Origin of the sequence: Pectobacterium parmentieri (assembly GCF_001742145.1) — a bacterium.
GTDB lineage: Bacteria > Pseudomonadota > Gammaproteobacteria > Enterobacterales > Enterobacteriaceae > Pectobacterium > Pectobacterium parmentieri.
The window spans coordinates 2,938,216-3,168,901 of the sequence record NZ_CP015749.1 but is presented as its reverse complement, the minus strand read 5'-3'; the positions used below and the strand labels follow the sequence as shown (position 1 = coordinate 3,168,901).

The 230,686-nt window shown below is 50.0% G+C and carries 213 protein-coding genes, 4 tRNA genes, 1 other RNA gene, 2 pseudogenes and 1 riboswitch (2 of these 221 running past the window's edge); of the genes and pseudogenes, 119 read left to right on the top strand and 101 right to left on the bottom strand.

What is annotated here, in order from left to right:
- A protein-coding gene (locus A8F97_RS14385) for a polysaccharide lyase family protein (protein WP_033070934.1) crosses the window boundary here: on the top strand, window positions 1-398 show its 3' end. 1,318 nt of this gene lie to the left of the window's left edge; 398 of the gene's 1,716 nt are visible here — the last part of the coding sequence; the start codon falls outside the window, past its left edge; its stop codon occupies window positions 396-398.
- Between the two features lie 54 nt (window positions 399-452).
- On the opposite strand, the gene A8F97_RS14380 is transcribed toward A8F97_RS14385, so the two are convergent.
- The 4 genes from A8F97_RS14380 to acs form a co-directional block, all read right to left on the bottom strand.
- Window positions 453-1,385, bottom strand: a complete 933-nt coding sequence (locus tag A8F97_RS14380) for an Rpn family recombination-promoting nuclease/putative transposase (RefSeq protein ID WP_033070935.1) — start codon at window positions 1,383-1,385, stop codon at window positions 453-455.
- Window positions 1,386-1,712: 327 nt separating this feature from the next.
- Complete coding sequence (gene actP / locus A8F97_RS14375) at window positions 1,713-3,371, bottom strand: cation/acetate symporter ActP (protein ID WP_012822639.1); 1,659 nt, start codon at window positions 3,369-3,371, stop codon at window positions 1,713-1,715.
- Window positions 3,368-3,679: a DUF485 domain-containing protein gene (locus tag A8F97_RS14370; RefSeq protein ID WP_005971729.1), complete on the bottom strand. Its 312-nt coding sequence runs from the start codon at window positions 3,677-3,679 to the stop codon at window positions 3,368-3,370. Before A8F97_RS14370 ends, actP begins: the two co-directional genes overlap by 4 nt.
- A gap of 124 nt (window positions 3,680-3,803) precedes the next feature.
- Window positions 3,804-5,765 (bottom strand): acetate--CoA ligase, encoded by a 1,962-nt coding sequence (gene acs / locus A8F97_RS14365; RefSeq protein ID WP_033070936.1) that lies wholly within the window; start codon window positions 5,763-5,765, stop codon window positions 3,804-3,806.
- Between the two features lie 900 nt (window positions 5,766-6,665).
- Between acs and A8F97_RS14360 the strand changes: the two genes are divergently transcribed.
- Window positions 6,666-7,058 (top strand): hypothetical protein, encoded by a 393-nt coding sequence (locus A8F97_RS14360; RefSeq protein ID WP_005971734.1) that lies wholly within the window; start codon window positions 6,666-6,668, stop codon window positions 7,056-7,058.
- A 719-nt stretch (window positions 7,059-7,777) separates the two neighbouring features.
- On the opposite strand, the gene A8F97_RS14355 is transcribed toward A8F97_RS14360, so the two are convergent.
- The 9 genes from A8F97_RS14355 to A8F97_RS14315 form a co-directional block, all read right to left on the bottom strand.
- Window positions 7,778-9,688 (bottom strand): BglG family transcription antiterminator, encoded by a 1,911-nt coding sequence (locus A8F97_RS14355; RefSeq protein WP_025919837.1) that lies wholly within the window; start codon window positions 9,686-9,688, stop codon window positions 7,778-7,780.
- 36 nt (window positions 9,689-9,724) lie between these two features.
- On the bottom strand, window positions 9,725-10,462 hold the full coding sequence (gene dagF, locus A8F97_RS14350; RefSeq protein WP_033070937.1) for a 2-dehydro-3-deoxy-phosphogluconate aldolase: 738 nt from the start codon (window positions 10,460-10,462) through the stop codon (window positions 9,725-9,727).
- The gene (locus A8F97_RS14345) at window positions 10,459-11,577 is read right to left on the bottom strand and encodes a DgaE family pyridoxal phosphate-dependent ammonia lyase (RefSeq protein WP_012822643.1); all 1,119 of its coding nucleotides are present in this window, start codon (window positions 11,575-11,577) and stop codon (window positions 10,459-10,461) included. The genes dagF and A8F97_RS14345 overlap by 4 nt, the downstream gene beginning before the upstream one ends.
- Window positions 11,561-12,694 carry an amidohydrolase/deacetylase family metallohydrolase gene (locus A8F97_RS14340; protein WP_014698783.1) on the bottom strand — a complete coding sequence of 378 codons (1,134 nt, stop codon included), beginning with the start codon at window positions 12,692-12,694 and terminating at the stop codon, window positions 11,561-11,563. Before A8F97_RS14340 ends, A8F97_RS14345 begins: the two co-directional genes overlap by 17 nt.
- A 42-nt stretch (window positions 12,695-12,736) precedes the next feature.
- Window positions 12,737-13,378: a DUF4310 family protein gene (locus A8F97_RS14335; protein WP_005971751.1), complete on the bottom strand. Its 642-nt coding sequence runs from the start codon at window positions 13,376-13,378 to the stop codon at window positions 12,737-12,739.
- Window positions 13,379-13,387: 9 nt separating this feature from the next.
- On the bottom strand, window positions 13,388-14,164 hold the full coding sequence (locus tag A8F97_RS14330; RefSeq protein ID WP_012822645.1) for a DUF4311 domain-containing protein: 777 nt from the start codon (window positions 14,162-14,164) through the stop codon (window positions 13,388-13,390).
- A 66-nt stretch (window positions 14,165-14,230) separates the two neighbouring features.
- Complete coding sequence (locus tag A8F97_RS14325) at window positions 14,231-14,527, bottom strand: DUF4312 family protein (RefSeq protein WP_014698784.1); 297 nt, start codon at window positions 14,525-14,527, stop codon at window positions 14,231-14,233.
- Between the two features lie 2 nt (window positions 14,528-14,529).
- Complete coding sequence (locus A8F97_RS14320; protein ID WP_012822647.1) at window positions 14,530-14,892, bottom strand: SFCGS family glycine-rich protein; 363 nt, start codon at window positions 14,890-14,892, stop codon at window positions 14,530-14,532.
- Between the two features lie 10 nt (window positions 14,893-14,902).
- On the bottom strand, window positions 14,903-15,241 hold the full coding sequence (locus A8F97_RS14315; RefSeq protein WP_071822829.1) for a glycine dehydrogenase: 339 nt from the start codon (window positions 15,239-15,241) through the stop codon (window positions 14,903-14,905).
- 629 nt (window positions 15,242-15,870) lie between these two features.
- On the opposite strand from A8F97_RS14315, the gene A8F97_RS14310 reads away from it, so the two are divergent.
- Window positions 15,871-16,881, top strand: a complete 1,011-nt coding sequence (locus A8F97_RS14310; RefSeq protein ID WP_005971767.1) for an AI-2E family transporter — start codon at window positions 15,871-15,873, stop codon at window positions 16,879-16,881.
- A gap of 180 nt (window positions 16,882-17,061) precedes the next feature.
- Here the strand turns inward: A8F97_RS14310 and A8F97_RS14305 are convergent, their stop codons facing one another.
- Window positions 17,062-18,588, bottom strand: a complete 1,527-nt coding sequence (locus tag A8F97_RS14305; protein WP_012822650.1) for an MFS transporter — start codon at window positions 18,586-18,588, stop codon at window positions 17,062-17,064.
- Between the two features lie 383 nt (window positions 18,589-18,971).
- On the opposite strand from A8F97_RS14305, the gene A8F97_RS14300 reads away from it, so the two are divergent.
- Window positions 18,972-19,346, top strand: a complete 375-nt coding sequence (locus A8F97_RS14300; protein WP_012822651.1) for a hypothetical protein — start codon at window positions 18,972-18,974, stop codon at window positions 19,344-19,346.
- On the opposite strand, the gene A8F97_RS14295 is transcribed toward A8F97_RS14300, so the two are convergent.
- Entirely contained in the window at window positions 19,339-20,826 is a 1,488-nt protein-coding gene (locus tag A8F97_RS14295) for a mannitol dehydrogenase family protein (protein WP_033070938.1), read from the bottom strand. The genes A8F97_RS14300 and A8F97_RS14295 overlap by 8 nt on opposite strands.
- Before the next feature lie 321 nt (window positions 20,827-21,147).
- Here A8F97_RS14295 and A8F97_RS14290 point away from each other — a divergent pair, with 321 nt between their 5' ends.
- Entirely contained in the window at window positions 21,148-22,428 is a 1,281-nt protein-coding gene (locus A8F97_RS14290) for an O-acetylhomoserine aminocarboxypropyltransferase/cysteine synthase family protein (protein ID WP_012822653.1), read from the top strand.
- Between the two features lie 61 nt (window positions 22,429-22,489).
- Here the strand turns inward: A8F97_RS14290 and A8F97_RS14285 are convergent, their stop codons facing one another.
- From A8F97_RS14285 to nifJ, 4 genes are all read right to left on the bottom strand, one after another.
- Complete coding sequence (locus A8F97_RS14285; RefSeq protein ID WP_014698786.1) at window positions 22,490-23,557, bottom strand: L,D-transpeptidase family protein; 1,068 nt, start codon at window positions 23,555-23,557, stop codon at window positions 22,490-22,492.
- A gap of 181 nt (window positions 23,558-23,738) precedes the next feature.
- Window positions 23,739-24,536 (bottom strand): deaminated glutathione amidase, encoded by a 798-nt coding sequence (locus A8F97_RS14280; RefSeq protein ID WP_033070939.1) that lies wholly within the window; start codon window positions 24,534-24,536, stop codon window positions 23,739-23,741.
- Between the two features lie 21 nt (window positions 24,537-24,557).
- Window positions 24,558-25,094, bottom strand: coding sequence for a cytochrome b561 (gene cybB / locus A8F97_RS14275; protein ID WP_012822656.1), 537 nt, complete (start codon window positions 25,092-25,094; stop codon window positions 24,558-24,560).
- 300 nt (window positions 25,095-25,394) lie between these two features.
- The gene (gene nifJ, locus A8F97_RS14270; RefSeq protein ID WP_033070940.1) at window positions 25,395-28,928 is read right to left on the bottom strand and encodes a pyruvate:ferredoxin (flavodoxin) oxidoreductase; all 3,534 of its coding nucleotides are present in this window, start codon (window positions 28,926-28,928) and stop codon (window positions 25,395-25,397) included.
- 395 nt (window positions 28,929-29,323) lie between these two features.
- Between nifJ and A8F97_RS14265 the strand changes: the two genes are divergently transcribed.
- Window positions 29,324-29,749 (top strand): hypothetical protein, encoded by a 426-nt coding sequence (locus tag A8F97_RS14265; RefSeq protein WP_025919846.1) that lies wholly within the window; start codon window positions 29,324-29,326, stop codon window positions 29,747-29,749.
- A 79-nt stretch (window positions 29,750-29,828) separates the two neighbouring features.
- Here the strand turns inward: A8F97_RS14265 and A8F97_RS14260 are convergent, their stop codons facing one another.
- The gene (locus A8F97_RS14260) at window positions 29,829-31,397 is read right to left on the bottom strand and encodes a glycoside hydrolase family 43 protein (protein WP_033070941.1); all 1,569 of its coding nucleotides are present in this window, start codon (window positions 31,395-31,397) and stop codon (window positions 29,829-29,831) included.
- 53 nt (window positions 31,398-31,450) lie between these two features.
- Window positions 31,451-32,887: a glycoside-pentoside-hexuronide (GPH):cation symporter gene (locus tag A8F97_RS14255; protein WP_005971794.1), complete on the bottom strand. Its 1,437-nt coding sequence runs from the start codon at window positions 32,885-32,887 to the stop codon at window positions 31,451-31,453.
- Window positions 32,888-33,406: 519 nt separating this feature from the next.
- On the opposite strand from A8F97_RS14255, the gene A8F97_RS14250 reads away from it, so the two are divergent.
- Window positions 33,407-33,889: a GNAT family N-acetyltransferase gene (locus A8F97_RS14250; protein WP_033070942.1), complete on the top strand. Its 483-nt coding sequence runs from the start codon at window positions 33,407-33,409 to the stop codon at window positions 33,887-33,889.
- A gap of 44 nt (window positions 33,890-33,933) precedes the next feature.
- Here A8F97_RS14250 and A8F97_RS14245 read toward each other — a convergent pair whose 3' ends face one another.
- Window positions 33,934-34,560 (bottom strand): LysE family translocator, encoded by a 627-nt coding sequence (locus A8F97_RS14245; RefSeq protein ID WP_012822661.1) that lies wholly within the window; start codon window positions 34,558-34,560, stop codon window positions 33,934-33,936.
- Window positions 34,561-35,104: 544 nt separating this feature from the next.
- Between A8F97_RS14245 and A8F97_RS14240 the strand changes: the two genes are divergently transcribed.
- From A8F97_RS14240 to A8F97_RS14230, 3 genes are all read left to right on the top strand, one after another.
- Complete coding sequence (locus A8F97_RS14240) at window positions 35,105-35,434, top strand: DUF1493 family protein (protein WP_025919847.1); 330 nt, start codon at window positions 35,105-35,107, stop codon at window positions 35,432-35,434.
- 212 nt (window positions 35,435-35,646) lie between these two features.
- Window positions 35,647-36,138: a YhfG family protein gene (locus A8F97_RS14235; protein WP_025919848.1), complete on the top strand. Its 492-nt coding sequence runs from the start codon at window positions 35,647-35,649 to the stop codon at window positions 36,136-36,138.
- The gene (locus A8F97_RS14230) at window positions 36,131-36,715 is read left to right on the top strand and encodes a Fic/DOC family protein (RefSeq protein WP_033070943.1); all 585 of its coding nucleotides are present in this window, start codon (window positions 36,131-36,133) and stop codon (window positions 36,713-36,715) included. The genes A8F97_RS14235 and A8F97_RS14230 overlap by 8 nt, the downstream gene beginning before the upstream one ends.
- Before the next feature lie 162 nt (window positions 36,716-36,877).
- Here A8F97_RS14230 and A8F97_RS14225 read toward each other — a convergent pair whose 3' ends face one another.
- From A8F97_RS14225 to A8F97_RS14210, 5 genes are all read right to left on the bottom strand, one after another.
- Window positions 36,878-37,237, bottom strand: coding sequence for a hypothetical protein (locus A8F97_RS14225; RefSeq protein WP_033070944.1), 360 nt, complete (start codon window positions 37,235-37,237; stop codon window positions 36,878-36,880).
- A gap of 58 nt (window positions 37,238-37,295) precedes the next feature.
- Window positions 37,296-37,580 (bottom strand): type II toxin-antitoxin system RelE/ParE family toxin, encoded by a 285-nt coding sequence (locus A8F97_RS14220; RefSeq protein WP_012822666.1) that lies wholly within the window; start codon window positions 37,578-37,580, stop codon window positions 37,296-37,298.
- On the bottom strand, window positions 37,570-37,815 hold the full coding sequence (gene relB, locus A8F97_RS14215) for a type II toxin-antitoxin system RelB family antitoxin (RefSeq protein WP_012822667.1): 246 nt from the start codon (window positions 37,813-37,815) through the stop codon (window positions 37,570-37,572). The genes A8F97_RS14220 and relB overlap by 11 nt, the downstream gene beginning before the upstream one ends.
- 67 nt (window positions 37,816-37,882) lie before the next feature.
- Window positions 37,883-38,035, bottom strand: a complete 153-nt coding sequence (locus tag A8F97_RS23895; protein ID WP_012822668.1) for a ferredoxin reductase domain-containing protein — start codon at window positions 38,033-38,035, stop codon at window positions 37,883-37,885.
- A gap of 15 nt (window positions 38,036-38,050) precedes the next feature.
- A complete protein-coding gene (locus A8F97_RS14210; RefSeq protein WP_012822669.1) occupies window positions 38,051-39,262 on the bottom strand; it encodes an MFS transporter in 1,212 nt (403 codons plus the stop codon).
- A gap of 132 nt (window positions 39,263-39,394) precedes the next feature.
- Here A8F97_RS14210 and iucA point away from each other — a divergent pair, with 132 nt between their 5' ends.
- Genes iucA through iutA form a run of 5 tightly spaced genes read left to right on the top strand, consistent with a single transcriptional unit; the run spans window position 39,395 to window position 47,365 of the window.
- Window positions 39,395-41,119: an aerobactin synthase IucA gene (iucA, locus tag A8F97_RS14205; protein WP_014698795.1), complete on the top strand. Its 1,725-nt coding sequence runs from the start codon at window positions 39,395-39,397 to the stop codon at window positions 41,117-41,119.
- The gene (gene iucB / locus A8F97_RS14200) at window positions 41,120-42,067 is read left to right on the top strand and encodes a N(6)-hydroxylysine O-acetyltransferase (protein WP_033070945.1); all 948 of its coding nucleotides are present in this window, start codon (window positions 41,120-41,122) and stop codon (window positions 42,065-42,067) included.
- Window positions 42,067-43,800, top strand: coding sequence for an aerobactin synthase IucC (gene iucC, locus A8F97_RS14195; RefSeq protein WP_033070946.1), 1,734 nt, complete (start codon window positions 42,067-42,069; stop codon window positions 43,798-43,800). Before iucB ends, iucC begins: the two co-directional genes overlap by 1 nt.
- A gap of 3 nt (window positions 43,801-43,803) precedes the next feature.
- A complete protein-coding gene (iucD, locus tag A8F97_RS14190; RefSeq protein WP_033070947.1) occupies window positions 43,804-45,138 on the top strand; it encodes an NADPH-dependent L-lysine N(6)-monooxygenase in 1,335 nt (444 codons plus the stop codon).
- A gap of 28 nt (window positions 45,139-45,166) precedes the next feature.
- On the top strand, window positions 45,167-47,365 hold the full coding sequence (gene iutA / locus A8F97_RS14185) for a ferric aerobactin receptor IutA (RefSeq protein ID WP_033070948.1): 2,199 nt from the start codon (window positions 45,167-45,169) through the stop codon (window positions 47,363-47,365).
- On the opposite strand, the gene A8F97_RS23310 is transcribed toward iutA, so the two are convergent.
- Window positions 47,351-47,602, bottom strand: coding sequence for a hypothetical protein (locus A8F97_RS23310; RefSeq protein WP_227001558.1), 252 nt, complete (start codon window positions 47,600-47,602; stop codon window positions 47,351-47,353). The two genes, iutA and A8F97_RS23310, sit on opposite strands and share 15 nt — an antisense overlap.
- A 356-nt stretch (window positions 47,603-47,958) precedes the next feature.
- Between A8F97_RS23310 and abiEi the strand changes: the two genes are divergently transcribed.
- On the top strand, window positions 47,959-48,504 hold the full coding sequence (gene abiEi / locus A8F97_RS14180) for a type IV toxin-antitoxin system AbiEi family antitoxin (RefSeq protein WP_033070949.1): 546 nt from the start codon (window positions 47,959-47,961) through the stop codon (window positions 48,502-48,504).
- Window positions 48,488-49,405: a nucleotidyl transferase AbiEii/AbiGii toxin family protein gene (locus A8F97_RS14175; RefSeq protein ID WP_033070950.1), complete on the top strand. Its 918-nt coding sequence runs from the start codon at window positions 48,488-48,490 to the stop codon at window positions 49,403-49,405. The genes abiEi and A8F97_RS14175 overlap by 17 nt, the downstream gene beginning before the upstream one ends.
- Window positions 49,406-49,587: 182 nt before the next feature.
- Here the strand turns inward: A8F97_RS14175 and A8F97_RS23305 are convergent.
- The 9 genes and pseudogenes from A8F97_RS23305 to smpB all read right to left on the bottom strand — a co-directional run bounded on the left by A8F97_RS23305 (window position 49,588) and on the right by smpB (window position 55,065).
- A pseudogene (locus A8F97_RS23305) lies at window positions 49,588-49,872 on the bottom strand (type II toxin-antitoxin system RelE family toxin).
- A complete protein-coding gene (locus A8F97_RS14170; protein ID WP_012822677.1) occupies window positions 49,862-50,113 on the bottom strand; it encodes a type II toxin-antitoxin system Phd/YefM family antitoxin in 252 nt (83 codons plus the stop codon). Before A8F97_RS14170 ends, A8F97_RS23305 begins: the two are co-directional and overlap by 11 nt.
- Before the next feature lie 370 nt (window positions 50,114-50,483).
- Window positions 50,484-51,035, bottom strand: coding sequence for an AAA family ATPase (locus A8F97_RS14165; protein WP_012822678.1), 552 nt, complete (start codon window positions 51,033-51,035; stop codon window positions 50,484-50,486).
- A gap of 328 nt (window positions 51,036-51,363) precedes the next feature.
- The gene (locus A8F97_RS24665; RefSeq protein WP_227001557.1) at window positions 51,364-51,942 is read right to left on the bottom strand and encodes a hypothetical protein; all 579 of its coding nucleotides are present in this window, start codon (window positions 51,940-51,942) and stop codon (window positions 51,364-51,366) included.
- Window positions 51,894-52,232 (bottom strand): SIR2 family NAD-dependent protein deacylase, encoded by a 339-nt coding sequence (locus A8F97_RS24660; protein ID WP_232830242.1) that lies wholly within the window; start codon window positions 52,230-52,232, stop codon window positions 51,894-51,896. Before A8F97_RS24660 ends, A8F97_RS24665 begins: the two co-directional genes overlap by 49 nt.
- Window positions 52,233-52,415: 183 nt before the next feature.
- The gene (locus tag A8F97_RS24655) at window positions 52,416-52,721 is read right to left on the bottom strand and encodes an SIR2 family protein (RefSeq protein ID WP_014698803.1); all 306 of its coding nucleotides are present in this window, start codon (window positions 52,719-52,721) and stop codon (window positions 52,416-52,418) included.
- 28 nt (window positions 52,722-52,749) lie between these two features.
- A complete protein-coding gene (locus A8F97_RS14155) occupies window positions 52,750-53,961 on the bottom strand; it encodes an integrase domain-containing protein (RefSeq protein WP_033070952.1) in 1,212 nt (403 codons plus the stop codon).
- Between the two features lie 208 nt (window positions 53,962-54,169).
- Window positions 54,170-54,532, bottom strand: a transfer-messenger RNA (tmRNA) gene (ssrA, locus tag A8F97_RS14150).
- 50 nt (window positions 54,533-54,582) lie between these two features.
- Complete coding sequence (gene smpB / locus A8F97_RS14145) at window positions 54,583-55,065, bottom strand: SsrA-binding protein SmpB (protein ID WP_012822681.1); 483 nt, start codon at window positions 55,063-55,065, stop codon at window positions 54,583-54,585.
- A gap of 155 nt (window positions 55,066-55,220) precedes the next feature.
- Here smpB and A8F97_RS14140 point away from each other — a divergent pair, with 155 nt between their 5' ends.
- Together A8F97_RS14140 and A8F97_RS14135 are read left to right on the top strand one after the other, a co-directional pair.
- Complete coding sequence (locus A8F97_RS14140) at window positions 55,221-55,667, top strand: type II toxin-antitoxin system RatA family toxin (protein WP_005971818.1); 447 nt, start codon at window positions 55,221-55,223, stop codon at window positions 55,665-55,667.
- Entirely contained in the window at window positions 55,657-55,938 is a 282-nt protein-coding gene (locus tag A8F97_RS14135) for an RnfH family protein (RefSeq protein WP_232486650.1), read from the top strand. The genes A8F97_RS14140 and A8F97_RS14135 overlap by 11 nt, the downstream gene beginning before the upstream one ends.
- A gap of 135 nt (window positions 55,939-56,073) precedes the next feature.
- On the opposite strand, the gene bamE is transcribed toward A8F97_RS14135, so the two are convergent.
- The 3 genes from bamE to nadK form a co-directional block, all read right to left on the bottom strand.
- Window positions 56,074-56,409, bottom strand: coding sequence for an outer membrane protein assembly factor BamE (gene bamE / locus A8F97_RS14130; protein WP_012822683.1), 336 nt, complete (start codon window positions 56,407-56,409; stop codon window positions 56,074-56,076).
- Between the two features lie 153 nt (window positions 56,410-56,562).
- Entirely contained in the window at window positions 56,563-58,224 is a 1,662-nt protein-coding gene (gene recN, locus A8F97_RS14125; RefSeq protein ID WP_012822684.1) for a DNA repair protein RecN, read from the bottom strand.
- A 79-nt stretch (window positions 58,225-58,303) separates the two neighbouring features.
- Window positions 58,304-59,182, bottom strand: coding sequence for an NAD(+) kinase (gene nadK / locus A8F97_RS14120; RefSeq protein WP_033070953.1), 879 nt, complete (start codon window positions 59,180-59,182; stop codon window positions 58,304-58,306).
- A gap of 148 nt (window positions 59,183-59,330) precedes the next feature.
- Here nadK and grpE point away from each other — a divergent pair, with 148 nt between their 5' ends.
- On the top strand, window positions 59,331-59,918 hold the full coding sequence (gene grpE, locus A8F97_RS14115) for a nucleotide exchange factor GrpE (RefSeq protein WP_033070954.1): 588 nt from the start codon (window positions 59,331-59,333) through the stop codon (window positions 59,916-59,918).
- Window positions 59,919-60,174: 256 nt separating this feature from the next.
- Window positions 60,175-61,413, top strand: a complete 1,239-nt coding sequence (locus tag A8F97_RS14110) for an Nramp family divalent metal transporter (protein ID WP_014698806.1) — start codon at window positions 60,175-60,177, stop codon at window positions 61,411-61,413.
- Window positions 61,414-61,451: 38 nt separating this feature from the next.
- Here A8F97_RS14110 and A8F97_RS24155 read toward each other — a convergent pair whose 3' ends face one another.
- From A8F97_RS24155 to A8F97_RS14095, 4 genes are all read right to left on the bottom strand, one after another.
- Window positions 61,452-61,742 (bottom strand): hypothetical protein, encoded by a 291-nt coding sequence (locus A8F97_RS24155; protein ID WP_014698807.1) that lies wholly within the window; start codon window positions 61,740-61,742, stop codon window positions 61,452-61,454.
- Window positions 61,729-62,031 carry an immunity 53 family protein gene (locus A8F97_RS14105; RefSeq protein WP_012822689.1) on the bottom strand — a complete coding sequence of 101 codons (303 nt, stop codon included), beginning with the start codon at window positions 62,029-62,031 and terminating at the stop codon, window positions 61,729-61,731. The genes A8F97_RS24155 and A8F97_RS14105 overlap by 14 nt, the downstream gene beginning before the upstream one ends.
- 21 nt (window positions 62,032-62,052) lie before the next feature.
- Window positions 62,053-62,718: a hypothetical protein gene (locus A8F97_RS14100; protein WP_012822690.1), complete on the bottom strand. Its 666-nt coding sequence runs from the start codon at window positions 62,716-62,718 to the stop codon at window positions 62,053-62,055.
- Window positions 62,719-62,849: 131 nt separating this feature from the next.
- Entirely contained in the window at window positions 62,850-63,080 is a 231-nt protein-coding gene (locus A8F97_RS14095) for a 2-hydroxymuconate tautomerase family protein (RefSeq protein WP_012822691.1), read from the bottom strand.
- Between the two features lie 180 nt (window positions 63,081-63,260).
- On the opposite strand from A8F97_RS14095, the gene nudK reads away from it, so the two are divergent.
- The 6 genes from nudK to A8F97_RS14065 all read left to right on the top strand — a co-directional run bounded on the left by nudK (window position 63,261) and on the right by A8F97_RS14065 (window position 70,125).
- Window positions 63,261-63,842, top strand: coding sequence for a GDP-mannose pyrophosphatase NudK (gene nudK / locus A8F97_RS14090; RefSeq protein ID WP_014698808.1), 582 nt, complete (start codon window positions 63,261-63,263; stop codon window positions 63,840-63,842).
- 392 nt (window positions 63,843-64,234) lie between these two features.
- On the top strand, window positions 64,235-65,500 hold the full coding sequence (locus A8F97_RS14085) for an ABC transporter substrate-binding protein (RefSeq protein WP_012822693.1): 1,266 nt from the start codon (window positions 64,235-64,237) through the stop codon (window positions 65,498-65,500).
- 63 nt (window positions 65,501-65,563) lie between these two features.
- Complete coding sequence (locus tag A8F97_RS14080; RefSeq protein ID WP_012822694.1) at window positions 65,564-66,445, top strand: carbohydrate ABC transporter permease; 882 nt, start codon at window positions 65,564-65,566, stop codon at window positions 66,443-66,445.
- 1 nt (window position 66,446) lies between these two features.
- Window positions 66,447-67,259: a carbohydrate ABC transporter permease gene (locus tag A8F97_RS14075; RefSeq protein WP_012822695.1), complete on the top strand. Its 813-nt coding sequence runs from the start codon at window positions 66,447-66,449 to the stop codon at window positions 67,257-67,259.
- A gap of 36 nt (window positions 67,260-67,295) precedes the next feature.
- Entirely contained in the window at window positions 67,296-68,381 is a 1,086-nt protein-coding gene (locus A8F97_RS14070) for an ABC transporter ATP-binding protein (protein WP_033070955.1), read from the top strand.
- Between the two features lie 220 nt (window positions 68,382-68,601).
- Window positions 68,602-70,125, top strand: coding sequence for a glycosyl hydrolase 53 family protein (locus tag A8F97_RS14065; protein ID WP_014698810.1), 1,524 nt, complete (start codon window positions 68,602-68,604; stop codon window positions 70,123-70,125).
- Between the two features lie 75 nt (window positions 70,126-70,200).
- Here A8F97_RS14065 and A8F97_RS14060 read toward each other — a convergent pair whose 3' ends face one another.
- The 11 genes from A8F97_RS14060 to pdxA all read right to left on the bottom strand — a co-directional run bounded on the left by A8F97_RS14060 (window position 70,201) and on the right by pdxA (window position 84,128).
- Window positions 70,201-71,232, bottom strand: coding sequence for a LacI family DNA-binding transcriptional regulator (locus A8F97_RS14060; RefSeq protein WP_012822698.1), 1,032 nt, complete (start codon window positions 71,230-71,232; stop codon window positions 70,201-70,203).
- A 236-nt stretch (window positions 71,233-71,468) separates the two neighbouring features.
- Complete coding sequence (licT, locus tag A8F97_RS14055; protein WP_081483336.1) at window positions 71,469-72,317, bottom strand: BglG family transcription antiterminator LicT; 849 nt, start codon at window positions 72,315-72,317, stop codon at window positions 71,469-71,471.
- Between the two features lie 149 nt (window positions 72,318-72,466).
- The gene (locus tag A8F97_RS14050) at window positions 72,467-73,894 is read right to left on the bottom strand and encodes a glycoside hydrolase family 1 protein (protein WP_033070956.1); all 1,428 of its coding nucleotides are present in this window, start codon (window positions 73,892-73,894) and stop codon (window positions 72,467-72,469) included.
- 65 nt (window positions 73,895-73,959) lie between these two features.
- A complete protein-coding gene (locus A8F97_RS14045; protein ID WP_033070957.1) occupies window positions 73,960-75,879 on the bottom strand; it encodes a beta-glucoside-specific PTS transporter subunit IIABC in 1,920 nt (639 codons plus the stop codon).
- Between the two features lie 301 nt (window positions 75,880-76,180).
- Entirely contained in the window at window positions 76,181-78,175 is a 1,995-nt protein-coding gene (gene tkt, locus A8F97_RS14040) for a transketolase (RefSeq protein ID WP_033070958.1), read from the bottom strand.
- Window positions 78,176-78,190: 15 nt separating this feature from the next.
- Entirely contained in the window at window positions 78,191-79,141 is a 951-nt protein-coding gene (gene tal / locus A8F97_RS14035) for a transaldolase (protein ID WP_012822703.1), read from the bottom strand.
- A gap of 184 nt (window positions 79,142-79,325) precedes the next feature.
- Window positions 79,326-79,784 (bottom strand): RpiB/LacA/LacB family sugar-phosphate isomerase, encoded by a 459-nt coding sequence (locus A8F97_RS14030; RefSeq protein WP_025919859.1) that lies wholly within the window; start codon window positions 79,782-79,784, stop codon window positions 79,326-79,328.
- 78 nt (window positions 79,785-79,862) lie between these two features.
- The gene (locus A8F97_RS14025) at window positions 79,863-80,231 is read right to left on the bottom strand and encodes a PTS glucitol/sorbitol transporter subunit IIA (protein ID WP_033070959.1); all 369 of its coding nucleotides are present in this window, start codon (window positions 80,229-80,231) and stop codon (window positions 79,863-79,865) included.
- 10 nt (window positions 80,232-80,241) lie between these two features.
- Complete coding sequence (locus tag A8F97_RS14020) at window positions 80,242-81,267, bottom strand: 2-keto-3-deoxygluconate permease (protein WP_012822706.1); 1,026 nt, start codon at window positions 81,265-81,267, stop codon at window positions 80,242-80,244.
- 104 nt (window positions 81,268-81,371) lie between these two features.
- The gene (locus A8F97_RS14015; protein ID WP_012822707.1) at window positions 81,372-83,090 is read right to left on the bottom strand and encodes a four-carbon acid sugar kinase family protein; all 1,719 of its coding nucleotides are present in this window, start codon (window positions 83,088-83,090) and stop codon (window positions 81,372-81,374) included.
- A 33-nt stretch (window positions 83,091-83,123) separates the two neighbouring features.
- Window positions 83,124-84,128 carry a 4-hydroxythreonine-4-phosphate dehydrogenase PdxA gene (gene pdxA / locus A8F97_RS14010; protein WP_012822708.1) on the bottom strand — a complete coding sequence of 335 codons (1,005 nt, stop codon included), beginning with the start codon at window positions 84,126-84,128 and terminating at the stop codon, window positions 83,124-83,126.
- Between the two features lie 245 nt (window positions 84,129-84,373).
- Here pdxA and A8F97_RS14005 point away from each other — a divergent pair, with 245 nt between their 5' ends.
- The 4 genes from A8F97_RS14005 (at window position 84,374) to mtr (ending at window position 90,379) form a co-directional block, all read left to right on the top strand.
- Window positions 84,374-85,198 carry a triose-phosphate isomerase gene (locus tag A8F97_RS14005; protein ID WP_033070960.1) on the top strand — a complete coding sequence of 275 codons (825 nt, stop codon included), beginning with the start codon at window positions 84,374-84,376 and terminating at the stop codon, window positions 85,196-85,198.
- Between the two features lie 3 nt (window positions 85,199-85,201).
- Entirely contained in the window at window positions 85,202-86,167 is a 966-nt protein-coding gene (locus A8F97_RS14000; RefSeq protein ID WP_012822710.1) for a sugar-binding transcriptional regulator, read from the top strand.
- 219 nt (window positions 86,168-86,386) lie between these two features.
- Window positions 86,387-88,666, top strand: a complete 2,280-nt coding sequence (maeB, locus tag A8F97_RS13995) for an NADP-dependent oxaloacetate-decarboxylating malate dehydrogenase (protein ID WP_012822711.1) — start codon at window positions 86,387-86,389, stop codon at window positions 88,664-88,666.
- 438 nt (window positions 88,667-89,104) lie between these two features.
- Window positions 89,105-90,379, top strand: a complete 1,275-nt coding sequence (gene mtr, locus A8F97_RS13990; RefSeq protein WP_033070961.1) for a tryptophan permease — start codon at window positions 89,105-89,107, stop codon at window positions 90,377-90,379.
- A 108-nt stretch (window positions 90,380-90,487) separates the two neighbouring features.
- Here the strand turns inward: mtr and A8F97_RS13985 are convergent, their stop codons facing one another.
- A complete protein-coding gene (locus A8F97_RS13985) occupies window positions 90,488-90,940 on the bottom strand; it encodes a YaiI/YqxD family protein (RefSeq protein WP_033070962.1) in 453 nt (150 codons plus the stop codon).
- Between the two features lie 3 nt (window positions 90,941-90,943).
- Window positions 90,944-91,876 carry an oxygen-dependent coproporphyrinogen oxidase gene (hemF, locus tag A8F97_RS13980; RefSeq protein WP_012822714.1) on the bottom strand — a complete coding sequence of 311 codons (933 nt, stop codon included), beginning with the start codon at window positions 91,874-91,876 and terminating at the stop codon, window positions 90,944-90,946.
- Between the two features lie 181 nt (window positions 91,877-92,057).
- Between hemF and A8F97_RS13975 the strand changes: the two genes are divergently transcribed.
- The 12 genes from A8F97_RS13975 (at window position 92,058) to cysM (ending at window position 107,322) form a co-directional block, all read left to right on the top strand.
- Window positions 92,058-92,483, top strand: coding sequence for a GNAT family acetyltransferase (locus A8F97_RS13975; protein WP_025919864.1), 426 nt, complete (start codon window positions 92,058-92,060; stop codon window positions 92,481-92,483).
- A gap of 139 nt (window positions 92,484-92,622) precedes the next feature.
- Complete coding sequence (locus A8F97_RS13970; protein WP_012822716.1) at window positions 92,623-93,144, top strand: sigma-70 family RNA polymerase sigma factor; 522 nt, start codon at window positions 92,623-92,625, stop codon at window positions 93,142-93,144.
- The gene (locus A8F97_RS13965; RefSeq protein ID WP_033070963.1) at window positions 93,134-94,081 is read left to right on the top strand and encodes a FecR family protein; all 948 of its coding nucleotides are present in this window, start codon (window positions 93,134-93,136) and stop codon (window positions 94,079-94,081) included. The genes A8F97_RS13970 and A8F97_RS13965 overlap by 11 nt, the downstream gene beginning before the upstream one ends.
- Before the next feature lie 120 nt (window positions 94,082-94,201).
- Window positions 94,202-97,012, top strand: a complete 2,811-nt coding sequence (locus A8F97_RS13960; RefSeq protein ID WP_082218599.1) for a secretin and TonB N-terminal domain-containing protein — start codon at window positions 94,202-94,204, stop codon at window positions 97,010-97,012.
- 25 nt (window positions 97,013-97,037) lie between these two features.
- Window positions 97,038-99,815, top strand: coding sequence for a M16 family metallopeptidase (locus A8F97_RS13955; RefSeq protein ID WP_033070964.1), 2,778 nt, complete (start codon window positions 97,038-97,040; stop codon window positions 99,813-99,815).
- Window positions 99,812-101,485 carry an ABC transporter ATP-binding protein/permease gene (locus A8F97_RS13950; RefSeq protein ID WP_012822720.1) on the top strand — a complete coding sequence of 558 codons (1,674 nt, stop codon included), beginning with the start codon at window positions 99,812-99,814 and terminating at the stop codon, window positions 101,483-101,485. Before A8F97_RS13955 ends, A8F97_RS13950 begins: the two co-directional genes overlap by 4 nt.
- A gap of 187 nt (window positions 101,486-101,672) precedes the next feature.
- Window positions 101,673-102,290 carry an RpoE-regulated lipoprotein gene (locus A8F97_RS13945; RefSeq protein ID WP_014698825.1) on the top strand — a complete coding sequence of 206 codons (618 nt, stop codon included), beginning with the start codon at window positions 101,673-101,675 and terminating at the stop codon, window positions 102,288-102,290.
- 170 nt (window positions 102,291-102,460) lie between these two features.
- Window positions 102,461-103,360, top strand: coding sequence for a Dyp-type peroxidase (locus A8F97_RS13940; RefSeq protein ID WP_033070965.1), 900 nt, complete (start codon window positions 102,461-102,463; stop codon window positions 103,358-103,360).
- Window positions 103,361-103,663: 303 nt separating this feature from the next.
- On the top strand, window positions 103,664-104,692 hold the full coding sequence (locus A8F97_RS13935) for a sulfate ABC transporter substrate-binding protein (RefSeq protein ID WP_033070966.1): 1,029 nt from the start codon (window positions 103,664-103,666) through the stop codon (window positions 104,690-104,692).
- Window positions 104,692-105,525 carry a sulfate/thiosulfate ABC transporter permease CysT gene (cysT, locus tag A8F97_RS13930; RefSeq protein ID WP_012822724.1) on the top strand — a complete coding sequence of 278 codons (834 nt, stop codon included), beginning with the start codon at window positions 104,692-104,694 and terminating at the stop codon, window positions 105,523-105,525. Before A8F97_RS13935 ends, cysT begins: the two co-directional genes overlap by 1 nt.
- Window positions 105,525-106,391: a sulfate/thiosulfate ABC transporter permease CysW gene (gene cysW / locus A8F97_RS13925; RefSeq protein WP_033070967.1), complete on the top strand. Its 867-nt coding sequence runs from the start codon at window positions 105,525-105,527 to the stop codon at window positions 106,389-106,391. Before cysT ends, cysW begins: the two co-directional genes overlap by 1 nt.
- A 49-nt stretch (window positions 106,392-106,440) precedes the next feature.
- On the top strand, window positions 106,441-107,322 hold the full coding sequence (gene cysM / locus A8F97_RS13920; protein WP_033070968.1) for a cysteine synthase CysM: 882 nt from the start codon (window positions 106,441-106,443) through the stop codon (window positions 107,320-107,322).
- 3 nt (window positions 107,323-107,325) lie between these two features.
- Here the strand turns inward: cysM and A8F97_RS13915 are convergent, their stop codons facing one another.
- Window positions 107,326-109,275: a MacB family efflux pump subunit gene (locus tag A8F97_RS13915; protein ID WP_033070969.1), complete on the bottom strand. Its 1,950-nt coding sequence runs from the start codon at window positions 109,273-109,275 to the stop codon at window positions 107,326-107,328.
- A 3-nt stretch (window positions 109,276-109,278) separates the two neighbouring features.
- The gene (locus A8F97_RS13910; protein ID WP_033070970.1) at window positions 109,279-110,475 is read right to left on the bottom strand and encodes an efflux RND transporter periplasmic adaptor subunit; all 1,197 of its coding nucleotides are present in this window, start codon (window positions 110,473-110,475) and stop codon (window positions 109,279-109,281) included.
- A gap of 245 nt (window positions 110,476-110,720) precedes the next feature.
- On the opposite strand from A8F97_RS13910, the gene A8F97_RS13905 reads away from it, so the two are divergent.
- Entirely contained in the window at window positions 110,721-111,401 is a 681-nt protein-coding gene (locus A8F97_RS13905) for a response regulator transcription factor (protein WP_033070971.1), read from the top strand.
- Window positions 111,401-112,768 carry an ATP-binding protein gene (locus A8F97_RS13900; RefSeq protein ID WP_012822730.1) on the top strand — a complete coding sequence of 456 codons (1,368 nt, stop codon included), beginning with the start codon at window positions 111,401-111,403 and terminating at the stop codon, window positions 112,766-112,768. Before A8F97_RS13905 ends, A8F97_RS13900 begins: the two co-directional genes overlap by 1 nt.
- A 66-nt stretch (window positions 112,769-112,834) precedes the next feature.
- Here the strand turns inward: A8F97_RS13900 and crr are convergent, their stop codons facing one another.
- From crr to cysZ, 5 genes are all read right to left on the bottom strand, one after another.
- Complete coding sequence (crr, locus tag A8F97_RS13895; RefSeq protein WP_005971886.1) at window positions 112,835-113,344, bottom strand: PTS glucose transporter subunit IIA; 510 nt, start codon at window positions 113,342-113,344, stop codon at window positions 112,835-112,837.
- Window positions 113,345-113,494: 150 nt separating this feature from the next.
- Window positions 113,495-115,222, bottom strand: coding sequence for a phosphoenolpyruvate-protein phosphotransferase PtsI (ptsI, locus tag A8F97_RS13890; RefSeq protein WP_012822731.1), 1,728 nt, complete (start codon window positions 115,220-115,222; stop codon window positions 113,495-113,497).
- Between the two features lie 46 nt (window positions 115,223-115,268).
- The gene (gene ptsH, locus A8F97_RS13885) at window positions 115,269-115,526 is read right to left on the bottom strand and encodes a phosphocarrier protein Hpr (RefSeq protein ID WP_005971891.1); all 258 of its coding nucleotides are present in this window, start codon (window positions 115,524-115,526) and stop codon (window positions 115,269-115,271) included.
- Between the two features lie 432 nt (window positions 115,527-115,958).
- The gene (cysK, locus tag A8F97_RS13880; protein ID WP_012822732.1) at window positions 115,959-116,927 is read right to left on the bottom strand and encodes a cysteine synthase A; all 969 of its coding nucleotides are present in this window, start codon (window positions 116,925-116,927) and stop codon (window positions 115,959-115,961) included.
- A 163-nt stretch (window positions 116,928-117,090) separates the two neighbouring features.
- Window positions 117,091-117,882: a sulfate transporter CysZ gene (cysZ, locus tag A8F97_RS13875; RefSeq protein ID WP_005971895.1), complete on the bottom strand. Its 792-nt coding sequence runs from the start codon at window positions 117,880-117,882 to the stop codon at window positions 117,091-117,093.
- Between the two features lie 224 nt (window positions 117,883-118,106).
- Here cysZ and zipA point away from each other — a divergent pair, with 224 nt between their 5' ends.
- The gene (gene zipA, locus A8F97_RS13870) at window positions 118,107-119,129 is read left to right on the top strand and encodes a cell division protein ZipA (RefSeq protein WP_012822733.1); all 1,023 of its coding nucleotides are present in this window, start codon (window positions 118,107-118,109) and stop codon (window positions 119,127-119,129) included.
- Between the two features lie 150 nt (window positions 119,130-119,279).
- Window positions 119,280-120,533 carry an L-methionine/branched-chain amino acid transporter gene (yjeH, locus tag A8F97_RS13865; protein WP_012822734.1) on the top strand — a complete coding sequence of 418 codons (1,254 nt, stop codon included), beginning with the start codon at window positions 119,280-119,282 and terminating at the stop codon, window positions 120,531-120,533.
- Between the two features lie 100 nt (window positions 120,534-120,633).
- On the opposite strand, the gene ubiK is transcribed toward yjeH, so the two are convergent.
- The gene (ubiK, locus tag A8F97_RS13860) at window positions 120,634-120,915 is read right to left on the bottom strand and encodes a ubiquinone biosynthesis accessory factor UbiK (RefSeq protein WP_012822735.1); all 282 of its coding nucleotides are present in this window, start codon (window positions 120,913-120,915) and stop codon (window positions 120,634-120,636) included.
- Window positions 120,916-121,101: 186 nt separating this feature from the next.
- Window positions 121,102-121,301: riboswitch (FMN riboswitch) on the top strand.
- 127 nt (window positions 121,302-121,428) lie between these two features.
- Between ubiK and ribB the strand changes: the two genes are divergently transcribed.
- Entirely contained in the window at window positions 121,429-122,082 is a 654-nt protein-coding gene (gene ribB, locus A8F97_RS13855) for a 3,4-dihydroxy-2-butanone-4-phosphate synthase (RefSeq protein WP_012822736.1), read from the top strand.
- A gap of 83 nt (window positions 122,083-122,165) precedes the next feature.
- On the opposite strand, the gene tehB is transcribed toward ribB, so the two are convergent.
- The 3 genes from tehB to norV form a co-directional block, all read right to left on the bottom strand.
- On the bottom strand, window positions 122,166-123,026 hold the full coding sequence (tehB, locus tag A8F97_RS13850) for an SAM-dependent methyltransferase TehB (RefSeq protein ID WP_012822737.1): 861 nt from the start codon (window positions 123,024-123,026) through the stop codon (window positions 122,166-122,168).
- A 105-nt stretch (window positions 123,027-123,131) separates the two neighbouring features.
- On the bottom strand, window positions 123,132-124,280 hold the full coding sequence (gene norW / locus A8F97_RS13845; protein WP_012822738.1) for an NADH:flavorubredoxin reductase NorW: 1,149 nt from the start codon (window positions 124,278-124,280) through the stop codon (window positions 123,132-123,134).
- Between the two features lie 10 nt (window positions 124,281-124,290).
- On the bottom strand, window positions 124,291-125,808 hold the full coding sequence (gene norV / locus A8F97_RS13840; RefSeq protein ID WP_014698833.1) for an anaerobic nitric oxide reductase flavorubredoxin: 1,518 nt from the start codon (window positions 125,806-125,808) through the stop codon (window positions 124,291-124,293).
- Between the two features lie 167 nt (window positions 125,809-125,975).
- Between norV and norR the strand changes: the two genes are divergently transcribed.
- Entirely contained in the window at window positions 125,976-127,511 is a 1,536-nt protein-coding gene (gene norR, locus A8F97_RS13835) for a nitric oxide reductase transcriptional regulator NorR (RefSeq protein ID WP_012822740.1), read from the top strand.
- Window positions 127,512-127,561: 50 nt separating this feature from the next.
- Here the strand turns inward: norR and fumA are convergent, their stop codons facing one another.
- Complete coding sequence (fumA, locus tag A8F97_RS13830; protein WP_012822741.1) at window positions 127,562-129,205, bottom strand: class I fumarate hydratase FumA; 1,644 nt, start codon at window positions 129,203-129,205, stop codon at window positions 127,562-127,564.
- Between the two features lie 485 nt (window positions 129,206-129,690).
- On the bottom strand, window positions 129,691-130,569 hold the full coding sequence (locus tag A8F97_RS13825) for a LysR family transcriptional regulator (RefSeq protein WP_025919875.1): 879 nt from the start codon (window positions 130,567-130,569) through the stop codon (window positions 129,691-129,693).
- A gap of 404 nt (window positions 130,570-130,973) precedes the next feature.
- On the opposite strand from A8F97_RS13825, the gene A8F97_RS13820 reads away from it, so the two are divergent.
- Complete coding sequence (locus A8F97_RS13820) at window positions 130,974-131,444, top strand: multidrug/biocide efflux PACE transporter (RefSeq protein ID WP_012822743.1); 471 nt, start codon at window positions 130,974-130,976, stop codon at window positions 131,442-131,444.
- Window positions 131,445-131,453: 9 nt separating this feature from the next.
- On the opposite strand, the gene A8F97_RS13815 is transcribed toward A8F97_RS13820, so the two are convergent.
- Window positions 131,454-132,116, bottom strand: a complete 663-nt coding sequence (locus tag A8F97_RS13815; RefSeq protein WP_033071948.1) for a DNA-3-methyladenine glycosylase family protein — start codon at window positions 132,114-132,116, stop codon at window positions 131,454-131,456.
- Window positions 132,117-132,339: 223 nt separating this feature from the next.
- On the opposite strand from A8F97_RS13815, the gene ada reads away from it, so the two are divergent.
- Both ada and alkB read left to right on the top strand, forming a co-directional pair.
- Complete coding sequence (gene ada, locus A8F97_RS13810; RefSeq protein WP_033070972.1) at window positions 132,340-133,419, top strand: bifunctional DNA-binding transcriptional regulator/O6-methylguanine-DNA methyltransferase Ada; 1,080 nt, start codon at window positions 132,340-132,342, stop codon at window positions 133,417-133,419.
- A gap of 31 nt (window positions 133,420-133,450) precedes the next feature.
- Window positions 133,451-134,107 (top strand): DNA oxidative demethylase AlkB, encoded by a 657-nt coding sequence (gene alkB, locus A8F97_RS13805; RefSeq protein WP_033070973.1) that lies wholly within the window; start codon window positions 133,451-133,453, stop codon window positions 134,105-134,107.
- An 80-nt stretch (window positions 134,108-134,187) separates the two neighbouring features.
- On the opposite strand, the gene A8F97_RS13800 is transcribed toward alkB, so the two are convergent.
- The 6 genes from A8F97_RS13800 to A8F97_RS13775 form a co-directional block, all read right to left on the bottom strand.
- Complete coding sequence (locus A8F97_RS13800; RefSeq protein ID WP_025919879.1) at window positions 134,188-135,717, bottom strand: FAD-dependent oxidoreductase; 1,530 nt, start codon at window positions 135,715-135,717, stop codon at window positions 134,188-134,190.
- A 41-nt stretch (window positions 135,718-135,758) separates the two neighbouring features.
- A complete protein-coding gene (locus A8F97_RS13795) occupies window positions 135,759-136,106 on the bottom strand; it encodes an FMN-binding protein (protein ID WP_033071949.1) in 348 nt (115 codons plus the stop codon).
- A 65-nt stretch (window positions 136,107-136,171) separates the two neighbouring features.
- On the bottom strand, window positions 136,172-137,548 hold the full coding sequence (locus tag A8F97_RS13790; RefSeq protein WP_033070974.1) for an MFS transporter: 1,377 nt from the start codon (window positions 137,546-137,548) through the stop codon (window positions 136,172-136,174).
- Window positions 137,549-138,511, bottom strand: coding sequence for a cytochrome c nitrite reductase subunit NrfD (gene nrfD, locus A8F97_RS13785; protein WP_014698840.1), 963 nt, complete (start codon window positions 138,509-138,511; stop codon window positions 137,549-137,551). It abuts the gene before it with no gap.
- Window positions 138,504-139,202, bottom strand: a complete 699-nt coding sequence (locus A8F97_RS13780; RefSeq protein ID WP_014698841.1) for a 4Fe-4S dicluster domain-containing protein — start codon at window positions 139,200-139,202, stop codon at window positions 138,504-138,506. Before A8F97_RS13780 ends, nrfD begins: the two co-directional genes overlap by 8 nt.
- Window positions 139,203-139,711: 509 nt before the next feature.
- Window positions 139,712-140,677, bottom strand: a complete 966-nt coding sequence (locus A8F97_RS13775; protein WP_033070975.1) for an alpha/beta hydrolase — start codon at window positions 140,675-140,677, stop codon at window positions 139,712-139,714.
- A 276-nt stretch (window positions 140,678-140,953) separates the two neighbouring features.
- Here A8F97_RS13775 and A8F97_RS13770 point away from each other — a divergent pair, with 276 nt between their 5' ends.
- The 6 genes from A8F97_RS13770 (at window position 140,954) to A8F97_RS13745 (ending at window position 148,345) form a co-directional block, all read left to right on the top strand.
- The gene (locus A8F97_RS13770; RefSeq protein ID WP_012822753.1) at window positions 140,954-141,853 is read left to right on the top strand and encodes a LysR family transcriptional regulator; all 900 of its coding nucleotides are present in this window, start codon (window positions 140,954-140,956) and stop codon (window positions 141,851-141,853) included.
- Between the two features lie 171 nt (window positions 141,854-142,024).
- Window positions 142,025-143,239, top strand: coding sequence for a D-mannonate dehydratase ManD (gene manD, locus A8F97_RS13765; protein WP_012822754.1), 1,215 nt, complete (start codon window positions 142,025-142,027; stop codon window positions 143,237-143,239).
- Between the two features lie 29 nt (window positions 143,240-143,268).
- The gene (locus tag A8F97_RS13760) at window positions 143,269-144,291 is read left to right on the top strand and encodes a Zn-dependent oxidoreductase (RefSeq protein WP_033070976.1); all 1,023 of its coding nucleotides are present in this window, start codon (window positions 143,269-143,271) and stop codon (window positions 144,289-144,291) included.
- A gap of 334 nt (window positions 144,292-144,625) precedes the next feature.
- A complete protein-coding gene (locus A8F97_RS13755) occupies window positions 144,626-145,999 on the top strand; it encodes an MFS transporter (RefSeq protein WP_033070977.1) in 1,374 nt (457 codons plus the stop codon).
- Window positions 146,000-146,101: 102 nt separating this feature from the next.
- A complete protein-coding gene (locus A8F97_RS13750) occupies window positions 146,102-147,568 on the top strand; it encodes a mannitol dehydrogenase family protein (protein WP_025919883.1) in 1,467 nt (488 codons plus the stop codon).
- A 90-nt stretch (window positions 147,569-147,658) separates the two neighbouring features.
- Entirely contained in the window at window positions 147,659-148,345 is a 687-nt protein-coding gene (locus A8F97_RS13745; RefSeq protein WP_033070978.1) for a GntR family transcriptional regulator, read from the top strand.
- Between the two features lie 61 nt (window positions 148,346-148,406).
- Here A8F97_RS13745 and A8F97_RS13740 read toward each other — a convergent pair whose 3' ends face one another.
- Both A8F97_RS13740 and A8F97_RS13735 read right to left on the bottom strand, forming a co-directional pair.
- Window positions 148,407-149,768 (bottom strand): esterase-like activity of phytase family protein, encoded by a 1,362-nt coding sequence (locus tag A8F97_RS13740; protein ID WP_033070979.1) that lies wholly within the window; start codon window positions 149,766-149,768, stop codon window positions 148,407-148,409.
- Between the two features lie 143 nt (window positions 149,769-149,911).
- A complete protein-coding gene (locus A8F97_RS13735; RefSeq protein ID WP_005971978.1) occupies window positions 149,912-151,105 on the bottom strand; it encodes a multidrug efflux MFS transporter in 1,194 nt (397 codons plus the stop codon).
- Window positions 151,106-151,518: 413 nt separating this feature from the next.
- On the opposite strand from A8F97_RS13735, the gene azuC reads away from it, so the two are divergent.
- Window positions 151,519-151,575, top strand: a complete 57-nt coding sequence (gene azuC / locus A8F97_RS25160) for a stress response protein AzuC (protein ID WP_123785391.1) — start codon at window positions 151,519-151,521, stop codon at window positions 151,573-151,575.
- Between the two features lie 126 nt (window positions 151,576-151,701).
- Here the strand turns inward: azuC and A8F97_RS13730 are convergent, their stop codons facing one another.
- From A8F97_RS13730 to A8F97_RS13685, 10 genes are all read right to left on the bottom strand, one after another.
- Window positions 151,702-153,570 carry an Svx/AvrXca family virulence/avirulence protein gene (locus A8F97_RS13730; RefSeq protein WP_012822760.1) on the bottom strand — a complete coding sequence of 623 codons (1,869 nt, stop codon included), beginning with the start codon at window positions 153,568-153,570 and terminating at the stop codon, window positions 151,702-151,704.
- A gap of 308 nt (window positions 153,571-153,878) precedes the next feature.
- The gene (locus A8F97_RS13725) at window positions 153,879-155,195 is read right to left on the bottom strand and encodes a purine-cytosine permease family protein (RefSeq protein WP_033070980.1); all 1,317 of its coding nucleotides are present in this window, start codon (window positions 155,193-155,195) and stop codon (window positions 153,879-153,881) included.
- Between the two features lie 14 nt (window positions 155,196-155,209).
- Entirely contained in the window at window positions 155,210-155,899 is a 690-nt protein-coding gene (locus tag A8F97_RS13720) for a helix-turn-helix transcriptional regulator (protein WP_025919887.1), read from the bottom strand.
- Between the two features lie 29 nt (window positions 155,900-155,928).
- Window positions 155,929-156,342: a GNAT family N-acetyltransferase gene (locus A8F97_RS13715; protein WP_014698849.1), complete on the bottom strand. Its 414-nt coding sequence runs from the start codon at window positions 156,340-156,342 to the stop codon at window positions 155,929-155,931.
- A gap of 355 nt (window positions 156,343-156,697) precedes the next feature.
- Window positions 156,698-157,726, bottom strand: a complete 1,029-nt coding sequence (locus tag A8F97_RS13710; protein ID WP_033070981.1) for a Gfo/Idh/MocA family oxidoreductase — start codon at window positions 157,724-157,726, stop codon at window positions 156,698-156,700.
- A 47-nt stretch (window positions 157,727-157,773) separates the two neighbouring features.
- Window positions 157,774-158,643, bottom strand: coding sequence for a sulfurtransferase (locus tag A8F97_RS13705; RefSeq protein ID WP_033070982.1), 870 nt, complete (start codon window positions 158,641-158,643; stop codon window positions 157,774-157,776).
- Between the two features lie 19 nt (window positions 158,644-158,662).
- Window positions 158,663-159,412, bottom strand: a complete 750-nt coding sequence (locus A8F97_RS13700; RefSeq protein WP_012822765.1) for an amino acid ABC transporter ATP-binding protein — start codon at window positions 159,410-159,412, stop codon at window positions 158,663-158,665.
- The gene (locus tag A8F97_RS13695; RefSeq protein WP_012822766.1) at window positions 159,412-160,125 is read right to left on the bottom strand and encodes an amino acid ABC transporter permease; all 714 of its coding nucleotides are present in this window, start codon (window positions 160,123-160,125) and stop codon (window positions 159,412-159,414) included. Before A8F97_RS13695 ends, A8F97_RS13700 begins: the two co-directional genes overlap by 1 nt.
- Entirely contained in the window at window positions 160,122-160,871 is a 750-nt protein-coding gene (locus A8F97_RS13690) for an amino acid ABC transporter permease (protein WP_025919888.1), read from the bottom strand. The genes A8F97_RS13695 and A8F97_RS13690 overlap by 4 nt, the downstream gene beginning before the upstream one ends.
- Before the next feature lie 2 nt (window positions 160,872-160,873).
- A complete protein-coding gene (locus A8F97_RS13685) occupies window positions 160,874-161,725 on the bottom strand; it encodes a transporter substrate-binding domain-containing protein (protein ID WP_227001556.1) in 852 nt (283 codons plus the stop codon).
- A 177-nt stretch (window positions 161,726-161,902) separates the two neighbouring features.
- Between A8F97_RS13685 and A8F97_RS13680 the strand changes: the two genes are divergently transcribed.
- From A8F97_RS13680 to A8F97_RS13660, 5 genes are all read left to right on the top strand, one after another.
- A complete protein-coding gene (locus tag A8F97_RS13680) occupies window positions 161,903-162,688 on the top strand; it encodes an IclR family transcriptional regulator (protein WP_012822769.1) in 786 nt (261 codons plus the stop codon).
- A 186-nt stretch (window positions 162,689-162,874) separates the two neighbouring features.
- Window positions 162,875-164,044 (top strand): cystathionine beta-lyase, encoded by a 1,170-nt coding sequence (metC, locus tag A8F97_RS13675; RefSeq protein WP_033070983.1) that lies wholly within the window; start codon window positions 162,875-162,877, stop codon window positions 164,042-164,044.
- 35 nt (window positions 164,045-164,079) lie between these two features.
- A complete protein-coding gene (locus tag A8F97_RS13670) occupies window positions 164,080-165,429 on the top strand; it encodes a CapA family protein (RefSeq protein ID WP_227001555.1) in 1,350 nt (449 codons plus the stop codon).
- A gap of 314 nt (window positions 165,430-165,743) precedes the next feature.
- A complete protein-coding gene (fhuE, locus tag A8F97_RS13665) occupies window positions 165,744-167,993 on the top strand; it encodes a ferric-rhodotorulic acid/ferric-coprogen receptor FhuE (protein WP_033070984.1) in 2,250 nt (749 codons plus the stop codon).
- Between the two features lie 265 nt (window positions 167,994-168,258).
- Window positions 168,259-168,750: a DUF2569 domain-containing protein gene (locus A8F97_RS13660; RefSeq protein WP_012822773.1), complete on the top strand. Its 492-nt coding sequence runs from the start codon at window positions 168,259-168,261 to the stop codon at window positions 168,748-168,750.
- Window positions 168,751-168,828: 78 nt separating this feature from the next.
- Here the strand turns inward: A8F97_RS13660 and A8F97_RS13655 are convergent, their stop codons facing one another.
- The 3 genes from A8F97_RS13655 to A8F97_RS13645 all read right to left on the bottom strand — a co-directional run bounded on the left by A8F97_RS13655 (window position 168,829) and on the right by A8F97_RS13645 (window position 170,685).
- Window positions 168,829-169,374, bottom strand: coding sequence for a fimbrial protein (locus A8F97_RS13655; RefSeq protein ID WP_227001554.1), 546 nt, complete (start codon window positions 169,372-169,374; stop codon window positions 168,829-168,831).
- Window positions 169,375-169,475: 101 nt separating this feature from the next.
- The gene (locus tag A8F97_RS13650; RefSeq protein WP_012822775.1) at window positions 169,476-170,225 is read right to left on the bottom strand and encodes a fimbrial biogenesis chaperone; all 750 of its coding nucleotides are present in this window, start codon (window positions 170,223-170,225) and stop codon (window positions 169,476-169,478) included.
- 34 nt (window positions 170,226-170,259) lie between these two features.
- Window positions 170,260-170,685, bottom strand: a complete 426-nt coding sequence (locus A8F97_RS13645; RefSeq protein WP_033070985.1) for a hypothetical protein — start codon at window positions 170,683-170,685, stop codon at window positions 170,260-170,262.
- Window positions 170,686-171,601: 916 nt separating this feature from the next.
- Between A8F97_RS13645 and A8F97_RS13640 the strand changes: the two genes are divergently transcribed.
- The 3 genes from A8F97_RS13640 to A8F97_RS13630 all read left to right on the top strand — a co-directional run bounded on the left by A8F97_RS13640 (window position 171,602) and on the right by A8F97_RS13630 (window position 173,557).
- On the top strand, window positions 171,602-172,375 hold the full coding sequence (locus tag A8F97_RS13640) for a winged helix-turn-helix domain-containing protein (protein WP_033070986.1): 774 nt from the start codon (window positions 171,602-171,604) through the stop codon (window positions 172,373-172,375).
- Window positions 172,362-172,832, top strand: a complete 471-nt coding sequence (locus A8F97_RS13635; protein WP_012822778.1) for a hypothetical protein — start codon at window positions 172,362-172,364, stop codon at window positions 172,830-172,832. Before A8F97_RS13640 ends, A8F97_RS13635 begins: the two co-directional genes overlap by 14 nt.
- Window positions 172,833-172,987: 155 nt before the next feature.
- Window positions 172,988-173,557 carry an LOG family protein gene (locus A8F97_RS13630; protein WP_162939893.1) on the top strand — a complete coding sequence of 190 codons (570 nt, stop codon included), beginning with the start codon at window positions 172,988-172,990 and terminating at the stop codon, window positions 173,555-173,557.
- Window positions 173,558-173,726: 169 nt separating this feature from the next.
- Here the strand turns inward: A8F97_RS13630 and cueP are convergent, their stop codons facing one another.
- Both cueP and A8F97_RS13620 read right to left on the bottom strand, forming a co-directional pair.
- Window positions 173,727-174,284, bottom strand: a complete 558-nt coding sequence (cueP, locus tag A8F97_RS13625; protein ID WP_012822780.1) for a copper-binding periplasmic metallochaperone CueP — start codon at window positions 174,282-174,284, stop codon at window positions 173,727-173,729.
- Window positions 174,285-174,516: 232 nt separating this feature from the next.
- Complete coding sequence (locus tag A8F97_RS13620) at window positions 174,517-175,281, bottom strand: sulfite exporter TauE/SafE family protein (protein WP_012822781.1); 765 nt, start codon at window positions 175,279-175,281, stop codon at window positions 174,517-174,519.
- A 200-nt stretch (window positions 175,282-175,481) separates the two neighbouring features.
- Here A8F97_RS13620 and A8F97_RS24145 point away from each other — a divergent pair, with 200 nt between their 5' ends.
- Window positions 175,482-175,574 carry a LysR family transcriptional regulator gene (locus A8F97_RS24145; protein WP_071822836.1) on the top strand — a complete coding sequence of 31 codons (93 nt, stop codon included), beginning with the start codon at window positions 175,482-175,484 and terminating at the stop codon, window positions 175,572-175,574.
- A gap of 832 nt (window positions 175,575-176,406) precedes the next feature.
- Here A8F97_RS24145 and A8F97_RS13615 read toward each other — a convergent pair.
- The 3 genes and pseudogenes from A8F97_RS13615 to A8F97_RS24140 form a co-directional block, all read right to left on the bottom strand.
- On the bottom strand, window positions 176,407-176,913 hold the full coding sequence (locus A8F97_RS13615) for a GNAT family N-acetyltransferase (protein ID WP_012822782.1): 507 nt from the start codon (window positions 176,911-176,913) through the stop codon (window positions 176,407-176,409).
- A 96-nt stretch (window positions 176,914-177,009) separates the two neighbouring features.
- Window positions 177,010-177,729 (bottom strand): hypothetical protein, encoded by a 720-nt coding sequence (locus tag A8F97_RS13610; RefSeq protein WP_012822783.1) that lies wholly within the window; start codon window positions 177,727-177,729, stop codon window positions 177,010-177,012.
- A 310-nt stretch (window positions 177,730-178,039) separates the two neighbouring features.
- A pseudogene (locus A8F97_RS24140) lies at window positions 178,040-178,210 on the bottom strand (IS3 family transposase); the annotation flags it as partial.
- 7 nt (window positions 178,211-178,217) lie between these two features.
- Here A8F97_RS24140 and A8F97_RS13605 point away from each other — a divergent pair.
- The 36 genes from A8F97_RS13605 to A8F97_RS13430 all read left to right on the top strand — a co-directional run bounded on the left by A8F97_RS13605 (window position 178,218) and on the right by A8F97_RS13430 (window position 214,513).
- A complete protein-coding gene (locus tag A8F97_RS13605; protein ID WP_033070987.1) occupies window positions 178,218-178,937 on the top strand; it encodes an ABC transporter permease in 720 nt (239 codons plus the stop codon).
- An 857-nt stretch (window positions 178,938-179,794) separates the two neighbouring features.
- Window positions 179,795-180,298 (top strand): type VI secretion system contractile sheath small subunit, encoded by a 504-nt coding sequence (gene tssB / locus A8F97_RS13600; protein WP_005972057.1) that lies wholly within the window; start codon window positions 179,795-179,797, stop codon window positions 180,296-180,298.
- A 32-nt stretch (window positions 180,299-180,330) separates the two neighbouring features.
- Window positions 180,331-181,809 carry a type VI secretion system contractile sheath large subunit gene (tssC, locus tag A8F97_RS13595; RefSeq protein WP_012822784.1) on the top strand — a complete coding sequence of 493 codons (1,479 nt, stop codon included), beginning with the start codon at window positions 180,331-180,333 and terminating at the stop codon, window positions 181,807-181,809.
- A gap of 5 nt (window positions 181,810-181,814) precedes the next feature.
- Entirely contained in the window at window positions 181,815-182,246 is a 432-nt protein-coding gene (tssE, locus tag A8F97_RS13590) for a type VI secretion system baseplate subunit TssE (RefSeq protein WP_014698861.1), read from the top strand.
- Between the two features lie 2 nt (window positions 182,247-182,248).
- A complete protein-coding gene (tssF, locus tag A8F97_RS13585; RefSeq protein ID WP_005972062.1) occupies window positions 182,249-184,015 on the top strand; it encodes a type VI secretion system baseplate subunit TssF in 1,767 nt (588 codons plus the stop codon).
- On the top strand, window positions 183,979-184,977 hold the full coding sequence (gene tssG, locus A8F97_RS13580) for a type VI secretion system baseplate subunit TssG (RefSeq protein WP_012822786.1): 999 nt from the start codon (window positions 183,979-183,981) through the stop codon (window positions 184,975-184,977). The genes tssF and tssG overlap by 37 nt, the downstream gene beginning before the upstream one ends.
- A gap of 2 nt (window positions 184,978-184,979) precedes the next feature.
- Window positions 184,980-186,200 carry a type VI secretion system-associated FHA domain protein TagH gene (tagH, locus tag A8F97_RS13575; RefSeq protein WP_012822787.1) on the top strand — a complete coding sequence of 407 codons (1,221 nt, stop codon included), beginning with the start codon at window positions 184,980-184,982 and terminating at the stop codon, window positions 186,198-186,200.
- The gene (gene tssJ, locus A8F97_RS13570; RefSeq protein WP_025919901.1) at window positions 186,200-186,721 is read left to right on the top strand and encodes a type VI secretion system lipoprotein TssJ; all 522 of its coding nucleotides are present in this window, start codon (window positions 186,200-186,202) and stop codon (window positions 186,719-186,721) included. The genes tagH and tssJ overlap by 1 nt, the downstream gene beginning before the upstream one ends.
- A gap of 2 nt (window positions 186,722-186,723) precedes the next feature.
- Window positions 186,724-188,061, top strand: a complete 1,338-nt coding sequence (gene tssK, locus A8F97_RS13565) for a type VI secretion system baseplate subunit TssK (RefSeq protein WP_005972068.1) — start codon at window positions 186,724-186,726, stop codon at window positions 188,059-188,061.
- Between the two features lie 15 nt (window positions 188,062-188,076).
- Entirely contained in the window at window positions 188,077-188,853 is a 777-nt protein-coding gene (gene icmH / locus A8F97_RS13560) for a type IVB secretion system protein IcmH/DotU (protein WP_005972070.1), read from the top strand.
- Between the two features lie 13 nt (window positions 188,854-188,866).
- Entirely contained in the window at window positions 188,867-191,464 is a 2,598-nt protein-coding gene (gene tssH, locus A8F97_RS13555; RefSeq protein WP_012822789.1) for a type VI secretion system ATPase TssH, read from the top strand.
- A gap of 2 nt (window positions 191,465-191,466) precedes the next feature.
- A complete protein-coding gene (locus tag A8F97_RS13550) occupies window positions 191,467-193,005 on the top strand; it encodes a sigma-54 interaction domain-containing protein (protein WP_012822790.1) in 1,539 nt (512 codons plus the stop codon).
- The gene (gene vasI / locus A8F97_RS13545; RefSeq protein ID WP_033070988.1) at window positions 193,005-193,565 is read left to right on the top strand and encodes a type VI secretion system-associated protein VasI; all 561 of its coding nucleotides are present in this window, start codon (window positions 193,005-193,007) and stop codon (window positions 193,563-193,565) included. The genes A8F97_RS13550 and vasI overlap by 1 nt, the downstream gene beginning before the upstream one ends.
- Window positions 193,566-193,576: 11 nt before the next feature.
- Complete coding sequence (gene tssA / locus A8F97_RS13540; protein ID WP_033070989.1) at window positions 193,577-195,004, top strand: type VI secretion system protein TssA; 1,428 nt, start codon at window positions 193,577-193,579, stop codon at window positions 195,002-195,004.
- 24 nt (window positions 195,005-195,028) lie between these two features.
- Complete coding sequence (gene tssM, locus A8F97_RS13535; RefSeq protein WP_033070990.1) at window positions 195,029-198,526, top strand: type VI secretion system membrane subunit TssM; 3,498 nt, start codon at window positions 195,029-195,031, stop codon at window positions 198,524-198,526.
- A gap of 173 nt (window positions 198,527-198,699) precedes the next feature.
- Window positions 198,700-200,136, top strand: a complete 1,437-nt coding sequence (locus tag A8F97_RS13530) for a VasL domain-containing protein (protein WP_033070991.1) — start codon at window positions 198,700-198,702, stop codon at window positions 200,134-200,136.
- A 28-nt stretch (window positions 200,137-200,164) separates the two neighbouring features.
- Entirely contained in the window at window positions 200,165-201,520 is a 1,356-nt protein-coding gene (locus tag A8F97_RS13525; protein WP_025919902.1) for a tetratricopeptide repeat protein, read from the top strand.
- Between the two features lie 368 nt (window positions 201,521-201,888).
- On the top strand, window positions 201,889-202,209 hold the full coding sequence (locus tag A8F97_RS13520; protein ID WP_012822796.1) for a DUF7716 domain-containing protein: 321 nt from the start codon (window positions 201,889-201,891) through the stop codon (window positions 202,207-202,209).
- A 67-nt stretch (window positions 202,210-202,276) separates the two neighbouring features.
- Window positions 202,277-202,603, top strand: a complete 327-nt coding sequence (locus tag A8F97_RS13515) for a hypothetical protein (protein ID WP_012822797.1) — start codon at window positions 202,277-202,279, stop codon at window positions 202,601-202,603.
- Between the two features lie 102 nt (window positions 202,604-202,705).
- On the top strand, window positions 202,706-203,170 hold the full coding sequence (locus A8F97_RS13510) for a hypothetical protein (RefSeq protein ID WP_012822798.1): 465 nt from the start codon (window positions 202,706-202,708) through the stop codon (window positions 203,168-203,170).
- Window positions 203,171-203,215: 45 nt separating this feature from the next.
- Entirely contained in the window at window positions 203,216-203,662 is a 447-nt protein-coding gene (locus tag A8F97_RS13505) for a hypothetical protein (RefSeq protein ID WP_012822799.1), read from the top strand.
- A 50-nt stretch (window positions 203,663-203,712) separates the two neighbouring features.
- Window positions 203,713-204,084 (top strand): hypothetical protein, encoded by a 372-nt coding sequence (locus A8F97_RS23295; protein ID WP_014698870.1) that lies wholly within the window; start codon window positions 203,713-203,715, stop codon window positions 204,082-204,084.
- Window positions 204,085-204,710: 626 nt separating this feature from the next.
- Window positions 204,711-205,214: an SMI1/KNR4 family protein gene (locus tag A8F97_RS13495; RefSeq protein ID WP_014698871.1), complete on the top strand. Its 504-nt coding sequence runs from the start codon at window positions 204,711-204,713 to the stop codon at window positions 205,212-205,214.
- Window positions 205,215-205,314: 100 nt separating this feature from the next.
- Window positions 205,315-205,785, top strand: a complete 471-nt coding sequence (locus tag A8F97_RS13490; RefSeq protein ID WP_012822803.1) for a hypothetical protein — start codon at window positions 205,315-205,317, stop codon at window positions 205,783-205,785.
- A gap of 45 nt (window positions 205,786-205,830) precedes the next feature.
- Window positions 205,831-206,199 carry a hypothetical protein gene (locus tag A8F97_RS13485; protein WP_227001553.1) on the top strand — a complete coding sequence of 123 codons (369 nt, stop codon included), beginning with the start codon at window positions 205,831-205,833 and terminating at the stop codon, window positions 206,197-206,199.
- Window positions 206,200-206,236: 37 nt separating this feature from the next.
- Window positions 206,237-206,629 carry a hypothetical protein gene (locus A8F97_RS13480; protein ID WP_025919906.1) on the top strand — a complete coding sequence of 131 codons (393 nt, stop codon included), beginning with the start codon at window positions 206,237-206,239 and terminating at the stop codon, window positions 206,627-206,629.
- A gap of 127 nt (window positions 206,630-206,756) precedes the next feature.
- Window positions 206,757-207,047: a hypothetical protein gene (locus A8F97_RS13475; protein WP_025919907.1), complete on the top strand. Its 291-nt coding sequence runs from the start codon at window positions 206,757-206,759 to the stop codon at window positions 207,045-207,047.
- Window positions 207,048-207,171: 124 nt separating this feature from the next.
- Complete coding sequence (locus tag A8F97_RS13470) at window positions 207,172-207,639, top strand: ankyrin repeat domain-containing protein (RefSeq protein WP_033070993.1); 468 nt, start codon at window positions 207,172-207,174, stop codon at window positions 207,637-207,639.
- Window positions 207,640-207,852: 213 nt separating this feature from the next.
- The gene (locus A8F97_RS13465) at window positions 207,853-208,452 is read left to right on the top strand and encodes a DUF4304 domain-containing protein (RefSeq protein ID WP_050512611.1); all 600 of its coding nucleotides are present in this window, start codon (window positions 207,853-207,855) and stop codon (window positions 208,450-208,452) included.
- Between the two features lie 152 nt (window positions 208,453-208,604).
- Entirely contained in the window at window positions 208,605-209,078 is a 474-nt protein-coding gene (locus tag A8F97_RS13460) for a hypothetical protein (RefSeq protein ID WP_012822809.1), read from the top strand.
- A 93-nt stretch (window positions 209,079-209,171) separates the two neighbouring features.
- A complete protein-coding gene (locus A8F97_RS13455) occupies window positions 209,172-209,540 on the top strand; it encodes a barstar family protein (protein ID WP_012822810.1) in 369 nt (122 codons plus the stop codon).
- A gap of 108 nt (window positions 209,541-209,648) precedes the next feature.
- Entirely contained in the window at window positions 209,649-210,023 is a 375-nt protein-coding gene (locus tag A8F97_RS13450) for a hypothetical protein (protein WP_012822811.1), read from the top strand.
- A gap of 299 nt (window positions 210,024-210,322) precedes the next feature.
- Complete coding sequence (locus A8F97_RS13445; RefSeq protein ID WP_012822812.1) at window positions 210,323-210,784, top strand: hypothetical protein; 462 nt, start codon at window positions 210,323-210,325, stop codon at window positions 210,782-210,784.
- Window positions 210,785-211,326: 542 nt separating this feature from the next.
- Entirely contained in the window at window positions 211,327-212,292 is a 966-nt protein-coding gene (gene pvcA / locus A8F97_RS13440) for an L-tyrosine isonitrile synthase (RefSeq protein ID WP_033070995.1), read from the top strand.
- Between the two features lie 80 nt (window positions 212,293-212,372).
- Window positions 212,373-213,212 (top strand): TauD/TfdA dioxygenase family protein, encoded by an 840-nt coding sequence (locus A8F97_RS13435; RefSeq protein WP_082218601.1) that lies wholly within the window; start codon window positions 212,373-212,375, stop codon window positions 213,210-213,212.
- An 11-nt stretch (window positions 213,213-213,223) separates the two neighbouring features.
- Window positions 213,224-214,513, top strand: coding sequence for a glycosyltransferase (locus A8F97_RS13430; protein ID WP_012822815.1), 1,290 nt, complete (start codon window positions 213,224-213,226; stop codon window positions 214,511-214,513).
- A 125-nt stretch (window positions 214,514-214,638) separates the two neighbouring features.
- Here A8F97_RS13430 and grxB read toward each other — a convergent pair whose 3' ends face one another.
- Window positions 214,639-215,274, bottom strand: a complete 636-nt coding sequence (grxB, locus tag A8F97_RS13425; RefSeq protein WP_014698882.1) for a glutaredoxin 2 — start codon at window positions 215,272-215,274, stop codon at window positions 214,639-214,641.
- Window positions 215,275-215,474: 200 nt separating this feature from the next.
- On the opposite strand from grxB, the gene A8F97_RS13420 reads away from it, so the two are divergent.
- Entirely contained in the window at window positions 215,475-216,356 is an 882-nt protein-coding gene (locus A8F97_RS13420; protein ID WP_012822817.1) for a LysR family transcriptional regulator, read from the top strand.
- Window positions 216,357-216,477: 121 nt separating this feature from the next.
- Window positions 216,478-217,668, top strand: a complete 1,191-nt coding sequence (locus tag A8F97_RS13415) for an MFS transporter (RefSeq protein ID WP_033070997.1) — start codon at window positions 216,478-216,480, stop codon at window positions 217,666-217,668.
- A gap of 267 nt (window positions 217,669-217,935) precedes the next feature.
- Here A8F97_RS13415 and A8F97_RS13410 read toward each other — a convergent pair whose 3' ends face one another.
- The 3 genes from A8F97_RS13410 to A8F97_RS13400 all read right to left on the bottom strand — a co-directional run bounded on the left by A8F97_RS13410 (window position 217,936) and on the right by A8F97_RS13400 (window position 220,942).
- A complete protein-coding gene (locus A8F97_RS13410) occupies window positions 217,936-219,534 on the bottom strand; it encodes a sensor domain-containing diguanylate cyclase (protein WP_012822819.1) in 1,599 nt (532 codons plus the stop codon).
- Window positions 219,535-219,695: 161 nt separating this feature from the next.
- Complete coding sequence (locus A8F97_RS13405; protein ID WP_005972142.1) at window positions 219,696-220,370, bottom strand: MarC family NAAT transporter; 675 nt, start codon at window positions 220,368-220,370, stop codon at window positions 219,696-219,698.
- A gap of 83 nt (window positions 220,371-220,453) precedes the next feature.
- Window positions 220,454-220,942 carry an SRPBCC family protein gene (locus A8F97_RS13400; protein ID WP_012822820.1) on the bottom strand — a complete coding sequence of 163 codons (489 nt, stop codon included), beginning with the start codon at window positions 220,940-220,942 and terminating at the stop codon, window positions 220,454-220,456.
- A 482-nt stretch (window positions 220,943-221,424) separates the two neighbouring features.
- Here A8F97_RS13400 and A8F97_RS13395 point away from each other — a divergent pair, with 482 nt between their 5' ends.
- From A8F97_RS13395 to gshA, 13 genes are all read left to right on the top strand, one after another.
- Window positions 221,425-221,760 (top strand): hypothetical protein, encoded by a 336-nt coding sequence (locus A8F97_RS13395; RefSeq protein WP_033070998.1) that lies wholly within the window; start codon window positions 221,425-221,427, stop codon window positions 221,758-221,760.
- A 246-nt stretch (window positions 221,761-222,006) separates the two neighbouring features.
- Entirely contained in the window at window positions 222,007-222,501 is a 495-nt protein-coding gene (gene pncC, locus A8F97_RS13390; protein WP_012822821.1) for a nicotinamide-nucleotide amidase, read from the top strand.
- A gap of 107 nt (window positions 222,502-222,608) precedes the next feature.
- A complete protein-coding gene (gene recA / locus A8F97_RS13385; RefSeq protein WP_012822822.1) occupies window positions 222,609-223,682 on the top strand; it encodes a recombinase RecA in 1,074 nt (357 codons plus the stop codon).
- A gap of 45 nt (window positions 223,683-223,727) precedes the next feature.
- Entirely contained in the window at window positions 223,728-224,216 is a 489-nt protein-coding gene (gene recX / locus A8F97_RS13380; RefSeq protein ID WP_012822823.1) for a recombination regulator RecX, read from the top strand.
- A 137-nt stretch (window positions 224,217-224,353) separates the two neighbouring features.
- Window positions 224,354-226,981 carry an alanine--tRNA ligase gene (gene alaS / locus A8F97_RS13375; protein WP_014698885.1) on the top strand — a complete coding sequence of 876 codons (2,628 nt, stop codon included), beginning with the start codon at window positions 224,354-224,356 and terminating at the stop codon, window positions 226,979-226,981.
- A gap of 323 nt (window positions 226,982-227,304) precedes the next feature.
- Complete coding sequence (gene csrA, locus A8F97_RS13370) at window positions 227,305-227,490, top strand: carbon storage regulator CsrA (RefSeq protein WP_005972168.1); 186 nt, start codon at window positions 227,305-227,307, stop codon at window positions 227,488-227,490.
- 293 nt (window positions 227,491-227,783) lie between these two features.
- Window positions 227,784-227,876 (top strand) — tRNA-Ser (locus A8F97_RS13365).
- An 8-nt stretch (window positions 227,877-227,884) separates the two neighbouring features.
- Window positions 227,885-227,961: transfer RNA gene (locus A8F97_RS13360), tRNA-Arg, on the top strand.
- A gap of 71 nt (window positions 227,962-228,032) precedes the next feature.
- Window positions 228,033-228,109: transfer RNA gene (locus tag A8F97_RS13355), tRNA-Arg, on the top strand.
- Between the two features lie 188 nt (window positions 228,110-228,297).
- Window positions 228,298-228,374: transfer RNA gene (locus A8F97_RS13350), tRNA-Arg, on the top strand.
- Between the two features lie 514 nt (window positions 228,375-228,888).
- Window positions 228,889-229,455 (top strand): fructose-1-phosphate/6-phosphogluconate phosphatase, encoded by a 567-nt coding sequence (gene yqaB / locus A8F97_RS13345; protein WP_012822825.1) that lies wholly within the window; start codon window positions 228,889-228,891, stop codon window positions 229,453-229,455.
- On the top strand, window positions 229,452-229,880 hold the full coding sequence (locus tag A8F97_RS13340; protein WP_033070999.1) for a YqaA family protein: 429 nt from the start codon (window positions 229,452-229,454) through the stop codon (window positions 229,878-229,880). The genes yqaB and A8F97_RS13340 overlap by 4 nt, the downstream gene beginning before the upstream one ends.
- 82 nt (window positions 229,881-229,962) lie before the next feature.
- Window positions 229,963-230,686, top strand: partial view of a glutamate--cysteine ligase gene (gene gshA, locus A8F97_RS13335; RefSeq protein WP_012822827.1) — the 5' end (the start) only. Its footprint extends 830 nt past the window's final position; the window shows 724 of its 1,554 coding nt (coding positions 1-724); the start codon lies at window positions 229,963-229,965; its stop codon lies off the right edge, out of view.

Below are 230,686 nucleotides of genomic sequence, written 5' to 3'. Positions count from 1 at the left end.
AGGTTCCGGCAAATCTGACGTTCGATATTGGCCGTAGCGACTATCAGCACGACTGGTACTACGCACAGACCAAGCCGGGAAAATGGGATATCCGTTTTGCTCTAAAACCTGAAAAGAAAACCTATTTCCTGAATGTCGCTCTGGCGGCGGCGAGCAATAGCGGCATGAGTGAACCGTCCACGCCACAGTTGGCGGTCATGGTCAACGGCACTACGCTGGAGACGTTGACTTACGAGAACGACAAAACTATCTATCGTGGTGCGCTACAGAGCGGTCGTTATCACGTTGCGCGTATCCCCGTGTCATCCCGTCTCCTGAAAAACGGCAACAACACCATCACACTGCAATTAAAAGGCGGTAGCGTGATGTATGACGTGGTGACGTTAAGCGAGGAATAAACTCAGTATCAGTGACGTAAAGGGTCGTGGGCAGGGATAGCCCACGATCAAAAATTACTTCTGCTCGCTGCGAAGCAGTTGCGCCATCTCTTCATCGGACAATTGTGTGACGCGTTGAACTAACTCTTGCTCCATCTCACTTTGCAGCAATTGGCGGGCAATATTTAACGCGCTGGTTTTCATTCCTTCTTGTATCCCTTCCTGTAGTCCTTCTTGTAGCCCCGCCTGCATCCCTTGTTCAAATCCCCTTTGGTGTAATTGTTGTGCAATGGTCATTGTATCCTCCTTATGCGTTGACAGGGGCTCTGCCACTGAATCAATAAACCTGTCTATGTCAGAGGTATTACCCACTTTCGCAACGTACAGTAACAGCGCGTGTCGTAATGGCAAAGACAGATTCCAGTGTTCAAATAATAACCCGATGTCATGTGCCAATTCCAGCATATCCCGCGTGCGGATATGCTTTTGCACGAGTTCCAGCAACGCGGCACGACGGTGCGTTTTGATCTCTTCATCTGGAATAACGGTCAGGTCTATCAGGGGAAAGGCATGGTGGTAAACCTGTGCAGCCAGCGTTGGATCGGTGAAATGATCTAGCCACTGTAAACTATATGGATAAGGGCTACGTTTACCGTGATAGAACAAAAGTGGAATGACCACGGGTAATGACTGATGGCCTTGGGATAAATGCTGCTGCATCGCATCAAGGCAATAGCGTAATAACCGGAAAGGCATGAGCTTATCGGGGCGGCTTTGATGCTCTATGACGCAATAGATATACCCAGAACCAGAGCGAGTTTGCAGTGAGTACAACATGTCTGACAGACGCGAACGTAATGTGTTTTCGATAAACGATGCAGACTCTAACTGCAATGTACTGAAATCGCACTGTTGCTGAATAGCGGGTGGTAAATGAGCGGCAAGAAAATCTCTGGCGATATCAATATCGCTTAAGAACTGTTTGAAGATGGCATCGTGAGGCTGCATTGCACCCTTCCCTGTGATGTGTATGCCGACACCATAGCGAATCGCGCAGCGCTGGAAAGCCTACAGGTTACTATTGGGAATCCGTCCCGCAAAAAATCGCAGGAGCGATTTTCAACAACGCAAAGCGTTGGCCCGAAGGGGCGTGGGCAGGGATAGCCCACGATAAAAAATCGCAGGAGCGATTTTCAACAACGCAAAGCGTTGGCCTGAAGGGGCGTGGGCAGGGATAGCCCACGATAAAAAATCGCAGGAGCGATTTTCAACAACGCGAAGCGTTGGATTGCGGAGAAGAGCTGGCCCGCGAAATGCGGGCCAGAGAGGCAGGTATCAGTGGGAACTGCCTTTTGAAGCACCGACGCCGGTTTGTGAGCGGACAAACTGTGCATGGAAGCGTGCGCGTTCCTGCTGTCCGGTCTCGGAACGATCGGTGATGGAGAAGAACCAAATACCAATAAATGCGACCAGCATGGAGAATAGCGCTGGATAATCGTAAGGATAAATAGGTGTGGCGTGACCGAGTATTTTCACCCAGATCGTCGGCCCCAGCACCATCAGAATAACGGCAGTCAGCAGTCCCGCCCAGCCACCAATCATGGCACCGCGTGTCGTCAGCTTCGACCAGTACATCGAGATGATAATGATTGGAAAGTTACAACTGGCGGCGATGGAGAACGCCAGCCCAACCATGAAGGCGATATTCTGGTTCTCAAATAGGATACCGAGCGAAATCGCCACGACACCCAGCACCAGTACGGTGATTTTCGAGACTTTCAGCTCATCGCGCTCCGTCGCCTTCCCTTTCTTAATCACGTTGGAATAGAGATCGTGAGAGACGGCAGACGCACCTGCCAGCGTCAGCCCTGCGACGACGGCCAGAATGGTGGCGAAGGCTACAGCGGAGATAAAGCCGAGGAAGAAGTTGCCGCCGACCGCATCAGCTAAATGCACTGCCGCCATGTTATTCCCGCCGATGAGTGCGCCCGTCGCGTCCTTAAACGCAGGATTGCCACTTACCAACAGGATGGCTCCGAAGCCGATGATGAAGGTCAGGAAGTAGAAATAGCCCATAAACCCCGTGGCGTAGAACACGCTTTTCCGGGCTTCTTTGGCATCGCTGACGGTGAAAAAACGCATCAGAATGTGCGGCAGGCCGGCCGTACCAAACATCAGCCCCAACCCAAGAGACAATGCGGATATCGGGTCAGAAACCAGCCCGCCGGGGCTCATGATCGCCGCGCCTTTCGGGTGAACCGCCATCGCCTGTTTGAAAAGTGCATCAAAGCTGAAACCCACGGATTTCATTACCATGACGGCCATAAAGGTGGCGCCGAATAGTAGCAGGACGGCTTTAATAATCTGTACCCATGTGGTGGCGAGCATGCCACCAAACATCACGTACATCACCATCAGAATGCCAACCAGTACCACAGCCACATGGTAGTTGAGACCGAATAGCAGTTCGATGAGTTTCCCTGCGCCCACCATCTGTGCGATGAGATACAACGCCACGACCACCAGAGAACCGCAGGCGGAAAGGCTACGGATTGGACGCTGTTGCAAACGGTATGATGCGACGTCAGCAAAGGTGTAACGCCCGAGGTTGCGTAGTCGCTCTGCGATCAGAAACAGGATTATTGGCCAACCGACCAAAAAGCCGAGCGAGTAGATCAGGCCGTCGTAGCCGGAGGTATAGACCAGTGCGGAAATACCGAGGAAGGAGGCGGCTGACATGTAGTCACCCGCAATCGCCAGCCCGTTCTGGAAACCGGTGATATTTCCGCCAGCCGTATAATAATCGCTACGTGAGCGGGTTTTCTTCGACGCCCAGTAGGTAATATACAGCGTACCGCCGACGAACAGCAGAAACATCACGATGGCCTGAATATTCAACGGCTGCCGCTGGACATCCCCCGTGAGTGCCTCTGCTGCCCATGCAAGCACTGGCAGCGTCAACAGTCCGAACAGCATCATAAAGCGTATTTTCATTGCTTTACCTCATCCAGTAACTGCTTGGTCAGACGATCAAATTCACCGTTAGCGCGATACACATAGACGCCTGTCAGAATGAAGGAAATCGCAATCAATCCCACCCCAATAGGAATACCGCGGGTAATGCTGGAGCCCGGCGCGATAGGGGTTCCTAACCAGCTCGGCGCAAAAGCGATCAGTAGAATAAAACCGACATAAAGCACTAGCATGATCAGTGAAAGAAAAGCGGCAAAACGCTGTCGCTTGTTGACCAGTTCTCTGAATAAGGGGTTACTTTCAATCCGTTGATAAATGGCATCATTCATCGTAAGTCTCCAGTAATTTGTAGGGTTTAGTCTTACCGCGAGTCACCGCCTGATTTATCGCCAGCCACATCCCCGCAAGCCACGTCATGGCTTACGGGAATGGGGAGAGCGGTGGGTCAGGTAGCTATTGAGAGGCGGTACTCATGGCCTGCTTTTCTTCGAGCAGTTTTTCGACGACGCCAGGATCGGCCAGCGTTGAGGTGTCCCCCAGATTGCTGGTGTCACCGGCGGCGATCTTACGCAAAATACGACGCATAATTTTGCCGGATCGCGTTTTCGGTAAGGAGTCTGTCCAGTGCAGAATGTCCGGCGTAGCAATCGGGCCGATTTCCTTACGCACCCAGTTGCGCACTTCCGTATACAGCTCGCTGGACGGCTCTTCGCCGTGGTTTAGTGTGATGTAAGCGTAAATAGCCTGCCCTTTCATATGGTGCGGGATACCAACCACGGCTGCTTCGGCAATCTTGGGATGGGCAACGAGCGCAGACTCGATTTCTGCCGTTCCCAGACGGTGGCCGGAAACGTTCAGCACGTCGTCAACACGACCCGTGATCCAGTAATAGCCATCCTCGTCACGGCGCGCGCCGTCGCCGCTGAAATACATGCCTTTGAAAGTGGAAAAGTAGGTTTGCTCAAAGCGATCGTGATCGCCAAACAGCGTCCTTGCCTGACCCGGCCAGGAATCCACAATCACCAGATTGCCTTCGCTGGTGCCTTCCTGTGGATTGCCGAGATTGTCGACTAGCGCAGGCTGTACACCGAAGAACGGACGCGTCGCGGAGCCGGCTTTTGCTTCGATCGCGCCGGGGATCGGGGTGATCATGAAGCCGCCCGTTTCCGTTTGCCACCAGGTATCGACAATCGGGCATTTGCCATTGCCGATTTTGTTGAAATACCACTCCCAGGCTTCCGGGTTGATCGGCTCACCGACAGACCCCATGATCCTGAGCGATTCACGCGATGTGCCCTCGATCGCCTTGTCACCTTCAGCCATCAGCGCGCGAATTGCAGTAGGGGCGGTATAGAGAATGTTGACCTTATGTTTATCGACTACTTGTGCCATACGGCTGGCATCTGGCCAGGTTGGCACGCCTTCAAACATCAGCGTAATCGCGCCACACGCCAGCGGGCCATAAAGCAGGTAGCTATGCCCTGTAACCCAGCCAACGTCTGCCGTACACCAGTAGATGTCGCCAGGATGGTAGTCGAAGACATACTTGAAGGTCAGTGCAGCATAAACCAGATAGCCGCCAGTGGTATGCAATACACCTTTGGGTTTGCCGGTTGAACCCGATGTATAAAGGATAAACAGCGGATCTTCCGCATTCATCTCTTCTGGTGGGCAATGGTCGTCTGCTTTTTCAACCAGATCGTGCCACCACAGATCGCGCCCATCTTTCCATTCACCGTTCTTTCCCGTGCGACGGAAAACGATAACGCTGGAAATGGTGGTGACGTTCGGATTCTTTAGCGCTTCATCAATATTCTTCTTCAGCGGAATCACACGCCCGGCGCGAACGCCTTCATCGGCGGTGATAACGAGTTTGGCGCTGGAGTCAATGATACGCCCGGAAATAGCTTCGGGAGAGAAGCCTCCGAAGATCACCGAGTGAATCGCGCCGATTCTGGCACAGGCCAGCATTGCCACAGCCGCTTCCGGCACCATCGGCATATAAATGGCAACGACATCGCCTTTCTTGACGCCCTGCGACTTCAGTACATTGGCGAAGCGGCACACAGATTGGTGCAGCTCTCGATAGGTAACTTTCTTACTTTCTGTTGCGTCATCGCCTTCCCAAATAATGGCGGTTTGATCGCCACGCTCGGCCAGATGGCGGTCCAGACAGTTTGCTGCCACATTAAGCGTACCGTCCTCAAACCAGCGAATACGGATGTGGCCTGGGTCGAATGAGGTGTTCTTGATCGTTTCATAGGGTTTGATCCAATCGACGATCTTTCCCTGCTCACCCCAAAAGGTGGCGGGATCGTCAACGGACAGCCGATACATGTTTTCGTATTGCTGGGCATTAATCAGTGCATTTTCCGCAATAGCGGCGGGAATGGCGTGTTTATTATGTTGTGTCATAGCGCTTCTCCTTAAACATGTTAATGCTATGTCAAATAATGGTTAATTGTAGTTAACTCGTTATCTTTGTTTCTTTTTTGCGCGATTGATCACGCAATGCAGGAAAAGCAATGGGGTGTTACTTAAAAGGTAGTCTTTTGGTTCAGAAAACAGACAGTTTTTTTGTGGTAACTAAAATGTGATAAGTGATATACGTCACAATATGGAAGACGGCAGAATTAGCTATGCTGTTATAATGTCATTAACGATCAATTCATTGTTTTCAATAGATTATATCTATTGTTATCAAGTTTTTGATCGCCCTTTACGATCAAAAGGTATAAAGATCCCGCTTATTCAGCCGATAGTAAAAATCCTGTTCAGAGTATATTCCTACGCAGGCCAGTTATTTAGCGCGTCAAGTGTGTTCGATGTGTTGAGATTTTGTTCTATTTGTTAATTGTCTGTAGCTATTAATGAAGTAGATTTATCCGATTATCAACGAGCAGATAAGTGTGAATAATCTACACTCTAGGTAGGCTTCATCGCACAGCCGTAGGCCTCCTTAAAAAGAGTAAAGATGCCGCTCAGCGAGTTGCTGACAAAAAAGAAAAGTAAAATGTTATTTTTGTGTCTTATTCAGAAATATCCGGTTTCCAAAAATAAATAACATAGATATACCCAACATCACTGACGCAAGTAAGGCGGCAGGTGTTTTAGCCCCGCTAGCTTGAGAACCGATAAACGGTTCCGGTCAGCGAAATTCACCCTTTTCGTTAGGTGATTTTCTAGGGTAGGTAAGAACACTATTAGTCCGGAAACCTTTTATTTTCCGGTAGGTTGATTGCTTATCAATGGTGTGCCGTGAGGTCATGGTGCGCTGTGAGATATCTTTTTACATAGCATGATGCAGAGGAAACAATGAGTCTGATATTTGGCCGGAATGAGATTTTAGGCATGCTTTCTCAACCAGTTCAGAATGATCGGCGTGCTGTGGCAGTGATTGACGAAAAATGTAAAGTCGTCTGCGCGAATTCTGCCTTCAACGCCCATTTTGGATTGCGTGCTGAAATGAATACGCCCGTCTCAATTGATGATGTGCTACCTATCAATGTTAAGTTTGCCTATCACGACTTTATAACGAATGCCAACGTGTTGAGTACGCGCGTGGTTTCGGATCTGCTGTCTGATGGCTTTACCAAAAAGCAGCTAAGCACGCTGTCTTTTTCTAAGCTGAACGTTGAAAACCGGGTGCTTTCCTTGTTGATCCTGAACCAAGATACGGTTGAGCCTTCAACAAATTTGGCATCATAAGTTTGAATCATTGTTGATTATCTGGCCAGAAAAGTAGACGCGCGTATTTTCCAGTAGAAAATAATGATAAAAGAAAAATTGTTGTTATTAACAACGATAGTATCATTTTTCTCAATGCAACCGATTGCGCTAGATTATTCCCCACGAACGGTTACGGTGAGTAAAACAATAAGGTAGCATTGATTTTCCGTGAATGGAGAATAAGAAACATTTTCTATTTTTCACGAAAAATTGGAAAATCAAGTTAAAATAAATAGTTAACTATTTTATTGTATATAATATGCTTCTTTAAAATAAACAGCGAAACGTTTCGATTTAATCCTGCTTTCTTCTATCTGCTTGCACTTGCTTGCGAATTATCCCTTTAACCATAACCGTTTATTAAGTACGGTAGTTTTTTCTTAAAAATCTCTTAATTTTTAGTGTATTGAGAACATTAAAGGGTAGCAAATGAATAAGTAGACTCTCGTCTACTTATTGATGTGGCTAAGCTAATATAACCTTTGCCACCAGATAGCACATTTTGATTAAGAATAACGTCATTTTTTACTCGCAATGCCGCTGCTTTATGGGGGGATCTTAGAACTATCGCTGGTGATCCTTACGCTGAAGGGGGCGACATCGGTATTTTATTTAAAATTATTTTTTCGGTTTCACAATGGGAGTACGGCATCTGGCGGGTGACATATTTCTTCATTGTCATCTTGGGATAACTGTTCTCAAAAACGGCTGACACATTCCATTGCTATCGTCTTGAATGCTGCAAAATCTGTACAGGCACACAATCTTGCCGTGGCGCGTTCACGCAGGAAGGTGACAAAGATATCGTAGATAGCCATTGCCTCTTCATACTCGCGTTTGCTAATCGCCAGTAAAAAGATCACATGTGCGGTTTCTTCTCCCCATTGGATCCCCTGCGGGGCTAATACGGTATAGACTACGGTTTTTTGCGCCAGCAGGCCCAGTGAATGCGGCAGCGCAATCCCTTCGCCAAACAAAGTGCTGACAATCGCTTCACGCTCGACCACTGAATCGAGGAACGCTGTATCGACAAAACCTTCATCACGCAACTGATCGCACAGGGTAGTAAACAGCGTTTGCTGATCGATCGTGCCATCAATAATACGAAAATGCGCCGCGTCGAAATACTTCTCTAGCATCCACGGTCGAGTGCGATCCACCAGCACTCGCTTACCGATCTGTTCTAACTGATAGTCGGTAGGGAAAGGTGCGATGGTAACTACGGGTTTATCTTTTTCGCTAATACGTGCTGTGGAAATCACAAAATCTTCGACAATGCCCCCACACTGTTCATATTCGCGCAGAGTAACGGTACGCGTAACGATGATCTGCGGATACTTACGCACCAGCACCGCTTCAATCATCCGGACCATTGCATTACCGGCATCGCACACGAGTAACACGTGTGGCTGGCGCTGGTAGCCGATATTGTAATGCCGTTCAAGACCAACACCGATATGCAATACCAGGAAGCCTATCTCGTTTTCGCTGATCACATATGGCGTGTATTTTCCCCAGCTTGAGACTGCCGCCAGCGTCATATCCCATGCCATCGGATAGTGCTGTTTGATGTTATCCAACAGTGGATTAGGAAGCATTATCTGGTAACGCACGCGGGTGATCATGGTCTTGATATGTGTCAGCAAATCTGCGTGCAGTTGCGCATCATCTTGCAGGTTGTAGTTATAGTGTGTGTTGATATAGCCGAGGATGTAGTTCACCAGCGTTTCATCGTCATCGGCACTGATGGTGCTTGGTACGAGTTCCTGTACACGCCGCCCGGCAATATGTACCCGCAGCCAGTGTTCTTCAGCGGCAGCCAGCGGTTTCCCCGCCAATTGTTGCAACGCTGCCGAAATATCCTTCGCGGCGTCACGCACGTTGTCATCACCATCCTCGGCGCTAAATTCCGATAAGGGGTAGCCTTCGCTGATGCGACGTATCGCCACCGCACAGTAGAGGCGAATAAACAAATCTCCCTCATCGGTGAGGCGAATGTGATGCTGACTAAAACAGTCATGTAAGATAGCTGCAAGCGCCTCTGGTACACCCAGATTAAGTGTTTCTTCAGTGAGCAGCGGGCTTTTCGTGCTCTGTTGTGTCAGTTCCCATAGCAGATCGGTCAGACAGGCGCGCAGAGACATTTCACTGCCAAACAGCTTCATGCCGTGGCGCGGACGCGTCTCCAGTATTAATTGGTAGCGGGAGAGTCTCTCTCGCACTTCGGCCATATCATTTTGCAACGTGGCACGACTGACAAACCATTCGTCCGCCAGGTCTTCAAGTTTGAGGGAGAACGCTGAGGTCAGAAACCTGACCACCAGATATTGCACGCGTTCCTGCCCGCTACGGGGGATGCGCAGTGCGCGCGAGCGGGTGGTTTGTAACGTCTGGTAACGCGTTTCATCGTCGATTTTCAACTGATAACCGCTACCACGCGTCAGAATAAACTGTGCACCGTGTTGTTCCAGCAGCGCGTTTAATGCAGTGATATCTGCGCGAACGGTACGCGTGGACACCGATAGCCGTTGTGCCAACTCATCCTGTGGTAGCGTCTCGTTCTGCAACATTATAAATAGTTGCGCTAAACGTTGGTTAGGGAATCGCACGTCGGTCTCCTCGCGTAGTCTTAAGTCCTGAGCCCGTTACACTCGCGCTTTGGTCATTGCCAGCAGTTGGCGAACATCGGATGGACGAGTGTTGCCGCTCACCTTATCAATAATAGAGCTATAAATGTGCGGAATGATTTTGCTGACCCCTGCATCCAGAGCGATTTGTAAGATCTCACTATAATTATCCAGATCGATTCCGCCAGTCGGCTCCAGCCAGAACCCGTTACGCGCACAGGCTTCAGCGACGGCCTGATACTCATCACGGCATTTCAGGCCGCCCATCGGGAAGTATTTAATCGAGCTACCGCCCATATCCTTTAGCAGGGCAATCGCGGTATCGACTGGCACGATGCCGTCTGTTGTCTGGCTGCTGAGTGGCCCGGTGGAAATTTTTACCAGACCTGGCGTACCGGTTGGCGACACCAGTCCGTTCACCACGGTGTCGTTTTGGCTCAGCAGTGCGCGGCTGGTTGCCACACCAGTAAATACCTGATTGACGTGTTGCGGTTGTACTTCACGGGCGATGAGGCTGACCATCGCCGATTGGCTCGGATCGCCTGCTCCAAGGCCAATAGATAGCGCGTTGTTGATACGTTCGGCATAATCACGCATATCCGCCACGGCGCTTGCCACATCCGGGTAGTTTTTTGACAGCACACCTACCAGTACATGCCCTTCGGCAGCGTCGTAAATTTCACTGGCGTTCTCTTTGCTGCCCGCCAGCACATTCAGGCATACACGGTCACGGTAAAAATTTGGCGTCAGTTTCATGCTGTGTGCTCCTTGTTCAATTCTTCGGCGATACGGCGGTAAACGATTTCTAACTGGTCGGCCGTCACGCTGCGTACATCGGCTTCGATAATCCCTTCATTGGTTTTGTAGCCACGGAAGTAGATAGCGTATTCTCCTTGTTTTAGGGCGCTAACCAGTTCACCAGTGGCAATACCAGTAGTGGCTTCATCAAATTTTATTTCGCTGCGGGCAATATCGCGCCCGGCGCTGTCCCACACTACACGGGCGCTAACGCCCTTCAGGGTATTGAGATGTTCAAGAAACGGCGTCATTTTGGCGACCATTTCCGCGCCACTCTCTTTACTTGTGCTGAGGTAGTGCTCGATGGCGCAAGTCAGGCCGAGGATGCCTTCTTTGCCTACCTTCATCGCGCGGCCAATACCTGCCGTCTGGCGTTTTACCCACTCCACATACTGTGTTTTACCGATCACCAGCCCGCTGGTTGGTCCTTCAATCGCCTTCGCACCGCTGTAAATAACCAGGTCGGCTCCAGCACGGTAGTAGCACTGTAAATCTTCTTCCGCTGCCGCATCGACAATCAGCGGCAAGTTGTGTTTGTGCGCCACCGCAGCGGCCTGTTCAACGCTGAGCATGCTCTTTTGTACACAGTGGTGGGATTTAATGTAGAGGATTGCCGCTGTGCGTGATGAAATTGCCGCCGCCAGTTGGTCTGCTGAGCACTCGTTGGCGTAGCCCGCTTCCACGACTTTTCCTCCGCCCAGCGTAACCATGGTGCTGACTGGTGCCCCGAAGTTAACGTTATGGCCGCGTGGTAGTACGATTTCGTTGTTATCCATCACCGTGCTGTGCAGGTTTTCCAGCAGCCAGTCGCTGTCGCGTACCAGCACTGCCGCAACAGATTGGGCAATTCCTGCCGATGCGCATGACACCACGGTTGCGCCTTCAACCTCTAACAGCCTGGCGATGTATTCACCGGTTTTGTTCACCAGATCTTTCATTTCGAAGTAGTGGTTCATGCCACTTAATACCGCATCCACCACGTCTGGACGTGGCGTGGAAACACCGAGTACGGTCATGCGCCCCGAGGCATTGATGACGCGTTTTAACTGATACTTTTCATAAATCGAAGGCATGTTCTGCACTCCCTTGTTCGGTCAGATAGATTTTTCCCATACGAATGGCAGCCAATGGCGTAAGTAACTGGTCAGCCTGCAAACTGTCGTTTTCCGCGTCGGTAAATCGTATTGGTTGTTTGCGTAGATCGAAGATCGTCAGGTCGGCGTCATAACCAGCGATAAGCTGACCTTTACACTCCAGATGCAGGGCGGCGGCGGCATTGCCAGTCACACAGGCAATGACCTGTGGCAGTGATAGACCAATGGCGAGGAATTTGGACATTACGTTTGCAAGCGTTCGCACCGGGCCGTCGATGCGATTGCGACAGTAGATATCGGAACTGATGGTTTGTGGCAAAATCCCCAAGGCTATCGCCTGCTGCGCCACGGCAAAGCTGAAACTGGCGCTGCCATGTCCGACATCCAGCCGTACACCGCGCGCAATCGCACGCGCCACCGATGCTCGCAGCTCACCGCTAGGGGTGAGAATACGATTCGGTTTGCCGTTATAGCAGTGGGTAATGATGTCCCCTGTGGTCAGCAGATCGGCAATTTCATCAAGGTGCGGCGGGTTGTTACCAATGTGTACCATTAATGGTAGTTCGCCGTTTGCTTTCTGAATTGCCTTCGCGCGCTCCAGAGGTGCGATACCGTTCTCGCCGACCACGCTACTGCTCATCCGCGCTTTCAAACCGACGATAAAATGGGGGTGGCGCTTCACTGCATCGCGCACGGCCTCGGCATCAATATTGGCCATATCGGCCAGTTCATTCTGCGCGATAAGCCCTACGCGAGAGATATTCAGCAGCGCGTATACCTCGGTTACTGCCTGGCGAGTAATCGTATAAAAATCATCCACGTCATCAGCGCCGGTGCTGCCAGCATCAATGACGGTGGTTACGCCAGTGGCGATCCCCACACTGTCTGGCTGGTCGTGGTAGATTGGGGAGTGCGGGTAGCAGTGCACATGGGAATCGATCCAGCCGGCACTCACGTAGTGCGCTGCGTGTAGGTTGATGGTTTTGAGTGCCGCGCCGTGGATCTCCCCCAATGCGGCGATTTTCCCTGACTTGATGGCAATATCCGTTACTGTGTCGTCAGCCAGACGCGCCCGGCGCAGGAGTAAATCAAACATACATATCTCCAGTAGTAACGGGCACCTCAGTGCCCGTGTGTGTCAGAGGGCGATTGGGAAGAGGGAGCCCAGCAGCATCGCCCCCAAGATCGCGCCTCCGGTGATCGGCTTTTGCCAGAGATAGAACAGCAGTGCGCCTACTAAAGAACCGATGCCGATTGGAATTGAAGCTGTCATCGCGCTGAGAATGATCAACGGGCCAAGGAAGCGACCAGAGGCGTTACCCGCGCCCATCATCACATCTGCACCGTAGGTAGAGTCGCTTTGGTTGATAGTAAATTTACGAGCCAGAATAATCAGGTAGCCAATCGCCAAACCGATCACCAGACCCGTCGCCAGAGAAGCAACAAAGTTCGCAACCGGGAACACAAAACCTGCACCGAGTAATAGTGCCGGAACGCCGAGACCCACACCGGTCTGGATTGCGCCGCCGATATCAAGGATCCCCACCAGTGAACCCTCGATAATACGGGCGAACAGGAAACTGGCACCGAATGCCGCTACCGCACCGTAGACACCGGTATCCATCCCGGCACGCAGCATTGATACGAACGCGACTTCATTAAACGCGCCAATGCCGTACAGGTAATACATATGTGTCCCGGCGAAAACGCCGGAAGAGAGCAGGCCGACGAAAATCGGGAATGACCAGTCGGCGTACCAAAAGCCTTTATTCTGTTCCATCGTCTTTCCTTATTTACCGCTGAGCGAATTGTGGATGAGCTCCAGCCAGTTTGGCGCGCTCAGGTTGAAGGATGCGATCACTTTCAGATCGAAACCGCGGAAGAAGGCGCTCAGCACGAACAGCGCAACAATTGCTGTCATCATCACTTTGGTAACGCGGTTCCAGCCGCTCTCTTCCACACCTTTACCAATCAAAATACCCAGAACCAATCCCGGTACGGCGTTACCCATAATCAGTTGTGCTGAGCCGCCGAAAACGGTGGCCCAGAAGCCGGACTTTTTGCCTGCGTCAATTGCAGCTAGCCAGAAGATCACCGGCATCACGATGTTCACTAGTAGATTGGCTGCGGGAACCAGCACTTTAACGGCGGTCACCTGTAGTGCTGCGGGTACGGAAGAGGCAGTCAAATTAAGGAAAGTCACCACGATCATGCCAATCAGACCGCAAGCAATGGCCATCTTTTTGGGATCGTGTAGGGTTTCGCCAACATTACGGTTTCTCACCATCAATGCCGCCGCGCCCCAGTTTGGGATAATGCGGTGGTCAACATCCTGAGTGAAAGACCCTGCCGCAACGGAGGATGCCCAGGCGTTAAAAAAGAAGCCCAGCCCAAAGGAGAAATGTGACGCCGGATCCCCTTCACAAGAGTTTAGTTCGCCCAGTGTACGAAATGCGCCCATCCCCTGAGTGGTAGGCGCATGAAACATGCGTGCAGCCCCTGCGCCAACGCCGACGCCAACTAGGCCGCCAATGATGAGCGATTTTATTAGTATGATTAAGAACATCAGTCAGCCCTCTTCTATCTTGCCAATCCGCCGCCCTGCGGGGCGAAAAACTGGATATGCGTTGAGTTATGCCGTGACAAAATCCACTTTATCGAGATTGATGGCGGTCACGTTGACGGTAACGTCCAGCTCCACGCTGTACGTGCGTCTTTCTCGACGCAGAAAGAGGAACAAAAACGCCTCTTTACGCGCCGTTTCGTGCGCATGAACAACCTGCACTTCCTGTGGTTCAATACGCAGTAAAATATGCGGTGATGCCTTCATCACCGCGGTTTGAACATGGTTCAGTGCATCGGCGAAGGCGCGTGCTTTCTCATCACCTTTTCCTTTAACCCTGACAGTGGTGGTGAATTGTTCTTTCATGGTTATACGCCGTACTTTTTTTGCCACGCCAGTACCAGACGTTCGCCTAATTCTTCTTTATCCATAAAACCGAATCCTAGTACGTTGCAGCCTTCGTTGATGGCGGTGACACCCTCCTCAACAGAGCGCATGCCGTATTTGGCTTTGTAGCCGTATTTATTCTGCGCAGTGATGGCACCTGCGCCGCCACTACCACAAAATGAAATACCGAAGGTTGCGTTTTCCGCTTTCATCACATCACCCAGCTTCATATCCGCTGCGACGCCGGGTACGACAACCGCGCGGCCTCCTGCTTTTTCAACACCTGCTGCCACTTTCTGGCCTTTACCTAAACGATCGCCAATGACGACAGTAATCTGTTCCATCTTCCGTTCCTTATAGGTTATTTTTTGCTACTTCAAAGTGGACTGACAGCAGCCAGGCCTCTTCCTCTGGGAGGTTGCCAAATTCCTCCACCACATCGTGGGCAAGACCCATCGACTCTGGCGAAATTTCGTCAAACAGGCTGGCGTCCACATCCGGCAGCGGTTCGCCGGTCACGGACCGGTGAGCCATCGCGCGGACGTGAGAAGTTAGCATCTGTTGCTGTACTGCGTTCGGTGTGATGTCGTGGTGGTTTAGCAACGTGTAAATTTGCGCCAGCATACGCTCGGCAAGGGTTGCTGTTTGCTCCGCCCGATCTCCAACGTCGTTCATTACCGCTCCGTTATTCACTCGTCTTACCCCATTAATGGCCTCGGTATAAAGCTAACGTTTGACGTTAAGAGTTTGTAGCGAGTAATTTTCCACTTCTAAGTGGAAAGGTGGGTGTCTTGAGTGATCTGCGCCACAAAAGTCGGCCTGGCAGGGATATACCACGACGAAATACGTATTTTATTGACTGATATTTCATGTAGATTCTGCTGTTGCGAATCTACGGATTTCGGGCGTTTTTCCGCGACAAGAGACCGATCGCTTACTTGATGCAGTGGCACAGACGCTACCCGTGAAGGTGACAACGTGTTTTTCCTGGTGGATTGATATCCGTCCGAGCTAAAACACTGCTGGTATTTCACCGATAAAACACCAAAAATACTCTTCGTTTGTTATGCCCTAAATAATTCGAGTTACAGGAAGGCGGCAAGGGAAGGAGTCCCGATGAGCTTACTCAAGTAAGTGATTTGGGTGACTGGACGAAGCCAACGCACATGCAGCTTGAAGTATGACGGGTATATCTGGTTGGTTATCACTCGCAGAATAGACATAAATCTAGCGCATATATATCAATCTGTTGATGCCGAAAAAGGCGTAGCATACTCCACAAAGGGTATTCTCGGCGTTGCCTCTTCATACGGGATGTCATCATGCAGTTACTGAACCTGAAACAAGCTCGCCTGCTGAGCTTTTTCTTTATTATGGGTGGCCTGTTTATATTGCTGCCTTTACGCTTGCTGGCCTGCTTTATTGCCGGCTTTTTGGTGTATGAAATAGTCAATTTGCTGACCCCCTATTTTCAGCGGGTCATCAGCGGTAAACGTGCCCGCTGGATTGTGGTTGCAGTAATCAGCACGCTGGTGGTCAGCCTGTTAAGCCTATTGTTCGGCAGCTTGGTCGGGTTGTTGATGCAGGAAATGAAGGATACCGCTGCGTTCAATGTGCGTATTGGCTATATCCTCAATGATATCCAGCAGCAGATTGTTCACTACTTACCGGGATATTTGCCTGTCAGTATCGAAGAGCTTCAGCATGAGTTGCTGCAATGGGTTCAGGCACACATTGTGATGTTGCAGAACATGGGGAAAAGCTTCCTGCATGGATTTGTGACAATGCTTATTGGTATGGTTCTTGGGGCGATTGTCTCACTTTATAACGTCGATCAGGACACGGAAAAACCGTTACTAAAAGCGGAATTGCTACGTCGGGTTTCTCTGCTGTCGGCATCGTTTCGCAATATTGTTTTTGCCCAGGTGAAAATTTCTGCGGTTAACACGGTGCTGTCTGCTATTTTTATTCTTGGTGCTCTGCCGCTGTTTGGTGTTCATCTACCGTTTGCCAAAACGCTGGTAGTGCTCACCTTTGTTTTTGGCTTGCTACCGGTTATCGGTAACCTGATTTCCAACTCGATCGTTTTTCTGTCTGGTTTATCCCTTTCGTTGCCGATCGCGTTGGTTGCACTGGTGTATTTGATGCTGATTCACAAGTTTGAGTATTTCCTGAATGCACAAATTGTCGGGACGAGGATCAAAGCACACGCGTGGGAAATCCTATTGGCGATGCTGGTGTTTGAAGCGGCATTCGGCTTGTCTGGTGTAATTGCCGCCCCGATATACTACGCCTACCTGAAAAGTGAATTGAAAGAAGCTGCGCTGATTTAACCCTGCATTTCGGCAGGTGATTGACACGATCGCCTGCGATGTCTGGCTTACTTAGCTAATCAAAAAAACAAAATGAATCAGCCCAATACAAGATTGGGCTGATTGTTTTTAAGTGATGATGGCTTTTAACTGATGGCGGTTTTTAATGACCGCCTGTTTTCAATCGATGACGGGTTTCAATTAATGCTGTGCCGTCGCAACCTGTGGTTTTGTTTCTTCTGACTGAACACCTAACGGGTTGTTACCCCAGCACTTCTCATATTCCCAACCCGTCAACTCTTCCGCAACAGCACGAGCATGAGGCGGTATATCGCTAATGGCTCCACCCGCTTTGATACGCGCAATCTCTTCTAGCAGAATGCCGTGGTTCTTACGATCCAGCTTCATCTGCGTCGTGTAGTAAATTGCCACCAGCGCCAGAGCGATAACGCCCAGTGAGAACACGCCAACAATCGCCTGTACGGCAGATTCCGGCTGTACAGATTGCCCAGAGACAAAGCCGAATTGGCTCAGCGTCCAGCCCATTGCGAAGACAATAACGGAACGTACCATTTTGCCAGCAAACGTCATTGCACCTGCGTAAATACCCTCGCGGCGACGTCCGGTCAGGACTTCATCCACATCGGCCAGGAAGGTATAAACCGTCCAGGGAATGTAGTAGATACCACCAGTGCTCAAGCCAAATACAGCGGTAATGGCAAACAGGACGAAGATGGTCATGTCTTCTGACCAGTTCGCAAAATAGAGCGCGGCATAGGCCAATACGCTGACAATCACCACCATCAGTGCCAGACGGAACGGCCGTGCAAAGCCCATTTTCACGCAAATACCGATGAAGGCTGCGGTAGAAATGAGCTGCATGACCGAGCTGAAACTGTTGAGGTGTGACACCAACGCCGTATTCTGTTTCAGGCCAAAGACGATGAAGTAGGTAAATGCGGAAGCGAAAAGCCATTCAGCGCCGAAGCCAAACAGGTACATCCCCAGATGCTTGCGGAAAATACGCAGGCGGAAGGTGGAGGCCATATCTACGCTCAGCTTTTTCATGGCTTGCCACAGGCTGGACGTACTTTCACGGACGATTTCGTTTACCGGACGCTCCCAGGATGTCATATACAGTGAGATCATCGCCGTACACATAATGGCACCATAGACCAGACCGGTATAGAAGAAGGGGGTCGCAGAGTCTTTACCGTAGACGGCAATAAACTGTCCTGGAATGAATGCTGCCAGAAAATTGGCGATTTTACCGAAAATGGCTTTAGAACCTGTCAGCTTAGAGCGCAATTTAAAGTCGGAGGTCATTTCGGTAGCCAGCGTTTCATACGGCACCATGATCGAGGTATAAATCAGCTCGAACAGCACGTATGTCGCCAGATAGTACCAGAAGCCAAAGCCTTCAACCCACAGCATGGGGTAGACCAGAACCAAAGGGGCACCCAGCAAAATAAAGAAGCGTCGGCGTCCAAATCGGCGACCAATACGGGTGTTGTAGAAGTTATCGCTGATGTACCCCATGATCGGGTTACTGATAGCATCAATGATGCTGGCAACGGAGAAAATAGCAGCAGCTTGAACCAATGTTAATCCACAAAACGTGGTGTAAAAGTACATCAGCCATGCGCCGCTGATAGCGAGCGCGCCACTGCCAAGCAGGTTTGCACTGCCGTAGCAGAAGGTGTGTTTAAAAGAGATTGGTTTATTCATGATCAGCCTAATTACAAATATGAAACAATATTTCAGTTCAATTGAACTATCATTTCTTTATAATTTGCTCTATTGAAAAGAAAGTAAACTGACGATCACGCTTTCGAGTGCTTTTAATGACGATCTGTCAGGTTGATCATGAAATTAGATATTTTAATTTGCTTTTTATTTTTTTTTGATTTTTCTTTTGTGTTCTAAATTTACAAAATGTGTAGATTTATTACGATGAGGTGGTATGTATGCAAACGGGTGACGAGGAAATATTGAGCCCTGCCCGACAAATCGATAGCATAGTGTGTAATAACGCATTGACCTTATAGAGAAAATGTCGTCATCATCCCGAGCCGTGTGCTTTATCGTATTCCCTCATCAGGAGTTGTAACGTGAGTCATTTGCTGGTCTACGCCATTATTTATGTGATTTTTATTGCTGTAGTTGGGTTGTTTGCTTTTCAGGCTTGGCTACCTTCTTCGGCCCCGCGTGGGCTGAGAGATCGCGCGGGTATCTTGGTCGGGGTATTACGCTGCGGCACGTTGTTTCTTGTGGTTTCCGCATTGCAAATTTTGTTTCCCAACTCGCTACTGGATAAGCTCGTCTGGCTGATAGCCGTAGCGATGTTGGCGATCGCGGTTATTGGAGGGGGAATGAGTTGGTCAGCGCTGCCGTGGCTGGATGAAACAAAAGGCAAAAGCCGCACTCTGGGGCTGGGCATCCAAAGTGCGATTTACCTTGCGTTGCTTGGGTTTATTATTATTTAACGTCGTGTATCAGTGCGGCCACGGTGTTCTTTGCGCCGTGATCGCGCAGCTTCAGATAAGCCTGCGCGATAGCATTGAATACATCGTGGTTGACTGGCAGGTCTTCGCCGAAAATAGAACGAATATTGAGAAACGCACTGACCCGCTCGGCACTATCTGAGGTTTCCGAAACGATGAGCTCAAACTTGTCAGCCAACGGATCGCGAATTTCGATCGAGTTGCCCGCATCATCTTTTCCGCTGACATAGCGCATCCAACCCGCGATCCCCAATGCCAGAGCACGATAGTCTCCTCCATTGCGCACATGCCAACGTAGCGATTCCAACATGCGTTGAGGCAGTTTCTGTGAACCGTCCATTGCAATTTGCCAAGTCCGATGTTTGAGCGCTGGGTTGGAAAAACGAGCAAGCAACTGGACAGCGTAGTCTTTCAGATCGATATCCACCACGCTGAGCGTCGGTGCCTGCTCCAATAACATGAGATGAGACACCGCCCGACGATAGTTCTCGTCGTTCATACAATCGCTGACATGATTATACCCGGCGAGATAGCCAAGATAGGCTAAAAATGAGTGGCTGCCGTTCAACATACGCAGTTTCATTTCTTCAAACGGCAGGACATCATGTACTAGCTGTACGCCCGCTTTTTCCCATTCTGGACGTCCTGCGGTGAAATGATCTTCGATCACCCATTGAATAAAGGGCTCACAGGCTATTGCACAGGGATCGGTAACACCGAGGTGGTCTGCAATTTCCTGCAACGCTTCGGGCGTTGCCGCAGGAACAATGCGGTCCACCATCGTATTTGGGAAGGAAACATTAATCTTGATCCACTCGATCAGGCTCTGATCGTTGATTCTTGCAGATTCCAGTACGGCAGCTTTGGCCGTTTTACCATTCTCTGGCACGTTATCGCAGGAAAGAACGGTGAATGGCGCAATCCCGCGTTCGTGGCGTAAGCGCAGTGCTTCCGCCAGCAATCCTGGTACGGAGGCGGGGCGACGCGGATCGGCGAGATCCTGTTGAATCAGTTTATTGGTACGATCTAATTTGCCGCTCGAACCGTCCATGCAATAGCCTTTTTCGGTAATTGTCAGGGAGACGATGGCGGTTTCTGGTGCGGCAAGTTTCTCAATAATGGCATCAATGCCTTCTATTCTGGCATGTAGCGATTCACACACGGCACCGACGACAATCGGTTGATTGCCCGTTGCGGCTTTTTCCAGCACGGTAAACAGGTGATCCTGCTGGCGCAACGCATTGATCATGGTGTCGTCGCTGAATAACACGACCTCACAAATCCCCCAGTCTCCTCCCATCTTATTCAGAACGCGATCGGTGAGCAGCGCCTGATGAGCGCGATGAAAAGCGCCAAAACCGATATGGACGATACGCGGCTTTAGCGTCCGACGATCGTAGCGGGGGAATTGGATGCTGGCAGGCAATTCGCAGGTGGCGATATTTTTTATTTTATCAGTCATTTATTGCGCTTTCGGGTGGGGAGATCCATGACGTTAAAAGTAGCTGTGATTTGCAGACGGTGCAATACGATACGAGTAGATAGGTTACGATGCGCACATTTTTTCCTCTGCACAAAGTTTATCGCTTTTTCCGGTTCGGTACAGCGGTAGCGTGTGGTTTTGCGAGGGGGCTCCGGCGTAATAATGTAACGCTGAAATTTAGTCTTGTTTTTACTAACTTATCTCCATTTCTTCTACATCATCAAGTGCTTTTCCCGATTATAGTCTGCTATTTTGTCTCAATATTTTCCTCACTCCAACGATCAACAAAAGGTCCGTAAGATGAAACTGGAATCCCTCGCGCTACATCATGGTTATGAATCTGAAGCGACAACGAAGTCTGCCGCTGTGCCGATTTATCAGACAACCTCTTACACCTTTGACGACACGCAACACGGTGCCGATCTATTTGATCTGAAGGTGGCAGGCAATATCTATAGCCGTATCATGAACCCGACAAATGCGGTGCTGGAACAGCGACTGGCGGCCATTGAAGGCGGGGTCGGCGCGCTGGTGCTGTCGTCCGGCATGGCGGCAATTAGCTATTCGCTTCAGGCACTCACGCAGGTTGGGGACAATATCGTCAGCACCAGCCAGTTGTATGGCGGCACCTATAACCTGTTTGCTCACACATTGCCGCGTCAGGGGGTTGAGGTACGGATGGCCTCTTTCGATGATTTTACGACGCTGGAATCGCTGATTGACGAGCGCACTCGCGCGGTTTTCTGTGAATCGATTGGGAATCCGGCGGGAAATATCGTGGATATTGCCAAAATCGCGGAGATTGCGCACCGCCACGGTGTCCCGGTTATTGTTGATAACACCGTGGCGACACCCGTGTTGTGCCGGCCTTTTGAGCACGGTGCAGATATCGTCGTCCACTCGCTGACTAAGTATATTGGCGGTCATGGCACCACGATCGGCGGTGCGATTATCGATTCTGGCAAGTTTGACTGGGTTGCGAATAAAGCGCGTTTCCCGTTGCTGAACGAGCCCGATCCTTCTTACCACGGTGTGGTGTATACCGAAGCCTTCGGTCCGGCGGCCTATATTGGGCGCTGCCGCGTGGTGCCGCTGCGCAATACTGGCGCGGCACTTTCCCCTCATAGCACGTTCTTGTTGTTGCAGGGGCTGGAAACCCTCAGCCTGCGTATCGAACGCCATTGCAGCAATGCGGAGACGCTGGCTAGTTACCTGAATCAGCATCCGCTGGTGACGTGGGTGAATTATGGTGCGTTGCCGGATAGCCCATACAAAGCGAACTGCGACAAAATTACCTCAGGTAAAGCATCTGGGATTATCAGCTTTGGCATCAAAGGCGGTAAAGCATCGGGTGGTCATTTTATTGATGCACTGCAGATGATTTTACGACTGGTCAATATTGGTGATGCCAAATCGCTTGCGTGCCATCCAGCAAGTACCACGCATCGGCAATTGAATGCGGAAGAGTTGGCGAAGGCGGGAGTGAGTGAAGATCTGGTTAGAATTTCAGTGGGTATTGAGCACATTGACGACATCATCGCAGATGTGGCGCAAGCGCTGGAAGCTTCACAGAAAGATTAAACGGTAGGGCGTTTGAGAGAAGCGTTGGAAACCTAAGTCGGTTTCCAACGCATCATGGCGATTACGAACGGTTGGCGTTGGCCTCAGCCGTCGTTTGTGACTCAGCAGGGGCAGCGTTTTGTTCCGCGTTGAGACTGTGTTGCGGCTGTGCTTCTGGAGTGACTGGCGCAGCAACCGATTCAACCGGGATCGCTGGCGTGACTTCTTCGATCAAGCCATTGATTTTGGTCGGCATGCCAGAGCGTCTCTGGATTGCCTGATCCACTTCGCTTGTGTTCACGCTGGCATCGGCCAGAACCTTGCTCACTTTTGGCGTCATGCTGATCGGTGCCGGAGAATCAGAATGGAATTCTTCTACCGTGCGAGACAGCGGATTGTGAACTTCGACATAGCGTGAACCATCTGGCTCAACGGTGGCTTTCACTGGTTCATTGATGAACTGAACGCGTGTACCGACCGGAACGTTGTTGAACAGATATTTAATATCATCAGCACGCAGACGAACACAGCCGTGGCTGACACGCAGGCCAATACCAAAATTGGCGTTGGTGCCGTGGATTGCGTACAGGTTACCGATGTACAGTGCGTACAGCCCCATCGGGTTATCCGGACCTGCTGGGAACACGGCTTTCAGCGTTTCACCGCGTGCCGCATATTCTGCATGCATCTTCGCGGTTGGTGTCCAGGTTGGGCCCGCTTTCTTGCGCTGAACGGAGGTTGTCCAGTTAATCGGTGTATCTTTACCCAACTCACCAATACCGATCGGTAGCACCACCACGGTCTTGGAGCCTTTTGGATAATAGTACAGACGCATTTCTGCGCTGTTAATAACAATGCCTTCACGCGGTGCGTCTGGCAGAATTAACTGATGAGGGATCACCATTTTGCTGCCGGGAACGGGCAAGTAGACGTCCGCATCCGGGTTGGCTTCCATGATGTTGCTCAGCCCCATTTGAAACTGTGCTGCAAAATGCTCCAACGGCAGCGTGCTATCTTCCGGTACGGTGATTTCCAGATTCTCGCCTATTAGTCGGCTGTTAGCCGCAGGCAGAGGATAAACAACGGCAAAAGCGGCCTGGCTGAATGCGGCGGCTGCAAGAACTAAAGTAAAGATCGCGCGAATACTCATTTTCATTTCTTTATTTGAGTGATAAATGCGCCTCCGAATAGGGAGGCCGGGCTGCTAGGGTCGATAACGACCGGATGCGCATTATATGTGCAGAATGGCCTTTGAGGGAAACAACATGTGTAACTAATCACACTTTTTGACGTGTCAATAAGAGCACAGGTTTATCTAGTATATCGCCAACTCAGCGTTCCCCTTCCAGCATAGGTTTTGTAAAACGTCGATTAGCGAGTACCGGAAGAACCTGACGGGCGTGCGCCAGCCGTTCTGGCTGAATGTCGGCATAGACGAGCGCCGGAGTTTCCGGTGCCTGAACGACGACGACGCCTAAAGGATCAACGACCATGCTGTTGCCGATATTCTTGACGCCACATTCGCCAACGGCGACGAGGTAGGTGGTGTTTTCCAGTGCTCGTGCGCGCACCAGTAACTCCCAGTGCGCTTCTTTCAGCGGTCCCTTAATCCAGGCGGAAGGGAGAACGAGTACGTCTGCGCCGTCCAGCACCAGACGGCGTGCAAGCTCAGGGAAGCGAATGTCATAGCAAGTCATCAGCCCGACGTTCAACCCAGCGATGGTCAATAATGGCGGAATGGCTTCGCCTGCCAGAACGTTTTCCGATTCCTGTACGGAGAACGCATCATACAGATGCAGCTTTCGGTATTGGGCGATGATTTCACCGTTACGCAGCGCCAGCAGCGTATTCCAGACTTTTCCTTCGCCATTAGGAATATGCACGCACAGCATGGTTGTCATGTCGCTGCCTTTGCTGGCTTCCAGCAACTGCGATACAAACGGGCCATCAAGCGGTTGGGCGGCGGTGAGCACCATGTTGGGGTTGGTAATATCGCGAGCGAGCACACCTTCAGGCAGCACCAGCAGATCGGCACCGTTTTGTTGTGCTGCCGACATAAAGTCAGCGATTGTCGTGGCGTTTTGTTGCCACTCGCGGTCAACGGCGAATTGTCCCAGCGCGACTTTCATTCTTGCTCCTTCGTTGCCTGATTAATCACGCTTGGCGGGCATCATGCGCAGCAGCGTGTTGTCTTTCATGACATAGTGGTGGAACAGAGCAGCAGCGGTATGCAGCGCAATGAGCCAGTACCCTAGCGGTGCCAGCGTTTCATGCCAGCCAATCAGCGTTTCAGCCAGTTCAAAATTCGGCGTGCTTGACGTTGGCATACCGATACCAAAAAGCATCCAGTCCCGACCATTATAGTAGCGTGAAGCAACGCCCAAAATCGGTAGCGTGATAAACAGTAGATAAATGATGGCGTGAGTGAGTGAGCCCAGCGCACTTTGCAAACGGGACGGCGGTGGCGTAATGGCGGGTGAGGTATGGCGATGGCGTAACAGCAGACGGGCCAGCATCAGAACCAATATGGCTACGCCACAGCTAAAATGCGTAACAATCATCACAGTGCGTAGCAACGAACCTCGTTCAGCAAATCCACGTAATTCTATTGTCGCGTAGGTTACAACGAGCAACATAAAAACCAACCAGTGCAGTGCAATCTGCGATGGTGCGAACTTTCCTTTCATGTTTCATCCTCTGCTGCGTTGAAATCGATTTGACGCTATAACGAGCGAATAATCCTATAAAGTATAAGGTAACTCGCTTCTTGTCAGCCCCTCTTTACCCTGCCTGACAAACTGGGCTATCCGCGTTGGATTTTTTGGTATTCATCCTTGTTCGGCTCTCTGTTTATCGGGAGAGGGAGCAAATCAAATTGTATTGATGAGTCTGTGCGAAAGAGAAAGGTGAGAAGGGAATGGCAAAGGAAAAAGGATAATAAAAACGGTAAATAAAAAACCGGCCGAAGCCGGTTTGGAGGGGAAAGGTTATTCCTGCGGGTTTTTCTCTGCCTTGCCTGCCATCATAGTCAGGAAGTCAAAACGGCGGCGCAGATCCAGCTCCGCCTCTTCATAGAGTTGCGCGGTTTCTTCCGGCATCATGCTATTCAAGCGGCGAAAGCGTTGCTCTTTCAGCAGCGTTTCGCTCAGGCTGCTTGATGGTGGACGAGAATCCGTCACCAGCGCCGCTTTACCTTCTTCGGCGCGACGTGGATCGAAGCGATAGAGCGGCCAGAAGCCGGTTGCCGTTAACTGACGCATCTGATCGTGGCTGAATGCCAGATCGTAGCCGTGCTCTTCACACGGGCTGTACGCGATAATCAGTGACGGACCTGGCCAGGCTTCCGCTTCCTGAATCGCTTTCACCGTTTGGTTCAACTGCGCACCCAGCGAGATCTGCGCGACGTATACGTGACCGTACATCATGACGTTGATGCCCAAATCCTTACGCGCTTTGCGTTTTCCTTTCTCACCAAATTTGGTCACTGCCCCCAACGGCGTGGCTTTGGACTGCTGGCCGCCGGTGTTGGAGTAACACTGCGTATCCAGTACCAGCACGTTGACGTTTTCGCTTAGGCTCATGACGTGATCCAAGCCGCCGTAGCCGATGTCATACGCCCAGCCGTCGCCACCGATGAGCCAGATAGATTTATCGACAAAGTGGTCGGCTTCGCTTGCCAGCACGTTGGCATCGGTGTCATTGATGGCTGACAGCAATCCACGCAACTGTTCAATCTGCTGACGTCGCAGATCGGGCGCGATAGATGCTTCCTGTAACGCATTCACCAGATCTTGCGGCAGTTGCGGTGCTAATTTTTTGAGCAAACGCACGGCGCGCAGGCGGTGTTGGTCGACGCTCAGGCGGAAGCCCAGACCGAACTCGGCGTTATCCTCGAACAGCGAGTTCGCCCAAGCTGGGCCGCGGCCATTGGCATCGGTGGTCCACGGCGTGGTGGGCAGATTGCCACCATAAATAGACGAACAACCCGTGGCATTCGCTACCAGCAGACGATCGCCATAGAGTTGCGTCAGTAGCTTGATGTACGGCGTTTCGCCACAGCCTGAACAGGCACCTGAGTACTCGAACAGCGGCGAAATTAGCTGAGAAGTACGGATATCGATACGTTCCAGCGTGGATTTGTCGATTTCTGGTAATTGCAGGAAGAAATCGAAGTTCTCTTTTTCTGCTGTCAGATTATCCAGACGGGATTCCATATTGATGGCTTTGATTTCTGGGTTCTGGCGGTCTTTGGCCGGACAGACTTCCACACACAGGTTACAGCCAGTGCAGTCTTCTGGGGCGACCTGCAACACGTATTTCTGGCCGCGCATATCGCGTGCTTTTACATCCAGTGATTGCAGAGAAGCTGGCGCATTCTCCATCGCATCGGGCTGGACGACTTTGGCACGAATAGCTGAGTGCGGGCAGGCGGCGACACAGTGGTTACACTGCGTACAGAGTTGTGGCTGCCACAGCGGAATTTCTTCCGCGATATTGCGTTTTTCCCACTTGGTGGTGCCAGTCGGCCAGGTGCCATCGGGCGGCAGGGCAGAAACGGGCAGCGTATCGCCTAGCCCAGCCAGCATTGCCGCTGTGACGGTCTTGACGAAATCGGGCGCGGCATCGGAAACCACCGGTGGGCGTTGCGGGCTGTCTGGGTTGACAGCCTCTCGCGGGACTTCCGCCAGTGCTTCCAGCGTGGCGCTCAGTGCTTGCCAGTTACGCTCAACCAACTCCTGACCTTTACTGCCGTAGCTTTTGGCGATGGCAGTGCGCAGTTTTTCTACCGCTACATCCGCTGGCAGAATCTGTGACAGGTGGAAGAACGCCATCTGCATCACGGTATTAATGCGCGCCCCCAGATGGCACTCGCGGGCAATTTTGGCGGCGTTGATACTGTATACACGAGCATTACGCTGGTTGAGCCCAGCCTGCACTTCCTGCGGCAAACGGTGCCACAGATCGTCGCTGCTATACGGCGAGTTAATCAGGAAAACGCCGCCAGGCTTTAGCCGTTCGACCATGCTGTACTTGTCGATAAACTGCCACTGATGGCAGGCAACAAAATCAGCTTGGTCGATCAGATAAGCTGAGTTTATCGGATGCGGACCAACACGCATGTGGGAAACGGTCAGGCTACCCGCTTTCTTCGAATCATAGACAAAGTAGCCCTGTACAAACATCGGGGTGGTTTCACCGACGATTTTGATTGCGTTCTTGGTCGCAGAAACGGTGCCGTCACTACCCAAGCCGTAGAACAGGGCTTCGAGCGACGCACTGCTTGGAAAGTGCTGTTCCGATAATGGCAGAGACAGGTTGGTAACATCGTCATAAATCCCTACCGTGAAGCGAGGGCGTGGGTTAGCAAGTGCTAACTCATTAAAGATGGCCTGTATGCACTGCGGGGTAAATTCTTTGGAAGATAGCCCGTAACGCCCGCCAATCACACGTGGCATAAGTGAACGCTCACCTGCGGAGAACGCCTCTGCCAGCGTGGTCATCACATCGAGATACAGCGGCTCAGCCAGCGCACCCGGCTCTTTAGTTCGATCCAGTACTGCAATGCTCTTTGCCGTTTGCGGAATGACGCCCAGCAGATGTTTGGCGGAGAATGGACGGTACAGGCGAATTTTCACCACGCCAACTTTCTCACCGTGCGTCAACAGCGTATCAACCACTTCTTCGCAGGTGCCGACGCCGGAGCCCATCAGTATGACGACTTTGGTCGCTTCCGGGTGACCGTAGTATTCAAACGGCTGGTACTGGCGTCCTGTGGCGGCGGCGAAATCGTTCATCGCCTGCTCAACGTGCTCATAAGCTGCGTCATACCAGCGGTTAGTCGCTTCACGCGCCTGGAAGAAGGTATCTGGATTAGATGCCGTACCACGAATCACCGGACGCTCCGGTGTGAGCGCTCGCTCACGGTGTGCATCAATGGCCTGCTGTGGCAGAAGGTGGCGGATCACCTCATCACTCAGCGGCTCAATTTTATTAATTTCGTGTGAGGTACGGAAACCGTCGAAGAAATGGATAAACGGTAGTCGACTGTTCAGACTGGCGACTTGCGAAATCAGCGCAAAGTCCTGTGCTTCCTGCACATTGCTGGCGCACAGCATGGCACAGCCTGTCTGGCGTACTGCCATGACGTCCGAATGATCGCAAAAGATCGAAAGTGCATGTGTCGCAACTGTACGGGCAGCGACGTGCAGTACGAACGGGGTTAGCTCGCCGGCCAGCTTATACAACGTGGGGATCATCAGCAGCAAACCCTGCGATGAGGTAAACGTGGTGGCGAGTGTACCGGTCTGCAATGCGCCGTGGACGGTAGCGATCGCACCGCCTTCTGATTGCATTTCAACAACGCGTGGCGTGTCTCCCCATATATTCAGCCCGCCGTCGCTCGACCAGGCGGCGGCGTGTTCAGCCATGCTGGAACTGGGCGTGATGGGGTAGATGGCGATGACTTCATTGCTTCGCCACGCTACAGAGGCGACTGCGTTATTACCGTCGGTGGTGATCATGACTTATAGCCTTCTTGCTCACTAAGCCCTTTATTTTACATGGTCTTTTCGGGCGATGAAAATGACAGGGCATAAACGAAAATGCGATTTTTATCGGAGGATTATCGCATTTCAGGAAAAAAGAGGGTGGAACGATGTATGCGGAGTTGTATCAAACTGTATTTTATCTCCGTCATACTTCAAGCTATCTTTCTGTATGTTTCTTTCGTGATTAGGATTAAGAAGAGCCGCGTTTCCGAAAGATAGGCGTTATTATACACCGCAGAGCGGGTTGATGTCTTTTTGTACCTATTCAAGAGTACTGATGCATGATTTTGTTTGCTCATTACGGTCATGACAGGTAGCGTGCTTATATTAAAACAACATCAGTAATAAACGTATGAAGGAACCGAATGATGGCGAATGATGAAATAAAAAATAAATTGGTTTCCGTACTGGCTTCACAACAGGCGCAGGGAAAAACGCCAGAACAGGCCGTCGAGAACATCCTTCAGGCACTGGGTGGGCGAGTGGGGGATGTGTCCCGTATTTCGGTTTTGACGTCGACATTAATTGCCGATGTGCTTTATACCGTGTATCAGGATGCGACAACACACCAGCAGACTGCGGTGATTTTACGCAAGCTGGGTTACGCCGCCCGCGATATAACTGTTGCTTCACACGCCATCTATCCTCAGTTGACGGCTCAGGAAATCGGTCAGCTTTTGCAGAACTCGGATATTTATCCGGCGATCGATCGCGCTGCGTTACTCGATGCGCTGGTCTATGCAAACTTCCCCAAAGCAGAAAGTGAGCAGGCTGCCGATGCTCTCGGTATTTAATACTAAAACTCGCTAATACCAAAACTGCACCGAAGCGCAGACAGCCAGACTCGTGACCTTTCCTATAGCCGCTATCGGGTTATTGCTCGATAGCGGTGACGTTCACATTGTTGACCCAAGCGTGACTCCCACTATTTCCTCGTGCCGTCGTCAGTGCGTACAGCCCCACTTTAGCACCTACCCACTTGCCAGGGCCGGCAGCGAAGCTATCGTCAAACGTACAATATTCCCCGTTATTGCCCAGCCAGGCGAACTGACAAATGGCGTTTTGCCGCACGGTGACCCGCAGAGTGATGCTCTGCTGTCCAGGTAACACCGCTAAAGTCTTCTGGTGTTGTTCCAACTGCTGAGCATCACTCATCCAGCCGAATCCGGTTACCAATTCCAGACCTTCTGCGCTTTTCTCTACGCCGAGGAAAGCGAAACGCTCACCATAAATAATCAGGCCGCAGCGATCGCCCACCTGTTCCAGAACAGGTGTTAGATTCATCGTGGCCTCGAATTCCTCAGCCGGAAATTTTTGCATCAGCAAATTCGGTACGTCATACCATGAAGCTTCACCCGCGCGGGTAGGCATGGGCTGGCAGAATAGCTTAAGTCCCGGTTGGGTATGCGCTAACCAGCGTTCATCGGGGTTTGCTTGCCATTGCCATTGCCGCCCTAGTACCGCCGAAGAAAAATCGTCGGAGGTTAATGGCTGTTGCATGCTTACGGAGGCGTTTACGCGAGGTTTGGCGGCTTCCAACACCGGTTGCCCTAACCCTTGCGCATTATGCTGTTCACCGATCAGCGGCCAGTCGTCCTGCCAGCGCATCGGCTGTAGGTGGACGACTCGTCCATAGGCATGGCGATCCTGAAAATGTACAAACCAGCTTTCACCGTTATCTAATTCGACCCAGCCGCCCTGATGCGGGCCATTAACCGATGTGGTGCCCTGGTGCAGTACGATCCTGCTTTGCCACGGCCCATTCAGTGAGCGTGCACGCAGTACCGTTTGCCATCCGGTGGGAACGCCCCCCGCTGGTGCGAAAATGTAATACCAGCCGTTGCGCTTATACAGCTTCGGCCCTTCGATGGTGGGCTGTGTTGCCCGACCATCAACGACGATCTTTCCTTCATCGAGTAGAGCTCGACCATCTTCTGCCATTCGGCACAGTTGCAGCAGGTGTTTCTTACCGCTGCGGCTAAAGGCAAAAGCGTGGATTAGCCAGGCGGTGCCGTCGTCATCCCAGAACGGGCATGGGTCGATCCAGCCTTTAGCCTGCCTGAGACAATGCGGTGCGCTCCATTCGCCTTTGGGATCGTCAGCCTGCGACATAAAGATCCCTTCATCGGGCGTACTGAAAAACACCCAGAATTTTCCGGCATGATAGCGAATGCTGGGTGCCCATACGCCTTTTCCTGGCTGAAATTGTTCATATCCGGGCAGATCGAACCGGCTGAATACGTGATTGATTAACGTCCAGTTCACCAGATCCTGAGAATGCAGGATCGGTAACGCAGGCATGTGGTTAAAGCTGGACGACACCATGTAAAAATCGTCGCCAACGCGCACGATGTCAGGATCGGAATAATCGGCGCATAAAATCGGATTCTTATAGCGTCCGTTACCCAAATCTGGGTTCCAGGGAGAATGTGCTGTACTCATGTCATCATCCTGATAGTAAAGGGCGGGCAGCGCGCTACCCGCAGATATCGCGATCAGGCTGCGCCTTTTGGCGTCAGGCCCTGATCGACAGGAAGTTCGCTTTCCGCCGCGCGGTCGGCTGTGTTGTGGCGTTTCGCCAGATCGGCCTGAATAGTTTCCATCGTTTTATCGTCCAGCTTGTAAAAACGTACCAGCCAATAAAGTACCAGATAGGAAAGTGATGGACCGATGCTCAGTAAGCCGATAATACCCGCTGTGGCGAGTGGCGTTTGTGTGGGGGAACCCGCCACATAGCCGAACCAGCCGAGTGAAAAACCGACGATGGCTCCCGCAATTGCCATACCCAGTTTCAGGGCGAACAGATTGCCAGAGAAAGAGAGACCAGTAATGCGGCGGCCCGTTTTCCACTCGCCGTAATCGGCGGCGTTGGCCATCATGTTCCATTTGAACGGTTGGTACATCTGGTGGAAAAAGCCGATCAAAAAGTAGAGCGGGAAGACGACAGCCAGCCACTGTGGCGGCACCATGAATAAGATGATGCCGACAAACACCAGCAACAGGTTGATATTTTTGAACAGACTTATGCTGCTGAAGCGTTTACCAAAATAACCCGCCATCATCGCACCAATAATGGTGCCGACGACGCTGGTGGTGATAAACGCGGATTTCATCGCCGTTCCGGCTGCGCTGCCTTGTTCCGGCCCTACCATCAGGTAGGTTGCATAATACAGCGTCGCCGCGCCGCGCATGACGCCTGCCATGCTGGAAAAGAAGGTAATAATAGCCACGATGCGCCACTGATCGTTGCTCAGCAGATTTCTGACATCGTCCCAGACGTTCTGATTTTTATCTACGGCAGGGTTGATGCGTTCGTTTGTGGTGAAGAAGCAAAAAAACAGCATCACAACAGCCAGACTACCCATAATCATCATGGTGCCCTGATAGCCTAATTGTTTGTTGGTGCCGCCAATCCAGTCGACTAGCCACAGCGTGCCGACCGATACCAATAGCCCTGCCATTGAAGAAATGGTAAAGCGATACGACTGCGCGGAAATTCTGTCTTTTTCATCGCTGGTGATGACACCGCCGAGTGAGCAGTAAGGAATGTTGATAAAGGTGTAGAACAGCATCAGCAACGTGTAAGTGATGTAGGCATAAACCAGTTTACCGGTGCCATTCAGTTCCGGTGTGGTGTAGGCCAACACGGCAATCACGGCGTAGGGGACGGCAAACCAGACCAGCCACGGGCGAAAGTGCCCCCAGCGTGTCTTGGTGCGGTCTGCAACTAGGCCAATCAGCGGGTCAACGATGGCATCCAGCACGCGAGTTACTAGAAACATCACCCCCACTGCGGCGGCGGAGATGCCATAAATATCGGTATAAAAGTAGGTAAGAAACATGGTTACGGAAGAATAAACGATGCCACAGGCGGCATCGCCCATGCCAAAGCCGATTTTCTCCGCAACGCTCAGCTTATTATTGTTGGTCATTGGAAACTCCAAAAGAGGATTGAGGAACTTCTTGCTAGGCTCGTGGCTATTGTTATCCCCTTAGTAGAGGATTAACTATTGCGGATTTTATTAAGAAGGTTACGTTTCTTGGTATGTGTTAGACAGGTCACAAAAAAATGATAATAAAAGCAGCGTAACCAGAAGATATGCAGAGCTATTTCCATTTTATATCAATGTATTAATGTGGTCTTTTTTTCGTATTATCTGTATGACAAGTTATCTTGTGATCTATTTATAAGAGTGATAGCGACCCGTAGGCGCGTTCTGACTGCCGATGCGCTCATTGCCAGTTCTTTTGCCGCAGCGGCGACGGATTGATGTGGGTACACGCAGTGAAACACCGCCAGCAAGTTTAAATCGATACGGTGTAAATCCAGGTACATGATGTTCATCAGTCGCTGTAGAAAATGCAGTTCATACAGTATTTTTAATCCGGTAGCATGGTAAGCCTTAGCTATTGTTGATACTGAAAAGTTAGCTCCGGAGAAAAGACGCTTTATGAATATTGTCATCCGCCCTGCGCAGAAATCAGATGCGAGCGTGATTTTGGATTTAATCATTGAATTGGCCGTATATGAGAAGGCGCGCCATGAAGTGTTAGCCTCGATTGAAGATATTGAGAATTCGTTATTTGGCGAGGGCGCGACGGCTGAAACGCTGATCTGTGAGATTGACGGCAAGCCCGTCGGCTATGCGATTTTCTTCATGAGCTATTCAACCTGGCTGGGGAAATATGGCATCTATCTGGAAGATCTCTATATTGGGCAGGCGTATCGTAATGCGGGAGCGGGTAAAGCGCTGCTGAAACAGATTGCGCGTCTCGCGCAGGAAAGACAGTGCGGACGGCTAGAATGGAGCGTGTTGGACTGGAACCAACCTGCGATCGATTTCTACAAAAGTATTGGTGCGAAGCCGCAGGATGAGTGGGTTCGTTATCGGCTGGATGAGAAGGGCATTGCTGATTTCGTTACGGCATCGTAACGACGTGGCTCCTGCTGGCTTTGAGGCAGCAGGAGCCATATTGCTTAGCGCGTTGACGCCGCTAGTGTGGTGCCTGCCAGAATAAAGATCCCACCCGTTGAGCGGTTGAACAGCTTGATGCGGCGTGGATTGGAAAACAGGCCCGATAAACGGCGGCCGGTGCAGGCATAGATAAACATGATGCTGAAATCGAAGAAAGCCCAGGTTACCGCCAGAATGATGAGCTGTAAGGCGTGCGGGGCGTTGGTATCGATAAAATTGGGGAACAGTGCCGCGAAAAACAGCAGATCTTTAGGATTACTGATCCCAACGAGAAAGCCTTTGCGGTATAGCGGAAACCAACCTGGAGCCCCTGTTTCCTGCACATCCTGCTCCGCTGTGGTCATATCTTTGGAACGCCATGACGCGATGCCTAACCAGATGAGATAAACCGCACCAATAATTTTTAATGCGATAAATGCGGTGGTTGACGCGGCAAGGATGGCACCTAACCCCAATGCTGAACAGGACATCAATATCATTGCCGCGCTGACTCCGCCGAGTACGGTTGCTGTTGCACGTGACGCGCCGTAGCGTAAACCGTGCGACATGCTAATTAAGGCAGACGGGCCCGGAATGGCAATCAGGGCGATGATGATCCCTGTATAAGCCAGCCAGAGGTGAAGGCTCATGATTTCTCCTGCGTGTAGTTCACTGTGAAAGCGTGATTGAGAGCGGCGATGTAATGCGAGATATATTTACATACATATCGCTATTTTCCAACGCGCGATAGTAACAGAAAAAGGGGCTGACGGCGTTCCCCTTCTTATCAACATCCTGTTGCCAACGCAGGTGTGGGCGGAATGCCACTTGCTGTTAGATCATAAAGGAGTATTAATTTTTAAACACAACCTTTTGTTCATAACCATTTTCTTCGATCACACAGTACGTGCTTCCTGGCGGTGCTTTTTATGTAAAAGGGGGAAATATCTAATTGCTCTGTCATTCCAACATGGAAATCGACAATGAAATAGGTGTTGGAGAGCGAGCCTGAGCGATATACCCAAATGTCCCCTTGACCACAGGCAACATCATCAAAATAGTGATCGCACACTGTGCACAGGTTCACATCAATATATAACAGGCTTAAAACGGTCTGCATTTTTTTACCTGGCTAATCTGCTTGTGTATAATTAAAGACAAACGATTTTCACCCTACAGTACATTAAAACTGACATGAGCGAGAAAAATACTGAAAATGAGGTTATTCAATACCTCATGGAGCATTACCCTATTAGGGCTCATTGGTTTAAATCCGGTATTAAGCAAGTCACTAAAGACTGGACATTGCAGGACGATTATCTGTTTCTGCCGGAAGATGCGCACGATTTCCTTCTCGATGTATTCGGACATTTTAATATCGATTATTCAAATTTTGAGGGAAGAAATTATTTTGCATATGAGTACCCAATCTGGCAAAAGAAACCACTACCGAAGGCGTTAAAACCGCTTACTGTCGGGATGATCATTGAGTCAGCTAAAGCAGGGAAGTGGTTATACGATTAGAGGCATGGACGTGACGCCAAAATAAAAAGATTTTGCACAAAACTGTTCACTCTCTTCATCTTTCATTTTTTATCTTTATTTTTAGTGAGTTAAGTGGTTAACAGTGAGTGAACAGGTGACGAGTCACTCATCACACATGCAGGTAAAATACGCCTGGGTCGTAATTGTGGTACTCTTTATCGCATATATATGCGGATTAAAGGTGAAAGCCCATGCGTTATGAAATGGCGGTACTCGCGGCTCTGGTACAAGAGAATTCTCCTAATACGCAATCTATCGTCACCGCTACGGGTATCTCTGAAAGAAAAGTACAGGACGTGTTAAACACGCTCCAGTCAACGATGGATATCAACATATCACGCGAGAAAAATGGCAAACGGCAAGCCTTGTCTATCTCGTCATGGGGCGTGTTTGGCGACGGGGAACGGTTGATCGAGAAATTGAAAAATACCGATCTGTCGATATTTAAACAGCACCGGAAAATCACGACAAAAGCGTTGCCAGACAAAACGCGATCCCCACTTATGGTGACGCTGGAAGAAAAGCGTGATTACTACAATCAGGTGAAACTCAAAAACTATCGGGACAGTATGCGTCTTGAAGGATTCAGCGTTGAGGATACGCCACTTCCAAGCGACAAGCAGGACAGAGAGGCGCTGAGAAAAAATCTGATAGCCATGTATAAGGCGAGTGGTTATGCCTGATAAATATGGCTCAGGGCAAGATCCTTATACCTATCCTGATAGCGATATCCTGATAAATAAACTCGGCATCAACGATGACAGTAAATTTGACGATGCGGAACGTCAACTATCCGAACTGGCCGTTCTCGATATTGAATTTGAAGAGCCGCCTTACGATCTGCATTATTGGTGTGGTCTGCACGGGAAAATATTCGGGGATTTATTCGATTGGGCAGGAGAAATACGGTGTATCGATATTTCTAAAGGTCAAACACGTTTTTGCACCGCATCCCGTATCGAAATTGAAGCCAATAAAATTTTTACGCAGCTATCCAATGATGCTTTTTTACAAGGCTTTGAGCGCCCAGCGCTAATAATTCAGTTAGCAGAATATTATTCAGATTTGAATGTGATTCATCCGTTTCGGGAAGGCAATGGACGTTCTCAGCGTTTATTGTTCGAGCATATGATTATTAATTGTGGCTATGGTGTTTCTTTCGAAAAGATTGGCATTCAGGAATGGTTAGAAGCTAATGTAGCCGGATACCATGGCAATACTCGACCATTAGCCGATATTTTTGATAAAAGTATTCTCTGACGTCCCAATAAAAAGATTTCCTGTGGGAAATTGAAGTTTAGCCATAAGTATATATTTTAATTTATTTTAAACTGTTGTTGTTTTTTCATATAACTAAAATAAAAAGTCACTCTGAAAAATAATCTGCGTATGGCAATAGAGTTTCGCTTGATGTGCCGGTTTTTAGTGCTGGGAGTGCTGTAAATTTAATTTTGCTTTACGGCGCTCCAATACCATCATTTTTCGTGTGTGTTGCCATAGAATCCCATCTAGTCGCATAAACCCGCGCCACGCGGCTGTACCCAAAGAAAGAGATCTGTGCATCAACTCGCCTACACGTTCAGCAAGGAGCAGGTTTCTTACACGTAGCAATTGCAACGGTGTAAATCGCCCATTATCACCCGACAAAGGAAAGAATGCCTGGCGGCTGCGTTCCCCATGTTTCACCGCATTGGTGTTACCAATTGGAGCGCCCGCGCCTATACGTTTCCCGCCCCAGCCGGACGATCTTGATTGTTGGCTATATTTTTTATCGCTTTTCATGACTGCGTGGCGGTTAGTCGGTGGATGTACATTCGTTAAAATCCAGAAAGGAGGTTGTTCACCATTTTGACGGTAAACGTCTGTGTGTATGAAAGACGCGCAGAATCTGGAGCATATTATCTTTCACACGGTAGGGGATGATGTAGGGATAGTGTGTTAACACTAGCTCACGCGTTCCTGGCACACGGCCTGGCCTTCCCATTGCTGGCTGTTGCGGTAGTAATTCCGTTAATCTTTGGACTTCATCTACGAACTGGCTGGCAGCTTGTGGATCGTCTTGAGCGATATAGAGGTATTCGGCTTCCAAATTGGCCGCGGCTTTACGCAGCCATTTAATTTCCATTTCTTGCCGTACCTAATTCCCTAAACAGGTTATTCATTTCATCGGATGAGACAAAATCACCCGCATCGGCCTCTTTTATGGCTTGCTCGATCTCTGCTATCTGCCAGGTTTCTCGCGCAAGATAGTCTTCAATGGCTTGTCCAGCCAGAAAAGATCGGGTACGTCCTGTAGCTTTAGCCAGCGCATCAAGCTGTGCGGTTGTTTCATCATTTAAGCGAACGGATATGACGCCCATGTTGCCACCTCACTACATTGTGTGTTTTGTATACATTGTAGTGAGGTGAGAAAAGAGAGGCAAGCGGCTACTCAATGGTAACTGGATGGTGTCCTCTGTGCTCAGATTTCATCTGCGCCACCTCCGACCCGCTGAACACCAGGCTCAGCAGAGACGGTGAAATTTCGTTTTTACGCGCCAACTGCACGTTGAACAGGCGATAGCCCAGAACCTCATCCATAACTTTTCCTTATCCTTAGATTGCGGAAGACGATGAATGGCGGCGGCTGAGCCAGATAAAGCCAGACACCCCGGTGAAGATAGCGGCGGCGACAAAAGCCGTCACCAGCAGCGCCACGCTGATGCCGGTTCGCGAGACCAGCGGCACTAGCATGGCGCAAAGTCCGTAGCCCAGCGTGTGGCTGGTGGCAACCCAGCCTGCGCCCGCGCCGTCGGCAAGTTTGTCGTTAAGCAGAAGCTGATAGGCGGGCGTCGCCAGCGCAGCCCCGAAGGAGAGCAGTGCGCAGCCGGGATAAAACAGCCACAGCGGAACAGATATCATCAACGCCAGACCGCATAACATGAGTGCCCCGGCGCTTAACAGCAGCGCCATCGGCGTCAGCCGCTGGGGGCGCAGCACGCCAAACTGAGCAATCAGCGATGCTACCGCCGCCACGCTGAGCAGCCACGCTACCTGATGACTAATCGCGGCGGTATCCGTGGCGAACTGGCGGGCGAGCGCGGGAGACAGGCCAAGCTGCATCAGGCTGACGGTCGCCGACAGCAGCAGCGCGCAGAGGAGATACGGCAGGCATACAGGCGTGAGGCGCACGCTTTTGCGACTGGCTGCGGGCTGCGGCGGCGTGCCCGGTAAACGCAGCAGCATGATAAGCGCCAGCAGCGGCGCGACCATTAACAGCGCCATCGGCGCAAGCGGATGCAGCGTCAGCATCGCCGCGGCGCACAGCGGCCCGAACAGTCGACCGCAGCTTAATCCCGAACTGATGGTCGCCAGCGCCGCCATTCGTTTGGCTTCCCCTGCGCGCTGTAAGGCCCAGACCTGACAGGCCGGAACCATCGCCGACACGGTAAGCCCGTAGATAATCCGTGCGATAATTAACAACCCGATGCCCGCCCCCGGAGGAATGGCGTGAGTCGCCAGCAGCACGCTGCCCAGGCCAAGCAGCGCAAAGCTCGCGCCGTATCCCCCCAGCGCCCAGAGCACCACCGGTTTGCTGCCCCGGCGCGCGATCTGTTTTCCCCACCACGGCGACGATGGCAGAAACAGCATTGAGCCAAGCGTTAAAAGCGCCGCCCAAATCGACAGGCTAAGGTTTGTCTGAATCACCAGAACCGGGATCGCCACCAGCAGGCCATTCTGCCCGACGCCAAGTAGCCCCGCGCTGAACGCCAGCGGCCAACAGGACAAGGATTTTTGCGGCGCGTCGGCTATCTCAAGAGGAGTCACAATGTTGCTAATCCATATATAAATTGTGTTTATTTGTGAAATTAATTTTATGAATTCTAACAATTGTTATTGATAATGAGAAACATTATCGGCAGAATTCGCATTATCAAAACATGCGGGATCTGTTTGATTATGACTTTGCCAAAGAAAACTCCGACCTGGGATGTCGCTGCGCAGTGCTTCCTGAACGCGCTTATTCGTGAAACCAGAACGTGGCGACTGACCGAAAGCCAGCCTGCTGAACTGATTATCCCCCTCGACGATCGTCAGGCGCTGCATTTCACGGTGGACTACTTCTCACCGACTCAGCATCACCGTTTCGCCTTCCCGGCTCAGTTAGTGAGCGCTTCGGATCGCGAGCCTGTCGATTTCCCGACATTTTCCCGTCTCATTGTTGATACGCTCCGGCATACGCTGTCGCTGCCCGCGTCTCACGCCGATGCGTTTTACCAGCGCGTCACCCAAAGCCATACGCATACGCAGCAGGCCATCGACGCTCGTCACGACTGGGCCACCCTGCGCGAGCACGCGCTGAACTTTGGCGAAGCGGAACAAGCGCTGCTGGTGGGCCACGCGTTCCATCCGGCACCAAAATCGCATGAACCCTTTACCCGACAGGAGGCGGAGCGCTATCTGCCGGACTTCGCTCCCCACTTCTCGCTGCGCTGGTTTTCGGTTGATAAAGCGCACATCGCGGGCGACAGCCTGCATCTGAATCTGCAACAGCGCCTGACGCGCTTTGCCGCTGAAAACGCCCCACAGTTGCTCAGTGAACTGAGCAATAGCCAGTGGCTTTTCCCGCTGCATCCGTGGCAGGCCGCGTATCTGCTGGAACAGCCATGGTGCCAGCAGTTGGCGGAGCAGGGGCTACTGCGGGATCTGGGCGAAGCCGGTACGCCGTGGCTGCCGACCACCTCTTCCCGTTCGCTTTACTGCGCCACCAGCCGCGACATGATCAAGTTTTCCCTCAGCGTGCGCCTGACCAACTCCGTGCGCACCCTGTCGGTGAAAGAAGTGACGCGCGGCATGCGCCTGGCGCGTCTGGCGCAAACGGAACGCTGGCAGATGTTGCAAACCCGTTTCCCGACGTTCCAGGTGATGCAGGAGGACGGCTGGGGGGGGCTGCGCGATCTGCACGGCAATATCATGGCGGAAAGCCTGTTTGCCCTGCGTGAAAACCTTCTGGTCGATCGGCCACAAAGCCAGACCAACGTACTGGTGTCTCTGACGCAGGCCGCACCGGATGGCGGCGATTCGCTGCTGGTCGCGGCAGTCAAACGCCTGAGCGCACGTCTGGGGATCACGCCGCAGCAGGCCGCCCACACGTGGGTTGACGCCTACTGCCAGCAGGTACTGAAACCGCTGTTCACAGCCGAAGCGGATTACGGCCTGGTCCTGCTGGCGCATCAGCAAAATATTCTGGTGGAGATGCAGCAGGATCTCCCCATCGGGCTTATCTACCGCGACTGCCAGGGCAGCGCGTTTATGCCACATGCGGCGGGCTGGCTCGACGTTATCGGCGAGGCGCAGGCTGAAAATATTTTCACCCACGAGCAATTGCTGCGCTACTTCCCGTACTACCTGCTGGTGAACTCTACCTTCGCCGTCACCGCCGCGCTGGGCGCTGCCGGGCTGGACAGCGAAGTTAGCCTGATGGCGCGGGTACGCATGCAGCTTTGCGCGGTGCGCGAACAGGTGACGCACAAGACCTGTCTCGACTACGTGCTGGAAAGCCCATTCTGGAACGTGAAAGGCAACTTCTTCTGTTACCTGAACGATCACAACGAAAACACCATCGTCGACCCATCGGTCATCTATTTCGATTTCGCCAACCCGCTGCTGGCGCAGGAGTCCTGAATGTCTATGGCCAATATCGTTCACAGCGGCCACGGCCTGCGCTGTGAAAAACTCGACGCACAACTGACTCTCGGCTGGGGCCAGGATAACAGCGCGGTGCTGCGCTGGCCGGGTCCGCTGCCGGAAGGCTGGCTGCGCGATGCGCTGGATCAGATTTTCATCGCCGCGCCGCAGATCTCCGCGCTGATTTTGCCTTACGCCGACTGGCGCGAGGAGCCGCAGGCGCTGGCGCTTTTTGCGCAGATGCACAGCGATATTATTCATCGCGCCGTGTTCTGGCAGCTCCCGCTCTGGCTGAGCGCGCCGTCAAAACAGGCCTCCGGCGAAATGACCTTTGACGCAGAACGTGAAATCTACTTCCCTGCTCGCCCGGCGCGCCCGAAGGGTGAGGTTTATCGCCGTTACGATCCACGCGTGCGTAAAACCCTGAGTTTCCGCGTGGCAGACCCGGCGCTGGACGCCGAACGTTTTACCCGCTGGATGAACGATCCGCGTGTGGAATATTTCTGGGAGCAAGGCGGTTCCCTTGCGCTACAAACCGCCTATCTCGAACGCCAGCTCACCGGAAAACATGCGTTCCCGTTGATTGGCTGTTTTGACGATCAGCCGTTCAGCTACTTTGAAATTTACTGGGCAGCGGAAGATCGTATCGGCCGCCACTATACCTGGCAGCCCTACGATCGCGGTCTGCACCTACTGGTCGGCGAACAGGCCTGGCGAGGTGCGCACTATGTTCAAAGCTGGCTGCGCGGGCTGACGCACTATTTGCTGCTGGATGAACCGCGCACGCAGCGCACGGTGCTGGAGCCGCGCGCCGACAACCAGCGCCTGTTCCGCCACTTCGATCCGGCGGGCTACCGCACGCTGAAAGAGTTCGACTTCCCGCATAAACGTTCGCGCCTGGTGATGGCAGATCGCACCCGCTTCTTTATGGAGGTGGGCCTGTGATGAACCGTATGGACTGGGAAATTGTTAACCGCCAGTTGGTGGCGAAAATGCTGGCTGAACTGGAATACGAACAGGTCTTTCACGCCGAGTCTCTGGGCGATGACTGTTACGCGATTAATCTGCCGGGCGCGGAGTGGCACTTCAGCGCACAGCGCGGGATCTGGGGCTGGCTGTGGATCGACCATGAAACGCTGCGCTGCGCCGATGAGCCCGTTGTTGCACAGACGCTGCTGATGCAGCTAAAGCCGGTGCTGTCGATGAGCGATGCCACCGTCGCCGAGCATATGCAGGATCTCTACGCTACGCTGCTGGGCGACCTGCAACTGCGCAACGCACGTCGCGGCATGAGCGCGGAAGATCTTATCGCGCTGGACGCCGATCGGTTGCAGTGCCTGCTCAGTGGTCATCCAAAATTCGCCTTTAATAAGGGCCGCCGTGGCTGGGGACGGGACGCGCTGACGCGCTATGCCCCGGAGTACGCCAATACCTTCCAGCTTCATTGGCTGGCGGTGAAACGCGACAACATGGTCTGGCGCTGCGACAGCGCGCTGGACAGCGAACAACTGCTGACGGCGGCGATGGACCCGCAGGAGTTGGCCCGTTTCCATCAGGCCTGGCAGGCGCGCGGGCTGGACAAGAGCTGGCTCGCGTTGCCGGTGCATCCGTGGCAGTGGCAGCAAAAAATCGCCCTCGATTTCGTTGCCGATCTGGCTGAGGGCCGCATGGTGTCGTTGGGTGAATTTGGCGACCGCTGGCTCGCCCAGCAGTCGCTGCGCACCCTGACCAACGCCAGCCGCCAGGTCGGGCTGGATATCAAACTGCCGCTGACGATTTACAACACCTCCTGCTATCGCGGCATTCCGGGCAAATATATTGCCGCCGGGCCGCTGGCCTCGCGCTGGCTTCAGCAGGTGTTTGCCACTGACCCGACGCTGCAACAAAGCGGCGCGGTGATCCTCGGCGAACCGGCGGCGGGCTACGTTTCCCACGAGGGCTACGCCGCGCTGGCGCAGGCACCGTATCGTTATCAGGAGATGCTCGGCGTTATCTGGCGCGAGAATCCGTTCCGCTGGCTGAAGTCCGATGAAATCCCAATTCTGATGGCGACCCTGATGGAGTGCGATGAGCACAACCGGCCGCTGATTGGCGCGTATATCGCCCAGTCCGGGATGGATGCGGAAGCCTGGCTGTCGCAGATGTTCCGCGTGGTGGTGGTGCCGCTCTACCACCTGCTGTGCCGCTACGGCGTCGCGCTGATCGCCCACGGACAAAATATTACCCTCGCCATGAAAAATGGCGTGCCGCAGCGCGTTCTGTTGAAGGATTTTCAGGGCGACATGCGGCTGGTGAAGGATGAGTTCCCGGAGATGGACTCCCTGCCTCAGGAAGTGCGGGATGTTACCGCCCGCCTGAGCGCCGACTATCTGATTCATGATTTGCAGACCGGCCACTTTGTGACGGTGTTGCGCTTTGTTTCGCCGCTTATGGTACGCCTCGGCGTGCCGGAGAGACGTTTTTATCAACTGCTGGCGACAGTGTTGAGTGATTACATGCAGGAACACCCACAACTGTCAGCGCGTTTCGCGCTTTTCTCACTCTTCAGGCCACAAATCATTCGCGTCGTGCTGAACCCGGTAAAACTGACCTTCCCTGACCAGGACGGCGGCAGCCGCATGCTGCCGAATTACCTCGAGGATCTGCAAAACCCGCTGTGGCTGGCGACAAAGGATTAAATCATGACAAACACTGTAGATTTCATTGGCGTAGGCATTGGCCCGTTTAACCTGAGCATCGCGGCGCTAGCCCATGAAGCGGAAGGCTTCAGCAGCCGCTTCTTCGACGGCCGCACGCAGTTTGCCTGGCATCCGGGGATGCTGGTGCCGGACTGCCATATGCAGACCATGTTCCTGAAAGATCTGGTGAGCGCCGTCGCGCCGACCAGCCCGTACAGCTTTGTGAACTATCTGGTGAAGCGCAAGAAATTCTATCGCTTCCTGACCACCGAGTTGCGCACCGTTTCCCGCGATGAGTTCTCCGACTACCTGCGCTGGGCCGCCGAAGGAATGGAAAACCTGCGTTTCAACAATACGGTGGAACGCATCGCGTTTGACGATCGTCGCCAGCTTTTCGCCGTACAAACCTGCGGGGGAGAAACCTTCGCCCGCCACGTCTGCCTGGGCATTGGCAAACAGCCGCATCTGCCGGCCTGCGTGAAAAGCGTCTCGCCAACCTGCTTCCACGCCAGCGAAATGAGCCTGTGCCAGCCCAACCTGAGCGGTAAGCGGGTGACGGTGGTCGGCGGCGGGCAAAGCGGCGCCGACCTGTTCCTCAACGCTCTGCGCGGGGAATGGGGCGAAGTTGCTGAGATTAGCTGGGTGTCGCGTCGCAATAACTTTAACGCGCTGGATGAAGCGGCGTTCGCCAATGAATATTTCACCCCGGAGTACGTGTCCGGCTTCGTCGGGTTGAATCACGCCGCGCGCCAGAAGATGCTCGACGAGCAGAAAATGACCTCTGACGGTATTACTGCCGAGTCGCTGCTGACGATTTATCGCGAGCTGTACCACCGCTTCGAGGTGCTCGGCCTGCCGCGTAATGCCCATCTGATGCCGAGTCGTTCGGTCACCGGTCTTGAAAGCCGTGGCCAGGGCTGGCAACTGCTGCTGGAGCATCATCTGGATAAAGGCTACGACACGCTGGAGAGCGACGTGGTGATTTTTGCCACCGGCTACCGCCCTGCGCTGCCGCAGATGCTGTCTCCGCTGATGCCGCGTATTGCTATGCGCGATGAGTGCAGCTTCAACGTGCGGGACGATTTCACCATCGAGTGGGACGGCCCGAAAGAGAATCACCTGTTCGCCGTTAACGCCAGCATGCAGACCCACGGTATTGCCGAGCCGCAGCTTAGCCTGATGGCGTGGCGCGCCGCCCATATTCTGAATTGCGCGATGGGGCGCGATTTGTTCGATCTCAGTACGCCGCCCGCGCTGATTCAGTGGCGCAGCGGCAGCCGGGAAAAACCGCAGCCGGAGGCTGCTCCTCTGACTCGCTACACAGCATCTTTGGGCTGATATTTTCCACCCGTGTGAAGGAATAACAATGATAACCAAAAAGCATACGCTCTGGGCCCTTAACCCGTTGTTGCTCGCCATGATGGCGCCAGCGGTCGCACAGCAGAGCAGTGACGACACGTTAGTGGTTTCCGCCAACCGCACCAACCGTACGGTGGCGCAAATGGCGCAAACCACGTGGGTGATTGAAAAAGCCGAACTGGAGCAGCAGATCCAGGGCGGTAAAGAGCTGAAAGACGCACTGGCTCAGTTGATCCCCGGTCTTGACGTCAGCAGCCAGAGCCGTACCAACTACGGGATGAACGTGCGTGGCCGTCCGCTGGTCGTGCTGGTGGACGGCGTGCGTCTGAACTCGTCGCGCACCGACAGCCGCCAACTCGATTCCATCGACCCGTTCAATATCGACCACGTTGAAGTGATCTCCGGGGCCACCGCGCTGTACGGTGGCGGTAGTACCGGCGGCCTTATCAATATTGTGACTAAAAAAGGCCAGCCGGATACCCAGATGGAGTTTGAGACGGGGATCAAGAGCGGTTTCAACAGCAGTAAGGATCACGATGAGCGCGTTGCCAGCGCCATCTCCGGCGGCAACGACCGTATCTCCGGGCGCGCATCGGTGGCGTACCAGAAGTTCGGCGGCTGGTTTGACGGTAACGGCGACGCGACTCTGCTCGATAACACTCAGACTGGCCTACAGTATTCCGACCGTCTGGACGTGATGGGCACCGGGACGCTGAATATCGATGATACCCAACAGCTTCAGTTGGTTACCCAATATTATAAAAGCCAGGGTGACGACGATTACGGGCTGAACCTCGGGAAAGATTTTTCGGCAATCAGCGGCGCGACCAAGCCATACGTCAGTAGCGGCCTGCATTCAGACCGTATTCCGGGCACCGAGCGTCATCTCATCAGCCTGCAATACTCGAATAGCGATTTCCTCGGTCAGGAACTGGTCGGCCAGGTCTATTACCGCGATGAATCGCTGCTGTTTTATCCGTTCCCGACCGTCAACGCGAACAAACAGGCCACCGCGTTCTCCTCATCGCAGCAGGACACGGACCAGTATGGCGCGAAGCTGACCCTCAACAGCGAACCGCTGGACGGCTGGCAGTTGACCTACGGGCTGGATGCGGATCACGAGCGCTTTACCTCTAACCAGATGTTCTTCGATCTGGCCCAAGCAAACGCTTCCGGTGGGATGAACAACAAGCGGATTTACACCACCGGACGCTATCCGGGGTATGACATCACTAACCTGGCGACCTTCCTGCAATCCAGCTATGACATCAATGATATCTTTACCCTGAGCGGCGGTGTGCGCTATCAGTACACCGAGAACAAGATTGATGATTTCATTGGCTACGCGCAGCAACAGCAGATTGCCGCCGGGAGGGCGCAGTCCGCCGATGCGATCCCGGGCGGGTCGGTCGATTACGACAACTTCTTGTTTAACGCCGGTCTGCTGGTTCATCTGACCGAACGCCAGCAGGCGTGGTTCAATTTCTCCCAGGGCGTGGAGCTGCCGGATCCGGGTAAATACTACGGGCGCGGCACCTATGGCGCAGCGGTGAACGGGCACCTTCCGCTGACCAACAGCGTGAACGTGAATGACAGCGAACTGGAAGGCGTGAAGGTCGACTCCTACGAGCTGGGCTGGCGCTTCTCCGGCGATAACCTGCGTACGCAAATCGCGGCCTACTACTCGATTTCCGATAAGAACGTGAAGGCAAATAAAGACCTGACCATCAGCGTGGTCGATGACAAGCGCCGCATCTACGGCGTGGAAGGCGCGGTGGACTACTTTATCCCGGACACCGACTGGAGCACCGGTGCGAACTTCAACGTGCTGAAAACCGAGTCTAAAGTGAACGGTAGCTGGGAAAAGTATGATGTGAAGGTGGCGAGCCCGTCGAAAGCAACGGCCTACATCGGTTGGGCACCGGATCCGTGGAGCCTGCGCGTACAGAGCACCACTTCCTTCGACGTCAGCGACGCTCAGGGCTACAAAATCGATGGTTACACCACGGTTGATCTGCTCGGTAGCTATGATCTGCCGGTGGGTAAACTCAGCTTCAGCGTGGAGAACGTTTTCGATCGCGACTACACCACCGTCTGGGGCCAGCGCGCGCCGCTGTACTACAGCCCGGGCTACGGTCCTGCGTCGCTGTACAACTACAAAGGGCGTGGCCGCACCTTTGGCTTGAACTACTCACTGCTGTTCTAAGTCATTTTCTGCTCTGCCCGGCGTATGCCGGGCATGAGCTGGGAGTAGGTTTCTTGCACGTAGCAATTGCAACGGCGTGAATTGTCCATTATCACCCGCCAACGGAAAGAATGCCTGGCGGCTGCGTTCCCCATGTTTCACCGCATTGGTGTTACCAATTGGAGCGCCTGCACCGGTACGTTTTCCTCCCCAACCGGACGATCTTGATTGTTGGTTGTGTTTCTTCTCGTCTTTCATGGTTGTATTAACGTAAGCGTTTTATCGCATCATCGTATGCTTCTGAACGCTCACGTTTTCCAACTGGCTGGCGGAATCTGAATTTTTTCACGTAACTTAATGATATTTCTGTTTTAAATGTGAGTTCAGACTTTGTTGGTATACCTAAGCGTATACCAATGCAGAAAAGTGATAGGGTTTTTTGCTAACGTTCTCACTCTATGAATCCCACCTTTTTGTCACCTCAAACCATGAAAACTCTTTGATAAGTACACGTGAATATCACTTTTTAGTGGTTTTGGTGTGTACTTGACGGATGGTTTCTATTCAAGTATACGTGAATAACACAATTATGTGGTTTTCATGTGGACTTATGAATGGACAGGATCACTGCTATTGAGCGTTTAAATGCTTTCGATAAGCAAGGGCGTTATGTCTTCACCTCCCGCGATTTAGCCAAGATTTTCCATGAAGATACGCCCAGAGCGTTTAATGCCGGGCTAAATCGTTTAGTAAAAGATGGCATTCTTACCCGTGCGATTCGCGGTGTGTACGTCTATAACCATGCCCAAAGCAAAGATGCCTATACGCTTGAACGCATCGTGTTAGCGCTACGCCGTGGTGAATATAACTATCTTAGCCTTGAATCCGCATTGTCAGAATATGGCGTGATTTCTCAAATCCCTATTGACCGGATCACGGTGATGACCACCGGACGTTCCGAAGAACATAAAACGCCTTTTGGGGTGATTGAATTTACCCATACCAAGCGGCCCCCAGAGCAGATTTTGCAGGATACCTATTTTGGCAATTCCCCGTTACGGCAAGCGACGAAGAAAACTGCCGTGAGGGATTTACGCCGCGTTGGGCGCAATACCCACCTGATTGACGAGTCGGAGCTACATCATGAATCAGAAAGTTAACTTTGCCGAATTGGTCAGCAAAGTGGTGGAATCAGCCGAGCTTGAAGGCTTGCGCAATGTGGTGGAGAAGGAGCTTTTGCACTACGACATCCTCTACTGTTTGGATAATGCGGGCTTGCTGGAGCCGCTTACTTTTCAGGGAGGGACATCGTTAAGGCTGTGCCATGGCGCAAACCGCTTCAGTGAAGATTTGGATTTCGCCGGCGGTGTTGCGTTTTCTGGCGCAGACCTGAAGAACATGAAAGCCTGTATTGAAGATTATCTAGGGAATCGGTACGGCCTTGAAGTCAACGTGAAAGAGCCAAATGAATTGCGGAATGAACCCGGTTATGAGGAAGTTCGCATCGACAAATGGCAGGTATCCGTGACCACTGCACCGGAAAAACGCGATATGCCAAGGCAACGGATCAAAATTGAGATCGCCAATATCCCGGCTTATACCCGAACGCCGATGACGCTAAAACGTAACTATCAGGTTTTACCCGATGGTTATTCCGATACGCTGGTCATGTGTGAAACGCTGAATGAAGTGATGTGCGACAAACTGGTTTCGCTTGTCGCCACTACCAAATATATCCGCTATCGTGACGTATGGGACTTGCCGTGGCTGATCCAACAAAACGCGACTTATGATATCGATCTGATTCGTAAGAAAATACAGGATTACCGCATCTCTAATTATGATGATCTACTGGCACAGCGCATACAGAGCATTGATCAGGTTGTGGGGGATGGCCGTTTTAGCGCTGAAATGCGGCGATTCCTGCCACAGGCCGTATTTGATAGAACGTTAGGGCGTGAGGCTTTTAGCCACTATTTAAGCGGCGAACTAAAAGCACTCTTAAGTGCGTTACAGCAAGCGTTAAAAGGAGAGGGCGGGAAAGCGCCGTTCGTCATGTAAGCGTCAGTAGACAAAATAAAAAGATTTTGCACAAAACTGTTCACTCTCTTCACTGTGATTTTTTATTTTTATGAATCAATGTGTTAAAGGGTAATGAGTTGGTGAGCAGGTGACGAGTTACTCATCACCTTGATGACAGATAGGCCATATAACAAAAAGCTGTGAATGTCAGATATCCGTGCCTATAGTCGGTCTTTGGCTGCTTGATAAACCTCTGAGCGTTCCCGTTTGCCCACAGCTAAAACCAGTACCACGATCTCATGCTCAAGCACTTGATACACTAACCGATAGCCAGCGGAACGAAGTTTGATTTTGTAGCAGTCAGCCATTCCGTGAAGCCGGTTGGCGGGAACGTGGGGATTTTGTAAAACCGCTTTCAGTTTTTTGGTGAACTACTCCCGCACGGGTGCCCCCAGCTTCTTAAATTCTTTCAGCGCGTGCTCTTCAAACTCCAGCTTATAACTCATCCAGATCGACCTTCACACGTTTCCCCTTCATCCGGGAACGGGCAATTTTGGCAAGTTCGATATCTTCCTGATAGTCGGCCAGCGCTTCCCATGTTTCCGGGGAAACATAATAGCCAGAGATACGGCCATTGGTTAACACGGCTACAGGCTCGCCGTTAGCTTTTTTCAACGCCGCATTGGGCGATTTTTTAAAGTCGCTAATACTCACGGTAGCATTGGCAAGAATAGGTTGTACGGACATAATCAGCCCCTTTTAAGTATGATATTTGATACTGAATTTAGCACTTAATAAGAAAGGCAGCAGCATCACGGAATAAACGCGGAGGCAAATAAAAAGGTTTTGAACAAAATAGCTCACTCTCTTCACTATAGTTTTTTATTTTTACTAATCAATAGATTAATGAGTAATTGGGTGTTTGCATTCACTTGACTACCCATTTGTATTTTAGTTGACTACCTGTTTGCATTCCGCTTGGAAATTTCCAACAGAATATGAAGGGCGGTCTCCTTCTAAGTTGACCGGCAGCTAAGTGCCAAAAGCGGGCGTTCTTCGTATACCAGAATATGATTTATTCAGGCATTATGTTTCATCATGTGATGAGGAGGCTTTTCTATAAGCTTTGTATCGTGGAAAGGATAAAATCCACACGATCCTCAACAGAAACGCATGGTAATTCAATTAATCGATAATCATATTCCCGGTATGTTTCCACCATCGCATGATATGTCGCGATGGCAATATCGAAAGATTGCTTTCGCTCTGTATCTTGTACATATATGTCACGCCAGGGTGGTGCAACAAATACAGTTCGGTTGTAGCGAAATTTCTCGATGGCGTTTTCCAGATGCCTCGGTATGGTAAGCGCTGAAAGACGTAAATAACCTACAACATCAGGAACTCCACGATCGAAGAAGCATGGTTGTGTTTGCCCTTCCGCTTCGTGCCACGAACGCATTTCCCAGGATAGCATGAGCTCTGCGAATGCAGTCTGATTGTCCCAAGGCAATGCATCACCTCCGATGTTAACCTGGTCTTGTATAACACCTCTTCCAGCTTCTTTAGAACTCCAAAACCCTCGTTTTATAATCGCATCAACTATCGTGCTTTTGCCTGAGCCTGGGCCACCTGTAAGAATGAAACGATGTTGCAAAGCTGAAGACATTGAACCCTCCTGAACATTTACAGACGCGATGAAGCAGTAATAGTTATGGCGTACTTTTGCCCTATCACCAGATGACCTGTTGATGATTTGAGTAACTACATTTTATCCTGACTTGCATGTCCGCTCCTCGCTCAAAGCTGCATGTCAATACAGTAGGTGATTTGTGTCCGTTTTTCGTTGGAGATGGTCAAGTAATTTGCAAACGGGTAGTCAAGTAAGATGCAATGATGCAAATGATGAGTCACTCATCACCGTTCAAGATATTACTAGAAAGGGAAAATCCGCCGCGATGGCGGCAATGACGAAAAATAATACTTTTAATCAATCATTACGGAGCTTTTATCCCTAATTCAAATTCTTCTCCATCTCTAACTTTTTCAAGAAGCTCACGGAGATAATTTGAATATCTATGAGATTGGATTTCGTCACCGTTCATAATTGCATAATGATATTTGTTATCGAAGGTCTTGATATCTACGTTGGTTATATCTTTAACTATTTCTAAAAGTTTGTTTGCATCATGCCAGCCTTTATAACCAAGTGACTGTCCAAGTGTGGTTAAAGTGAAAGGGTAGCTCGCATTAAATGCCATGCCATCCGAGGATGTGGCTATACCATATAATTTTGCAAGTTCGCCTTCTGACTCACTGATGCTTGATAAAACGCGGTAATCAACCTGAACTGGATTTCTGGGAATGTCACTTCTTACGAGATCGTATGTACGGGCTAACAGAGAGCGTAGCAATTTTGGATTTATATTATCAAGTGCTCTATTGGCACCAAAGGCTGAGAATACCCATGAAAAATCGTTTGCAACTATACTTTTTATCCTGATGCTTTTATTTGCAGATACTTGAATTAACCGTTCCCGGCGCGGGTATTCATTATCATTTTTTTGTCTACCCATTCCAATATGTATATATTGGGAATTACATCACCATTCTCTGAAATTAGTTCGTCAATATCGGATAGTATATTTTTAATGTTTTCATCTTCTGCACTGTACCCTATAAATAAAAGAGGGTGTTCAGCAAAAAAAGTGAGAAGTTTTGCACTTAAATACTTCTTCTTTTTTATGAAATCTCCATAGTCATCACGATTAATAATTATACTTTTAGGTGTGGAGCAGCAACCATGAATTTTAAGAATTTCTCCGATGCTGCCATGGTTCGCATACAGTATTTTTTGGCCGATAATTGGAGTGAACTCAGGGTATATCGATTCAAGTAGCTCGTCATAATTTGTAGTTATTATAGAGTGAGGGGGGGGGGGGGTTAGAAGTTCTACTTCGCTGTTATCTATGATTTTATTATCTTGTAATAATGAGTTGAAAATATTCGATATTTTGTGTTTAAAGTAAATGTCAGGCTCATTTCCTGCTTAAAATAACTCTGAAGGAAAGTATTTTTCACCATCCCCCCATGCCCACTCATTATAAGCATCAGAAAAAACGCTTCCAATATCAATTAGCTCTGGATACTTTTGTTTGTAATAAGCGAATTTTTTATCAATATTAGGGCATTCAGTTGCAAGCTGTTGTAGTAATTCTTCCCAGTTTGGACCTGAAAGATACCTTTTAGTTAACCCTGAACCCACAAAAAGTATAGGCTGACATCCCATGCCTTCAAGGCATGTTTTTATATCATCACTAACGTCTTCAATGTATTGATAATAATTATTTGGCATCTAAGACTCCCTTTCTATTTTATCTGTGTTATACAGCCTGCATTAGTTGATGACGGTTATAGACAAAATTCCCCCACCAATCCATCAACTCTTTCCGCTGCTCAAGGTAGGTAGAGCGATTATAAGCCCGTCGAACTTCGTTTTTATCACAATGCGCCAACGCCGCTTCAATCACATCAGGATTAAAACCGGCTTCATTCATGGCGGTGCTGGCTATCGAGCGTAAACCATGTGCGACCAGTTTGCCACCGTAGCCTATGCGTTTTAATGCGGCGTTGGCGGTCTGGCTGTTCATGGGTTTTTTAGGATCGTTGCGGCTGGGGAATACATGTTCGCGGTTGCCGCTGATAGGGCGCATGATGTCGAGCAGTTCCAGCGCCTGATCGGAGAGCGGAACGATATGATCACGCTTGGCTTTCATGCGTTCAGCCGGAATGCTCCACGTTCTTTTCTCTATATCGATCTCTGCCCATGCCGTTGCGGAGGCTTCTGCCGGGCGAATTAGCGTCAGTAGCTGCCATTCTAATAAGCAACGGGTTGGAATGGACAGGTTAGACATGGCGATGGTGTGCATCAGCTTGGGGAGTTCTTCTGGCCGGATAGTCGGCATATGCTGCTTTTTAGGGCGCTCAAAGGCCATACCAATGCCAGACGCTGGGTTAGCATCAATTAGCCCCGTATTGACCGCGTAAACCATGATTTCGTTAATGCGCTGCACCAACCGCCTGACGGTTTCGAGTGCGCCACGCGCTTTAATCGGCTCTAACGCCTGTATCAGCGTGCGGGCTTTGATGTCCTGCACCGGTATGTTCTCAATCGCTGGGAGGACATCTTTTTCCAACGAGCGCCAAATATCTTTGGCGTGATCGGCGCTGACATTCGTCTGTTTCAACGCGAACCAGCTACGCGCTACGTTAAGAAAGATGCTTTCTACTGCGATTTTCGCCTCTTCCTCTTCTTTAGCCACCTTTTCCTGTGGATCGATACCTTTGGCTAACAAAGACAGTTTTTCGTCTCTCATTGCGCGGGCGTCGGCTAATGACAACGCTGGGTAAGCGCCAAATCCGATCATGGTGCGCTGGCCGGTTGTTGGTTTCTGGTAACGGAACCGCCACAGCTTTTTCCCGGTAGTTTTGACTAAGAGGAATAACCCGTTGCCGTCATGCAACGTCAGATCTTTGTCTGTCGCTTTGGCCTTTTGTACTTCAGTGTGGGTGAGAGGGCGGGTTGTCCGTGCCATGAGGATATCCTTCGTGATTGGTATACGCATGCAATTGGTATACGCTTTTTGGTATATATCCTACCGTATACCAATTCGTATACCAATAATCTCTGGATTCAGGCGAATATCGTCGGACAATGACGGACACAAAAAAGCCCGCAGGGCTTGCGCCATGCGGGCTTTTCGTACTTCATCGGACTTATCTGGTAATACCCGATGTCTAAATTGGTGGAGCTGGGGGGATTTGAACCCCCGTCCGGAACTACTCTACCGTCGGTACTACATGCTTAGTCAGTCTTTACATTCGCTTGCCAACTGCGGACAGACACGCCATTAACAAACTAGCCTGATTAGATTTAGCACTTCAACCCCAGGCAGGGCATCCACGCGATCTCTTTTGGGTTTGACCTCTCTTGATCCCCGTCCTAAGAGCGGAGGCTAGGGAGAGAGGGCTCTTAGCAGGTTATTAAGCTGCTAAAGCGTAGTTTTCGTCGTTTGCGACTATTTTTTTGCGGCTTTTTACGAGGCAAACCGCCCCTCGGCATGCACCTTGGGCTTTGCAAATCCCGTCGAATCCAGAATCAGCCCCCAAGAAACTGTCACCAGTATACCAGAACTCACCGTTGTTAAGCCAGCGGCTTAGCGATTGGCGTTCTTCATGATACGGGCTTTGTCTACTTTCCATTCACGTTCTTTAATGTCATCACGTTTGTCGTGATCTTTTTTACCTTTCGCTACGCCGATTTTGACTTTGCTCCAGGCATTTTTCCAATACATGGACAATGCAACAACCGTATAGCCATCGCGGCTGACGCGGCCAAACAGCGAGTCCAGTTCGCGTTTGTTGAGCAGGAGTTTACGCGTGCGTATAGGGTCGCAAACGACGTGCGATGAGGCCACATTCAGCGGCGTGATCGTTGCGCCAAACAGGTAAGCCTCACCTTTCATGAAGGTGACATAGCTGTCGCTGAGGTTCGCTTTACCTGCACGCAGTGATTTAACTTCCCATCCTTGCAGCGCAAGGCCAGCCTCAAATTCTTCCTCAATGGAGTATTCGTGACGGGCGCGTTTGTTCTGCGCAATGGTGGCGGAACCGGGTTTGTATGCTTTTTTCTTTGTCATAGTACCGTCATTATACTGGATGTCATTGGGAATGAAATCCCCGCCGTGCGTCCGTGTCGTGGTTAATGATATCGTGCGATAAGCTTCGCAGAGTTTTTGTCTGTCGGGCTATCAATGCTATTATTTTGCGCGTTTTATGAATCTCGGAAAATAGTATGCCAAAGATAAGTCGTTCAGCACTGGTGCCGTTCAGTGCTGAACAGATGTACAAGCTGGTGAATGATGTTGCTTCCTATCCCGCGTTTTTACCGGGTTGTACGGGGAGCCGCGTGCTCTCCTCGTTAGAAGGGGAGATGACGGCCGCCGTCGACGTTTCCAAAGCGGGTATTAGCAAGACATTTACTACACGTAATACGCTGACGCACAACCAGAATATCAATATGCAACTGGTCGATGGCCCATTCCGTCAGTTGGGTGGCGATTGGCATTTTACGCCGCTGAGCGCTGATGCCTGCAAAGTCGAACTGCATCTGGAATTTGAATTCACCAATGCCTTGATTGAACTCGCTTTTGGCAAAGTATTCAAGGAGCTGGCCGGAAATATGGTGCAAGCTTTCACGCAGCGAGCAAAAGAGGTCTACCGTGTCCGCAATGCAGGTTGATGTGGTGTACGCGTTGCCAGAACGCCAGTATCTACGCACGGTGAAGCTGGAAGAGGGCAGTACGGTTGAGCAGGCTGTTGTGGCATCAGGCCTGCTGGAGTTGCGCCAGGATATCGATTTGCAGGTGAATAAAGTCGGTATTTACAGCCGTGCGGCGAAGTTGACTGATGTAGTGCAGGAGGGGGACCGCGTAGAGATCTATCGTCCGCTGATTGCCGATCCGAAAGAACTACGTCGCCAGCGAGCAGAGCGTTCTAAGAATAAAGCCTGAGCAATACGGTTGAATGGCGGATGATGTTTTTCTGCTCGCGCATTACCAAAATGCCATTAAAAAACACAGGCAAGCCTGAAATATTCAGATTTGCCTGTTGTTGCACCCATCATACATCAAGCGGTATTGAAAGCATCAATCCAGCGCGGGCTTGTTGTTGATGTTGGTCAGCACGCCACCACTACTGAAGGTCAGTGTCAGCGTCTGCTGTTTTACTGATTCATGACCGGGCTGTTGGCGGAAGATGTAAAACCAGGTATCGCTGCCAAACGGGTCCTGCATCATGGGGGTACCCAGCGTATAAGCGACCTGTTGTTTGGTCATGCCGGTGTGAATTTTTGCAACGTCAGCCGGTGCCAGATAGTTTCCCTGATTGATGTCCGGCCGATAGACCACCTTTTCCAGTGTGGAACAACCGGCAGTCAGCATAACAACCACCGCGGCGACGACAGTCAGCGTTTTACAGCGCATAGTGATTACATTCCTTAAGGGCATAGGTTGCCGATGATAATAGACCTTGCAGGACTTGGAAACCTACAAGGCGATTGTATGACCTCAGGAAGGTAAAAAAGTTGAGCTTTTTTACCTGTTATGCCCCTTTCTAGCCCTTGGCGGCTGCAGATTTTATGCCGCCAGCAATTCTTTGGCATTCGCCAGCGTATTTTTAGTCACGGCGCTACCGCCTAACAATCTTGCCAACTCTTGTAACCGCGCACGTTTATCCAACGGCTGCATCAGGGTCTCCGTTTCTGCACCGTCCGTTTGTTTACTCACGAAGAAGTGTTGGTGACCACAGCCTGCGACCTGCGGTAAGTGTGTCACACACATAACCTGTGTAGATTCACCGAGCTGACGCAGCATCCTGCCGACGATGGCGGCGGTTGGCCCGCTGATTCCCACATCGACTTCATCGAAGATCATGGCTGGGGTGTCCATTTTCTTCGCGGTGATGACTTGAATAATCAGTGCGATACGCGACAGTTCGCCACCTGATACCACTTTCGCCAGCGCCTGATGTGGTTGCCCGGGGTTAGTGGTGACGCGGAATTCAATACTATCGGCACCGGTGGCCGTCAGACTGTCTGGCGTAAACGTGACATCAATGGTGAAGTGACCGTGCGGCATTGCCAGTTCACGCATATTGGCGGTGATAAGCTGTGCCAGTTCACTCGCGTGGTGCTGACGATGCACATGAAGCTGTTGTGCCAGGTGCAACGCCTGCTGGTGGTATTCGCTGACGGCGGCGCTGAGCGTGTCATGGTCGCTTTCCTGCTGTTCCAACTGTTGTTGCTCTTCCAATAGTTGCTGGTGAAACATGGGGAGCGCCTCTGGAGCGACATGGTGCTTACGTGCCAGCGCGAGTTGACGTGACAGACGTTGTTCCAGCTCATACAGCCGAATCGGGTCGAGGTCCATCTGTTCGCTGTAGTGGCGCAGTTCATCACTGGCTTCACTAAGCTGAATACCAGCTTCTTCAAGCATCGACAGCACGCCGGACAGGGTTTCATCCATGCCGATCAGTTCACCGAGCTGACTTTTTACGCTGTGCAGCATATTAAGTATGTTCTGTTCTTCGTCTTCGCTCAGCAACTGCATGGCTTGTTGGCTCATCGTCAGTAGCTGACCGCTATTTGCCAGACGTTTGTATTCAACATCAATTTGTTCGTATTCAGCGGGCTGTGGGGCGAATTCATTCAGCTCTTTCAATTGATATTGCAGCAGTTCTCGGCGGGCCTCGCGTTCAATCGCCGCCTGTTGTAGCTGTGCCAGCGCACGGCAGCTTTGGTGCCACTGATGCCAAACCTGCTGCATGGCAGCCAGCAATTTGGGTTCATCGGCATACGCATCCAGTAGGTGTTTTTGATGGTCGGGGCGCAGCAGGAGCTGATGAGCATGCTGGCCATGTACCTGAATCAGGTGTTGACCGAGTTCACGCAGTTGAGACAGTGGCACAGCAGTGCCGTTAATAAAGCCGCGCGAGCGACCATCGGCACTAATGACGCGGCGTAGTAGGCACTCGTTGCTGTCATCTAACTGGTTTTCTTCCAGCCACTGGCGTGCAGTCGGGGTATCTGCCAACGCAAATCGGGCGCAGATGTCGGCTCGGGCAGTCCCCGGCCTGACCATGCTGGCATCAGAACGATTTCCCAAACATAAGCCGAGGGCATCAATCGCAATCGATTTCCCCGCACCGGTTTCCCCGGTGATCACGCTCATTCCTGACTGAAAATCGATTTCTAATTCGCGCACGATGGCGAAGTTACTGATAGTGAGTTGCGCCAGCATGATAGTTTTCCTGTATGAGGACTGTGTTTACATACAGTATAAACTGGTTTTATATACAGTAAAGTAGATTAGTAGAATCTTAGAATAATTTTTTTGACCAGCCAAGTTTTGAGCTTAGTGTGTTGAAATAACTGTAGTTTTTTGGGTGAATCAAATTCAGGTGATGTTCGCTGCGGCGAATCAGTACCTCTTCGCCTTCCTGCACCGGTAGCGCAATCTGGCTGTCGCAACTGATTTCCAGATCGTTAGTAATGCAAGAAAACTTCAGCCGAATCGTGCTGCTACTGTTGATGACCAGCGGGCGGGCAGACAAGGTGTGCGGGAACATAGGCACCAGTGCAATGGCTTCCAAAGACGGCGTCAGGATAGGACCACCGGCAGAAAGCGAATAGGCGGTTGAGCCTGTGGGCGTGGCGATAATCAGGCCGTCCGAACGCTGAGAAAATGCGAATTTGTCGTCAATATAGACTTCAAATTCAATCATATGTGCGACTTTTCCCGGGTGAAGCACCACTTCATTAATAGCGGTGCTGATACTGTCGGGCTGGTTTGCACGGCAAACGTGCGCTTCCAGCATAAATCGCTGTTCGCTCAGGTAATGTCCATCGAGTACGTCAGAAAGTTGCTGCTGGGCGTGATCGGGATCGAGATCGGTTAAAAAACCGAGATTACCGCGATTCACACCAATCACCTTAATGTCATAACGCGATAGCACGCGCGCGGCACCCAGCATATTGCCGTCACCGCCGACGACCACGGCTAGATCCGCCTGCTGACCGATATCGGCAAGGCTACCTGTTGGTGCATTTTTTAGGTTAAGTTCCCGCGCAATCTGCTGTTCGATCAGAACGGAGTAACCTTTTTCGGTGAGCCAATGATAGAGCATCTCATGCGTTGCCAACGCCGTTGGGTGGCGCGGGTGGCCGACAATGCCAATACAATTAAACGGCCTGTTCATTGTAAGCGGTGTGTTCATTGCTGTTTTGTCCTCAGCGTGGTGTACCGGCAGCGTTGGGAACCAATATATGACAGGTTCCCTTGAATCCCCGATTTTGATCCCCATAATAAGCAACTAGCGAGATTAATGCTAAACCGCGGAGAATTTCATGAGTAGTAAAGAACAGAAAACGCCTGACGAGCAAGTCCTGGATCAAAAGGAAGCAGCAAAAGGGCAGCAAGCGGATGCCAGGCCAGAGACGGCAGACGTAGCTGACCCGCGTGATGCGCGCATCGCCGAGCTGGAAACCCAGTTGAGTGAGCTGCAACAGCGTGAACGTGACAATATGCTTCGCGTTCGTGCCGAAGCCGATAACGTTCGCCGCCGTGCGGAAATGGATATCGAGAAGGCGCATAAATTTGCGGTAGAGAAATTTGCCAATGAAATGCTGCCAGTCATCGATAATCTGGAACGTGCGCTGGATACGGCGGACAAAGCCAATGAATCATTGGCTGCGATGATTGAAGGTGTCGAACTGACACTGAAATCATTGCTGGATGCCGTGCATAAATTTGGCATCGACGTTGTAGGTGATGTGGGTGTACCGTTTAACCCAGAAGTGCATCAGGCGATGACCATGTTGCCTTCGGCCGACCACCAGCCGAACCATGTCATGATGGTCATGCAAAAAGGCTACACGCTGAACGGTCGTTTACTGCGTCCGGCGATGGTTGCCGTATCAAAAGCACAAGACTGATACCTTCTGCTTTTACGCACCATCTGCTTTCTACGTATTCTATTACGTACCTTCAGCCCAAACCCCGTGCTCACCGCATGGGGTTTTTTGTTTATATCTTGTTAAGATTTGTTTGATAAAAAAGATGTTTTTTAGCTTTTGAATGACTCATCATCATTAGCTATCAAAAGAATTGGTATTACCACTCTAAATGCACTTGATAATCATTATCGTTTTTGTGAGAGTAATAAAACAACAGTGTTAGAAGGGTCATACTATGCCGGGTAGCCGTGTTATTGAGTCAACAAGCCGTACATCAAGGAAGGTCAAACTTTCTCTGATGGGCCCGGCGTTTATCGCGGCAATTGGTTATATCGATCCCGGTAACTTTGCCACAAACATCCAATCTGGTGCAGCCTATGGCTACACGCTGCTGTGGGTGGTGGTGTGGGCGAACCTGATGGCGATGCTGATCCAACTGCTGTCCGCCAAGTTAGGCATCGCAACAGGTAAGAATCTGGCGGAACATATTCGCGATCGTTTCCCGCGCCCGGCCGTTTGGGCGTACTGGGTGCAGGCCGAAATTATTGCGATGGCGACCGATCTGGCCGAGTTTATCGGCGCGGCGATTGGCTTCAAACTGTTGCTGGGCGTGTCACTGCTGGAAGGTGCTATCCTCACCGCTGTCGCTACCTTCTTGATCCTCATGCTGCAACAGCGTGGGCAGAAACCGCTAGAGATGGTCATCGGCGGGCTGCTGCTGTTTGTTGCGGCGGCGTATATTGTCGAGCTGGTATTTTCTCAGCCTGAGCTGTCCGCGTTAGCCAAAGGCATGGCAATACCTAGTTTACCGACCTCCGATGCCGTGCTGCTGGCCGCAGGCGTGCTGGGGGCGACCATTATGCCGCATGTGATTTACCTGCACTCTTCCCTGACGCAACATGGGGGAAGCCACACCCGTGCCGAGCGCTACTCTGCAACGAAGGTTGATGTCGCGATTGCGATGACGATTGCGGGATTCGTCAATCTGGCGATGATGGCAACAGCCGCCGCAGCGTTCCATTTTAGCGGCAATCAGGATATTGCCGATCTGGATAAAGCCTACCTCACGCTTGAGCCGCTGTTAGGGAAAGCTGCCGCAGTCATTTTTGGTTTGAGTCTGGTGGCGGCGGGTCTTTCCTCTACCGTTGTCGGTACGCTGGCGGGGCAGGTGGTGATGCAGGGATTCGTGCGTTTCCATATTCCGCTTTGGGTTCGCCGCACCGTCACGATGCTGCCGTCGTTTATCGTGATCCTGTCCGGTATGGATCCGACACGGGTGCTGGTGCTAAGTCAGGTAGTACTGAGCTTCGGGATTGCGCTGGCGTTGGTTCCCTTACTGTCCTTCACCAGTAACCGTGAACTGATGGGATCGATGGTTAATGGTAAATGGGTACAGCGCATCGGACAGCTTATTGTCGTGATTGTGGTTTCCCTGAACATGTATTTGCTGATTGATACCATGCTGGGGATATAAGTTTGGGGCAGACTTCGTTCTACGTAAGTTGTGCCACATTATTGATCTAGTTTAACGTAGCCGATATAGTGCGGCCCTTCCCACAGAGTCCATGTGCCAACACGAGAAAGTGTGTCTACCTGTTCTACTGAAGCGATAACGGTTACGGTGGCTGAGGTTGTTTCTCCTGGGGCGATCTCACCGTCAAAATGGAATTGCCCCATAAAGTACGCGCCGCTAACGGGATCTTTATGATTAGGCCGATAGCCGGAGCGGCAGGGGGTACGTCTGGCTGATCCTGCAGCTAAACATAACGTTACCTGAAATTCAGCGGTTTTATGTTCTCGCATCACGACACCAGTTCAGAAAGACCGTTAACATTTTTGCCAGATTACTGACGCTACAAAAACCAATGAATTGCAGGTTTTCCGTTTTACAGAATAGCCAATCGCCGTCTTCTGATTGCTCGCCCTGACTCAGGGGGACAAAGGGCTTGCCAGCAAGTGATGTTTCGGCCAGATCGATTTTTACTTTCCAGCCAGGGTTATCGAGCGTATCGATGCTAATGCCGAACGTGTGTTCCCACGTCCCGTTACACTGTGTCTGATACCACTGTTGAATTTCCTGCAACTCGTTCATTTGGCATTGTCTCATGGGCATTCAATATGAGGTGTTTTCTTGGTCCGCTGATGTTTCTGCGTCGGGGAAGATTTCTTGTAGTTCCACCCGTTTGCAAATGACAAAGCCAGAATCAAAGAGCAACGCTTTAACGCCCCCTTTCATTTCAACTGACGGAACAAAGCGGGTTTTAAGCACGCAGGATAACGCCTGTTGATAAGCTTCCAATAAAGGTTTCGGGCCGTTGGCGAGTAATCCGTTGCCATCATTGCCGAATATTGGCTCGTCTTGGTGCTTATAAGTGTTGATATAATTGCTCATTGGACGCCAGTCACCGAGAAGATGCTGGTGAACCGACCAGATTCGTCCGAGTAGCTCATAGCTTGATGCCGTCGCTGCGGTGGAATAGTACAAGCCGCCTTTCTGTGCGTTGTAGTCCCACAATAGCGGATGCTGATCGGTAAATGTCAGTTCGCCTGAGCTGGTAGGGTGGATGTCATGCTCGACAACGTCATAGCAGCAAATCATAAAGTGACGCAGATAAGACTCATGCGGTTCGCAGTAGACGGAGTAATTGTGTTGCTCGTCATAGCGCCAGTTATCACAACAGAAATGGATCGTTAGCGTGTTCGTATTGGTGTGTTGTACGCTGGAAATATAGCCGTTTAAATCCTCGTATAGCGCCTCGGCTAACTGTTCAATATCCATATTTCTTGCTCCCTTAAGTGGTGGATTCCCAGAAGAAGTGCAGGTATTCCTGTTCATATTTGGCAAAGATGGATACCAGCATATCAGTATCTGTCTCGTACATCAGCAAAGCCCTGTGAAAGGAAACATCGTTAATCTACATCAGACGGTGCAGAGGGTTTCCCTGCTGCTTTTCTTAACGCCGTTACCGGCACGCCGCCAATCCCCCAGTTATCCGTTTCAACTTCATCAATCACGACTACGGTCGTTTTTGGGTTTTTATTGAGCACATCGACCAGCAACTGTGTCACGCCCTCAATCAACTGACGTTTTTGTTCTGCGGTGACGCCTTCATTGGTGATTTTGATATTAACGTATGGCATGGATTCTCCAGAGCGATTGTAGCGGTTAGCGATAAGGCAGAGAGGCCTATCATACGACGAACCAGAACAGGAATACGCCGTTATCCTGCCCGTTTTCTCATCAAATAAAAGGGGATATGATGAATCTACGTTGTTATAAATGAATGAGCCTTCCCAACCATCGATTACCGAGGTGTTTGCATGTCGTCTCCTATTGATATCGTCGAAAAGAAGTTGCTATCCGATAATTGGTTTATTCTTCATAAATATGTTTTTGATTTGAAAAGAAAAAATGGCGGTGTCGTTCGCCAGGCTCGTGAGGTCTACGATCGTGGTGATGGAGCGACGATTCTGCTGTACAACCGGGAGAAAGGCACGGTGATCCTGACACGGCAGTTCCGTATTCCCAGCTATGTTAACGGCAATGAAAGCGGCATGTTGTTGGAAGCGTGTGCCGGTTTGCTGGACGATCATTCGCCCGAAGAGTGCATTCGTAACGAGGCGATAGAAGAAACGGGCTATGCAATCGGCAATGTTGAAAAGCTGTTCTATGCCTATATGTCGCCGGGCAGTCTGACGGAGCGTGTGTACTTTTTCGCTGCCGAATACGATGAGTCGCTGCGGGATAATGCGGGCGGTGGCGTGGAAGATGAAGATATTGAGGTACTGGAGCTGCCGTTTAGTGAAGCCGTCGCGATGATGAACGATGGCCGGATTAAAGACGGCAAGACCATTATGCTGCTACAGCACGCCATCATTCACGGTTGGTTTGCCAGAACGTAGACATACTTTTCGGCACACAGGTATCCCTGTGTGCCTCTTGAATCTGTGTGGTAACGCTTCCATTTTTGTGTAATTCCAGGGTGAAGGTACGATTATGGTTAATATTAGCTGAATAACCTTTTTATTTACTTTCGTATTGTCATTTTTTTCTTTATTTTCAATTTGTTGTGGTGTTTTTCTTTTTTGTTTTAAGCAAGATTATCGGTTGGTATGGGGTTTATGGGGGGAAATATTTCCTAAATTTTTTGTATTTAGATCGAATATTTAGTCATTTTTCTCCCTGTTGTGTGACCCGTATCACCGGATGAAAGAATGTAAGCGGTGTAACTCGTTGCTTCATTATGCAGTAACTCATATCCTCTCCTTACAAAAAGTAAAGAAGGACTGCTCTGATGAAGATCAAGAATAAAGTACCTACCCTATTTGCAGTTTCATTCCTCACGTTGGGTTTATCGAGTCAAAGCCTGGCTGCTGAAGTCAGCGTGTGGGCTTGGGATCCTAACTTCAATGTCGCGGCAATGCATGAGGCATCGTCGGTATATAAAAAATCCGATCCAAGTTTTAGCCTGAAAGTGATCGACTCAGGTAAAGAAGATATTGAGCAGAAATTAAATACCATGCTGGCTTCCGGGGTTAAAAACTCGCTTCCTGATATTGTTCTTATTGAAGACTATAATGCTCAGAAATATCTTCAGGCTTATCCTGACGCGTTTATCCCATTACAGGATGCTATCGACTATAGCCAGTTTGCACCTTATAAAACTAAAGTGATGACGGTAGGGAATAAGGTATACGGTGTTCCTTTTGATTCCGGCGTGGCTGGGATGTTCTATCGAGTCGATTATCTGGAAGCTGCCGGATATAAAGAAAGTGATATGGTGAATATTACTTGGGATAAATATATTGAGATCGGCAAGCAGGTAAAAGCGAAAACTGGCGTTGATATGCTGACCTACGACATGAACGATGTGGTTCTTCCTCATATTATGATGCAGTCCGGTGGAGAATGGTTCTTTGATAATCAAGGGCAACTCAATCTCACCAAAAACAATGCGCTGAAAGAAACATTAAAAACGATTAAGGCGATTAATGACGCAAAAATAGCACGCCCTATTTCTGGCTGGTCGAGTTTTGTGGGGAGTTTTAATGCTGGGAAATCAGCGAGTGTGGTTTCTGGTGTATGGGTGATTGGTTCAATTAAAAGTGCTGAAGATCAGAAAGGAAAATGGCGTGTCGCGCCGATTCCACGACTGAACCTCGACAAAGCAACACATGCCTCCAACCAAGGTGGGTCGAGCTGGTATGTCTTAAAGGGAGGGAAGAGTACTAAACAAGCGATTGAGTTTTTGCAGAAAACCTTCGCAGCGGATAGCAATATGTATCAAACGCTTTTGGTCGATCGTGGTGCGCTCGCAACCTTCCTTCCTGCCACTTCCGGCCCGGCTTACGCAGTAAACGATCCGTTCTTTGGTGGGCAACCCGTGTTTGCTGATTTTTCTAAATGGGTGACTGAAATCCCACAGGTTTCCTACGGCATGTATACCCAGGAAGTCGATAACGCGATTGCCGCGGAAATACCTGCATTACTGAAAGGTGATTCTGTTGATAACGTTTTAAAACGTGCCGAAACGACATTGAAAAACCAGATTATGCAGTAGCGAGTGTGAGCTTGAGGGTGGCAAGCCCTCAAGCATTTCTCTCCAGAAATCGATGGTGTGATAATGATGTATAAACCTAAAATGAATAGGCTTTATAACATCAACGGCTGGGCTTTTGTTGCTACCGCTGTTGGGTTAATTGCCTTAATGACGATATACCCTATATTCAAATCACTTTGGCTATCGTTTCAGTCTGGCCGTGGTGTGGTGACACAATTTGTTGGCCTGGGAAATATCTTTCGTTTATTCAATGATCCTATGTTTAAAACGGCACTTTGGAATACGTTAGTGTTTTTGGTAATCCAAGTTCCGATTATGATTTTATTATCATTGGCTATTTCTTCTTGTTTAAATTCTTCTCAGCTTAAATATCGACAGTGGTTTAGAATCGCGATCTTTTTACCCTGCGTAACTTCACTGGTTGCTTACTCAATTCTTTTTAAGAGTATGTTTGAACTGGATGGCGTGATTAACTCATTTTTGTTGTTTATTCATGTCATTGACGATCCGATTCCGTGGCTATCTGATCCTTTCTGGGCGAAAGTGACTATCATTATTGCCATTACATGGCGTTGGACGGGATATAACATGATATTTTATCTTTCCGCTATGCAGAATATTGATAAGTCGATTTATGAGGCTGCCCGAGTTGATGGCGTTAGCCCAATTAAGCAATTTTTTTTCATTACGATACCCTTATTGAAACCGGTTATTCTTTTTACCAGTGTGACATCAACCATTGGCACATTACAGTTGTTTGATGAAGCGATGAATATCACGAATGGTGGTCCGGCAAATGCGACGCTGACGTTATCGCTTTATATCTATAACCTGTCATTCAAATTTGTGCCTAACTTTGGCTATGCTGCAACGGTTTCATACGTCATTGTTGTTTTTTCAGCAGTGCTGGCACTGATTCAGTTTAAAGTCGCACGGAAGGGATGATATGAGAAAAAGTAAAGTTAACAGTATACTCATGCATATTTTTCTCGTGTTGATGAGCATTTTTTCGCTTTTCCCGTTCTATTGGATGGTTGTGTCGAGTACCAATAGCACCAGTCAAATTAACATGGGGAAATTCACGTTTGGCGATCAATTGCTGGTCAACTTTACCAATCTGACGAGCCAGGTGGATCTGGCGCTGGTGTTCTGGAACACGTCAAAAATTGCGTTGATTAGTACAGTATCAACGCTTGTCGTGTGCTCTATCGCAGGCTATGCGTTTGAGATTTATGCCAGCAAGAATCGTGAGCGTGTCTATGTGGCGCTATTAACGACGATGATGATTCCGTTCGCGGCATTAATGATCCCGCTCTTCACCATGTTTGGTCAGGCTGGGTTACTCGATACGCACTTTGCTGTGATCATGCCGACAGTGGCCGGGGCATTTATTATTTTCTACTTTAGGCAGTGTACTAAAACGTTTCCGAGAGAGCTGATCGATGCGGCGCGTGTGGAAAGCGTCGCTGAGTGGAAAATTTTTCTGTATGTCTATGTACCAATTATGCGTGCCAGTTATTCTGCTGCTTTTATTATTGTTTTCATGACGTCATGGAATGCCTTTCTCTGGCCGCTTATTGTCCTTCAATCTAACGAATTAAAAACGATTAATCTGGTGCTATCGAGTTTTGCTTCCGCTTATTCTCCAGATTTTGGACTTATTATGGTTGGAACAGTGATTTCTACACTTCCCAGTTTACTTATCTTCTTTGCCATGCAGAAGCAATTTATCGCCAGCATGACGGGAGCGGTAAAGTAATACGCTCTCAATGGCAAATTAACGTTTGAGGTTCACATGGCTGATATTTTACTAAAAAATATAGTGAAACGTTACGATAAGACGGAAACGATCCATCGTATCAATCTTGAAATTAATTCTGGTGAGTTTGTGGTATTCGTTGGCCCATCGGGATGTGGTAAATCGACGTTGCTGAGAATGATCGCTGGACTGGAAGAGATCACGGAGGGTGAAATTCATATTGATAACCGTCTAGTTAACCATTTTGATCCCGCAGAGCGAGGTATTGCGATGGTTTTCCAATCCTATGCGCTGTATCCACATATGACAGTGGCTGAAAATATGGGATTTGGGTTAAGAATGAATGGACACCCTAAAGCCGAAGTCGAAAAAATGGTGCGAAAGGCGGCGATGACGCTTCAGCTCGAAGCCTTGTTGGATCGTACACCGAAGCAACTGTCTGGCGGTCAGCGTCAGCGCGTTGCGATCGGGCGGGCGATTGTACGCGATCCTAAAGTGTTCTTATTCGATGAGCCGCTATCGAACCTTGATGCCGAATTACGCGTGGAAATGCGTTTACAGATTGCCCGGCTTCATCAGGAAATGCGTAACACGATGGTATATGTGACGCACGACCAAGTGGAAGCGATGACGTTGGCAGATAAAATCGTGGTGTTAAACAAAGGATATATTGAGCAGGTTGGCACACCGATGGCGCTATACCATAAGCCAGAAAATATTTTTGTCGCTGGTTTTATCGGTTCGCCGAATATGAATTTTCTACCAGGTGAAGTGATAAAGATTGAAGGAAATGTAGTGAGTATCTTGATCAATAAGCTCAATACGTTTTCCGTTAATCTTGCTAACCACGGGTTGCATGCCGATCAGAAAATCACCGTGGGTATTCGCCCTGAGCACCTGAGTATTGACCCGAATGGTGGCGATGTCAGCTTGTCTATCAACAGTGAAGTCACTGAAAGGTTGGGTAATGCGACGTATATTTTTGGTGCTTACTCTGGTGTGAGTCATTTTAAGGTGCATTTGTCGGGTGACAACAGTATTACGCCTTACTCAACGATTCCGCTTACCTGTCGTAGTGAAAATGTGCATTTTTTTGATGAAAATGGAAGGCGAATTAATTAAAAAATAGATGTCTGTCATGGTGAGGGTAACTTCATCGAAAATGTAATGTTGAATTCGCGGGAAAAGTTCAGAAAATTAACTAAGCAGCCAATGATATTAATATTGGCTGTTTGTTTTTCTATGTGAAATTTATTTTTTATAACTATCGAGCGCTATTATTTCTGTACAGGATGTTTATGTAATCAATACCATTTAAGCGTGTTATCTCAAGGAGAAATGAATGAAAAAGAATAATTATTCAGGAATGATCTCTGTATTGTTAATGCTATTTATAGGATTTATGGCGACCAATCTGGCTAAAGCGGCACAGCCGTTTGCTTATGGCGCAGATATTGGTTGGGTAAAGCAATTGGAAGATCGGGGGGTTACCTGGCGTGATGATGCCGGAACTCAGCGTGATGTGTTGCAGATATTACGCGATCACGGCATAAACGCCGTGCGGTTGCGTATTTTTGTTAACCCCGATCCCAGCGCGTTATGGCATAAAGATAATACGACCTGGACGATGCTCGGCTACACGGATAAAACCCGTGTGGTGGATGCCGCACAGCGTGCCAAAGCGATGGGAATGCGCGTCATGGTCGATTTTCATTACAGCGATGTTTTCGCAGACCCTGGTCATCAAATCAAGCCAGCCGCGTGGAAGAACTACAATCTTAGCCAATTAACGACGGCTGTTTATAATCACACACATGAGGTGATGACTGCGTTGCTATCCGCAGGCGTGACGCCTGAATGGGTGCAGGTTGGTAACGAAATGAACCCAGGGATTTTACTGCCGGAAGGCAGTACCAGTCGGTTTGCCAATTTAACGCAGTTACTGAATACAGGCTATGATGCGGTTAAAGCGGTCAGCCCTTCCTCTAAGGTGATCAGCCATTTGGCGCATGGGAATAATAATTCAAACGCTCGCTGGTTTTTTGACAATTTCCTCACCACGCACGGTGGGAAAACCGATGTGATTGGTTTTTCATTCTACCCCTATTGGGAGGGGAAAAATTATTGGGAGCTTACTGGTTCATTGGCTAGCAATCTTAATGATATGGCGAGCCGATATGGTAAGGAAGTCATGGTCGTTGAAGTTGGCGGTTTGGAAACGAACCCAACGGATAGTTACTGGACGATTAAGGATACGATTAATCTCGTTAAAGCGGTACCGGGAAATAAAGGGATTGGGGTTTTTTATTGGGAACCTGCGGGGAATGCCAGCGTGTTGCCGGATGGCTACACATTAGGTACGACGACACGAGTTTCAAATAATGTATTGCAATTTACCCGGGCACTGGATGCGTTTGCCGAGTCGCAGATCAATTTTATCAATGGAGCACGTTATAAGATCGCTAATCGACATAGTGGTAAATCGCTCAATGTCGAGGGTGGTTCACATGAAGATAGCGCATTGCTTGAACAATACAGTGATGGTAACTGGGACAGCCAGCGTTTTTATTTTAACGCGATGGGTAATGGTTACTTCAATCTGGTGAATGTGAATAGCGGGAAGTACATTGATGTTAATTTCAGTGCCAATGAGGATGGTGCGCAAATTCTCCAAATGTATAACACCGGCCATTTTAGCCAGCAATGGCTGATTTTGGATGCTGGAGATGGCTATTATAAAATCATGAATAGAAATAGCGGGAAGCTTTTGGATGTCAGTAGTCGTTCGACAGAAAATGGCGCATCAGGTATTCAGTGGCATGATAACGGAGGATTGAATCAGCTATGGAAAATAACCGCTAATTGACACTCTCCGGCCGCATGGCTTACTTTACTTATAAAGATAAGAAATAGAAGGGGACGTATTATAATATCAGCACCGTTACATCGAGTTGAGTGTGAAACTTTCGCGCCAGACCATCTCATAACCAACCTGTACGTGTTTCTTATAATAGCGTCCCGCTACCAACTCTAAAAATAGATCGACGGCGGCTTCGCCCATTTCAGTAGGGTAGAGCCGCATTGTGGTCAAACTGGGATTGAGGTGCTGTGCCGTGGGGATATCATTCATTCCGATCACTTTTATTTGTCTGGGAATTGAAATACCTTTCTCTTGAATCGCACGGTACACGCCAATAGCGATAATGTCTGTCGCTGCGAATACGACATCAGGCCATTCCTTTTGTTGCAGCAACTCATTCATCGCCTGATAGCCGGACTCAATACAGAATAGCTGGCTGATCTTACATCTCGATTCGTGGTAGATATTGTATTTTTGGGTTATCTCTTGAAATACATGCAGTCGGCTCTCATTGTTCCCTATAAACGCGGGGCGTTGGGCTCCGCTATTAACAATATAATGTAAGACTTCGCGTGCAGCCGCTTCCCGATCAAAAAGCACGGCATCGCATTGTTTATCGAAGGGGGCTGAGTCGATAAAAATCAAGTTCTTATTTAATGAATAGATTAAGGCGATATCGTTATCGCTAAAGTGACCTACGCAAATGATCGCTTGCGCTTGAGCTAAAGTCTGGCTATTGGATGATAAATTTGTGGTGAATAGATTGCGCAACGAAATATTAAAATGGTGGCAGCGGTTTTCAATACCAATACGCATCGCGGTGAAATAAGGATCGTTGAGTTCTTCTGAGGGCGTAAGAAAGTGGACGACGGCGAGATTTAATGCATTGTCATTATCCATTTTGAAATGAGATCGTACCACAAGCGAGTTCTCTAACCTTTTTTTCTGCTGTTTACGCTGTGTGGGCGATAAATATGCCAACTCATCAGCAATTTTCTTAATGAGTTGACGCTTTTCTTTGGTTACGGACAGGGTAGGATCGTTATTAAGCACGCGAGAAACGGTTGATGCTGCCACTCCGGCTTTTTGAGCGATATCGGCAATCGTTGTCACAAAAAATTTCCATCATTTTTCTATAAGGCTGATATTAGCTAATACCTTATCGATTTAACATGCTCAGCAACCAAAAATGCGATGAAATCTTCAGTAATCGCTGCGTTACCCTCCTTGATAATACCCGGTTCTGACGGGGGCTGTCAGGGATGGGTGTCGTACTAATACGGCCATCAGAACGAGGGGCAGCAGCTACAGAAACGCCGATTAGGCGTTTATCGCTTATTGGAAGCGCGTTATTGTTCCGGAGTGATGCGAACGATATGAATAATCAGGTACAGCATTTCGTCGTTAGAAATGTCGATATTAAGCAGGTTATGAATATAATCTTTGATCAGTCTGCTGCATTTATAGGCATCAGGATACTCTTTGGTGACCTGATCAAAAATAAAATCATCATTTGAATGAATCAGGCTATTTTCTAACAGGCGCTGGATAAAGAATTGCATGTGCGTCAGGAAGCGTGAGTAGTTAATCGATTCTTTATCAATCACGATATGGAAGTTGTACTGAATGATATTAAAGATATCTTTCAGCATCTTGACCGACTGAAGTGTGTTCTCCATATTCTGGACGTCGGTTTGTGCGTTGACCAAATGAAATGCGATATTACCCGCTTCTTCTTCTGGCAATTCCAGCGTCATTTGCTGGTTAATGTCGTTGAGCGCCCGCGAAGCAATCGCAAATTCCTGCGGATAGAACCGCTTTACCTCATAAAGCAGACGATTTTGTATGCTGATGCCTTTGCGATAACGCTCAATCGCAAAGCTGATATGGTCGATCAGCGTAAAAAAGACCTGCTCGCTCAAGCGGCCATGAAGCTGCCGGTTCGCATCATCAATAATCTTATTCACGATGTGGACATATTCTTCCCCGACGTGCTCAATCAAACGGGCAAATTCGCGTGGTGACGTGCCATCCTTAAGAATAAAGGTTTTCTCAATTTTGGCTGGATCGAGAATATCTCCCGTCTTGCTGTTAAAGCCGATCCCTTTCCCCATAACAATGATTTCGTTGTTATCTGCATCAGAAGATAACACCAGGCTATTGTTCAGTATTTTTATTGCTTTTATCGGTTCAGCCATCATGCGTTTCTTGAGTGATATCAGTGGGAACGTGAGTGAAATAATAACCCATTTCTTATCTTTTTCATGTCGCGGGTTATCTCCCCGCAACATGAGTGATTCAGAGTAGGGCTTATCCCCGTTTAATACGGGGTACTGGGGCATCAGTGTTATGGCACGTTGGGAAATAACCGCGCGCCATTTGATTCTATGACACCCTGATACCAGTAAAAACTTTTCTTTTTGATGCGGCGCAGATCTTTCAGATCGAATTCATCGCGGTTCACATAAATAAATCCGTAACGTTTACCGTAGCCCTGATGAGTGCTGACCACATCGATTGCTGACCACGGGCAATAGCCAATCAGATCAACCCCATCGCTGATGGCGAGCTGCATTTGTTCAATATGACGGGCAATAAAATCGATGCGGTATTGATCGTCGATTGTACCATCGGCCTCAAGCTTATCCGGTGCGCCCATGCCGTTTTCCGTAATCAGTATTGGCAGATGGTAGCGTTCGTAGGTTTTACGTAATGTTAAGCGCAAACCAACGGGATCGATGACCCAACCATAGGGCGTTTTATCAACGTGCGGGTTTTCCGCCGCGCGATAGACGCCGGGTTCGCCCAGCATGATTTGCTGATCGCCCGCGCGGGCGCTGACGTCCGATGCATCCCCTTTGCTGGCGGCAATGGTGGCGGTGGAGTAGTAGTTAATCGCCACGTAGTCGGGCTTGCCGGACTGTAGGATGTCGTCATCGCCGGGCAATGTCTCCGGTGCCAGACCACGATCTTCCAGATAGCGCCAGGCTAGCGCGTTGTAGCGGCCATGCACGGCAACATCCAGAAAGCTCCAGCAGCGCAGCGTTTCCCAGTTGTGCGCAGCGATGGCATCTTCCGGCTTACTGGTGGCCTGATACATGGAGGTGGTGTTGATTGCCGGACCAATCAGGCCGTTGGGCGCGAGTTCGTGACACAGAGCCATGACCTGCGCCTGCGCCAGCATCATGTGGTGATTCTGCTGATACAGCACTTTCTTGGAGGGCAAAACGCCACCTTCCGGCAGACCAATCGCGCCGGGGTGCAGAATCATGGTGTTCTGCTCATTTATCGTTAGCCAGTATTTAACTTTGTCGCCGAAATGCGTAAACAGCGTGCGGGCGTAGTGAACAAAAGCGTCAATCGTGGCGCGATTCTGCCAGCCGCCCTGTGCTTCCAGACAATAAGGCAAATCAAAATGGTAGAGCGTGACGACCGGTTCGATACCGTGCGCGTTCAGCTCATCAATCAGGCTGTTGTAAAACGCGATGCCCAGCGGATTTACGGCACCGGTGCCGTTGGGAAGAATACGCGTCCAGGCGATAGAGAAACGGTAAGCCTTCAGCCCCAATTCTGCGAAAAGCCGCACATCGTCTTTAAACCGATGGTAGTGGTCGCTGGCTACGGTGAAGTCAGCGGTATTTTCCGGATGCTGACACTGATCAATGATCGACGGGCTTTTTCCATCAGCCTGCCAGCCCCCTTCTACCTGATAAGCTGACGTTGAGGCTCCCCACAGAAAGCCCGCCGGGAAGTGTTTTTGCTGTTGATAGTGCATATTTTTCTCACATCAAGAAAGACGGTAGAAGCATTGGGTAGGGCACCCAATGCTTCTGTTGGCGATCAGGCGTTCACGTTAATGATGGTATCCATCTGTGCGATCGGCTGTGGCACGGTGCAGACGACGCTGGCGTAGTCATCGCTGTTGATGATCACGACTGGCGTAATCGGGTCATACCCTAAACGTGTGATCTCATGCAGATCGAAGCTAATTAATTTGTCGCCAGCGGTGACGCGGTCGCCCGGTTTGATGTAACCCGTAAAGTGTTTGCCGTTGAGGTTCACCGTATCCAGCCCGACATGAATCAGTAATTCCAGACCGTTATCCGCGCGGATACCGACGGCATGTTTGGACTCAAGGAACGTGATGATTTCCCCACTGACGGGCGCGACGACTTCACCGTTGTCAGGAATAATCGCCACGCCTTGCCCCAGTAATCCCTGTGAGAATACGTCATCGTTGATGTCATTCAGCGCGACCAGCTTGCCGGACAGCGGGCTGAGAATCGCCTGTGGTTCAGTGTGACCTGCTATGGCCTGCGATTTTTGTGTGGTATTAACTGACGGTGCTGGGTGGTGTGGGTCTGCTTGGGCTGAGTCTGCTTGAGCATTGTCCGTTTCATCCACCGGATCGTCGAATCCCATGATCCAGGTAAGCGCAAACGTGACGACAATCGCAATGGCGCAGGTGATCAGCGCATGTACGATATTCATCGGGTTTTCACCAATAAAAGCAGGCAGCGCTGCCAGCCCCGGTGAAACGAAAGCGTAGCGAACCAACCCAGCTAAACCCGCATAGATACCCGCACAGCCCCCGCCGATCATGGCAGCAATCAGCGGTTTCTTCAGTTTCAGCGTAACCCCGTACAGGGAAGGCTCAGTGATCCCCAGCAGGGCGGTGAAGCCTGCTGAAGAGGCCAGTTGTTTCAGATTTTTGTTTTTGGTTTTAAACGCGACGCACAGCGTGGCGGCACCCTGCGCAATGTTGGACGCCAGCATGCCGGGACCGTTGATCATCTCGAAACCGTTACGGGTAAGCTGCGAGGTGGCAATCGGCGTCATCGCCCAGGCCGTACCGGTGATCACCAGGAACGGTTGCAGGCCGCCCATCAACATCGGAATAAGCCAGCTTGCCTTTCCGTCAATGATGGCAGCACCGCTGGCGACCAGATCGTTGAGTAAAATACCGAAAGGCCCAATCACTACCAGCGCGAGCGGTGCGGTAAACAGCAGCACGATCATCGGCTTGGTGAAAAATTTGATCATGGACGGCGAGATCTTTTCAGCAAATTGCTCGATGTAGGACATGATCCACACGGTGAGAATGATCGGTAACACCGATCCGGCGTAGTCCGCCAGCCGTACCGGAATGCCGATAAAGCTGATCGGCCCGCCTGATGCCAGTAGCTGGGCCAGATTCGGGTGCAACAAGGCGCCAGCAATCGTCATTGCCAGAATGGGGTTACAGGCGAACTTGATGGAGGCACCGTAGGCCAGCAGCACGGGCAGGAAGAAGAAAGCCGCATCGGAGATGGTATCCAGCAGACGATAGGTCGTGCTGTCGGCGGAAATTAACCCCGTCAGCTTGAGGATTGCCAGCAGCGCTTTGATCATCCCCGCGCCCGTAATTGCCGGAATGACGGGGGTGAAGGTGGTGGAAATCACGCTGATGATTTGCGAGAAAATGCCGCCTTTCTTCTGCTGTTCCTTACTACCTGTGTGGCGCTGGCCGTTCATTTCGCCAATCTCATTCAAAATCGCCCGGTAGGTGATTTGAACGTCGTTGCCGATCACCACCTGAAACTGACCGCCGCGATCGACCACGCTAATGACGCCGGGGAGTTTAGCAATCGCGTCTGCCTGTACCGCATGGTTGTCGTTGAACTCAAAGCGTAAGCGGGTGGCGCAATGGGTCAGTTTACTGACGTTCTGCTTGCCGCCGCTCAATGCGAGTATGTCGACTCCAAGTTTTTGATAATTCATAGTTTTACCCTGTGTTGACGCCAATTAGGCCAAAAAAAAAGACCAAAATAAAAATGCACCTCTTAAAAAGAGGAAATGCATTTTTACTTTGGTCTTGCCTGCCGTAGCAGTAGCACGCCGCGATAAAAATAGGCTGATGCAACGTGTCGTGTTGCGCCGCAATATCAGCATGCGGCGCTGGAGCTATGCAATGTGATCGAGTGAATTAATTGATCTGGATCACAAACAATTGGGCGGTTTGTGATCTTTTTGGGCGCGATATCGCTGTCTTACTGCATCGTCAGTTTACGGAATCGCTGATTTACTTCAGCAGCGCCTGCGCTTTTTCGACCACGTTATCGACGGTGAAACCGAATTCCTCGAACAGCAACTCAGCCGGAGCCGATTCGCCGAAGCTCGTCATGCCGACAATCGCGCCGTTCAGACCGACGTACTTGAACCAGTAGTCTGCGATACCAGCTTCAATCGCCACACGTGCCGAAACTGCTTTCGGCAGCACCGCTTCACGGTAGGCTGCGTCCTGCTTGTCGAACGCATCCGTTGACGGCATTGATACCACGCGCACCTTGCGGCCTGCGGCAGTCAGTTTGTCATACGCACCCACAGCCAGTTCCACTTCAGAACCGGTGGCAATCAGGAGCAGCTCCGGCTGGCCGTCGCTGTCTTTCAGCACGTAACCACCTTTCGCCACGTTCGCCAACTGTTCAGCGGTACGCGTCTGCTGTGCCAGATTCTGACGCGACAGGATCAGTGACGTTGGGCCGTCCTGACGCTCGATCGCGTATTTCCACGCCACCGCCGTCTCCACCTGATCCGCCGGACGCCAGTTGCTCATATTTGGCGTCACGCGCAGGCTGGCCAGTTGTTCAACCGGCTGGTGGGTCGGGCCGTCTTCGCCCAGACCGATAGAGTCATGGGTGTAGACGTAGATGCTGCGGATTTTCATCAGCGCAGCCATACGCACCGCATTACGCGCGTATTCGACAAACATCAGGAAGGTCGCGGTGTACGGCACAAAGCCGCCGTGCAGCGCAATCCCGTTGGCGATCGCCGTCATGCCGAATTCACGCACGCCGTAGTGGATATAATTACCCGCGTGGTCTTTATCCAGCGAGACCGAGCCGGACCAGATGGTCAGGTTGCTCGGTGCCAGGTCGGCAGAGCCGCCCAGGAATTCCGGCAGCAGTTTACCGTAGGCTTCCAGTGCATTCTGTGACGCTTTGCGGCTGGCAATTTTCGCCGGATTGGCCTGCAAGTCTTCGATAAATTTCTGTGCATCAGTTTGCCAGTTGGCTGGCAGCTCACCGCCGGTACGGCGTTTGAACTCGGCAGCCAGTTCCGGATACGCGCTGGAATAGGCGGCAAACGCCTCGTCCCAGGCCGCTTCCTTACGCTGACCGGCCGGTTTGGCATCCCAGGCAGCATAAATATCAGCCGGAATATCAAACGGCGCATGCGCCCAGCCCAACTGTTCGCGGGAAGCCGCAACTTCCGCGTCACCCAGCGGTGCGCCATGCGAGTCGTGCGTTCCGGCCTTGTTCGGTGAACCGAAGCCAATCACGGTTTTGCACATCAGCAGCGACGGCTTGTCGGTGACAAGCTGGGCTTCGCCGATGGCACGCTTGATAGCGTCCGCATCGTGACCGTCGACGCCACGTACCACGTGCCAGCCGTAGGCTTCAAAGCGGGCAGCGGTATCGTCGGTAAACCAGCCTTCTACGTGGCCGTCGATGGAGATGCCGTTGTCATCATAAAACGCGGTCAGTTTGCCGAGCTTCATGGTGCCTGCCAGCGAACAAACTTCGTGGGAAATCCCTTCCATCATGCAGCCGTCACCGAGGAAGGTGTAGGTGTGATGGTTAACAATCTCGTGGCCCGGACGGTTGAACTGCGCCGCCAGCGTGCGTTCGGCAATCGCCATACCGACGGCGTTGGCAACGCCTTGTCCCAACGGACCGGTAGTGGTTTCAACGCCAGCGGTGTAGCCGTATTCAGGGTGGCCTGGCGTTTTAGAATGCAGTTGACGGAAGTTTTTCAGTTCTTCAATCGGCAGGTCGTAGCCAGAGAGGTGCAGCAGGCTGTAAATCAGCATGGACGCGTGGCCGTTAGACAGCACGAAGCGGTCACGGTTGGCCCAGTTAGGGTTGGCCGGATTATGGTTAAGATAGTCACGCCACAGGACTTCGGCGATATCGGCCATGCCCATCGGTGCGCCCGGGTGACCGGATTTGGCTTTCTGCACCCCATCCATGCTCAGCGCACGGATAGCATTGGCAAGTTCTTTACGAGAGGACATGCTTGACTCCAAAAGTTATAGCTTGGCTGCCAGTAGCGCTTCCAGCTTTTGTTGATCGACAGCGAACAGGCGGATACCTTCCGCCAGTTTATCGACGGCCATCGCATCCTGATAATGTTCCCAACGGAACTCAGCTTCAGATAGCGGTGAAGGATGGTGGAACGCTTCGGTTGATGGCGTCAGTTGGCGCTCGATGGGGGCATCGCGGTTTTTCAACTGCTCCAGCAGCGCAGGGGAAATCGTCAGACGATCGCATCCCGCCAGCGCCAGAATCTGTTCTACTTTGCGGAAGCTGGCACCCATGATCACGGTTTGGTAGCGGTGGCGTTTGTAGTAGTCATAGATATCACGCACGGAGATCACGCCGGGATCGCTTTCGGCCTGATAGTGGCTGGTGGGCTGTTTTTCCTGATACCAGTCATAAATGCGACCAACAAAGGGTGAGATCAGGAATACGCCCGCTTCGGCGCAGGCACGCGCTTGTGCGAATGAGAACAGCAGCGTCAAATTGCAGTTGATCCCTTCTCTTTCCAGCTCTTCAGCCGCGCGAATGCCTTCCCAGGTGGCGGCGAGTTTGATCAAAATTCGTGAACGTGGAATGTCTTTCTCCTGATACATCCCAATCAGTTTACGGGCTTTAGCGACACACATTCCGCGATCGAACGAGAGGCGGGCATCCACTTCGGTGGAGATACGGCCGGGAATGCTTTTCAGCACTTCCGCACCGATGTTTACCGCCAGTCGGTCGCTGGCGTTGATGAGCCGTGTTTCCGGGCTGCCGCCTTGTTGGTGTGCGTAAGCTATCGCGTCATCAAACAGCGGTTGATACTGCGGTAGAGTGGCAGCCTTCAGGATCAGCGACGGATTCGTGGTGGCATCTTGTGGCGAAAACTGACGAATGGAGTCGATATCACCGCTATCGGCGACGACGACGGTAAATTGTTTAAGGGCGTCGAGTTGGTTCATGAGTGAGCTCCTTGGCATATCAAAAAAAGCAATGAGCGGAATGGTGTCCGCAGCGCTATGTCACACTGCACCACCGGAGAGCAGAATGACATGCGCTTTTTCTGATTACTGTAATTGGAAAAGCACCTGAAGAAGGGGCATTCGCCCGGTGCGGACCGGAACGGGTTACTGGCCACCATCGCGCTTAACGGGTATTTTCCTGATGTTCGTAATAACTGATTTTTTCAATCTTCGGTGCGGAGCCACCGCCTTCAAATTCCGATTCCAGCCAGGCGGCGACGATCTCTTTCGCCAGTTCTGGCCCGATAACGCGCGCGCCAAGCGTGATGATCTGCGCATCGTTGCTTTTTCTGGCGCGCTGGGCGGAATAGGTGTCATGGCACTGTGCCGCACGTACTCCGGTCACTTTATTCGCCACAATGCTCATGCCGATGCCCGTGCCGCACAGCAGAATCCCGCGTTCGTGCGTCCCTTCTTTAATTGATATGGCTACCGTATGTGCGACGTCGGGGTAGCTTGCGTTATCCTGATTTTTATCGCTGCTAAAATCGACCCAGGAAATATTAAGCGAATCCAGATAGCGGGTAAGTGTATCGCGTAAACTCCAGGCCGCATCATCTGCGCCAATAGCGATTGGTTTCATGGTGTTGTCCTTACATTTTATTTAATTTAAAAAAATGGGTTATCAGAAAACGCGATCGATTAATTCCAACATTAATGATTACTCTTCAAAAATTGTTATGTTTCCCTGTGCTGACAAGGTTGTTGGTATTGGCCCAATCAGGTGAACTGTACCGGGTAATTCTGCTTTTTCTGCTCCATCAAATAACAGCGTGATGTGTCCCAGCTCTTTCAGATTTTGGCTGGCGACATCCCCTATTGCGCTAATCGAATAGGTGATGCCGAATAACGTTATTTTTTGCTGAACAGAAACCGGTTGAATTAACTCTCCATCGTGATGGGTAATACAATAATCACCGATGTCTTTAGGCGCATTATCGCTGAAAAGAATGAGACGTTTTTCTGCCAGAAATAATGCTGCATTTTCTCCCACTGTGCTGATTGTTGCCTGCCAGATAATCCGTCTCATTTTTCCTACCTTATTTGGGCTTATCTGCCTGTGTATTGAGTGAGTGAGATTGTCCGGTCGGTAGCGCATGATTTTCTTCGCCCGATGGGATAATGCCTTTTTTCTTCAATCGACTATCAAACCAGGCGACGAGGACGGGGGCGGTGAGCATGGTGATAATGCTAGCCGTTGCTAATTGCGCCGTAGCGGAGTCAACAAAGATCTGGAGGGTGGGATCGGCCTGCGCCACCATGGCGGGCGTCAATGCCGAACTGGCTGCGGTGGTGCCCAATGCCGCACCTAGCGCCGTTTTTCGTTTCAGGAATAAGTTGTACAGGAAGTAGAAAACCAATCCGGTTACGGCAGAAATAATGCCCAGAACAATGCCAGATAGGCCCGCAGTGAAGACGGTGTGCATACTGGAATTGGCACCAATGGCAAACGACATGATGATAATGACCAGTGGTTGAGCCGCCGCGCAGAGTTGCTTGAATTTCTCATCAAGGTTGCCCCACATCATGCCAATGATTAGCGGGATGAGCATGGAAAGCAGGGCTGCAAACGGAATATTAGCTAAACCGCTGACGCCGAGAACCACCATGGTTACGAAAGGGCCGTCTTTAATACAAAAAACGGAGATGGCACCCGCATCGCTGGCATCACCGTAGTTACTGCACAAGGCAATGTACAATGAACTGTTTGAGCTGGTGATACAGGCAATAAACGCCAGTGTAGAAATACCGAAGAACCCGGCAGGGCCAAAAAAAGCGCCCATAAACCATACTGCCAGTGCACCCGCGCAGAATTTCAGCATCAGTAGCATGGTGCCTTTATAGAGTGGGAGTCCGGCCTGACGAATATTAATTGACGATCCGCAGATGAGAAGAAATATTCCCATCATTGCACTGGAACCTGCTTTAAATAATGCGGTTGTGGGGCCGCCTATTTGTAATAACGATGGTGCGAAGGTATTCATCAGTATCGCCGCAAGCAGTGGGATAATGATCAGTCCTCCTGGGACTTTATTCATTTTTTCAAGAATGTTTATATTTCTCATGGTGTTTCTCTCGTGTAGGGTAGAGCAACATCCAGGCCTGTTAATCAGACCTATGCAATACGTCGGTTTTATTGTTTATCGTGATTTTTATTGCTCTATTTTTTCTACTGCATCGTTTCCCGGTGAATATGATCAATAATGGTGTGAATAATATCTTCGGGGCCGGTTAAACCGCCTTTCCCGACGCAAATTAATCCTTCGTAATCACCGCCAATGATTTTGACCAGATCGGTTTGAGGAATAACGTAATCCACCATCTCGATACCGTTAGCACCGAGCTGTTTGAGTACGTTGACCATGGTGTCTCCACCCGTCATATACAGGCCTTTAATTTCAGAAGCCGCAGCATCCAACACGGTTTTTACGATATTACCCAGACCCTGATTAATATTTTCTGCTGCTTGACCATGCGCCAGCCCAAAACGCTGTTCTTCCATGCTGAGATCGAGTAGACGACCAGTTAAGGCGGATTCAAAAACGAAGATGGCATTCGCGTGAGTTTTCACACACTCCAGAGCCTGTCTGACCACTCTTGCCACTTCAATACCCGCTGAATGTTCTTTATCGATCAGCAGTTCGGCATCAATCGGAATGTGACAAACGCGCGGGTCGGTTTCAATGAGTGCGGTAAGCTGTTTTTTGGTGACCGGCGTTGCGCTGCCTGCGACGACGATAATTGAACCCTGCTGTTGTTCCTGAGGAATGCGCGCTTTCTCCTTACGTTCCTCATCGCGGATCATTTCTCTGGTAAAGGCCAGACGCTCGGTAAAAGGACCGGGATCGACAGCCAGTACATTCCAGTTCAGCTTGGTAACCGCGCGAGCAATATTTTCCACATCGGCCAGTGAAATGGCATCCACGACAATGACGCGAGCGCCTTCCCGCTGCTGCTGAACCAGTGCATCGCTGATGGCGTTATAGCCTTTTAACACGCAAGACAGGGGGATGTGTTTCACCTGATGATGCGTTTGCTCACTGAGTAGGCCGGGAACAAAGGTTTCCGTCACTGGTGTACGAACATCTTTGGCGACATCGGTACAGGACAGGGCGACGGAATCAATGACCGAGTAGCCGCCGACCACGATACGGCGCGATTGTGGCATGGCGGGAACGACCACCGCGACCGTTTCCTGTGGCAGTACTTCCAGCATGGCATCAATTTCGTAGCCGATACCGCCGCGTAGTGTGGTATCGACACGTTTAGTGAAATACACCGCACCGCGTTCCAGCAGGGCTTGCGTCGCATTTCTCACGCGGTTTTTCGCTTCCGCTTTGGGCAGAGGGCGGCTATCGCTGCTGATCACCATAGCCTGCCAGTCTGATTCACAGTCCGTGAACGACGTGGTATTAAAAAAGGCCGCTGTTTTCATGCCGCTGCGCGCGAGCAGGACGCCGATCGTTGTCGCGCCGGTGAGATCGTCAGCGACAATCCCCAGTTTGTCTCCTTGTTTTCCCTCTGCCCGTAGCCGAATACCCGCGGGGGTGACATCCGAGACATAGATATCCTCTCGAATGTATTCTGCCAGTGGCCCTGTTTTTGCCGTCGGGTGGAGATTGATCGTCGGAATCCCTCGTTTGGGATAAAGACCGCAGCGCAGCGTGCCGCCGCAGTCGATGACCACTAAACCGATCTCTTGTTCATCAGGTTCCCCGTGTTTGAAGACATCCACAGATTCCCAGCCGGTGAGTTCCATCAACCGATCTACTACGGTGGGACGGATTCCCCCGGTAATGTAGGCAATTTTTTTCCCCGGTGTGACATTCACGAGTAGCGGTCCGCCCCAGCCTTTACCGCCTCTGATAATTTCCAAATATCGCGTCATGGTGTGTTCTCCGTCAGTGACCTGAAACTCGCATTAGTGCTTCATTTTCCAGTAACGTGCGGCAACCAGCGTCGATTCCAGCATGCTGACCGTACCTGCCTTGCCTGTGCCTGCAATGTCGAAAGCGGTACCGTGATCGACCGAGCTGCGCATAAACGGCAAACCGAAAGTGATGGTGATGGAGCGCTCGAAATCGAGCGTTTTGCAGGCGATATGTCCCTGATCGTGATAGAGCGACAGAATGGCGTCGTAGTGTCCTTGTTTTCCGAGATGGAAAACGGAATCCGCCGGAATCGGACCTATTGCGTTGATACCCATTTCCTGAGCGGCTTTGACGGCAGGAATCAGGTTGTCTTTCTCTTCATGGCCGAACAGGCCGTTATCTGAGGCGTGTGGATTGAGGGCGGCGACGGCGATACGCGGGTTTTGAATATTCAGTGCGGTGAATTCATGGTGAATTTGCTGCACACAAGCAAGAACACGCTCTTTGTTTGCGTAGTCGCAGGCTTCTTTCAGTGCGATATGGCGGCTGACAAAAAACACCCGCAGTTTTTGCACATGGAACATCGTCAGGCCGTAATCCGAACCGGTTTCAACCTGATAAATTTCGGTATGCCCTGGCAATTTGCAGCCCGCGAGTTTTATCGCTTCTTTATGGATGGGGGCGGTAGACACAACATCAATCTCACCCGCCATGCCTAACTCAATGGATTTCATGACGTAATCAAGCGACATCTTTCCAGCAAGCTGTTGGACCTTACCCCATTCGATGCTATCGCAATCATATTCGCCCGTTTCCAGCACATCCAACGTACCCCACGTGAATTTGGCTTCGGCAGGAGAGGTGATGATGTTGAGCGCAAAATCGCAGTGTTTAATGGCCATTGCACGGCGGATGATGGGGAGTGAGCCGATGAGGAAAGGGCGGCATTCTTCATACACGTCTTTATCCATCATGGTCGCTACCGAAATTTCAGGGCCGATCCCTGCTGGATCGCCGATAGTCAGAGCTACAACGGGTTTTTTTACGGTCGACATAATTTCCCCTTTTATCGTAAACCGGAATGGTTTGGTTGTTCATATGTTCATTGGTTGAACTTTTGTTTTATGGGATTTTACGGTCTATTGGAGAAATAGCTTTGAATTCGATCACATTAAGCACAATTTTTTTCTTTTTGATGCATTTTCGTGATCGAACATTTGTTTGTTGTGTGAATATAAGTTTGGTGAGGGTGCTTTTGTTACGCTACAGCGAAAGCCACGGTGCGAAAGAAGGAGATGACATGAAAAAAGTGATGATAGGCACGAGTTGGAAAATGAATAAAACCCGACAGGAGGCGATCGACTACTGTACGGTTCTATCCAAACAGCTTAACCCTGCTGCCGGTGCATTCACTCAGCCCTTTGTGATTCCCCCTTTTACCTTGATAAGGGAAGTGACCGAGTATCTGTCTGCGCACAAGGTGAATTGCCTGACAGGGGCGCAAAATATGCATTACGCTGACAACGGCGCGTGGACCGGAGAGGTGTCTCCGATGATGGTATCTGATTGCGGTGCGACGCTTGTCGAACTGGGACATTCCGAGCGGCGGCAATATTTCGCAGAAAATGATGCGGATATTCAGAAAAAAGTGCAGGCCGCACTACGCTATCAGTTGCGCCCGTTAGTTTGCGTGGGTGACAGTGCACAAGAGAAGGCGTGGGGTGTTTCCAGAGAAACGGTCATTCGGCAAATGAAAATTGCGCTTGCAGGCTTAAATGCGGAACAGGCGACACGTGTCATCATCGCCTATGAACCCATCTGGGCCATTGGTGAAGGAGGGACGCCATCTTCCGCACAGGAAGCGCAGGATATTCACGTCGCGTTGCGCCAGGCGTTAGTTGCCCTTTATGGCGAAAGAACGGCTTCCTGTATTACGCTTCTGTACGGCGGAAGCGTGAATCCGCATAATACCTGTGAACTTATTCAATGCGCAGATATTGACGGGTTATTTATCGGCAGGGCCGCCTGGAATGCGGATGACTTCTGCCAACTGGTGCGCAGTGTTTCGGCATTGTTGAATGAACAGGGTGAACACGTGGCCCTAAGCGAAGCCAAAATGAGTTAAGCCATGAGCGAATTTGATTCAGACAGTGAATTACTGACGGAAATAGCCGTTGCGTATTATGAAAATCAACAGACGCAGGAAGAGATCGCCAGCCGTTTTGGTATTTCGCGTATCAAAGTCGGGCGTTTGTTGAAACGTGCGCGGGCGGAAGGGATCGTTGAAATTAATGTCCGCTACCATCCTGTATTTAGTTCTCAACTTGAACAGCAATTTATTAAGAGCTTTGGCATCAAACGTGCGCTGATTGCTATCGATCACCATGATGAAGATGAACAGCGCCAACAGGTGGCATCGCTGGTGTCCACTTACTTGTCCAGTATCTTGAAAAATGGCATGTCCGTGGCAGTTGGGCAGGGGCGTAATGTGGCGGCGGTCGCCAGTCACGTGGGCGTTTTTCCCGAACGGCACTGCAAGTTTATCTGTGGCATTGGCGGCACGCAGCGCGATGGGGAACTGATTGATGCCGATCATATCAGTCGTCATCTGGCGCGGAAATTTAATGCCACGAGCGAAACGCTGTACGCACCTGCTTATGTCGAAAACCCGGCATTAAAATCTGCCTTTATGCAAAACCGTCTGATCAATGACACGCTTGAACGTGCAAGCAAGGCGGATATTGCATTGGTGGGGTTAGGCGATATGAACGAAAACAGTTTTATGGTTCAACTCGGCTGGTTTACCTCACAGGAGATCATCACGGCGCGTCAGGATGAGGGCGTTGTTGGTGATATCGCCGGATATGCCTTTCTGGATATTCAAGGGCGGCCTGTCGATACGGTGATGAACGACCGAGTTATCGGCCTGAGTCTCGATCAGCTTCGCAAGATCCCTTACGTGATTGCCATTGCCTCTGAAAACACCAAAGCGACGGCGATTCTGGCTGCGCTGCGTTCTGGCATTGTGGATGTTATTGCCACCAGTGCCAGTAATGCTCGCACGGTGCTAAGCCTGATATCCGCCAGACATTAGTCGTCGCTTTGTCCTCCCTACATCGCGTCGTGCGCCTGCACTACGCGATTTTTCTTTGTCGCCCATCTGGTTTCTGAACGAAAAACCGTCAAATAAAATAACTATATTAACCAGCATTCCCCCTCAGTTTTTGCCATCCTCGGTAGTGTAGCCATTGGTAAACACTATACTGGGTACTCTTTACCCTACAGACACAACAAAACCGAAAAGGTACATAAAATGGATGAACAGCTAAAGCAAAGCGCCCTTGATTTCCACCAGTATCCGATTCCGGGCAAAATTCAGGTTTCCCCGACTAAACCGCTGGCGACGCAGCGCGATCTGGCATTGGCATATTCTCCCGGTGTCGCAGCACCCTGTCTGGAAATAGCGGCAGATCCGCTGGCTGCCTACAAATACACTGCTCGCGGTAATCTGGTTGCGGTGATCTCTAACGGGACAGCCGTTCTGGGTCTCGGCAATATCGGCGCGCTGGCCGGTAAACCGGTGATGGAAGGCAAAGGCGTTCTGTTTAAAAAATTCTCCGGCATTGATGTTTTCGATATCGAAGTCGACGAACTGGATCCAGACAAGCTGATCGACGTGATCGCCGCGCTGGAGCCGACGTTTGGCGGTATCAATCTGGAAGACATCAAGGCACCGGAATGTTTTTACATTGAGAAGAAACTGCGCGAGCGCATGAAGATTCCCGTGTTCCACGACGATCAGCACGGTACGGCAATCATCTGTACCGCCGCTGTCCTGAACGGCCTGCGCGTTGTAGAGAAGAATATTTCTGATGTGCGTCTGGTGGTGTCTGGTGCAGGCGCGGCGTCTATCGCCTGTCTGAACCTGCTGGTGGCGCTGGGTCTTCAGAAACACAACATCGTAGTGTGCGATTCGCGCGGCGTGATTTTCCACGGTCGTGACGAAAATATGGAAGAAACCAAGGCCGCTTACGCGATTGAAGATAATGGTGCTCGCAAGCTGGCTGACGTGATCCCGGATGCGGATATCTTCCTTGGCTGTTCCGGCCCCGGTGTACTGACGCCAGATATGGTGAAAACCATGGCGCCACGTCCGCTAATCATGGCGCTGGCTAACCCTGAACCGGAGATACTGCCGCCGCTGGCAAAAGAAGTGCGTCCGGATGCGATTATCTGTACCGGTCGTTCAGATTACCCGAATCAGGTAAACAACGTACTGTGCTTCCCGTTCATCTTCCGTGGCGCACTCGATGTCGGCGCAACCACGATTAACGAAGAGATGAAGCTGGCCTGCGTGCACGCGATTGCCGATCTGGCGCTGGCGGAGCAGAGCGAAGTGGTAGCCTCTGCCTATGGCGATCAGGAACTGTCATTCGGCCCGGATTATCTGATTCCTAAACCGTTCGATCCGCGTTTGATCATCAAGATTGCACCGGCAGTGGCGAAAGCGGCGATGGATTCCGGCGTAGCAACGCGCCCGATCGCAGATTTCGATGCCTATATCGAAAAACTGACCCAGTTCGTCTACAAAACCAACCTGTTCATGAAGCCGATCTTCGCACAGGCGCGTCAGCAACCGAAGCGCGTCGTATTCGCCGAAGGTGAAGATGCTCGCGTGTTGCACGCTACGCAGGAGTTGGTCACGCTGGGACTGGCGTTCCCGATTCTGATTGGTCGTCCAAGCGTCATTGAAATGCGCCTGCAAAAGCTGGGGCTGCAACTGACCATCGGTAAAGATTTCGAAGTGGTTAATAACGAATCCGATCCGCGCTTCAAAGAATACTGGAGCGAGTATTTCGAACTCATGAAGCGTCGCGGCGTGTCACAGGAAAAAGCACAGCGCGCGGTGATCGGCAATCCAACGTTGATAGGTTCGATCATGGTTCACCGTGGCGAAGCGGATGCGCTGATTTGTGGCACGATTGGCACCTATGAAGAGCATTTCGATGTGGTTGAGAAAGTGTTCGGCTACCGTGAGGGCGTGCACGTTGCCGGCGCGATGAATGCGCTGATGCTGCCGAGCGGCAACACGTTCATCGCCGACACCTACGTCAACGCAGATCCAACGCCGGAACAACTGGCGGAAATCACGCTACTGGCGGCAGAAAGCGTGCGTCGTTTCGGTATCGAACCGAAAGTCGCGCTGTTGTCGCACTCCAGTTTCGGCACCTCGGACTCCCCGACGGCGCAGAAGATGCGTGCCACGTTGGCGTTGGTTAACAAGCTGGCTCCGGAACTGCAGATCGACGGCGAGATGCACGGTGATGCCGCGTTGGTGGAAGCGATCCGCCGTGAGCAGATGCCGGATAGCCCGTTGAAAGGCTCTGCTAATATCCTGGTCATGCCTAACATGGAATCTGCACGTATCAGCTATAACCTGCTGCGTGTGTCGTCTTCAGAAGGTGTGACGGTGGGGCCGGTATTGATGGGAATTTCGAAACCGGTACATATCCTGACACCGATTGCTTCGGTGCGCCGGATTGTAAACATGGTGGCGCTGGCGGTGGTGGAAGCACAAACTCAGCCGCTGTAAGTCATTTCCGTTACTTCATACAGACAAACCCAGTCGATTGTTGGCTGGGTTTTTTATTTACCGCAGTTGATCGACCAAATAATCGCCTAACCAATATGAACCGATGAGGCCAAAAACGCAGGCGGGAGCAACAGACTATCAGGGAATAGAGAGACGACGATAACCGTAGAAAAAACACAGAGAATAAATGTCAGTATCATGGAAAGAATATCGAATAAAACAGATTTCACTGCCTTCAGCACAACGTCATCATCCTAAAATTGCTTTTCCTTTAATCTCTTACAACATAACACGTCATTTTTAGCAAAACATGGATTTTCCATACCGAGGTATAAGTTAAATCAATGGAATAATTTTGGTTTTATGCCATGATCCCGCCTCGTCTGTAGGGGGGATTTTCCTCGGACTCGATAAAAAACCAACGAGCGAATATCGGTTATGGCCACACACGCAGTGCAAGAAAATACAGTAGAACAAAACGGTACAGGAAAGCGTCTTCCCTCGCTGTTTGGCGGGTCGATGATCATTGCAGGGACGATTATCGGCGCGGGGATGTTTTCCCTGCCAGTGGTGATGTCGGGTGCCTGGTTTTTCTGGTCATTTGCTGTGTTGGTGTTTACCTGGTTCTGTATGTATCACTCAGGGCTCATGATTCTGGAAGCTAACCTGAATTATCCGAGCGGTGCCAGCTTTGATACGCTGACCAAAGATCTACTGGGCAAGCGCTGGAATGTCCTTAATGGCATATCGATTGCCTTTGTCCTCTATATCCTGACCTACGCCTATATCTCGGCGAGTGGTTCCATTATCCATCACACGCTTGCCGAGATGTCGATCGATTTCTCCGCCCGCGTCGGCGGTTGCCTGTTTGCACTGTTTGTCGCGTTGACCGTGTGGTGGAGTACGTCGGCGGTGAGTCGGATGACCGCCTTTTTTCTGGCGGCGAAGGTGCTGACCTTTTTCATGACGTTCGGCAGCCTGCTGTGGAATGTTAAGCCTGCTGTTTTATTCAATGTTGCGCAAGAAGCGCCCAGCTATCTTCCGTATGTGCTGATGACGCTGCCATTCTGTCTGACTTCTTTCGGTTTTCATGGCAACGTTCCCAGTTTGGTGAAGCATTACGGCCACAAGCCACAGGTAATCAAGCGTTGCCTGTTTATTGGCAGCGTGCTGGCGCTGGTGATGTATGTCATTTGGCTGATTAGCACGATGGGAAACATCGCCCGTCCCGACTTTATCGGAATTGCTGAGCGGGGCGGCAATATTGATGTTCTGGTGCAGGCGTTGGGCGGCGTGTTGAATAGCGCTTATCTGGACGTGTTGCTCACTGTCTTTTCCAACTTTGCCGTTGCCTGTTCGTTTCTCGGGGTCACGCTGGGGCTGTTTGATTATCTGGCTGATTTGCTGAAATTTGACGATAGCCGAATGGGAAGAGCCAAAACGGCGCTGGTGACCTTTCTGCCGCCTATTATCGGCGGCCTGCTGTATCCGAACGGTTTTATTTACGCGATTGGGTTTGCCGGGCTGGCCGCTACCGTATGGGCGGTGATTACGCCAGCGCTGTTGGCGCTCGCGTCGCGTCGCCGTTTCGGCAGCCCGCTGTTCCGCGTGCGGGGGGGTAATGTGATGATTACGCTGGTGCTGTTATTTGGCATCGGCACCGCGCTGATACATATTCTTTCCAGCTTTGATGTGTTACCCGTTTACCGCTAAACCAGATGCACCATCCCGCCTTGTCTACGAAAGCAGAAGGGGCGGGATGGTTACTGCTCAGATAATGATGGTTCCAATAACTATTCCCCTGTAACCATGCCCAAATAACTATGGCTTCCGTACCTGCTGCAACCACTTGTCCAGTTCATTGGCAAACTGCTGACGATCGCGCTGGTTTAAGGCACTGGGGCCGCCGGTTTGTATCCCGCTGGCGCGCATGGTGTCCATAAAATCGCGCATGTTCAGGCGCTCCCGAATGGTGTCCGGCGTATAGCGCTCGCCACGCGGGTTCAACGCGATGCCACCTTTTTCTATCACTTCCGATGCCAGCGGAATATCGGCGGTGATCACCAGATCGCCCGTTTCAACGCGGCGCACAATTTCATTGTCGGCGACGTCAAAACCTGCAGAGACGCGCAGCGTGCTAATAAAGCGTGACGGCGGCACTTTTATGGTCTGATTAGCGACCAACGTGACTTGCATTTGTGTGCGATCCGCCGCGCGAAACAGCACTTCTTTGATAACGTTAGGGCAGGCGTCGGCATCGACCCAAATCTGCATGACTTATGTTTCCTTGTTGTGCATGTTGCTTTCTGCCAGCCAGTCTCTGGCGGGCAAGAAATCTTGATACAGCAGGGCTTCCGGGCTATCGGGTTCCGGTTGATGCTGGTACTCCCAGCGTGCTAACGGCGGCATCGACATCAAAATGGACTCGGTGCGCCCGCCGCTTTGTAGGCCAAACAGCGTACCGCGATCCCAAATCAGGTTGAATTCCACATAGCGGCCACGGCGGTAGAGCTGAAATTCGCGTTCACGTTCTCCCCACGCCAGATCTTTACGTCGTTCGACGATGGGCAGATAGCCATCGAGAAATCCATTACCGACAGCGCGAATGAAAGCAAAGCTGGTGGCAAAATCTGGCTCGTTCAGATCGTCAAAAAATAGCCCGCCGATGCCGCGTGCCTCGTTACGGTGCTTGAGGAAGAAGTAATCGTCGCACCACTTTTTATAGCGCGGGTACACATCGTCACCAAACGGCTGGCACAGATCGTGAGCGGTCTGGTGCCAGTGCACGGCATCTTCTTTGAAACCATAATAGGGCGTCAGATCGAAGCCACCGCCAAACCACCACACTGGCGCTTCTCCCGGTTTTTCGGCGACGAACAGGCGCACATTAGCATGGCTGGTGGGAATGTAAGGGCTCAGCGGGTGGATCACCAGCGACACGCCCATCGCCTGAAAGCTACGACCCGCCAGTTCAGGGCGATGCGTACTGGCTGACGGTGGCAATGACTTGCCGGCGACGTGGGAAAAGTTTACGCCAGCGCGTTCAAAGATGCGCCCGCCGGACAGCACGCGACTGCACCCGCCACCGCCTTCGGCACGTTGCCATTCGTCCTCGGCGAAATCGGCTCCGCCATCGATCGCCGCAAGCTGCTGACAGATATCTTTCTGTAAGCTAAGTAAAAAATGTTTTACCGCGTTGACGTCAAACATAGTGGACATCTCGTTTCCATAGCGATGGTGGCACAGTGATTGGGCGGGCAGTATACCATCAATAAAATCGATCCCCGGTCACCCGTTGTGTGATTCCTGATAGCGGTACGCAATTTTGGATTGCGTCTGATAAAAATCACGCGATAATCACGATTTACCTTATTACAAAATGGCGACTGTGATGGAAATCCGCATATTCAGGCAGGATGACTTTGAAGCCGTGATCACCCTCTGGGAACGTTGCGATTTGCTGCGTCCGTGGAACGATCCTGAAATGGACATCGAACGTAAGCTTAATCACGATCCCGATCTGTTTCTGGTCGCAGAGGTGAACGGCGAAATCGTAGCCTCGGTGATGGGTGGGTACGACGGCCACCGTGGGTCTGCATACTATTTGGGCGTACACCCTGATTTTCGTGGGCGCGGCATTGCTAACGCGTTGGTTAGCCGTCTGGAGAAAAAACTGATTGCCCGCGGCTGTCCGAAGATCCACCTGATGGTGCGTGAAGACAACGACGCCGTGATCGGTATGTATGAAAAACTCGACTACGAGATCGTCGATAGCGTCACGTTGGGAAAACGCCTGATTGAAGATCGGGAATATTGATTGTTGGTGGTTACAATCATTCCCATCTGCGATGCTCGGAAGGGCGTTGTTTAAAAAGTGTTGCATCGCGTCACAGGCTTAGATGATAATGAGTATCAATTAAACTAATATCATCTGTTTTTTGCCTGTTGAAACCACTATGACGCAGCTAACTTCTTTCTGGAGTGATTTTTACCAGACCCACCAAGGATGGCTGCGGGGATGGCTTTGTAAAAAAATGGGCTGTATCCATCAGGCAGATGATCTTACCCATGACACCTTTCTTAAACTTCTGACGCTTGCCGATCCCTCCGCTATCCGACAGCCGAAGGCTTATCTGATGGTGACGGCGAATCATGTCATGATCGATCAGTTCCGTAAGCGTAAGTTGGAGCAAGATGCGTTATCTGCATTAGCGCTGCTGGTTGATGGGGAAGAAGAGCAGTCTGCGGAATACCGTGTTGCGATAAGCCAACTGGTGGCGACGGCGCTGCATATTTTGACGCATGAGCTAGACGAAAAAGTACAGCGCGCATTCATTATGGCGCGTGTGGAAGGATACGACTACCGCACGATTGCTGAGACGTTGCATGTGAGCGAAAGTAGCGTAAAGCAATATCTGGCAAAAGCGATGGTGCATTTCCACAGTCGGATTTTTTTTCAGGAACAGGATGAAGCGTAACGCTGATTTTGAGCAGATCCAGCAGCAAGCCGCTGAATGGATATTACGCTTCTCGGAAGTCGAGCAGGATAGTGACGACGCGATATTACTGCGTAAAGAGTGGCAGCAGTGGTGCCTGATCGATGCTCGTCATCCTGTGGTTTATCATCAAATGCAGCAATTATGGGCAAGTGCGACAATTACACCTGCTTCGACATCACCTAAACCACGTTCATCCCGTTATGTTGCTCTGGCGATTTTCATCGCAGGGGGCTGGCTGCTAAGCCAGTTACCTTATGCTTATTGGTTGGCCGACCAACGAACGGTAGCGGGTGAAGTGCGACGTATTGTGCTGGATGACGGCAGTGAACTGGTGCTCAACAGCAATTCGGCTGTGAATATCGCCTTTACATCACAGAAACGAACGGTCACGTTGCTACGTGGCGAAGTCTACGCGCATGTTGCCAAAGATCCGCGTAGCAGGCCGTTTGTGATTGACAGCGCACAGGCAACGGCCCAAGCCTTAGGCACTCGCTATAGCGTGCGTGACGCAGGGGAAGATACGCTGGTAAGCGTTGACGAGTCTCGCGTTCGCATTACTGCAAATAAGAACCCGGATATCCGTCTTGACCTTGGCGCAGGCCAACAAGTTGGACTCGATCAGCACCATATTACTCGACCGGTGAGTGCATCAACGGAAACGGGTTGGATTCACAATCAATTGATTTTTGAAAATGCACCGTTCATTCAGGTTATTGATGAACTTTCCCGCCACTATCCAGGGCTGATTTATCTGGATCCACGCCAGCGTCAGGAACTTGAGCGTTTGCGCTTTACTGGCGTTCTACCATTGAATAACAGCCAACAGGCACTCGAGTTACTGCAACACTCCCTTCCTATCTCCGTCCGACAGTCCTTCGGTTATATTTCCTGGATTAGCGAAAATAAAAAGCGTTAATAATCAATTGGAAAAGGCTTAATTCAAATATAAATGATAATTATTTTTATTTCCTTCTGCCCGATTTCTGCTACGCAACGTCTTCTCTCCTGAAAACATAAAATAATTCAGGGTAAATTCATGCGTAATTTTTTGGGGATGCGTAACACAATTTGGCCGATAGCGGTGCTCACTCTGGCGTTAAGCGGAGGCAGTTCGGCGTTTGGTGCAACAGCACAATCAATACACCTTCCTGCACAGTCATTGGAAAAATCGTTAACACAATTGGCGCGGCAGACCGGTGTCAACTTTGGGGTTGATAGCCAACTGGTTGCAGGAAAACAAGCCCCCGCGCTGGAAGGGAACTACACGGTTGAGCAGGCTTTGGATCGGTTATTGAACAGTAATAACCTTTATGCAGAGCCTGCAGACGCCGGTAAAGCGTTTATCATTCGCCCAATGGCTAGTATGTCGGCGTCGGATGAGGCTCAGACGGTAAATACAAGCGCGGCGACTAGTCGTTCGGGAACCGAAAACAGCGGCGATGTGATCACGGTAAAAGCGCAGATTTCGCCGGGACCGATGGAGATCGGTAGTCAGCAGTTGGTGGCCGAGGAGATCGCAAAAAAACCGACCGCTAATGGAAATATTACTGAATTGCTGCGCACCAATCCAAACGTGCAATTCTCTGAAACGTCACGTAATAGTGAGACACCTGGAGAACTGGCTCCTGACGTTGTTTCGTTCCACGGTGAGAAGTTCTATAACAACAACTTCATGATCGATGGGATGTCGAACAACGATCGTCTGAACCCAGGCGTGAATGTCGGTGAGGTTGGGGCTGTCGCCAATGGGAATGGCCCTAATGATTTCCCATCTGGCCATCCTGAGTCTTTTTGGATAGACAGTAGCCTGATTGAAAGCTTGTCGGTTTACGACAGTAACGTGTCGGCGAAGTATGGCCAGTTCACTGGCGGTGTCATTGATGCAAAACTTAAAAAACCGTCGTTTACCGAGCCATCCGGTTCTGTCTCTTACCGCACAACACGTTCATCATGGACGAAATATCATCTGGAGAAAAAAGAGGAAGCCTCGTTTAGTGCCGCAACCACGCTTAAGAGGCAGCCTAAATTCACCAAAAATTTTTATAACCTGAATGTTAGTCAGCCCCTTAATGATAATGCGGCGCTGATGTTTGTATATAGCCGTAAGGAATCTGACATCCCATTCTGGCATACGATTTTTCAAAGATGGGAAGATCAATCACGCGAATCCGAAACCTATATGTTACGTGGCGCGTGGGATGCTAATGAACGAAATCAATTTAGCTTATCACTCATGCATTCACCCCATAGTGCAAGCTATGTGCGTTCCAATACGAAGGATGGTAATTTTACTGCTGAAGGTGGCGGATATAATGCCAACCTGAAGTGGGATAATCAGAATATGTGGGGGAAAGTCGCCACACAGCTAATATGGAAACAGAACGAAAATACTATTAAGAATAGAGGCAATGATTATTATAATTGGCTTAAAACAGACAGCCTTGACTGGGTATCTAGTTTCTCTGGAACCACAGCTCAAGAGGGAGGATATGGCACGGTAAGAACCGAGCAATCCGGCATTAATTTTAAACACGATTGGCAGCTAAATCCTTTTTCTGCCTGGGGTGTACAACACCAGTTTGATTTCGGCTTTGATACCGATTTTTCCGAGGCTCGTTATCAGCGTAAGAACAATTCCTATGCTTATGCTACTGCGAACAGAAAAAGTACTGTGGTATGTAACGGCGATTCGGCGTGTATTGACGGTGAGCAGTATTTCCGCCAACGGACAGTATATGAAGCGTCTGATGTAAAAGTGGCGGCAAGCACTTATGCAGTTTATCTACAAGATACATTAACCTATTCCCGCCTGGCTGTGACATCCGGTATTCGCGTTGATTATGACGATTACATGAAAAACATGAATATCTCTCCACGTTTAAGTTCGAGCTATGATGTTTGGGGCGATCGTTCCACTGAATTTTTCGGCGGAATAAACCGTTACTATGCAGGCAATATTTTGGCTTATAAGCTGAGAGAAGCGCGTAAGTTGGGCTATACCGAATGCCGCGCTGAACATGTGAATTCGCGTGGATCATGTAATGCCTTGTCAACGAGTTCCAGCAATACGCCAGGTGAGTGGGTCTTTAATAAGGCATCTACCCAAGCTGATTACCGATACACGTCATTAAATACTCCCTACAGTGACGAACTCAATCTCGGTGCGCAGCAGCGAATTTATGACACCGTTTGGACGTTGAAATGGGTTCACCGTGAAGCAAAAGATCAATTTTCTGCTGAGAGAAATACAGCGACAAAAACTTATGAATTAACCAATAACGGTAAATCCGAGTCCGACACGTTTAGTTTGATGGTCAAGCCTGTTTCTCCCATTGAATGGAATTCTGCGGTATTCAGTTGGTCGGCGGGAGCGAATATTCATAAAAGTACTTCCTCAAATAAGGACTATGACACCGAGGCAGATCTCGATGGCTATATTCTCTACAACGGAAAAATGATCCGCGCGATTGATAAACCCGCTGATAATTTCAATCGCCCCTGGACGGCGTTTCTTGAGCTGAATACTGAAATACCCAACTGGCGTTTAGATTGGACACAGCGTTTAAGTTATGTCGGTGGGTATAAAGCCATGAAGCGTACTGAAACTATTAACTGTCCAGATGATGACCGCTGTTCCGGGTATGTCGGTTCTACTGATGTATATGAAGAAGAGCAGTATGGCAACAATATGCTGCTGGACTGGCGTGTGAATTATACCCAGCCATTAGGTAAGCAGAATCTAAAAGTGGGCGTAGATGTACTCAATGTCCTGAATAAAGCCAACAAGAACGAATCTAATTATGGATTGGGTCGTCAATTCTGGCTGGATGTAACGTATTCATGGTAAGTGATAAAAATAATAAAGGTCAGTGATGAAAAATAAAATTATGTATTGGCTGACGGGTGTTATTTGCCTGTTAGCGGGAAGCATTGTGGGCGTGAGCCAGGCGGACGAAATAAAAAGTCCGTTACCGGTGATTAAAGAAGGGACGCTGGCTAACGGGTTGCGTTATACCCTCGTGCCGTTGGAAGGGGCGAAGACGCGGGTCGATATTCGCCTGATTGTTGATGTCGGTTCGATCGATGAAAACGACAACGAATCCGGTGTGGCGCACATGGTGGAGCACATGGTGTTTCGCGCCACCGACACCTTTCCTCAAGGCGTGGGCACGGAACTGCACAAACAAGGTTGGGTTCGCGCGCAGCACTATAACGCCATGACCAACTACGAACGCACCATGTATATGATGAGCCCACCGAAAGGTAATCGCGATCTGGGGGCGACGTTACAGGCGCTGAGCCAGATGACGGGTCATGCCAAGCTGTTACAAAGCGATCTGGATGATGAGCGCAAAATCATTTTGGAAGAGTGGCGTGGCAAGCTGGGTGTAGCAGAACGCATGAATCAGCAGCGTGTACAGGCGATTCGCCATGATTCCCGCTATCCTTCGCGCCCAACGATTGGCACAGAAGCATCGATCAACGAGACGCCTGCCCGCGTATTACAGGATTTTTATCAGCGTTGGTATCGTCCGTCGAATATGCGCTTGATGATTATTGGTGATATCACGCCTGCGGATGCGGAACGTGACATTCAGCGCTATTTTGCACCACTGCCGGATGTCGCGGTGCCAGCCCAAGATTACTACGAACCGTTACTGAAACCACGCCTCAAAGTCGCGCGTTTACAGGATAGTCAAAGCGGTAGCAGCCAGGTGTCATTTGTCTACCGTTTCAATGATAAAGATGCATTTGGCCAATCAGAATACCGTCACCGTTTGCTGACGCAAATCACGATGTCTGCGGTAACCCGTCAGGTGCGTCGACAGCAAGCGGAGTTGCCGCAAGACGCCAGTAGCCTGGTGGTGCGTAAATCAGATATTGGTAAAACCACCGCCGCACTGGGCTTTTTCGCCAATGTGATGCCGGGAGGCCATGACGTTGCGCTTTCTGCCGTACTGAAAGAAATTGAGCGGTTAAAACGCTATCCGTTAAACGAGCAGGACATCACGGAGATCACATCCGACATTCGTGAAGTCGCGCAGCGTATGAGTGATACCCCTGAAACACGCGAGTTTGCGGATTGGGTTCAGCAGTTGACCATCGTTTGGCAACAGGATCGCCCGTATGTCGGTAGTCAGCAGCGCGGTAAAGATGCGCTGGAAGCGCTGGATACTATCACGGTGGAAGATGTGAACCGCCATCTGCAACGCTGGTTAGCTTCGCCAGATACGCTGGTGCAGTTTAGCGTGCCGGGCGCAACGCCTTTCACGCTGCCTAAGCCAGATGCGATTATCAAATTGCAAAAGCAGTGGACGGTGGCGACATTGACACCGTTGCAGGTGGAAAAAGAGAAAATCATTCCTGAACTTCCTTCAGTGACGCAAAGCGGAAAGCGCACGGCGGTGAAGACATTTGCTGCACAGAAGGTTGAGCAGTGGCAGTTGAGCAACGGCGATCGCGTGGTATGGCTACGTGTGCCGGAAGCGGGTAAGAAAGTGTATCTCACCGCGACGAGTCAGGCTGGCTTCATGGCAGATACGTTGAATCCGTGGCAGGCACAACTGGCGAGTCAATTGGTCAATCAAAGCGGGCCAGCAACATGGAGCGGGGAAGCGCTCAGTAACTGGAAAAAGGAAAAAACGCTGTCGCTGAGTATCGATCAGGGCGCGGATCAACTGACCGTCAGTGGCACCGCGCCGACCGATCAACTGGCAAGTTTGTTTGGGTTATACCGTGAGCTGAATGTTGCACCGGGTATCGATCCGGATGTGATGAAAGAGAGCATGATGAGTCTGGCACGTCAGAAAGCCAATGACGATCAGTCCGTGTCAGGAAAGCGAACCAGCGAAATTACCAAATTACGCTTTGGTGGACCCACCTGGCAACAGCCTGACATTGCTGAACTGAAGCACGTTTCTGCGCCAGCTTTGCTGTCACAGTGGCATAAAGCCGCTGTTGCACCGGTGACTTATTATCTGATCGCGGATATGCCTGCGGCACAACTGTTGCCACAGGTTGAACGTTATCTGGCGACCATTCCGCGCCAGCCTGCTAGCGACGTGAAGTCACATTTGGCGCTTCCGGGTAAACGTGAAGCAACTTCTGCCATCAATATTGAACCGCGTGCCGATATCCTGACCTGGAGTTTCACACCGCATATGTGGACGCCGCAGGCTGCGGTACAGGTGAGCATTGCTCGTAACATTGCGAGTAAATATCTCAAGACGAGCCTGCGTGATGATGCACTCGGTATTTATCGCATGCGTGTCGATAGCGAGTTGGAAGATAAAAAACAGCGCATTGAGACGGAGGTGAGCTTCACCAGTGCACCTGAGCGTGCGCAGGAGCTGTGGACGCTGGCTGAACAAGCTTTCGCTGAACTGCCGTCAAAGATTACGCAGCAGGATGTGGATGAGCAAAAAGCACAATTCATCCGTGCGGAAAAAGGGCGTCAGAGCGATCTGACCACCATACAACGTCGCTTGTTGCTGAGCTATCGCCACTATGACGATCCGCGCTATTTGAGCAGCGTATCTAAACTGGCAGACAGCATCACACTGGAAGGCGTGCGCGGCATGTCGGCGAAGATCTATAACTCTGATAACCGGGTGCTTTACATCGCCTTGCCACAAGAGGTGAAAGAGTGAAGAAGATCTCGGTGCAGTTTGTCGATCTCTGTCGTCCCTTTTGGGGCGGCAAACGAAGTTGGCAGGCTTGGTTACTCCTGTTCATTGCCATCGGGATGGGCGGGATGATCGTCTATCTCAACGTGTTGTTAAACGAGTGGAGTAAAACGTTTTATGATGCGTTAGGGGCATTTGACGGCAGTTTGTTGCTTTCCCTGATGAAAGAATATGGTATTTACATCCTGCTCTATATCGGGTCGATCGTGTATCAGGAATGGTTTACCAAACTGCTGATTATTCGCTGGCGTAGTGCGTTAACCGCAGAGTTGGTGGAGAGCTGGCTGGCGAAGCGGGCATTTTATCGTATGTCGGTGGCGGGCAAGATTGATAACCCCGATCAGCGTATTGCCGAAGATATCAACCTGTTTGTCGACAAAGCCGTTAGCCTGGTGGTGGAGTTTTTGATCGTGACGGCACGCTTATTTTCTTTTGTCGTTATCTTGTGGGGGTTATCGGGCGTTCAGCGTTTTATGTTGTTTGGCGAAGAGTGGGTAATCAAAGGTTATCTGGTTTGGATCGCTATTCTGTATACGCTGATCGGCAGTCTGATCACGCATGTGGTCGGGAAACGCCTGCACGATATTAATTACGATAAACAAAAAGCGGAGGCAGATTTCCGCGCCGCGTTGCTGCGTAAGCATGATAATGCTGAGCAAATCGCGCTGTACGGCGGCGAAGCGCAAGAGAAACGTCATCTTCAGCGTCATTTCTCTGCCATTGTGTTGAACTGGGGGCGTTTTATGAATGCCGAACGTAATCTGGGCTTTTTCACCACGGGTTATATGCGTGTGAGCCAGATTGTGCCGGTCTTTGCGGCGTTGCCTGCCTTCTTGAGTAAAACAGTGACGCTGGGCGGATTGATGCAGATTCGCGGGGCGTTTGCGCAGGTGCACGGTGCGCTGAGCTGGTTTATCCATAAGTACAAGGAATTTGTGATTCTGTCCGCCAGTATGGCGCGTTTGAGCCAGTTCAAGGAAGAAATCAAACGTCATCAGTCCGAACAGGCCGATGCGCCAGTAGGGCAGGATTTACGCATTGAACAGCTCTCCTTTACTACGCCACAGGGCTCTCCGCTGTTGCAAAATGTGGATCTGAGTTGCGAAGCGGGTAGCTGGAGTAAATTTTCTGGCCGCAGCGGGTTAGGGAAATCCACGCTGCTGCGCACGCTACATGGTTTATGGCCGTATTACGATGGCCGGTGGCAATCGCTCGAAGGGCGCAGCCTGCTGTTGCCACAGCAAAGCTATTTAGGCCAGGGGACGCTGGCGGAGATCCTCTGCTATCCACACCCACCGCTGGCTGATAGCGAGATGCTGCGCCAGACGCTGGATAGCGTCGGGCTGGGTGCATGGCGCGATCGTCTGGATGAGCAACTGAACTGGGATCGGGTGTTTTCCGGCGGCGAGCGGCAGCGTGTTGCCTTTGCCCGCGCGCTGATTGCCAAACCGGATACGCTCTATCTGGATGAAGCGACCAGTAATTTGGATCATGACTCTGCCAGACAGCTTCTGGCGCTGGTCAAGTTGGCGTTGCCGATGTGTACCGTGGTGGCTATTACGCACCAGACAGAACTGGACGATCTGTTCCCACATCGTTATGACTTAACGGATTTCGCCTCGCCGCGCAGTTGATGTTGCCCGCAGGCTTTCCGGTTCTCGGAGGGCCTGCGGTTCTGGTAGGTTTCTTGTCCCATGCCCCCTATAATCTTCCGCAGGATTATCCCGTCTTTTACGGCACTTTTCGTCGCTTGCAGACTCCAACTCCCATCTTGTCAGAGGGCTGATGACGGAAGCCGTTCAATTTTGAGGAGTACACACTATGAATTTTCGCCCGCTGTCTTTGGGGTTACCGCTCGTGTTGGGTTTACCGCTACTGCTGACCGGATGCAGTACGCTGTCCAATTTTTCCTGGTCCAGCCTATCGCCGTTTAACTGGTTCGGCAGCTCGCTGGAGGTTACCGATGAAGGTGTCGGTGGCATTAATGCGGGTACGCCGCTGTCCGAAGGCGCGTTACAGAATGCGCTGGATGGCAGTTATCAACTGCGTAGCGGAATGGGGACATCCAACGGTCAACTGGTCGCGTTTTATCAGGCACTTGATGGCAAAGAGGTGAAGATGGTCATCAGCGGCCAGCCGAAGGGTAGCGTGCGCAAAGTTGAAGTCATGGATCCGGCGATTGGCAGCGCAGGTGGCGTGAAAATCGGTGATGCCTTTAGCAATACCTACAGCAAAGCCTTTGAGTCTTGCCAGTTGGGACAAGGTGATGATGCGCAGGGTGTTGAATGTGCGGCACCGCAGAGCACGCATATCAGCTACGTTTATTCCGGCGAGTGGAGCGGCCCGGAAGGTTTAATGCCGCCCGACGATATCCTGAAAAATTGGAAAGTGAGCAAAATCGTGTGGCACGCACAGGCGCGTAACCCATCCGTTTTATAAAGGGCGTTTTGACGTTAACGGACTAATTTGTCTTCACGCAAGGTAAAAGCCAGGCGGCTTCCGGTATGATACTCGTGTCGCCCGATCTTTTTTCCGGTCGCCGTATTTGTTGTAACCACAGTAGTAAACCATAACAACAAAAGAAAAAACTGACGCTTGAGGAAGCAGAAATGACACCAATTCAAAGCGGTATTTTATTGGAACACCGCCGTTTTGCCATTTTTATGGAAGCGATGATTCAGGGAGAGTTTGATGCTATCCGGCAGGGATGCAAAAAATTCTGTCAGACATTACAAGATTTACAGCAGCAGTACCCCGATGCTGGGTTAGGTGCGGTGCTGGCGTTTGGTAACGATGTTTGGCGCGATCTGGACTGCAACCACAGCGCGACGGAACTGAAATCGTTTACGCCGTTGGGTAAAGGGCTCGCCCCAGCAACGCAGCGCGATCTGTTGATCCACATCCAATCGCTCCGCCATGATGTTAACTTCACGCTGGCACAGGCGGCGCTGGCCGCGTTTGGTAGCGCGATTCGTATCGAAGAAGAAACACACAGTTTCCGCTGGGTAGAAGATCGCGATTTAAGCGGCTTTATCGACGGTACGGAAAACCCACAGGGTGAGGCACGCCACGCCGTGGCAATTATCCCTGAAGACCAGCCGGATGCCGGTGGCAGCTACGTGTTTACCCAGCGCTGGGAACACAATCTGAAGCAGTTGCAGCGTTTTAGCGTGGAACAGCAAGAACAGATAATCGGGCGCACGAAGCAGGATAACGAAGAGCTGTCTTCCGATGAACGCCCTGTAACGTCGCACCTCAGCCGCGTGGATTTAAAGGAAGACGGCAAAGGGCTGAAAATCCTGCGTCAGAGCCTGCCTTATGGCACCGCCAGCGGGAAGAACGGGCTTTATTTCGTCGCCTACTGTGCGCGTCTGCATAACATTGAACAGCAGTTGCTGAGTATGTTCGGCGATCGTGACGGCAAACGTGACGATATGTTGCGCTTTACGCGTGCCGTCAGCGGCAGCTACTTCTTCGCGCCGTCTTTGGCGAAGCTTTTGTCACTGTAAGATCTGACGCATTTTCCTGATGCCTGTATTTGTGCAGGCATCAATACTTTCTGTTCCTCTGCGTAGCCTATCTTGCTGCGTTTTTCTCTTTTCTTTTTCTTCTTTTTTGCCGTTATCTCTCGTTGTGGTGTTATGCCCTTTCGCGCTTAAAAACTCCGAAATATTATATATAAAGGTTATATGTTAACCAGCACTTCCCCTACACTGATTTGCGCTACTACGCGCATTCCAATATCGGTTATTCACACGATAGCTCCCATAACAAAGCCTACCGAATAGGCGCTAACTCTGGCAGGACATAAGATGAATCAAGTACAGGTGAAAGGCTGGCTGGTGAAGGGTTCTCTGGCGCTGTCATTGCTGTTGGGCGGGCAGAGCGCTGTCTCCGCTACCGAGTTGCTGAACAGCTCTTATGATGTGTCTCGTGAGCTATTTGTGGCGCTCAACCCAGGCTTTGAAAAGCAGTGGTTGTCGCAGCATCCCAACGATCCGCTAACAATCAAACAATCACATGCGGGTTCCTCTAAACAGGCGCTGGCTATCTTGCAAGGGTTGAAAGCCGATGTGGTGACCTACAATCAGGTGACGGACGTCCAGATCCTACACGATCGCGGGCAACTGATTCCCGCTGACTGGCAGGCACGTTTACCGAATAACAGCTCTCCGTTTTACTCCACCATGGCCTTTCTGGTTCGTAAAGGTAACCCCAAAGGGATTCACGACTGGAACGATCTGGTACGTGATGATGTGAAACTGATTTTCCCGAACCCGAAAACCTCCGGTAATGCCCGCTATACCTACCTTGCGGCCTGGGGTGCGACCAGTAAAGCCAACGGTGGCGATGAGGCCAAAACTCGTGCATGGATAACGCGTTTTCTGGCGAATGTCGCGGTATTTGATACCGGCGGTCGTGGCGCAACCACCACGTTTGTGGAGCGTCAGTTGGGCGATGTGCTGATTAGCTTTGAATCCGAGGTGAATAACATTCGTAATCAGTACGGTGCCGAGAACTACGAGGTGATCGTTCCGAAGGTCAACGTACTGGCGGAATTCCCAGTGGCGTGGATCGATAAGAATGTGGAGAAGAATGGCACGGAGCAGGCGGCAAAAGCCTATCTGAATTATCTCTATAGTCCAGACGCGCAGAAGGTGATCACCGATTTTTACTACCGCGTGAATAATCCCGAACTGGCGCAAACGCTAAAATCTCGCTTCCCAGAAACCACGCTGTTTCGAGTAGAAGATCAGTTTGGCTCGTGGCCACAGGTGATGAAAACCCACTTCGACACCGGTGGTGAACTGGATAAACTGCTGGCGTCTGGTCGTCAGTAATGTCTTTGGGTTCAGGTAAGCGGGTGCTGCCGGGATTCGCGCTGAGTCTGGGCAGCAGTCTGCTGTTCGTTTGTCTGATTCTGTTACTGCCCCTAAGTGCACTGGCGATGCAGCTCTCAGAGATGAGTGTGGCGCAGTACTGGGCGGTGATATCCAACCCACAGGTGGTGGCGGCTTACAAGGTCACGCTCTTGGCGGCGGGGCTGGCGACGGTCTTTAATGCGGGCTTTGGCCTGTTAATGGCGTGGATTCTGACGCGCTACCATTTTCCCGGCCGAGCGCTGTTGGATGGATTGATGGACTTACCCTTCGCTCTACCCACCGCGGTGGCAGGGCTGACGCTGGCTGCGCTGTTTTCAACAACAGGCTGGTACGGCGCATGGCTGGCAGAATACGGCATCAAGGTGTCCTATACCTGGCTGGGGATTACGGTTGCGATGGCGTTCACCAGCATTCCTTTTGTGGTGCGTACCGTGCAACCGGTGTTGGAAGATCTGGGGCCGGAATACGAAGAGGCGGCACAGACGCTGGGGGCGAATCGCTGGCAGTGTTTTCGTTATGTCATTTTACCAGAGTTAACGCCAGCGCTATTAACCGGCACCGCGCTGTCGTTTGCCCGCAGTCTGGGTGAATTTGGCGCGGTTATCTTTATTGCGGGGAATATTGCCTGGCAGACAGAAGTGGTTTCGCTGATGATTTTTATCCGTTTGCAGGAATTTGATTTCCCTGCTGCCAGCGCGATTGCCTCCGTTGTGTTAGCCGCGTCCTTATTGATACTGTTTGCCGTCAACGTGCTGCAAAGCCGTTTTGGTCAACGGACCCGGAGCGTGTAATGGCAGAGATCCCTACCTCGATGCCGCGACGTCAATCTCATCCTGTTCGGCAGGCGCGCAACTGGGCGAGAGCCGCGCTGATTGCGTTGGGCGTGATATTATCGCTCATCATGCTAGTCATCCCTTTAGTGTCAATTTTTGCCGCTGCGCTGTCGCACGGACTGGGGGGCGTCTGGCGTAATCTGAGCGATCCTGACATGCTGCATGCGATTGGCCTCACGCTGCTGGTGGTCGCGATTGTTGTACCGGTGAATCTGGTGTTTGGCACGTTGCTAGCATGGTTGGTCACACGCTTTCAGTTTCCGGGGCGGCAACTTTTACTTACGCTGATCGATATTCCTTTTGCCGTCTCGCCGGTGGTCGCCGGTTTGCTCTATTTACTCTTTTACAGCACCAATGGCCCGGTCGGCGGCTGGCTGGATGAGCAGGGGCTACAGTTGATGTTTGCCTGGCCGGGCATTGCACTGGTGACAATATTTGTGACCTGCCCGTTTATGGTCAGGGAACTGGTTCCGGTGATGATGAGCCAGGGCAGTCAGGAGGAAGAGGCTGCCGTGCTGCTTGGTGCGTCAGGCTGGCAGGTGTTCTATCAGGTGACGTTACCGAATATCCGCTGGGCGCTGCTCTATGGCGTCGTGCTGACCAATGCCCGGGCGATTGGCGAGTTTGGCGCGGTATCCGTCGTGTCGGGTTCAATTCGTGGTGAAACCTACACGCTGCCGCTACAGGTTGAATTACTGCATCAGGATTATAACAGCGTAGGAGCGTTTACCGCGGCGGCGCTGTTAACCGTGATGGCGATACTGACGCTGTTTATCAAAAGTGCCTTGCAGTGGCGCGTAAAACGGCAAATGAATAAACACTAACTTTTATCTCACTCACGCCGCACGCGTGGGTTTTTTTAGGACTCAATTTGTGACGACGCTTGAGCAGTGTATTGGCAACACCCCACTGGTGAGATTACAGCGTGTGACGCAGGGGTTAAACAGCGAAATCTGGCTGAAATTGGAAGGGAATAATCCTGCCGGATCGGTAAAAGATCGTGCTGCGTTTTCTATGATCCAGCAGGCGGAGGATCGCGGAGATATCGCTCCCGGTGACAGGCTGATCGAGGCAACCAGCGGGAACACCGGCATTGCATTAGCGATGATTGCGGCGGTGAAAGGCTACCGACTACGCCTACTGATGCCGGACAATATGAGCTATGAACGCCAGACTGCGATGCGCGCTTATGGTGCGGAACTGGTATTGGTCAACCGTAAACTGGGGATGGAAGGGGCGCGCGATCGAGCGAAACAGATGGTGTTGGCGGGAGAGGGTAAAACGCTCGATCAGTTCAATAACCCAGATAACTCGCTGGCGCATTTTCTCACCACTGGTCCGGAAATCTGGCAACAGACGGCGGGTAGGCTGACTCATTTTATTTCCAGCATGGGGACAACCGGTACGATCTCTGGCGTCAGCCGCTATCTGAAGCAGCAGAATCCTGAAATCTGTACGGTAGGGTTACAGCCTGCGGAAGGAAGCCATATTCCCGGCATTCGCCGCTGGACGCCTGACTATATGCCGGGCATCTTCCGCGCCGATCTGGTCGATCGTATTCTGGATATGACACAGGTGGACGCAGAGAATACGCTGCGGCAACTGGCGCGTCAGGAAGGCATTTTCTGCGGCGTCAGTTCCGGCGGTGCGGTGGCTGGCGCACTGCGGCTTGCGGCGGAAAACCCCGGCAGCGTGATTGTGGCGATCGCCTGCGATCGCGGCGATCGGTATCTGTCCACCGGGGTCTTTGACTGATGACTATTCCCGCTCCAGCGCGTGAATCGGTTCCATCCGTGCCGCGCGGCGAGCAGGGAAGAAGCCGAAGATAATGCCGATCAGGCTGGAGCACAGGAACGCGGCAATAATCGAGGCGCTGGAATAGATCATCGAAAAATTACTGCTGAACTGTGCGAATAGCACGCCGATTCCCAACGATAGCGCTACGCCCACGATGCCGCCGAACAGGCAAACTAGCACGGCCTCGATGAGAAACTGCTGCATGATGTCGCTGGTGCGTGCGCCAACCGCCATACGAACGCCGATCTCTCGGGTTCGTTCTGTGACGGATACCAACATGATGTTCATCACGCCGATACCGCCGACCAGCAGCGAAATCAGGGCGATCATTGACACCAGCAGCGCGAGTGTAGTGGTGGTTTTCTCGATCATCTGGCGGATGTTGTCGGTGTTCATGATAAAGAAGTCTTTCGTACCGTGCCGCTGCGTTAGCAGCGTGGTGATGTTCTGCTCGGCGATGTTCATATCAATATTGTCTTTTACCCGCACCGTGATGCTTCTCAGGTAGGACTGCCCGACCATGCGCTTCATCACCGTGGTGTACGGCACCCAGACGTTCAGATTTTCATCGCTGCCGAAGCCACCCTGATTTCTGCTGACGACACCGATAATCCGCACGGGTAGTGAGCCCAGCAAAATCACTTGCCCAATGGGATCCTCGCCGTGGGGAAAGAGCTTATCGCGCGTATTTTTGTCAATCACTGCATCCTGCGCCAGTTGATCGACGCTGCTGCGCGGGAAAAGCACGCCGCGATCCAACGTGTAGCCGCGCACGGTGAAGAACTGTTCGCCAACCCCAGAAACGCTGGCGGAAACGGCAATATTGCCGTAGCGCATGGTGACGCTGGTGGCGATTGAAGGCGTGATGCTATGCACGTAGGGCTGCTGTGTCAGTGGCTGAATATCGCTGGCACGCAGCGTCTGGATAGCGCTGGCATCCATGTCGCCAAAGTCTTTGCCGGGAAAAATCTCCAGCGTGCTCGTGCCCATCGAGTTGATATCGGCCAGCACCTGCTCCTGCGAACCTTTTCCCAGTGCAACTACCGAGACGACCGACGCGATGCCGATGATAATGCCGAGCATGGTCAGAAAGGTACGCATCCGCTGCGCATTCATCGCCAGCAGCGCCATTTTAAAGGCATCAATAAAGCGATCTTTGAACTGATTCAGGGCCGAGGTGGTAGGAGACGCGGTTTCAGGTAACGGTGCAGTGGCTTCTTCGGGGCGCGTTTGCCGATCGGCAATCACTTCACCATCGCGCAGTTCGATGATGCGCTGCGCGTGTTCGGCGATCGTCATATCGTGCGTGACGATCACGACGGTGTTGCCCTGCTTGTGCAGGTCGCGAAGTATGCTCAGGACTTCGTTGCCGCTATGGGTGTCCAGCGCCCCGGTTGGCTCATCCGCCAGAATAATGCCGCCTGCGTTCATTAGCGCCCGTGCGATACTTACGCGCTGCTGTTGGCCGCCGGAAAGCTGGCTGGGTCGATAGTGAAGGCGATTTTCCAGCCCAAGTTTGGTCAGTAGATCGGCTGCCCGTTGACGGCGCGTCAGTCTGCTCTTCCCTGCATAAATCGCAGGGACTTCGACATTCCCGAGAGCAGTCAGGTCTCCAAGCAGGTGGTAGCGTTGGAAAATAAAACCAAAGTGTTCGCGGCGCAGTTCGGCCAATTGATCGTTATCCAATTCGCCAACGGCGCGTCCTGCCACCTGATAGTCACCGGCGGACGGTTTATCCAGGCAGCCGAGAATATTCATCAGCGTGGATTTTCCCGATCCTGACGCACCGACAATCGCCACCATTTCGCCCTGATTGATGGTTAGATTAATGTCTTTAAGAACGGTAACGTCCTGTTCACCGTTGGAAAAACGGCGGGTGATGCCGGTGAGTTTAAGCAAAGATGTGGACATGCGTTACATCCCCATCGGTGGGCCGGGATGCGTGGAGGTTACATCGCCGGGAGAGGGGCTGACAACGACCTGCTCCCCGACGCTGAGTCCTGAACGGATCTGGGTGCGCACGTTATCATTGAGGCCAAGCGTGACCAGGCGTGATTCAATCTTCTTGTTCGCATTGACGATCTGCACGTACCACATGCCATTGCGCAAGGTTAACGCTGTCGCAGGGACGACGATGGCATTTTTCACCGAAGACAGCAGAATATTGACCTGCGCCGTCATCGAAATACGCAATACGCCATCAGGGTTTTGCACATCGAACTGACCGTTGTAATAAATTGCGGTGCTGGATGAGGAACTGGAACTGCTTGTGCTGGATGATGTGGTTGCCGAGTCTGTGTTGATGGAGTCGGGAGCGGGTTCAATCGAACTCAGCGTCGCTTCATAACGCTTATTCGGTTCACCCAGAATGCTGAACCAGACCGGCATGCCGGTTTTCACCTTAACGACGTCGGCTTCTGAGATTTTTACCTTGATGGTCATGGTGTCCAGATTGGCGACTTTGGCAATGGTTGGCGTAGTCTGGATCGCATTTACCGTTTGGCCTGCTTCAACCGGAATCGCCACCACCGTGCCATCCATCGGCGAGCGAATTTGGGTATATCCCAGATTCACTTTGGCGGTGTTCACGGTGAGTTGCGCCTGAACGATTTGAGCGTCTAGCGCGTCGATATTGGCTTTGGTGGCATCGAGCGTTGCCTTCGCACTATCGTAATCGGCCTGTGCGCCCACGCCGCGTTTCATCAGCATTTGCTGACGCTGCCAGCTTAATTCGTTATTACGCAATTCCGCTAGTTTGGCTGCTCGCTGGGCCTGAACGTTTTTTAGCGCCGCTTCGCCATTCTTTAATGTGTCCTGCTGGGTGAGGTCATCAATCTCGGCGATCAGTTGCCCTTTTTTCACCTTATCGCCGAGTTTGACGTGCAGCGCTTTGATTTGCCCCGAGGCTTGAGCGCCGACGCTAACCTGCTTCTGCGCCTCAATGTTTCCATCGGCGAGGACCGTTTGTTCGAGATCCGCGATCTCTGCGGCGGTGGTGATCGCGTTTGGTACCGGCGATGGTTTGCTGAAAAACAGATGAATAAGCACGGCAGTAGCAATGAGACCAAGTGCGATCATCGTACGGCGTCGTGTAAAGAATCGTGATTGCATCAGGGGAAGTCGTCCTTAATAAACGCGTCTGAACGGAAGTAAATAACGCAGAAGGGTAATTTACCCCGAGTCTGTAAAGGTAGCGGTAATCTTTGCTGAAAGAAATGGTAAGGATTACGTAAATCTGGCTGCGAATATTAACGCCAGACCTGAGAATACAACATATATACCGTTATATTTCACGTTGCTTGTGTGTTTTTTCCGCAAATCGAATTATGTAGGGATCCGATTAATAAGGACAGAATATGAATATTTTACTGGTCGATGATGACGTAGAGCTGGGTAATATGCTCTGTGAATATCTGAATGCGGAAGGATTTTTGACTTCCCGGGTGCTGACGGGCAAAGAGGGCATCGATGGCGCAATGTCGGGGGATTACACCGCGATGATTCTGGATGTCATGCTACCGGATATGAGTGGGATTGATGTACTACGCCAGATCAGAAAAACCGAGCAGTTACCGGTTATTATGCTGACGGCGAGAGGGGATAATATTGACAGGGTCATCGGTCTGGAAATGGGGGCGGATGACTATATGCCCAAGCCGTGCTACCCGCGTGAACTGGTAGCGCGACTGAGGGCGGTGCTACGACGTTATGACGAGCAGCCGAGTACGAAACGGGACGCAAGCGTAGCGGCCAGTGGTGAACTGGTATTGCACCCTGCGACGCGCATCAGCGCATGGCGCGGGAAGCCGTTTGATCTGACGGCATCTGAGTTTAATTTGCTGGAACTGCTATTGCGTTTTCCTGAGCGGGTGGTGTCAAAAGATGAACTGTCCGAAAAATGTCTGGGGCGTCGCCGTGAGGCTTATGACCGCAGCGTAGACGTACATATCAGCAATATTCGTCAGAAGCTTGGGGCATTACCGGGCAACACGATGACGATTGAAACCGTGCGCAGCGTCGGATACCGGATTCGCTGATGATGATTCGTGGAAGGCTTTTCTGGAAGATATTGCTGGGGTTCTGGCTGACGTTCCTCGTTATGTCTCAACTGCTGTGGTTGGCTTTTTCTCTGGACGGAGATCGCCATAAGCCGCTGGAAGAGATTGTGGTGTCGCGCATTGCGACAATGCAAACAGAAATAGTGGCTGCGGCGTTACAACATGGCGGCCTGGTTGAACTCAACGATGTGATATCGCTGCTGCCAGCAAAGGAGCAACAATACATTTCCATTACGGCGTCACCGTTCCCTCTGTCGGAACAGGATCTCGTCTCCTCACCGCAGAACGCGTTGCTCGACGATGCTTTCACACCAGATAAACGTGGCACGCAGCGGGCTACTTACGTTATCAAGCAGGTTAGTGGCCCAGCGGGAAGGTGGTATCAGATACGTTATGACGCCGAGTTGCTGCGCAGCGAATTTCGTCCTCCTCGTCCCGTTGAATTTCTCAATGTGCCAGCGCCGTTTGTCATCATTGCTGGGCTTGGCGGGTTGCTATTTAGTTCGGTGCTGGCATGGAGTTTAGCTCGCCCGTTGAACCAGATTCGTGCCGGTTTTGATCAGGTCGCGCAAGGCGATTTGAACGTGCGCCTGCTGCCAGTGATGCGTAAGCGCCATGATGAAATCAGCGACGTGGCACGTGATTTTGATTCCATGGTCGAACGGCTGGACAGCCTGGCCAGCGCGCGCGAACAACTGCTTCATGATGTCTCGCATGAACTACGTTCTCCGCTGGCGCGTTTGCAGCTTGCCATCGGGCTGGTGAGGCAGAACCCAGACAACCTGGAGAACTCCTTGCAGCGTATCGAACGTGAAGCGCTGCTGATGGATAAGATGATTGGTGAACTGTTGACGCTATCGCGCACGGAGCATTCCGGCATTGAGGAGGCTTATTTCGATTTGCTGGGATTAGTGACAGCCGTGGTAAACGATGCGCGTTATGAAGCACAGGTCACCGGCGTTGAAATCCTGCTCGCGGCGGATGAAAACGAAGACTACACGGTCAAAGGCAACGCGGAGTTGATGCGCAGGGCGGTCGATAATGTCATGCGCAACGCGCTACGTTTTTCTGTTCCCGCTCAGCAGGTTGCCGTGTCGCTCATTGGCAATGAGCAGGAATGGATGATTCAGGTTGTCGATCAGGGGCCTGGCGTAGAGAAAAGTAAGCTCTCCAGTATTTTCGATCCTTTCATTCGTGTTGATTCGCCGCTGTCTGGCAAGGGCTATGGATTGGGGCTGGCGATAGCCCGAAAGGTTGTGCTGGCGCACGGTGGGCATATTGAGGCGGATAATGGTGAGCAGTGCGGATTAGTTATTCGCCTGTGTATACCGCGCTGGAAAGCCTGAAACGAAAACGGCACCATCCTGGTGCCGCTTCGTGCAAACGTAGTAAACCATCCGTAGAGGAAAGGCTTACTTTTTGATACGGATAACCGGTGTTTCACCGACAACAACCGTACCACTCAGTTTGGTCAATTCCTTTATTTCATCCATGTTGGAAATAACCACTGGTGTCAGAGTAGACTTCGCTTTTTCTTCCAGCAGAGCCAGGTCAAACTCGATAACGAGATCGCCTTTCTTCACGCGCTGGCCTTCTTCGGCGATGCGTTTGAAGCCTTCGCCTTTCAATTCAACGGTATCAATACCAAAGTGCACAAACAGCTCAATGCCGCTGTCAGACTCGATGGAAAACGCATGGTTGGTTTCAAAAATTTTGCCGATGGTGCCGTCTACCGGTGCAACCATTTTGTTGCCAGTTGGCTTGATCGCAATGCCATCACCGACGATTTTCTCTGCAAAAACGACATCAGGAACATCTTCAATATTGACGATTTCACCGGACAGCGGGGCAATGATTTCGATGCTGCCAGTGTCTTTTTTATCGTCAGAAACCAGAGATTTCAATTTATCGAACAAACCCATGATTCTCTCCTAAGCATTAATATTGGGCCAGCGTATACCCTAATCTTTCAAGTTGTTGTGGCATTGGCGTTTTTTCGCTACCCCGACGGCGACGGTATCGACTGTCGGGGGTGCTGATTGCCACCTTGAAACCTATTAGGTAAAGCAGAATCAGCAGAGCGTTTTTTCTTTAATAAAGCGGCTCACCAGATTGCTTAACTCTTGTGCTGTCGGTTGAGCTAGTGCTTGATCCGCCAGCGCCTTCGCATCTTCGTAATTCGCATTACGGATGATTTTCTTGATGCTCGGGATAGAGATCGCACTCATACTGAATTCGTCCAGACCCATTCCCAATAACAGTAGTGTAGCACGTTCGTCACCGGCGAGCTCACCGCACATCCCTGTCCATTTGCCTTCGGCATGAGACGCGTCGATGACCTGCTTAATCAGGGTAAGGACGGCGGGGGACATCGGGTTATAGAGATGAGAAATCAGCTCATTACCGCGATCAACTGCCAGAGTATACTGGGTTAAGTCATTTGTCCCAATACTAAAGAAGTCGACTTCTTTGGCTAAATGAGAAGCAATAGCGGCGGCGGCAGGTGTTTCAACCATCACGCCGACCTCAATGCTTTCGTCGAAGGCTTTACCTTCTTCGCGTAGCTGCGCTTTCAGCATCTCCAGTTCAGCTTTTAGCTCACGTACTTCTTCCACGGAGATGATCATCGGGAACATGATACGCAGTTTGCCAAAGTTGGACGCACGCAGAATGGCACGCAACTGAGCATGCAGGATTTCCTTGCGATCCAGACAGATACGGATAGCACGCCAGCCAAGGAACGGGTTCTCTTCCTTCGGCAGGTTCATGTAAGGCAAGTCTTTGTCGCCACCGATATCCATGGTACGGACGATAACCGCCTGTGCGCCAACGGCTTCAGCAACGGCTTTATACGCCTGGAATTGCTCTTCTTCGGTCGGCAGCGAGTCACGATCCATGAACAGGAATTCGGTACGATACAGGCCAACGCCTTCTGCGCCGTTACGCTCCGCACCCGCCACATCACGCACGGTACCGATGTTGGCACAAACTTCAACCTGATGACCGTCCAGCGTGATAGCCGGCAGATCTTTCAATTTAGCCAGCTCATATTTTTCAGCGTGATATTGCTGCTGAACGGCTTTTAATTCTTCGATCTTATCCGCAGTCGGATTCTGATAGATCTTGTTGTTGACCGCATCCAGAATCAGATAGTCGCCGTTTTTGACCTGACGAGTGACATCTATCGTGCCGACGATCGCAGGCAGTTCCAGCGAGCGGGCCATAATGGAGGTGTGAGATGTGCGACCACCGATATCGGTAATGAAGCCCAACACTTTGTCCAGATTCAACTGTGCGGTTTCTGACGGCGTCAGATCCGTTGCGACCAGAATCACTTCATCCTGAATATCGCCCAGATCGACGATGGTCATATTGAGAATGTTGCGTAGCAAACGCTTCCCGATATCACGCATGTCTGCGGCGCGTTCTTTCAGATATTCATCATCAAGTTCTTCCAGCGCTTTGGCCTGGTTTTCGATAACGGAAAACGCGGCGGCATCGGCGGAAGCATGTTCATCTTTAATCAGGGCTATGATTTCCTGCTCGAACTCTTCATCTTCCAGCAACATGATGTGGCCTTCGAAGATGGCTTCTTTCTCTGCGCCCAGCGTCTCGCCCGCTTTCTTCTTGATCGCTTCCAACTGTGCGGATGCTTTGGAACGGCCAGTCAGAAAACGTTCAGTTTCCTGTTCCACCTGATCCGCAGAGATTTTTTTCCGGTTGATGAGAATTTCATCTTCTTTCAGTAACAGTGCCTTACCAAAAGCAATTCCCGGTGATACTAATATGCCTGAAATCATAACCCTACCTTACTCGATTCTGATGCTCACTAAAAAGACCCGTCGGTTACTCGAGCTCTGCCATCAGTTTAACCAGATGTTCAACCGCTTTTTGTTCGTCTTCGCCTTCCGCAGCGATAGTAACCACAGTTCCTTGGGTTAAGCCGAGTGTTTGTAATTTGAAGAGGCTCTTGGCGCTGGCGCTCTTGCCGTTAGACGTCACGGTGATTTCGGAGGTGAAACCTTTGGCTTCTTTGACGAATTGAGCAGCGGGACGAGTGTGCAGGCCATTTGGTGCGGTGATAGTTACTTCTTGCTGGAACATGCTTTTTTCCCCAACTTATGGATTAGATTAATGTTGTGGAACTAAAGTTTAGCTGATTCACTGAACTTTAGCCTGTTTGGTTAGCGCCTGATTTATGTTACAGGGGCGAGCCACGATGCGACAAGAAAACCGTCAAACGTATTTCCTGAATAAAATACCATCAAACACCGCAGATTCCGCCACCCATTATCTTAACCCCGGTCGCAAAACGGCAATGTGGCTATCGTGCGCGGGGAACAAACAAGGTAATGAGGCGTGGCATTTGTCGGATATTAATTTCACGCATCAAAATAATTGCTTGGTTAAATACTAAACCTGATGCGGAAAAGCAATCCATATGTGGTGGAAAGTTTGAAGTGTGCCACAAAAAAGCACCTAAATAGGTGCTTTTTTAACACATTGTTTACTTAGTGTTCGAGGGGCGCAATGTGGCTATTGTTGCAGTTCCTGCTCGGTGAACAGGTCGGCAAAGAGTGCGGTGCTGAGGTAGCGTTCGCCGGAAGAAGGCAGAATAACGACGATAGTTTTACCGTCAAACTCTTTCTCTTTGAGCAAATTCAGCGCGGCGGCAACGGCTGCACCGGAAGAAATGCCGGCCAGAATGCCTTCTTCTTCCATCAAACGGCGCGCGGTGCTGATTGCTTCTTCATTCGTGACTTTTTCTACGCGGTCAATCAGTTTCAGGTCCAGGTTATCAGGAATAAAACCTGCGCCGATGCCTTGAATCTTGTGCGGGCCGGGTTTTAGTTCCTCACCTGCCAGCGCCTGAGTGATTACCGGTGAGTCGGTAGGTTCAACCGCCACGCTGATAATGGCTTTGCCTTTGGTGTTTTTGATGTAGCGGCTTACACCGGTCAGCGTACCGCCAGTACCGACGCCAGAGATAAAGACATCAACCTGACCATCGGTATCTTCCCAGATTTCAGGGCCGGTAGTTTTCTCGTGGATCTCTGGGTTAGCTGGGTTGCTGAACTGTTGCAACAGCAGATAACGTTTCGGATCGCTGGCGACAATCTCTTCCGCTTTGGCGATCGCGCCTTTCATGCCTTTCGCGCCTTCGGTCAGCACCAGGTTGGCACCCAGCGCTTTCAGCAGCTTACGGCGCTCAATGCTCATGGTTTCTGGCATGGTGAGCGTGAGTTTGTAACCGCGAGCGGCTGCGACGTAGGCCAGGGCAATCCCTGTGTTTCCGCTGGTAGGTTCAACCAGTTCAATACCCGATTTGAGAACGCCACGCTTTTCTGCATCCCAAATCAGGTTGGAGCCGATACGGCATTTTACGCTAAAGCTGGGGTTGCGGGATTCCACCTTAACCAGAATGCGTCCGTTGCCGATACGGTTCAGGCGAACCAGCGGCGTATGGCCGATTGTGAAAGAATTGTCTTCGTAGATCTTGCTCATAGCCTGTCCTTAATAACTGTATGAAATTTTTGCGAACGTAGAGAGAATACTCGTTCACACTTTTCAGTGAAGTAAAGAATTGCTATATCGTTATGTTCTTAAGAAATATCTTTTCATTACAATAGAAAACACTTGCCGTGATCAACCTGTGTACATTGTCTTTTTATGGTGCTGTTTTCGGTAGCGTCGCGGACAGATCCCGATAGCGATCCACCCACAACTGCGTCGCACCACATACTGCAACGGGCATGATGACCAGATTCAAGAAAGGCACCAGCGTAAACAGGCTGACCAATGCGCCAAACTGCATATTGGTGACTTTGTGGCGGCGTAATGCCTGCCGCATCGTGGAGAAGCCCACTTTGTGGTTATCAAAAGGATAATCGCAGTACTGAATTGCCAGCATCCACGCGCTGAATAGAAACCACAGAAGCGGAGCGACAGTCTGCCCAATACCAGGGATGAAGTAGAGAAGCAGTAATACAATCGCGCGTGGCAGGTAATACGTCAGCTTTTGGACCTCACGCGTCATGATGCGCGGGACGTCTTTGGCAATACTGAGTATGCCGCTGTCCGGCAGCGTTTGGCCGGTTAATTTTGCTTCCAACTGTTCTGCCAATAAGCCGTTAAACGGGGCGGCGATAAAATTGGCGATAGTGCTGAATAGGTAGCTGAATACCAGCAATATGGAGAGTACGGCGAGTGGCCAAATGAGGTAACTAAGCCATTGCAGCCAGCTCGGTATATAGCTCATGATCTGGGGGATCCAGTTATTAAGCCGGGTGAAAAGCCACCAAAAAGCGCCGCCCATCAGCACGATGTTCATGAGTAAAGGAAGGATAACGAAACGTCGGATACCAGGCAGTGAGATCAGGCGCCATCCGGCAAGAAAATAGTGTATACCACTGCGAGTTTGGTCTGCTGTATTGCCGTAAGGCGGTTTTTCGGAAGACATTGTGACAATGTTCTCAGTCATTTGTTTGTTGAGGCATCATATCGGGATGATCTTATGCTGGCTAGCCCATATTTGGATGAAAAAACAGCAAAAAAATGCGTTCTATCTATCTTTATTGCCATAAAGTACCGCGCAGGCTTGCACTTGTGTACTCAGGCAAATAGAGTTAGTAGTATAAGTATTTGCCGTGGTGGCAATGTATTGTTAGAACAATTGGGATAGCAATGATGCAGGACTTGCGTCTGATATTAATCGTTGTTGGCGCGATCGCTATAATAGCGCTTTTACTGCACGGCTTGTGGACTAGCCGTAAAGAGCGCTCGTCCCTTTTTCGTGACCGCCCGGTTAAACGAGCAAAGAAAACGCGGGATGAAGCGCCGCTTGACGATCTGGACGAAGGCGTTGGCGAAGTTCGCGTGAAGGGGGCTCGCTCGCAGCAGAATGAGCCTTCATTTAGCAGTTCGTCCTTTGATAACGCGCCGTCTGACAACGCGTCGTCTCATCACTATAGTGCACGCGAAGATGCGCGTTCAGCGGCGAAATCGCCGTTCGAAAACCTGTCTCCCGTTTCGTCTTATGACCCTTTGCTGGATGAAGCAATGCCAGTGGATTCTCCGCGTGCGCCAGTGCGTGGCGAGATTAATCCGCAGGTCGCCGAACCGAAAGAACCTTCTACTGCTGAGCCTGGCATGGGTGCCCCGCGTGAATCATTTGCGTATGATGCATCGCCATCTGCACCGCAGCAGCCTGCAGCGCATTCACTGCATGAGAAGGTTCAGCCAGCGCAGCCTCTGCAACCCGCGGAGCCAGTTGAACCCGCCGCGGCAAAAGAAGCCGTTCTGGTGCTGCACGTGGTGGCGCATCAGGGGGGAGTGATTGGCGGTGAGGTGCTGTTACAAAGCCTGCTTCAAGCTGGCTTCCAGTTTGGTGAAATGAACATTTTCCATCGTCATGTGAACCCGGCTGGCGCAGGGCCAGTGTTGTTCAGTTTGGCGAATATGGTGAAACCCGGTTCGTTTAATGTGGATGCGATGTCCGAATTCTCGACGCCCGGCGTGTCCATTTTCATGATGGTGCCGTCTTATGGCGATGCCAGCCAAAACTTTAAACTGATGTTACAGTCTGCGCAGCGTATTGCTGACGATGTCGGCGGTGTGGTGCAAGATGATGAGCGTCGTATGATGACGCCGCAGAAGGTTGAATCCTACAAAGCCCGTATTCGCGATGTGTTGAAAGCCAACGCTTGATAGCATTATCTATGTGAAAACATAAAAAGCGTATGTGAAAGCATGAAATTTGTGAATGCAGTGGGTGAGAGAGAAGCCTCCGTTAGTGGAGGCTTTTTTTTATCCTTCGATCCGGCAGTAGTGTAAAAAGTAAGAAAAGGGTGACATGTTGTGAGTGAAGCAAAAGGATTAAAACAAGAGCTTGGTCTGATTCAAGGCGTTGGGTTGCTTTCTACCTCGCTATTGGGGACCGGGGTATTTGCGGTTCCTGCGCTGGTCGCGCAGTTGGCACAGCAAGACAGCCTGTGGGCCTGGCCGATTTTGATCCTGTTTGTTTTCCCTATTGCCATTGGTTTCGCTGCGCTGGGGCAACATTTTCCTAATGCGGGCGGTGCCGCGCACTTTGTTAATTTGGCCTTCGGGCCGCGAATGGCACGTGTAACCGGCTGGCTCTTCCTTTCCGTTATCCCTCTTGGGCTACCTGCAGCCTTGCAGATTGCTGCCGGGTTTTGGCAGGCGGCATTTGGCTGGAACGAATTGGGGCTGCTCTGCGTACAGTTACTGACGCTGGGCGGTATCTGGCTGCTTGGCCTGCGCAGTGCTGGATCGAGTGCCAACATTCAGATCGTCATTGCGATGCTCGTGGTGGGATTGGTCGCCGCGATCTGGTGGCAGGGGGAAATCACGCCTGCGCATATCCCTTGGCCGTCAGTGAATGAATTGTCATGGTCTAACACCTTCGGCGCGTTGGCGGTCATGTTTTGGTGCTTCGTTGGGCTTGAGGCTTTTGCGCATATGGCGACGGAGTTTCGGGTGCCGGAGCGTGATTTTCCACGGGCTTTACTCATCGGCATGCTGGTCGCAGGGGCGGTTTATTGGGGATGCACGGTAGCCGTACTGCATTTTAAGGCTTATGGGGAAGGGATTGCTGCAACGGCATCATTGCCGGGGATCGTCGTGCAATTGTTTGGTCAGCACGCGCTGTGGATCGCCTGCTTTGTCGGGTATCTGGCCTGTTTTGCCAGCGTGAATATCTACACGCAGGGTTTTGCCCGTTTAGTCTGGTCGCAGGCACCGAAAGGCAGTGCATTGGCTAAGCTGTCCGCAGGGCAGGCACCAGTGAATGCCCTGTCGGTTGTGGTGATCTGCTGTCTGGTGTGTTGCCTGTTGATTTACTGGCTCAGGTTACCGTTGGATATGCTGATTGTGTACGCGAACGGCATTTTTGTACTGATCTATCTGCTGTGTATGCTAGCGGGATGGCGTTTGCTGCAAGGAAAGGCCAGAGTGATGGCTGTAATCGGAGGCATGCTCTGCTGTGCGCTGTTGCTGATGATCGGCTGGAAATCGCTGTATGCGTTAATCACGCTGGCCGTACTGTGGCTGTTTTTGCCGCGCAGGCACGTTGAACTGGTTTCTCACTGAGTCCTTTCTTCTGACATTCTGCGGTGTGAAATTTGTCTGCCGCTATTGCCGCGCCTGGAATTGAGCAGCGCCCTGAAGAGGGCGCTGCATCGGGTGACGATTAATCGTTTTCCGCTACGGTGGCAGGCTTTTCTTCCGCAGACAACTTCGCTTCCAACTCGGTCAGACGCTGTTCCAGACGGGCAATCTTCTCGCGAGTGCGGAGCAGAACCTGCGTCTGAATATCGAACTCTTCACGGTTCACCAAATCCAGTCGGGTCAGTTGTGCTTGCAAGACCTGACGAACCTTCTTCTCCACATCATCACCCAATTCCCGGATACCTTTTGGCATGGATTCATGCACTTGACGGGCGATTTGCTCAATCTTCTTTGGGTCAATCATGTCGCTTTCCTGATTAGGTTATGTAAGTAAATACTATAGCAAGAGCAAGTGTAATGGCTATAAATGAAATCCGACATCTGCTTTGCACATATTCAGCATAATTTTACTGTATTCCAGCATACGTTTTGCCCTATTTCCTGTAGCGGATCAATTGCCCTATCGAGGTATTAGCGTTATAGTAAATCTGCTTATTCTCAGGGCGGGGTGTAATTCCCCACCGGCGGTAAACCAGTGAACGTATGAACGAATAAGGTTCTGCGCACTGGAAGCCCGCGAGCGCTTACGTTGTGTTTTCCGGTTTTTATTGCCAGTTTAGCAACGTGAGGTCAGCAGATCCGGTGTAATTCCGGAGCCGACGGTTAGAGTCCGGATGGGAGAGAGTAACGGTATCTGTCGGGCTATATGCCCGCTCGCGTTATTTTTGTTAGCCATTACTATGCAACCAGTGGTAGTGGTTACTCCTCAAGCTCGCCCTGATTCTGGTAATTCATAATAACATTGAGGTTTTTTACCATGAATCAGACATTACTTTCTGAATTTGGCAATCCTACCGAACGCGTAGAACGCGCACTTGATGCATTGCGTCATGGCCGCGGTGTGCTGGTGCTGGATGATGAAGATCGTGAAAACGAAGGTGATATGATCTTCTCCGCTGAAAACATGACCGTTGAACAAATGGCGCTGACGATCCGTCACGGCAGTGGCATTGTGTGCCTGTGCCTGACGGAAGAGCGTCGCCAGCAGTTGGACTTGCCGATGATGGTGGAGAAGAATTCCAGCCATTACCAAACGGCGTTCACCGTAACCATCGAAGCCGCCGAAGGCGTGACGACGGGGGTTTCCGCTGGAGATCGCTTGACCACCATTCGTGCTGCGATTGCGGATAATGCGAAGCCGAGCGATCTGAATCGCCCTGGTCATGTGTTCCCGTTGCGCGCCCAGCCGGGTGGCGTATTAACGCGCGGTGGTCACACGGAAGCAACGGTTGATCTGATGACGCTGGCGGGCCTGAAGCCGTCTGGCGTACTGTGTGAACTGACGAACGATGATGGCTCAATGGCGCACGCGCCGGAAGTGATCGCGTTTGCCAAACAGCACGACATGCTGGTGCTGACGATCGAAGATCTGGTCGCTTACCGCATTGCGGCAGAGCGCAAAGCTAGCTGATTTTTGCGGAAATCATGTAGACAAAAGGGCCGATTAATCGGCCCTTTTGTTTTATGACTGATGCTATAACAACTCACCGGTGCTTAGGGTTTTCTTGCCAGCAGCGTCGCGAAACGTAGCTTGATGCGATTACCCTGCGCATCTGTCTTGTGTAGTTCGCCCATGTCCTCGTTGTATTTAAGGATTTCCCAATCGGCGTAATAGTTCTTCAACTCGTCTTCTTTAAAGGTAAACGAGAAGGGCATCGGGCACGGACAATCTTCCGTCGACATCGCGGCGATAATCAGGTTATAGCCGCCATCAACCGTGCTGTCTTGCATATTGCTGATGATGTGCGGAATACGGTCGCGTTCCAGGAACATCAATACGACGGTCGACAGGATGAAGTCGTATTGCTCTTTGATTTCTGCCAGATTGATGTTGTAAACGCCCGCCCGGATGTTATCCAGTGCTTCGCTCTTGATAATGTTATTCAGCGAATCAATGCTTTGCTCGTGTTTATCACAGGCGGTCACATCAAATCCGCGCAGGTTCAGATACAGCGAGTTACGCCCGCCGCCACAGCCTAAATCCAGCGTTTTGCCTGGCTTGATGTGCTGCACTGCGTTGATTACTTCGGAATGGGTACGCGTCAGGCCGTATTTTTTATGGTAGAAATCTTCCGCCGAACAGAAAAAGCTAAGCTGACACTCAAGATCGTCAGAGAACGATACGATGCGGTGCCACGCCTGTGGCTCCACAAACGGCGGCTGGTTCTGCTCGGTGAAGTGGAATGTCTCCAGCGTATCACCATCTTCGGTCAGCATAGAAAAGGTCATTTCCCCTTTCAGCACGGTCAGTTTTGCCCAGGTACCTTCCTGCGTGTTGTGCTTTTCCTGAAACGCGGCAGGCAGCGTCTGGCTGTTCCACTGTGGCATCTTCTTATAACAAATGAGATCTTGCATCGTTACCTCGGTCCGTAAATTCTAAAAGCGATAGCCGTATTCTATTAATCCACACGCTAGCTGACCAGAAATATGTATTTTAAATGCATTATTTATTTTTCCGCGTCAGGCTGTGGTTGAACTTATCGTGGAAAGCTGTCGCAGCAGCGGAAATGCCTCTTTCATCCGCTCACCGCCGACCACAAAGGCACGCAGCCTTTGTTGGTCATCCAGCGCTTTTGCCACCATCCCCTGCTCGTTCCATTCCTGCTGCCAGTGCAAATCGTCGCCAGTGGTATCGCCAGCCATCTGTAGAGGGAACAGCGGCGTCTTGATTTTAACCAGCATCGGTGGCAGCGTCAGCGCTTCGCTGGCACCTAGTAGGTTTTTCGCCAGCGTGATAGCGCTGAGTTGAATCGGTTGCAGGAAAGGCAGCAGCTTACCGCCAATTTCCGCACAGTCACCCAGCGCATAAATCTGCGGATCGGTGGTCTGCAACTGTGCATTGGTCTGGATGCCTTTCCGCACCGCCAAATCTGCCGCTTTCGCCAGTTGCATATTGGCCTGCAAACCGATTGCAGAGATGATCTCGTCCACTTCGACCGTGCGACCATCGGTAAATATCGCCTGCACACCAGTTTCGGTTTTTTCCAGTTGCTGCACCGTCGTATTCAACTGCAGTGAAACGCCTTGCTGCGTCAGGGTGAATTGCAGGCGTGCGCTGACTTCAGGCGGCATCAATGCGGACAGAATGTTACTGGCGCAGTCAACCAGTGTGACCCGCTTTCCGGCGCGACTCAAATCCATCGCCAGTTCAGTGCCGATGAGCCCGGCACCGAGCACCAGCACGCGTTCGGCCTGCCAGAGTCGAGTTTCGTGGATGCGGTATTCCTGCTGGCTATTGAGCGTCAGCATGTGTTCGCGCCCCGGAATCAGTGGCACGATGGCGCTGGCCCCGGTCGCGAATACCAGCTTGTGGTAATCGTAACGATCTGTGCCGCAGACGACTTGCTGTGCATGGCGATCAATCGCGGTAACGCGCGTATTAGCCAGCAGCGTAATACGGTTTTCTTCGGCAAACGCGGTGGCGTGCATTTTGGTCAGATCGTCGGCGTGCTGTTGCAGGCTCATCACATGGCTTAAATCCGGTTTGTTGTACTCATCGCCGCTGTCGGCGGCGATCAGGCGGATAGGGCTGTGAGCATCCAGTTTACGCAACTGCCGGATGAGTTGGCGGGCGGCAAAGCCCGCGCCAATAATCACGATATCTTTCATCCTCCTCTCCTTAGCGAATCGGATTGAAAACGTCTTTACCCAGTCCACATTCCGGGCAGAGGAAGCTGTCGGGTACGTCAGACCACATGGTGCCAGGCGTGACATCCTGCATTGGCTCGCCGAGTGCCGGATCGTAGATCCACTGGCATACGCTGCACTGCATACAGCCGCTTTCTGACGTGGCTGCTGGCTGTGCTGTTGATGATGGCGCAGCCACTTCACTACAGCCACAAGCGCTTTCGGCAGGGGCGCTCACAGCGGCTGCGGTTTGCGGTGCGGCGACCTGTTTTGTGGGGGAAATGACGCGACGGGCAGGCGTATCATCCAGCGGATGCAGCGCCCACTGGCGGGCAATTTCGCGGCCGTGTTCGCGGCAAATTTCCAGCGCTGAGCCGTCAGGACGCCACTTGGTTTTCAGCGCCAGTGTAGTTTCAAAACCGGCGTCCATCAGACGGGTTTGAACGCGGTCTACCGCACCGCCGTTCCAGCCGTAGCTACCGAACGCCGAAGCTTTCTTGTTTTGGAAACGCAGGCCGGTGATCTCTTCCAGCATGGCAGCGACCTTTGGCATCATCACGTTATTCATGGTGGATGAACCGACGAGCACACCTTTCGAGCGGAAGACCTGCGTCAGAATCTCGTTCTTGTCGTGGCGGGCGACGTTATAGATTTTTACTGCAACGCCGGGGTCGACATCGTTGATACCTTGCGCAATAGCGTCGGCCATCATGCGGGTGTTATTGGACATGGTGTCGTAAAACAGCGTGATGCGATCTTCCTGATAGCTGTCTGCCCACTTCAGATACAGATGGATGATCTGGGCAGGGTCGTCACGCCATACCACGCCGTGTGAGGTGGCAACCATCGACAGTGGCAGGTTGAAGCCCAGCACTTCGTGGATCTTGGCGGTTACCAGACGGCTGAACGGCGTCAAGATATTGGCGAAATAGCGCTGGCACTGTTCGAACAGTTCGGTTTGATCCACCTCGTCATTAAACAGGTGCTCATCGCAGTAGTGCTGGCCGAATGCATCGTTGCTGAACAGCACGGCATCCTCGGTCATGTAGGTCATCATGCTGTCCGGCCAGTGCAGCATCGGTGTTTCGATAAAGATCAACTGCTTGCCGTTGCCAATATCCAGCGTGTCACCGGTTTTGACCGTGTGGAAATTCCACTCAGGATGGTGGTGATGGCCGGTAATGGAATCGATCGCGTTGTAGGTGCAGTAAATTGGCGTGTTGGGAATACGCGCCATCAGTTCGCTCAGCGCCCCGGCGTGATCCTCTTCGGCATGGTTGATCACGATATAATCAATCGTGTTCAGATCCACTTCCGCCATCAGATTCTGCACAAATTCACGGCTGAATTTGTGATCGACGGTATCGATCAGTACGGTTTTCTCTTCGCGGATCAGGTAGCTGTTATAGCTGCTGCCTTGCAACGTTTTGTATTCCGTGCCGTGAAAATCACGGACTTCCCAGTCGCGTTGTCCAACCCAGTGGATGTTGTTCTTAACGTGAATCGTCATGTTCTGAAACCTCAATAATCATATGCGGGAAAATATGTTGTAGAGATTGCAGGAAGCGTGCCAGTTTTTACTATGTTGATTTATAACGATTTAATAAATAATGATTGTCAAAATGACATTCTTTATCTATTGTCTTAATGACACAGGCAATGTCATTAGGACACACCATGACGCTTTCCATTAACGCTCTTGCCCGCATCGCTATCGAACTGCAAATGGGGTTGTCGAATCAGGATCGTTTTCAGCGTTTGATCAACAGCCTGCGCCAACTGTTGCGCTGCGATGCGTCGGCGCTGCTGCGTTACGAAAATCAGCTATTCCGCCCGCTGGCGATCGATGGTCTGGCACCGGACGTGCTGGGGCGACGCTTTCGCCTGTCCGATCATCCTCGGTTAGAGGCGATTGCTCGTGCCGGTGACGTGGTGCGTTTTCCGGCGGACAGCCACCTTCCCGATCCGTATGACGGTCTGATCCCCAGCCAAGAGGATCTTAAGGTACACGCCTGCGTTGGCCTGCCGCTATTTGCCAATCAGAACCTGATCGGTGCGCTGACCGTGGACGGCATGGACCCGTGTCAGTTCGATCATTTTAGCGATGAAGAACTGCGGCTGGTAGGAGCGATGGCGGCGGCGGCGCTGAGCAATGCGCTGCTGATGGAGCGTCTTGAGCGGCAGTTGCCCGCGCCGGTACGCGCTGAAAGCCCAGCGGCGGAAAGCGTGGAGGAAATGGTTGGCCTGTCGGAGCCGATGCAGCGGTTGAAGAAAGAAGTGAATATCGTCGCAGGTTCCGATCTGAATGTGCTGATCATGGGGGAAACTGGCGTCGGTAAAGAGTTGGTGGCGCGGGCGATCCATCATGGCTCCAGTCGCGCGAATCATCCTTTGGTCTATCTAAACTGCGCTGCGCTGCCCGAATCGGTGGCCGAGAGTGAACTGTTTGGTCATGTGAAAGGGGCGTTTACCGGTGCGATTCACCATCGAACCGGTAAGTTTGAAATGGCGGATAACGGCACGCTGTTTCTGGATGAGATTGGCGAGCTGTCGTTAACGCTACAGGCGAAGCTGCTACGCGTCTTGCAGTACGGCGATCTACAGCGCGTGGGGGATGACAGCAGCCTGAAAGTGAATGTGCGCGTGCTGGCGGCGACCAACCGAGACCTGCGGCAAGCGGTATTGGATGGCGCTTTCCGCGCCGATTTATTCCACCGGTTGAGCGTGTTCCCGCTGTCTGTACCACCGCTGCGTGAGCGCAGTCAGGATGTGGCGCTGCTGGCAGGTTTCTTCTGTGAACGTAGCCGCGTGCAGTTGGGATTAGTGCGTTTGGCGCTGACTGCAGAAGCGGGCGCGCTGCTGGAGCGGTACGATTGGCCGGGGAATGTACGTGAACTGGAACATTCCATTTACCGCGCCACCGTACTGGCGAGAGCGGGACAGGAATCGGGCGAGGTGCTTTTAGGCCCTGAGCATTTTAATCTCGAACTGCCCTCCCAGCCGGTTTATTCAATAGCATCGTCGAATGCTATTGAGACAGTGCCCGCGTATTTCATCAGCGGTGGCCTGAGGGAGGCAACGGATGATTATCAGCGTCGGATTATCCAACAAACGTTGGCACGCCACCAAGGCAACTGGTCATCCTGCGCCAGAGAATTGGAAATGGACGGCGGAAACCTGCATCGTCTGGCGAAGCGACTGGGCATCAAATAAAAAACGCCCCGATGGTCGGGGCGTTGGTATATGAACATGCTATGGCTTGTTTAGCCACATTTCACGCACGTGGCGCTCTGAATCACCTGGAAGAAATCGTTGCCTTTATCATCGACCAGAATAAAAGCAGGGAAATCTTCGACTTCGATTTTCCAGATGGCTTCCATTCCCAGCTCCGGATATTCCACGCAGGTCAGGCTCTTGATGCTGTTCTGCGCCAGAATCGCTGCCGGGCCGCCGATGCTGCCGAGGTAGAAACCGCCGTGTTTATGGCACGCGTCGGTCACCTGTTGGCTGCGGTTGCCTTTCGCCAGCATGACCATGCTGCCGCCGTTAGCTTGCAGCAAATCAACGTAGGAATCCATGCGGCCTGCGGTGGTTGGGCCTAATGAACCCGATGGGTAACCTTCCGGCGTTTTCGCCGGGCCGGCGTAGTAGATCGGGTGATCTTTGATGTACTGCGGCAGGCCTTCGCCGTTATCCAGACGCTCCTTCAACTTGGCGTGAGCAATATCACGGCCCACGATGATGGTGCCCGTCAGGGAAAGGCGGGTAGATACCGGATACTGCGATAGCGTCTTCAGGATCTCGGCCATCGGGCGGTTCAGATCGATTTTAACCGCATCGCCTTCGCCCGTTTCACGCAGGTGCTCAGGAATATATTTGCCCGGATTCTGCTCTAACTGCTCCAGCCAGACGCCTTTGCGGTTGATCTTGCCTTTGATGTTGCGGTCAGCGGAACAGGACACGCCCATGCCGACCGGACACGATGCGCCGTGGCGCGGCAGGCGGATAATCCGCACGTCATGCGCGAAATATTTACCGCCGAACTGCGCGCCCAGACCCAGATCGCGCGCCGCTTCCAGAATTTCCTGTTCCAGTGCCACATCGCGGAACGCCTGGCCGTGTTCATTACCTTCCGTTGGCAGTTCGTCGTAGTACTTGGTCGAAGCCAGCTTCACCGTTTTCAACGTGGTTTCCGCCGAAGTGCCACCAATGACAAACGCGATGTGGTACGGCGGGCAGGCCGCAGTGCCCAGTGAACGCATTTTCTCGATCAGGAAGCTCTTCAATTTACCCGGCGTCAGCAGCGCTTTGGTTTCCTGATACAGGTAGGTTTTGTTGGCAGAACCGCCGCCTTTGGTGACGAACAGGAATTTATAGTCTTCGCCCTCGGTGCTGTAAAGATCAATCTGCGCGGGCAGGTTGGTGCCAGTATTGACCTCTTTATACATATCCAACGCGGCGTTTTGTGAGTAACGCAGGTTGTCTTCAATGAACGTGTTGTATACGCCCTTGGACAGCGCTTCGGCATCGTTGCTGCCAGTCCAGACGTTCTGACCTTTTTTACCCACGATGATTGCCGTACCGGTATCCTGACAGGTCGGCAGGATGCCCTTGGCGGAAATTTCGGAGTTGCGCAGGAATTGCAGAGCAACGTATTTATCGTTTTCGCTCGCTTCCGGGTCGTGAAGAATATCGGCAACTTGCTGCTGGTGAGCGGGGCGGAGCATGAAAGACGCATCGTGGAAGGCTTGTTGGGCAAGAAGGGTCAACGCCGCTGGCTCGACTTTCAGGATGTCCTGACCTTCAAATTGCGCGACAGAGACAAAATCGCTGCTCAGCAGGCGATATTCGGTGTCATCTTTACTTAGTGGAAAAGGATCTTGGTAATAGAAGGGTTTATTCGACATTTTTTTCTCACTTGCAATGGCATTAATTAATAAATTCCGACCTTTATAGGATTCAACGTCTTATTATTAAGGTAAGGCGTATTACGCAGCACGACAGGAATGTCTCGAATACAAAAGTAGTAATCACCATAATAGTATGGTTTTTTGTCGGGAAGTACCACTTTGGTACATCACAATAATAATGATGTGACGGGTTATTTTTTCCCTGAGGCGGAGATGCCGAACGGCGGCACAGCACAGGTTTCCTGCGTGTGGGGATACAGGAAACAATACGAGAGTGAGCGTGAAAATATTCCTCTTTTAATTGGCTTAATTAAGTTAAGTAAACGGTTAAATTAAAAACAATAACCATTTAAACTTTAATGCTATTAACTGGCGATATAAAGGAACCGTTATCGGCTTTTTATCTCATCGCTAAAAAGCAGGCTCATCATAAAAGCCACTGCGGTGTGGCTCGTATGATTACTGCTGTGACTTTCCCCGCGCTACGACGGTGTACTCTCTTGCTGAGCAAGGAGATTGTCGATCATCCACAGCCCAGCAGGACCGGGTGGATGGGGTTTAGACCAGACGACATCGACGTCAATCCACTGTGGCCAGCCTGCAACGGGCAGTTCTACCAGTTTTTGTCGGTCATATTGTGCCACCAGCCAGCGCGGTAGAATGCTCCAGCCGTGCCCCTGCTGCGCCATTTCCAATAGCATAAGGTAGGACGGCGCAGACCAGACGATCCCTTCCGGCTGCGGCCGGTCACTGCGTTTATAGGTATTGAGATAAAGCTGACGGATCGTCGCGAGTTGACTACGGGTGACGGTTTTCTCAGTCGCGAGTGGATGGGCGGCTGACACGAAGACGGCCATTTCGGTCTTAACCTGCAAACGTGCGGCGGCGATATCGGGCGGGTAATCCGTTTGGGCGCGCAGTAGCCCGACATGTGCGCGATCCATCTGTAGTAGATCGATGACGTCATCGCCTTCCGCAACCAGACATTCAAATTCAATATCGGGAAAGTTGTGTGCAAAACGCTGAATCACGGGTTCGTAATGGGTGGCCTGCCAGATATCGGACAGTACAAACGTCAGACGGGGTTCGATATGGTCGGCCAAACGGATCGCCAGCTCATCCAGCTCCTCACTGGCGGATAAGATGGCCTGTACGTGAGAAAGCACTTTTCTACCCGCCAGCGTCAGAACGGGCTGGTGACCGGATCGATCAAATAGCGTCAGCCCCAGATCGGTTTCCAAATTCGCTATCGCGGCGCTGATGGTGGACTGGCTTTTATGTAATCGTCGAGCGGCGGCAGAAAACGAGCCTGCATCAACGGTGGTGATAAAAGCCAGCAAGGATTCTGGTGAATACCGCATCTTTATCTATACCCTAAATAATTCGAGTTTCAGGACAAAAACGGCAAGGCGTTTTTGAACAGCGCTTGCGCTGACCCCGGAGGGGGAGGCCGTAAGGCCGAATAACGCGGCGACGCAGTGAATCCCCAGGAGCTTACATCAGTAAGTGACTGGGGTGAGCGAGGACAAATCGGCTAAGCCGATTTGAACGCCGCTAGCGGCGGCCCTCCAGGGCGAGGCTCAGAATGAGCCGAGTATTGCCAACGCACATGCAACTTGAAGTATGACGAGTATATCGCTTTTATCGATGGAATCTAACTGTACTCTACCATCTTATGCGATGAAAATAAGGCCGTAATACGATGCCATCCATGGTCATGGCGAAAATTGACCAGTAACATGCAGTAAATAAAAGTGAATGTGCTATGCAAAATAAAACCAGCAAAACCATACGTGAACGTTTGTACCATGCGGTGGGCTTTGAGCTGATTGCGTTGATGATCTGTGCGCCAGCGGGTGCCTGGCTGCTCAATAAGCCGCTCTTCGATATGGGGGCACTAGCCATTATGCTGTCCAGTGTCGCGATGATCTGGAATATGATCTACAACTCGATATTCGATCGCTTATGGCCTGCGGATCGCGTTAAACGTCGGTTGCCGATCCGCGTCGCACATGCGCTGGGGTTTGAAGGCGGCTTTATCCTGATTGGTCTGCCGCTGGCGGCGTGGATGCTGAATATCACGCTGTGGCAGGCGTTGATGGTGGAGATCGGCTTCTTCCTGTTCTTCCTGCCTTACACTGTGGCGTATAACTGGGCCTACGATACATTGCGGGAACGCATTATGAACCGCCGTCGCGACGTTCGTCAGGTGTCGGCGAACTCCCGTCTGCGTTAACCCTACGCGTTACCGGTGTGTCAGCTTAAAGCGCTGATACGCCGGTAGCTCAAGCGATCGCCATAAATACCATGACGCTACCGTGCGGTAAGGCTGACATTGCAGACTAAACGCCTGCAAATCGCGTGGTTTCGGCATGTCTGGTAAATCGTAGACGTAGCGCAATCCCTGACGAATGCCCAAATCGTCGAGCGGCATGATGTCGGTGCGTTCCAGCGAATAAATCAAAAACATTTCTACCGTCCAGCGCCCGATTCCCTTGAGCGAGGTGAGTTGCTGGATAAGCGTATCATCATCCCTCTCTGCGGCCTGTTCGAGGCTCGGCACCAGCCCGCTGAGAGCACCCTGTGCGATGCCATGTAGCGTATCCGCTTTGCGGGCTGAAAAGCCGCACTGCCGCAGTGTGTCGGTGGAGCAGGCCAGCATCTGTTCCGGGCTGGGAAAGACATCATCATGTACCCGCAAGAGTTTTGCGACCATCGCATCTCCGGCGCGGGTTGTCAGTTGCTGATAGGCAACGGCACGCATCAGCGCCTCATAAGGTTCTCGGTGTGGCGCGGTCTGATGGCGACAGTCGCCGATCTGTTCGATCACGCTGGCCCAGCGTGTATTGATGGCGCTGAGATGTGTTTTGGCGTGCTGCATCAAATCTGACGGCGAGTGGGATGGCATAAACGGCTTCCGTTGTGAGAACGCAAAGGACAGGAAACGAGCATAGGTGATTGCCGTGCGGCGCGCCATCTGGGAAGCACTGTTGGTATGAAAAAGAAAATCCGAATGAAAAAGCAAGAGTTGAACGTGTGTGTAGGGTGGCTTTGGTTTAGCGTTAGCTCATGACGTGACTTTCAGTAATAGTAAGATTGGCAGCCATACTGAATGGGAATGAGGTGCACAAATGCGTAACGACACGATGCTTAACGATACGCCATTTCAGGATGCTGATTCGCGCTGGCAGGCGGTGGTTACGCGCAATAAGGCGGCTAATGGTTGTTTTATTTATGCGGTGAAAACGACGGGGATTTACTGTTCTCCATCCTGTGCATCACGCCAGCCTCGGCGTGAAAATGTGGTGTTCTTCGCGACGGCTGATGAAGCACAAGCGGCGGGTTTCCGCCCGTGTAAACGGTGTCGCCAGGGGATGCTTTCGCGACAGGAACAGCAGACACAGCAGATTGCCCGCGCCTGCCGGATGATAGAGCAGTCGGATCGTCCGCCGACGCTGGCGATGTTGGCTCAAGCCGTCGGGATAAGCGCTTTCCATTTTCATCGCGTGTTCAAAACCACAACGGGTCTGACGCCAAAACAGTATGCCAGCGCCCATCGTCACCGGCAGTTACGTGAACAATTGGTCGATAATGATGAGGTGACCGCGGCGATTGCTGCGGCCGGTTATGACGCCAGCGGGCGCTTTTATGCTGAAGCTGGTACGCATTTAGGGATGACGCCGACGGCGTTTCAGCACAAGGGAAAAGGGATGACGATCCACTTTGCCGTTGGCTGCTGCTCACTTGGTGAGATTTTGGTGGCGGAAAGCGAGAAAGGGATCTGTGCGATCCTGCTGGGAGACGAACCTGAACCTCTGCTCAACTCGCTTCAGGAGATGTTTGCTAATGCGCATTTGGTCGGTGGTGATGCGGCGTTTGAACAACGGATGGCGCAGGTTGTCGGATTTGTCGACGATTCGACCATCGGGCTGACGCTGCCGCTTGATATTCGCGGTACGGCATTCCAGCGGCGTGTTTGGCAAGCACTGCGGGCGATCCCGACAGGAGAAACGCTGAGCTACAGTGAAGTTGCTCATCGGATTGGAACGCCCGCTGCCGTTCGCGCTGTCGCGGGTGCCTGTGCGGCGAACCGGCTGGCGGTTGTGATCCCTTGTCATCGTGTGGTGCGGCATGATGGGACGCTGTCCGGCTATCGCTGGGGTATTGAGCGTAAGCGTGCTCTATTGAAGAGGGAACAGGGGAAAGAGTAGATGGTGTGCATCAGTCAGAGGAATCGTCACTGTGAATTTTGATTTATTTGCCGATGAAGCACCGCGTCGCTGGACGGAAACGCTGGCACCGGGTGCGCTCATCCTGCGTGGTCGCGCTTATGATGATGCGTCAGCGCTGCTTGCGGCACTGAAAACCGTCATTGCGCGTGCACCGCTGCGTAATATGGTCACACCGGGCGGCTTTGTGATGTCGGTGGCGATGAGTAACTGCGGTCGGCTCGGCTGGGTGACGGATGAGTGCGGCTATCGCTACACTTCACACGATCCGCTGAACGGGGAAGCGTGGCCTGCGATGCCGGAGGTCTTTTCCCGACTGGCGCAGCAGGCGGCAAGTGAAGCCGGTTTTGCGGCTTTTGAACCGGATGCTTGCCTGATCAACCGCTATGACGTTGGTACGCGTATGTCTCTGCATCAGGATAAAAACGAACGGGATTTTCGTCAGCCAATTGTGTCCGTCTCGCTGGGGCTGAGCGCGACGTTCCTGTTTGGTGGCATGGCGCGTAGCGATAGAGCACAACGTGTTCCGCTGACACACGGCGATGTGGTGGTCTGGGGCGGCGAATCGCGGCTCTATTTTCACGGTATTCTGCCGCTGAAAAATGGCAGCGTGCCGCAAGGCATGACTGATGAATGCCGTTTTAATCTGACGTTTCGTAAAGCGGGATAAGGGAAACCACAGAGATGTTTTCCCTGTGGTTCCCCTGTGTCCCTCGATGCTCAAACGGTCTTAGACTTAAGCGCTGCCGCTTATTTCTTGCCGAACTTCATATAATCGAGTGCGCTTTCTGCCGCGATACGACCGGAGTTGAGCGCAAAGCCAAACGTGCCGCCGCCTAACAGCAGATCATAGGTATCGCCATACATTCCGGCAGCATCATTACCCGTGACGTACAGGCCCGGAATAACCTCACCGGATTTATCTATCGCCTGCATTTTCTCGTCGATCTTCACGCCGCCGAGTGTACCCAGCGCGGCGGGCTGCATTCTCACAGCATAGAATGGACCGGTTTTTATCGGGCGCAGGTAATCCATGTTTTTGTTGAACACCTCATCCCGTTTTTGCGTCGCAAATGTGTTGTTTTCTTCCAACGTATGCTTCAGCACGCTGGCATCAACGCCCATCTCTTTTGCCAGCCCGTCAACGGTGGCAGATTTGAAGACGAAGCCGCGATTTTTCTGGCTTTCTTTCGTAAATTCGCTATCGAATTTTGTCAGCTTGGTGTTGGCGATCACCCATTCGCCAATCGGCACGTCAATGCCGTCTTCAACGTAATGCTTACGGGAGGTTTCGTCAAAAATGGAGTACATGATGCCGCCCGCTTTTGACAGCGCGTTGCCGGAGTGTGGCCAGATAATGACGTTGGATTCATCGGTAAAGCGGCGGCCGTGTTGATCAACCCACAGATAAGGCTGACGCGCGGCGGCCAGCAGGTGAGAGTTAGGGGCGTAGTCTGGCAGGCCGGGGCGATACGCTTGCAGCAGACCCAGACCGTCCGGTTTTGCACCAGCTTTCCAGGCCATATTGATCCCGTCGCCGTCTTTACCGACGTTACCAACCATAATGGTGTCGGGGAAAGCGGCATATTTTTGCAGCATCTCTTTATTGTTGGCATAGCCGCCAGTGGCGATGATGACGGCCTTGGCGTCGATCTGGAAGGTGTTGCCGTCGCTATCTTGTGCGATGACGCCCGTCACTTTGCCGTCTTTCACGACCAGATCTTTACCCGCCGTTTTCACCAGCGTGGTGACATCCATACTTTTAAACTGCTCGTGGAATGTCTTGATCAGGTGGCGTCCGTGGCCGGGGCCGTCAATCACATGCCAGGTCAACATACCGCCGGGGCCGCCGGGGCCGATGTATTCAAATTTGATGCCTTTCGATTTCACCCACTCAATCGTGTCCGCTGAGCGGTTCACGAAGGCGCGCACCACGAAGGGATTTGCCATCCAGTGGCTGTACTCCATGATGGTCTTAAAGGCCATATCAGGCGTCACCACAATCCCCTGACGTTTCTGCATGCTGCTGTTGGCGGCGAAGATACCTTCGGCAAAGTTACCCGTGCCGCCGACAATCGGTTGTTTTTCCAGTAAGACGATTTTCGCCCCTTTTTCTGCGGAGGCCATGGTTGCCGAGGTGCCTGCCGCGCCTGCACCGATAATAACGATGTCGGCACTTTTCGGGATTTCCGGCTTTGCTGCGTCCGCCGCCTGTGCGGTAGACCAGCCCATCATCGAGAGACAGAGCGTCGCGAGTACACTTTTTCTGAAGCGTTTCATGATGTTTTCCTTGATGTTATTGATATTCTTACAACACGGTATTAATTCGCCTTAGCCTGCGAGTACGCATCTTCCGACGCTTCTTTCACTGCCTCGCTGGTCATCGTGGCACCGGACACCCCATCAACCTGTATGCTTTGCTTTTCGGTCATGGCTTTTGCGAGTTCGATTGCCGCTTCCCCGCCGACTTCGGGGGTCTCTTCCGGGGCATCAATCGTTGATTTGAGGACTTTCCCTTTCGCATCGATATCAAGCGTAACGGTGACATCCCCGCCGATGCCTTGTCTGGCAGCGGAATAAGTGCCCGCTTTAAAATTCCCTTCTTGTGCAACGGCGGTTCCGATTACGAATAACAAGCAAAGCGGAAGAATTCCTGAGCATATTTTCATATCAATAGTTCCATGCGTTTTTGAATGAATACGGTGAATAACCACGTTATTTCCCATAAATAAAGCTATCTCCCATGAATAAAGTGACAACCGTCGTCGTTATTGAGGGGCCTGAATATCAGGCAGCAAACCGGTAAGCCAATGCCGAGTAATAAAAACAACAGGCTGAAAGGGTTAAGATTGAAGAAGACTTCAAACTGAGAGAGAAAGCGTAAGATTGGAAATGTCAGCGTCATGCTGAGCATGACGGAAAGTAATTGGCTAATGGTTAACAGGTTATTACCGCTATGGTATGTGCTGTCGCTCAGATTACTGAAGGCCAGCGTGCTTTCGGCTGAATATAAGGTCGAAATCAGCACGCCTAACAGCATGGCGATAATGCTAATGAGGTGAATCGATCTCTCTTGCACGGCGACACTCAGCGCGAGAACGCATAGCGACGTTACGCTGGTCGTCAGCATCAACAGCCGCCGATAGCCGATACGCTTGACTAGTGGCTCGAACAGCAGCTTTGACAGCAGTGCACCACTGGAAAAGAGCAGCAGAATCAGGCTGGTTTCTGCGGGTTGACAGGCCAGCGTCGTTTGCAGCATGAGTGAGAGTACGACGGGTGTTGATGCCAGTAGCGTGCGCGTCGCGATGCCGCCAATAACGCCGACAGAAAAGGTTCTGATACCAAACAGGGCGCGCGGAAATAATACGGTCTCTGCAATGAGATGCTGTCGGTAGTAAAGAAAAAACAAACCCAATGTGCTACAAGACAGAAATAACATGACGAACGTTGGCAATATATTTTTCGTGGCGCTGGTGAGTATGAAAGCGACGAGAAATAACATCAAAATGGGAAAGGCGACTTCGTAGGCACCCGTGCGTGACGCTTCTTTAATTGTCGAAGCAGGAATATATTTTGTCGCCAGAAAAAAGCAGACGAAAGCCAGCGGAATATTCACGATGAAAATAGCCTGCCAAGAGAGAAAGCTAACCAGAATATTACCGAACACTGGGCCCAGCAGAGTGCCAAGTAATCCCAACAAGGTTACCCGATTAAGAAAGCGTAATTTCAGACTTTGCGGCGTAGTACGCAATACCACGGTTCTGATGATGGGCAGCATGAGCGCACCACCGATGCCCTGAATAAAGCGGTAAATGCTTAAGCTGCCGAGCGTGGTGGCTGTCATACACAGCAGCGATCCGAGTGTGAAAATGGCAATCGCGATCTGGTAGGTTTTTCTTTCTCCGAGTCGTTCCGCCAGCCAGCTATTGGCCGGCGTAAACGCGACGACCGTGACAATGTAAGAAATTACGATCGTTTCCATATGCAGTACCGGCTGGTGCAGCGACTGCGCGATAGCCGGAATAGCGATATACACCATGGTGGTATCCAGGGATTGCATGAAAAAGGTGGTTGAGGCAATCCAGAATAAGACCCATGACGTATTCATTTAAGCCACCGTCATTTGTCCGGCATAAAGCACGAACAGTCGTAGCAGGAACACGCCGAACAGGCTCATGACGGCTAAGATAATCACTTGCCCTTTGCCAGAATGAGCAGATGGTTTGCGTACCCGATTGACAATAGAAGGGATCACAATGCCGATGCCGATAATGCCAATCCAAAATACGTTGCCCCAGAATCCTGACAGTGCGGTCTGAGCGGCGATAACTTTTTGCCCACCGCCAAGCAGCAGCCCGACAAAAAACGCCAGCAGCAGGAACAGTTCGGCATATACCACCGGAGTTTCTACACGATGGATGAAATGCAGGGAGAGTGAATTCCCTGAGGTATGACGCCCCCATGCGCTGGCCAGCAGCATGACGGCAATACCGGAGGTGGTGCCGGATACCAGAAACAGGACGGGCAGGACGGGATTGTTCAGTAACGGGAATGATTTCAGCGCGGACAGCAGAAAGCCGGTATAGCAACCGAGCAGGACTGCCAGTACCAGCAGCAGATTTTCAATCACCGCGGCATTTTTAACGATAATCGCCGCCAGCTTACGTGCTCGCACAGCCAGCGCGGGGCGGTGCCAGACGGTCTCAAGCTGAGTCAGCCATACGTCATGATAAAGCGTGATGAGCCATAACAGCATCACGATGAAATACACCTGAAAGAGCATCACCCCAAGCGACATGATGGAGGTGGGATTGTAAAAGACCATCAAATACCAAAAGGTCAGCGGTTTAGTCAGATGAAAAATCAGGATCACCAGCCCGAAGATCACGGCAAGCGGTGCCACGATGGCGGTGGCTTTGATCATGCGATTACTGCCGTTATATTCGATGGGGACGTAGTGCCTGAGCAGCAGGGACAGCGATACCATCCCCGCTGAAATGCCGACCAGAAGAAGATAAACGGCGATGGGCCAATCCCATACCAGCGTGTCAAACGTGAAGGCATTATGCATTGTCGATTACCCCTCGTTTTCCAGGAATACGATAGAGTTGAGGCTCGGTACCCAGATAAACCTTGGAACGGTAGGTCGCGTTGCTCTCGATCATCTTGGCAATGTTGCTCTCAGGATCGTTGAGGTCGCCAAATACCAAGGCTTTGGTGGGGCAAATCTCGACGCAAGCGGGCTGTTTCCCGGCGGCCAGATTGGATTCGCGACAAAAATTGCATTTATCTGCCGTTTTCGTGACGGGGTTGATGAAGCGCACATGATAAGGGCACGCGGCAATGCAGTAGCGGCAGCCTACGCACCGTTTATCGTTGACGTCGACAATGCCAGTGAGCGCATCTTTGAAGGACGCGCCCGTTGGACAGACGGCAACGCAGGGCGGATTCTCACAGTGCTGGCAGGACTTACGGAAAAATTGCTTGATGGCACGCGTTTTCTCGACGGCGGGAATATCGACGGTTTGCAGTATGTCCAGCCGGGCTACGCCATCAGGGACGTTATTCGTCTCTTTGCAGGCCTTGATACAGGCTTTGCATCCAATACAACGCATTTCGTTATGTAATAAACCATATTTAACGGCTAATTTACCCTGCGTTTTTTCTGGCTCATTTTGCGCGTGTGCGAGACCGATATTTCCACTAACGGCAATCGCACTTCCCATATAGGCAATAAAACGACGGCGAGATAATTCTTCCATATTATAAATCTTCACGTTGGGGTGAAAGTTGCGTGAGCACCCAATTTTTCATGGATGTTATTAATCCAGCAATAGCGCTAATATTTCGCGCTATTGACGCTAATAGAAAAACAGTGGTCGATCATTACGATGAAAGTAATAAATAGGCCATGTTGTTATTGTGGTTTTATTGGAACATGGCAATAAAAGGCTAAATGTGACTAAGTGCACATTTGTTTTTTTGCAGAATCGTATATGACAAATATGGATTTGTTATAAGTGAGTTTTAATTTTTTCTATTCTTCTCATTTATTTAAGAAATTGTGTTCCTATTATATAGATGTACGCTGTTTTTTTCATTCTCGTGATAAAAGTGAATAATTGATGTGTGTCAGATTACTGGCTTTTTATGTGAGGAGTGTAGGGGAAGATAAATGGATGATGGCCTTTTTTGTAACAAATAAAAAACGTTAGTACTTACTTAGCACTAACGTTTATGTAGTATGAGTCATTAAGAATGCAGATTGATGTCAGGGTTTTAGGTGTTTATCAAGAAAGCGGACGGTAATTTGCATGATTGCCGGTTGTAGCCAGTGTGGCCCACCGTGCTCTGCGCCGTTAACGCTGTAATAGGTCGATTCGATATTTTTCGCTATCAGAGCCTGATGCAGTCGTTCGGTCTGGCGTGGAGAAACTATCGTATCGTTCGTACCATGCATGATCAGGAACGGAGGCGTTGTGCTGTTGATAAAGTTAATCGGGTTTGCGGCCGCTGCTTTGTCTGGATAACGGGTGATTGCGCCTCCTTCATTAAACACCGCAGTGCCGTTGACCCAGATAGCTTCAGTTGCAGAAGGCGACGCGTGTTTCTGCACGACATCGTCAGGGAAGCCTTCACCAACGAGCGTCAGATCGGATAATCCATAGAAGTCGATCACGGCCTGGACATCACTGCTTTGGTCAAGATGCTCGCCTTTATCGTAGGTTTTTGAGCCATTGCTCGTCCCGGCAAACGCCGCCAGATAGCCGCCTGCCGAGGAACCGAAAACAGCAGCGTGTTGACCATCAATACCGAATCTTTTCGCGTTTGCCCGCAGATAACGAATGGCGGATTTTACATCTTCCAGCGGCGAGGGGAAAAGTACGGTAGGGGCGACACGGTATTCCATACTGGCAACCACATAGCCCGCTTCAGCAATGCTCAGGCGCTGTTGCAGATAATTATCTTTATTGGCGTTAATAAAGCCGCCGCCGGTAATGAATAACACAACGGGAAGTGCTGTCTTCGCTTCAGGCTGAAGAATATCCATTTTTAATGCAACATTTGGATAGCCCCGCATTGATACCTGAGAATAAACGACGTCAGAGATTAACTTCACCGATGTGATTTCCTGCTTTACGGTGATGTCATGTTGATTCTGTGCCGCATTGATTGCTGTCGCGCTCATCATTGCCAAGGTTGCCAATCCTATTTTTGTTGCTTTCGAATAATCCATATCTTAAGTCCTTTTGTTAGGGGGATGTAAATTTTTTCGGTTTGTAAGAGGTAATGTCATATTTGTAAAAATAATATTAAAAAATCTTTAATATTATGGGTGGCAGTCTTAAGTGAATAAATCATTTCCTCATTGATAATAAGTTGACTATATCTGCCATTAACGTTATTTCTCATTAATTAAATGTGGCTCTAATCACATTTGATTATTTACAATTCCTTATAATTGCTATTGTGGCTAATTATAAACGAGACAGTTAATGCGTAATATAAAACAATGTTCAGCATAAAGCGTGTGATTTATTATCAGGAACTCATCCGGGTCGGGAGTTTCACCAAGGCGGCAAAGGCGCTGAATATTTCTCAGGCTTTTTTGTCACAGGAGATCGCACGCCTGGAGAGTGAAACGGAAAGAAAGCTGATCAACAGAACCACCCGACAGTTTTCTCTGACGCCATTTGGGAAGATCTTTGCTGACAAAATTCAGGGGATGATTAAAGAACACTATGAGTTGGAGCAGTTTGTCAGTAGCTATGAGGAAAGCTCGGATGGTGCGTTACTGGTTGGTGTGATCCCGATTTTTAATCGTCTGGCGCACTACAATGTGTTTAACCTATTTCAGAAAGCCTACCCCAATATAGATATCTCTTTCATCGATGGCGTAAGCACCGATTTACTGGAAAGGGTACGCAATGGTGATATCCACCTGTCTTTTTCGACGCCTTTTGATGAGTACCTAAGCGATCCTTTATTTCACCACACCATTTGCCAGATTGATGACATGGTGGCGGTTATGGCGACGTCGCATCCTCTGGCATCGAAGAGCACGCTAAGCCTGCCGCAACTGGTAAAAGAAAAGCTGATCGTGCCGCAGAAAGGAACGGGGGAGCATGCCGCCGTTTCTGAGTCTTTCACCAGACAGGGCATCAACCCCAGTTATTTCCGCGAATGCAGCAACATGGACATCATTATGGATCTGGTGATGAACCTGTCCGGCGTGGTCTTCCTCTGTTCGTCTGTCGCCAAAAGCCTGACGGCTTACGACGTCGCCGTGATCCCGCTAGAAGAGCAGTTGAAAAGAACCTTCGCTATTAGTTACCTGAAGCGCAGCGTGAATATTCCCATGGTGCGTCTGTTTCTGAATTTTCTGCAAGATTACCGCGAGCCCGATCGGTAGCGCATTTTACTCCCCCCTGACTCATTCAAGTTCCTCTTCCCCACCATTCACGGGTTTTAGATAAATATTGCAAATGTGAATAAATGTGAGGCAATTCAAATTATCGCTATTAATATACTTGTATGGTAGTCAGCATTAACGAATGGCTATATGCACAGAAGGATAAGTAACGTGAAGATTGTCAGCGCTGAAGTGTTTGTCACCTGCCCGGGGCGGAACTTCGTCACCCTGAAGATTACGACAGATAGCGGATTAACCGGTCTTGGTGATGCGACGCTCAACGGGCGTGAACTGCCGGTCGCCTCTTACCTCAAGGATCATGTGTGCCCGCAGCTTATCGGCCGTGACGCACACCAGATTGAAGACATTTGGCAGTATTTCTACAAAGGCGCGTACTGGCGTCGTGGGCCAGTAACCATGTCTGCGATTTCGGCCGTCGATACTGCACTGTGGGACATTAAGGCTAAAGCTGCGAATATGCCGCTTTACCAACTGCTGGGCGGTGCGTCGCGCACGGGGGTGATGGTGTATTGCCACACGACGGGCCACTCGATTGATGAAGTGCTGGATGATTACGCCAAGCATCGCGATCAGGGCTATAAAGCGATTCGCGTGCAGTGTGGCGTGCCGGGCATGAAAACCACCTACGGCATGGCGAAAGGCAAAGGGCTGGCCTATGAGCCCGCGACGAAAGGCAACTGGCCGGAAGAGCAACTGTGGTCCACGGAAAAATACCTCGATTTCACGCCGAAGCTGTTTGAAGCGGTACGCGATAAGTTTGGTTTCAACGAACATTTGTTGCACGACATGCACCACCGTCTGACGCCGATTGAAGCGGCGCGCTTTGGCAAAAGCGTTGAAGATTATCGTCTATTCTGGATGGAAGACCCGACACCTGCGGAAAATCAGGAGTGCTTCCGTCTAATTCGTCAGCACACCGTCACGCCGATTGCAGTCGGTGAAGTCTTTAACAGCATTTGGGATTGCAAACAACTGATTGAAGAGCAGCTCATTGACTACATCCGTACCACGATTACCCACGCGGGTGGGATTACTGGTATGCGTCGCATCGCCGACTTTGCATCGCTCTATCAGGTGCGCACCGGTTCGCATGGGCCGTCGGATTTGTCGCCTGTCTGCATGGCGGCGGCGCTACATTTTGATCTCTGGGTGCCAAACTTCGGTGTGCAGGAATACATGGGCTATTCGGAGCAAATGCTGGAAGTGTTCCCACATAGCTGGACATTCGATAACGGCTATATGCACCCAGGCGAAAAACCGGGATTAGGCATTGAGTTCGATGAAAAGCTGGCGGCCAAATATCCCTATGACCCTGCGTACCTGCCGGTCGCCCGTCTGGAAGATGGCACGTTGTGGAACTGGTAAGAGTGGAATAGGTAATCAGAGGCCAAAACATGAAAAGCATTGTAATACAGCAGCCGAATACGCTGGTGATTGAAGAACGCCCGATTCCGCAACCAGCGGCAGGCGAAGTTCGGGTGAAGGTAAAGCTGGCGGGCATCTGTGGTTCGGACAGCCACATCTATCGCGGACATAACCCCTTTGCCAAGTACCCGCGTGTGATTGGACATGAATTCTTTGGTGTGATTGAAGCCGTTGGTGACGGCGTGGAGGGATCCCGACTGGGCGAGCGCGTCTCAGTCGATCCGGTGGTGAGCTGCGGCCACTGCTACCCGTGTTCAATCGGCAAGCCGAACGTCTGTACCTCGCTGGTGGTGCTGGGCGTACATCGTGACGGCGGGTTCAGCGAGTACGCTGCCGTACCGGCGAAGAATGCACACGCCATTCCTGATGAAATCCCCGATGAGTTCGCCGTGATGGTGGAGCCTTTCACGATATCCGCCAACGTGACTGCACAGGTGAAACCGACAGAGCAGGATGTCGCCCTGATTTACGGCGCGGGGCCGATGGGGTTGACCTCGGTTCAGGCACTGAAAGGCGTGTTCAACGTGAAGGAAGTGATCGTCGTGGATCGCATTCCTGAACGTCTGGAGATGGCATTGCGCAGCGGGGCAGACAGAGTCATCAACAACGCATCGCTGTCATTAAAAGAGGAACTGGAAGCGCTGAATATCAAGCCTACGCTGATTATTGACGCCGCCTGCCATCCGTCTATTTTGCAGGAGGCGATTACGATTGCCTCTCCGGCGGCGCGTATCGCCATCATGGGCTTTTCCAGCGAACCTTGTCAGGTCAGCCAGCAGGGAATCACCAGCAAAGAGCTCTCTATTTTCTCATCACGCTTGAATGCTAATAAATTCCCTATCGTGATTGAGTGGCTGAAAGAGAAACGTATCAACCCGGCAAAATTGATTACCCACCGGTTTGATTATCAGCAGGTCACTCAGGCGATTGAGGTCTTTGAAAAAGATCAAAAACGCTGCTGCAAAGTATTACTGACCTTTAATGAAATATAACGGGCTATTGGCAATAGGGTCTATATAAAAGGGAAACACACTATCGATTACAGAAAATTATAATTATTCCTTTTAATTAATTATTTCTCTCTTAATCACTCCAGGCCATAAAAACGGGCTGGAGTGGATTGCGACACCATGATGAACGGTAATTTCATTTACTGTTATTTATCCCCTAAATAATTCGAGTTGCATGACAGAATGTTAGCATTTTGAACAACGCTGGCGTTGGCCCGCTAGGGCGAGGCTTAGAGATAAGCCGAGTATTACCAATGCACATGTAGCTTGAAGTATGACGGATATACCATAATTAAAAAACGTCGAGAGTATATATATGAATAAGCATAAGATAGCATCTGGACAAGGTAAACCTGCAAGAAGTACCTCTGACTTAATTAAAGCGGCGGTGTCCGGTTGGCTGGGCACCGCATTGGAATTCATGGATTTCCAACTGTATTCGCTCGGAGCGGCATTAGTCTTCCATGAAATATTCTTCCCTGAGCAATCGGCGGCAATGGCGTTGATTCTGGCAATGGGCACCTATGGTGCAGGCTATATTGCGCGTATTGTCGGTGCCTTTATTTTTGGCCGTATGGGTGATTCCATCGGTAGAAAGAAAGTGCTCTTTATTACCATCACCATGATGGGGATCTGTACTACCTTAATCGGCGTCCTACCGACCTATGCACAGATTGGTATTTTCGCGCCGATCTTGCTGGTGACCTTGCGTATTGTGCAGGGACTGGGGGCGGGCGCAGAAATTTCCGGTGCAGGCACCATGCTGGCTGAATACGCGCCAAAAGGGAAACGCGGGATTATTTCCTCACTGGTTGCGATGGGAACTAACTGCGGCACGCTTAGCGCCACGGCTATCTGGGCCGTTATGTTTTTCACCCTTGAAAGAGAAGAGTTACTGGCGTGGGGCTGGCGTGTCCCGTTCCTGGCCAGCGTAGTCGTGATGATATTTGCGATCTGGCTGCGTATGAACCTGAAAGAAAGCCCGGTCTTTGAGAAAGTCAGTAATGATGTTTCCGGGACTGAAGAACCGTCCTCTGCTCTGGTCGTTGAACAAAGCGAGCAAAAATCCGTATTGTCGATGTTCAAAGGCAAAGCGTTTTGGCTGGCCGTCGGGTTGCGTTTCGGTCAGGCAGGGAATTCAGGATTAATCCAGACCTTCCTTGCTGGATATTTGGTTCAAACGCTGTTGTTCGAGAAGTATATTCCGACAGATGCGCTGATGATCAGTTCTATTATCGGTTTCATCACTATTCCATTCTTAGGATGGCTCTCAGATAAGATCGGTCGTCGCGTGCCTTATATTATTCTGAATATTTCGGCGATATTGTTAGCCTACCCAATGCTCTCTCTTATCGTTGATAAAGAGAATAGCGTGAATGTCATTATCGTCAGCATTATCATTATTCATAACTTCGCGGTGCTGGGACTCTTTGCGCTGGAAAATATCACCCTGGCGGAAATGTTCGGCGGACGTAGCCGGTTTACGCAAATGGCGATTGCTAAAGAAACCGGTGGTTTGGTTGCCGTTGGTTTTGGTCCGGTATTAGCCGGTATTTTCTGCAACATGACTGGTTCCTGGTGGCCGATTGTCGTGATGTTGATTGTCTATTCACTGATTGGTCTATTCGCGGCTATCAGCATGCCGGAAGTCAAAGATCGCGATTTAGATGAATTAGACGACGCTGCATAACGTTCAGCTTGCCATTATTCGAGTTGCAGATAAGTCGATCTTTCTGCAACTCGAATTATTTAGAGTGTTGCCATATTTTTGAATCAACTATCAGGGATAACGATGAGTATTAATAAGTTTTCTACTCTTAAACCGCAGGTTGTGGTGCCACGTTACGACCGACGCCTGCTAAAAACACGTATTGCGCATATTGGCTTTGGCGCATTTCACCGGGCGCATCAGGCGGTCTGCGCCGATAAGCTGGCGGCTGAGCAGGGTAGCGACTGGGGCTATTGTGAAATTAACCTGATTGGCGGCGAGCAGCAAATTGAAGCCATTCGCCAGCAGGATTTGCTGTGGTCGGTTTCCGAAATGGCGGACAGCGGCTGGAATAGCCGGGTCATCGGCGTGGCAACCCACGCGCTGCATGCTGAAGTCGAAGGCATAGAGGCGGTGCTGGAAGCGTTAAGCGCGCCGGATATCGCCATCGTGTCGATTACTGTCACGGAGAAAGGCTATTGCCACCATCCCGCTACCGGGCAGTTAAATAGTGAACATCCGCTGATTTGCCACGATCTGGGGTTACCCGCAGAACCACGCTCCCTGCCCGGTGTGATTCTGGCTGCCATCAAACGCAGACGGGAACGCCAGCTACCGGCATTCAGCGTGATGTCCTGCGACAATATGCCGGAAAACGGGCACGTCACGCGCAACGTGATCGTGCAACTGGCCGAGTTGCAGGATAGCGAACTGGCGCGCTGGATTGAGCAGCACGTCACCTTTCCCTCCACCATGGTGGACCGCATTGTCCCCGCCATTACCGAAGAAACGCTGGAAACGATCCAAGGACAACTGGGCGTTGCCGATCCGGCTGGGGTCGCCTGTGAGCCGTTCTTCCAGTGGGTGATTGAGGATAACTTTGTTAACGGTCGCCCCGCATGGGAAAACGCAGGTGCGGAGTTGGTACAGGACGTGCTGCCGTTTGAGGAAATGAAGTTGCGCATGCTCAACGGCAGCCACTCGTTTCTCGCGTATCTCGGCTATCTCGCTGGCTATCAACACATCAGCGAGTGCATGCAGGACAGCGCGCTGGTCGCGGCGGCACATCATCTGATGCTGCATGAACAGGCTCCGACGCTGCGTACACAGGAGGTCGATCTCGCCGCCTATGCGGATGCGCTGCTGGATCGCTATCGCAACCGGGCGCTAAAACACCGTACCTGGCAGATTGCGATGGACGGTTCGCAAAAGCTGCCGCAGCGGATGCTGGATTCGATCCGCTGGCATTTGGCACAGGGTAGCCGTTTTGATGCGCTAGCGCTCGGTGTTGCGGGGTGGATGCGCTATGTCGGCGGTGTCGATGAGCAGGGTAAACCGATTGAAATCAGCGATCCGCTGAAAGAGGTGATCGCTGAAACGGTGCAAAACAGTATGGACGGAGAAAGCCGAGTCGCGGCGTTACTGACGTTGACGGCGATTTTTGGTGAAGATTTACCGAAGAATCCTGCCTTTGTAGACGCTGTGACGCAGCACTATTTATCGCTGTTAGCTAAAGGCGTGAAGGAGACGTTGCAAGCGACTGACTGGTAGAGTGAAAAGCGCAGCGGGTTCGGTAACAATGACACTCGCTGCGCTAAGCGTGTATCATAAGCGGTAAATTTCTTGGCTAAACACAGTGGCATGGATACGTCTTTTCAAATCAACAACAACGAACCAGTAAACCAGCAAATATATCGCGTACTGCGTAAAGACATTGTGGAATGCAATATTCCGCCGGGTAAGTTACTGTCTGAAAAAGAAATATCTGTGCGCTTCGATGTTTCCCGCCAGCCGGTCAGAGAGGCCTTTATCAAGCTGGCCGAAGCTGGATTGGTGCAGATCATGCCGCAGCGCGGCACGTTTGTGATGAAGATCTCCGAGCAGCGCGTAGCGGATGCTCGCTTTATCCGCCAGGCGCTGGAATGTGCCATTGTGCGTCGGGCAGCCGAAATGGTGACGGATGAACAACTACTAACGCTAGAGCACAACTTACGCCGTCAGGAACTGGCCGCGCAAAATGAGCAGGTGCGCGAGTTCCTTAGCCTCGATGACAGCTTCCATCAGCTTCTGACGCAGATTGCCAACTGTCCGCTGGCGTGGGAAACGATCGAATCGATCAAAGCGACAATGGACCGCGTGCGTTTTCTCAGCCTGAGTCAGGTATCTCCCCCGTCAAGCCTGATCCAACAGCACTACCTGATTTTTAGCGCCCTGAAAGCGCGCGATCCCGATGCGGCGGAAAAAGCGATCCGTGAGCATTTACAGGAAATGATCTATTCGATCACGCCGATTGCGAAGCAGAATAGTGACTGGTTTGAGCACGTCTGAGTTGTGCTGAGTCATGGCCTCCACCTTGGGTGCGATCCTCCGGTGGAAGCCATGCTAGCAGTTATTTCAGCGGCTGTGCCAATGTAATCAACCACAGTTCGTTGTCGGCTTCTGGCTTCTGCAATGGTTTGATTTCTAACGTCGTCTCGACCGCCTTGCCATCTCGCGTGAGTTTGCCGTCGGCTGTCGCCTGATAGTCATCCGCCTTATCTTTTGCCTTCGCGGGAGAGTGCAGCACGGATTGCAGGCCAAAATCGTTATCATTGATGACGGCCAGCGTTTGTTTATCGACTAGCGCAAGACCTTCCACTTTCTCTTGCTGCCAGCCAAGCTTACGCAGGTTAACCAACTCCTGCTTGTGCGCCAGCGTAATGCCACGTTTTTCCAACTGAGCGGGATCGTCAAATTCTGGCGATTTACCCTCGGCATCGAACGGCGTCAGGTCGCTCGCCTTACTGAGATCGACCAGATAGATGCGGTTCTGCATCTGTTTATCTTTATCCATGCCTTGCTCAACCAGCAGAATGCGCCGATTATCCAGTGCGACGATGTCGCCTATCTTGGCATCTTTCGCTTTCTTATAGCTGTCGATGTTGATGGGATAACCCAGCATACGACTGGTTTGCGTTTCCGGGTTAAACATCACCAGACGCGTAAACTGTGCTTTGTTTTTGGTTTTACCGTCGATATCCAACGTACTTTGTACGGCCATGACGATCGTGCCGTCGGGCAGGCGAGTCAGGCCTTCAAAACCGCGATTCGGCTGACGCCATTTGATGATATTTGGTAATCCGCTGGCAACGGAGTGTTCATTACCCGTAGGCGTCGGCCCGAATTTTTGCAGGATTTTCCCGCCGGCATCAATATGGATCAGGAAAGGGCCGTATTCGTCACACAGCCAGAAACCGCCTTTGCCATCCGGCGTGATCCCTTCGGTGTCCAGTCCACGTTGGCTGGTGCTGAGCGGTTGTAGCGCGTCGTTCAGCGCTACTTCGTTGGTCGTGCCGATAAAATCCGTAGGCAGGGGCAGGCCAGTGATATTGCCCTCGGCATCGTGCAGCGATCGAGGATTAATGGCTTCGGCTGCTTTCGCGCTAACTCGAATATCCATAATTAGCGGTGCAAAGTCAGGGCTAGCGAAGATCTTGGCCTCTTTTCCGTCAGATAGCGGTGCATCGGCATTTGGGCCGCGATCGGTGACGGTGGTGAACATCAGGTCATCACCCTGTTTGCCCGTGAAATAGAGGCCAGAGCCAATACCAACCGGCAGACCATTGGGGAAGTTTTTGGCGAATTTTCCCTGATACGGAACATGATCGCCAGCCGGGAAGGTAACGATATAGCGCGTTACGCTTTCTCCTTCAGCTTGAGCGCTGAATGGCAGAAATCCGGCAACCAGCAATGCTAACAACGTGTGTTTCATGGGATGCTCTTTTGATATGAGCCGATTTGACAGAAGTATCGTCGGAGCATAAATAATAGATATGTCAGTTCTGTGATCGCATCCCTGATTTTGAAAGGAAAGATGCGATTTTCATGACATATCGTTGCTTCGGGAGGCGGTAGTTATCCTTTTCCGCGCGGTTTCCTGAAGACGAAAAAGAGTTGCAGCGTGTTGCATAGCACCAGAAAAGCGGTGACGACGAATACCCAACGGAATCCCATCAGGGCGGATACGCCTGAGCCCATCAGCGGCCCCAGCACGTTGCCCAAATACATAAATGACTGGTTATAGCCAAAGATACGGCCTGTTACCTGCTGGCTGCTGTATTTGACTAATAGCGCCTGCACGGTTGGCATCAGTGCGCCATCGGCAAAGCCCAGCATGAAGCGCAGAATGCCAAGCTGTGTCGGACTCTGTACCATTGCCATAACCAAGAATAGCAGCACGCTGATCGCCAATGCGGCGATCAGGACGCGATGTGCGCCGATTCGGTCACCTAAGCGGCCAAGACGCGGTGCCGATAGCAGCGCGGATACGCCGGGAATGGCGGCAATTACGCCGCTGATAAAGGCAATATTGTCCGTACCGGGAGCCAGATCGCGGATGAACAAGGTGAGAATGGGGCTGATGGAGCCGTTTGCCATCTGGATCATCATCGTTGTAATGAACAGGCAGATGATGAGCGTTGGATAAGGCAGCGAAGCAAAAACGGCTTTCCCGCTGAGTCGATTCTCTTTTGTGACCTTCACCACGCTCTCTTTAATCGCGAAAAGCGTAATCAGGAAGCTGGTAAACAGCAGGCCGCCGGTGATGAAAAAGACGATGCGTAGCCCAATATAATCGGCCATAAAGCCGCCGAATAAGGGACCGAGGATGACACCAGCGATCTGCCCGGTTGATAGCATACCCAGCGCCCAACCGCTTTTTTCACGCGGAACCTGCGAGGCGATCAGCGCCATCGCGTTAGGAATGTAGCCGGAGGTCAGCCCCATTAACGAACGCAGGATGAACAACTGCCACACGTTAGTCGCCAACCCTTGCAGCGACATCACGATCGCCATACCGAGTGCGGCGCGCAGCAGCATGAGCTTGCGACCTTTACGGTCGGCGAGGCTTCCCCACAGTGGTGCTACGGCGGCAGAAATGAGAAAAGACGAGCTGAAGATCAAACCAGACCACAGGCTCAGCGATTCGTGTGAATTAACACCGAGCTGCTCAATGTACAGCGGCAAGAAGGGCAGTATCTGGCTCATGGCCAACCCGGTGAAAAAGCATCCCAGCCAGGCAGAGAAGAGGTTAAGTTTCCAGGTTTCCATGTGGACGGAAAGGGCCTTCATCAGCGAATAACCAATAGCGAAATCGTGGTGACCGTGCGTGAAAAATGGGCTAACGGACAGTAAATAGCGCTCAATTAATAACGAGATGTGACTAAAATTTCGTCTTTCATCATGAGCATAGCATAGCCCGTAGCGTATTGGTCACTGAGAGTAATGATTCGCAACAAAAGAAAATCAGCATGGTAGGGAGTTGAGACGGGTAAATTTAATTTTGTGATTCATGTCACAAAAAATGTGCTTTTGCTAAGCAGGCGTTGTAGAATTCTTCGACATAAGGCAAAGCATCGCCATTAAGAGAACCGTTATTCCATCGCGTGATTAAAGCTATTGCTTAGTTAAGCAATAAGTTAAGTAAAAATAAGGTGAAAAAAGTGCGTAACTTCTTTAAAAAAATGCTGGCGGCTTACCTGAATACTTATAAAAACGTGCCGCCTGGCGCACTGTTCTAAGAATCTGTGCTATGCATCGCATGAAACAGGCCGCCATATTGGCGGCCTGTTTATTTATGGGCCGACTTATTTTGAGAACCAACGTAGTGTGGTTCTGAACTAGCCCTATACCTTTTCGTAGTTATACTATTTTGTGCTGTAGACCGGAACCGCCGTCACTTCTGGCACGGCCTCGGTCAGGTAAGCACCGGCTGCGCTGCTTTTGACTTCATCTTCATCAATAAAGCCATAGAATACGCCCTGCGATGCGGAAACGCCGCGAATTTCCGCATCCCCGCGCATTTGCGCATTGCCTGACAACACAATACCGCGTTCATAGGCTCCCGGCCCCATGAAGACCGTATGCAGCCGTGCGTTATCACGGACGATGGTATCGCCCTGCATCACGGTCAGGCCGCTAACAACGGCACGTCCTTCCACCGTTCCGCTCAGAATCGTTGCACGATCTTCAATTCTGGCGTTATCCCTCACCGTACCGCCGATCACGCGAGCATAAGGCCCGACGTATGCGGTAGGGGCGACATTTGCGGAGTTAGATACCCAGCCGCCGCCGTTTGGATGGCGAGAGCCGTTAGCGGTTGGATTCGGTGCACCGGGTTGGCTGCCTTCTGGCCAAACGCCAGTGAAATCAGCCATCCACGGATAGCGGTAAAGGGAGTAGTAAGCCTGATCCCACTTGATCTTCTGCATTTGCGACGGCGTGCCCATCACGACCATGTAAATGCCGCGATCGTCCTGTCGGATAGTGAAGTTTTTCAGCGTTGCCGATGCGCCACGCTGCAATTCGCTGTAACGTGAAACGCCGTCTGAGCCAATCGCAACAATACCCCAACGCCAGTCGGAATTTGGCTGCGGCATGGTTGCCGGATCGTTTTTCAGCCCAGGGAAGCGGGTAATGGCAGATTTACTCTGCACCATGCCACGGAATTTGACGGTGATTTTCGTCGCACCACTTTCAGGGATTAACCGGACGATGTTGTAGCCCAACTGCTGTGGAGCCTGATCGAACGGTACAGAGAAGCGTCGGAGGCTGGCGCTGGCTCCGACAACGGGCTCAAGCGCTGTCGTTCTTAACAGGCGGTCGGCGTTACTCTGGTTAGGTTGTACCGCACCATAGCTGCCGTAGGTTGAACGATAAAACCGACCACGGTCGAAACCATCTGGATCGACGTAATCCCAGTTGACGTTGTGCATTGCCCAGTCGCCGAAGATATCGTTGAATTCAGACTGACTCCACGCCATGTTGGTACGCAGAACGGACAATGGATCGGCAGTAGCCTGACCGCTTTCGCCCCCTTTCGGCGCCTTTGACCACATATCGTTGATAACGCCATAGCCAAAGCGGTTTTTCAGGTATTCCATAAACTGCCAGTTGCAGTAACGGTTACGGGTTGAACCCAGATAAATATGCGAATAGTTGACCTGCATTTCCGAACAGTGTGCTGACGTACCGCGGAATTCATCCATCTGGTGCGTCATCCAGTTCGCATGGGATTCCCAAATCCAGCCAACGTAGTCTGCCCCGCCCGAACCCTGAAAACCGCCGGTTTGGCCTTGTAACGCATGGGTAAATTCATGCGCCAGCCCCCAGTTATCCTTCAGTGAGGCGGGGCCGATCCACATTCCCATACTGCCACCACCAGCAATACCGCCGCTGAGGCCAAAAGTAGGATCGATGTGAATATTGGCTTTATATTTTACGGTTTGCTTGCAATAAGGCTCTGGGTACTGAATTTGGTTAATGAACTTATCCCAAATTTGTTCCAGTTTCTGTCCGGCGGCAACCGCGTCATTACGGTTAACGTCGTTATTATTCCAGCGGAAGGCAAAGTGCTCCGTCTGGTATTTCACGGAAGGCATATCGGTGATGGAACTATTTACCTGCCAGTTACCTGCGACGCAAGCTTCAGCAGCATTTGCCGTATTGACCATTAATGCGCCGCTTAAAACGAGTAAACAGTTTAGCGGCGTGAGAAGTGTTTTCATCTTTGGCATAAATCCTTTTCCTAGCATGAATATTGCTAATCAGCCTTATTATTTTATGAGAGTGAATTTCTCGTTAATATATAAGGCCCCATCCCAAGGCCATCATGGCCTATATCCGTTATACTTCAAGTTACCTGTACGTTGGCTTTCCTCGTTCACCCCAGTCACTTACTGATGTAAGCTCCTGGGATTCACTGCGTCGCCGCCTGCATGTAACTCGAATTATTTAGGTTCTAGTTTACTTAAGTGAAAAAATATCGGCCTCTATGAAAAGAGGTCGATATGGATTATAGATTAACTTTATCGCGTAACCTATTTCATTTTAAGTTTTGGTTATGCTCGAGTTTCTTAAAATAAATAGAATTGTTGGTGTAATGCTTAATTACCCAATAAAGCAGGCTGGCTGCCAGTAACGAATTAAACGCTGGCACGCCCCACTCAAAGGCTAATCCGATGATGGCACCCGCGACGCTGGCAATCATCGCTGGCCAGCCAATCAGTGGCGTTTGTGCGCTGTCGGGTAATTTGCCTTCGGCACGACTGGTGTCGAGCAGCGTTCTGTGAGTGCGTAAAATATAATAATCAACCAGCATCACGCCGATAATCGGTGGGAATAGCACGCCCAATAGCGTCAGAAAATCGATAAAGCGGTCCAAAATACCGGCTACAGATAGTGCGGTGCCGATGAGGCCAATCACCAGTGTGATTGATACATAGCGTAGTTTTTTTCCCGTGACGCCTTCTATCGCGTTGGCAATTCCCAAAGAGGAAGAATAAAGGTTGATATCGTTCACCCTCAATGTTGAAAATATAACGGCAATCAGCCCGATCCCCCCTGCAGCCTGGGACATTATCGTCACAACGTCAGCGGTATTGAGTGCGCGGGCAATAATGATGGCGAGGCCATTCACAATAAATTCCCCGACGATAATCGACAGCATCGTCATCCAGAAAACGTGTTTTCCTTTTTGGGAATAACGCGTCATGTCTGGAGTAATTAAGCTGGCGACAATACAACCGCCTACCACCATTGTCGCGCCGGCGCTAATGGAAATGACTTCGCCGTTGGGGGCTGAAGCAAGCAGTTCAGCAATATTGTGGCCGGAGAGCGTCATGATCGAGATATAGCCGACAACGATAATAAACATCGGTACGGCAATTTTGGCGGTGAAGCGTAATGCTCTAAAACCAAAGGCAACCAGCAGAGTTAGTGCAATACCGGAAAGGGCAGCAGACCAGCCAAAGCCGAGTTTGTTCTCCATCGCGAAGTTGAGTGCTTTGGCGAATACTGCATTCTGAACACCGAACCAGCCGATGAGGCTAATGGCGATAACCAACCCAATCAGAACTGACCCAATACGGCCGAAACCGCACCAGCGCGCAAGCAGACTGCCGGACATCCCTTCTTTCATCCCGGCGTAGCCCAATCCCACCGTCACTACGCCAAAAATGGCGCTGCCAATAAAGATGGCGATAAAGGCTTGGCTTAGCGTCATTGAATGGCCGAGCACCGCGCCTAACATAAATTGGTCTAGCGCGGTTAGCATACCGATGTGTACTAACGCTACGTTTAAAAAAGGCAGTCGAACATTTAGCGGAACGCGACTGACCGGATAATCATCTATTTTTTCCATGTGGATATATTCGCTTATATAAATTGAATGCCTTTTTCTATTAGGGAATTGGGAATATAACCATCAATCCCAAGATGACGACAAAACTCCTCAAACTGAGGTAATGAATGAGTCTCCGCCTTTTGATACATACTATATATTCTGTTCTCGATAGTTTTTGGTGATACGTTCATTTTTCTTGCGATTTCTTTGTTTGAAAAACGCTGTAACATCAAAAATATAGTGTCAAGTTCTGACTGGGTAAAAATACTGGTAGTTAACTCGGTTTGTAACGTAGTCGGTTTCTTGTGGTCTATGTAAATAAGTGGAGATCGCGTATCCAGAGCCCTGGCATTCCACATCGTACCAATGCACACCTTATTTTCATCAAAGATAGGAATCTTTTCGCTGACGAAGGGCGTCAGCGTTTTCTTTCCATACCAATAGTGTGTTTCGATCACGGTTACGCGCTGCTCACTATTTTCTGTCAGCCTATCATGTTCTTTTAAATCATCAGAAAGCTCCGCCCAACTGGCAGGAAATTCATCATCTAGCCGTCCTTCAATATCAAAACGTACTGGCGTATTGGTATAAAGGTAAGCGGCTTTATTCATGTAAACATGGCGCGATGATAAATCTTTAATACCCCATGGTTCATTTAAACACTCCATCATAATAATCAGATTGCGAATATAATCAGTCATGTTTTCTTGTGATGATGGCATCCTGCCCTCCTTAATAGGTCGGGATTAATTTAACGGATCAGTTTAGCTAAATAATGTCGAGTATGCCTGTGCGCGTAACCCGGTAGGTTGCCATATTCCTTGTACCCCAATTTTTCGTAGAATCCCTTGGCTTGAAATTCGAATGTGTCTACATAAGCCAGATGACAATCACGCTTTAGTGCTTCTTTTTCAGCAGCTTGCATAAGTTGACGGCCAAGGCCGCTTTTACGGTGCTTATCACTAACCCAAAGGTATTGAACTTCCAATGCTCCCCACCAGGTTCTGGATATTAATCCAGCGATGATGTTATTTTCATCGTCTTTGAAATTTAAAAAAAGAGGAGAAATATCAACGGCATCATACTGTGCGTTGTGTTTCCACAGGCTTGCTATTACAAATTCTTCTTCATCCGACTCTGGTGTGTCAGTAATATTCAGATTCATTACAATAAAACCCCATTATTAGCATGCTAAATTATATTTCCAATATGAATATTTCTTTATCATATTAAATATACTTAAGCAAGGGTGAGTTTCACTCGTTTCTAGGTTGCAATGTCGCGCTATGATAAACACATCATCTGATATGTTTTGAACGTATGGTGATAAAAATAGAAATTAAACATGTGTTTGCCTCACCAGGGAAAACACTAAATAAATTATAATAAAATTCAGGTTGTATCGAAAAGTCTGTTTTTTATGAGTAAGTTGCTCGTTTGTTGATCTTCCTGAAGCTCGATTTTTACTAAAAACAGAGGGGGCATGATAAATCATGCCCCCCTTTTTTTGCCATTTATTTTTAGCCTATTTCCGCTTCAATTTCCGCCAGTGTCACAATACGACGTTCTGTTGCGGCGCGCGTTGCGGCTTCCGCCATCATTTGGGCGCGGAGTCCATCGTAAACACCGGGGACGGAAATGGCTTCTGGCGTGCCCGCGTTATGCACAAATACTGTGAAAGCTTGGATGGCGGCGGAGTAGCTTGGTGCCATGCGGATCATTGGATCTTTAGGCAACCCTTCCGTCAGGACTTTATCATCAAAAATACGCATGACGCTGCCTTCGGTAATGCGTGATGATTCGGCCAGTCCGCCTGTACCAAATACTTCAATGCGATCGTCATAACCATATACGGCTCGGCGGGCGTTATCGATTTGGCAAAGCGCGCCGCTGGCGGTGCGCAGCGTCACCATCGCAGTATCCACATCGTTAGCTTCACGAAACAGCGGGTCGGCAATCACTGAACCGAAGGCTGAGATATCCGTGACTTCTTCACCTGTTAACCAGCGTACCAGATCGAAAAAGTGGATCATCTTGTCATAAAACAGGCCACCAGAAACGCGCAGATACTCCAGAGAGGGAATTGCATTAGGGCCGCGTGACGTGATTTGCACGGTTTGTACTCGACCAAGACGCCCCTGCGTAATGTCCGTTTGTATCGCGGCATGGTTACGATCGAAGCGACGATTAAAGCCAACCATCACCTGCTGCTGCTGTTCGCCCAGTTCAATCAGTGTGCGATGGGCTTCTGCCAACGTTGAGGCCAGCGGTTTTTCACAATACACCTTCTTTCCCGCTCGCACGGCGGCCAGCATTAGCGGGCAATGCGTTTCCGTTGACGATGCAATGATAACGGCATCAATTTCATGCGCTGCAATGAGTGCCTCCGCGTTAGGGAATACGCGAGCACCATGCTCGGCGGCAATCGCCTCTGCCCGCGTCGTCAATGGATCGGTAACGGCAACAAGGCGTGCAAACGAGTGATTTTTCAGGTGTTGAGCGTGCACTGAGGCAATGCGACCGGCACCAATAAGTCCGATAGAAATCAAAATGGTTCTCCAGTGGTTATTCGGTAATCATGAGTTATCGCGTGTAATTATCCGACGGTCATTGGGAGATCGTCCGCGTCTGCCCATTCGGACAGCGAAGCATCGTAAAGAGCGATATCAGGATGGCCGAGTTGCGTCAGGACAAAAACATCGGCACTGGCTGCTACGCCGTGTCCGCAATAGGCAATGACTTTTTTATTGTTGAGATTGAGCGTGGCAACGGCGTCGCGCAGCCGATCTAACGGAAGATACGTTCCACTGGTGGGATCGAACAGGCTGGCGGCGGGCAGATTGTGGCTACCTGTGATGCGTCCAGGACGACCATAATTGTTACCCTCCGCGCCGGAGAACTGTGTGGGTTGGCGTGCGCTAAGGATACAGATGTGCTCATTACCGATGGCGTCCAACACGTCATTTTTCTCGGCGATGAGGTGCGGACGTAGCGTGGCGACGAACTGACCTGCCGGGCGATAGCGGCTCTTGCCACTTTCGAGCGGCAGGTGTTCACGCCGCCATTTTTGCAATCCGCCATCCAGCACAGAGACGTTATCAAAGCCAAAAACACGTAACAACCACCAGACGCGGGTCGCCCACCACGGATCGGCGCTGGAATAAACCACAATGTGTACACCGGGACGAACGCCAAAGCGAGTCATGGCAGCGGAGAAGCTCTCTGGCGTAGGAAGCATGTATTTATAGCGATGGGTGTTATCAGACAGGTCGGCCTGGACATCAATAAACTGTGCACCGGGGATGTGACCGGCCTGAAAATCCGCCCGCGCGGGTTCTGCGCGGTACAGCGTTTTTTCATCGGGGACTAAACGGGTGGTACAGTCAAAAATCAATATGTTGGGATCGGTTCGATGGGCGGCAAGCCATTTGGTACTTACCAACCCGTTAGCATATGACGTTTTCATTATGTTTTGTCCGTTGCTATTACAGCACTTTGTCCAGAAAGGCTTGTGTACGAGGGTCCTGTGGGTGATCAAAGAATGCCTGCGGCGTGTTGCTTTCAACGATCTTTCCCTTGTCGGTAAAGTAGATACGGTCGGCGACCTCACGAGCAAAACGCATTTCATGGGTGACCAAAATGCAGGTCATACCGTCACGTGCCACATCCTGAATGGTGGTCAGCACTTCTTTGACCATCTCGGGGTCTAATGCTGCCGTCACTTCGTCAAACATCATCACTTCCGGGTTCATACACAGCGCTCGCGCAATAGCGACGCGCTGCTGTTGCCCGCCGGACAGCTCGCCTGGATAAGCATTGGCCTTGGCTTCCAGATGCACTTTTGCCAACAGCTCACGGGCGCGCGCTTCCACGTCTCGCGCTGGCTGTTTTAACACCTGCATAGGGGCCATCATGATGTTTTCCAACACAGTACGGTGTGGGAAGAGGTTGTAGCTCTGGAAAACCATTCCCACCTTGCGCCGCAGTGCCAGTGCATCCAGCTTGGGATCGTTCACCTCAATGCCGCCGACGGTGATCGATCCTGCGTTGATAGGTGCCAGCGCGTTGATGCAGCGCAATAGCGTAGATTTTCCAGAGCCGGAAGGGCCGATAATACAAACAATTTCTGAACGTGCGACGGACAGTGAAATACCGCTCAGCACGTTTGTTTTGCCGAAGGATTTATGAACATCGGTGAGGATTACCTGTGCAGGCAGCGTGTGCGTATCAGTCATCAGCGGGTTCCAAATTGCCACGTCCGTTCTAAACGGCGTGAAAATAACGAGATCGGAAAAACAAAAGCAAAAAAGAGGATCAGCGTAATGCTATAGGCTGGCAGAATCAGGCCGGGGCGTGTTTCCGTGGTCAGAATCGTTTGGGTGATCGTCATGACTTCCTGTACGCCAACCACATTAGCCAGCGACGTTGCCATAACCACTGAGCAATACAGGTTCATGGTGGGAGGCACCATTTGGCGTATCGCCTGCGGTAAAATGATCGTGAGCGTGGTGCGAACGGTGCCGAAGGCGAGGGCAGCGGCCGCTTCCCACTGGGTGGTGGGTATGGATTTCAGCCCGCCGCGCACAATCTCCGAGGTATAACCACTGACGGGGATAGCCAGCGCCACAACGGCTTTTACCCAGTCTGGAAAACTGAACCACGTGCCTGCAATCTTGATCTCAAACGGCAGCAGGAACATCACATAAAACATGATGACCAGCCAGGGACTGTTGCGAAAGAATAATGTCAGAATGCGGGCAGGCAGTCGGATAATCGCAAGGTTAGCCATTTGTGCCGCACCCAGCAGTGTACCGGCCAACATGCCAATCGCCATACTCAGAACCGAGATGAGCAAGTTGAGCCCAAACCCTTTCAGGATCAGCGGTAGCCAGGGGAGCAATACTGCGAAAGCGCTGCCTGCTGGAAAAATTGCGTCTATGATCGTCATCGTCCTAGCCCCGGTACTTTTAGCCAACGCTCCAGCAGTTTCACCAACAGCGTGAATATGCCCATTAACCCCAGATAGCTGAGTAGTACCACGTTCATCATTTCGAGCACGTTAAAGTGTTCCGTCCAGATTTCATGCGCCACATACAAGGCTTCTGGTACTGCTATGGCATAAGCAAGCGCAGTGCTCTTGACGATCTGAGCCATGTTATTGCCCAAGGCAGGCAGACTGGTGCGAAAAGCCAGCGGTAAAATGATATGAATCATGGCACGGGTGCGGTTGTAACCGAGGGATTCTGCCGCTTCGACAGTGGTTCTCGGCACGGCTTCAATGCCTGCTCGCAGGATTTCAGCGACAAATGCGCCATATTGCAGCGACAGAGCGATAACCACGAATTGAAACGGCGATACCAGCGGTAGTTCGCCGTTTTGTCCGTAAGTGGAAAGGTGAAAGTAAGAGCCGATACCAAAGAATAAAAAGTACAGTTGGGCGAGCCCCGGCGTATTACGAAATAATTCGACATAGGCCGTGACCAGCCAGCGCAAAGGCCGCAGGTTGGACTGTCTGGCAAACACGCACAGGAACCCAATGAGCATTGAGCCGAGTAGTGACCAGACCGCCAACTCAACGGCAAGGGTAAGCCCGGTAAGGTATTTTTGGGCTTCCCATGCGTTGTAAAATACCGAAAAGTTCCAGCCGGTCTGCTCGTAGAGCGCTTTAAACCCATCGGCGATAAATGACATCATTGTTATAGCTTAATGGCTTCTTCGTGGGCTTTTACTGCAAACGGTGCCGGTTTTAGGCCCCATTTTTTCGCCAGTTCAATGATGGTGCCTTGCTTGTTCCAGTCTTTGATCACGCTGGAAATGAATTGAGTAAACTGTGGTTCGTTAAAGCGAACCGCCAGACCCCACGGGCCTTCGGTAAACGGTGTCAGATTTTGAATGAAGTAATCTTTCCAGATGCCTTCTTTGTCGTTAAGAAAACGCGCCTGGAGATAGCTGTCATCGGATACGAGTGCGGCGCAGCGTCCGTCACGTAAGGATTGATCGACTTCTTGCTGAGTCTGGAAAGCAACGATGTTGGCACCAAATTTCTGTTCTAACGGTACGTTCCAGCTCGATCCTTGGTTGCTACAAATCGCTTTGCCTTTCACTTCTTCCCAGTTCGAGAAGGTTACGCCTTTCTTCGTCAGCAGCGCTGGACCCGCGGCGTAATAGTAAGGTTCGACAAATTGTACTAACTTCTTGCGCTCTTCACTGACCGTCAATGAAGTAAACAGAATGTCGCATTTGCCCTGTTGCAGGAATTGCACGCGGTTTGCGGGCAAAACAGGAACCAGATCCACTTTGACCGTTTTACCCAGTTGCGTGGACAGCCGTTGAGTAAAGTCATTCAGCAGATCGATGTGCAGACCTTTGGTTTCTCCCGAGGACTCCAGGAAGGCCAGTGGTGGATTATTGACGTTAGTACAGACCGAAATCACGCCGCGATCGGCAATTTTTTCCAGCACATCAGCGTGGGCAATCGTGGGAATAAATGATGCGGCTAGCGCAACACCACTCAATGTCATCAGAGAACTCAGTGTTGTTTTTGACATATGATCAATTTACCTTAGTTAAGATAAGAGCCTCTGATATATTTTGCTCACGAGGCAGCCCAAAGATAGAGGGAAATGTAGGGGTAACTGCCATTTTGTGTCAATAAAATCAACATTCGATTAAGTTGTATATATATCAACTTTTTGCATATGCCCGTTAATAGAGAGAATGGAAACGTGAAAACCCGCAACGTCCAGCCTGTGACGAACGCAACTGAAGAGGCGACTCGAACCGAAAGCGTGAAAGGGGAGCTTAAGACGCTGACAAAAGGCCTGGCGGCGCTTGATTTGCTGATACATAACCAAACGGTGCGAACCAGCGATGTCGCCGATGTGCTTGCGATAGATAAAAGTAGTGCATCACGTATTCTGCAAACGCTGGCTCAGGCGGGCTATGCGCAATCCGGCGAACGTCGCAGCTTTATGCTCGGGCCCAAATTGGCTGAGCGGCCGAATACCGTGCGCCCGCAGAAAAGCCTGCGCGTGTGTGCCCGGCCGGTTCTGGAACGTTTATCTGCCCGTACCGGAGAAGCGGTACATTTATCGATTCTGGCAGACGAACAGGTTTTGTACCTGGATACGATCGAATCCCGCTACTCTTTGCGGGTTGATAGCCGTCCCGGTACTTTGGCTCCCTTGGCGTACACGGCGATTGGCCGGATTTTTCTGGCACTGGCGGATGCACCATTACCCGAACAATTGCATGCGCAAACGGAGCATACCATCACCGATCCACGTCTCTTTCAGATAGCGCTGCAGACTATCGCACAGCAGGGTTACGCACTGCATGATGAAGAGTTTCATTTGGGAATTCGCGGTGCGGCGGCACCGTTGTTCGACCGTAACGGTTACGTCATTGGGGCTGTTGGCGTTTCAGGTCCAACTGTCCGTATTCGCACCGAAGACCTTGATGCATTGGGGATACTGGTGCGTGAAGAAGCGAATAAATTTATCATGGAATAATTGAATGTGGCCGCTTATGTCGGCATGTCTCTCACCATGCGGCATCAGGATAAGGTTAATTCGGAATATGATGTAATATTGCTGTATATGAAAAATACGAGATAGTTGTTGATTTAGGGATGGGTTGCGGCAGACTGGTAAAAAGAGAGGAATCGGGCCAGCCCATCAACGAGAACACGATTTATCATGAAACCTGAAACGAAGGTTATCCATGCCGGACGCCATCCAGACGATTTTCTTGGCACGGTTAATACACCGGTCTACCGTACATCCACGGTGATTTGCGGGTCGATGGCGGAATGGGATAATAAGCAACGGCAGCAAACATCTTTCGATGAGCCAGAACTTTTCTACGGCCGACACGGCACGCCAACCAGTAAGTCGTTGCAAGAGGCCATCGCCGAGTTGGAAGGTGGCTATAAATCTTTTGTTTATCCTTCCGGTGTTTCTGCGTGTACCACGGCCATTTTGGCTTTTACTTCGGCAGATGATCATGTGCTGGTGCCTGACAGCGTTTATGGTCCGGTGCGCCAAATTGCTGGCACGTTGCTGAAAAGATTTCGCATCAACGTTGAGTTCTACGATCCTGCACTTGGCGCGGATATTGAAAAATTATTCCGCCCTGAGACTCGATTGGTATACACCGAAGCGCCAGGTTCAATGACGTTTGAAATGCAGGATATTCCCGCCATCGCCGAGGTTGCTCATCGGCATGACGCAATTGTGGTAATGGATAACACCTGGGCTAGTCCGCTGTATTTTCAACCCTTTACTAAAGGTGTAGATATCTCTATTCAGGCGGCGACAAAATATATTGTCGGTCATTCTGATGTCATGATGGGGATTGTTACCGCCACCGAAGCCACCTACCAACGTCTAAAATCGACTACGCATGAGCTGGGTTTACTTGCCAGCCCTGATGATTGCTATCTGGCGCAGCGTGGTTTACGCACGCTGCATGTCCGTCTGGAACGCCATTATCAAACAGGGCTTCGGCTTGCCGAATTTATTGCCCGTCAGCCGGAAGTTGCTCGGGTCATTCACCCAGCATTACCCAGCGATCCGGGATATGCCTTGTGGAAACGTGATTTCACGGGGGCATCAGGGCTCTTTGCGTTTGCGCTTCACCCCGAGCTAAGTCACAAGCGTACTGCGTTTGTTGAAGCGCTCACCTTGTTTGGCATTGGCGGATCCTGGGGAGGCTACGAAAGTCTGATCTTGCCACTAAACCCTGTCCGATCGGTTCACCCTGATGCGCATCCCGGCACGCTGCTGCGTATCCACGCGGGATTAGAGAGTGTGGACGATCTGTTGGCCGATCTGGAACGGGCTTTTGCCCTTATTCGGCAAGCTTAGCCTTCCATTCGGGTTATCCCATCGAACGACACATCATGCTAAAAGAGAGTCATGCTATGCGAATTATTGCCTGTGGGGATTTACTGTTTTCCAGCCGCAATCTGGCTGCGCGAGTAGACAAAAACATCGTTGACCAACTTGCGGCGGCGGATGCGGTTTTCGCTAATGCTGAGTTTTGTTGCCCAAAACCCACCACACCACCTGCGGCGGGTCGTGGCTATATCACGGCGGTGAGGCAGGCAACGCTGGATGAGTTTGTTGATTTGAATATCAAGCTGGTTTCTTTTGCTAACAACCACACGGGTGATTTTGGCTGGGAAGGCGTCGTTGATACGATCGACGCGGCAGAAGAACGCGGGCTGATTCATTGTGGTGTGGGGCGTAACCTTGATGACGCCCGCGCTGCGCGGTTCCTCGATACGCCAAAAGGGCGGGTCGGCGTGGTGGCTGTCAGCAGCACCCGTTCGGAAGTCTTTGCCGCAAGTGTCGCAGGGGGAAGTGTGGTGGCACGTCCCGGCCTCAACCCGCTGCGCTGGGGGCGAGCTTACGTGTTGCCGGATAAGGAGTTTGAGCAACTGCAGGAGATCACTGAACTGCTAGGTGTTGCTGCCAGCAACCGTGAAGGAGCCCGAATTGAAGTGATGGCGGATCAGGGACCCGATCGTTTCAAATTTGGCTCGTTGTTTGAAAGTTCGATACCAATAGAGCGTGGCGAGCAAGCTTATGTTCGCACATTTATGAATGAAGAAGATTGTGCCGCGATTCTTAAAAGCGTGCGCGATGCAGCAAATCGTTCCGATGTCGCCATCGTCAGCCTGCATACGCATGAAGGGGAAGGTGATGGTTGGTATGCGCCACATCCACCTGAATTTATCGAAGATTTTGCTCACCGGGCCATTGATGCTGGCGCATCGGCAGTGGTGGGACATGGTGCGCACTTCCTGCGTGGCGTGGAAATTTATAACAAACGTCCGATTTTTTACAATCTGGGTAGCCTGCTGATGGAGTTTGAAGCGGGTGAATCGATTATCGCGCCAGAAATGTACACCGCCTATGGTTACGATCACGATGCACGCCCTTCCGATTTGCACCGGGCACGAGCAAAAGATCGGGAAGGTAACTTTATTGGCTTCAATGCCGAATCACGTTTCTCCAAAAATTGTGCCGCGCTGTTGGATTACGCCGATGGGGCGCTACAGTTCAAATTACTTCCGCTCGATCTGGGTATGAACCGTGAGCGCCCACTCGATCGTGGTTTACCTGTTACGGTGTCTGCGGCTCTTGGGCATGAAATCGCGGCAGATCTGACGCGTATGAGCGCTCGTTATGGCACGGTATTACGTTATGACGAGGATCTTGGGACGATCGCGATTGAAAAGGCTTAGCTCGTAATCCCCTGTCAGCCTATGCCTCATAAAGGAGGCATAGGTGAATATTTTCCGCTAGCCTTTCCTCTATGCCGCGACTTTCTCGCTTTACTGAGCGGCTTAAACCTCTCAAATGTTTCTTTTTTAACAATGCCTCGTTAACGATATGGTGAATTGTTCTTTTTTATCTATATGTATTTTAATGGAATTAATCGTTTTGTTGAAATGGAAATAATAACGCGTATAGTTATCATTTACCTTTCTGTGCAAATGTTGACAAAACACGCCTCAGCATCTCGCCAAAATTACCATCAGTTAACCGAGGATATACCATGTCTTTTGGAGTTACTCGCGCCGGAAAAATGCGCGTTTGTGATTCTTCGCTGGCCGGAACAAAACCATTCGGAGTCTCCCTTCTCGCCCTGTTGATTTCTGCCTCTTTCCTACCTGCTCAGGCTGTTGCCGAAGAAAATCCTGCTTCAGGCGATACGCTTGTCGTTAGCGCGAATGCAAATGCTAATGCTAATGCAGAGGCCAGCGACCCGCAGGATTACAGCGTGAAAGTCACTAACGCCGGAACCAAAATGACGCTGACGCCGCGCGATATTCCGCAGTCGGTGAGTGTCATCAGTAAGCAGCGTATCGAAGATCAGAACCTGCAAACGATTGGTGAGGTAATGGCGAACACGACAGGTGTGTCCTCTAAAATTATCGACTCAGAACGTGTGACGTATTTCTCTCGCGGTTTCCGTATCACTAACTACCTGTTCGACGATATTCCAACGGTCGTGAACGAAATTTGGGATTTTGGTGATTCAGGCTCAGACACAGCGATCTATGACCGTATTGAAGTCGTGCGCGGGGCTACGGGGTTAATGACGGGAACGGGTAACCCTTCTGCTGCCGTGAATATGGTACGCAAACATGCGGACAGTCGCGAGTTTAAGGGCTCTGTGTCGGGTAGTTATGGTTCTTGGGATAAACAGCGGATGGTGGCCGATCTGTCTGCGCCGCTGACGGAGTCTGGCAATGTGCGCGGGCGTGTAATTGCGGGCTATCAGGATAACGACACTTGGCTCGATCGTTACCACGGCCGCAAAAAATTCCTCTACGGCGTGATTGATGCTGATGTAACAGAATCCACCACGTTATCGCTTGGTTATAATTATCAGGAAAGCAATACAGATAGCCCAACCTGGGGTGGTTTGCCAACATGGTTTACCGATGGCAGTCCCACTAATTTTGGGCACAAATTTAACTCCGCACCGAACTGGAGCTATTCCGATAAAACGTCGAGAAAAGTGTTTGCCGATCTGACTCAGCGTTTTGATAATGGCTGGCAGGTGCGTATGAATGGGACGCACGGCGAAACCAACTTCGATTCCAAGCTGATGTATGCCAATGGTTTCCCCGATAAAGATACCGGAATACTTGTTGATCCGTCTGGCGCTAATGTTGGTGCTTACGGTGGATGGAACAAAGGAACCCGTAAAGTTGATGCGATTGACACCTATGCTTCTGGCCCGTTCGAGCTATTAGGACGCCAGCATGAGCTGGTGGTTGGCGGCAGCTATACTCGACAGCGTAGCCAGTTCTATAACACGCAATCCACGATCAGCCCGACTGATATGGGCAATTACTACAACTGGAATGGCAATATTGCCGATCCTACATGGGGATCTTGGGTTGATAACACTTTTGTGCCGGGAGTCTGGGCGGATTATGAACATTCAACCACACGCCAAAAATCACTCTATGCGTCGGCGCGCTTCTCTCTGGCCGATCCGCTGCATCTGATTGCTGGCGCGCGTTATACTGACTGGAGCATCATGGGGTCGACGGGTGATACCAGCAATAATCGTGTGACGCCTTATGTTGGTCTGGTTTATGACATCAACGATACCTGGTCGACGTATGCCAGCTACACCGATATCTTCCAACCGCAAACGCAAAAAGATATTAATAAAAAATATCTGTCTCCGACTACAGGTAAAAACTACGAAACGGGTGTTAAGGGAGACTGGTATAACAGCCGCCTGACGGCCTCGGTATCAATCTTCCGTATTGAGCAGGATAACCTAGGACAATCAACGGGAATCGCGATCCCCGGAGGTGGCGGTGAGTTTGCCTACCGTACAGTTGATGGTGTTGTCAGCAAAGGTATTGAATTTGAAGTCAACGGCGCGGTGACGGATAATCTGCAAATGACGTTTGGTGGTTCTCGCTATGTGGTTGACGATCAAGATGGTAAGTCAGTCAACCCAGAACAGCCGCGCACGTCGCTCAAGCTGTTTACTCGCTACCAGTTGCCAGTGCTGCCGGAATTAACCGTTGGCGGCGGTGTTAACTGGCAAAATGGTATCTGGCAGGAAGGTTCTGGCCCGCAAAACACAACGTTGCGTGCCGAACAAGGTAGCTACGCGCTGGTTAACCTGTTTGGCCGTTATCAGGTGACCAAGCAGTTGGCAGTTCAGGCCAATATCAACAACCTGTTTGATAAAGAGTACAGCGACTACCTTGCGCCTTATGCCGTGTATGGTGCGCCGCGCAGCGTCTCAATGACGGTCAACTATGCGTTCTAGTTCGCTGTTCTGAATTGATTCTAGTGACTTGCCCGACGGCGCAGTGAGCTGCTGTCGGGAATAATGATAGCGCCCGTTGCCTCAATGACATAGGCGCTTTTTCTTTTGGCTCTGTAAGATATTTTCGACACTCACCTGAGTACGTGCTACCTGAGTGGATGGTGGAGTAGGGTTAACATTGGCTCGGGGATAGGCGACAATAACGGGCTATGTCGGGGCGGGGAACCGTTTTTTTCTTTTAGAACATTTTTACAGGAATTAAGAAATGAAGTGCCTGAATTGCGAGAACGATGCGCAAAAAGAGTCTGGTTTGTGTACAGATTGCGAAAGAGAAGAACAGCAGAAGATTAACGGTATTCTCTACCTTCCGGCGCTGGGAATTATTCTCTCTGTCATTATGGCTCCGTTCTCGCTGTATGAACTGGTCAGTGCCGTGCTGGCGCATTTCAAAAAAACGGGGTTTGTGAGTTATTACAGTCTATTCGCTATATTTTGCGTAATTGTTTTACTTGGTATGTCGATTTTTACTGCGCTAACGTTTTTTCGGCGCAAGCGGCGGACGAAGGTGGTGATGGTCGCTTACTATGTCATTAATGCGGTTATCGTATATTGCCTAACGTTACTGCCTTCACAGCTATTTGGTGTCGCGCTGGACGATAATGCATTTAGTATGCTTGCTGCGATTGTTTTCAGCATTGTCGTCTGGATCCCATATTTCCTGTTTTCGAAAAGAATTCCTCTGGTTTTTAGCCGCTAGCCAATAGGTTTAGCCGCAAGGGTATGTGTGCCTGTATCGGGTAAGGCACGTAGCGGCCTATGCCTCACTCTTAACCTACTATAAATAGCTCAACGTGAAGTTCGCCGTTGCCACAAAATCACCGGATCGAATCAAATCGTCGCGTATCTTTTCGATGCGGGCTGAAAAGAGAATGGCGTTGTCCCCACTTTGCAACACAATGCTGTCCGCGCTGCTATTGATGCCAATCAGTTTATTGGCATGATAAATGCCAATCGCGATACCTTTGGCTCTGGATGGTGTATCAAGTGCCAGATGCTTGGGCAATAGCAGCTCTTCTTTTCCTGAAAAACGAACAGTAACGTTTTGGTAGGTATCCAGATTGCAGTCCGTGAGGTTAATCGTGAAGTCATGCCAGTTGCCGTAGCTATTGGTTTTTAAATAGCGCTCAGAGACTTCACTCATGTTTACCACAATCACCTTGCTTTCCGTACTGACATTACAGCCAGCGTTGACGGCGGAGACGCGGAACGTCACTTCATTATCGCTCAGAGGAGGGGATTGTAGTGCAAGAGGTGAACTTGATTGTAGTGCCATGATGCCGACTGCTAAAGTGAGCAGGGCATGGTGTGACGTAGTTTTCATTACTGTATTGTCATTTTTTATCATCGTTGCTATCTCATGCAGGTGCGCGGAGTAGTGATAATTAAATCGCAGAATAATATGTTGACGGATCTCCCTGATGATTATTCATGAGGAACGGGCTGACACTGGTTTTGTGCGCAGGTAAAGGGCAACGGCACATAGGCACCGTGGTCGTTGACGTAGTACAGATAGAAATGATTGATCGCGCCGTTATTGACCTCAACAGACAACGTTGAGCGTGGCGCTACCATAAAGGCGTTTCTCTTTAATAGGTTGGCAGGCTTGGCGTGAGTCGTTTTGGGCTGCTTCAAGATGCTGCTTACCGTGATGTAGTACGGTGTTGGATTTTCTACCTGAAACGTGTTGCCTGTTTTTTTTATAAGCAGTTTTTTCTGCCATATCTCATCTTTTCCTGGTTTTACACCACGCGGGCGGAAGAACACTTTGATTTCAGACTGAATGGCGATCTGCAATACGTTGACCTTTTCTGTTTTTGGCAGAATTTCTCGGACGTTAAGGTAAAACAGCGATTCGCGATCGGTCGGCAATTGGGTGATTTGTTCAGTTTTAACCAGACGAGTCAGGCTATATCCTTTCGCTTCGATGCGCTGTAACGGCGGCAGTACCATCAGCGGCGTGGTCACTTTATTGTGCTGATCGTCCGTCAGCCAGGAATGTGCCAGAATCGGATGTTCCGCATTTGGGTTCATCAGCATCACCGTTGCGGATTGTTCCTCATCGTTAAAAATAACGCGGGTGCGATCGAGGCTCAGGGTGCTATAGGCTGAGGGTATCAAAAACAAGTAACTGATAATAAATCCCGCTGCTCGCTGATAAAATGGGCATTTCATAACGTACTCTCCAGACTTTTCTATTTCTCGCGGCTTATTTACAGGGAAGTCGCAGCGCATCACGGTGATTTAAGGTAGCGGGCAGGATGATGGATTGCCTCCATGAAGCTTCGGCGGCGAGTTTGTACTGCGCGTGATCTGGTCGCACTTCTTGTGTTAGCGCCAGGTTATCGACGAGTTTAAGCGGGAGGTCGACCGCTGGTTGGGAACGACTATTGCTTTCTGGCGGTGCGTTAACGGCCTGCTGCTGTCTTTCACGTGGGTTCATTCTTTGGGATAAAAGAGAGGTGCCCGGCGTGATATCTTCGGGAGCGGAGAAATGGTAAGGATTAATTTCGCTGTGCTCATCGACATCCAGTACATTAACGTTCAATTTCGTTGCACTGAGTGGTGTTGTACTCAAAGAAAAAATGAAAATTTCATAGTGAAATAACGCAGGTTTTACTTTTCCCTTGAGCATAAAACTCTTCATTGTCATAGGAATATAGGCTTTAGCAGATGCAGCATTGTGGTATCCATTCACACCAATTAAAATGTGGAATAAATAGGGTATAAGGGAGGAAACCTCCCATTTTATTGGATATACCCATTTGACCCTGTTGTTAGCGTAACTATCTTTCTTTTTAAGATAAAAAATTTGCTGTGCTGGATAACCCCCTGGTGTTACTCCTCGGAGGCATGCTCTACAGCAATACCTGCATCGTTCACACCGCCCTTTAGCGCTAGCAGCGCACTCTCATGAGTGCTCCCCCACATTTCTGCATAGTGGGTAATACCTTTTTTGTCATGTCTCTGCTGACCGATTACGATTTTTAGCCTATTCACGTAGCGAATATGTTGGCTGGCGTGCCCAATCAGCTTTCCATATGTTGGTTAGATAGTAGTGTTTATTGTTTTTTTTGGTCAAATGTATTGGCTTGATTATGTTTATTTAGATTAAATATCTTGAATTTTAATTTATTTAGGTTTTTATTCTGGTTTTTTGTCGTGTCAGGGGGGGCAGCACGGGATATAAACGTTATTTTAGGTGTAAATTATTTTAATTCAATACCTTATTTACCATTCATTTTATTTGATTGTGGGTGTCGTGAAATATCTATTTTTTTATAAAAAAATGAAATGTCTTTTTATTTTACCAATGGTTAATTGAACGTTAAATAATCTTTGACAATAAATGGTTAAGTTTTTATTCTTGCCTCTGATGGGGCGGTAACGTTCTGTATATAATTGATTTTTCTTTATGGAAAGCGTGTTTTTATTTTTTATGATGATTTTTTTTCGGACTATTCCGTTGGTTTTATGCTCATGAAGCAGCGTATCTACAATCTGTTTGTAACAAATGAATAGTACCTCTAATTTTGATGGGAAAAGGTCGAATGGTTTATTTGATTAATGATCTAATCATTTTCAACGAGGGTGAGGGAACGCTGGCATGGGTAGGGCGTGAAAGTGAAGCAATCTCTGTGAATTTTCCTATTTCACGATTGCTCTGCTTATTAATAGAGAATCAAGGGATAACGCTAAGCCGTGATTTTTTGCTAGAGGAAGCACTGGAAAAGCATGCGCTTTGCCCTTCTATTAATAATCTCAACAATTATCTCTCTCTGCTAAGGAAGGTATTACGCGAGTTTGATATTGCCGATTCGATAGTAACTATTCCTAAAATAGGCATTGTTTTTAATGTTGAAAGCCGTGTTTTTCCTTCGAGGGAAAATAGAGAGGTGGAGGGAGAAAATAATTTAAATCAATGTGTTGAAAGGGGCGTTGAACCAAAGGACTATGAGGGAGAAAATTCGTTTTCTATAGAACATCACGCGATGCCTGAGCCGGTAAAAAAACAGCAATACATCAAGTATCTTATCCTCTGGACTGTGGTTGTTGGCGCAATCCTGCTAACGCTAGCGAACGTAAATCGTTTTCCGTATCGACAGGTTGTCAACGTGAGTATGAATGGGAAATGCGATCTTTTCTATTTGTATGACAGTGTGAGTCATTCTCTCCCGCCCGGTTATGAACATCTTTGTTCAGGTAACACATTGTTCTTTAATTCGAAAAAAACGGTTATGTCTGGAACGTTGGATAAGAAGAGTGAAATTGCTATTTCCTGCAAGAAAGATGGGGGGAATTGTGTAACTTATGTTAATAATTAAAGTAAAAAGGAAGGTTTTTTTCACAGCAATGGTGCTTTTTATTTCATTTTTCCTGGGAACGATCTTTTATTTAAAAAGTAATTTATTCAAAAAATCGCTGATATGTCAGGCAGAGGTAACTCTCTACGCAGAGGATCAGCGCATCAAAAAGGAATATGACGTCTATTTTTATCTGAATGAAAAAAATAGAGTGCTGGTTTTGGTCAACGGTCTTTACATTGGCGAGGATGGCGTGCCGCTGACGATCCTGCGCTCGTTCAGCTTTGATTCAGTTTGGGAGGGAAACCGTCTGGTGGCGAGCAATATCACGATGAATAAAAATATCAATGATAATGCCCCTGCAGAGGCGATCCCTATTCTGGCTGAACATGACGTTATCCAGTTTGAAATGTTGACGAAGCATGCCTATCTGATTAGCACTGTCCAATCAAAGCTGGCATGTAATATCAGGAAGTGATGTTTGGCTGGGTACGTAGTGTGCTCGGAGATAATGAACTCGTTGCTGATGTGTTGACCGATCTCAAGCAGCTATTGGCTTTCTATGCGATAACGCAGTATTGTTCCTGGCATGCGGTGGTAGAATCAGTGAATACCATTTGTTACAGGGAGTTTGTGATGAGAATTGGCATTTTTTGTGGTTCGGCACCGGGTAATTCACCTATCTATATTGAGAAAACTAAACAGATGGGGCATTTCCTTGCCGATTCCGGTGTAGATATTGTATATGGTGGCGGTAAAGTTGGGTTGATGGGGGAAATAGCAAATTCTGTATTATCCCACGCTGGCACCGCGATCGGCGTGATGCCCAGAGCACTCGTTGAAAAAGAAATTGTGCATCAGGGACTGACAGAATTGCATGTTGTTGAAAACATGCATGAGCGCAAGAGCAAGATGGCAGAGTTGTCTGATGCGTTTATCGCCCTTCCTGGCGGTGCTGGAACATTTGAAGAAATATTCGAACAGTGGACATGGGCGCAGTTGGGTATTCATGATAAACCCTGCGCTTTTCTCAACATTGCGGGCTATTTTGATCCCTTGCAAGACATGATTAGCGGCATGGTTGATGCAGGATTCTTACGTCGTGACTATGCGGATATGCTGCTGTTTTCCGACAGCCCAGAAGCGTTATTAACGTTCTTCCATACTTATCAGCCACCAGAAAAGAAATGGACGCAAAAGTAAGCGCGCCGATTATTGTCCGTGTCGCCTGTATTTTTAATCGCGTCACATAATGCCTTCTGGTGTGTAAATAAGAAGCGAGAAATATTTCGCTGCCGGGGAGGTGATCCCCGGCGAAAATAAGCGCGACTGTTGGCGTGTTTCCTGCTGTGCCGTAGGCTAGTGCCTTTTACTACGATGCCTGTTCTTTCAATGGCAATGTCGTCATGCAGGTCTGGCTGTCGCTATAGGTCGCAAACGGTGAGGTTGCCACGCGTCCTTGATAAGTGACATCAATCGTTCCTTCAATATTGCGCGGTAACCATACGCCAACAAAACCGTTCTGGTGACTACTTAGTGTTTTCTGCACGATAACGTTACCGGCTTTATCTGTGATTTTTACGTCAAATGCCGTATTAGCGAGTTCGCCCTGACAACCGGACAAACTGTGGTTAAAGCAGGGATGTGTTTGCTGAATATAAGGGGCGAATGAGAGATAAAATTTATCTCCCAGCGGATAACTATATTGCTGCTGTCCATCCGATAATTTTAGTTCTTTGCTGGTAATGGAAGCGCTGTAGGGCAAAGGCCTCGCTTGCGGTGACCGATCGATAACATCGACGATCTGCTCGACGGTTTTCCCCGCGAGCCCCTGCTTGGCCAGAAAAGCGTTGGCGTCAGTCGTCGTTGCGAAACCAGGGCCGCTTAATGTTAGGCCGAGTAGTACCGCCATCATTTTTATCTTCATCATTACTTCCCCTTAATAGAGTCATTATCTTGAAATAACATGCTATGACGTTACACCTTCCCCCTACGGGAAGGTCAAAAGTTTGTGGGTATAGAAAGGTAAATTAATGTATTTGCTGGTTTTTAATTGATTTCGATCAATTTTAAACCACGCGTAATGGCGGTGATATTTGCGTTGTTATTGATGTGGGTCATGAGTCAGGGTTTACGCTAGCACTGAGCCGTGAAAATAAGTATTAATGTTGGAGTGTTTCCCACAACAGCTTAATGAGTAATGTCACCGCTAATATCAGGAATAAGCGACGAATCCAATAATTCCCCCCTTTTAGCGCTAGCTGCGAACCCACGATTGAACCGCAAATAGCCGCGATGCCGAGTGGTAGCGCGATCCCGTAATTAATCAGACCCGCTGGAATTAGGAAAATAAGCGTAGCGGAGTTGGTGCCGAAATTGACCACCTTGGCGCAGGCTGTTGCCCGCAGAAAATCAAAATGGAAAAAACGAATGAAAAGAAAGAGTAAAAAGCTGCCTGTTCCTGGTCCGATGAAGCCGTCATAGAATCCAATCATAAATCCAAGTATGGCTCCTTTAATAAGGTCACTTCGCGTTGGCTCCCTGCTGGTATCCTGACTACCAAAGCTGGGGCGAAACCATGTGTAAGCGACCATGATCGCCAGTACAACAATAATTACCGGGCGCATCCAGGAAGAAGGCATGAAATCCAGCATGCGGATTCCGATATAGGCACCGGTGACAGCCGCGAGGACCGTTGGAAGCATGAGCCGCCATGGTAGGCGCAGTCGGGCTGCAAACTGCCGTATGGACATTAAATGCCCCATCACGGAAGAGAACTTATCGATTCCCATAATTTGGGCGGGCGTGAAATGGGGAAGCGTGCTGTAAAACATCGGCATACTGATTAGCCCACCGCCACCAACGGCGGCATTAATGGCGCCCGCAATGAATGCGATTGGAAGGAGGATAAGTAGCTCGTGAGCCATGGTAAGTCCTTTGTTGAGTGCTAACCGCTTTGGGATAATTCAACACACACGACGTCAGGCGTTATGAATCGTGCTGAATCAGGCATGGCTGATATCGCTGTCAGCCATAGCGTATGGGGGCATGGCGGCAGCTATCTTAAGTTGGACTGAAATATGTGTCTAATATATTTAATGAGGTATTGATTCACTTAAGGATATAAATGGAGTTCCACCACCTTCGTTATTTCATCGCCGTTGCTGAGGAATTGCATTTCACTCGTGCTGCGAACAAGCGATTTTTATCCCTAACGTAATGCAGGAAGAACGGTAAGGGGAGCAATGATCCAAATCGGTCCGGTTGCCGCCGGAATGGGGGAAGCGATATAGGTGCAGAGATCCGCATGGCTAAATTCCATTAATACTGTTATTAAAAACATGTTATTAATAACAGTATTGACATGGTTTTTAAAATCCGTAAATTGGTTATTAATAGCAGTGAGGTTTCAGTCTGCTGTTATATTAAAGACAACGAACATGTTCTTTAATAAGCATTTTTGCGATAAAGGCCACGATGTGTTTTTGTATGGGTAGTCGATGTTGAGAAAAATTAATTTTCTCACTCGATGATGCTTAAGGCCACGTAGTCAGTATCTACAATCGCAAAAGGGGACGAAAGCGCGATGATGTAAGGCTATGATTTAGCATTGTTGTTTGCGATAGGTCGTGATTGAGTTATGTGAAAAATATCGCAACGAGAGTAAGGCCACGCATCAAAGAGTCTATATCGCGATGGGGGATGTACCTACCTTTGAGTGTCTGGCAAGGTTGGTAGAGTGTTTAAATCAGCAAATATATGGGAGGTTTTAGTTATTTTTAATACCCAATATTATCTGTGATAAACGTGTACATTTGAGGCAGTATCAATAGTAGTAAGACGTTATTAAGTCAATGAATGTTAAATATTAAGTCTGTAGTACCTTAAAAGCCCTGACTAACACAGTCAGGGCTTTTATCATTTTTATATCTAACTATTAGAGAGTCACTTTCCAGTCGGTTGAACGTTAACTTCCGGTTCTTTCGTCCTGCGCAAGGGATTATTTGTTGAAATTATTGGAAAATGCTCGACCAAATTACCTAAAGTAGGCTCTATAGCAATTTATAAAAGAAGGTTGTGCCATCGAGAGTACCTGTGGAGCTGCGAGCAAACTGTGGGATTTGACCCGCTTCCTGATAGCCCGATTTACGATACAAAATGGAGGCTGTGTCATTGGTACGGGTATCAAGCACGAGTAGGGTACGCTGATTAGCTTGTGCCTGGCGTTCTACTTCTGCCATTAACTGCTGAGCAATGCCGCGTTGACGAAATGCCGTATGCACCATCAGTTTTTCTACTTCAGCACGGTGACTGCCATTTTTCTTTGGACAATAGCTGATCTGCACTGCACCCACGATGCGTCCCGACTCACGCGCAACCAATAACTTACGACCGCCTTCAACCAGGTCGGCGGCTACCCCCTGCCAGTAACATTCAGCTTCACCTGCTTCCAGTGGTGCAAGAAAACCAATGGATGCTCCACTTTCCACACAATCATTCAATAAGATAATTAACTCATCATGGCTTTCTGCCAGAGTACTCAATTGCTCAATGTTCATTATATCCTTGTCTCTCAAAGCGCTATCTTGGATGAGGAAACCAACAGTATCAGGCTGGCCGAAAGGTTATCATTTTTACTGGGAGTGTTAATTTTCTTAGCCATGTACTGGTCCTTCCTTCGCCCTTAATGCGGCTTCCAGTACCTTCTCCGGTGCTGATATTAGGAGATCTTTGGGTTTTTTATTACCCAGCCAACTGTTTGGGGAGCCGAACCAGAGGGCGAGTGACCATGGCGTTTTTGTTTCATTGAACATTTGGATGATTTTCTTTAGCAGTGGTAGCGGTTGTCCACCTATATCCAGCGCATAGGCCGGATATAGGTCTCTGCCTTCCGATGTTATAGCAAAAATCTTCTCTGCTCGTTTCCAGCGATTTGGTAATCCGCTGGGATTTTTCACTCCGGTGCCAGTTCCAGCACGGCGTGAAACCTCTTGGGCCGGTAGCCACTCACTGTCATCTAGGATCGTCTTTTTTAGTTTCTCCAGCCGTTCTGTGTTTGTTATACCAGTGTTCTTTTTCCTGTTCCTAATCGACTCCTTTGCTGTATAACGCGATGCCAATTCGGTTGGTGAGGAGTCAATCAGACCAGTTACTGCCCAAAAAGCTGCTTCGAGTGCTACCTTAAAAACTGCGTCATCAATGGAGGCCGGGCGTTTCAGGACATAGTACCGTTCTGCCTGATTTTTCTTGTCGTTATGGACGTCTGGTACTGAAATAGTGATATCAGCATGCTCACCTTCCGTTTTAAAGTATGAGATGTTGTCTGCAGGGACTGCAATAACTTCAAAATCAGAGCCTTTTTCTCGTGTAATCATGATTTGACTCCTTTTAAATAGCTCAATTAAATATCGAATATATACAATATAGCCATTATATTGATAATACGCCATATCATTGAGTGTACAACCAGCACAAGGCCGGATTAAGCACCGTAAAAATCCTGCCAGGCTTAACTTTCGGTATGCAAGCTTGTATTGACTACATAAAAGGAAAAAGTTTTGTCGCTTATTTTTTAAAACCGACCGTTTGGCTTGTATATTAAATTGGGTCGTATGGCTGAACTGAAATCAGCTCTGTTTGTGCCTTCGATTCGACTCCCCATAACGCGATCTTATTGACAGTGTGGCGAAAATTCAGTTTTAACAAGCAGTAAATACGGTGAATATGTTTATGGTTCCATACATGCCCCTTGCGTAACTTCTGGAACCGCTTCTTAAAGCCATATCGCGGATAGCGCTCAGCCATTTCGGTCAACGCTTGAATTACCGGCCAATCACGCCGAGTATCGGGCTGGTAAATTCAGATGGCCCCTATTATCGTCGTATTGATCATTTCGTTTGATACCCGACAGTATCTCTCTTTTCCGCCAGAAAGCTTTTCTTTCGGGTCATACATTAAGGTGCTCAATAACGCTGAGTTTATTGTCGCTTCCTGGCGTAGTCTGGTTATTGGGGTCATTGTCGGGACGAGCGCTGTGATATCTGGCATTTTGCTCTCGCTGGCGCTTACTCGTTTCCGTTTCCGGGGGCGACAATTGATTACATTTTTGGTTGCCGCGCCGTTTCTGGTTTCGCATATTGTGCTGGCGGTTGGCTTGATGTTGGTATTTGCCCCGCTGGGGCTACTCGATAGTTATGGTGGGATCATTCTGGCTCATTTAGGTATCACCATTCCTTATACTGTCCGCACGATTACCATGAGCCTACTAGCGGTGGATCCTCGTCTGGAAGAAGCGGCGCTGATCCACGGAGCCCGGCCTTTCACCGTATTTCGGCGTATTACGCTGCCGTTGATTCGCCCCGGCCTGATTGCGGGGGCTGTGATCGCTTTTCTTATTTCCTTTGATGAAGCTACGTTATCGTTATTCATTGTTTCAACTCATGCTTCAACGTTACCGACGCAAATTTATCACTATCTTGAATATTTCACGGATCCACAGATTGCCGCGCTGTCTGTCTTGCTGATTTTGATGTCTGGGATTGTGGCCCCCCTTTGCTGCATGCCTTACTGGTTTCATGAATGATGCCTCATCATCCTCTCTGTTGTGCAGTGGGCTCACGTATCATTTGGAAGATTCTCTTGTAGGATAAATTGCAGAATGACTACCATTTTTTAACCTGAAACGGGCGTATAAAAGATCATCTAACTGCCTTTGTTGATAATTCTTGTTATGAAATGCCACTGATTTTCATGGGTTGGTCTTTTATACTGATTGTGTTGTTTTTTATGGTGTAAAAATCTTTTAATTTTCATTAAAAGGAAAGTGATTGCTAAACTATCTCATATTTATTTCTTAATAAAGAAATAATCCCATAAGGTAATCAGGTTGTTTATTCTGACAAAAGTAAAAAATAAAGGGTAAATGGTTTTACTAAATTAAAATAAATAGAGTGTTTGTAACTTGAGTAATTTACTAGCTGACTAAGTATTTCGTTTTTAACGAAATTAAAAGGCGCGAAATATATTCTTTTTCCGCTAATTGAAACTCACTGGTTTATTCTGTTTTTTTGTGGTTTTTTTTACTTAAGTTTTATCTATGTCTTTGTTTTTAATTTGTTTTTTGTTTTAGTTATTCTCTTTACTTGCTCTCCTATATAAGCGTTGACCATGTGTTTGTGTTGTGTGTATGATCCAAACTCAAAATATGAATGTATTTAACTTCCTTCTTGGTGCGAGTCTTTCACACCGATGTAAATCGTAAAGTTACGGTTTTATTATGGTTTTTTTAATTCGATTTTAATTTATTTCATCTCGCTGGTCGAAAAACAAATACGCTATTTGTTTGCCGAATTACTGCCGTGCTTATGGATTATGGTGGGTTTTTGGTAGGAATCGACTTTACTTCTCCGGGCCCGAGTGCCCTTACGTTGGTATAGACACATGGCAAAAGGAACTGATGGTGCATCTGTCGCACCAAAGGAACGTATTAATATCAAATATGTTCCGGCCACTGGTGGTCAGCAGGCGGAAATAGAATTGCCGTTGACGCTGATGATCGTGGGAAATATGAAAGGGCGCACAGAGGAAACGCCGATCGAAGAACGTCAGACCGTATCGATCGATAAGAACAATTTTACCTCCGTGATGAAAGAAGCCAATCTGGAACTGAATTTCAGTGTGCCAAATCGCCTTGAAGAAGAGAGCCAAGACGACCTGCCAGTGAAACTGAGTATTGCTGGCTTGAATGATTTTTCTCCTGACCGCATCGCCCAACAAGTGCCTGAATTACGTAAGTTGCTTGATTTACGTGAAGCATTGGTCGCGCTGAAAGGCCCCCTCGGCAATATTCCCTCATTCCGTAATCGTTTGCAGGATCTGTTGTCCAGCGAAGAAGCCAGAGAGCAGCTTTTGAAAGAGCTCGATCTGGTGAAACCCGCCGAATAATTGATGTTTATTGACGAAATAGGGAAACGAATATGTCAATAGTTGAAGAACAGGTTCAGGCAGGAGCCGCCAGTGCTTCTGGATCGTTGCTTGATGACATCATGGCTCAAGCACGTATCAGCCCGGTTGATGAAGGCTACAGCGTGGCTAAACAGGGCATTGCCGCGCTGGTTGCTAACATTCTTGATAGCGGTAATGCAGCAGAGCCCGTGAATAAAGCGCTGGTCGATAGCATGATCGTCGAACTGGACAAAAAACTTAGCAAGCAGATTGACGTGATTCTGCATGCAAAAGAATTACAGGAACTGGAATCTTCCTGGCGTTCGATGAAACTGCTTATCGATCGCACTGATTTCCGTGAAAACATCAAACTGCTGGTGTTGCATGCGACGAAAGAAGAGCTGTTGGAAGATTTCGAATTCGCCCCTGAAATCTCACAGTCTGGCTTCTATAAGCACGTGTATTCCAGCGGTTACGGCCAGTTCGGCGGTCAGCCTATTGGTGGCGTGATCGGTGACTATGCGCTGACGCAAAGCTCACCGGACATCAAACTGATGCAGTATGTCAGCGCCGTTGGCGCGATGGCGCATGCACCGTTCATCTCTTCCGTTGCACCAACCTTCTTTGGCGTGGATCGCTTCACCGATCTGCCTTCAATCAAAGATCTGAAATCCGTTTTCGAAGGCCCTGCCTACACGAAATGGCGTTCGCTGCGTGAATCTGAAGACGGCCGCTATCTGGGGCTGACGGCACCGCGCTTCCTGGCTCGCTTGCCTTATGATCCGGTAGAAAACCCGATTAAGGGTTTCAACTACAAGGAAGATATCAGCACCGATCACGAACACTATCTGTGGGGCAATACCGCCTATCTGATGGGAACGGCATTGACGGACAGTTTCGCGAAATACCGCTGGTGTCCGAACATTATCGGTCCACAGAGCGGTGGGGCGATTACCGACCTGCCGGTGCATGTTTATGAAGCGATGGGCCAACTTCAGGCCAAGATCCCGACTGAAGTGCTGATCACCGATCGTCGCGAATATGAAATGGCCGAAGAAGGCTTTATCACGCTGACGATGCGTAAAGACAGTGACAATGCCGCCTTCTTCTCCGCTAACTCAGTGCAGAAGCCGAAGGTGTTCCCAAACACCAAGGAAGGCAAAGAAGCGGAAACCAACTACAAGCTGGGTACGCAACTGCCGTACATGTTCATCATCAACCGTCTGGCGCACTACATCAAAGTGCTTCAGCGTGAACAGATTGGCTCATGGAAAGAGCGTCAGGATCTTGAACGTGAGTTGAATACCTGGATTAAACAGTACATCGCCGATCAGGAAAACCCGCCGGCAGATGTCCGTAGCCGTCGTCCTCTGCGTGCTGCACAAATCAAAGTGCTGGATGTGGAAGGAGAACCAGGTTGGTATCAGGTCACTATGTCTGTGCGCCCGCACTTCAAGTACATGGGGGCAAACTTTGAGCTGTCGCTGGTAGGGCGTCTGGATAAGGAATAAGACTTATGCCGTCTCTTTCTGCCTGGGAAAGGGGAAACGCGGCAAGTCTGTTTGATCGTATCCGTGGGGAGGGGCGTCGTTCCTCCCCTGAAACGGACGTTGAAGCACTGATCGAGTCCGTTAAGCGTCAACTGGACAATGTGCTCAACACCCGGCCCGGAAATTGTCGCAGCGCACCTGAGCTTGGCGTGATTGATTTTAATGACGCGACGCAGGGTGGTGCGGATATTCGGGGGAAAATCCGGGAGGCGATCCGGCAGTGTATCTGTCGCTTTGAACCTCGAATTGTTCATGTGGATGTCGACACATCGGACTATTTATCGAATCCGATGGAGATGTCGTTTCAGGTTACCGCTCGGGTCAGGTTGGAAGACCTGGAGCAGGTTGCCTCTTTCAATATCCATATGGATAGCCACCGCCATTACAGAATGATCTGATTATGTCACTGGAACATTTTTTCAGGGATGAGCTGACTTACTTGCGCCTGCAAGGGCGCGAATTCGCCAAGGCGCACCCTGAGCTTACCCGATTTTTGTCAGAACAAACCACGGATCCAGACGTTGAGCGACTGCTGGAAGGGTTCGCCTTTTTGACAGGGAGCCTGCGGGCGAAGATCGAGGATGAATTTCCGGAACTGACACACGGTCTGCTGGGCATGCTCTGGCCTAATTACCTGCGTCCAGTACCGAGCATGACGATGATGCAATTTTCGGTGCATCCCGGCGCGATTGCACAGCCCGCATTTGTTGAGCGCGGTTGTGAACTCGATAGCCTGCCGATTGATGATGTGGTCTGCCATTTTCAGACCTGTCACGATATCTGGATTTATCCGGCGGATATCCGCGAGATTAAGGTACAAAGCGGTAACGATCTTTCCACCATTACGCTGGATATAGGGTTGCATGGCCCGTTATCGCTAAGCGATCTGCAACTCGACAAGCTGCGCTTTTATCTGGGCGGCGATACCTATACGGCCTACGAACTCTATTTCTGGATCGCCAGCCAACTGTCGCATATTGAGCTGGAAGTCGATGGCCAACGCTTCCGTCAAGAGGCCAGCGTGCTGAAGACGGTCGGCTTCGAGCGAGAAGACGCGCTATTACCGTATCCCGGCAATGTCTATTCGGGCTACCGCATCCTGCAGGAATACTTTTGCTTTCCTGAAAGTTTTCTCTTTTTCCAACTTGCTGGCGCGGTATGGCCGGATCTTCCGCTGACGGTAACGGAGTTCCGTCTGCATTTTTGTTTTGATCGTCCGTTGCCAGCGGAGCTGAAGATCCGTCCTGATTCATTCATGCTCAACTGCGTGCCTGCAATCAATCTCTTCCGACACGATAGCGAGCCGATCAACCTTAGCGGACGCCAGACGGATTACCCGCTGAAGGCCAGTTACCGTAACGCCGATAGCTTTGAAATCTTCTCTGTGGATAAGGTTGAGGGGTGGGTTGAAGGCAATTCAGGTCGTGCTCGGGGTATCCCACGCACGTATCAGCCCTTTGAGAGCTTTCAGCACCAAATCGAGCGAGCTAAAGGGCGATTGGCGCTCTATTACCGTATTCGGATAAGAGAAGCGGTGAACGGCAATGGTTTTGAACACATGCTCTCTTTTGTGCGGGGCGATGAGCGGGAAGTCATTGATTTGGATGAATCCATCTCGGTGACTCTGACCTGTACCAATCGGTCGCGTGCGGCACAACTGCCCGTTGGGGCGATTTGTGTACCAGCCGGTAACTCACCGTCTTTCGCGACGTTTCGTAATTTGTTACGGCCAACGCGGCCACTGCGGCCTGCGATGGATGGCAGCCTGCATTGGACGCTGATCTCCAACCTGTCGCTGAACTATGTGTCGCTGCTGCGGCGTGATGCGTTGGTACAGATCCTACGTACCTACGATTTCCCAGCGCTGCACGACAAGCAGGCGGAACAAGCCTCGCGTAAGCGTCTGGCGGGTATCGAGTCTATCGAAACCACGCCTATCGATCGCCTGGTTCAGGGGATGCCGGTTCGTGGCTTGAAATCAATCCTGTCTGTACGGCAATCCGCGTTTTCCAGTGAAGGAGAACTGTACCTGTTTAGCACGGTGCTGGCGCACTTTTTCTCGCTATACGCCAGCGTCAACGCTTTCCACCTGTTGGAAGTGGTCAACATCGATAACAAGGAGCGCTACCGATGGCCGGTACAGATAGGTCAACACTCAATGATGTAACGTTCCGTCAGGATGTCTCACGCTTCAATTTTTTCCAACTGGTGGAATTACTCAACCAGTTGGAAGGCGTGGATCTGGAACAAGAGCTGGATTTTCGCCCTGAACAGGAACGTCTGCGTTTTCGCTCCACGGCCTCCATCGGTTTTCACCCCAGCGATATCTTGCGGGTGGGGTGTGATGAAGAGGGCCGTCAGGAATTGGAAGTCGCGTTCCTGGGCCTGCACGGTAGTCAGTCGCCGATGCCCGGCTATTACCTCGAAGAACTGGCCTGGGAATACGCGCAGGGCGAACAGAAGCTGGGCGTGTTTCTCGATTTCTTTCATCATCGCTTACTCACGCTGTTGCACCGCGCATGGCGGAAATATCGCTATCACGTCCGCTTTCAGAATGAGGGGGAGGATGGATTCTCCCGTCTGATGTTTGCGCTCGTGGGCTTGGGCAATGATGCCGTGCGCGACAGTCTGCCGGTTAACCGCGCCAAGATGCTTTCCTACGCTGGGGTGTTGGCAAGCCCCAGCCGTTCCCCTGAAGTGGTCGCCGGGTTAGTTATTCACTGTTTTGACCTGGATGATGTTGCCGTCTTGGCCTGGCAGCACCGCCGCGTTCCCATTCATGAAGGGCAGCAGAACCGGCTGGGAAAAGGAAACATGATGCTGGGCGGTGATTTTGTCATCGGTGACAAAGTGAATGATTGTGCCGGCAAGTTCTTGCTCAAGATCGGCAATCTCAGTTTTAGCCGCTTTCTCAGCTTTCTGCCCAACGGTGAACATTTTCAGCCGCTGGTGCGTTTTGTCTCTTTCATTCTTCGCGATCAGTTGGCTTGGGATCTCCGTCTTGGTTTCGCAGAAGATGAAGCTAAGGGCTTAAGTCTGGGCAGCGAGCAAAGCAGCCGTTTGGGGTGGAGCAGCTTTCTCGGGCAGCCGCCAGCGGATCCCTATGTGACGATTTGTGTGCAGGAGTAAATGTGAACGTAACCCATCCACTCACGTTGGTTGTGCTCAACAGTGAGCAGCTCGATATCAATTCTCAGGTGCAGCATCAGTTTGATCACCTCGGTGGCACGCTGGGTGCATCGGAAAAAGATCAGTGGCAGCTACGCGATCGATTGGGATCGGTGTTACCCGCGCATGCACGTATCGAAATGACCGATGGTTATTTCAGTCTATGCGATCTGAGCGGGCAGTCTTTTATTAACGGTTCGCTGTCGCCGATTGGGCGGGATCGCAACGTCATTTTGTCGCACGGCGATGAATTGGTGATTGGGCCTTTTCGGCTGGGCGTTTACATCGGCGATCCCACGACGGAACAGGATATCGATCAGGTGTTAGGGCTGCGCACGGACGATGTGTTAGGCGGCTGGTTAAGTGAAAAGAAAAAAGGGCGAACGGCAGAGAGTGCAGATACTGCGGCCGTGATGAATGACCCGCTGTGGGCGCTACAGAAAGAACAGAGCCAGCCACTATTGCCATCAGACAGTGAGAGAGGCGGAGAATCGCTCACGACCTCTCTTTCTTCTTTTTCTGCTGTTGAGGACACCATGGATCAGAAATTTGTCGAATTACCGAGCATCAATACCCCCTACGCGGGAGAAGGGCTGGAAGGGTACAGCGACGGCACTTCGCTGGCTCCGTTGATGCGTGGCCTGGGGCTGTCGCTTCAGCCGGGTGATGATGCTCGCCTGCGTGAAATGCTGGAAGAAATGGGGAAAAGCCTGCGTGCGATGGTTGAAGGGCTGCTGACATTGCAGACGGAACAGGCCGCACTGGCGGACACGCATTTACGCCCGATTGAAGATAACCCGCTGCGTCTGGGGCTGGGCTATGCGGATACGCTGTCGGTGCTGTTTGCCGAAGGGAAAAGCCCGGTTCACCTGTCTGCACCTGCTGCGGTGGAAGAAGTGTTGAACAATGTGCGGGTGCATCACATCGCGAATCAGCAAGCGATTGCTGCGGCGTTGGAAAATATTCTTCAGGCCTTTTCGCCAGACGCGCTGCTCAGCCGCTTTGAGCATTATCGCCGTAGTGGTGAACCACTGGCGGCGGATGACGGCTGGGCATGGCAAATGTATCAGCACTACTACCGAGAATTGACGTCGCCACGCCAGCAAGGTTTCCAGAAACTGTTCCATCAGGTGTATGCGCAGGCGTATGACCGTGCCGTGCGCCAACAGCAGGAGCAAAAATGATGCTGCGGGCATTTTGCTTATGTTCGCTGATGGTCGTGCTGTCGGGGTGTTCCACGCTGAGCAAAATGGCGCAGGTCGCGGCGAATCCTGATATCCAGGTGGGCAGCAACAATCATCAGCCTTCTACCGTGGGTTTTAGCCTGCTGGCGGAACCGGACGTTAACCCGAATGAAAGTGGTGAAGCTGCACCTATCGAATTCCAACTGGTCCTGCTGGCGGAAGATTCTCGCCTGTTAGCCACGGATTATGATCAGATCACGACGGATATCGAAAAGGCGCTGGCCAAGAATTACCTCAGTCATCAGGACTACACGCTGTTGCCGGGGCAGTTCAAATACCTGCCGCCAGAAGCGTTGGATGAAAAGGTGCACTACCTCGGCGTGGTCGCTCGCTATGCGGATTCGGAAAGTGCGGAATGGCGCAAGGTGATCAAGCTAAAAAATGTCGGGCAAACGTATCAGATCCTCGTGCACCTGCGCCGGGATGAAGTCGAAATCAAAAAAGACCAAGAAGAAGAATAATTATGTCGAGTCGCAATCGCATTATCTGGCGGGAAGGTTTGTTCATTAAACCGCAGCATTTTCAACAGCAGCAAAGACATACCGATTACGCATTGCATGCGCGTCTCAGCGCACTGAGTGATTATTTTTATGGCTTGCAATCGCTGGAGATTAATGAGGAATACCTCAATTTTGGCCGCATCGCACTGGTTAATGCCAGCGGGGTGATGCCTGATGGCACTGTGTTCAATATTCCGGGCGATGACGCCTTGCCGCTGCCGTTGGAGATCACCGACGTCGCGCTGGCAAACCAGAAAGTGTATCTGGCACTACCGCTGGCGGTAAATGGCGTCAGCGAAGTGGGCCAACCGGGACAGGGGATCGCCAGCCGTTTGCAATCACACCGGCATGATGTGCGCGATCTGCATAGCGACGGCGGCGATATCGTTTCTCTGGAGGTCGGCAAGGTTAGTCTGCGGTTGATGCTCGATCGTGACGATCGCAGCGCCTATGCCTCGCTGGCGATTGCCAACATTCTGGATAAACGCCCTGACGGCGGCTTGATCCTGGATCCTAATTTTATGCCATGCAGCATCAGCGTTACGGCGATCCCTGCCTTAAAACGCTTCCTGGGGGAATCTGCCGGTCTGGTTGCCGAACGTGCGCGCAGTCTGGCACAGCGTATTGCCGCACCGGGGCAACAGGGCGTGGCGGACGTAGCGGAATTCATGATGCTGCAATTGCTTAACCGCGCCCAGCCCAGATTGTCGCATCTGGCCCGCCTTGGCACGCTACACCCCGAGCGCCTGCACGAGGCGTTAGTCGAGCTGTGTGGTGAACTGATGACGTTTACCGATGAGTCGCGCCTGCCGCCTGAATTCCCGGCCTATCGTCATGAACATCAGCAGGCCAGCTTTGAGCCGCTGATGATGGCGCTGCGTCAAGCCCTGAGCACCGTACTGTCACCGCGTGCCGTTTCCATCCAACTGAAGAAACAGCCGTATGGTGTGATGGTGGCGATGGTCGGCGATGCGGAATTGATGGCCAGCGCCGAGTTTGTACTGGCGGTGCGTGCGCGTATGCCACAGGAGCATCTGCGTAAACAACTGCTGCAACAAACGAAGATTGCCTCCAGCGAGAAGATCCGCGAACTGATCAGCCTACAACTGCCTGGCATTCCACTGCTGCCGCTGCCGGTTGCACCGCGTCAACTGCCTTATCACGCGGGTTACAGCTATTTCCAACTGGATAGGCAAAGCCCCGCCTGGCAGGTGCTGGTATCTGGCAATACGTTGGCGTTCCACATTGCTGGCGAGTTCCCGGAACTGGATATGCAGCTTTGGGCCATCCGCGGTCAGTAGTCAGGAGAGAAAGAGATGAGCATCGAGGTTATTAAGAACGATCAACTGGGCGATCTGCTTTTTGACCACGCCCGACAGTTGGATATGGATTCCGACTACTGGTTCCGCCTGCGTGGACAAAGCATTAATCCGATGATTGATGCCGTTACGCCGCTATTGGGCATGGTGGAGCGGGTACGCCAGCTCTCTGCCTATGAGGGCGTGGAGGATCTCTATCAGCGCGTGGTATCTGAAGTTCAGGCTATCGAACAGGAATTGCACTCTCATAGCTATGAGAACGGTGTGATCCTGTCTTTCCGCTACATCCTCTGCACGTTTATTGATGAAGCCGTGATGGGGCGGGAGTGGGGTGGACAAAGCATGTGGTCGGCACACTCCCTGCTGACTCGTTTTCATAATGAGACCTGGGGGGGCGAAAAGGTTTTCGTCCTGCTAGAGAAGCTGTTGGACGATCCTACCCGCTATCGCGACATTCTGGAGTTTATCTACCTCTGCCTTTGTCTGGGCTTTGAAGGGCGCTATCGGGTGATGACTCAAGGGCGTGAAGAGCTGGATCGCGTTGTGAGTAAGCTACATGACACCCTGCGCCCTGAGCCTACGAATGCGCCAACGGTATTCCACCTGAATCTGGGGCAGCAGGCCTCGCGCTACCAACTGCGTAGGCAGGTGTCATTGCGCACGTTGTTTATCGGCGTGTGTGTAGCCTTGGTGGCCGCATTCGGCCTGTACCGTTACCAGCTTACTCATCAAACCCAGGACGTACTGCGTCAACTGGGAGAATTATTACAATAACAGGAGCTACACCGTGATTCGAATTGAACTGCCGACACTGGTTGAACGACTCAACCCCGTGTGCCGTCATATGCTGGAAGAAGCGGCGGCACTCTGTATTCAGCATCAGGGTGCGGAAATCCGTATTGAGCACTTGTTGATGAAAATGCTGGAAACGCCGCTGTGTGATGTGCGGCAGATCCTCAAGCGTGCGGGCGTTGATGCGGATGAGTTGTCTTCGCTGCTGTTGCCTTCCTCCGTGGATAAAGAATTTGACGCGGGCTATCCCTCATTCTCCCCTCTGTTGGTGGAGTGGTTACAGGATAGCTGGCTGCTGGCCTCGGCTGAGTTTCAGCACGTGCGTCTGCGCAGCGGCATATTGTTGCTGGTCTTGCTGCTGACGCCCAATCGCTATGTGGCAGGCGCGGTATCCCGCCCGCTGGCGCAGATTAACCGTGAACTTTTACGCCAGCAGTTTGATGAGTGGGTGAAAGATTCGGTGGAAACGGACGTCGCGGTGCAGTCCGCCACGGCCGAACAGGCAGCCGCGGCGAACACGCAGCTCTCGCGCTATACGCAAAATGTGACGGAATCCGCTCGACAAGGGCAGTTGGACCCGGTGTTGTGCCGCGACCATGAAATCGATCTGATGATCGATATTCTCTCCCGTCGTCGTAAAAACAACCCGATTGTCGTGGGGGAAGCGGGTGTTGGTAAAAGTGCGCTGATCGAAGGGCTGGCGCTGCGTATTGTGGCGGGTGCCGTGCCGGAAAGATTACGAGATGTAGAACTGCTTACGCTCGATTTGGGGGCGATGCAGGCGGGTGCGTCAGTTAAAGGCGAATTTGAGAAACGCTTCAAAGGTGTGATGCAGGAAGTGAAGGATGCGCCACGCCCGATCATTCTATTTATTGATGAAGCGCATACGCTAATCGGGGCAGGCAATCAGGCCGGTGGGCTGGATGTGTCCAATCTGCTTAAGCCTGCGCTGGCGCGCGGTGAGTTGCGTACCATCGCGGCAACCACCTGGAGCGAATACAAAAAATATGTCGAGAAGGACGCTGCGCTTTCCCGTCGCTTCCAGCTCGTCAAAGTCGGTGAACCGAACGCGGAAGAAGCCACGGTGATCCTGCGTGGGCTGCGCGGTATCTATGAAAAAGCACATGGCGTCCTGATTGATGAAGATGCGCTTCAGGCGGCGGCGCAACTGTCGGCGCGCTATATCTCTGGTCGCCAACTCCCCGATAAAGCGATTGACGTGCTGGATACCGCGAGTGCGCGCGTAGCCATTAACCTGACGACACCACCGCGTGCCGTCAGCCAACTACAGACCCGTCTACGCCAGCAGGAAATGGAAATCACCCAGCTTGAGCGGCAGGCGCGCATCGGTCTGGGCAATACCGAAGACCGCTTAGTGGAACTGCGTAATGCTCGCGAAGCCGGCGCGGCACAGTTGGTACAGTTAGAAGCCGATTGGCAGCAGCAGAAAACGCAGGTTCAGCGCGTGATTGAACTGCGCACGGCGTTGCTGGATGAAGATCAAGCCGTCGATTTCGATGCTGTGTCGGCTGCGGCGGAACTGGCGGACTGCGAACAGGCGCTGGAAGCGTTGCAACAATCCTCCGTGCTGGTCTCTCCTCACGTTGATAAAACACAGATTGCTGCCGTGATAGCCGAGTGGACGGGCGTGCCGCTTAACCGAATCTCGCAGGGTGAAATGGATATCGTCACGCGCCTGCCTGAATTCCTGGGTGAAACGATTAAAGGACAGCAGTTGGCGATTGCTCAATTGCATAAACATTTGCTGACCGCGCGTGCGGATCTTCGTCGTCCTGGGCGTCCGTTGGGGGCTTTCCTGCTGGTGGGGCCGAGCGGCGTGGGTAAAACGGAAACCGTGGTCCAGATTGCCGACCTGATGTTTGGCGGACGTAACTATCTGACCACCATCAATATGTCGGAATATCAGGAGAAACATACCGTTTCACGCCTGATCGGTTCGCCGCCGGGCTACGTCGGGTTTGGTGAGGGGGGCGTATTGACCGAAGCGATCCGCCAGAAACCGTATTCCGTGGTACTGCTGGATGAAGTGGAAAAAGCACACCCGGATGTCCTGAATCTGTTCTATCAGGCCTTTGATAAAGGTGAACTGGCCGACGGTGAAGGCCGGGTCATCGACTGCCGCAATGTGGTGTTTTTCCTGACGTCCAATCTCGGGTTCCAGACGATCGTGAACTACGCCGAGCAGTCGGATGTGTTGCTGGATGCGCTCTATCCTGAGCTGGCGGCTTTCTTTAAACCTGCACTATTGGCGCGTATGGAAGTCATCCCTTATCTGCCGCTGGCGCATGCCACCATGGTCGAGATCGTACAGGGTAAATTGTCGCGTCTGGTTTCTCTGCTGCAACAGCGCTTTAGTGCTGAGGTCATCATTGAGGATGAGGTGCCGGAAGAAATTCTCCGGTTGGCAAACCGCAGCGAAAACGGGGCGCGTATGCTGGAGTCAGTGATTGATGGGGCATTGCTGCCACCGGTATCACTACAACTGCTGCAACGACTGTCTGCGGGGGAACCCGTCAGCCGTATTCATTTCCGCGTCGAAGCCGGCCAGTTCCAGACCGAGGTGGAGGGCTGACTATGCAACATGCCCTCAAACTGGCGCTTGCGCTCACCCAACAGCATGATGAAGCCAGTCTGTGCGGCTGGCTGCTGGAGGCGATGCAGGCCGCCTGGCAACCGCAAGGGATGCTACTGGGTATGGTGGATGTCAGCGGCAGGCAACTGATCTGCCAGGGGCGGGTGCATGAAACGCCAGTGGCGCTGAGTCTGGGGGTGGATGACTTTAGCCACCCTCTGGCTTATGCGCTGCATAAAAATCAGGCGCGCACCTGGGATTCACTCTATGGCGGTGCCCGCATTGAGCACCGTGAGTTTCAGCAGATGCTGATCTCTGTCGGGGCGAGTTGCGGGCTTCACGCGCTGCCGCTGCTGTCGGATGGCGGTAAGCCGCTGGCAGTGCTGGCGCTGTTGGATACGCCGGCGCGCCTGCAAACGCTGCATCAGCAGGGAGAATGCGAACAACTGACGCAGGTGTTTTGTCGTCAACTGATGCTGCTGCGTGAGCTGGCGCATACCCGGCGGGAACAGGTCGCGCTGAGAGATTCGCTCCGCCAGATTAAGGATGAAGGGCAGAGCCGTCGCGAGCAGGAAAAACGGGTGGAAACCACGTTGGTGGGGCAGTCTGCCGTGATGAAAGCGCTACATCAGCAGATTTATCAGGCGGCAAAACACCGTCTTTCGGTGCTGATTCAGGGCGAAACCGGTTCAGGGAAAGAAGTGGTGGCGCGACTGCTGCATCAGTGTTCTGAACGTGCCGACAAGCCCTTTATTGCCATCAACTGTGCCGCAATCCCCGAAAATCTGATTGAGAGCGAGCTGTTTGGCTATCAAAAAGGGGCGTTCTCCGGCGCGCAAAGCAACAAAGTAGGTCTGGTAGAACAGGCTAATGGTGGAACCCTGTTTTTGGATGAGGTCGGCGATATGCCGCAGGCCATGCAGGCCAAGCTGTTAAGGGTATTGGAGACGCATAGCTTCCGTTCCCTCGGTGCGGATAAAGAGGTTCATTCTGACTTCCGTTTGATCGCCGCGACGCATCAGCCGCTGGAACAACAGGTGTCTGACGGGGTGTTTCGGCAGGATCTCTACCATCGCCTCTGCCAGTGTCTATTGCAGCTCGCGCCGCTGCGTGAGCGGCCGGACGATATTCGCCTGCTGTGCGAACACTTTATCGATCAATTTGCGGACGAACGACAAAAGCACGTTGGGCCGTTAAGCCGTACTTTCCTTCGCCAATTAATGGGATATGACTTTCCCGGCAATGTACGGGAACTGCGCAACCTGCTGGAGGTCGTCTGCGCGAATACGCCGGACGGCGATGTGCTGTCTCTGACATCGTTGTCCCCCGAACTACGTGAGCGGCTGATGAGCAGTTCGGTGGAGGAACAGGATTGCTATCAGCACATTCACGATTTACGTATCGCCACACAACGGTATGAAGCGGCTGTGATTGAAGCACGTCTGCGCCAGTTTCAGGGCAACCGCCTGCTGGTGGCCGATAGCCTCAATATCCCTAAACGTACTCTTGACCACAAATGCCAGAAGCTGGAGGTAAATTGATGTTTCTGACGATGGCACCCCTACTGTTGGCAACCGCTGCGACGCCCGATCCTGCCTGGCAGTCGTTATGGGAACAGTGCCGTAATGAGACGGCTTCAGAGATCCGTCTGGCGTGCTATGACGCTCTGGGCCGGGAAGCTCAACGCACCGGCACCCTATCCCCACAGGATGATAAAATGGCCGCTGGCGGGGCATTTCAACTGGGACGTGAAGTAGATAGCGGTGATATGACGCTAACCCGTGTGCTCGCCGATGGTAATACGCTAGTGATTAGCTGTGCCAGCAATATCACGCACTTGCGTTTAACACTGAGTCAACCTTGGGCGGGGGAGTCTGTCACGTCGCAGCTTGATGGCGTGACGGTTTCCGACAGTTGGTTTATCCGCAATCGCGGGCTGCTGCTGGAATCCGGGCGCGGTCTGGTGGCGATTGATGCGCTAAAGCGTTGGATTGGGCATCGTGAACTGGTGCTTAACGGCGCGGACGGTCACTCGCTGCGTATTGAACTCGCTGGGCTGGGTGAAGCATTAGCGCCGCTGCGTCAGCAGTGTCACTGGTAAAGGAGGCAATCATGCATGCACATCCCTGGTGTAAACGCCTGCAAACTTCGTTGCCGGATGAGAAGTTGCGCGCTGCGGTGTTGGCCGACGATCCGCTTTGGGAAAAGGTAGAAACAGAGCTGGTCAAACTGGGATCGCTGGCGCACAACCAGGTCGATCTTAATGTGGTGGCGGGTTATTGCCTGACGTTGCTGGAAAGCAAGACCAAAGACATGCGGGTATTGGTGCAGCTATTGCGCTGCTTACAGCACCCGGCTAAAGCGACGCCGTTTTCTACCGCGCTGATGTTGTTGGACAGTTGGCTGGAGAGTTACTGGGTTACCGCCTGGCCTGCCAGTCCGGTTCAAAAACAAAAGTTGATGATCCAGATTGTTCGGCGTTTTGAGGGCGCGCTCCCGCGCATTGCAGAGAGCGCATCCAGTGCAGAGTTAGAGCAATTACAGCAGTTAACTGAGCAAGTGGCGACCCGCTGGGGCGAACTGGTTAGCGACAAAGCCTCGCTGGTGGATGAGTTGGTGCAGGGATTTAAACTTGCCAGACAGCGGCAACAGGCACAAGAGAAGGCGAACCAAACGGCAAATCTGCCCCCGGCAGCGAGCAGCAGCGGTGCCACTGGGGAGAGTGACACTCGCGCCAGTACAGCCTCTACGCCGCCTGTCGGTTCCGTGGAAATTAATTCATCCGACGAGCGCGGATGGCGGCAAACCCAGTTGAATGTTGCGACGCTGCTGGTTGAGCGTCATCCCGACTCACCGATCGGCTACCGCCTGCGACGTCATGCTATCTGGTCCGGCATTGCGACTCCGCCGATGTCGGCCAAGGGGAATAAAACCCAATTGGCACCCGTCTCGGCAGATCGTGTGGATGAATACCAAAGTGCGCTGGCACAGGCTGATTTGGCACTGTGGGAACGTATAGAACAAAGTCTGGTGCTGGCTCCTTATTGGTTTGATGGCCATATGTTGTCGGCCTCGGTGGCATCGCGGTTGGGGCATGCTCCTGTTGCGACAGCCATTGCTGAAGAGCTTTCTGCATTTATTCAGCGTTTGCCGGAGTTGCGTGAACTGGCATTCAGCGATGGCGCACCATTTTTGACAGGGAAGTGTAGCCAGTGGTTGCAGTCCAGCCAGCCGGTGCGCGGTGGTGGCGGCGCGCGGCAGGACGATCTGGCGACGGAGGCGGCTGCCTGTCGGGACGAGAAAGGCATCGGGGCGGCGATGTTGTTATTGGATGAGCGCATGCGTCGCCTGAAAGAGCCTCGCGACCGTTTTTATGCCGAGCTGGTACTGGCGGATTTACTCGCCGAAGAAGGAATGAAATCACTGGCAGCACAGCACTATCAGCACATGTGGCAGGAAAGCCAGCAATTGGGCCTGATGCAATGGGAACCGGGAATGGTCAGCCGCGTGGAGCGGTTGGCGGCATCCCGCAAAAAATAAGACATTCGGAGTGAATGGTCACTTATGTTTAAAACAATTATAACCTTTCTACGCAAGCAGTTGCCTAAACTGAAACCCTCCTGGCTGCTTTTGGGGGCGCTACTGTGGGTCGTGGTGTTGGTTCTGGCCTGGTGGCTGGGGCCGAGTTTGACGGTAGGCGAGTCGCGTCCGTTACAGGGGATCTGGGGCCGCGTGGTGTTCACGCTGGTCTGGCTGTGGCTGGCGTTCTCCTATAGTGCCTGGCTGGTATGGCGGCGTGTGCAACTGATGCGGTCAGAGCGTCATGAGCAACAGGTGACCGAGCAGGATCCCCTACAGGTGTATGTCGACGGCCAGCAGACGTTTCTCGATCGCTGGCTGGACGCGTTTCAGACCCAGTTGGGTAAAAAAGCGCTGTATGCGATGCCGTGGTATCTGACGATTGGTTTGGCTGGCAGTGGTAAAAGTAGCCTGATCCACCGTGCCAACCCGGCAAATAAAATGAATCCGAAGCTGGATGCAGAGCTGCGGGATGTGGCAGCAGGCCAGCAGGTGAGCAGTTGGGTCGGAGAATCTGCCGTCATCTGGGATCCTAGCGGGCAGCTACTGGCACAGCCTGAATTGGAAGGCGATGCGCTCGGGCAGCGTCATGCTCGGCTATGGCAGCACCTGCTACAGTGGCTCAGTGAGAATCGCCGCCGCCAGCCGCTTAACGGTCTGGTTCTTACGCTGGATATCTCCTGGCTGGCACAGGCTGGTGTCGCAGATCGCAAAGCCTACGCGCAAGTCATGCGTGCCCGTTTGCAGGAAATTTCGGTCAGCATCAATACGCGTTTACCGGTGTATATCGCACTGACTCGGTTGGATATGCTGAGCGGCTTCGACAAGGTCTATCGCCAGTTGAACCGCGACGCGCGTCAGGCGGTATTAGGGGTGACGTTTACCCCACAGGCGAGCAACAGCAAAGGCTGGTTAGAAGAGCTGGAGCGTTTTTGGGATGAGTGGGTCACGCACCTGAATGACAACCTGCCAGACATGCTGTTGACCCAATCGGACAGAAGCGTGCGCAATTCGCTGTTCTCGTTTGTTCGCCAGTTGGCCGGGGTGAAAGACTATGTGATGGAAGTGCTGACGGAAACGTTAGCAATAGGTGAAGATCGCGCGTTCCTGATCCGTGGCGTCTACGTCAGCTCTGTTTATCAACAAGGGGTGCCGTTTGATGCTTTTGCACAGTCGGCCTCCCGACGTTATCAACTGCCAGAGCCGATTAACCCCGCGCTGCGCGGTGAATCGAATACGTTTTTTGTCCAGCGTCTCTTCCCTGACGTCATTTTCCCTGAAGCCAGCTTGGCCGGAGAAAACCGACTGCATAGCCTCTATCGTCGGCGTCGGTTGAGTATTGGTGTGGGCTGCATGCTGCTCGCCGGTTTGGTGCTGGTGGGCAGTTGGCACCATTTCTATCGGGTCAATGAAGAAGCCGGGCGTAACGTACTGACGAAAGCGCAGGCGTTTATCGGCACTAATGAACTGGAAGGCCAACCGGGCTACGGCTATCAGCAGTTGCCGCGTCTGAATTTGATTCGTGATGCGACATTATCTTTTGGTAACTATCACGAACGCACGCCGCTGCTGGCCGATCTGGGTCTGTATCAGGGCGATAAGATCGGGCCTTATGTCGAGGGCACCTATCTGCAAATGCTGAATCAGCGCTTTTTACCGGCGGTGATGCAGGGGTTGCTGGAGGATTTGAATCAGGCGCCTGCCAATAGCGAGCAAAAACTGACCATTCTGCGTGTGATGCGCATGCTGGACGATGCTTCTGGGCGCAATAAAGCGCTGGTCGAACAGTTTATGGCGCAGCGCTGGCAAAAGGCATTTCCTGCTCAAGGTCAGGTGCAGGAAGAACTGATGCAACATCTGGATTACGCCCTCGATCATACCAACTGGCATCAGTCCCGTGAGCAAAAAGATGCGGTAGCGATTAGCACTTTTGCACCGTTTAATGGGCCGATTACGCTGGCTCAGCAGGAACTAAGCAAACTGCCGATGTATCAGCGCGTTTATCAGAGTCTGGTCATGAAGGCGACTCAAGTGCTGCCGCCGGATTTAGCGATCCGTGATGAAGTCGGGCCGACGTTTGATCCGGTGTTTTCGCTGCGTAACGACAAAGCGGGGAGTGTGCCACGACTGCTAACCTATCCCGGCTTCAGTGATTATTACCTCAAGCAGGACAAAGCGCTGCTAGAGCTGACGGCATTGGATGCCTGGGTTCTGGGACAGCGTGAACGTGCACAGTTCAGCGAGGCCGATCGGCGGGAAATTCTGCGTCAGGTGAATGACCGCTACATTACGGATTACATCAACCAGTGGCAGAAAGTGTTAGCGAACATTGATGTGCAGGCGCTCGATACGCCAGAACAGGCGCTCGATATCCTCACGGACATTACCGGTAACGATCAGCCCTTCCAGCGCGTGCTGACGACGGTCAGTGATAACACCCGCATTCGTAAGCTTGCCGATGATGATAACGACACGGCGCAGAACATCAATACGCGTACTGGTCGTCCGTTTATGACCATCAATGCGGCGCTGAGTGGACGCGGTGAGCAGGGGCCGCTGGTGCAAGAGGTCAATCAGAAACTGACCGATCTCTATCACTATCTCGACCAGATCGTTAACGCGACCGACCCGGGACAGGCGGCATTGAAGGCGATGCAGGCACGGCAGGGAAATAAATTTGCCGATCCGGTATTTGCCTTACAGCAATATGCTCGCAGCCTCCCTGCGCCGTTGGACCGCTGGGTAGGACAATTAGCCGGAGAGAGCGCCAGTCTGGTGACTGGGCTCGCGATGTCATCGCTGAATCAGGAATGGCTGGATAAAGTCGTGACGCCATTCAACGAGAAGCTGGCGAATCGTTACCCCTTCGATCCGTCATCCGACAAAGATGTGCCGCTATCGGAAATGGAAATGTTCTTCATGACGGGCGGAACGCTGGACAGCTTCTATCAAACCAACCTCAAAGCGATGATGGAAAGCGGCATGCTGGAAGAAGGCATGGCGTCGCCTATGCAGGCCGAGCTGATGAAACAGCTTGAACGCGCTAATCGTATCCGTCAGACCCTGTTTAATGCGCAGGGCAGCCTGGAAGTGCATTTCGTTCTGGAACCGCTGGAATTAACGGCGAACAAGCGCCGCAGCGTGCTGAATCTGGATGGACAGCTACTGGAATACAGCCACGGCCGTCGCCAGAAAACGCCGCTGGTGTGGCCAAACAGTATGCGCGACGGGGCTGAAAGCAAGTTAACACTGGTGCCGGACGATCGTGAGCGCTCGCCGCGCAGCCTGAGCTTTAACGGGCCGTGGGCCATGTTCCGGTTAATCAATAGCGATCAACTGACGAAGGTTAATGAGAACACCTTTGACGTGCGTTTCTCGCTGGAGAATGGGGCGATGACGTATCGCGTTTATACCGATGCCAGCCATAACCCGTTTGCTGGTGGTCTGTTCAGCCAATTCACGTTGTCTGACTCGCTTTATTAACTTAACTCTCGGGAGCTGGCTTAGGCTAATGCTGGTCACTTAAGCATGGATTTTGGGGGAAACACGGTAATGAGGTTCCCGTAGGGATGCCTCACACCGTGGTCGCCCCAGTATCTCACCCTTAAAACGATCAACATGACTCGCTCAGGCTCCCTATTGCTGGATGATGTGATATGCAAGATGCACAACAGGCCCTGAAAGTTGGCCGAGATCCACGGATGCTGCCGGAGTTTGACGCACTTCGGGCGGAAATTAACAAATTGAGTCATGCGTCTCGCCCTGATGTGGATTGGATGCTGGTGCACGATATGGCCACCACCATCTTTGAAAAGCAGGGCGTGGATCTTCAGACCGCGATCTACTTTACCCTGGCGCGTTCGCGTCTGGCTGGCTTGACGGGCTTCACGGAAAGCTGTGAATTTTTGGCGAACCTGATCGTGACACAGTGGGATAACTTCTGGCCACCGGTGCATCAGGAACGGGCGCGTATCGAGATGCTGGACTGGTTTATTGCCCGTATCAGCGAAGTCGTGCGGCAGTACGCCATCAGCCATGAGCATAAGCGACTGGTTTATCGTTGCGAACGTGCACTGCAACTGATGAGTGAAAAGCTGCACAACACGGGGTTAAGCCGTATTCCTCGCGTCGAGAATCTGCTGCACTTCGTCGAAGGTTATACGCATCTGTTTGATGAAACGGAAATTGTCATTGTGTCGGACGATCAGGAATTGAAAAAGCAGGATATGCAGATTCCCCCTATGGTGTTCTTTCATTCAGATATGGAGCCCGGGGCGACGGTACAGAGCGGGGGTTCATCGGGTTCAGGCCAGGCTGCATTGCCTGCGGGCAGCATTCTCATCGGACGGGAGAAAGGGCAAATGAAGCCGACGGTATTGAAAATTGAGGCGCATAAAAAACAGAAGCCAGCCTGGTTCTGGTTTGTTTCCGGGCTGCTGACCTGTGCCTTACCGGTTGCGGCCATTACGGGATGGCAGTATTGGCAAGAGCAAAAAGCCGATGCGTTGGCGCTACTGCAACAACCGGCGTATGCATTGCCCACGGCCCCTGACCATAATGACATTCGCCGGGTGCGTATTGTTCTGGGTGAGCAGAAATTGCAGGGCATGGAAGGTGAGCTGATCAACCGCTATCAGGCACAGTTGGAGCAGGTAAAAAATGCGTCACCGTTCTACCTCTATCAATACGGTAATGGATTGAAAAATGTGATGCAGCAACTCTACCCCGATTCGCTGGCGGTGAAGGAGATGGAGCGCCAATGGCAGATTGCGCTTGAACGTCAGCAGGGTGATGAGCCGAAAACGCTGGGTTACGAACAGGCGCGTGTCAGAGTCAACGATACCTTGCAGCAACTGCTGGAACTGGAGCGTCAGCGCCGGACGGTGACGATTTCCTACCTGAAATCAAAACTCTATGATATGCAAAAAGACCTGATGTCAGATGTTCCTTTCGGGATACGGCTGCGGGAACTTGAAGCGCGTAAAATCAAGAGCCAATCGCTAACGCCAGCGGAGTTGCGTGCGATGGAGGACGAACTGCGCTCCTTCAATATTCGTTTGTACCGTTTGCAGCAGGGTAATTCTGCCAGCTAATTATCGTGAAGGGAAAAACGCTGAGCACATGATGAAATACAAAAAACTATTGCTAGTCCTGTCGGCCTGTTGGCTGGCGTCTTGCCAGGCACCCGTCACATCGCTGCCTGAGTCGGAACTCGTGGCGTCAGCGAACCGAGGGAATGGTGAGGCGCAATATCATCTGGCGAAGACGCTAGCGGCGCGCGCGCAGTACACCGAGGCGATGCAGTGGATGCAAAAGGCATCTGGCCTGTCTGAACTCCCCGGTAATGCAGAAATGCGGGCTGCCGCTGCGCTTCAGGTGGGAGATTGGTATCAGGCCGGGTTAGGCGCACCAAAGAACAGCCCTTTTGCCCGCCGGTGGTGGACAACCTCTTCGCGTCTGGGAAATGGCGAAGCGGGGCATCGGCTTGGTATGGACTGTCAGGTTCAGCATCAGGGGAAATTGGTGGCGGCCTGCCTGAGTGCGTTTGAGTCTTCTGCGGAGAATGGCTATCCCCCGGCGCAACTGATTGTTGCCCAGTGGCACGCGACGCATGTAGGGGGGGAAAAAGATGCGGCATCGTGGTTGCTAAAAGCTTCCGAACTCGGTAACCGGGATGCGCAGTACCAACTGGCGCAGCGCTATGAACAAGGCAACGGTGTCGTTATCCGTCGCGATTTGGCTGAACGCTGGTACTTCCGCGCGGCGACGCTGGGGCAGGCACAGGCGCAACTGTGGATGGCCCGACATGAAGACGGCGAGAATGCGTTGAACTGGTATCAAAAATCTGCGTCATCAGGCGATGCTGAAGCACAGCTCTGGTTGGGCAAGGCATACCGTGAAGGTAAGCGCTTACCTTGGGATGAGCAGAAGGCGCGTTATTGGCTGGAGCGTGCCGCAACCGGAGGGTCGGGCGAGGCCGATTATTTGCTCAGCCAGAAACAGACAAGCCATGAAAAACGCGATCAATATTTGGTACAGGCTTCCTCTGCTGGCTATACCCGGGCGCAACGCGATCTGGGTGAACAGTTATTTAAAGCGAATGAATTCGCGCGCGCGCGTGAAGAATATGCTAAAGCGGCATCGGCGGGAGACACCGGATCCCGACTGGCCTACGGTGAGATGTTGCGGCTGGGACAAGGTGGGAAAGAGGACTATGTTGAGGCGATGAAGCAGTACCGCCTGGCTGCGAATGACGGCAACCGCATGGCTCAGTACCGTATGGGCATGATGCGTCAGGATGGGCTGGGAGCGTCCCGCAATCGTATTCATGCCTACGCTTGGTATGCTATGGCCGCGACGGAGGGGATGAGCGAAGCCATTCATGCTCGTAACGATCTGGAAGCGACAATGCAGCCGGATGAAATTAAAGCCGGACAGCGATTGGCGATGCATTGGTCGTCGGGTAAGACGGAGTAATCTCTGATAGTAAATTATTAATATCGGAACCGGACATTCACCAAGATGATGCCAACTCCAGGTTGTCGAAGCCTCACCGTTCTGCCTCTAGCCCGGGTTTGTCCCGGGTTTTTTTGCGATGTGGTAGACAATAACTCAGGTATTTTATTTAATCAGGATTGTGACGTGTCGTTCAGAGGTAACCTTGGGCGTGCGGTAGCCATGCCTAATTTTTGGGCCACCGATGGTGGCGGTATTGCGGAGCATTCAGAAAGGCGATGAAACCGCAATTCGTCATCAACAAGTCAACGCGATCTGAACAAAAGCGTAAAAATGGCGATAATCCGTGATGCGGTGAAGGAATGTATCATTGAGGAGAGGACGATGAAATGGGGCAGAGAAATTTAAGAGAGGTATTAAAGGATGCCGAAAATATTGATTGGCATTTGGCTTTATATCTTCCCAAGGAGGTGTCAGCTTGGAATTTGGACTCATTAGTTATGATAGAAGACCCTGACGATGTAGACTCCGATGAGCCAGATGAAGATCCTAATGTGGTTAAAAATGCTGGATATAGATATGTCATGGGAATTCAATCAATACAAGGCATCGTTAATAATGCTAAACTCCAGTTGAATAATATTTCAGATGAGTCTTTATTTACAAGCTTTATATTCTACTTTGAGCGTGACGCTTTTATTGAATTGTAAATGCTCATAGTGTCTTTATTTTATTGAAAGTGACCTTGGTAATGTTTTTATTATACGAAACTTCAAAATGAAAAATAATTTAAATTTTCGGTTTATCGATTTATCTGAGAGGTTAAATACATCGTATGATAATAACTATCCCTCTGATGAAGATGAATATATTGAGAATAAGAAGATAAAATCAGAGGTTGTTTGTTTTATTTGTGATGCACACGCTTGTGGTGAGCGGTTATTGGTTGAGAAAGCATTTAAACTGCTTTTAGATAACACGGGATGCCAAGAGGATTTTGATATTTTGGAAGAAATCATATCCCCTGTCCTTAAGAATAAAATAATCGATAGCGAATTATTGAATAAATATCTAAAAGATAGCCCGTTATTTCGTTGGTTCTAAATGAATTAAAATATAGGACATCAAAATAAAATAGCTGAAAACGATCTTAAATCATCTTTTATAGCGGATGCATAGGGGCGACTTATCCGGAATGAAATAACTATGATGAATGTAGATAGCTTTATTAGCGTTGGCGATGGTTTCGTTAGTGTTAGTGAGTTTAAGGGGAAGATAAAGTGCTCTGGGTATATTGATGGGGCAATGTCGCTCACTATCAACTACGTTGAAATTATAAATATATCAATGTGGGATTATATAGATCAGTTATGGATTTATATATTAAACGCTTTATTTGATTTGGCTAATGGACATGATGTTGAGTTCTATTTTCCCGATCAACCAATCAAAGTGACGATGACGAACGTAAAAGATAATGTTTTTTTAAAAGTTGATGATTCAGGGGTTATGGTAGATAAATATGAGTTTATGATTTTCATGGCAAATTCATGCCTGAATTTTTTAAGAGATATGATGAGTATAAATGGTACTCCTGATTATGGCTCTGAAATTAAATTGTCGTTAATGTTAATTGAAAAATTAAACTCAAAATGGAAGTGGGAAGATTAGATCTAGAATATATGACCCCAATCTGAATAGGGTAGAAGATGTGTTATGAAATACTCTTACAGAGTGACTAAGTATAAAGATAGTGATGGGAGTGATGATGTCCATTCAGCTCCCGGTGAATGGACCAGCTTTTTTGACGTCGGTGATAAGGTTGACATTAATGATTATACTGAAGTGGAAAACCAATATGTTGATTTTGTAATAAAAGCGTGTTCGTTTTTTTCGGTTAACGAATGTAAACTTAAGAATGTTGAAATAAATAGTGATGTTGATTACTTAAATGATCAAAGGGTTAAGGCTGGCTTAATTAGTGAGGTTGTCAGGAATATATTGAGGGAAAAGGCTTGGTGTAAATTAGTGAGTGATTCCCTAGAGTTTCATTTTGGATATGATTTTTACATGTATTTTTTATCACGTGAAGATCCTATGCGTTTCTTTAATGAATTAAAATCCCCATTAACTGTGAAAAAATATGTGTCACCCTATTTGTAAATAACCACCGAAAAATAACTCACCATTTTTTTCAATAAAATAGAGGTTGCATGAAATATATTTCTTGCCAGAATTGTTATTCTAATTATGAGCCAGCAGAAATGCGGTGCCCAGATTGTAACGCCTCACAGGGAAAAAAAGACGATGGATTGATTGTTTTCACAGATTCGGTTCGATATGAGATATCTCGACTTGGTGGCATTGTTTACGATATCATTCCACTTCCTTTTTATCGGTATATCATTCCATGCGAATGGGGGGTGATATTCTTTGATAATAAAAAACAGACTTCCTGGAACTATCTTTGTGGAATAATCAATTCTGTAACGGTACATGACTATGTGGAAGTTTGTCATGGTGTACATAAAGACTATCTTGCTATCGATAAAGGTAAGTTAATTAAACGAGAATTATTGAAATAAGATAGTCCTCCCCTGCATCATGTGCCGCAGGATCATTTATGCCATGGTATTTCGGCAGTGTACGAGCGTTATGTTATCTTACATTTGAAAATTTTTGTAGTACGCCTCGAATAATGAATATTGAACCACATATAAAATCTTTCATGAAAAAAAACGCGAAATAGATATGAGATTTTCTATTGCAGTCAATACAGGATTAAATTCTTCGAAAACGGCTGATATGATAGAACACATATTTCCTACTTTTATAAGGAATACCGCCTTTTCCTTTTTTGAAAATAAGAATATGTTAGTTTTAGATAATAATTGTGAGCATGATGATGAAAAGATCCATGATGCGGATGGATGGATGTTTTATTAATATGAAATATCAGTATTTCCTATTAATGAAACGGATTTAGAATATCAAAGGAAGTTGTCGAAGAGTGTGTTAGAAGTCTTTGTAAATAACGGTTTTTTGACTGAAATTATTTGCGATGACGATTTTTACGATGAGTCAATTAGTTGATTTATATTTTTGATGTTGTGATGATGATTGGATATATGATCACATAGTATGTTTTCATTAGGAGTATAAGCCATTGTAAGAATGGTTCCTTTCGGTTGCGAAAAAGAGAATGGAACGTATGAATATTAAAGATGCTTGTTTAATATTAAATGAGTGGGTTTTTCTGAGTAATGGCGTGATGATAGATATCGGTGCTGATGAGAAATACTCTTTTACCAGAAATGCTTATTTAAGTGAGAGTGAGTTATCGTTTTTTGAGAACGAAAGTAAAATTAAATTACCTGATGAGTATAAGGAGTTTTTAATTGCAGTCGGTTCTGTCGATATTTTCGTTGGTGAAGTCAGTTCAGGTATAGAAATACTATCACCTTTTGATGTAAAAAAATTCTCAAAATCTGTTTTTGAGAATTATGGTGATGATTTATTTCCAAATTTATTTTTAACCACATCTATACCAAAACTTGGCTATTTTGGTGGTTTTTTATTAGATGGTGATTTAGGAAATAATTACGGAGTGTTTTATCCAGAAACTCCACCAGAGTTGTGGATAGAAGAGTGTGATTTTATATCATTTAATGACTGGATTGTTAGATTGATTGAGTTTAAGTCAAAGAAAATATAAACGCAGTTGGCGGATAAGATGTGATTATTCCGACATTAATGTATTCACAGCGTTGCAGGATGGCGAAATTCGGTGAAGGCTATCTTGAATAGGATGTGTTATGTCAAATGATGTATTTGGATTTATATATCCATCTCCCAAGGGGGATGATTATAAAAAACTCATTGATTATATATCTAGCATCGATATCGGTGTTTTTAGAATTGGTAAGGAAGAACTGTTTAATATCCCTCATGAAATGATTCCTGATGGAGATATCTTTTCATTTTTAATTGGTGATAGGCCAGGTTACCCTAACGCCACCTACTTGATTGACTATTGTGAATATGATCCTGACTCATCAGTCAGGGGATTTCCTAGTAATCCAAAAGATAGATTGAATATACTTTTAGATGTTATTTCTGCTATTTTCTTAATCACTAATCCTGAAAAAATGCTTGTCGCATTGACTGACAGTAGTCAGATTGAAAGAATAGAGAGAATAAATCATTCAGATATCTATAATGTCATTTCTGGTGATTTTGAAATACATCAAGGTCCACCTGATACGCTGTATGAAATAGTGTGGTGATGAATATGTTAAAATTTTTAATGTATTAAAGGCGCTAATAGTAAGATGAGTGATTTTATGATCATAGATATGTTAGATGAAATAACCAATGGATATGATGGACTTATCAAAAGGATTGCTTTTACCTCTTTTGATAGTGTGGCTATTGATGTGTCCGTTATCCGAAAAAAAGATAAGAAATGGGGGGGCGTTACATTTAAATTAAAAGGGCTGGTCGAATTCGCTGTTAAGCAAAATATAAAAAATAATAATGTGGTGATGAGTAATGGCATAGCCTATCAGTGTATAGATAATATCCATTATATTGATTTTTCTCCCTATTCTTGTGATATGAGCGATGTTAGTGATTACCGTATGTCAGATGTATATTTTGCTGCAAGAGAAATTGAATATTATAGTAATGATTGTTTATAAAAGATGCGTGTGGTTCAAATCTTTGTTATGAGACTCTATGAAGAAGAATGAATTAGTTAATGTATTGAGAGCGCGATTTCCTCTCTTTGCTAATACAAATGACGATGATGATGTTTATTTATTATATGGATCTTTTGGATCGTTTTTTATTGATTTAATCAATTTGCGTTTTTTTAATCGCTGTGATATTAGATATTATTTTTATAGTGATGTTGAGTTAATTTATAAAGACGTATCTCTTCTTGATGAAGAAATAAAGAAGATCTATTACTTTATCGATGAACTCTATTTGAGTTTTGATTCAGAGATTGCTGATGTATTAAACACATGTATATTTGAAGCAATTATGGATAGTGATTTTAGCTATGATTTAGCGAGGAAATATCTCAGCAAAGAAGCATATAATCACTATGTAGAGATAACGAAATAATTTCTGTATATCAGTGGGGAATTATTTAGTTATCTAACAGGACTTCTTCATGAATAGTTTTTTGATATATCAGATTTCTTATAAATTATTTTTCTGAGAGCAAATCTACATCGATGGAGTGAACAGTATGAGTCTCAGTGATATAGGAAAGAGCGTATGTGACCATCTTGCTTCAGCGTCGATTGATAAAGAGGTTGAAGAAATAGAAAAGTTGCTAAAAATAATTGATGAAGATAAGGATAGAGAAGAAATAAATTTGGCTATAGATAGTCTACTATCACGTTGTCATCCTCGTTGGCTAGGGGATTATTATATTGAAGATATCACTTATCAAGATTGGACTCATTTAATTTCGAAATTCCATAGATCTCTTAATAAATTAAAAAGAAAACTAAATCGTAATTATGGTGTGGTTTGATATTTTTTTTTTCATTATAATGAGTGAATCATTTTTTAGTCTGTATTTATTTGCGTAGTGATTTTACAGTCTGGTATGCCAATGTATAAGTAATGTTTTTAAAATCAACAATACGAGGTTTAAAGTGGTTAATGATATTTTTCAATCTGTTAGGGACGGTTTGAATGAAGAATTACTTGCTATGGTTAATATTGATAACATAAATATAGTTAATGAATATAATCAAAATTTATTGCATGAGGCTGTTGCTTGTGGAAATTTTATCTTAATTAATCGATTTATTGAATTGGGGATTGATGTTAACCACCAGGATAATAATGGTCAGACGCCTTTACACTACGCGGCGCAACGCAGAATGGAGGATGTTGGTGAGACGATTTTAATGAATAAAGGCGATGTTTTAGTTGCTGATAAATATGGTAATCAGCCCCTTTGGACCGCAGTGTTTAATGCCCGGGGAGACTACGGTATGGTCTGTTTGTTATTGAAGTATCATGCGGTTCCAGATCATAAAAATCATTATGGAAAATCTCCATTGGATTTTTCAAGACAAATTAAAGATGCTAAAATTATATCAATACTTGAAGGGTGATATAAATTTAATTTTTTTGATGTGGGGTTTGATTTTTACTTTTTATTTGAATGTAACTTGATGGAAATATGTTTGGTTGACATGGTTTTATGCCACGATTCTATCGTGAAATGACTCAATCACTTGGGGTTTTTTAGTGACCTTTTTAATGTCTACAATTAGATAGATTGGCTTTGTAAAATATAATTAATCAACATGGGATAGGTTTTTTCCATGAGCGGTGAAATAATGAATATTAAATTAATAAATAACTTCCTTACTTCAAATGGGTTCTCTAAAGATAATGATGTTAATTTTTTTAGAGTGAATAATGGTTTTTTAAATTGCATTAGTTTTCAAAGAATAACTACAGGAGATGTCTTTTTTATAAACTTGGGCATTCATCCTATTTTTGACCCAAAAGACACCCCATCTACTTTTAAAAGAGAGATTGATTGTTATATTCGCACTCGTTTGTCTACGGATAAGAGGTTAAGTGTTGAGTTATTCAATTCGTCAGAAGGGATCTCATTCGTTATTAATGAAATAGAAGAGAAAGCCTGGCATTTTTTTGATCTTTTTAGTTCTACTAATGATGTATTCTCTTGTTTAAGTATCGATGATATTAAAAATAAAAATATTCCTGAGAAACTTAATTCTGTTACTGTTGCTCGATTAGTATCGATGTGTGTTAATTATCATCTTTTCAACAATAATGTAAGTATGGCTCATGATTTTGCAAACTATGGCGTATGTGTCTCAGGGATGGCTATAGGAGAAAAGAAAAAATTTAAACAGATTTTAAAAAATATTGAAAAATATTTATTACCTTAGATTGTTTATTTTAACTAATAGTTTAATTATGTACCTTATCGGTTAATTATGAGGTTTTGGTCTGTACCGAAAACACTGAGTGTTATGGGAAGTACCTACAACATCTACTGCGCGTCAGACAATATTATCAGGGTAAATAGGACGGTTAAATAATGAAGATATCTGATTGTGCCAAAAAAAGACTCAAGGATATTGATTGGTTCGCTAATGTTAGTGCAGCGTATGATAGCGCTTTTTATCGAGTAGTAAATGTCAATGACTTCATTTCTTCTATAACAAGTAATGAGTGGGAAAATACGACTTTAGAAGCTAGGAATGAGATTACTGGTTTTTTGGCAAGAAAACATACTGTAATTTATCAAGAGTGGAATAAATTAACCAGGGAAGCTAGTGGTTTTGTTGATGAGAGTATTATTCCATTGATTCCAAAAATAAATGGGGTTGATATGGATGTGATTTTTGTTAATCTTAAGTGGGATTTAGCTGGTTATTTAGTCGAGGATGCTTATAAAGATAAATTACGTAGTGCACTTTTTTTTAATGAACTGACTTTCATTTATGAAAGAGGACATATTCCCTGCGGTTGGGATGGCGTCTGGCCGAACGGTAATTTAGTTATTTATTGATATATGCGTTTTTATAAGCGTCCACAGCGCGTCCTTCGTCTTTTATTGATGACTGTTGGGATTACGCGAAGTCTATTGTGAGGATTGGATGGTATGTCTTTGCATTTTTTCCAAGCAGATGGGTTTACTGGGCTAGTCAATAGATATAAAAGCCACGGGTATGTGACAATTAGCGCCTATTTTAATCAGGCGAAAAACATCTATGATGTATTTGATGAAATAAAAGCATCGCTACCTTTGGACCCGCCCCTTTATAGCCTATGTAATTTTGATGCTTTTTCTGATTCCCTTTTTGGGGGATTGGATTCTCTCGGGGAGCATAAAATATGTGTTTTCCTTGTTGATCTAAAAAATGCTCTTAAAAATGACGATGAAAATTATAGCGTTATCCTAGATATTCTTTCTGATAACGTTTCTTACCTTAAGACAGAAGGGCGGCAAGTTTTTTTCTTTATTAGTTAATTAAAAAAATCAGAAGAGGGGGGGACTGACATAATTTAACTACTTGGATGAATGTTACTATGGTTTTTCGGAAAAATATCCAGTCAATATAATTTTAAGGGATGTGTTGTGACGGATCATTTTACTATAGCTGATAATTTAATTTTTCGTGATGAAAAAACAGGGGAGGTAGTCATTTTTAATTACTTTACCTGGGTCGAAGTCATCAAGGGGGTTATTTTTAAATACACGGAAAAATCTAAAGAAGACATTGATTTTTTGGTTGCATCTCACTCATTAGTAAAAAATGCTAATAGCAACTATATTTCTGTTGTGCTATGTAGTCATGAGGTCGAATATCATTGGGCTATGTTGATAGTATATGGTGAACTATATTGGAATCACGGAGTTACTCAAAACGAACCTGATGGGTACTGGGACTGGGAAACGGATTACAGAAAATTTAATGACCTTGCTGAGGATAGTTTTGTTTTTATCGATTAATTCCAATTGAAGCTACTCTGTTACGCTAAATAGTTAAAATTTTGTGGCGAAGTACTAGTGTTTTGAACAACGCCAGGTATTAGTCTCTTAGGGCAAGGTTCGGCGATGAGTTCAGCGGATAAACCGTTTGCAGTATGATGAATGTAAATAACCTTTCTGTTTATCCTTATAGGAAGGGGAGTGGTAGGGAATCTCTATTATTTTAATCAATAATCATCATGCAGGTGTTATGATTATGCATTAGATTTTAAAGTATATTAAGATAAGGTCTAACTTTATTTAGAGAGGCTGGATTGGCTATGATAAATATTAAGGAAAGTATTATTCCATCAGTGTCATTAGGCGGAGTAATTTTGGGAGAACACATTGGGCGTTATGAGTACCTTCTTGATAAGCATGTTGTTAAGTATGTTCAGGATGCGATTTTTTCAGTGAAATATAAATTCCCTGATTATCACTTGTCGATATCAGTGGATGTGAGGAATGGTAGTATTTACAAAATTACTGCTCACAGTGGATATATCGGCGGGATGAACGGTATATTTATTGGCGATCCGGTTATAAAAATACCTAAGTCTTTTATTTATGATGACTGTGATGAAGGGTATATGGATAAGAATATGGATGGGGTTATTATTCAAACGGATATTGACGATCCCCTCCCTGAGGAATTGGCTAATGCTAAAGTGGGTATTATAGCTGTTTTTTTACCCAGCGCCTTTAAGCTAAGCTCTGAGCGTTCGAATCGGGAGAACGCGTAACATTTCTTTCCATTAATTAGCCAGTAACAACCCGACTACTCCCCGTTTATTTTATCATATTCCTTTCCTGTCGGCAGAGTCTCAATATTCAGTGACTGACTGATGAGTTAATGACTCGCCGCCCATCAAAATATGTTATTTATCCAGCCTATGCAGTTACTGCCACTTGGCGGGTAAGATAACCCTCAGTTTGATACCTGTTTTTTTGATTCACGCCCTCTTTCATTTCTCATTTGGCAATATATTATTGTTGATTTTGATGAATATTATATGTTGCAAGTTATTAATATAAGAATAGTTGTGATTATATAAATCTTAATCAATAGTTAGGTGGTTATTGATTTTATTAATTTCTTTGTTTTTCTATGCTTTGAGTCTTTTCTTATGCCGCAGTTGGTAACTGTGATGAATTGTTAGTTATGTAAATAAAAATACTGAATATGTTATTCAGTATTTTTTTTGTACTTGTGTGGTTTTTTTATTCTATTGTTTCTACGCAATATCTATGTGGTTAATTTTTTTCTTAAATGAATGAGGTTATTTTGGATATAATAAACAATGAATTGGTTTCATCGCTAATACTAAGTGAGTTAATTCAATATCGGCGTAGATTCACTCACTCGACGAAATCGATTAGCGAAGAAGAGGCTTTAGTAACTCAGGTTCAATTGCCCAGAATCCGTGCTTTTGTTGATGAAAATAGCCGTATTGAACTTATTTTACCTGCGTTCCCTGTAAAATCTCCTAGCCCTTATAAGGTTCTGGGCAGAAAACCGGATATGGCAGAACGTTTGTCCCTGATATTCCTAAATTCATTATGCCAGCGCATTCAGCTTTATTACCCACCTGGTGCTCATATCCGTATTTGCTCCGATGGACATGTGTTTGGCGATCTGATTGGAACCAGTGACGAAACCATTAATGCCTACCAGCATGAGATTGAAAATTTACTGCATGAGCTGGGTGCTGCTCATCTCAGCGTTTTTAATCTTAAGGACGTAGAGAATATGGCAGCGCTCACCGATGATTACGATTATCTTCGCCAGCGGTTGGTTGAGGATTATGCCGAATCAGAAGAAGAGATTAAATCGCAACTCATGCAGAGCGAAGAAGGCTTGCAGCTTTATCGTTCAATCACCCGCTTTCTCTATGAAGATAGCCTGCGACCAGATTATACCGGCTCTAACGCGGCGTTACAGAAGGATGCCAAAAAACGTGCCTGTGGCGTTATTCAACGTAGCTGGGCGTGGGGCAACCTGCTTGCTGAAAATTTCCCAGACGCTATTCGTCTGTCTATTCACCCTCAACCGTCGGACAGCCTGAAACTGGGTATTCATATGATGCCCACCAAGGACGATTGGTTGACGCCCTGGCATGGTGTTGCCGCCAATGTTAATGGTCAGTTTGTGCTCATGAAGAATACCGATGCACAGCAGTTGGCGGGTGAGGTTGTGGAGATCCGCGGTACGCCGAGTTATTACGTCGTTAAGCAGCATGATATGGCGTAAGCGTACTTTTCTCGCCTTATCATTCGTTGAGACATCGATAATTGTCATCTTATAAAGGAATATACACGATGGAGAAGAGTATGAACTGTCGCATTGAACTGCTTTCCCCTTTTGGTGCGTTGTTGACGCCTGTTGAAGCAGGGCAGAGCATCGTCACACTGCCAATTGATACACTGCGTGAACTCGCTCGAGAGCATCATCTTCTGGTATTACGCGGATTTTCTTCTGGTTTTTCCGATCCTGAAACGTTGACTGAGTATGCTGGCCACTGGGGGGAAATCATGATGTGGCCTTTCGGAGCGATACTGGATGTGAAGGAGCATGCGGGTACCAAAGATCATATCTTTGATAACAGCTATGTACCGCTACACTGGGATGGGATGTACAAACCTACTATCCCCGAATTTCAACTGTTCCACTGCGTTTCCGCTCCGGGGCAGGATCAAGGTGGACGTACCACTTTCGTTGATACCACGCGCTTGTTGGCAGAGGCCGACGCACAGTTAGTCGATGAATGGCGTCGTGTTTCAATTACTTATCGTATTAAAGCCGTTGTACATTATGGCGGCGAAGTCACCTCTCCATTAATCATTCCTCATCCTAACGGCGTTGGGGAGATTATGCGCTATAACGAACCGCCGACCGAAGGGGAGCGTTTCCTTAACCAACATGCGCTGGAATACCATAATGTCACGCCGGAAGCGCAAAGCGCATTTAGCCAGACGCTACGGCAGCATTTGTACGATCCTCGTTATTATTATGCGCATAAATGGCTACAAAGTGATGTTGTGATAGCCGACAACTTCTCGCTGCTGCATGGACGTGAAGCCTTTACGGCTCATTCAGCTCGTCATCTGCAACGTGTGCATATTCAGGGCACTCCAGTTTGCGTGAATACTTGCATTGATAACGCGGCATAAGGGAAAGCATCATGGCACATATTCTCATGGCGGCGATGGCAACGCCGGGGCATGTTTATCCTTTGCTGAGCATCGCTCGCTATTTGGTTGAGCAGGGAAACGATGTCACGTTGTTTAGCGGCGCGTTGTTCCGTGAGCAGGCAGAGGCGGCTGGGGTTGGTTTTATCCCTTTTAGCGATGAGATTGATTTCGACTACAGGCATCTTGAGCAGCACTTCCCTCTGCGCGCCACGCTGCCGCCGGGTAACGCGCAGATGGCTCTGGCGCTGAAGAATTTCTTTGCAGCACCGATTCCATTGCTGGATCGCCAATTGCGTGGCGCGCTGGAAAAGACCCATGCCGACCTGCTCATCATTGAAAATTGTTTTTATGGTGTCTTGCCGCTGTTGTTTTCTGAGCCGCGACTGCCAGTCATTGCGATAGGCGTGACGCCGTTGTCCTATTCGACGCGAGATTCTGTTTTCTATGGGCCTCGCATTCCACCTAAATTACTGCCGCCTGACCTGAGTCATGAACAACTGGTCGATGAAGAAACGAGGGGGTTCTTGAGCGACGTTCAGCACGTATTTAATGATGTGATGGTGCTGGCGGGAGGAAAGCCGCTTGAACAGCCTTTTATGGATGCGCTAATTGGTCATTGCGATCGTTTCTTGCAATTATCGACCACTGAGCTTGAGTATCAGCGGGATGATTTGCCACAGAGTGTGCGATTTATTGGTCCATTATCCCATCACATCGCAGCAGAGCGCGCTCCGCACTGGTGGGCATCAGACGACAGCCGGCCGCTTATTATCGTTTCACAAGGAACACTGGCGAATGTCGATCTCCAGCAGCTCATCGGGCCAACGCTGCGCGCCCTAGCAGATTTACCTGTCAGAGTGCTGGCGACTACGGGGGGACGGTCGGTTGATGTGCTACAAGCCTCATTACCGGAAAATGCCAGAGTGGTCAGTTTTCTTTCTTATGATGATTGGCTGCCAAAGGCGTCGATATTTATCACCAATGGTGGATATGGTTCGATTAATTCCGCGCTGAAAGATGGCGTTCCATTAATTGTGGCTGGTGTCGGGGAAGATAAACAGGAAAGTGCCGCGCGCGTGGTATTTGCTAAATGCGGGATTAGCTTACAAACCAGTACGCCGAGTGAACAACAGATTAGGCAGTCTGTCATCGAGATATTGGAGGACCCTGGCTATTTACAGCGTGCAAAGTGGATTAAGGCAGATTATTCAAGCCATGATGCATTTGCTCTGATTAACGCTGAAGTTAATGCGCTAGTCAGCGAAAGGAGGACGGCATAGCGTCAGATAGGGCCATGTGTAGGATTACTCTGCGGCGTCATTATTCCATGTAACACGTACTAAAATCGGTCACACGTTATGGGGTGAAATAGTACCCCATAACGCCATTGCGAATCGTATTATTCCTACAGCGCTTTATCGGTCAACAAGGCGACCTTGCTGGCTGTTGATACGCGCTCAAGGTAGGCGTGGACGTTAGGGCCAAACTGTACTCCTTTCACGATCGTGAGCGACAGTAAAATAGGGAACAGAATAAAATCGGTGGTGGAAATGGCGCTAATATTTGCCAAGCGTGGTTCCAACGCATCGAGTTTCTGCTTCACTTCCTCAATCAGTTCTGGCGTTTTCGCTATCAATGCATCCAGATCGCCAAAAGCTTTTTCTTCGCGAAGAAGGTAGGCATGGCGTGCCTCTGGCGTAGAAAGCTCTTTAAAATCGGCTTTCGTGAAGCGGGGAACCGCAAGGTTAAATACCGCGCTGGAAACGGACTTACACCAGGCCTCAATATCGGCATCAACCGGCTGGTCGGCGATTAACGGCACCTGCTTGCTGTCGACGTAGTGGACGATATCCATACTTTCCGGCATGAAGCTGCCATCTTCTTTCTGAAGAATCGGCACCACTTTTCGGCCCACCATACGCGTTGGTGTGTCAACGTCGCCTTCCATAATGACGGATTGCTCAACAGGCAGATCTTTCAGACCAAAAATCATTCTGGCTCTGACACAGAATGGGCAGTGTTCGTAAATGAAAAGTTTCATACATCGCCTCGTAAGATTTTGAAAAAGGCCGCGAAAATTTGCGCACCCGGTCATGACAAATCATGCCATCAGAGTAATACCTGATACGGTCGGTGGTAAAGCGAATGTGAGGGTAAGAAAAGGAGAGGCACGATGTGAATCCGTATGACTCAGGCCGGATTGCGGTATGATGCGGAGCCCCCCTTTGCGGAAGAGAAAAAATGGATCGCCTGAGCGCGTTGGAAACATTTATCTGCGTTTTCGAAACGGGGTCGTTTTCCGCTGCGTCCCGTAGACTCGGTATTGGACAGCCTGCGGTTTCCAAGGCGATCATGCAGCTTGAACAACAATTGGCCACTCCGCTGTTGATTCGTTCTACCCGAGGGTTGACGCCAACAGAAGCCGGACAGCATTTTTATGAGCAAATCGCTCCCGCGTTAACGATGCTGGGAGAGGCTCAAGATCATGTGGTTAGCGGGAATGCTGCGCTGTCTGGTCGGCTGCGCATTTGTGCACCGGTTACTTTTGCCCGGCTGCACATTATGCCGCGACTCCATGAATTTATGGCCGAACATCCACAACTCAACGTTGATGTCATTCTCGACGATCGTCCGATCGATCTGATTGCTGAAGGTATTGATGTGGCATTGCGTTTGGGCGAGATGAAGGATTCAAGCCTGATCGCACAGCGGCTGGCCTCGTGTACTATGCGCCTGTTGGCGACCCCCGACTATTTTTCCGCTCATGGCATACCGGTTTCTCCTGATGCACTGTCTGCTTATCCTGCCGTTATCTATTTGCAGGGAGAGAGAACCGATCGCTGGATTTTTTCTCAAGATGGAACACAGACCATGATATTCCCCAATGGGCGTATCCGTGTTTCTGCGGCGGAAGGTGTACGTGCTACGGTGCTGTCCGGCGCAGGGTTGGCTGTGGCATCTGAATGGATGTTTGCACCAGAGCTTGAAAGCGGACAAGTCATCACTGTACTGGATTCATGGTCGCTGGGTAAGATGGATCTGTGGGCTGTCTACCCCGGAGGCCGCATGACATCATCGCGCGTCAGAACTTTTACCAACTTCGTTCAACGTCTCTTTTTCTGATTTATTCCCATTTGGAATAGCTGATATCCATTTTACCGCTCTATTGGGAATGATTTCTGCGCCTTATGCTGCACTCATCGCTTGCCGACCTCCGGCGGGAAAGACATAAACAGGTATGACGATGAGTACATTATCCAGCGAAACCGATGTCAGAACACAGCATGTTCCCGGCAAACTATTGATTTTCTCAATGGCGGCAGCCAGCGGTGTTTCTGTTGCCAATATCTATTACAACCAGCCGATGTTGGGCGTGATTAGCGAAAGTTTTACGCCGAATGGCGCGGTTTCGCTCATGCCGACGGTAACGCAATTAGGTTACGCACTCGGACTGCTGCTACTGGTTCCCCTCGGTGATAAGTTTGATCGCCGTCGGCTAATTGTCTGGCAATTCTTGATGTTGGCACTGGCTTCTGCGTTTGCTGCGTTGTCGACATCGGTTTTTTCCTTGTTAAGTGCCTCATTGCTCATTGGTTTTGGTGCCACGGCGGCCCAGCAGATTGTTCCGGCTGCCGCAGCTCTCGCCGATGTGAAACAGCGAGGCGCCATTGTCGGGACGGTGATGAGCGGGTTGCTAAGTGGGATTCTACTTAGCCGCACGATTGCGGGCGTGGTGGCGGAAAATGCAGGCTGGCGTGCAATGTTCTGGCTGAGTGTGCCGCTGGCGCTGGCGGGCGCGTGGACGATGGCAAGAATGTTACCGACTTTGCCATCGCATCAGACCATTCGTTACAGCGAACTTATGCATTCGCTGGTGGCACTGTGGCGGAGTGAACGCACATTACGTAAAGCTACGCTGATTCAGGCGTTGTTGTTTGCATCGTTCAGCGCGTTCTGGAGTGTGCTTGCGCTGTATCTGGAAAGTGGGCGTTTTCAAATGGGGGCGGCCGCAGCGGGTCTGTTTGGTGTGATCGGCGTGGCTGGCATTTTTGCGGCTCCGCTGGCCGGAAGATTGGCTGATAGAGTCGGTAGCCGTCCAGTTGTGATCGCCGGAGCACTGCTGACGCTGCTGTCATGGGGGATATTCATCGGCTTCGATTCTATTATTGGTCTGATTATTGGCGTTGTACTGCTCGATCTCGGTGTGCAAAGTGCGTTAATTGCCAATCAGCATGTGATTTACGGGCTTGGTGAGGCGGTTAGAGGTCGAATCAATACCGTATTCATGGGCGGTATGTTTCTGGGCGGTGCTGTTGGTTCCTCCATTGCAATAATGGCCTGGCAGCAGGGGGGATGGATGATGGTCGGGGGGCTTGCCAGCGTGTTGGCAATGATGGCACTGCTGACCGCGCTGATGAAAGCGGAAAAGGCGTAGTGGGTATCAGGAAAGCGGGCTGAAATAAGCGAGATATTGCGGTAAGAAAAGCGTCATCCATGTTGTTTTACAACCGGCAGATTAACCTTACTTGCTGATGACAATACTATACATTTGGCTTGCTATAGTCCTTTCATCCCTTGTCAGTACCTCACATCTCTGTGAGTGTTGTGTAGTTAACCATCCCTGTCATTAGAATGACCTTACCCGCCTCGTGCGGGTTTTTTTTGCCTGCGCTTCAGCCAGTTGGATTAACTCCGTGCGTACCTATTCCGTGTCGTTTTTGATTGAATGATCGGGGACTATTTTGGTAACGACCCGATTTCTGCCTTCATGCTTAGCCTGATAGAGGGCGTCATCGGCAGTTTTTAAGACGCTATCGATCTGTTCCGTTCCTGGAGTAAAACAGGTGACGCCTAATGAAATCGTAATGTTTTCAGGAATTGGCAGCGGCATTTTTTCAACTTTTTTACGCAGCCGTTCAGCAATCTCGGTGGCTTGCTTCATATCTGTATCGGGCAGAAGCGCAAGGAACTCTTCTCCACCCGTGCGACAAATCAGATCGGATTCTCGTGAGCCTTGCTTTATGTTGTCAGCCAGCAGCCTGATGACGTCATCGCCGACATTGTGCCCATAGGTGTCATTGACGCGTTTGAAATGATCGATATCAATCACGATAGCGGCAACCTGATTGCTCTTTGACAGAATGAGTTCAACATTTTCATAGATACCACGTCGATTGAGTAACCCTGTGAGCGGGTCGGTGTGGGCTTGCAAACTCAGCTTGCCGATCCGCTTGTGCAACAGCACCGTACCGAAAAGAATGACGCGTTTTAGCTGATCAACCTCAAAATACCAAGAGGGAACTTTCTTGATTTTTTCAATGACGTCAGGCTCCTCCATCTTACTGGCAGAAACGGCCAGCAAGCGCAAAGGGTTGGCAATAGAGAAGGCAAGCAGGGTGAGTGCAATCAGCGTTAATGCCATCACCGGCGCGCCTTCGTATAAGACGGAACGCATGACACTGTTAAGTGAATCGAGCACATTTTGATAGGGATGTAAGGTAATGATAACCCAATCGGATGATTTCACCGTATCAAATCCAGCCAGCGACGGTGTGCCTCGCATATCGGGTATGGAGAGGGTTCCACTCTTCTTGTTCTGAAAGGCTTTCTTGATTTTTTCGTCGGTGACGGGCTTACCGACCCACTGTTTATCCTGATGGTAGAGAACAATTCCGTTTTTATCGATGACATAAACGCTGGAGTAATCGTTATAGAAATGGGTATTCATGAACTCGTTCAGCACGCTTTTGCTTTTTAAATAAATGGTTCCGCCGATGTAGCCAAGATAATTGCCTTGCTTATCTTTGATGGGGGAAGAAACCAGTACGATGAGATTTCCTGTAACGGAAATATAAGGCTGGCTAATTAACGGCTTTTGTTCTGCTAGCGCGAGCTTGCTGGCATCTGAGGCCAGCGTACTGCCTTTCAGGTTGAGTGACGTTGGGTAAACCGTGTGTATGCGGTTCTGGCTGTCTGCAACGAAAACAGAATTAAAACTTTGGCTCATGCGGAATGTCTGCTCACTTTTCTCCAGCAGCACATCATCGTCACTAAAACTATCCGCCATCGATGTCGCACTGTAAGCCAACTCCTGCTGTGCGGAAGATAAAAATCCTTCTGTGGTTGCCGCCAATTTGGTGGAGTAATTAAGGTTTGAATTAAGTATCTGATCGGTAATGAGCTTTTTTTGTACGTTATAAACGGCGATATAAGCATTCGTCAGCGTAATGATCATACTGATAATCGCGAGGGACAAAATGAGTGAACGTAAATTTACTGGGAACCGCTTTCTTATTTTCATGATTGGCCGCCCCTATTTTTCGCTAGGTAAGCAAAAATTAATTTTTCTTGTTTTTATGAAAATTTGTTATGTAACGCGGGCTGAGCATCTCTTACGGCCGTTGAATAAACCCCGCTATTCAAAGTTATAGACGCTAACTGGACTATCTGGCAACGTTCAGCTTAATGGAGAGAATGTACGATCTCCAGTGTGCCATTAATGATGAATTGCACACCCATGCAAACTAGCAGGAACCCCATCAGCCGCGAAATGGCTTCAATGCCGCTTTTCCCGATCAGACGCATAATCAGGCCTGAGCTTTTCAGGCTTAGCCAGACGATCAGGCTGATCAACATAAAAGTGAGGACAGGAGCAACGGTAATAACCCATGGTGTAATATCCACGCCGCTCTTGATTTGTGATGCAGAACTAATGATGAGGGCAATGGTGCCTGGTCCTGCAGTGCTAGGCATCGCCAATGGAACGAAGGCGATATTGACGTCATTGGCGGAAAAACTGTCGTTAATTTCTTCTTTTTTGCTTTTGACTTCGGGTGCATGTTCTGGCTTTTGCTGAGGGAAAAGCATGCGAAAACCGATAAATGCCACGATAAGCCCGCCGGCAATGCGTAATCCGGGGATGGAAATGCCGAAGGTATTCATCACGATCTGACCTGCATAGTACGCGACGGTCATAATGATGAATACATAGAGTGAGGCCTGAAAAATCTGACGATTTCGTTCCCCCTGGCTCATGTCGCCGGACATCGCCAAAAATACTGCTACTGTTGTCAACGGGTTCGCGAGTGGCAGGATTAACACCAGACCAAGACCAATGGTTTGAATCAATTCCAGCATTCTACGTTCCTCTTTATTGGGGCGCTTCCGTCAGTTAAGGAAAAAGGGCAATGATGACCCGTCGCGATGGTGTCCTATGCGGGCTAGGCCAACTCACCTTCCGCTAATTTTTTAAAACGATAGAGCGTCTTAGTCAGCATATCGCGAGAAAACATATCAAACATTTGGCCAATCTTTTTTCCGATCAGTCCTCCTGGTGGATTGTAGCGAATTGTCAGCGTTACGGTTGTCCCCGTTTCTGACGAGGCTGGCTGAAAAGAAAGCCTGCCTTCATTAGGAACACGAGCGCCTTCCAGTGAACGCCAGTGGATATATTCCCCCGGTTTTTCATCAATAATACGGGCCTGCCACTCAATGAGTGCGCCAATCGGTGTGTTAATTCGCCAATTAGAGTCGGTATGATTCAGTATCTCGATACTGGCAAAATGGCCCATCAGGATCGGCAACGTTTCCGGTTTTCGCCAAAGATCAAACAAGCGTTCTTCTGGGCGATTGATCGTGATGTTGCCACTGATTTCATTGGCATAGCTGCCGCTTTTTTCTGTGATTCTTCTTAAGAAAGAGGGAAACACCCGTCATCCTCGCTAATGGATTGTTACCCCTTTATGGGCATATATACGCCATTCTGACTGATATCGACCCGCTAAGCAAAATTGGAGGAGGCTAGCGGTAGTGTCGGTGTTGGCTATCACAGCAATAGCCTAAGTTTTTACGTGCCTAATGTTACATTAATGTTCATTCGATACCGTAAGTGTCAGACAGGAATCGAATGACGTGCCGCAAAACACCAGGGTTTTTACATAACGATAATAGCAGTACCTCGCCCACTATTCTTAGTGGGCTTTTTACTTATATTTCCTTTTTGGAATGTTTTATTTTTATGTGATTTGATATTTATCAATTTATTGCTAATAGGTTTGTACCTATTAAGGTGTAATGGGCCTTCATCCATGTGGTCTGATCTTTAAATAATGTATTGATTGCGATGTAATTTACTTTATAAACATGTCGTGATACGTTTGTTATCAGCTTTTACGCTGGTGAGTATATCAATATGAATAATCCATTTATTGCCAGATGGAGTCGTAATGGCAACCTGCTTTGCCATGGCCATTGGTTAATATCTTATAAAGAAAAAGATTTCACGTTACCGGAAAAATATAAAGAAAATCATATGGGAACAATGGGGATCTACTCTATCATTGATCCTGACGATGAAACCTATCGGGACGGATTAGATGAGGATGACTGGATCCTTGGAAATATCGACTGGCTTGCCGATAGCTTTGAAGAGAATAATATTCCTATCGAGGAATGTTATTTTAGATATTTTTTCCAGGCCATAAATAAGCAGGACTGGCGATGCACCAGTTGTGCAGGTTGTATGTAAATCACTCTGTTGTTATTAATTATTCCTACTTCCCCTTTGTACCCTACTGACTGGTGAATTATTAAGGTCGTGCTGTTTTTTTGCCTAATTATCCGGTTGCTTTTTATTCAATCCCCTCGGTTTTTCTCGTTTTTCATCCCTGTTTCGTCTTCTTTGAGAGGCGCTTCGCATACCGTGCAGCGGGGCGTCTTTTTTGGGGAAAAGTGTTACCCTGACCGAACAATCCTTGATTAATATGAGGCAACAATGACAGAAGCTGACATTCTGCGGTTAAGTGCTTTGGTGGGCGAACAACTAAAAGCGCGTGGCGCTACGTTGACGTGTGCAGAGTCTTGCACTGGAGGCTGGCTGGCTAAGTCTATTACCGATGTTGCGGGGAGTTCTGGCTGGTTTGATTATGGTTTTGTGACATATAGCAATCTGGCCAAACAGCGTCTGGTGAATGTGAGCGCAGAGACATTGGAGCGGCATGGTGCAGTGAGTGAGGATGTCGTCAATGAAATGGCCGCAGGAGCTTTGCGGGCCGCCAGTGCAGATTTTTCTATATCGGTAAGTGGTGTTGCTGGGCCAGACGGGGGGACCGAAGAGAAACCTGTCGGCACGGTGTGGTTTGGCTTCACTGACAAACAGGGCGGGGGATTTGCCCGAAAAATGCGATTCAGCGGAGACCGAAATGCGGTACGTCTGCAATCAGTCCATTTTGCGCTGCAAACGCTGCTCGACGCGTTTCTGAAAAAATAACCTTGATGCTGTATGCGCATACAGTATAATGTCAGTAATTATTCAGCAATTCATAATTAAGCCGCCGCGTAGAGACAGTAGCTTTACGCCGCATGACAGGAGCAAAAATGGCTATTGATGAGAACAAACAAAAGGCACTTGCGGCAGCACTGGGTCAAATCGAAAAGCAATTTGGTAAAGGTTCTATCATGCGGTTGGGCGAGGATCGCTCGATGGATGTTGAAACCATTTCTACGGGCTCTTTGTCCCTTGATATTGCTCTGGGGGCCGGCGGTTTACCTATGGGGCGCATCGTTGAGATTTATGGCCCAGAATCTTCTGGTAAAACCACGCTGACCTTACAGGTGATTGCCGCTGCTCAACGCGAAGGAAAAACCTGTGCGTTCATCGATGCTGAACATGCGTTGGACCCGATTTATGCGAAAAAACTTGGCGTAGATATTGATAACCTGCTGTGTTCTCAGCCGGATACCGGTGAGCAAGCACTGGAGATCTGTGATGCACTCACGCGCTCTGGCGCTGTTGACGTTATCATTGTCGACTCTGTTGCAGCCTTGACACCAAAAGCTGAAATTGAAGGCGAAATCGGTGACTCTCACATGGGCCTTGCGGCACGTATGATGAGCCAGGCTATGCGTAAACTGGCTGGTAACCTGAAACAAGCCAATACGCTGCTAATCTTCATTAACCAGATCCGTATGAAAATTGGTGTGATGTTTGGTAACCCTGAAACCACTACCGGTGGTAACGCACTGAAATTTTATGCCTCTGTTCGTCTGGATATTCGTCGTACTGGCGCTATCAAGGACGGTGAAGAAGTTGTCGGTAGCGAAACTCGCGTTAAAGTCGTGAAGAATAAAGTGGCAGCACCGTTCAAACAGGCTGAATTCCAAATTTTGTATGGTGAAGGTATCAATATCCACGGTGAGTTAGTTGATCTGGGTGTGAAACACAAACTGATCGAAAAAGCGGGTGCATGGTATAGCTATAACGGCGACAAAATCGGCCAGGGTAAAGCAAACGCCTGCAATTTCCTGAAAGAGAATTCAGCGATTGCTGCTGAACTGGATAAAAAATTGCGTGAAATGCTGCTGCATAAAGGCAATGAGCTAACGCCTGCCGCAGTAGGTAATAGCCATGACGAAGATGAATTCGCTGGTGAAGGCAACGAAGAATTTTAATGGCTGCTGAATTACCTGTGGCAGAGCACATCAGCGGATAGATGGATGAATAAACCATTACGCTATGCGATGAATGTGCTTTCTGTTCGCGATTATAGTGAAGTCGAAATACGCCGCAAATGTGCGGCGTATTTGTATAAATCAGAAAGTACGGAAAGTGAAGCAGATGAAATCGCAGCCCGAGTTGCAGTGGAAGACGTGGAAGCTGCAATTGCTTATTGCAAGGAGCACGGTTGGCTGGATGATGCGCGTTATGCTCGCCGCTATATCAGCAGCCGGAGTCGCAAAGGCTATGGCGCCCAGCGGATTAAAATGGAGCTGAGCCAGAAAGGAATCGACAAGACAACGCTAGCCACAGCATTGAACGAGAGTGATATCGACTGGTGTGCGCTGGCTAAATCGGTTGTGGAACGGAAATTCGGGCATCCTCTGTCCGATGAATGGAAAGACAAAGTCAAACATCAGCGATATCTGCTCTATCGCGGCTTTTTTCATGAAGAAATCCAGTCAATCTATACGAATTTTTCAGATTGAACGCACACGGGATTTTACTTCCCATCGAAGAAAATTTATCTTATTCCCACTTTTTGTTCGTGAGTTGCTCGGTAACGTCAGCATGCTGGACTAACCTTGCCCGCGATCTGTTCTTCTAGCTTGATTCCAGGACAATTATGAGCAAGAGCACCGCTGAGATCCGTCAAGCGTTTCTCGATTTTTTCCACAGTAAGGGACACCAGGTTGTTGATAGCAGCTCTCTGGTGCCGAACAACGATCCGACATTGTTATTCACCAATGCGGGTATGAACCAGTTCAAAGATGTGTTCCTCGGGCTGGATAAGCGTAGCTATGTCCGCGCGACAACCTCGCAGCGCTGCGTACGTGCCGGTGGTAAACATAATGACCTGGAAAACGTAGGTTATACCGCACGCCACCACACCTTCTTTGAAATGCTGGGTAACTTCAGCTTCGGTGATTACTTCAAGCATGATGCGATTCGCTATGCGTGGGAATTGCTGACGTCTCCCCAGTGGTTCAATCTGCCAAAAGAAAAATTGTGGGTAACGGTATACGCCACGGATGATGAAGCCTACAACATTTGGGCTGATGAAGTTGGCGTACCGCGCGAAAGAATTATTCGTATTGGTGATAACAAAGGCGGACCTTACGCCTCTGATAACTTCTGGCAGATGGGTGAAACGGGGCCGTGTGGTCCATGCACCGAGATTTTCTTCGATCACGGTGAACACATCGCGGGTGGCCCGCCGGGAAGCCCTGATGAGGACGGCGATCGCTATATCGAAATCTGGAATTTGGTGTTCATGCAGTTTAACCGTCAGGTTGACGGCACAATGCTGCCACTACCGAAGCCTTCCGTTGATACCGGTATGGGGTTAGAACGTGTGTCTGCGGTATTGCAACATGTCAATTCAAACTATGACATTGATTTGTTTAAGACGCTGATTGATGCGGTAGCGAAAGCTGTTGGTACAACCGATTTAACCAATAAATCGTTGCGTGTCATCGCTGACCATATCCGCTCTTGCGCGTTCCTGATTGCCGATGGCGTTATGCCGTCTAATGAAAACCGTGGCTATGTCCTGCGCCGTATTATTCGCCGCGCCGCGCGTCACGGTAATATGCTGGGCGCGACGGATGCTTTCTTCTACAAACTGGTTGCGCCACTGATTGACGTCATGGGGCCTGCGGCTGCCGAATTGAAAAAGCAGCAATCGGTAGTTGAGCAAGCGCTGAAGATGGAAGAAGAGCAGTTTGCCCGCACGTTGGAGCGCGGGTTATCTCTGTTAGATGAAGAAATTAAAAACCTGAAAGGGGATACCCTGGATGGTGAAACCGTCTTCCGCCTATATGACACCTATGGTTTCCCTGTCGACCTCACTGCGGATGTGTGCCGCGAGCGTGGCTTAAAAGTTGATGAGGAAGGTTTTGAATCCGCGATGACGGCTCAGCGTCAGCGTGCTCGCGAGGCCAGCGGATTTGGCGTGGATTACAACAGCCTCATTCGCGTGGATGAAAACACGCCATTCTGCGGCTATGAAAAAACGCAGCAGCAAGCGAAGGTGATTGCGCTTTATCATAATGGGAACGCGGTTGATCAGATTGCGGCAGGTGATGAAGCAGTCGTAATTCTTAACGAAACGCCATTCTATGGTGAGTCCGGCGGTCAGGTTGGCGACCAGGGTGAACTGAAAAATGCGGACGTCAGCTTCGTTGTTCAGGATACGCAGAAATACGGTCAGGCAATCGGCCATGTCGGTAAACTGACTCAGGGTACACTGCGTGTTAACGACAGTGTCGATGCAAACGTTGATAGCCAACGCCGCGATCGCATTCGTCTGAACCACTCTGCAACGCACCTGCTGCATGCTGCACTGCGTCAGGTTTTGGGCGATCATGTCGCGCAGAAAGGTTCTTTGGTTAACGATAGCTATCTGCGCTTTGACTTCTCACATACGGAAGCGATGAAGCCTGAACAGATTCGTCTGGTTGAAGACATCGTCAACGCGCAAATCCGCCGCAACCTTACCGTGCAAACGGATGTCATGGCATTGGATGATGCGAGAGCGAAGGGCGCGATGGCGCTGTTCGGTGAGAAGTATGACGACCATGTCCGTGTTCTGACGATGGGCGATTTCTCCATTGAGCTCTGTGGGGGAACGCACGCCAACCGTACTGGTGATATTGGTTTGTTCCAAATCATCTCTGAATCAGGCACTGCCGCCGGGGTACGTCGTATCGAAGCGACCACAGGTGAAAATGCTTTGTCCGCACTGCATCGTCAGAGTGACGTTCTGCAAGACATTGCGCAACTGTTGAAAGGGGATAGTCACAACCTGACTGATAAGGTACGCTCTGTACTGGATCGTGCCCGTGCGTTGGAGAAAGAGCTTCAGCAGTTGAAGGCTCAGCAAGCGGCGCAGGAAAGCTCGTCCCTGTCCGGCAAAGCAAAAGAGGTTAACGGTGTGAAGTTGCTGGTCACGCAACTTGACAACGTGGATCCTAAACTGTTGCGCACGATGGTTGACGACTTAAAGAACCAACTCGGCTCTGCTGTTATCGTTCTCGGAACGGCGACAGAAGGCAGGGTTAGCTTGATTTCTGGTGTAACGAAAGATCTGACTGACCGCGTAAAAGCTGGTGAACTGATAGGGTTTGTGGCCCAGCAGGTTGGCGGAAAAGGCGGTGGTCGCCCTGATATGGCTCAGGCTGGGGGCTCGGACGCGTTAGCATTGCCTGGTGCGCTAGCCAGCGTTGAGTCCTGGGTTGTTGCTAAGCTATAAGCGATCCATAACGTTTTATTTTCGTTATCTAACAAAAACGCCATAACTTTCTGGTTGTGGCGTTTTTGTCTGCGGAAAAGGATTCGTTAAACAGAGGATAAAGTATGTTACCTTCAGATATTCTGAAGCTTTATATGCTCAGCCCTCTTGTCGTGATAACAAAAGCACAAGCTACTGATATCGACTAAACTAACAAGTAGTAACGAACCTGAGCGTGATGGGTTGTTATACCATCGTCTAGGTTTACGTTTTCACAGCACATGATGGATAATGGCGGGGAGACAGAGAGACCCGACTCTTTATAATCTTTCAAGGAGCAAAGAATGCTTATTTTGACTCGTCGAGTTGGCGAAACCCTCATGATCGGCGATGAGGTAACGGTTACCGTATTAGGAGTGAAAGGCAACCAGGTGCGTATTGGCGTTAATGCACCTAAAGAGGTTTCTGTCCACCGTGAAGAGATCTATCAGCGTATTCAGGCCGAAAAATCTCAACCGACGTCATATTGATTGACAATGCGTCTCGTGTTCGCGGGACGCAATTGCCACTTCCCGCTTTTCTCCCACACTTTTATCGATATATCCATTTTTATTGTGCGCTTCCTTTGGCAAGGTAACCGCCTGTTTTTCTGTCGATAAAACAGACTTTTTGTTGTGAAAATGCGCGTCTTGGATGCGAATTGTTCAAACGAACGTAAGGTGGGAAAAATTGTTTGACTTATAAGTCTGGGAAAGTAATATGTGCGCCACGCAGTACCGGTGAGCACTAACAAGAAGTTCTTAGTAGCAAACAGGTAATGTAAGGTGAGGTGGCCGAGAGGCTGAAGGCGCTCCCCTGCTAAGGGAGTATGCGGTCAAAAGCTGCATCGAGGGTTCGAATCCCTCCCTCACCGCCATTTAATATGCATCCGTAGCTCAGCTGGATAGAGTACTCGGCTACGAACCGAGCGGTCGGAGGTTCGAATCCTCCCGGATGCACCATTAAATACTGCCTTTGCGAGGCAAGTTGTATTAGTGAACGCAAATGTTGTCGTAGATAAAGAATTAGTAATGCATCCGTAGCTCAGCTGGATAGAGTACTCGGCTACGAACCGAGCGGTCGGAGGTTCGAATCCTCCCGGATGCACCATATCTCGATATGGGTAAGGTTGTTATCTTGTTCTTATAACCGATGGTTTTGGCTTATAAGTTCGAGGGAGGAAAACGTTGCTTTAGCAATGGCCCGAAGGGCGAGGCGAAGCCGAGTAATCCTCCCGGATGCACCATTCTTAGGTATCTCGCTTAATTGCTCACCCCCTTGTTTTTGCACCATACTCTGCATCCGTAGCTCAGCTGGATAGAGTACTCGGCTACGAACCGAGCGGTCGGAGGTTCGAATCCTCCCGGATGCACCATTTCCTCGTATAGTAAAAGTCTTTTCCTTACTCTTATAATCCACAGTCTTGGTTTTTAAGAACGAGGGAGGAAAAAGTTGCTTTAGCAACGGCCCGCAGGGCGAGGCTAAGCCGAGTAATCCTCTCGGATGCACCATATTCTGATGTAAATAAATCTTTTGTCTAGTTGCTAACCGAATCGCTTCGCATAAGCGAGGGCATCTCAAGGTTAATCAGATAATTTTTATCAGAAACACCATCTTTGTTTTACCACTTACTCTCTTCCGTACTTTTTAGCGCTACAGCGGTACTGTTCCCTGTTTTGCTAATTCATACCGATGTTTTTCTAAGCACGCTCGTGCATGAATTTTTATCTCTCCTCCTGTCTATATATTGAGATTGAGCCTACGTATAAATGAAGGCTGTCTTACCACTATGGTAGTAATAACCTGTTTTTAATAAGGTTATTGAGTAAGCGACAACGTTTTCACTTTACGATAAAGTAAGCTCTCTTTTCAGTGAGCATGGAGTCATGATGTACGATCGCTATCAAGGGCTGATCTTTGATATGGATGGCACCCTACTCGATACGGAACCTACGCACCATAAAGCGTGGGATCTGGTGCTTGCCCGATATGGCATGAGTTATGATGCCAGTGCCATGACAGCATTGAACGGCTCGCCTACCTGGCGTATTGCGCAGCGTATTATTGAAAGTCATCAGGCTGATATTGATCCTATCCAACTAGCAGCGGAAAAAACGGCTGTTGTTGAGGAAATGCTGCTGGATACGGTACAGCCGCTACCGCTGATTGATGTTGTTAAACATTACCGTGGACGGCGCCCTATGGCGGTTGGTACGGGGAGTACGCATGGAATGGCCGATAGACTGCTAACGCATTTGGGGCTGCAGAATTATTTTGATGCGATCGTCGGTGCAGATGATGTCACACAGCATAAGCCGTTTCCCGATACTTTTCTGCGTTGTGCCGCGTTGATTTCTGTTGCTCCGGAACACTGTATCGTGTTTGAAGACGCTGATTACGGTATTGAAGCGGCTAAGCGGGCTAATATGGCTGTGGTTGACGTTCGTACACTGTGAGTGAGTTCTGGGCCGTTTTTTCTCTTTTCTGGAGTAGCCTGCTCAGTGCAACACTGTTGCCCGGCAGTTCGGAAGTACTGCTGGTGACATTATTGTTGGCTGACAGCGCAAAACCTTATCTGCTGCTCATCGTGGCAACGGTAGGAAATACGCTGGGCGGGTTAACAAATATTTTTATAGGGCGCTTACTCCCTCAGCCAAAACAACAAGCTGGGCATACAGTGGCCATGCGCTGGTTACAGCGCTATGGTTGCGCTGCGCTGTTATTTAGCTGGGTGCCGATAGTAGGCGATTTATTGTGCGTGTTAGCGGGTTGGTTACGTATGCCCTGGGTGAAATCGGCGGTTTTTATCGGTATCGGAAAAGCGCTGCGGTATATCGTATTGACAGGTATAACGTTACAGGGGATGGCGTGGTGGTCTTAGCCAGATCGCAATGCGAACTGGTGAGTACTGCTGAGTTTCAATTATGCTTACAACCATTACATTTTAACAACGGGAGGTCGATTTGATCCCGGACATTTCAGAAGCACTTTCTTGGCTGGAAAAACACCCACAGGCAGTGAAGGGGATTCAGCGTGGAATTGAACGCGAAACATTGCGCGTAACAGAGAACGGACATCTTGCTACGACAGGGCATCCTGAGATATTGGGCTCGGCGTTGTCACACCCGTGGATTACGACAGATTTTGCCGAGGCGTTGTTGGAGTTTATTACGCCAGTCGACAAAGATGTCGATCATCTGCTGACGTTTTTGCGTGATATCCATCGTCACGTTTCCCGTAATCTGGGCGATGAGCGGATGTGGCCATTGAGCATGCCGTGCTTTATCGACAGCGAGCAAAATATAGAGCTGGCGCAGTATGGCTCTTCAAATGTTGGGCGTTTTAAAACGCTTTATCGCGAAGGGCTGAAAAACCGCTATGGCGCATTGATGCAGACCATTTCCGGTGTGCACTATAACTTCTCTCTGCCGTTATCATTCTGGCAGGCGCGAGAGGGCGTAGCAGATGCAGAAAGCGGGAAGAAAGCCATATCTGCGGGATACTTCAGACTGATTCGCAATTATTACCGCTTTGGTTGGGTGATCCCTTACCTGTTTGGCGCTTCTCCGGCGATCTGTTCTTCTTTCCTGAGAGGGAGAGAAACCGCGCTGCCGTTTGAGCGCACGAAAAAAGGTATGCTTTATCTGCCTTATGCCACCTCTCTACGGCTTAGTGATTTAGGTTATA

Coding starts and splice junctions, on each gene's coding strand:
- A8F97_RS14225 (WP_033070944.1), bottom strand. CDS start 37,237: ATGAAAAGCGATAAAAAATATAGCCAACAATCAAGATCGTCCGGCTGG.
- A8F97_RS13510 (WP_012822798.1), top strand. CDS start 202,706: ATGATGAATGTAGATAGCTTTATTAGCGTTGGCGATGGTTTCGTTAGT.
- A8F97_RS13620 (WP_012822781.1), bottom strand. CDS start 175,281: ATGGCTCACGAGCTACTTATCCTCCTTCCAATCGCATTCATTGCGGGC.
- A8F97_RS14380 (WP_033070935.1), bottom strand. CDS start 1,385: ATGCAGCCTCACGATGCCATCTTCAAACAGTTCTTAAGCGATATTGAT.
- ribB (WP_012822736.1), top strand. CDS start 121,429: ATGAATCAGACATTACTTTCTGAATTTGGCAATCCTACCGAACGCGTA.
- ptsI (WP_012822731.1), bottom strand. CDS start 115,222: ATGATTTCAGGCATATTAGTATCACCGGGAATTGCTTTTGGTAAGGCA.
- A8F97_RS13635 (WP_012822778.1), top strand. CDS start 172,362: ATGTTAATAATTAAAGTAAAAAGGAAGGTTTTTTTCACAGCAATGGTG.
- A8F97_RS14335 (WP_005971751.1), bottom strand. CDS start 13,378: ATGGAACAGAATAAAGGCTTTTGGTACGCCGACTGGTCATTCCCGATT.
- A8F97_RS13490 (WP_012822803.1), top strand. CDS start 205,315: ATGTCAAATGATGTATTTGGATTTATATATCCATCTCCCAAGGGGGAT.
- A8F97_RS13610 (WP_012822783.1), bottom strand. CDS start 177,729: ATGATTACACGAGAAAAAGGCTCTGATTTTGAAGTTATTGCAGTCCCT.
- A8F97_RS14020 (WP_012822706.1), bottom strand. CDS start 81,267: ATGAGAAATATAAACATTCTTGAAAAAATGAATAAAGTCCCAGGAGGA.
- cysW (WP_033070967.1), top strand. CDS start 105,525: ATGGCAGAGATCCCTACCTCGATGCCGCGACGTCAATCTCATCCTGTT.
- A8F97_RS13435 (WP_082218601.1), top strand. CDS start 212,373: ATGAACTGTCGCATTGAACTGCTTTCCCCTTTTGGTGCGTTGTTGACG.
- A8F97_RS13955 (WP_033070964.1), top strand. CDS start 97,038: ATGAAAAATAAAATTATGTATTGGCTGACGGGTGTTATTTGCCTGTTA.
- A8F97_RS13965 (WP_033070963.1), top strand. CDS start 93,134: ATGAAGCGTAACGCTGATTTTGAGCAGATCCAGCAGCAAGCCGCTGAA.
- A8F97_RS13815 (WP_033071948.1), bottom strand. CDS start 132,116: ATGCCATCCCACTCGCCGTCAGATTTGATGCAGCACGCCAAAACACAT.
- A8F97_RS14005 (WP_033070960.1), top strand. CDS start 84,374: ATGAAAAAAGTGATGATAGGCACGAGTTGGAAAATGAATAAAACCCGA.
- alaS (WP_014698885.1), top strand. CDS start 224,354: ATGAGCAAGAGCACCGCTGAGATCCGTCAAGCGTTTCTCGATTTTTTC.
- A8F97_RS14230 (WP_033070943.1), top strand. CDS start 36,131: ATGCCTGATAAATATGGCTCAGGGCAAGATCCTTATACCTATCCTGAT.
- A8F97_RS13650 (WP_012822775.1), bottom strand. CDS start 170,225: ATGAAATGCCCATTTTATCAGCGAGCAGCGGGATTTATTATCAGTTAC.
- A8F97_RS14045 (WP_033070957.1), bottom strand. CDS start 75,879: ATGAATTATCAAAAACTTGGAGTCGACATACTCGCATTGAGCGGCGGC.
- A8F97_RS14240 (WP_025919847.1), top strand. CDS start 35,105: ATGAGCGAGAAAAATACTGAAAATGAGGTTATTCAATACCTCATGGAG.
- A8F97_RS14295 (WP_033070938.1), bottom strand. CDS start 20,826: ATGACTGATAAAATAAAAAATATCGCCACCTGCGAATTGCCTGCCAGC.
- A8F97_RS13900 (WP_012822730.1), top strand. CDS start 111,401: ATGATGATTCGTGGAAGGCTTTTCTGGAAGATATTGCTGGGGTTCTGG.
- nifJ (WP_033070940.1), bottom strand. CDS start 28,928: ATGATCACCACCGACGGTAATAACGCAGTCGCCTCTGTAGCGTGGCGA.
- A8F97_RS13655 (WP_227001554.1), bottom strand. CDS start 169,374: ATGAAAACTACGTCACACCATGCCCTGCTCACTTTAGCAGTCGGCATC.
- abiEi (WP_033070949.1), top strand. CDS start 47,959: ATGGACAGGATCACTGCTATTGAGCGTTTAAATGCTTTCGATAAGCAA.
- nudK (WP_014698808.1), top strand. CDS start 63,261: ATGTCGTCTCCTATTGATATCGTCGAAAAGAAGTTGCTATCCGATAAT.
- recA (WP_012822822.1), top strand. CDS start 222,609: ATGGCTATTGATGAGAACAAACAAAAGGCACTTGCGGCAGCACTGGGT.
- A8F97_RS13645 (WP_033070985.1), bottom strand. CDS start 170,685: ATGCTCAAGGGAAAAGTAAAACCTGCGTTATTTCACTATGAAATTTTC.
- tssC (WP_012822784.1), top strand. CDS start 180,331: ATGTCAATAGTTGAAGAACAGGTTCAGGCAGGAGCCGCCAGTGCTTCT.
- mtr (WP_033070961.1), top strand. CDS start 89,105: ATGGCCACACACGCAGTGCAAGAAAATACAGTAGAACAAAACGGTACA.
- iucD (WP_033070947.1), top strand. CDS start 43,804: ATGACAAACACTGTAGATTTCATTGGCGTAGGCATTGGCCCGTTTAAC.
- norR (WP_012822740.1), top strand. CDS start 125,976: ATGACGCTTTCCATTAACGCTCTTGCCCGCATCGCTATCGAACTGCAA.
- iutA (WP_033070948.1), top strand. CDS start 45,167: ATGATAACCAAAAAGCATACGCTCTGGGCCCTTAACCCGTTGTTGCTC.
- A8F97_RS13520 (WP_012822796.1), top strand. CDS start 201,889: ATGGGGCAGAGAAATTTAAGAGAGGTATTAAAGGATGCCGAAAATATT.
- A8F97_RS24145 (WP_071822836.1), top strand. CDS start 175,482: ATGGAGTTCCACCACCTTCGTTATTTCATCGCCGTTGCTGAGGAATTG.
- A8F97_RS13745 (WP_033070978.1), top strand. CDS start 147,659: ATGGATACGTCTTTTCAAATCAACAACAACGAACCAGTAAACCAGCAA.
- A8F97_RS13465 (WP_050512611.1), top strand. CDS start 207,853: ATGAGCGGTGAAATAATGAATATTAAATTAATAAATAACTTCCTTACT.
- A8F97_RS14025 (WP_033070959.1), bottom strand. CDS start 80,231: ATGAGACGGATTATCTGGCAGGCAACAATCAGCACAGTGGGAGAAAAT.
- A8F97_RS14165 (WP_012822678.1), bottom strand. CDS start 51,035: ATGTCTTCAGCTTTGCAACATCGTTTCATTCTTACAGGTGGCCCAGGC.
- A8F97_RS13715 (WP_014698849.1), bottom strand. CDS start 156,342: ATGAATCTGAATATTACTGACACACCAGAGTCGGATGAAGAAGAATTT.
- tkt (WP_033070958.1), bottom strand. CDS start 78,175: ATGTCCTCTCGTAAAGAACTTGCCAATGCTATCCGTGCGCTGAGCATG.
- licT (WP_081483336.1), bottom strand. CDS start 72,317: ATGGCTGAACCGATAAAAGCAATAAAAATACTGAACAATAGCCTGGTG.
- A8F97_RS13740 (WP_033070979.1), bottom strand. CDS start 149,768: ATGAAACACACGTTGTTAGCATTGCTGGTTGCCGGATTTCTGCCATTC.
- A8F97_RS13940 (WP_033070965.1), top strand. CDS start 102,461: ATGACACCAATTCAAAGCGGTATTTTATTGGAACACCGCCGTTTTGCC.
- vasI (WP_033070988.1), top strand. CDS start 193,005: ATGTTTCTGACGATGGCACCCCTACTGTTGGCAACCGCTGCGACGCCC.
- fhuE (WP_033070984.1), top strand. CDS start 165,744: ATGTCTTTTGGAGTTACTCGCGCCGGAAAAATGCGCGTTTGTGATTCT.
- A8F97_RS14050 (WP_033070956.1), bottom strand. CDS start 73,894: ATGCACTATCAACAGCAAAAACACTTCCCGGCGGGCTTTCTGTGGGGA.
- ubiK (WP_012822735.1), bottom strand. CDS start 120,915: ATGATTGACCCAAAGAAGATTGAGCAAATCGCCCGTCAAGTGCATGAA.
- acs (WP_033070936.1), bottom strand. CDS start 5,765: ATGACACAACATAATAAACACGCCATTCCCGCCGCTATTGCGGAAAAT.
- A8F97_RS14095 (WP_012822691.1), bottom strand. CDS start 63,080: ATGCCATACGTTAATATCAAAATCACCAATGAAGGCGTCACCGCAGAA.
- A8F97_RS13415 (WP_033070997.1), top strand. CDS start 216,478: ATGAGTACATTATCCAGCGAAACCGATGTCAGAACACAGCATGTTCCC.
- A8F97_RS13760 (WP_033070976.1), top strand. CDS start 143,269: ATGAAAAGCATTGTAATACAGCAGCCGAATACGCTGGTGATTGAAGAA.
- A8F97_RS14235 (WP_025919848.1), top strand. CDS start 35,647: ATGCGTTATGAAATGGCGGTACTCGCGGCTCTGGTACAAGAGAATTCT.
- A8F97_RS14110 (WP_014698806.1), top strand. CDS start 60,175: ATGCCGGGTAGCCGTGTTATTGAGTCAACAAGCCGTACATCAAGGAAG.
- recX (WP_012822823.1), top strand. CDS start 223,728: ATGAATAAACCATTACGCTATGCGATGAATGTGCTTTCTGTTCGCGAT.
- A8F97_RS13820 (WP_012822743.1), top strand. CDS start 130,974: ATGCAAAATAAAACCAGCAAAACCATACGTGAACGTTTGTACCATGCG.
- relB (WP_012822667.1), bottom strand. CDS start 37,815: ATGGGCGTCATATCCGTTCGCTTAAATGATGAAACAACCGCACAGCTT.
- tssG (WP_012822786.1), top strand. CDS start 183,979: ATGGCCGGTACAGATAGGTCAACACTCAATGATGTAACGTTCCGTCAG.
- A8F97_RS14065 (WP_014698810.1), top strand. CDS start 68,602: ATGAAAAAGAATAATTATTCAGGAATGATCTCTGTATTGTTAATGCTA.
- A8F97_RS13825 (WP_025919875.1), bottom strand. CDS start 130,569: ATGCGGTATTCACCAGAATCCTTGCTGGCTTTTATCACCACCGTTGAT.
- grpE (WP_033070954.1), top strand. CDS start 59,331: ATGAGTAGTAAAGAACAGAAAACGCCTGACGAGCAAGTCCTGGATCAA.
- A8F97_RS14250 (WP_033070942.1), top strand. CDS start 33,407: ATGAATATTGTCATCCGCCCTGCGCAGAAATCAGATGCGAGCGTGATT.
- A8F97_RS13775 (WP_033070975.1), bottom strand. CDS start 140,677: ATGGATTATTCGAAAGCAACAAAAATAGGATTGGCAACCTTGGCAATG.
- tssE (WP_014698861.1), top strand. CDS start 181,815: ATGCCGTCTCTTTCTGCCTGGGAAAGGGGAAACGCGGCAAGTCTGTTT.
- ptsH (WP_005971891.1), bottom strand. CDS start 115,526: ATGTTCCAGCAAGAAGTAACTATCACCGCACCAAATGGCCTGCACACT.
- A8F97_RS13905 (WP_033070971.1), top strand. CDS start 110,721: ATGAATATTTTACTGGTCGATGATGACGTAGAGCTGGGTAATATGCTC.
- A8F97_RS14360 (WP_005971734.1), top strand. CDS start 6,666: ATGAGTCTGATATTTGGCCGGAATGAGATTTTAGGCATGCTTTCTCAA.
- A8F97_RS13720 (WP_025919887.1), bottom strand. CDS start 155,899: ATGCCATCATCACAAGAAAACATGACTGATTATATTCGCAATCTGATT.
- A8F97_RS13685 (WP_227001556.1), bottom strand. CDS start 161,725: ATGTCAAAAACAACACTGAGTTCTCTGATGACATTGAGTGGTGTTGCG.
- A8F97_RS13780 (WP_014698841.1), bottom strand. CDS start 139,202: ATGGAAGAATTATCTCGCCGTCGTTTTATTGCCTATATGGGAAGTGCG.
- A8F97_RS13960 (WP_082218599.1), top strand. CDS start 94,202: ATGCGTAATTTTTTGGGGATGCGTAACACAATTTGGCCGATAGCGGTG.
- A8F97_RS14265 (WP_025919846.1), top strand. CDS start 29,324: ATGGCGAATGATGAAATAAAAAATAAATTGGTTTCCGTACTGGCTTCA.
- actP (WP_012822639.1), bottom strand. CDS start 3,371: ATGAAAATACGCTTTATGATGCTGTTCGGACTGTTGACGCTGCCAGTG.
- A8F97_RS14140 (WP_005971818.1), top strand. CDS start 55,221: ATGCCAAAGATAAGTCGTTCAGCACTGGTGCCGTTCAGTGCTGAACAG.
- A8F97_RS13770 (WP_012822753.1), top strand. CDS start 140,954: ATGTTCAGCATAAAGCGTGTGATTTATTATCAGGAACTCATCCGGGTC.
- A8F97_RS23895 (WP_012822668.1), bottom strand. CDS start 38,035: ATGGATGAGGTTCTGGGCTATCGCCTGTTCAACGTGCAGTTGGCGCGT.
- A8F97_RS13670 (WP_227001555.1), top strand. CDS start 164,080: ATGCTAAAAGAGAGTCATGCTATGCGAATTATTGCCTGTGGGGATTTA.
- A8F97_RS13550 (WP_012822790.1), top strand. CDS start 191,467: ATGCAACATGCCCTCAAACTGGCGCTTGCGCTCACCCAACAGCATGAT.
- tssF (WP_005972062.1), top strand. CDS start 182,249: ATGTCACTGGAACATTTTTTCAGGGATGAGCTGACTTACTTGCGCCTG.
- A8F97_RS13430 (WP_012822815.1), top strand. CDS start 213,224: ATGGCACATATTCTCATGGCGGCGATGGCAACGCCGGGGCATGTTTAT.
- A8F97_RS14255 (WP_005971794.1), bottom strand. CDS start 32,887: ATGACCAACAATAATAAGCTGAGCGTTGCGGAGAAAATCGGCTTTGGC.
- A8F97_RS13605 (WP_033070987.1), top strand. CDS start 178,218: ATGGCCCCTATTATCGTCGTATTGATCATTTCGTTTGATACCCGACAG.
- cybB (WP_012822656.1), bottom strand. CDS start 25,094: ATGAAAGGAAAGTTCGCACCATCGCAGATTGCACTGCACTGGTTGGTT.
- tssB (WP_005972057.1), top strand. CDS start 179,795: ATGGCAAAAGGAACTGATGGTGCATCTGTCGCACCAAAGGAACGTATT.
- A8F97_RS14100 (WP_012822690.1), bottom strand. CDS start 62,718: ATGGATATTGAACAGTTAGCCGAGGCGCTATACGAGGATTTAAACGGC.
- A8F97_RS14105 (WP_012822689.1), bottom strand. CDS start 62,031: ATGAACGAGTTGCAGGAAATTCAACAGTGGTATCAGACACAGTGTAAC.
- cysZ (WP_005971895.1), bottom strand. CDS start 117,882: ATGTCTTCCGAAAAACCGCCTTACGGCAATACAGCAGACCAAACTCGC.
- A8F97_RS13525 (WP_025919902.1), top strand. CDS start 200,165: ATGATGAAATACAAAAAACTATTGCTAGTCCTGTCGGCCTGTTGGCTG.
- bamE (WP_012822683.1), bottom strand. CDS start 56,409: ATGCGCTGTAAAACGCTGACTGTCGTCGCCGCGGTGGTTGTTATGCTG.
- A8F97_RS13705 (WP_033070982.1), bottom strand. CDS start 158,643: ATGAAAACGTCATATGCTAACGGGTTGGTAAGTACCAAATGGCTTGCC.
- A8F97_RS14280 (WP_033070939.1), bottom strand. CDS start 24,536: ATGAAAGTCGCGCTGGGACAATTCGCCGTTGACCGCGAGTGGCAACAA.
- A8F97_RS13945 (WP_014698825.1), top strand. CDS start 101,673: ATGAATTTTCGCCCGCTGTCTTTGGGGTTACCGCTCGTGTTGGGTTTA.
- A8F97_RS14320 (WP_012822647.1), bottom strand. CDS start 14,892: ATGGAACAGATTACTGTCGTCATTGGCGATCGTTTAGGTAAAGGCCAG.
- A8F97_RS13445 (WP_012822812.1), top strand. CDS start 210,323: ATGATAAATATTAAGGAAAGTATTATTCCATCAGTGTCATTAGGCGGA.
- A8F97_RS13515 (WP_012822797.1), top strand. CDS start 202,277: ATGAAAAATAATTTAAATTTTCGGTTTATCGATTTATCTGAGAGGTTA.
- A8F97_RS13935 (WP_033070966.1), top strand. CDS start 103,664: ATGAATCAAGTACAGGTGAAAGGCTGGCTGGTGAAGGGTTCTCTGGCG.
- A8F97_RS13615 (WP_012822782.1), bottom strand. CDS start 176,913: ATGAACATTGAGCAATTGAGTACTCTGGCAGAAAGCCATGATGAGTTA.
- A8F97_RS13800 (WP_025919879.1), bottom strand. CDS start 135,717: ATGAAACGCTTCAGAAAAAGTGTACTCGCGACGCTCTGTCTCTCGATG.
- A8F97_RS14245 (WP_012822661.1), bottom strand. CDS start 34,560: ATGAGCCTTCACCTCTGGCTGGCTTATACAGGGATCATCATCGCCCTG.
- A8F97_RS13730 (WP_012822760.1), bottom strand. CDS start 153,570: ATGCCAAAGATGAAAACACTTCTCACGCCGCTAAACTGTTTACTCGTT.
- A8F97_RS14075 (WP_012822695.1), top strand. CDS start 66,447: ATGAGAAAAAGTAAAGTTAACAGTATACTCATGCATATTTTTCTCGTG.
- A8F97_RS13755 (WP_033070977.1), top strand. CDS start 144,626: ATGAATAAGCATAAGATAGCATCTGGACAAGGTAAACCTGCAAGAAGT.
- A8F97_RS13750 (WP_025919883.1), top strand. CDS start 146,102: ATGAGTATTAATAAGTTTTCTACTCTTAAACCGCAGGTTGTGGTGCCA.
- crr (WP_005971886.1), bottom strand. CDS start 113,344: ATGGGTTTGTTCGATAAATTGAAATCTCTGGTTTCTGACGATAAAAAA.
- hemF (WP_012822714.1), bottom strand. CDS start 91,876: ATGTTTGACGTCAACGCGGTAAAACATTTTTTACTTAGCTTACAGAAA.
- A8F97_RS14290 (WP_012822653.1), top strand. CDS start 21,148: ATGAAACTGGAATCCCTCGCGCTACATCATGGTTATGAATCTGAAGCG.
- smpB (WP_012822681.1), bottom strand. CDS start 55,065: ATGACAAAGAAAAAAGCATACAAACCCGGTTCCGCCACCATTGCGCAG.
- cueP (WP_012822780.1), bottom strand. CDS start 174,284: ATGATGAAGATAAAAATGATGGCGGTACTACTCGGCCTAACATTAAGC.
- A8F97_RS13790 (WP_033070974.1), bottom strand. CDS start 137,548: ATGAATACGTCATGGGTCTTATTCTGGATTGCCTCAACCACCTTTTTC.
- dagF (WP_033070937.1), bottom strand. CDS start 10,462: ATGAAACTGACGCCAAATTTTTACCGTGACCGTGTATGCCTGAATGTG.
- pdxA (WP_012822708.1), bottom strand. CDS start 84,128: ATGTCGACCGTAAAAAAACCCGTTGTAGCTCTGACTATCGGCGATCCA.
- nadK (WP_033070953.1), bottom strand. CDS start 59,182: ATGAACAGGCCGTTTAATTGTATTGGCATTGTCGGCCACCCGCGCCAC.
- A8F97_RS14175 (WP_033070950.1), top strand. CDS start 48,488: ATGAATCAGAAAGTTAACTTTGCCGAATTGGTCAGCAAAGTGGTGGAA.
- A8F97_RS14345 (WP_012822643.1), bottom strand. CDS start 11,577: ATGCCTTCGATTTATGAAAAGTATCAGTTAAAACGCGTCATCAATGCC.
- A8F97_RS24665 (WP_227001557.1), bottom strand. CDS start 51,942: ATGGGTAGACAAAAAAATGATAATGAATACCCGCGCCGGGAACGGTTA.
- A8F97_RS14370 (WP_005971729.1), bottom strand. CDS start 3,679: ATGAATGATGCCATTTATCAACGGATTGAAAGTAACCCCTTATTCAGA.
- iucA (WP_014698795.1), top strand. CDS start 39,395: ATGACTTTGCCAAAGAAAACTCCGACCTGGGATGTCGCTGCGCAGTGC.
- norV (WP_014698833.1), bottom strand. CDS start 125,808: ATGACGATTCACGTTAAGAACAACATCCACTGGGTTGGACAACGCGAC.
- A8F97_RS14220 (WP_012822666.1), bottom strand. CDS start 37,580: ATGGAAATTAAATGGCTGCGTAAAGCCGCGGCCAATTTGGAAGCCGAA.
- A8F97_RS13735 (WP_005971978.1), bottom strand. CDS start 151,105: ATGGAAACCTGGAAACTTAACCTCTTCTCTGCCTGGCTGGGATGCTTT.
- A8F97_RS13505 (WP_012822799.1), top strand. CDS start 203,216: ATGAAATACTCTTACAGAGTGACTAAGTATAAAGATAGTGATGGGAGT.
- recN (WP_012822684.1), bottom strand. CDS start 58,224: ATGCTGGCGCAACTCACTATCAGTAACTTCGCCATCGTGCGCGAATTA.
- A8F97_RS14030 (WP_025919859.1), bottom strand. CDS start 79,784: ATGAAACCAATCGCTATTGGCGCAGATGATGCGGCCTGGAGTTTACGC.
- A8F97_RS14305 (WP_012822650.1), bottom strand. CDS start 18,588: ATGAATAAACCAATCTCTTTTAAACACACCTTCTGCTACGGCAGTGCA.
- A8F97_RS14015 (WP_012822707.1), bottom strand. CDS start 83,090: ATGACGCGATATTTGGAAATTATCAGAGGCGGTAAAGGCTGGGGCGGA.
- metC (WP_033070983.1), top strand. CDS start 162,875: ATGAAACCTGAAACGAAGGTTATCCATGCCGGACGCCATCCAGACGAT.
- A8F97_RS14310 (WP_005971767.1), top strand. CDS start 15,871: ATGCAGTTACTGAACCTGAAACAAGCTCGCCTGCTGAGCTTTTTCTTT.
- A8F97_RS24655 (WP_014698803.1), bottom strand. CDS start 52,721: ATGCCAAATAATTATTATCAATACATTGAAGACGTTAGTGATGATATA.
- tssJ (WP_025919901.1), top strand. CDS start 186,200: ATGCTGCGGGCATTTTGCTTATGTTCGCTGATGGTCGTGCTGTCGGGG.
- A8F97_RS13475 (WP_025919907.1), top strand. CDS start 206,757: ATGAGTCTCAGTGATATAGGAAAGAGCGTATGTGACCATCTTGCTTCA.
- A8F97_RS14070 (WP_033070955.1), top strand. CDS start 67,296: ATGGCTGATATTTTACTAAAAAATATAGTGAAACGTTACGATAAGACG.
- A8F97_RS14340 (WP_014698783.1), bottom strand. CDS start 12,694: ATGTTTGATTTACTCCTGCGCCGGGCGCGTCTGGCTGACGACACAGTA.
- A8F97_RS13725 (WP_033070980.1), bottom strand. CDS start 155,195: ATGGAAAAAATAGATGATTATCCGGTCAGTCGCGTTCCGCTAAATGTT.
- A8F97_RS13410 (WP_012822819.1), bottom strand. CDS start 219,534: ATGAAAATAAGAAAGCGGTTCCCAGTAAATTTACGTTCACTCATTTTG.
- A8F97_RS13970 (WP_012822716.1), top strand. CDS start 92,623: ATGACGCAGCTAACTTCTTTCTGGAGTGATTTTTACCAGACCCACCAA.
- A8F97_RS14085 (WP_012822693.1), top strand. CDS start 64,235: ATGAAGATCAAGAATAAAGTACCTACCCTATTTGCAGTTTCATTCCTC.
- A8F97_RS14000 (WP_012822710.1), top strand. CDS start 85,202: ATGAGCGAATTTGATTCAGACAGTGAATTACTGACGGAAATAGCCGTT.
- A8F97_RS23295 (WP_014698870.1), top strand. CDS start 203,713: ATGAAATATATTTCTTGCCAGAATTGTTATTCTAATTATGAGCCAGCA.
- tssA (WP_033070989.1), top strand. CDS start 193,577: ATGCATGCACATCCCTGGTGTAAACGCCTGCAAACTTCGTTGCCGGAT.
- A8F97_RS14080 (WP_012822694.1), top strand. CDS start 65,564: ATGATGTATAAACCTAAAATGAATAGGCTTTATAACATCAACGGCTGG.
- A8F97_RS13690 (WP_025919888.1), bottom strand. CDS start 160,871: ATGATGTCATTTATCGCCGATGGGTTTAAAGCGCTCTACGAGCAGACC.
- A8F97_RS24155 (WP_014698807.1), bottom strand. CDS start 61,742: ATGCGAGAACATAAAACCGCTGAATTTCAGGTAACGTTATGTTTAGCT.
- csrA (WP_005972168.1), top strand. CDS start 227,305: ATGCTTATTTTGACTCGTCGAGTTGGCGAAACCCTCATGATCGGCGAT.
- A8F97_RS13395 (WP_033070998.1), top strand. CDS start 221,425: ATGAATAATCCATTTATTGCCAGATGGAGTCGTAATGGCAACCTGCTT.
- A8F97_RS13460 (WP_012822809.1), top strand. CDS start 208,605: ATGAAGATATCTGATTGTGCCAAAAAAAGACTCAAGGATATTGATTGG.
- A8F97_RS13485 (WP_227001553.1), top strand. CDS start 205,831: ATGAGTGATTTTATGATCATAGATATGTTAGATGAAATAACCAATGGA.
- A8F97_RS13975 (WP_025919864.1), top strand. CDS start 92,058: ATGGAAATCCGCATATTCAGGCAGGATGACTTTGAAGCCGTGATCACC.
- A8F97_RS13910 (WP_033070970.1), bottom strand. CDS start 110,475: ATGCAATCACGATTCTTTACACGACGCCGTACGATGATCGCACTTGGT.
- A8F97_RS13480 (WP_025919906.1), top strand. CDS start 206,237: ATGAAGAAGAATGAATTAGTTAATGTATTGAGAGCGCGATTTCCTCTC.
- A8F97_RS14155 (WP_033070952.1), bottom strand. CDS start 53,961: ATGGCACGGACAACCCGCCCTCTCACCCACACTGAAGTACAAAAGGCC.
- ada (WP_033070972.1), top strand. CDS start 132,340: ATGCGTAACGACACGATGCTTAACGATACGCCATTTCAGGATGCTGAT.
- cysK (WP_012822732.1), bottom strand. CDS start 116,927: ATGAGCAAGATCTACGAAGACAATTCTTTCACAATCGGCCATACGCCG.
- nrfD (WP_014698840.1), bottom strand. CDS start 138,511: ATGCATAATGCCTTCACGTTTGACACGCTGGTATGGGATTGGCCCATC.
- A8F97_RS13495 (WP_014698871.1), top strand. CDS start 204,711: ATGAATATTAAAGATGCTTGTTTAATATTAAATGAGTGGGTTTTTCTG.
- A8F97_RS13455 (WP_012822810.1), top strand. CDS start 209,172: ATGTCTTTGCATTTTTTCCAAGCAGATGGGTTTACTGGGCTAGTCAAT.
- A8F97_RS13660 (WP_012822773.1), top strand. CDS start 168,259: ATGAAGTGCCTGAATTGCGAGAACGATGCGCAAAAAGAGTCTGGTTTG.
- tal (WP_012822703.1), bottom strand. CDS start 79,141: ATGAACCAACTCGACGCCCTTAAACAATTTACCGTCGTCGTCGCCGAT.
- iucC (WP_033070946.1), top strand. CDS start 42,067: ATGAACCGTATGGACTGGGAAATTGTTAACCGCCAGTTGGTGGCGAAA.
- tehB (WP_012822737.1), bottom strand. CDS start 123,026: ATGCAAGATCTCATTTGTTATAAGAAGATGCCACAGTGGAACAGCCAG.
- maeB (WP_012822711.1), top strand. CDS start 86,387: ATGGATGAACAGCTAAAGCAAAGCGCCCTTGATTTCCACCAGTATCCG.
- A8F97_RS13420 (WP_012822817.1), top strand. CDS start 215,475: ATGGATCGCCTGAGCGCGTTGGAAACATTTATCTGCGTTTTCGAAACG.
- tssK (WP_005972068.1), top strand. CDS start 186,724: ATGTCGAGTCGCAATCGCATTATCTGGCGGGAAGGTTTGTTCATTAAA.
- A8F97_RS13985 (WP_033070962.1), bottom strand. CDS start 90,940: ATGCAGATTTGGGTCGATGCCGACGCCTGCCCTAACGTTATCAAAGAA.
- A8F97_RS13405 (WP_005972142.1), bottom strand. CDS start 220,370: ATGCTGGAATTGATTCAAACCATTGGTCTTGGTCTGGTGTTAATCCTG.
- fumA (WP_012822741.1), bottom strand. CDS start 129,205: ATGTCGAATAAACCCTTCTATTACCAAGATCCTTTTCCACTAAGTAAA.
- norW (WP_012822738.1), bottom strand. CDS start 124,280: ATGAAAGATATCGTGATTATTGGCGCGGGCTTTGCCGCCCGCCAACTC.
- A8F97_RS14325 (WP_014698784.1), bottom strand. CDS start 14,527: ATGAAAGAACAATTCACCACCACTGTCAGGGTTAAAGGAAAAGGTGAT.
- A8F97_RS14170 (WP_012822677.1), bottom strand. CDS start 50,113: ATGTCCGTACAACCTATTCTTGCCAATGCTACCGTGAGTATTAGCGAC.
- A8F97_RS13795 (WP_033071949.1), bottom strand. CDS start 136,106: ATGAAAATATGCTCAGGAATTCTTCCGCTTTGCTTGTTATTCGTAATC.
- A8F97_RS14330 (WP_012822645.1), bottom strand. CDS start 14,164: ATGTTCTTAATCATACTAATAAAATCGCTCATCATTGGCGGCCTAGTT.
- A8F97_RS13915 (WP_033070969.1), bottom strand. CDS start 109,275: ATGTCCACATCTTTGCTTAAACTCACCGGCATCACCCGCCGTTTTTCC.
- A8F97_RS13700 (WP_012822765.1), bottom strand. CDS start 159,412: ATGACTGATACGCACACGCTGCCTGCACAGGTAATCCTCACCGATGTT.
- iucB (WP_033070945.1), top strand. CDS start 41,120: ATGTCTATGGCCAATATCGTTCACAGCGGCCACGGCCTGCGCTGTGAA.
- A8F97_RS23310 (WP_227001558.1), bottom strand. CDS start 47,602: ATGAAAGACGAGAAGAAACACAACCAACAATCAAGATCGTCCGGTTGG.
- A8F97_RS14260 (WP_033070941.1), bottom strand. CDS start 31,397: ATGAGTACAGCACATTCTCCCTGGAACCCAGATTTGGGTAACGGACGC.
- zipA (WP_012822733.1), top strand. CDS start 118,107: ATGATGCAGGACTTGCGTCTGATATTAATCGTTGTTGGCGCGATCGCT.
- A8F97_RS13640 (WP_033070986.1), top strand. CDS start 171,602: ATGGTTTATTTGATTAATGATCTAATCATTTTCAACGAGGGTGAGGGA.
- icmH (WP_005972070.1), top strand. CDS start 188,077: ATGAGCATCGAGGTTATTAAGAACGATCAACTGGGCGATCTGCTTTTT.
- A8F97_RS13695 (WP_012822766.1), bottom strand. CDS start 160,125: ATGACGATCATAGACGCAATTTTTCCAGCAGGCAGCGCTTTCGCAGTA.
- A8F97_RS13530 (WP_033070991.1), top strand. CDS start 198,700: ATGCAAGATGCACAACAGGCCCTGAAAGTTGGCCGAGATCCACGGATG.
- cysT (WP_012822724.1), top strand. CDS start 104,692: ATGTCTTTGGGTTCAGGTAAGCGGGTGCTGCCGGGATTCGCGCTGAGT.
- yqaB (WP_012822825.1), top strand. CDS start 228,889: ATGTACGATCGCTATCAAGGGCTGATCTTTGATATGGATGGCACCCTA.
- pncC (WP_012822821.1), top strand. CDS start 222,007: ATGACAGAAGCTGACATTCTGCGGTTAAGTGCTTTGGTGGGCGAACAA.
- A8F97_RS14285 (WP_014698786.1), bottom strand. CDS start 23,557: ATGAGTATTCGCGCGATCTTTACTTTAGTTCTTGCAGCCGCCGCATTC.
- grxB (WP_014698882.1), bottom strand. CDS start 215,274: ATGAAACTTTTCATTTACGAACACTGCCCATTCTGTGTCAGAGCCAGA.
- tssM (WP_033070990.1), top strand. CDS start 195,029: ATGTTTAAAACAATTATAACCTTTCTACGCAAGCAGTTGCCTAAACTG.
- A8F97_RS14135 (WP_232486650.1), top strand. CDS start 55,657: ATGCAGGTTGATGTGGTGTACGCGTTGCCAGAACGCCAGTATCTACGC.